Raw genomic sequence first — 230,686 nt, 5'->3', positions numbered from 1 at the left:
CGAAATACTTGGGCCTCTCCAAAAGGTGAGGAACGAAGGAAAAGGCACAGTGAGATTATGCGTCGTTTCTGGCAAAGCGATGAAGGCAATCGAACTCTGGTTAAACGCTCGGACCTCATTCGGCAAATGAACGCTGCCGGCTTAATTAACAACCCCTTTCGCAACCTACATGATACCGTTGTCGCCTACTACATTTCTCAGGACCCCGAAATAAAGAAAATTCTGCTCGAGGACCGTCCTGATTTGATTGAGCTTAAACGCACTGAAATTTTACTCAAAAGGGCTATAAACAAGCATAACGATGAATCTAAAGCTGAACATTGAGAAAGAATTAACCGGCTATATCGGCAAAGAATTAGCCTGTCCTGACGGAGAAAAGCGAACACTTAAAACATTTGAATTGGGCGGCAATGGCATCACTACCCTTCACTGGGGCGGTGGTCAGTTTAAAGAGATCCCGACCGGCAACTTCTGGAATGAATGGCCTGCCTATCTGCCAGAGCGCCACCCCGACGCACCGGTGGCCCCAACGGAATTAGCCAAAGTATCTCTTACGCCACAAACCCAGAACGCCGAGATGCAGGCACAGGCAGTCATCAATACAAACGATGTGGTTGCCCTTCTTCGGGAACAAATGCTACGAGTAAAAAGCAGTGCTAACGCGATCCCCCAGGCGAAAACCATGGGCGACCTGGCTAAGCAAATTATCGAAGCTGAAAAACTTAAGCTCGAAACGATCAAAGTCATTCATTCGATTAACAATCAGAAATGACAGTTGAGCTATTTGTTCCAGAATCCAAGTTTGAAGAAGCTGACAAAATGTACTCGGCTCAGTCCATCGCTGAGTCGGGTACGTGTAAAACCTTCTTCTGGCAGAACAAAGAGTACGTAAGCGTCGGGGGTATGAGCAGCTTTCATACAGGAACGATTCACGTAGAAGCTTACCAGGTTGTTGATCTCGTCACTTATCAAGGTGCACTGGAGCCGCTGAAGTATAACAAGCACCATCAGCGGCAAGTCGAGTTGAGCTTGGAACGTGGCTATAACGCGATGCTGGTAACGGTGGGAAAAGGTAAACGGCCAGTGGTTATGATTGATCCCCGGATTCTATTCAAAAAGCTGGAGGTCGGCAAACAACTCTCAATCTTCTAACTATGACCATCGACACCTCAGCTGTAAACCTGACGCTCGACAGCGTGATCATGACCGAGCAGTTTGGCGCCGTGATCACGCTGGAGCTTCGAACGATGAAAGGGGAACCTCACAAGGTACACCTCAACCAATGCTTCGGTACCAGGTTAGCCAGTTCGACAAAACCCAATACCTTGGGTGATCTGATCAGCCTGATCATGCGTCGGCAGCATCCTCAGATACAATACATCGCCGAGCTTAACGGGATTAAGGTTACTCACTATCATGAGCGCCCATCCCTCAGCCAGTCGTTCAGTCAGATCGGCTATTCATCTTAAACTTCATGACACATTATCCACAATTACACATCAGCGCGTCCCACTCGCTGGGCGTCATCCTCGGCTGCATAATCGTGCTGCTGATCATCAACTACCGGCACGTGCCGACCCACTACCGGGAACTAACGGTAGGCGGCCTGCTGGGCATGGCCACCGGGATTCTTATTATATTTTTTCGATTCACATTTAACCGTTTATCCGCATCATGGAAAAAACTTACAGCATAGGCGATCAGGTGATCGTCGTCAACAGTGTATTCAAGCCGATAACCCTCGAAGTCATCGACGTGGACGGGCACCGAACCGAAAGCGGCCAACTGGTCAGAAAGTACTGGCTCAGCGATGGGCGTCACTATTTGTCAACGGATCTGTTTCCTACGATGGCTGAAGCCCGGGCCTACCACGTGCAGCTGTTTGAGAAAGTATTATCCTATTTTGAGTAACTCATACCGTTATGGCATTCTATCATTTTGACGGTATTGGCTTGGTGCATATCAACGAAGGTAAAGCCCCGCGTGTGGTACCGGGCAACGAGCGGCACAAGTGGAACAGTAAGCCCGGCTGGGGCGAGCAGACCACCTGCACCAAATGCGGCTGTATCAAACGGCGAAAGAAGACCCAGCCCGACTACAGCGAAACCTATCAGATGCCCGGTCAGGAAGAAGTCAGCGAGCGGCCCACCTGTAGGGGTTAGCACTATCTCTAAAATCAGGTATTTTCCCCTTACAAATCGGGTACTTCTCCCTTAATAAGTAGGCTTAACTTTGCCCCCTCATATGTATAAATTAATTTTTTATCATGGAACCAGTTAAGTACAAAGAACCCGAAAGCGAACCTGAAGCAACCAAAATTTTACGCACAATTATTAGATTAGAAGGTGCTGTAATAATCGAAGCGATTCACCAGATTATTCGTACAGCCCAAGCTGAATATGATGCTATGGATGCACAAATTCCATCAAAAAACGCAAGAGAAGATCGTGCGTTCGGCAAGAATTTGGAAGTATACTACAAAAGAGGTGTTCTTCCCAGACTTTCTTCATTAGCACAAGAAATAAGAAAGGAGGTTCCTGGCGATGAATCGAATGGATTTTTGACTAGTGTAGATACGCTGCATTGGTCTGAGTTTTTCTCACAGAATAAACGCAATCTTGAAGGTATAGCTGCTAACTTGAGACGTTTATTAGATCAACTTCTCTAGTTAACTCTAATCTATAGTATAAGCCCGGTCAATCTGATCGGGCTTTTTTTGTGAACTCCTTAACAATGTGAATTACCTTTGTGAAGTAAACGATTGCCAAATGTTATACCATTGTTGTCCTAATTTGGTCAAGTGCTGTATAACTAATTGATTGACAGGGCTTATATTATTTGTTTTGTAAATATATAACTTTCGGCTACAAACCGATTGTTATCAATAAAGAAATCAAATGCAGCGGGCTGCGCTCCATGATTCAATCCGACAACGGGTAAACCGTGTGGATAAATGAAACAATATTCATTTCGATTTGTCATGGTGCGTACACTTAAATCAAGTGACCGGTCTGCTTCGTTTATTAATTGATACCTAATGTTTATCGAACCATCCCGCCGACGCGAACCACCCCACCTTCGAACCGGCTGGATCGAAGTCATATGTGGCTCAATGTTTTCTGGAAAGACGGAGGAATTGATCCGTAGACTTACCCGCGCTAAAATCGCGAAGCTTAACGTTAAGATTTTTAAACCGGCGCTGGATACCCGTTACCACGAAGAAGACATCGTTTCGCACTCAGCGCTTTCTGTTCATTCTACTCCTGTACAAACAGCGGGCCAAATTATACCGTTTGCCGGAAATTGTGACGTTGTTGGTATAGACGAAGCCCAATTTTTTGACAAAGAGATACTTGACGTCTGTAATACGCTCGCCAATCAGGGTAAACGTGTGATTGTTGCCGGGCTGGATATGGATTTTTCCGGTCAACCTTTTGGGTGTATGCCACAGCTCATGAGTATTGCCGAATATGTTACCAAAGTACATGCCATTTGTGTGGTTTGTGGCGATATAGCGCAATACTCCTACCGGCTCGTGCCCTCCCAGGACCGTGTGCTGCTCGGCGAAACGGATAGCTACGAAGCCCGTTGCCGACGATGCTTCCATTTAGGAGACGACGCCGGACGAAAAGAGTGGGCGTATGAGGACATAAATGACGTATGATGTATGATGTATGATGTATGATGTATGATGTATGATGTATGATGTATGATGTATGATTCGTAATACTTTTTTATTTATGAATGGATTGAGGATCAGGACATCAGGGTATAAGATCTGGCATTGGTTTGTCTTCTTCTGTACATCATTCTTCATTTTTCATTCTTCCTTTGCTCAAATTGGCACCTGGCAAACCCATGTTAGTTACCAGTCGGGACAATCGGTAGCGGTGGCTGGCAATGTAGTTTATGCCGCTACCCAAAACGGCTTTTTCTACTACAACAAAACAACCAACGAAACTACAACCGTTGGGAAACAGCAAGGTCTGAGCGATGTGGGCATCAGTCGGTTGCTTTATCTCGCGGATCAAAACAGGGTGCTTATTGCCTATCGAAATGGCAATCTGGACTTATTAAGCCTGACAAACACGGGTGAGCCGGGTACGGTGATCAATGTGAATACCATCGTTACCTCATCGGCCTTACCGACCGCACGCGGCATCAACCACATTAATCGAATTGGCACTAACACCTACCTCAGCACCGATTTTGGTCTGGTGGTGCTGGATGTTGTGAAGAATGAGATCCGCGACACGTACTTCAGCAAACGGGCGGATGGCATGCCACTGCCCATCCTTCAAACAGCAGCAGCGGCCGATAGCCTGTATGCGCTAACGGCTCTGCTGCTCCCGACCGAATCCGGGCGTCGGCTCAGAGCCATTCGCTTTGCGGCCAATGTCAATATCGTTGACCCTGCCAACTGGAAAGCAGTGGCAGCACCCGGTCCTCAAACGGAGTCGATCGCTATCAATCAGGGCCGGCTGTCGGCTACGGTCAACAGCCAGGGTGTTTATGAACGGCAGGCTGGTCGGTGGACGCTGGCTCAATCACTTACAAATCCGCTTATCAGACAATTTACCGCGCCATCGGGACTCATTTTAGCCACGAACCAATCTGTAACGCTACCCGGCGCAGGCACATTTACCGGCTCGCTGCTGGCCGATCCCCGCGACATTGTCGCCGACGGCAATACGCTGTGGATTGCCGATGCAACAAGTGGTTTGTTAACCACGAGTGCCGGTACGTTTCAGCGTATTGCTCCCGAAGGGCCATCCCGCGACCAGTTCGCTCAGTTAATCGCTTACCCACAAACGGTGGTTGCCCTTCCTAACGGCCCGCAGGAAACAACGCCCCTTACTGCCAACCAATTTCCGGCGGATATACTGTCGGTTCCGAATAGACGATGGATCAGTAGCCCCGTTGCGGGTTTAACGCGTGGTTTCAATGCAGCGGCCTATTCATCCGTCGAACAGAAGCTTTACCTGAGCAGCTATGGCGGGGGTTTGTGGAGCCAGACCGACGGGCAGATGCCCACACTCGTGGCGCTCCCCGCTACCATCAGCCCATTTATTACCAGTTTATCCACAGACATCACCGGGAATTTGTGGATAACTACCGGACGGGGGAATGCCCAGCAAGCCACCCTGCATGTTCGTCGATCGGATGGTCAATTTCAGTCGTTTCCAGCGGTCAACCAGACCAATATCGTACAGATTCTACCCGACGATAATGGCTTTCTGTGGCTTCTGCCCGATCTTGGAGGTGGTTTGCTGGTAGTTGATCCACAAACAAACCGCAGCCGGGCATTGAGTACCCTTACAGGACAAGGAGGTTTGCTGACCAACACCATCCGGGTGCTGGCCAAAGACCGGAACGGTGCCATTTGGGTCGGTACCGATCTGGGCCCGACCATCTTCGACAATCCGGCCGGTGCCTTCGACGCAACTATCGACGCTCAGCCACCCATCATCAACCGGCGTCGGTTGCTGGCCAATGAACTGATTACGGCCATAGCCGTCGATGGGGGCAACCGAAAGTGGATTGGCACCCGCAACGGCCTGTATCACGTTGCTCCGGATGGCTCTCAGTTGCTCGAAACCTTTACGGCCGTCAACAGTCCCCTGCCCAGCAGCACTGTCCAGGCACTGGCTATTGAGCCCACGAGCGGCAACGTGTTTATAGAAACCGGCAGCGCCGATCAACCCAGGGGATTGGTTTCGTATCAGGGGCCGGCCACTGAACCGGCTGAGACGCTGAGCCAGCTCACAATTTTCCCCAACCCCGTCCGGCCCGACTTCACGGGTACCGTGGGTATTAACGGCCTGACCGATAATGTGACCGTGAAGATTTTTAACGCCGGTGGACAGCTGGTGTACGAAACCCGATCGCAGGGGGGAACGGCAACCTGGCCGCTGCGGGATTACCAGGGACGTATGGCTCAAACGGGCATCTATCTGATTGTGGTTGTTAAAGCCGATGGCTCTGAAGGGCTAGCGGGTAAATTAGCGGTAGTACGCTAAAAAAGGAAGGTATTCGTAGTGTATAATTTGTACTTTACCATACCCTATACCTACTTAATACGCCATCAACATGCAACTGGATGCTCAACAACCTTTCGCTCTGCAGGATTATCTGCGTCGGCGCGGCTGGCTCGATAATCAGGAGTCAATTTCTTCAGTAGAGAAACCCGGTGAAGGCAATATGAACTATGTGCTTCGGGTAACCACTCCCTTTCGATCACTCATCGTCAAGCAGTCGCGGGAGTATGTGGAGAAATACCCGTCCATACCGGCTCCCGCCAACCGGGCCGTCATTGAGGGCTTTTTCTATCAGGAAATACAGCTTATACCCATGATCGCCAGCATGATGCCATTGCTCATGGGCGTCGATCGGGAAAACAACATTCTTGTACTCGAAGATGTAGGCAACGCTCGTGACTATACGTTTCTCTATCAACCAGACCAGCGCTTACCCGATGCCGACGCTCTGGCTTTAACGGACTATCTGTCTGAACTGCATTACCATTTCACCACACAGATACCCGGTCCTATTTTCGCGAACGAGGCTATGCGGGCACTCAACCATGAGCACATCTTCAACTACCCTTTTGCCGAAAGCAACGGTTTCGATCTGGACGCAATACAACCGGGGCTTACTGAGCTGGCGGTGCCTTTCAGGCAGGATATTACCCTAAAGAAAGCTGTCCGGCAATTGGGCCAGGTGTATCTGGCCGACAGTTTCCCTACCCAGCAGCAGCCTGGCGCTCATAAAACGTTGATTCACGGCGATTACTACCCCGGAAGCTGGCTTCAAACTGAAGACCAAAGTCTGAAAGTGATTGACCCTGAATTCTGCTTTTACGGCCCCGCCGAGTTCGATCTGGGTGTACTGATCGCCCATCTGATGCTTGCTCAGCAACCCCAAGCTACGTTAGACAGCGTCCTGAGCCGCTACGAAAAACCAGCCGGTTTCGATGATACCCTACGGCAACGGTTCACGGGCGTTGAGATCTTACGTCGGCTTATCGGTCTGGCCCAGCTCCCGCTCAGCCTATCCATCGAACAAAAGCGTTCGCTGCTGGACGAGAGTCGGTTGATGGTACAGTAGCGCGTCCGGCGCCAGTCGGTTTAAACGTGCCGCTACTGCCCGCCCCCTTTACTATCGTCATTGCGAATTTTCTTGCTCTGCTTACCACCCGAACTCATCTGGCCAAACTTATAACTCAGCGTCAGCCGCACGGAGCGGTTCACAAAATTTGATATATTCTGAGCCACATAAGTCGGCGCAAATTGTTCGCCGGTTATGCGTACGCTCCGGTTGAACGGATTGTTCACGTTCAGCGTCAGGCTCATTTTTTTGTCCATCAGCTCCTTCTTGGCCGATAGCCCGTAATAATACCAGCCTGAATTCCGGCTTTGCAACGAAATCCAGCCCGACCCTACGTAGCCATTGGCCTGCAGGGTGAAGTCTTTGGGCAGCTTATACGACGCATTCGGACTGACGCTCCACACCCACCCATTGGTCCGTTGGTTCAGCGCCATACTCGTCAGGTCGACATAGGTAAGATCGGTGCCAATGCTGAAGTTAAAATGCTTGTTCGGCTGGAGTGACAGGTTGAGGTTGGCCCCATAACTGGCGTTCCGCCCGATGTTCTGGGGTGACGACACGGCTACACCCTGCGCATCGACGGTGGCCAGCCACTCGATGGAGTTGTTCGTTTGCCGCCAGAACAGGGCTGCGTTGAACGAGGCTCCCTCCTTGCCAAAGGTGCTGTACGACAACTCGGTGGCGTGGGTTAGCTCGGGATTCAGGAAGGGGTTACCGGTCTGGATATTTTTGGGGTCGCTGGCGTTACGGAAGGGGTTTAGATACCAGATCAGCGGCCGGGAGATTCGTTGAGTATAACTCACCTTGAACGTGTGTTTATCCCGCAGGGTCTTGGCAAGGGTAAAACTGGGAATCAGGTTCTGGTACTGGCTGCTGAATGAGCTTTGGGTCGATACAAAGTCACCCTGGATACTGGTATGTTCCAACCGAGCCCCCGCCGTCAGATTCCATTTCCGTTTCGTATCCACTTTCAGCGAGGTATAGCCCGACACCACTCGCTGATCGTACGTAAAATCATTTGACCGGCTCGGGTCGATTATATAATCGGCGTCGAGACCGGTGGTGGCCTGTTCGACAACAAACTCGCTGCCGATACCGCGCAGGATGGTTTTAGCCCCGGCTTCGAGTTTAAAATTGAGGGTGTCGTGTTTGGTGCGTGCGGTAAAAGGATGCGTGTAATCGGCCTGGAAGGTGTATTCGTTGTTGCGGCTCAGGTTGGTGCTCCGTTCCAGATACGTGGCCACCTCCGAATCCATATTCCGCTGCCGGATGGTATAATAATAGTTATCAGGCATCCGGGCATATTGCGTGAGTATTGAAAACTCCCGACCGGGTTTCCGGAACGACTTCGTCCAGCCGAGATTAAATTCGGTATTGCCATACGGATTTCGAAACTGTATATCCCGGTGGTAGGCCTGCAAAACCGCGCCCTGTGGGCTGGTCAGGCGGCTGTCGAGGGTGCTGTTCATGGGAAAGTTTCCGCCCCAGGCATTGGCCGAAAAATTGATCCGGTTTGTGGTGTCCGGGTCGTAATCGAGGCTCATCTCGCCATAGCCACCGGTGCCGGTGTTATCCCGAAACGTACGCTGATTCAGGATGCTGGAGGGTTCCCGAATCCCATCGCCCCGGTCGGTGAGGGCCGTGCGGGTGCTGGATGTTTCACCAATGTTCCGGTACTGATAGCCATTGAGCGAGATTGCCAGCCCCAGTTTTTTGCCTTTCACGTTCAGGTTGCCGCCCAGCGAACGGTTCATATTTCCGGCCGTTAAATTAACCGTTCCATTGGTACCCTGCACCGCTTTTTTGGTGATGATATTGATGACCCCCGCCGATCCTTCTGCATCGTATTTAGCGCCGGGACTGGTGATCACCTCCACCGATTTAATGATGTTGGCTGGCATCTGCTTGAGCGCATCGGCCAGATTGCGGGCCATAATGCTCGACGGTTTGCCGTTCACCAGCACTTTAATGTTGCCGCTGCCGCGCATCTTCAGGTTCCCGTCCAGATCGACCGTCAGCATGGGCACTTTTCTCAGCACATCGGCGGCTGTTCCGCCCGTGTTCGATACGTCTTTTTCAGCATTGTATACCAGCCGGTCGCCTTTATCTTCTACCAGCGCCTTCTGCCCCACCACATCTACCTGATTCAGATTCCGGCTATCCGGAGCCAGCGAAAGCTGTTTCAACTCAACATGGGGTGCTTCGGCGGAGAGGGTTACCTTGTCAAGCGTTTTGGTCCGGTAACCCACGAAGGAAATGACCAGCTTGTAGGTGCCAAACGCCAGTTTATCCAGTATAAAAGCGCCTTTTTCGTCGGTTGTTACGCCGTTAATAAGTTTGGAGTCAGGCGACTGAAGAGCCACCGTGGCAAACGGCACGGGTTTCGTGGTGGTCGAATCAGTTAAGGTTCCGCTGATGCGGCCGGGGGTGGACTGAGCGACAGCCAGCCGGGTTGACAGGCCCAAAAAGGTCAGGAACAGGAATAGGTTTTTCATAACAACGAGTAAAGGTCCAGGCAAACATTCGGGCATCCCATAAGCTGATTTTTCGTCAGCAACAGGCACTTATGCCACAAATCTATAGGCCTGTAAAACAAGGATATATGTCGTTATGGAAATTTAACATTTCGACTAACCCTCTTTTTCCATCGACCAACCGGCGACTATTGATTTTTCACCAAGGATGACGACTAGTACATCTACGTTGCATGAGCGCCTGTTTTTATTTGACCACCTGCCGGGCCACCACATCGAACGTCAGCTCGAAGGTGTTTTTGATGGCATAATCGCCCAGGCCGGAGAAGAAGCTGCTCGAATTGTACTTGATCCCGAACTCGGTCCGGTCGATGGTCGCTTTGCCTTTCACCCGAAGTGCATCGCCTTCCACAGTCACTACAACAGGAAACGTCACCGGTTTCATCACCCCTTTGATCGTAAGCTGCCCGCTGGCCTGACTCCCGCTGATTCGTTGCAGCACGAAGGTCGACGCTGGAAAAGCTGCTGCGTTGAAGAAATCCTCACCCCGTAAATGGGCCTGCATTTTCTCGTCTTCGTGCTGAATGGTGCGCATGTCGATATCCAGGCGGCTTCGACTGATTTGCCCGCCTTTCAGGTCGAAGAAACCCTGCTGAAGTTGCAGCGTGCCCGACGGTGCATAGCTGCCCACTTCGCTATGACCGGTCCAGGTGAGTTTGCTTTGTCGGGTATCGGCCACGAAGCGTTGGGCAGATACGGGCAATGTACCCAAAAAGAGAAGGCTGAAAAATAGGATCGTTTTCATGTGTCTGGTTGATTTCGAATTGATTCGATTGTTGACTTAGTTGGCCGTTTTCCCCTCTGTTTCTACGATGCCGTAGCCTTTGTAGAGCTTACCCGTTTTGTGGCGGGCAATGATGTACCAGAGTGCATCGCCCCCGTACAATTGCTTCCCGTAGCGCCAGTTTTTGATGAACGTGAACACCTTGCCCTGGGGTAGTTTACCGTCCAGGCATCCGAAATTTTCAGCAAAATCGGTAGTAGACTGGGTCATATTGGGGTGCCAGCCGGTTGCATCGTACCAGATAAAACTACCCGCTTCCACAAACTCCAGATCGCTCACTTCAGCGCGAATCAGGGTGCTGTGTTTCCAGTAGTACAGGTCGCCTACTTTCTCCGGCACCGTGGGGTTGTTGGTGTGCCAGAGCGTCAGGCCAATGGGCAGGCCGCGCAGTTTATCGGGCATCAGTCGGGTTTTATCCGACCAGCCAGTTTGGGCTGAAGCGACAAAAGCGGTGAAAAGACTGACGAAAAGAAGGAGTGCGTAACGCATCGTTGTTCGTTGGTTAGGTGAATGAACGATGCAAAGGTGGCCGCAAAAACAGCCCTGAACGCCCCAGAATCAGCCTGGGACGCCCCAACGGATGATTTGGGACTAGTTGGAACTGCTGAATGCACTCGGCGACTGGCCGGTATGCTCCTTAAAAATTCGGTTGAAGGTCGTTTTAGAATTGAAGCCCGATTCGAAGGCGATGCCCAGCAGCGTGAAGCGGGAGAGGTCGTTGGTCTGGAGTCGTCGTTTCACCTCGTTGACCCGGTAGGCGTTGACAAAATCATTGAAGGATTGATTCATTCCCGCATTGATGACCTGCGATACCACCTTGGGATTAAGGCCCACCTGCTGCGCCAGTTCCGTTAACGTAAGGGTTGGGTTAAGGTAGAGTTTATCGACATCCATAGCCCGACGGACACGCGCCAGGTAATCAGGGTTTATATCGGGGGCAGACTTTTCGGCGGGAACCGGCTCGGGCTGAAACTGCACCTGTGCCATATTTCCCTGGCGGAGGCCAACGATACCCATGCACACCAGCGCCACACCCAGCATCCAGTAGGAATCGTCGTGAACATAATAACTGTTGAACCGGTCGCGGAGCACCATTTCGTAGGTCCATTGCCCGCAAATCAGCACCAGCCCGATCAACAGCACCTGCAGCCAACGCAGGGTAAGCTGGCTGGTCTCCGAGAAATTCTCCTGCACATACCGACGGTATGGCTGCAACAACCGCAGCGATAAGCCCACATAGATCAGCAGCGACAGCCAGGTACCGTCGAACTCGACACGATAGGTGAGTGGAAAATGAATGGTTTGCCAAAACCAGTTTCGAAACTCGTAGTTGTTCAGCGTCAGGAAGATATAAAGGCCTCCCTGTATGGCAACAGGCAAAAAATGCCAGCCATGCCGACGCTCGAACCGAAACCGGCTATCGGTCAGACTTCGAACGTAAAAATAAATAAGGGGGCCAAACCCCAGTGAGTAGAAGATGGGCAGAAAATATAATTCCGCGTTCTGTCCATAAATATTAGCCAGCCGAAAAAGACCATCAATCAGCCAACAGGATATGCTGACCATCAGTAAAGCCAGAAACATATTGGCCTGCCGATTGGCGGGCGCAAAAAACAGCAGGGCAGCCGAGAAGAAGCCAATGATAATAATGGCATTGGCCAACAGAGTAGCCGGACTAATGTCAACCTGCATACGACACAAATTACTGCATAAAGATGCAGAAAAGTCGGCAATGAGGCACTGGTCTCCTGCCTTAATGTTCTAAGTCGGATTTCACGTTTAAGTCCTACTAAATTCTCACTATACCCTTGAGAAAACGCCTATTCAGACGTCTGGAGGGCAGTTGACACGTCATATCGGAAAGCCACAGAATAAACTTCACCATTTTTTTAAAATCATTTAGCGAGTCAATCAAGTTCTATCTGGATTAAATTATTTCAATTCGCATGCAAAAACAGCCACCCATTCTCTTCATCGATGATGATGAGGACGATCAACTTTTAATGAAGCCCATGCTGGAGGCCGTCGCTCCGGGTTATCCCTTATTTTTCTTCAAGAGTGGCCAGGCAGCGCTGGATTTTCTGCAATCCACCCATGAGCGTCCGTTCCTGATTATTTCTGAAGTCACGATGCAACGCATGAGCGGGTTGGAGCTGCGTCAGAAAATAGAGCAGGACCCTGTTTTGCGGAAGCGTGCCATACCCTTTATTTTCTTTACGGCCCCAGTTTATCGCCATATGGTGGAAGAGGCCTACGAGCTGACCATCCAGGGATTCTTTGAGAAGCAGACGAACCTCACCGATATGCACAACCAGCTGAAAGCGATTATTTCCTATTGGGAGAGCTGCCTTCACCCAAACCGGTTCGTCGATCTGCTCTGACAGACTAACTTCCTGGCGAGTGGATCGCATCCAGCAAATGGATATACAAAAGAGGCTTACTGTTTATGCCATCTTTACGAACAGCTCTATTGATGAATGAGGTTATTGAAGCGTAAAGCGTCCTGCCGCATATTAATGTTATTAAAGAAAACGTAGGATGGCTTGTCGGTAGGCACCAGTTCTGTCAACTCGGCTAACTCTTGCGCTCCATACGTATACCGCCAACCCTCCCGACCATGTAATCGAAAATAACACTGATCAGGCGTCGTAGTCATATGGGTAAACGGATCGACAACATGCCACAACTGAAGATCCTGACAGAGCTATTTAACGAGTTATTTGTCCCAATTGCCGCGAGGCTCCCAGCATAAGGTCAGATCTGATCGCTCGATACGGGCAAAAAAGCCAGCGATGTAGCTGATGTTCTCCGCGGTCGGCGTAAAACTGGCGGGGCACTGAAAGAGAATCGTTTTGGCCTTCAATACTTTTGGACAGCTCAGAGTCAGCTGCCAGGCCTTCTCGACAATTTCCGTAGGCCTGAAAAACCCAGCCTCGGCCCGTTCCTGGTCAGTCAGGGCTGTTCGCAAACGCTTGTAGGTGGGGCTTTTTGCCTGGTGGGTAATGAGCTGCCAGGCTTTCAGCGTAAACTCAAAATGAGCGGGCACCTGCTCTCGCCAACGCTCCAGGGTTGATAAACGCGGGGGTTGATAAAACGTATGCTGGACTTCAACGCAGGACAACTGCTGAGCGTAGTCCGTTTTAGAACCGCCAAAGCCGCAGGTACCCACCTTTACAAGACTATTCATAGACGTTTACAAACGCCAAACAAAGCCCATTGTTTCGACGTATGCCACGGAAACCAGCCAGGGTCGCAAGTACAGCATCGATAAGGCTTACACTGGCAAACTCGAACGGAATGCCGCCGGGGTTGGCGATAGCGGCATGGTAACAATCATACTACAGGTGCCGCAGCGAGCTTATGATGGTTACGGCCATTACTACCTAAAACAAAAAAACCGCCATCAACTGATTTACAATTGATGGCGGTTTGATTATGTGCCGAAGGCGAGACTCGAACTCGCATGTCCGTAAAGACACACGCCCCTGAAACGTGCGTGTCTACCAATTTCACCACTTCGGCAAGTACGCTTTCCCCGTATTGGGAGTGCAAAGATAAGGCGTACTAACCCGATTGCACAAGAGTTTTGTCTAAATTTTTTTCTGCCCTACCGGTTAAACAGCATTCGCACGCCCGGCTGATCGGTCAGGAAGCGGCCATTTTCGTACACCAGCTTACCCGATACGATCGTGTGCGTGACGCTGGCCCCAAAGGTATGACCATCCAACGGCGACCAACCGCACTGATACAGAATGTTTTCCGGCGAAACCGTTGTGGGCTGGCCCGGGTCGACCAGCACGAGATCGGCCCAGTAGCCTTCCCGCACATAACCACGCCGGTCGATCTGAAAACAGTCGGCGGGGGCATGGCTCATTTTACGTACTACCGTTTCGATGGAGAGCTTACCCTGTTTCACAAAGTCGAGCATGAGCAAAAGTGGGTGTTGCACGAGTGGTAAACCAGCTGGCGCCTGCCAATACGACTGTTGTTTTTCGGCCCAGGTGTGCGGGGCGTGGTCGGTGGCGATAATATCCAGACGATCGTCCAGAAGTCCTGCCATCAGAGCTTCTTTGTGATAAGGCGCTTTAATAGCCGGATTACATTTGATCAGGTTGCCCAGTCTGGCGTAATCCTCGCTGTCGAACCAAAGGTGGTGCACACATACTTCGGCGGTGATGCGCTTTTCGGTAAGCGGCCGGGTATTGTCGAACAGAGCCAGTTCATCGGCCGTCGAAATATGCAGGATATGCAGACGGGTGTTGTGCCGCTTTGCCAGTTCAACCGCCATGGATGACGACCGCAAACAGGCGTTTTCATCCCGGATGAGCGGGTGAAGCCCAGCGGTGGCATGTTCGCCATACTCCGCTTTATAGTGTTCGGTGTTGATTCGTACCGTGGCTTCATCTTCGCAGTGGGTCGCAATCAGCATCGGGCTTTCCCGAAAGAGTTGGTCCAGCACCTGCTCATTATCGACCAGCATATTCCCGGTCGACGAACCCATAAACACTTTTATACCACAAACGTTTAACCTATTTGTTCGTAAGACTTCATCGAGATTATTGTTCGACGCGCCCATGAAGAAAGAGTAGTTCGCCAGCGAGGTCTTGGCGGCAATAGCGTATTTCTGAGCGAGCAGTTCCTGAGTGAGGGCGTTGGGAACCGTATTGGGCATTTCCATAAAGCTGGTAACACCCCCGGCCACAGCGGCTCGTGCTTCGGAACCAATGGTGGCTTTGTGCGTCAGCCCCGGCTCCCGAAAATGCACCTGATCGTCGATAACGCCCGGCACTAAATACTTGCCTTTTGCATCGATGATCTGGTCACAATGCGTATCGGATAAATCGACACCAATTTTAACTATGAACCCATGCTCAATTAAAACATCTGTATCCGTAATGCGACCTTCGTTTACTAACCTCGCATTTCTTATTAATAATCGGGTCATATTTTAATAAACCGTTTCCTCGTAAAACACCACTAACTCATACTAGTGTATGGCTACATACGTTCAACTCGTATAGTTTCCATCACCTAACCTATAGTCTGACTATACAAATGTAGACACAAGCGTAAATTTAATTTAATAATTAGCATGATCAACGTTGCCTCCCTAGATACTCAAACACTTCCTGATCAAACGTCATCAATTAAGCCTAATTACCCTTTTGTTGACTGGATTCGATTTGTGGCTATGTTTTCAATTGTATATGAACATAGCCTGGCTGTTCCGGAAGCAAAACCAGGAATAATTCATTTCGATTCCTTCACGGCCATGACACAAGCGCAACAAGAAGCTTTTCTGTGGATATCTCAACCGTTGAAGTTTGGTACTATATGCTTTTTTTATGATATCAGGCTTTTTGCTCGGCAAGCAACTTAAATCGAGTAAACAATCGTTTTCCTACTATAAAAGGAGGTTAAGTGTTGTTGGTATTCCTTTTCTGGTTGCCTTTCTAATATTCTATATAAAATCAATTGGCACCTTTGGCGTCATGATCGGGCGTTTTGACAAATCTATACTTGCCTTTCCAAGATTAGTTGATCAGCTCTGGAGCGGCCTGTTTTTCACATCATACTGGTTTATTTTTGTCTTCCTACTTTCGCTGGCTCTTATGCTGGTCGGATGGCGTTACTTGAGCTTAAAGACAGTTACCATTTTATCTTTTGCAGCTACTTTATTTTATGCGGTAAACATTTACACGACTTGGATAGAACCAAGGCATACATTCGCCTTCCCAGCTTTCGTCTTTTATTTATGTGCAGGTGTCTGGCTCGCCAGATATGATGAGGTAATTGAACGAATCCAGAACACGTCGAACTTGTGGTTGACCAGCTTTCTATTGATGACCTTTCTTCTGGCGGCCGGTGAAAGTATTTTTTTATGGAAACTCGATTCTATTGATCCGAGAAACTCATTACGAATTTCTAATCAACTATTTTCAATAGCGATGTTTATCTGGTTGTTCCGAAACAACTATTTGCATAAACTTCCTTTTTTAAACCCGAGAACTGAATCATTTGGTATCTATTTATATCATTTATTTTTTGTGGGCTTTATTGCCAAATTTATTGTCTATATACCCATCTTCTCCTTTCTTAGCTATCAACCTGATTATACAACCTTGGAGTTGGCATTGGCCTCTATTCTTCGCTTTCTATTAGCCTACATCACTACCCTTTTATTTGTAAAACTGGTGAATCTAACTCGATTGAGGTGGATTTTCGGGAATACGTCCGCTTAATATTTAAGTGTTTTTTTAATCTGTTCATAGATCACCTTATGGCCTTTGTCATTAGGATGAAGCCCATCATCGCTTAATAACTCCGCTTTAAAACAGTTTTCAGGATCAGCAACAGGGTCAAAAATATTGACAGCCGATGCACCATAGTTTTTTAAGACTAAGTCGCGTTGCAATAAATAATTAGCTGTTGCTGAGGAATTAATTTTACGAGGGTGAGACGTAGTTATTATAACGCGACTTACCCCAGCGGCTATGGCCTTTGCTCTAACTGCATTTAAGTTTTTTATAATTTCATCTACACCAAAGCCATTGGCAACATCGTTAGTTGTCATACTAATAATAAGTGTAGTGGGCTTTTGCTTAAGTGCAGCTGTAATATTTCGGAGAGTGTCAGATAATGGCCTGCCTGTTGGTTTAGCATCTCCAGTAGCCTGAATGTGATAACTTGTATACCCTCCCTTAGCCAAATTAACAACACGACCAAGTGTAAGGCGATCATTGAGCAAACCAGCCCAGGAGTACTTATAAGAAGAAGCTCCCCATCCAGCAGCAGTAGAAGAACCCAATATAACGATTGTTTCTATGTGAGGCTTCCTGTGCCCCGAAATGGCTAGGGTGCTTGTGGTGTTAACTAATGAATCTGGTTCAACTACGCTCGATTTACAATTAAACAGAAAAAGTACTAAAAAGAAGAAAAGTAAAATTTTATGCATAGTTGATAATTATGTATAAATTTTCATTCTCTACAAAATTAGTCAACTACACATAAACGCGGAAAATTACCTAAGCAGATTTCGCATTTTTAATGATTATTTATTAGAAGGTGTGCTGCTTCTTTAGCAAAGTACGTCAAAATAACGTTAGCCCCGGCCCGCTTGATGGCCATGAGCGACTCCATCATGGCGCGTTCGCCATCGAGCCAGCCGTTTTGCGCAGCGGCTTTGATCATGGCATATTCGCCACTCACATTGTAGGCCGCGATGGGCAGGTGAAAATTGTCGTTCAGCAATTTAATGATGTCCAGATACGCCAAGGCGGGTTTTACCATCAAAAAATCAGCGCCTTCGGCATAGTCGAGCTGGGCCTCTATGAGGGCTTCGCGGCTATTGGCGGGGTTCATCTGGTACGTTTTCTTATCACCAAATTTCGGAGCGGAGTCCAGCGCATCGCGGAAAGGACCGTAGAAAGCACTGGCATACTTGGCGGCATAGGACATAATAGCCACTTCATGGAAACCACCTTCGTCAAGCACCTGCCGCAGGTAGCCCACGCGCCCATCCATCATGTCGGAGGGCCCAACGATGTTAGCTCCGGCCTGGGCCTGCGCTACCGCCATTTTACCCAGCACTTCCAGCGTGGGATCGTTCAGAATTTTACCATTTTCAACAATCCCATCGTGCCCGTCGGAGCTGTAAGGGTCCATGGCCACGTCGGTCATGATCACAACGTCCGGAAAACGATCTTTAATAGCCCGGATCGCCTGCAGATACAGCCCGTCCGGATTGTAGCTTTCGGTAGCGTATTTATCTTTCTTGGCTTCAGCAATATTCGGAAACAGGTCGAAGGTTTTGACGCCGAGATCGACGCACTCCTGGATTTCGTTGAGCAACAAATCCAGCGAATAGCGATAGATACCGGGCATGGAAGACACTTCAGACCGGACATTCTGGCCTTCCATAATGAAGACCGGTAATATAAAATCAGTTACCGACAGGCGTGTTTCCTGCACCATATCGCGGATGACAGCCGATTGCCGATTCCGACGCGGGCGACGTATTATGTTCATTGAGTTTTGAGGTAGGTGGAGTGAGTAAATGGAGTGGAATAGGGGTAATGAGTGCAATAGGTGTAGTGAGTGAAGTGGTGTAATGAGTGGCATATATACGACTCATTTCCTCTATGTCACTCACTACACCTACTCTACTTATTCAACTCACTCCACTCAAATCACTCACTACACAATTAATTTAAATCCTTCGCCGTGCACATTAACGAGCTGAACCGCTGGATCTTCCTTCAGATACTTCCGTAGTTTTGTCACGTACACGTCCATGCTTCGGGCGTTGAAATACGAATCATCCCCCCAAACCATTTTCAGGGCAAAACTACGACTGACCGGTTGATTCAGGTTCTGTGCCAGTAATTTTAATAACTCCGATTCCTTACTGGTTAGTTTCTGCGGAGTCGATTCTGTGGCATTGGCTGAGTCTCCGTTTGCGGTGCGGGTAAGCAGCTGGTGGGGATAATCAAATGAGAATGAGCCAATTTGATATGTTGTCGATTCGACGGAATCTGTCGTACGCTGGTATCGACGGAGAATGGCCTGAATCCGGAGCAGCAGTTCTTCCATGCTGAACGGTTTGGTCATATAATCGTCGCCCCCTACCTTAAAGCCCTGGATGGTATCTTCCTGCATAGACTTGGCAGTAAGGAATATAATGGGCACATCCCGATGGTCCATCCGAACTTCTTTCGCCAGCGTAAAGCCGTCTTTCTTGGGCATCATTACGTCGAAAATGCAGAGATCATACTGCCCCTCCATGAAGAGCTTCAGGCCCTGGTTACCATCCGTAGCCCGGTCGGTGGCGTAGCCTTTCATGTTCAGGTATTCCTGCACTAACTGACCCAGGTTCGGGTCGTCTTCAACAAGCAAAATCGTTGGCATATTTTCGGTGGTTGGTGTAGTCGGTGAAATGAGTGAAGTAAGCGGAGTGTACGCTTGTCGTTGCTGACTTAGCCCACCCGTTCCTGTTCTACTTACGGCACCGATTCGCTTACTTCACAGCAAACTCTTGTTTATAGGGAATAATAACTTCGAAGGAACTCCCTTTGCCGGGCTGGCTTTCGACCAGAATCTGGCCGTGATGTTCATCGACCATCTTTTTAACGTAGCTAAGCCCGAGCCCAAAGCCCTTCACATCGTGTCGGTTACCAGTGGGTACCCGGTAAAACTTCTCAAAGATCCGGCTTATTTGCTCCTTGCTCATGCCTAGGCCCTGATCCGTCACCGTAATACTGACGCCCGGCATGGACGTGCCCGGCATGGAGGTGCCCGGCATGGAGGTGCCCGTCATGGAGGTGCCCGGCATGGAGGTGCCTGTACCCTCCGGAAGACTACGCGTGCTGAGGGTGATGTGTGGCTCGTTGGGCGAATATTTCAGGGCATTGTCCAGTAAATTATAGACAATGTTCGTCAGGTGCAGTTCATCCGCTTCCACAACTTCGCGGTCAGCGTCGAAGTGAAGGTCGACCTCGCCCCCACGCTGCTCGATCTGCAGACTCAGGTTATTCAGTACTTTTTCGATAACGTCATGCACGTTGACCGACGTTATATTCAGCTTGATCTCGCCCCGGTCCAGCAAGGCCATCTGCAACACCTTTTCCACGTGCGAACCCAGCCGCCGGGTTTCATCCCGGATAATGCTCATGTAGCGGGTTAGGCGGGAGTCGGGCATAGGCTGCTCCGGCAGGTCATGACCCGACCCGATGAGCGGCCCACTCGAAGAGCCGTATCCTCCCGAAGCAATGCTGAACGTGGTACCCGACGATCGGGCCGTGCTTTCTGACCGCAGTTGTTCCTGCGCCATCTCGACCGCCAGAGAAATGGTTGAAATGGGCGTTTTGAACTCGTGGGTCATGTTGTTGATAAAATCGTTTTTGATATCGGCCAGTTTTTTCTGCCGGATAATGGTGCTGATGGCGATATAAAAACAGGCCAGAATGACCAGAATAAGTACCACCGATGCCCCGAAGGTGAAGCCCAGTTGATTCAGGATAAAGGCCTGCTGGGTTGGAAAATAAACATAAACGTAGTTGCCTGTTTCGAGGAGGTTATTGGGAAACAGCGCAGCTTTATAGCCGTTGGTGGTAAACTGCTTCGCTTCTACGCCGGAGGATGTGAATAAAAAACGGGACTTTGGGTTCGTTCGTACGGCATAGGCAAAAGGAATAGTGATACCCCGCTCGGTGAGCGCCTGTCGAAGTAACGTGTCGAGCACAAGCCGGTTTATCCGTTCGCCGATGGGGCGGTCGGGCAGGAGTAACCCTTTGACCATGTCTTTTATCACGTGCGACTGCTTTTCCGTCCAATTGGGATTATCTGCATTCGCAAAGGTGCCGACAGCGGAAGAACCAGCGTCCTGCTGAAGTATCTCGGTGGCGCTGGTTGGCAAACTCGGCTTGGGGGATGATAGCAGGGGATTGGGCTGGGGTTTATGCCGCTGAGCGACCCGCCGACGGCGACTTTTAGCCACCCGGTCCAGCGAATCTTTCTGTACCTGATTGGTAATCCGAACCAATTCCGGCCCGGCAACATTTTCGGCCCACTTCTGAAACTGTTCCTGCTGAGCTAACTGGGTCTGCCAGTCACCAACAGCGATCAATTCGGCCTGTTGGTGCAAAAACTCTTCGACAAGAGCGACCTGTTCGGCCGAAAGACTGCGCACGATCGGGTGCAACACGTCCGATTGTACCACCATTGTTGCTACCGGTGCCATGCCGGGTGTTATTGTTTGCCGGGCCACCTGCTGATCGGGCGTCGAAAGCCGGGAGCGTGGCTGAACCAACCGCTTCGGCGTAGTCGCCACACGTTGTTTTTCCTCGTCAGACTTCGCCGTCGAGTGACCTTCTTTTTTAGCAATGGCCATTAATCGGTCCTGGTGTTCACGGGCCTTGATGCGCTGCCGGGTCAGATGAACGATTTCCTGGCGTTCGAGCGTCCGGACAACCTCCAGCAGGGCGTCTGTCACTTTATAGGAAAACTGTTCTTTCTGCAGCTGCAACGCGCTGCTGGTCAGGTAGACCTGCAGCCCAACCAGTCCAAACAGCCCAAGGGCCATTAAGGCGACAATCCAGCGTATGCGTTGTTTTGACATTTTTTTACTCGCTCATGCAACCTTTGTCCAACTTTTTCATCTATAAGAAACCGGTGGCAAGGGTTAGTAAAAGTACGAACCGGGCCGACTACTCATTGGCTCATTAACAAACTTTAACAACCCGGGTATCAACCCCTTCAGCCACTTATCGTTCTTTCGTTTGCAACTCGTTAAAGCTATGAAAAAAACAGTTTTTGCCGGATACCAGTTCGCATCTGCGCTACTACTGGCGGTCACCGTTAGCGGAGCGGCCCTGGCTCAGAATCAGCCAAAACCCGCTACCAAATCAGAAAAGGGCGAGGTAAATGTCCGGATCATCGAGCGGAATGGCGACGACGTTCGGGAAATCGAGCGGACCTACCGCCTGAACGGGATGACCGATCCCGAACGCGACAAAATGGTCATGAAACTGGTCGATTCGCTCAAAGCAACCCGTAAGGATGGCGGCAAGCGCCAAATGACCATTATCATTGATGATAATTCCGGCGACCGGATCGTCACCCGTGAACGCACAACACCCGGCAAACGGCGGGCCCCTACGGATGTCTATGTGCAGCGGGGAAACGATCGGGATGTCTGGAGTAACCAGAACTGGCGCTATGAATTCCGACGGGGAACCGACTCCCTGGCCGATCAACTTAACCGGCTTAAATTCCAGCTACCCCGCGATTTTGACCGGCAGCTGGCTCGCCCTTTTGAAGACTGGGCACGCAATTTCAACGGAAAAGCATCGACCATCCGGGGGCTGGACGCTTTTCCCAATAACCCGGATCACGATCAGCTGAACATCCGGTTCACCGCACCCAGCAAAGGCGACGTGAGCATTGTCGTGACCAACCCCAAAGGAAAAGAAGTTGCCAAACGCGACATTAAAGACTTCTCGGGCGAGTTTGTTGGCCAGATCGACCTGGGCAAAAAAGCTCAGGGCGTTTATTTCATCACCGTCACCCAGAACGAAGATGGCGCGGTGAAACGGGTTGTCGTTGACTAGTGAAATCAGTGGAGTAGTTGATCAGTGGAGTGAGTGAAATAAGTGAATTGTACTACCAGTGGGTACTTACTCCACTACTTTACTTACTTAACTAATCAACTACCCTACCAAATAAAAAATAATTTGAAAAAATATAGTACTATGCATTGCAAGATACCAAACTAAACCCATATCTTTGTATTGTTATTAGACAGAAGCGGTCATGAAAACGTTAGTGGTCATCGGAATTTTATTTTTAGCTATCAGCGGACAAGCCTTCAGCATGGGGCATCCCCACAACATGTTCGCAGCCCGGAAGCAGATGAAGTCGAAAACATCGGCATCGGTCGCGAAGGCCAGGGTAACCTCTCCCGTATGCTGGCAGCAAACCGTTCGCGAGACGAAAGTCATCATTGGCGAACGGCTTTTAGCGGTGCTTCTGAACGTGCGTCCCGCGCGTCCTTATTAATTTCCCTCCTGTTGTCTGCCGTAATCAGGTACTAAATCTGCCTGTGTTGGTTTTGGATGTAGCCCGTTTAAGGGCTTTTTCTGTTTTGTATAGGCGCGGAATTTTGCGCCTTTCCCCCTCTCCACCTGCCTTTAGGCTATACAATCTGTTCTATTCGCGCTTTCTCCAGCCATCACAGAGCTATTCAAGGCATCATTTTTGTAGCTATTAAATAAATTTTTGTAGCCCATAAGTCGCTGATATTCTGATCATATTAAGTCATTCCACAAAACTTTAATATTGTATTAAACCAGTAGATAAAACTATTTATATACATTATTTCGTTAAAAAATTAGACAATTCATTGATTGGCTATGGTTTTTGTCGGGCTTTGGCTATTTTTATGGTCTGGCCTGAAACCACCGTTGGCTGACTATTTATTTTTTTATTTAATGAGTGCCCATGCGGAATATTGTTGTACGACCAATTCTACTCGTCGGCCTCCTGTTCGTCAGTTTAGTAACAGCTTTTGGTCTCACCAAGCCGGGGCGTAATCTCTGGGCGCGGATGGCCCATCGGGCGGCTGCCAGGACGACGGCAAAACGGACAGTAGCCACCGCTCCTAAGGTCGTTTTGGCGCCTTATAAGTTCGGACCAGCCGCCAGGCCAGTGGAAGTATTTACCATGTCCGACAGTGGCCAGCACTGGGTAGATAGCGTGTTCAACACATTGACGGCTGAGCAAAAAATTGGTCAGTTCTTCATGGTCGCTACCTTCTCCAACCGCCATGACAACCATTACCAGTACATCGATCACCTTATCCAGACGAATCATATTGGTGGCCTGATCTTCTTTCAGGGCGGCCCTTACCGGCAGGCTGTGCTCACCAACCGCTATCAGGCGCAATCCAAAATTCCCCTTCTTATCGGCATTGACGGCGAATGGGGACTGGGCATGCGGCTCGACAGTACTATGGGCTTCCCCAAACAGATGTCGCTCGGTGCGATTCGGGATAACGAGTTGATCTACCGGATGGGTGCCGAAATCGGTCGTCAGTGCCAGCGACTGGGTATCCACATCAACTTTGCGCCCGTATCAGACATAAACAGCAATCCTGCTAACCCGGTCATTGGCGTTCGCTCGTTTGGCGAATCAAAAGAAAACGTGGCGCTGAAAGCATCGGCCTATATGCGGGGGTTGCAGCAAACGCACGTTATTGCCACGGCCAAGCATTTTCCGGGTCACGGCGACACCAATGTCGACTCGCACCACACGCTGCCTACCGTCAGCCGGTCGTCGGAGCAAATGCGGGAAATTGACTTGTACCCGTTCCGTAAACTGATTGCCGACAGCCTGATGGGCGTTGTGACCGGTCACCTGCACGTACCGGTGATCGACAACACCCCGGCACTGGCCGCAACCTTGTCGGAGAAGATCGTTACGGACCTCCTGAAAAAAGAACTGGGTTTTCGTGGACTGGTCTTTACCGATGCCCTGAATATGGGGGGCATCAGCCGGTCGCCCAAAGCCATGGACATTAACCTCCGGGCGCTCATGGCCGGAAATGACATTCTGCTGTATCCCGAAAATGTGCGGGAAGCCACGATCAACATTTTGAATGCGGTTCAGCAGGGGGTTATTTCTCAGGAATTGATCGACGAGAAAGTAAAAAAGATTCTGCGGGCTAAATACTGGGTAGGCCTGGCCAATTATAAACCCATCAATCTGGCGGGCTTATCAACCGAGCTAAACTCACCCGAAGCGCAGCTGCTGAAACAGGAGCTTTGTGAGCAATCGGTAACAGTAGCCGCTAACCAGAATAACCTGTTACCGCTCAAACGGCTGGATACGTTACGACTGGCCTCCGTAGCTATCGGTGCCGAAGCCGGTACTGTTTTCCAGAAAACGCTGAATCAGTATGCGCCTTTCAAGACGCTGGCCTATCCCGAAAAGCCCGTGTCGGAGGCCGATCTGACGAATATAATCGATCAGGTAGGCGATGCCAATACGGTTGTGGTCAGTTTCCATAAGATGAGCGAGTCAGCGTCGAGAAAATATGGGATTACCAAACCATCGCTCGATCTGATCAGTCGGCTCAAACAACGGGGCATCAAAGTGATTGTGACCGCTTTTGGCTCTCCCTACAGCCTACAGCAGTTTTCAGGAGCCGACGCACTGGTGTGTGCCTATCAGGAGCTGGAAGACATGCAGCGGGTAGTTCCCCAGATTCTGTTTGGCGGTTTAGGTGCGCGGGGCATGCTGCCCGTTTCTATTGGCGATATGAAAGTGGGTATGGGCCTGAGCCTAAGCCCCGAAGGTCGGCTGTCGGCCGGGTCGCCGGAGAGCGTTGGTATGAAGTCGGCGGTGTTGAACCAGATTGATGCGCTGGCCCAGGGAGCGGTTAAAAACCACGTCGTTCCCGGCTGTGAGATTTTGGTGGCCCGCAAAGGCAAGATCGTTTACAGCAAGAACTTCGGTGCGCTGACCTACGCCCCCGGTGCCGAGAAGGTAACGGACGAAACACTCTACGATCTGGCCTCGCTGACAAAAGTTCTGGCCACGCTACAGTCGGTTATGGTGTTGTACGACCGTAAGCTGATCGACCTGACCCAGAAAGCATCCCTTTATTTACCTGAGCTTCGCAATACCAACAAGCAGAACATTACGCTTCAGGACTTGCTCTGGCATCAGTCGGGTATGGTGTCGTTTTACCCCACCACCTGGGATCGTACCCGGCTCCCCGGTGGCGGCCTGAAAGCCGACTATTACGGCTCCGTTCGTGACAGTCTGCACACGCTTCAGATCGCACCTACGCTATGGGGCGTTCCGGCCCTTCGCGATTCGGTCTGGAAGTGGGTGGTTCAGTCGCCCATGTCGAAGAAGGTGGATGAATCCGGCAAACCGGCCTATTTGTACAGTGACCTGAATTTCCTGACCCTGCAAAAAGTTGTTGAACGGGTCAGCAAGCAGCCACTCGATAAGTTTGTGACGGAGAATGTGTACAAGCCGCTCGGCCTGCACCAGCTTGGCTTCACTCCCCTGCAGCGTCTGACGAACCCTAAGTGTGCACCGACGGAGCAGGATACCTATTACCGAAATCAGTTGCTGGTAGGCACTGTTCATGACCAGATGGCGGCTGTGCAGGGAGGGATATCGGGCCACGCGGGTCTTTTTGGGAATGCCCGCGACATCGCTACCCTTCTTCAAATGAATCTTCAGCGAGGTTTATATGGTGACGAGCGGATTCTCCAACCCATGACCGTGCCGTATTTTACGCAAACGCTGAGCAACCGAAGCCACCGCTCCCTCGGCTGGGACAAACCCAATGCAGAAAGTGCGAGCAGCGTTTACATGGCGCAGCAGGCATCACCCCGGTCGTTTGGCCATACCGGCTTCACGGGTAACGTCGTATGGGTTGACCCCGATCAGGAACTCGTCTTTGTTTTCCTCTCAAACCGAATTTATCCAACGGCTGGGAATAACTCCATCAACACAACAAAACTCCGCCGACACATACACGAGCTGATTTACAGCTCGATTCAGCAATAGTTTCAGTATAGAGAAAGCGCTGAGAATCTTTTGCTTAATTACCATTGTATCAGTAAATGCCACTTCATCAGGTAAGTGGCATTTTTGTTGCTATACACTAGCCATAGTGAACAGTGACTATGCTTACCATGCACTTTTTAGATATTTGGGCATTTCTAAGTATACCATCTAAAACACAGGTTGACCACCGTTTATCTTCACTATTGATACTACGATTCTACGGCATCGTATATCGGCTATAATTACCTTAACTTTATACTTTGAAACAGCTTTATTTTACTATTATATGAAGGGACGTATTCTCTACTCCTGTTTGTTCTTTTGGTTTTTCATGGCGGGGCTTAGTACCTATAGCTCTGCTCAAACCATCAGCAACGTTGCCTTTTCCCCAACGACTGTTTGCCCAGGCAGTACCATCACGGTTACGTTTGCAACAAGTACAACGTTCGCTGCCGGCAATGTATTCACCGCTTATCTGTCTGATGCGGCTGGTACAACCTACCCAACGACTATAGGTACGCTTTCCAGTAGGAGTGGGGGCAGTATCAATGCCGTTATTCCATCCTCGGCAACGAACGGAACAGGGTATAAAATTCAGGTTAAGGCCACAAATAATGTATCGAACAACTCTACATCAGCGCTCACGATCAGTGTTCCTACACCCCCATCAGTAACGCAGCCACCTACATCTTACTGTGCAGGCGATGCCGCTCCCATTCTAAATGCAACAGCATCGCCAGGGTATACCTTAAAATGGTATGCCCTGAACGGATCATCGTCAACGACACCGACGAGCCCGGATATGTCATTGGTTGGCTCCACCCCTTACACGGTCAGTCAAACACTTAATGCACTTACTAGCTGCGAAAGTAGCAAGTCCACGATTACCGTTACCGTTAATAGAAAGCCAAATGCCCCCTCGGCATCATCACAACAGTCGCGATGTATCAATGAAAGTCCGAAAGACCTAACTGCTACACTCAGCGATGGCGGTACGCAGTTGAACTGGTATACAGTTTCGTCTGGAGGGTCCAAATTAGCCACAACGCCACAGCCAACAGTAAACGGCACTTATTACGTAAGCCAGACTAACGCCAGCGGTTGTGAAAGCACCCGTACACAAGTTGATTTCAGGGTAATAGCACTCCCCGCAGCACCGTCGGTGAGTACGCCCAATCCTTACTGCCAGGGCGTTGCGACCGACCCGCTGAGTGCTTCGCCTACAAGCGGTAATACACTCCTGTGGTGGGGTACTTCGGCAACTGGCGGTACCTCATCCACTGATGCTCCCCGGCCTGACAATCAAAATAGTAATACGTATTACGTTAGTCAAAAAACTAGTGAAGGTTGTGTTGGAACAAGCCGGGCCTCCATTTCAGTTACCATTGTTCCAAACCCTCCCGCACCCATTGTGAAAGCCCCATCGGCGGTTTGCTCAGGTTCGCCTATAGGTTCATTAACGGCAGTGGTTACCTCCAATGATTATGAATTACGGTGGTGGGGTACTTCTCAATCAGGAGGCTCATCGACAACGACGCCACCAACCGTAAGCAACACGCAAAGTGCCACCTATTACGTTACACAGGTTTCGAAAGTGGGCGGCTGTTCAAGTTCTCCAAGAACGCCAATCTCTGTTACGATCAACCCACTTCCACCAACGCCAACGTTTACTGACCCGGGTGTTTTTTGTCAGAGCCGGCCATCTCGACAGTTACAGGCAAATGCCAGCAGTGGAGCTACCTTGAGATGGTTTGATTCAAATAACAATGTATTACCAGGGGCACCCTCACCACCAACGAACAGTACCGGTGCCCTTGTGTATTATGTGAGCCAATCGTTTGATGCTACAGGTTGTACAAGTGCCAGTCGGGCTACCATAAATGTCACGGTCAATAGAACCCCCGACCGTCCGACGTTTACCACTCCGCCGGTTTATTGTGCAGGTCAGGTCGCCGACCTTCTGGTGGCTTCTACAACAGGCTCCCTGACCTGGTATGGCAGGGATTCAACAGGCAGTGGTAGCTCGTCGGCCACCCGTCCCCAGACAGACGCAAGCGTTATTGGCACCAGAAATTATTACGTTGCTCAAACCGTTAGCGGTTGTATCAGTAATGTTCAGACAATACCAGTGCAGGTGAAGAGTACACCGGCTCCACCTTCTGTTGCACAGCAGGATCCAAGTTTTTGCCAGTTTTACGACGCTGTAACCCTAAGCGCCACTGCCAGCAATGGCGCCAAGTTAAACTGGTGGGGAGAGAGTTCATCGGGTGGCACCCGCACCGATAATCCACCAGTTGTACCCAACAATGTGGATAAAACGTACTCCTACTATGTAAGCCAGACCCTCGACGGCTGTGAGTCCGGCTTAGGCGGTCCTTCGGGTCGGACTGTCATTAGAGTTCGGGTCAAAACAACACCCGGCGCGCCCGGCGTCACCCCGCTTGGCCTTTGCAATAACCAACAAACGCAGCCACTAACGGCAAATGGCTTAAACATAAAATGGTTTGATGCGTCAAACAACCCGCTTAGCGATGTACCAAGACCGCCCACAAATGTCGTGGGAGATCAAACTTACAGGGCATCGCAAACCTCAACCGAAGGATGTGAAAGCAAAGACAGGGCCACTTTGGTTGTTACCATCAAGCCCCTGCCTAACGCTCCCGGTGTAACATCGGTTACGCTCTGCCAGGCTCAGCAGGACCAGCCTTCGCAGGGTATTGGCACATTGAAGGCCGATGGGCAAGCATTGAAATGGTTTTTCCCGGATGGAACCCTGTTACCCAGCGCCCCCATCCCATCCATTGATAAATCAGGCACCTCGTCCTACTTCGTTACCCAAACTGTAAATGGTTGTGAAGGAGCGAAATCAGAACTTAAAGTATTTGTCATTACACCTTCTCTGCCAACCGTATCAAAGCAGTTGGTTACGTATTGTATCAATGACAAAGCCGTTCCTTTAGAAGCAAGTGGTGAAGCGGGAGGACAGTTAAGATGGGTTGACCCCTTTGGCCGCGTTTCGACAGAGGCTCCTACCCCATCAACGCTGAATACCAACGTGCAGCCCGGTGGCGACCCCTTTTACGTGTATCAGGTTGCCTCGTATGGTTGTGTCAGTGCACGGGCAACCGTTCGTGTGGTTGTCAACACAACGCCAACCTTATCCCTGGCAACCTCTAGCAGCAATGTCAACCTGGGCGTCAGGGCCCCCATCCAGTTGAAGTTTACGGGCGCCGGACCTTACAGCTATACCCTTAGCGAAGGCTACTCGGGTACGGCCCGAAGCGACACGACCATCCGGGTGTTGCCACGTGGAAATACCACCTATCAGGTGGCAACCGTTACAAATGGCTGCGGAACCGGCTTGCCCGGCAATTCGGTAACCATTACGGTTCGTGTGCCAACCGTATCGACCAGTTCGTTAACAGCCTCCACCTTGTGTGCCGGTACATCGCTTACCGTACCGTTTACAACAACAGGTGAATTTAATGCGGGGAACGCTTTCCGGATCGAAATGATCAGTGTAGCCGATACGACAAAGAAATTTGCGGTGCCTACAACCGCCACTAGCTCGCCGGTTATCAGTTCGCTGCCCCTTACCTTACCCAGCGGACAATATTACGTTCGGGTGAAGGCCGATAACCCTGAGATAGCCGTTCTGGGCAGCAACAGTCCAACGCTGCTGACAATTCGCTCACTTCCAACAGTGACGCTGACGGGTACGCAAAATATTTATGAAGGCTCCCCGGCAAATTTAACGTTCACTTTTGGCGGAGATGGCCCATGGAACCTGGTCTATGCCGATAGTCTTCGCAGCTACCCGCTTACCGCTACCACGAGCCCGCTGGTTGTGGAGGCACGGCCAGCCCGTACCACCACCTACCGCCTGACCAGCGTTACCAACAGCTGTGGCACGGGTGCCTTGTCCGGAACAGCTGTCATTACGGTGTTGCCCTTGCTGGGCGTCGACGATAATTCGCTCGATCCGCTGGTGAAAGCCTATCCTGTACCAACAGAAACAACGCTGATGGTTGAGCTGAATCTGCCCTTGACACGTGACCCGGCCAAACTCTTACTGACCGATCTGCACGGGCAACCGGTTATCGAGCACACAACGCGCAGCCAAAAGAATGAGCTTAATCTTTCGGCTCAGCCCAGCGGTGTCTATATATTGCGGATTCAGGTTGGCGACCGGCAAACCGTACGGAAAGTACTGAAGCAGTAGCACGGGTTATCAGTTATTGAGTTGATACGTTCTTGGCTACTTACCGGATAGGAGAGTACCAATCATTTAGGCACTCAGTAACTGATTTCTACAAACCAATAGCTACCATGCCGGACGAGTATTTTATGGAGATGGCCTTGATACTGGCTGAAGAAGCTGCTGACAACGGCGAGATCCCGGTTGGGGCCCTTGTCGTTTGCCGCAATCGAATCATTGCCAAGGGACGTAATCAAACGGAGCAGCTTACTGATGTTACGGCACATGCCGAACTGATGGCCATTACTGCCGCTACCCAGTATCTGGGCAGTAAATACCTGACCGATTGCACCATGTATGTCACACTTGAGCCTTGTGCCATGTGCGCCGGGGCTCTATACTGGGCACAGCTTGGTCGGTTGGTTATTGGGGCCAGTGATGCTAAAAGAGGGTATAGTCGTGTTCAACCATCGCTCTTACACCCGAAAACCCGGCTCGAAACAGGTCTGCTTGCCGAGGAGAGCCAGGCATTGCTGTTGAAGTTTTTTAATCGCTTAAGAACATAAATCACAATAGGGTTGTTAACTCAACCGAATATTCTTCCATCTAACTTATTAGTAAAATGGCCTTTGTATTAGACCCACTTCCTTACCCAAGCGATTCGCTCGAACCGAATATCGATAAACAGACGATGGAAATCCACCACGATAAGCACCATAATGCTTACGTGACCAATCTGAATAATGCCATTGCCGGCACCGAGATGGAGAGCAAATCCATCGAAGATCTGCTGGCGAATGTAAGCCAGTCGCCCATTGCCGTTCGTAACAACGGGGGCGGTCACTATAACCACACCTTATTCTGGAATACCATTTCGGGTAATGGCGGTGGTCAGCCTACCGGCACACTGGCAGATGCCATCACAGAAAAATTTGGCTCGTTCGACGCCTTCAAAGAAGAGTTTACGAAGGCCGCCACCACTCGGTTTGGCTCAGGCTGGGCGTGGTTGATCGTAACGCCCCAGGGTGAATTGGCTGTCACCTCATCGCCCAACCAGGACAACCCCCTAATGGATGTTGCTGAAGTTAAAGGATTTCCAATCATCGGACTTGATGTATGGGAACATGCCTACTACCTGAAATACCAGAACCGTCGGCCCGATTACATCGCTGCTTACTTCAACGTTGTTGACTGGAATGCCGCTGAAAAACGCTACCAGCAGGGCAAGCAGGCCTAAATAATGACGAATGAAAAGTGAGAAGACAAAAATTTTCTTTTCACTTTTCATTCATCATTCATCATAAAATCTTATCTTTGCACTCCTAAAACGGTGATTGTAGCTCAGTTGGTTAGAGCGCCGGATTGTGGTTCCGGAGGTCGCGGGTTCGAGCCCCGTCTTTCACCCTCGTCTAAAAAGACCTTGATATGCATCAAGGTCTTTTTTTATTTATGGCTGTCATATACTGATTTACAGCCCTTTATCTCCCGTCTTTCATAAATATCCCTAAATTTGTCCAGAATGCCTTTATTTTGTTTAATGTTTTTGCCGAAAACAGTGAACAAAATAAACTTTTTCGTACTTTAGTATTTGGTATCTTTAGCAAAGATTAATTCATGAGTACGTACTCAATTAGAGATTTAGAGCAGTTGTCGGGCATCAAAGCGCATACATTGCGAATTTGGGAGCAACGTTATGCCATCCTTTCCCCTGAGCGAACCGACACCAACATTCGCGCTTATGGCGATGATGACCTCAAACGGGTGTTGAACATCTCGCTGTTGAAAGATCACGGGTACAAAATTTCGGAGATTGCGAAATTTTCAACCGAAGAGCTAAGCCGTGAGGTGATCAAAATATCTGAGAAACAGCTCAATTACCCCGATCAGATCCACGCATTGACCATTTCCATGCTGGACCTGAACGAAGAGCAGTTCGAGAAAATCATCAGCGCCAATACGCTCCAGTCGGGTTTTGAGAGCACCATGATCAACATTGTTTACCCATTCCTTAGCCGCATCGGAACGCTATGGGTAACGGGTTCCATTGGTCCGGCGCAGGAGCACTTTATTACGAACCTGATCCGACAGAAAGTTGTTGTTGCCATCGACGCCCAATCCGCCAGACAGTCGACCACCGGTAAAAAGTACATGTTATACCTGCCCGAAGGCGAGTTCCATGAACTTAGTCTGTTGTTTGCAAACTACCTTATCCGGGTTCGCGGCAACAAAGTCATTTACCTGGGGCAAAGCCTGCCTTTCAACGAACTTGCCTTTGCGCACAAGCTGCACCAGCCCGATTATATTTTCACGGTGCTGACCTCAACACCATCAAATCATGAGGTTCAGCCATATGTAGACAAGCTGGCGAAAACGTTTCCGGCCTCCCGGATTTTACTGACAGGCTATCAGGTTGTGGGTCAGGACATATCAACCCCAGACAACACGCTTATCATTAACCAGATTACTGAGTTGATGCGCATTGCCACCAACTAAGCGATCTGTTGTGTAGCCGCAAACTAAGTTAAGCGCTGGGCAAATGCCAGCGCCCGGCGTTCTGAATAGGTATAGGGATCCCGAACGAGTTGAAAGCCCACGTGGCCACCTGTTCGGGGCGTTTCCAGAAAAATAGACGGATGGTTTTCGGCCAGCCAGCCCGGCGAACACTCGGGCGATAACAGCGGGTCGTTCTGGGCATTGAGGAGCAAAGCTGGCACACAGATGCCGGGCATGTAATTGACCGCCGATGCCTGGGTGTAAAAATCATCGGCATCGCGATAGTTATTTACGGGTGCCGAGAAGAATTCGTCGAAATCGCGCCACTGCTTCACCTCCCGCAGCTTGTTCATGTCCAGCCGACCCGGAAAATGAGTCGCCTTCTGGCTGATCTTGACGAGCAGTTTTTTCATAAAACGATTTCGATAAAAGCGGTTCGAGGGTCGGTCGAGTAACCCGGCACTTGCGCCCAGATCGGTAGGGGCCGAAATAGCGATGCCCGCTTTAATCTCGTCGGGAAGCTCGTGCCCTTGAACACCCAGATACTTTAAGGTGATGTTGCCCCCCATGCTGTAGCCAACCAGCACCACTTCCCGGTACCGTTTCTGGCGCAGCGCATGGGTGATCACTTCGGTCAGGTCGCCAATTTCGCCGTGGTTATAGAGCCGGAAAGCTCTGTTCATCTCGCCACTGCAAGAGCGGCAATTCCAGGCAAGCACGTCATATTGATGCTGAGCGAACAGTTTTGCCGTGCCCCGTATGTATTGCCGATTACTGTCTCCTTCCAGGCCGTGCGTCAGGATAACCAACCGGCTCTGCCCCTGCTCGATCCAGTCGAGATCCACAAAATCGCCGTCGCCCAGGGTCAGCCGTTCACGTTCGTACACAACCCCCGTAACGTTACGGGTTAGACTGGGAATGACGGTTTGCAGATGACCGTTATACTGATAGGCGGGTGGACCTGAGTAAGCAGAGGAAATGATCGGCATATTAATTGAACAACGGATACTTTTGTGACGTTGTTCCAGAACACAGCACGACCATGCCATTCGCCAAGTATCTATCTGTCATTATTGCCAGCACCGTTAAATTCGTGGCGGGGCCTCTATCAGGTGCCGCCCTCGACCTGAGCTGGCTGGAAACGGCCACCTGCACCATGCTGGGTATGATGATCAGCGTTATTCTGATTACTTATGCAGGTGCGGCTTTACAGGCCCTAATGGGGCGTTTTCGAACGGCTCCAGCCAAACGATTTACCAAACGGACCCGAATGGCCATTCGCATCTGGAAACGGTTTGGTCTGGCAGGTATTGCGTTTCTGACCCCTATCCTGCTCACGCCCATTGGCGGCACGATACTCGCCGTTTCGTTTGGCGTTAAACGCGGTCAGTTACTCCTGTATATGCTCGTTAGTGCGGTTATCTGGGCCGTTGTTCAAACACTGGCGCTCTATCAGATTCCAGGCCTGAAAGGGGCCTTCAGCTGATGCCATCGCCTATCGGCTCACCGTTTGCGCTGGTGCTGAATTTGTCTTTTTGCGGAAATCGCCCTGCGAAAAGTACTTCTCGATCAGGCAGTACATCAGGATGAAAAAGTAGCGGCTTCCCATCTCCTTGATCTTCAGTTTCGACACTCCGAAGCGCCGGTTGGTCCAGCTATTGGGCACAACGGCAAATGAGTACCCGCGCACGATGGCTTTTAGGGGCAGCTCAACGGTCAGGTTGAAGTGCGGGGCCAGAAAAGGCTTCACGCCTTCAATGGTTTCCCGCTTATAGAGTTTAAAGGCATTGGTGGTGTCGTTGTACGAAATGCCCATCACTATCCGCACAATGAAGTTGGCTACCCGGTTGATGTACCTCTTGAGGGGTGGGTAATCGATCACCTTGCCCCCTTTTATCCAGCGCGACCCAAAAACAGCATCGACGTTGGTCTCCAGCATTTTGTTATAAAACTGCACCAGATCTTCCGGATCGTCAGACATATCCGCCATAAAAACGGCCACGCAATCGCCCGAAAAACGCTCAAGCCCATAGCGAACGGCATAACCGAACCCATTAGGCCCCGGATTGGTATAATACGTTAAGGTTGGAATTTCGGTAGCCGCCAAACGTTGCAGCATTGCCAAAGTACCGTCTTTCGAATTATCGTTTGTCACGCAGATTTCGTGAGGAATCCCGTGCTTGGCCAACGTCTGATAAAGTGACCGGAGCGTTACGGGTAACGACTCTTCTTCATTGTAGGCAGGTATAACAACGCTCAATTTCATACGCAAAAATAAAGATAACGGTTGTCAAATCTAACTTTTAGGCTTCCAATGCTCAGCCACTTCCGGAACAGCCTCCTGAATACGCGCCAACAAATCGGCCGATAAAGGCCCCAACTCTTCGGCCAGCCGGTTAGCGGCTACCTGCTGAGCGTTGCGCATACCCGGAATAACAACCCCTACCGATGCGTTCGACAAACTGAACCGCAGTGCCGACGTGGCCAGTCCACCCGGCTCTTCGTCCAGAAAAGCCAGTTTGCGCATGGAAGCCAGGAGCCAGTTACGGTCGCGCTCGGGTAAGTAATGTCGGTATTGGTCGGTCGGAAAAACAGGGTCCTGGGTCAGGTAGGCCGGATTCAGGAAGCCCGATGCGAGCGGAACGCGCCCAATAAACAGGTACTGATCGGCGTTGGGGGCAGCAAAGAGCAGCTCTTCGGCCCGGCGGTCCAGGGCGTTATAAATGATTTCCAATGCGCTGCCAAAGCCAGCTTCCAAAACGCGCCGGGCACCATATACCGACCGGGAGCTAACACCATATGCCCTGATCTTGCCCGCTTGTTTCAACTCCTCAAATGGTTGCGGGTCGTAGTCCGCCCAGTCGAAAGCATCGGGTGGACTATGCAGCAACAGCAGATCGAGGGTATCGACGCCCAGCCGACGCAGGCTATTCTCAACGGCTTCGACCAGGTAATCGGCGCTGTAATCCTGGCTGTTTTGCCCATCGGGCGCCGGACGGTTACCGAATTTGGTGCAGATGAGCTTAGTGGCCTCCGGTTTTTGGGCAAAGGCTTCCTGCAGAATTCTCTCCGACTGCCCCTGGCCGTAGCTATCGGCAGTATCGAAGAAACTGATTCCATGGTCGAGCGCTGTGTGCACCGCCCGGATGGCTTCTTCTTTATTGACTTCACCCCAGCCCGTTGGGCTTCCGTTAACAATATTTGGCCCGCCAAACTGCCAGGTGCCGAAGCCCAGACGAGAGGTTAGCTGCTCTTTTATGGATACACTCATGCGTAAATTCTTGTGAACGGCTATCTAATAGAACAGTCTGGCCATTCATAAATTATCCAGTAAAGGAATAAAATTTATGAACTGCCAGACTGTATTATATGGGAATCAGATCAATTCCTGCCTTAATAAACCGCGTCGGCGGCAGGGGTAATGATGATTTTTCCTTTGATGAGGCTACGCTGTCCCGGATATTCAGCGAAGAACGCATTCCGGCCGTGCAGCACACGGTCGTCGTGGAAGAATACGGCTTCACCTTTCTGTAATTGAACAGGCATGATAACACCGGCATTCATAATCCGTGATTCGAGGAACTGATGAAAACGCTCACAGAGGTCCAGCACTTCGGCCGAATTTTCCTCGCGCGACAGGCAGAAGTAATTCCAGTTGGCCAGGTAGCCTTCGCCGTCCTTGTCGATGATCTTCCGCACTTTACGGGCACCACCTTTGGCATGAACGACATCGGTGCTCATCAATTCCTCCAGCAAAGCCTCTTCACCATCTAACTTCATGCACTCTACCAGATCAGGCAGATCGAAGAAGGTAGTGGCCCCACCGATTTTAGCGCGGGAAGCACAATAGAAGAAATTAACCGCTTCTTCGCCACCCAGTTCTACATACGAATCGTCGGTATGCATGGGCTGGCGGGTATTGCTCGACCGGTACCGATCAGGAATCTGCGGATCATACGTAATATCGATCCAGCGATTTCCGGTCATTTTACCCGTTGCGAGGTCCTCATCGGCAGCACCGATCCGGCCAATCGTTTCAGATAGTTTGCTGTAGAAATCGTGTACCGGCAGATCTTCCTGAAAACCAGACAGGAAAACCAGCTTATTATTCTGAACGGCTTCCTTTACGTTTTGAATCGTTTCTTCCGGCGTTGTATAGGCAACTTGCTGAAAAAAATTCATAGCCTCTGTTAGTTTCTAAATTAGGTTCACAAAATAATAAATGTGTGTCGGTTGCCCAAATGAACGTAACCAACGAAGTCAATTATTTAGAATACGGTGTAGACCAATGGCTACCGCACCGTAAGCACGCTGTAGGGCTGGTGGTGTCAGATGGTTATAAACAAGGGGTTTAAAATCGCCCCATGCTGGTTTTGCCAGCGAATAGTACCGGGCCGCCAGCCGCAACTTACTCAAATATGAGTCTTTAAATTGCCTGCTGGTCAGCATCATGCGATAATACCGGGCCATGTTCCGTTTCAGGATGGCGTCGTATTTATAGTCCAGTTCGCGGTTGATGCTGCTGTACATATCAATTCGATTCTGCAGAAACACGGCATCATCGTACTTATCCGTAAAACTGGTTCCGTTACTATTTTTTCGATACACCGACATTACATCCGGTATATACCCGATATTCCCCTTTTTGGCTTTCAGAATCAGCCGTGGAATATCGCCACTAACCGACTCCCGAAACCAGTCCGGATACTCTTTGATCGAGTTGCGGTACATGGTACTGGATGTGGCCATAAACCAGATTTCCTCCTCTCCAATCAGGTCCTCTACCGTGTAGAAGGGTTTCATATCGGGCCCGTTCAGTACATGCGAAGGACTTCCGTCCTCGTAAGTAATGAGCGCATTATGAAACGCCATCGAGTAGTCAGGATGCGCATCCAGCAGATCGACCTGCTTTTGTAACTTCAGCGGATCGATCAAATAATCGTCGCCATCCATCAGGGCATAATACTCGCCCTTCGTATGCTTGAGCGTTTCCAGGAAATTAATACCCCCATTTTTACCCATGTTGCGCGGGTGCAGCACACCCACCACCAAACCAGGATGCTGGCGTTCGTATTCCTGAATAATTTCCCGGGTTCCATCATTCGAAAAATCATCCCCGATTACTATCTCAATTGGAAACGTAGTCTTCTGGGCCAGAACGCTATCGACAGCCTGACGAATAAATTTCTTCTGATTGTAGGTAATAATCAGGACACTGACTTTTATCATAACGGGGACATAGGCGGTCTACAACGTTTAGCTACTAACACGGGTTTGGGCTAATCGGTACGGCCGCAGGATAAAAACTAAACGGTTTCGGGCACCGGGTTTTTTGCCGTCTGAATCTGGGCTTTCCAGCCCTGTGGTTCATCTTTATCGGCTGGTTTTGCCCAGGGATCGTAAAAAGGCAGGATGGCTACCCAGCGACCAGCGGGATCATCCCAGCTGAAGCGATCGGCAAAGCTCGATGGGCTAACCCAGTGAGGCAGATCGTAGCGGAACAGAATGATGTCGCCGATATCCTGGAAGCCTTCCGTTTCCACGATATGATCGTTGATAACATAGCCGGTACCACCCGATGTATAGTCTTTGCCGTATTGGTTCAACGCCAGAATGGTGCCCACCTTTTGTGGATTCAGCGGGTGCCAGTGACGGCCGAAAAAGCTGCCTCCCAATGGGTAATGCGTTACCTGCGGATGGAAATAAGGCTGACCTTTGCGAATGCCATATTCTTCGTTGTTGCCGGTCAGATCATTCCAGAATTGACGCATGGGCGTAAAGACACCCAGCAGCGTTTGCCGCGTTGCTTCGTCGAGGTCCAGGAGCGCATCGAACGTATGATCGTGAAACAACTGGGGAGCCTGCTGAATTTTGGCAATATGCAGCCGCTGCTTGTGCTGGTTATTGTCGAATGTATCCGGTCCTTCGGCAAGTGGCGTTTGCTGAGCCCAGGCACGGGTCGTGTCAATAACGCTGCGGAGGGTCGACTCCGGAATACCGGTTTTAATGATGACGATGTTCGGCTCGTTGACCAACCGCATCACTTCCTCATAAGGAACTTCAGGAACGATCCGGCCATCCTTAAACTCAGCGTCAATTTTTATCAGGTATTTTGCAACTTCTTTCATAACAGAAAACGTGTAAATGAGCGGTTTTCGCTGCTGTTCTCACTTGTTTAAATTGTGTCACAAAGTAGGCTGGTATCCGGAGAAAATCCAACTCTCCAGCGATTGATTCTGATCAGCCCGCGGGCTGATTTGCATAGCCGAAGCCCGATGCACCAAACCCATTTCCGTTATATAACATGACCCACTGGTCATGATGTTTAAAAATATGGCAATAGTCCATCATCACTGAATCCCAGCCTTCCGCCGATCGTTCGATGCCCGCCAGCTCGTCTTTACGAGTCCAGCTTATGCCATCTTCCGACTCAGCATAGCCAATGCGGTAACTCCGTTCAACATCGGTGCGATAATTGGTCGCGTTCCGGTAGGAAAAATACATTTTGTACAAATCCCCGTCCTTATATACCGTTGGTCGGCCAATGGCATCCGTAAACTGATCGTAGCCTACGCACACATGCCCGGTACGTTTCCAGTCGATACCGTCGGCCGATTCTGCGTACTTAACGTCATAAAACGGCTCGGGGTGCCCGTTGATCACTTCTATTTTTGTGCAGGAGAGGTACCACATACGCCAGCGGATCGACCCATCGGGCTGCTCTTCCCGCATAACGCAGGGCTGCGCGATCCAGACCTGGTCGTAAATGGACCGATCGAGCAGGGGGCCGGTGTATTTGCGTTCAAAGGTTAGTCCGCCGTCGCGGCTAATAGCCAGTCCGATCGAGAGCCGGTAGCTAGCCGTTTCGCTTTTGTTCCAGCCGGTATAGTACAACCATATTTCGTCGCCTACGGGCAAGAACCAGGAGGGCATGGTTCCGGTTTCGTCAAACATCCCGACCTCTCCTTTCGTCAGGCAGGGTTTGTCATGAACGTAGGTTACTTCGGATAGATTATCGGGATTAAGCTCAACGAATGAAACGGCTGAGGCTATGTTCTCATCCCGCGTTGAAAAATACACCCGCACTTTATTCTCCATGGGGAAGCCAAAGGGAACTTGTGCGTGGGTTCGGCTGAACGGTTTGGAACCGTCCGGTTTATAAACCAGTCCTTGTTTTTGCCAGGTCATTCAATTCAGGTCTTGTACAGGTAATTACGGCGTTTACCCTACGTACGGATTTAACAAAAACACGGGCCGGGCCTTTTTCGGCTCCCGCCCGTGCGTATCAGAGGATATCAGACACTTCTTTAAACAGATGGTGCCAAACGGCTCATCATGCTGTCGTGAATCTGGGTCATGGTTTCCTTCAGATCGAAGGTCCAGTCCCAACCAGGATAGTGCTGCTTGAATTTGGTCAGATCGGAAATATACCAGATATGGTCGCCACTCCGGTTGGTTTCCGAATACTGGTAGTTCATTTTGTTACCCGAAATGGTTTCGCACAGGGCGATGGCTTCGAGCATGGAGCAGTTGGCATATCGGCCACCACCTGCATTATACACCTCACCCGGACGTGGGTTCTGGTAGAAATGCCAGAACATGTTCACTAGATCCCAGCTATGGATGTTATCGCGAACCTGCTTGCCTTTATAGCCAAAAATAGTGTATTGATTGCCGGTAATGGCGCACTTCATGAGGTACGACAGGAAGCCGTGCAGCTGAGCCCCCGAGTGGTTTGGCCCGGTTAAGCAACCGCCCCGGAAAACGCCGGTGTTCATGCCGAAATACCGGCCATACTCCTGCACCATAATATCGGCAGCCACTTTAGAGGCTCCAAAGACAGAGTGCTTGGTATGGTCGATGCTCATGAACTCATCGATACCGTTTTCGAAGTAAGGGTGGTTATGGTCAATTTCCCAGCGGGTCTCGGTTTCAATGAGCGGCAGGAAGTTCGGGTTGTCGCCGTATACTTTGTTGGTCGAAGTGAAAATAAACACCGCTTCGGGACAATGCAGCCGGGTCATTTCGAGCATGTTCAGCGTACCAACGGCATTCACGCCGAAATCGGTGAATGGCTCACGGGCTGCCCAGTCGTGGCTGGGTTGAGCGGCCGTGTGCAGCACCAGTTTAATGTCCGTGCCGAATTCCTGAAAAATCGTTTCCAGTTGAGACACCTCCCGAATGTCGGCGGGGCGGTGCTGGTAGTTAGAGTAGGCTTCTGCCAACCGATTTCGATTCCATTCCGTGGAGCCATCAGCGCCGAAAAAGTACTGACGCATGTTATTATCAATACCAATAACCAAATCGAATTTATCAGCAAAGAAGGCAACCGCTTCACTACCTATCAACCCGGCAGAACCTGTAACTAATGCAATTTTCATATCCGTTTTAGTGTATAGAACAGCTTTGTCAACCAAATAATACTACTTTGTATGTCTGATTCATTCGAACAAAGTAACGAAAAAAAAACAGACTTCCCTCTCCGGGCATTCAGACTTACAGACTAAGCCTCAGCCAATTTAGCCAACGGCCGCAAAAGAAAAGCGATGAATCAGCGTTTTTCGCCAATCCATCGCTTTTCTTTTGTTGCTGGATCAGATTATGCTCCCTGGCCCAATGTACCGGCACCGAATAACTTTTCGCGGATTTTTTGGGTCCGGGCGTCCAGTTCTGGATTCGGTGTGTACTTATATTTCGTCTGAACCGCAGCAGAGTCTCTGCCAGCTCCATATACTTCAGCATCACCCGCCCGGTAGTCGGCCCGGTAATCGTCGGCACGGTAGTCGTTCTGACGGATTGAGTTATATTTTTGATAGTCGCAGGATGCCAGCGATAACACTGTTACAGCCAACAAACCTATGCTTAGTACGCGTTTCATAGCCACTTGATTACGAATTGATTCGGCAAAAATAGGTCAGACCTCTTAGGTTTCCAAACAAGAACGCCCACTTCTTATACCTGGCCGTTCTTCAGGGTTTCAATCTCCTGCCAGACAAAACTCATTAATTCCTGAATATGGTTGAGCGAAAAGTCAAAAGGAACATCGGCAGCCGCATAAATTTCCCGGATCGGGGCTTTATAGCCAAGGCTCAGGGTTTTCTTGTAACCCGCTAAACCAGCTTTAGGATCACGCCGGTAATTACGCCATACACCAATAGCTCCTAACTGGGCAATGCCATACTCGATGTAGTAAAAAGGCACTTCGTAGAGGTGCAACTGCCGTTGCCACAGGTATTCCTGATAAAAAGCGAAGCCATCCCAGTTAGTAACGGTATCAGTAAACTGACTGTAAATATGCAGCCAACTTTCGCGACGTTCCGCATCGGTATGCGTTGGATTTTCGTAGATCCAGTGCTGAAATTTGTCGATGGTGGCTACCCAGGGCAGGGTTTCGATAATGGATTCGAGGTGCTGAAGCTTGGCCCGACGCAGTTCGTCCGGGTTTTCGAAAAACACATCCCAATGATCCATCGACAGCAACTCCATGCTCATGGACGCCAGTTCGGCGACTTCCATAGGTGGGTTCCGGAAGGCTTTCAACGAAAGATCCCGTGTCAGGAACGAGTGTACGGCATGGCCCCCTTCATGGACCATCGTCACCAGATCGCGCAGGCTGGAGGTGGCATTCATGAAAATAAACGGCACGCCAATCTCTTCGAGCGGGTAATTATAACCACCGGGCGCTTTGCCCTTGCGCGATTCCAGATCGAGGTGACCCATTGCCCGCATGATCCGCAGGTCGTCGCCCAGTTCTTTATCGAGCCGGTCGAAGCAGGTAATGGCTTTTTCCAGCAGTTCGCTACCCGTCGAGAACGGTTTCAGTGGTGGGCGGCCTTCTACATCGACCTTGGTATCCCAGGGGCGCAACACATCGACCGAAACGTCGGCCCGGCCCAACTTCTGCTTGCGCTCCTCGGCGAGGCTATTCAGAAAGGGAACAACAGCCTCGGCCACCGATTCATGAAAGTTGACACAATCCTCGGGGGTGTAGTCGAATCGACCAAGGGCCGCAAACGAGTAGTCGCGGAAGTTGGCAAAACCAGCGTTGACAGCGATCTGATGGCGTAAATCGCGCAGGCGGTCAAACAACTGATCGAGGGTTTCGTAGTCCTGATAACGCCGGTCCCAGATTTTACGCCACGCTTCTTCGCGCACCGCCCGGTCGGTCGATTGGAGCCGGTCGCTGGCTTCGGGCAGGGTCATTTCGCGACCGTCGATCTGCACCGTCATCGCCCCGACGATGGCTCCGTACTTGCGTTCCTCGGTCTGGAGTTCGGTTTGAAGCGGAATATTTTCGTCCCGGAAGATCTCGATGGCTTTTTTCATACCCCGCACCATAATGTCGTAGCCATCGTCGGTGAGCTGACTCAGGAACGGGCTGTTCACCGCTTTTAGGTCAAGCTCGTTGCCGTAGGTCGTCATGGGCGGCTGAATTTCAGAGATAAAGAAATTCAGTTGGTTGACCAGAGCCTCGTTGGCCGTGTCGCAGGTCATGCGGATGTATCGCCACGCAAAATTTTCGGACAAATACGATTCCAACTCGCTACGATCAATCAGCCACTGCTTCAGTTCATCGGCATTGTCGATCGAGCGGTCCAGTAATTCCTCATACAGTGGCTTCACATCGTCCCAACTGGTCAGTTCAATCGTTTCACCAATAAAGGACCGGGTGGGACGGGCAGGAAGATTCAGGGTTTGATTTGCTGTCATAGGTCTTGTCACGCGGCTGGTTGGCCGTGCAGCCAAAGGCTGTTTTGTCTATACGGTTTATGTGGGATTATCCGGCTTTTCGGCCATGTTATTGTAAGCCATTATGAAACTTTTTTGTTCACAAATTTGCAACTACGAAATCGTTCGTATATGTTTGCTACGAAATTATTCGTAGATAGATCATGAAGCCAACTGACTCTGAACTGGAGATTCTCCATATCCTTTGGGCCGACGGCCCCAGCACCGTCCGGCAAGTACACGATAAGTTGAGCCAGGGCCGCGATATTGGCTACACTACCGCGTTGAAATTAATGCAGATCATGCATGAAAAAGGGTTTTTATCGCGGGAGGAAGACGGCCGTTCGCACACCTATACGGCACTGGTAAGTGAAGAAGACACGCAACGAAACTTGGTGGATCGCTTTGTAGAAACGGCCTTTCGCGGCTCGGCCTCCAAACTGGTGATGCAGGTGCTGGGCCAGCACAAGGCCTCGCGCGAGGAACTGGACGAAATCAAGAACCTGCTCAATGACCTGAACCGTAGCGACGGCAAAAGCGAAAGAGCGAAAGAGTAAAAGAGCGAAAGGCTGGCGCAGGTTTCATCACTCTTTCACTCTTTCACTCTTTCGCTCTTTCACCATTAAACCGAAGATTTTTCTAAACCAACAGACAATACGTTTATGAATTCTCTCCATTTTCTCTCAAGTCCGGTTGCCGATGCTCTCGGCTGGACATTGCTCCACGCTGTCTGGCAGGGATTTGCGCTGGTATTGCCGGTAGCGGTTGTCCTGCATCTGTTGCGCAACCGGTCGAGTGCGGTCCGCTACCGGGTCGGTACGTTGACGCTGCTCTGTCAGTTGGTTGTTTCGGCGGCTACCTTCGCCTGGTATTACAAGCCGCAGGTCAGTATCGGTTCGTCAAAACCGATGGCTGTCGCGATGCAAACGCTGCCGATTCGCTGGCAGGCCATGACCCAAACGCTACCCTGGCATCAGCAAGTGCAGCTGTTTCTGGAGAATCACCTCAGCCAGTTTGTCTTTGTCTATCTACTGGGCGTAGTGCTCTTTGGTCTGCGGCTGGCGGGTGGCTGGCTCTATCTGCAACGGCTTACCAAAACCGCGACGAAACCGGCGTCAAGCATCTGGTTGCACATAACCGATGACCTCCGGGCTACACTGGCAATTCGGAGCGCGGTTCAGGTGCGGGAGTCCACCCGGATTGCCGTACCTATGGTCGTTGGCGTGCTGAAACCCATTCTTTTACTACCTATCGGCCTGGTTACGAACCTGACAACGCGGGAGGTCGAAGCCGTTCTGGCGCATGAACTGGCACACATTAAACGGCACGATTACGCGGTTAATCTCCTGCAATCGGTGGTCGAAGTGCTTTATTTCTTCCACCCGGCCTTGTGGTGGCTGTCGGCACGGGTACGCGAAGAACGCGAACACTGCTGCGATGATCTGGCCGTACAAGCCTGCGGGGGCGACGGTCGTATTCTGGCGCAGGCACTCGCCCATGTCGAGGAACTGCGGCTGACACACATACAGGCCACTCCTGCGTTGGCGATGGCATTTGCGACTAAGCGGCAGCAGTTACTGCATCGAGTTCGGCGGATGCTGGGCGTTCCCACACGCCCGTTCATCTCAAACGGCAGTTTGGCGGGCTTAACCCTGGCCACCATTCTGCTGATGAGCGTTTCGGTCTATGCGGTGCAGCAACAGGCCAAACCGAAGCAGAAAGTCAGCCAACCCCACCCAAGCCGGAAACATAAAACGGGCAATGGTACGGAGTTCAGCATGACCGATAACCGGAAGGTCGATTACGTCATCTGGAAAGGGAAGAAGCTACCGGCCAAACAGGTGGCCCAATTGCAACGGGAACTTGACCAAGTCATGGCGGGGCAACTCAATCTCGATGAAGTAAAACAGCCTAACCGGGATATTCTGCTGACGATTATCGAAACCAATCATAGCCACGCAGCAGGTATGAGCGCGTTGGCCGAAGGCTTATCTCACATTGATTACAGCAATATACAACTTGTCGATTCTATAATGACGCCAAACGGATGGAAGCAACTTCAGGATACAGTTATAAACAATGCACTTGCTTCATTAAAAACACTGTCTCCCCTGTCTGATTCTCCCGATAAGCTAAATAGGCTCAATCAACGTCTGTTTGACGATGATACACTACCCAAGCAATTCCAGAATAAATTTCTGGATATAAAGCTCAAGTATGATCAACTGCAGAGCCGGTTGGCTGATTATGAGAAAGCTATGGAAAGATATTCTGCGCAAATGAGGGAGCCGATAAAGCAGTGGCAGCATATGTATCTGGAGAAACGGCAATTGCAGGAACAGATGGCTTATTTGCAAAAACAAGCTTCAAGAGCCGATCTCCGCACCCTCAACGATGCACTTCAGACGGAAATGGCAACCGCCGAACAGAATCTTTCCGAGGCTAATAAACGAATAAATGATCTTTCTAAAAGGCAGATTCGCCCGTATTCAGACAGCATGTCCAAAGTGTTTAAGCAACTGACAAGGCTGAGGGATTCTATCCGGATCAATGAAGGCGAACTGTTAAATCTACCGTTCGAAGATATCAAAACACCCTCACCAGCAGAAGAGGGAATGATTGAGTACAATTATGACTTGCGAGCGCCCCGTCCTGCCCGTGCTCCACGCCCCCCCCGCTCAATAAAGGGTGTTGTGGCGCCAGCGCCACCAACGCCCCCGGCCGAAGCCCTGGCTCCTCTGCCTGGTGTACCGGCTCCTCCCCCGGCTCCCGCTACCCGAACAATACGTGGCCGGGCCAGCGCAACACCCCGTCCATTACCCAAACCTGCTATAGCGCCTAAACCGGAACGGCCGGAGAGACCGGAATTACCCGAGTTACCGGAGAAGCCCGAAAAACCAGAGCGGCCAGAATAATAGAGAACCGGGTATTAAAGTACCGGGCGTCCCGCCCGGATGTGATAAGAAAGCGTAGTCTATTATAACTGTCTTCGCTATTCACATCCGGGCGGGACGCCCGGTACTACACTGTTCTTGTACTACACTACTCAATTTCGATCACGACATCACGCCCTACGGGGTGGGCGACGCAGGTGAGTACGTAACCCGCTTTTAGTTCAGATTCCGACAGGCCATCCTCTTCATCCAGCTTCACTTTGCCGGAGATGCATTTGCCCAGACAGGCCGTACACATACCCGCCTGACACGAGTACGGCAGGTCAATATCTAAATCCAGCGCAGCTTCCAGAATGGTCTGGTGCGGTGCTACGGCAAATTTATATTCGCTGCCTTCATACAATACCGTTACTTCCGGCGATCCGCTCTCAGCCGCTGTCAGAGGCTCTTCCACTACCTCGCCAGCCGCAACGGGTGCCGTGGCGTAACTCTCCTTGTGGACACGCTCCGCCGAAACACCCACCAGCGACAAAGCCGAACGGGCCTCTGCCATCATGCCATCGGGACCGCACATGTAGAAACTGGCGTTCTGTAAATCGGCTTTAGGCAACTGATCGAGGAGCTTGGTGAGTGTATGCTGATTCAGACGCCCTTCGGCACCCGTCCAGCCAGCAGCGGGCTGACTCAGAATGTGGGTCACCTGAAAGCGCGACTTTCCATACGCCTGTTCCATGGCATCCAGATGGGCTTTGTAAATGATCGACTCCTGGTTCCGGTTGCCGTAAATGAGCCAGACGCGGCTGTTCGGCTCCACGTGCAGCGCCGATTTCGCCATCGAAAACAAGGGCGTGATACCACTACCGGCACCAATGAGGACAATGGTCCGTCGGTTCTGCGGATCGAGTTTGGGCACAAACGTCCCCATCGGCTCCAGCGATTCGATAATGTCGCCGGGCTTGATCCGGTCGAACAGGTAATTGGAGGCCAGTCCACCCGGCACGCGCTTCACCGAAACCGCCAACGACACATCGACATGGGGCGATGACGCCATCGAATAGGACCGGCGCACCTTCTGGCCATTGATGTTCAGGAGAAAGGTTAGAAACTGACCGGGCTGGTATCGAATTTCTTCGCTAATGGGGTGCCAGAAACTTATGGTTACTGCGTCGCTCGTTTCGCGGTCGACGTCTTTTACTTTCAAAAAATACCGATTTGCCATTACTATTTCAGGTTGTCATTCAACGTAGGGCGAACGCAGAAAACGGAATTACCGTGCCTTTGGAGCTGTTCACGTCAACGGGGGTAGGCCCCGCCCTTTACGCTGATTTCTTTTTCACAAAGGTACAAGTGAACGCGGGGAACTTACCCATTTTGATAAAAATCAACTAACTCATCAGCAGGGGCTTTCACAACACGACCCATTGTTAAGCCAGTTTGTTTAACGGCCTGACGCAGTGACTCCGCAAAATAGAAGGCGATTGACCCGACAAAATGAACCGGCCATTGGTCAGCCTCCGGAAAACGCCGGACATAGGTCGTCAGAAACAGTTTAAATGCATCCGTTACCAGCTGTCCAATGTAAGGGTGCGACAGATGGTCGGACAGGAAGGTCGTGAAGGCAGCAAAGTAACGGTTCGGGAAGGGCTTCTGATAAGCGTTTTCCAGCAGCGTGGCGCGATCCAGCGCGTATCGGGTCTGGAAAGCATCGTGAAGATCGGCCGGGAGCCGCTGCTGAAAAAAGTCCCGAACCAGCGTTTTGCCTAAATAGCCCCCGCTGCCTTCGTCGCCCAACCAGAAGCCCAGCGACTGAATGCCGCGAATGATGGTCGTTCCATCGTAACAGCAGGCATTGGCACCCGTACCGAGAATACAAACGATGCCCGACTGATGGCCTACTGCTGCCCGGGCGGCCCCCAGCATGTCACTATTTACGTCGACAGTTTGTAACGCAGGCAACACCTCCCGCAAGGCATCGGCAATAACATGGTTTACGGCCGGGCCGGTGCAGCCCGTTCCGTAGTAAAACGCGCTGGTGACCCTGGCGTCGTTCAAATGGGGCAGCAACTGCGCCCGCAACGTATCGATAATTTGCTGCGTATTCTGATAATATGGATTGAAACCATCCGTTTGAATAGCAAGGACCTGACCGTCGGCAGCAACAAGCCGCCAGTCGGTTTTAGTAGAGCCACTATCAGCGATTAAAAGCATTGTTTGTTCAGGGTTTCCTGCTTCGGGAACGGCCCGGCACAGAACCGTTAAATTAGTTTCCCAACGGGCGAAAAGCGACTGAAAACGGTGTTGGTGTGGGGGGCGTCGATCAGTTCGTCGGTCAAATCCTGCCCGGCCCAGTGTTCATAGTGCTTGCCGTTTCGCCAAAGCCGCGAGGTTGACAGGTCATAAATGGTTCCTTCGTAAGCGCACCAGATTTCGTCCCGGTCCTGTCCATTCCGCAGGGCCAGCTGCGAGCGGGTGTAGGTCGGGAGCGCTGTTTCATTGCTTGGCATTCGATGTCCGTAAAGTCAAACGGGGGGAATTATTAGGCATCAATTTTGCGAGTGACAACAAAATTAGCGTAACTTAGCCACTTCTGATTCTATTGTTTTTGATTAACCATGAGAAAGACTCATTATCTCACTTTTCTTTCGCTAGTTGCCTTATTCAGTGCGCTGATAGCTTGCAATGGCAGCAAAGTGGCTCCCGTTTCGGAGCGCATTGCCAAGACTTGGACAGCCAGCAAAGTAGACGAGAATAAAGTGACTGTATATACAAAGGCCGGTACGACCAACGTTCGTAATTACACCTCCTTCAAGCTCGACCTTAGCCAGCCCCCAACGGTACGCTACACCGAATTTGACGGAAATGTGTTTGTTGGCAAATACTCCGTACCAGCTGACAATCGCCTTGTATTGACTGACCTGACCCCGTCGCCAACGGGTGCCAATGGCACGATCGAGTTCACGATCAACTCCATTGATGATGGCACGCTGAGCCTCTCGCGCACAACGGCCAGCCAGAAAACAGGTGGCACAACGAACGACTACACCCTAACGAATCCCTAAGGACTCGGTAAACCAATTCATAAAAAAAGCCGTTCCGTCTATCAATCGGAGCGGCTTTTTGCTGTACCGTACCCACGGACTTTAGTCCGTGTTTTTGATAAATTGAAGCCGTTTAATCGTTCCTCAAGATGACAAAAAAGCCAAGTTACCTTTGAAAATAAAAGGGTAAACAGGCTGATTATAAAAACACGGACTTTAGTCCGTGGGTACAGGGGTACATCAACCAACACACAATGACTGATCTCAACCAACTAGGCGAAATTGGCCTTATAGAGCGTATTCGGCAAGCCACGACGGCACCCGCTCACACAGAAACCATTCGGGGTATTGGCGACGATGCCGCTGTTTTCGACTGGGGTGACGACTATGGACTGCTCTCGACCGATATGCTGGTGGAGGGAATTCACTTCGATTTGACCTACGTTCCCCTGAAACACCTGGGCTATAAAGCCGTCACCTTTGGTGTTTCGGATATTGCCGCGATGAACGGACTGCCCATTCAGATAACCGTTAGCATTGGCCTAAGCAGCCGGTTTCCGGTAGAAGCCATCGATGAACTGTATGATGGTATCCGGGCAGCCTGCTCGGCATATAACGTTGACCTGGTGGGTGGCGACACAACGGCCACCCGGTCTGGGTTAGTCATTTCGGTATCGGTGCTGGGCAAAGTACCCAAAAACCTGATTACCTACCGAAACACGGCCCAAGCCAACGATGTGGTGTGCGTAACCGGCGATCTGGGTGCGGCCTACCTCGGCCTTCAACTGCTGGAACGTGAGAAGCAAGTGTATCTGGCCGACCCGAATATGCAGCCTAATCTTTCGGAAGAACGGGCGTATCTGGTACAGCGTCAACTCCGCCCCGACGCCCGCACCGACATTGTTCACGAACTCCGCGATCTGAGCATTCGCCCCACGGCTATGATCGACATTTCGGATGGATTGGCGTCAGAATTACTGCATATTTGCCGTCAATCGGGTACGGGCGCGGTGCTCTTTGACGAGAATATCCCCATTGATGATCAGACGCACCTGGCCGCCGATGAGTTCAAGATCAGCCCGATTACAGCGGCTCTGAACGGGGGCGAGGATTATGAGCTTCTGTTTACGGTTCGTCCGCAGGAGTTCGAGAAGTTGTCGGCCAACGCCCGCATTACCGCCATCGGGTACCTGACGGCAAATCCCGAGCAGATTGTTCTCGCCACCAAAGCCGGTCAGCAAACCCCCATCCGGGCGCAGGGCTGGAACCAGTAGTTGCGGCTGTGCCGCTGGCGCGAGCATAGACTCGTGCCTTTTTATGAAGTCAGCATTCGCTGACGCATTCCACTGCAACCGCCAGTGAATACTGGCTTTATGTAAAGGCACGAGCCTATGCTCGCGCCAGCCACAGCATGCAAAAACGAGTTCGGTTTGATTTTGAGATTTACTTCACTAACGGCGGCAGCTTGAAAGGGGAAGATTTTCGGCTGGATATTGACGGCGATGATATGTCCGATCAGGCGCTGGCGGACTATGTTGTTGATGATTTTCGCCTGCTGATGGTCGGCAAAATCAACATCCTCAACAAAGAAATTATCGTAGAGGCTCACAAACGAAAGTCGGCACACGATGAAGAAGGACAGCGGAGTCGACTGATCGACTTGAGCCACACAATCGAAGATGGCCTGATTACGTACAAAGGCTTGCCCGCTCCTATTGTCTGCGATTACCTGAGCCGGGAAGCCTCGCGTTCGCTATACGCACCTGGTACCGAGTTTCAAATTGGCAAGATCGAGATGGTTACCAATACCGGGACCTATCTGGATTGCCCATTTCATCGCTACGAGCATGGGAAAGATCTGTCGGAAATTGGTCTGGAAGCTTTTACGGATCTGGAGGGCACCGTTATCCACATGCCACATACAGAAACGCTGGCCATTACCGCTGCCCATCTGCAACATTATGAAATCCGAAATCGGGCTGTGCTTATTCACACGGGTTGGGCTAAGTACTGGAATACCGAAGCATATTACGAAAATCACCCGTTTCTGACCGCCGATGCGGCCGAATACCTGCGCGACTGTGGCGCGAAATTAGTTGGCATCGACTCGCATAACATCGACGATACGCGGGGCAACAGCCGGCCCGTTCACAGCACTTTGCTTGGCGCGGAGATTCTGATTGTCGAGCACCTATGCAATCTGGACTTACTTCCATCCACGCGCTTCACGTTTAGCGCCACACCCCCCAAGTTCAAAGGAGTGGGTACGTTTCCGGTAAGGGCGCTAGCAAAAGTAAGTCGGTAAGCGGCTTCGCCTAAGTTGGTAAGTCAGTAAGTGGCTGACCAACTTAGGCGAAGCCGCTTACCGACTTACCGACTTACCAACTTACCAACTTAGGCGCAGCCGCTTACCGACTACTTACTACATAATCATACATCCATTTCGATACCGTTGCCATCGTCTCGATCGTCGCCTTATCGTCTTTAATGCCTTTCGACAGTAGAACCAGCACATACTTCCGGCCATCGGGCAGCATAACAATTCCCGAATCGTGACGAACGCCCGTGATGGAACCCGTTTTGTGGGCCACTTTCACCTCTTTAGGCAGTTTTCCCGGAATGGCATCGTTGAACTTCTGGTCGAGCAAGGTCGCAATCATGGCTTTGGAGGCTTTGGGGCTTACGGCTTTCCCGATGGCAATCTTATCGAAAATCACCATCAGGTCATACGCTGTGGTCGTGTTGTTGAGCCCCTGTGCAAAGGCCTTACTATCTTCCACGCCCCGCCGAACCTGAATATCTTTGGCCCCCAAGTCGCGCATGGTCTGCGTAACGTTTTGCGCCCCGACCCGCTCAATGACCATATTCGTAGCCAGGTTACTGCTCACAATAATCATGTCATAAACGAGTGCCGACAATGGGCGCGTCGTTCCAACCGCCTTGTAGATACTCGTATCGCTGTCCTGCTCGGCGTGGAGGCTGTATGGGCTACCATCCACAATGCTCTTGAATTCCGTGGTGATCGTCATCGGGTCCGACAGAGCCAGTTTATGCTGAGCTGCCTGTTTGTAGACTTCAATCATAACCGGCGTTTTCATGGTACTGGCGGCATGAAACTCCTCATGTTCCCGAATGAGCAGCTCTTTCCCCGTCGATAAATCTTTAAACGCGACGGCAAAAACGCCGGGTTGTTTGCTCAATTCCTGCTCAATCTGCTGGCGCAGTTCCGGGAGGGTTCGTTTGGATTGGGAGAAAACGGATAGCCAGGCGGCCGACAAAAAAAACAGAACGGCGGTCAGGCAGCTGGTACTGGCTCGTATACGTCTCATAAAGGCACTTGGCTAAACGGATGTTAAGGCCAAAAATGCAGTCTATTCGGCGGATTTCCTTATTTCACCCGTACAAATTTCGAATAGCAGGGGGCCGTCTGGTTGCAGTTTGTCAGCAGCATCAGCATATCCTGCTGCACCACCAAACGCTGCTTAAAGGGAACCGTGGCCCCGTTGGTATTGATGAAGAAATTAATGGACAGGCTATCAGGGTAAGTAGTATCGACCCGGAAGTATTTGATGGGGTTGTAATACGTCATTTCGGAACCACTGGCCGACAGCTTTCCATCGGAGCCGAAGGTAAGCGTTTGGGGCGGTCTGACCGGGTATCGTTGTGTGGTGTAAAATGACGTGTCTCGTCTGACAAATACCGTGTCGTTTCGGGTTATGAGCGTATCACGCTTCACAATCTGGTTGCCGACTACCGTTGAAATGGTATCCCGGCGGGTAACGAGGTTAACGGTCAATATTGACTTTGTTGAATCCTTCAGAAAGTAGCGTTCCGCCAGTTGCCACGTACCTGTGATGCGGGTATCGGATGGCCCTGGGTTAAAACTGGCCGTTTTGTCCTTGCATTCAATAAGCAGGCAGGCCAGCAGCAGGATAAGGCACAAATAGAATGTGTTCTTCACAAGGTAGTCAGTCGTTCATACAGCTAACGAACAGGTATTTCTCCCATTGCCTCGCTGGCATCTTGTTTTCGGGTGGGTTTGCCAGGCTGGAAAACCCACCCGAAAACAAACTTAAACAAACTCCGTGCCTCTTTCTTTAGCGTCAGCCACAAAGTTCTTCACTTTCTGCTCTTCTTCTTTCCGGCAGATCATCAGCACGTTATCGTATTCAGCGACAATGTAGCCGTCGAGTCCGTTAACGACCACCAGCCGGTCTTTTGGCGTTTTAATAATGCAGTTCTTCGTGTCGTAAAGCAGAATATGGCCATCGATCACGTTGAGGTCATCGTTCTTGTCCGACACTTCATATAAGGACTTCCAAGTTCCCAAGTCCGACCAGCCGAAATCGCTCAACACCACATACACATTACCGGCTTTTTCCATTACGCCGTTGTCGATGGAAATGCTCCGGGTTAGCGAATAGGCTTTATCGACAAACGCTTTTTCGCGGTCGGTATAATAGGCGGTACTGCCTTCTGCAAAAATCTCGGCGACTTCGGGCAAATGCGCGTCAAACGCTTTGATGATCGACTGAACGTTCCAGACGAAAATACCGGCGTTCCAGACGAATTCACCACTTTCCACAAACTGCTGGGCGAGTTCGAGATGCGGCTTTTCGGTAAACGTTTTCACCTTCAGCGGACCCTGATCTTTCCCCGAATTTCCTTCTTCCGGAATGTACTGAATATAGCCGTAACCCGTATCGGGGCGGCTTGGCTGAATACCCAGGGTTACCAGGATATCCTGATCTTTTGTTGCATCGAGGGCCTTCCGGATCGTTCGCTGGAACTCCTCTTCTTTCAAAATGATATGATCGGCGGGAGCCACAACAATGTTGGCTTGTGGATCGCGCTCGGCAATTTTATAACAGGCGTAGGCAATGCAGGGCGCTGTATTACGGGCAATGGGCTCGCACAGTACCTGATCGTCGGTTAGCTGTGGAAGCTGCTGCTGACAAAGCTCTTTGTAGAGCGAACTGGTAACAATGAAAATGTTTTCGGACGGACAAACACCGTCAAAACGGTCGGCGGTTTGCTGAAGGAGCGTTCGGCCAGTGCCAAGTACATCGTGAAATTGCTTGGGATAACTCGTGCGGCTAAAAGGCCAGAAGCGGGTTCCTACACCCCCCGCCATAATTATTACGTACGTATGATTCATGGATGATACACTGATTTATGACACCAAGGCCACTAAAAGGTTACTTTCAAAACGAATATATTTACTATTTTATATAAAGTATCTACAGAGTTTATGTTTATTGAATAAGATAAACAATGGCACAAACTAGAAACTTCTAATTGGTAAAACCTAATAATCCCCCCCAATTGTTCGAAGAAGGGCTACGGCAAACTGGACTTCCTGGCTTCGGAGCTGTACAAGTTGCTGCTCTGTGGTTAAAATAGTCCGCTGGGCGTCGAGTACTTCCAGATAAGTAGCCAGTCCCCGTACATAGAGTTCACGGTTGTATTGCTCCGTTCGGCGTGCCAGCGTCAGCGTCTGCCCCTGCAATTCAATTTGCTGCCGCAGCAGTAGGAGGTTGTCCAGTGCGGTTTCGGCATCGCGCTGGGCCAGTTGGAGCGCTTGCAAATAAACCTGCTGATTGGTTTGGGTCTGCTGTTTCGATAAGGCAATGTTCTGGCGGGCCCGATGACCTTCGTAAATCGGTACCGATGCGTTGACCCCCACAATGTAAGTGGCCGCGCTGGGGGTGACCCAGTGGTTGACCTTACCCGACAAAATACCACCCGATGCAATCAGGTTAACGCGCGGCTGCGTACTGGCCTGTTGCAGAATCACTTGTGCTGCTGCCACCTGGTTTTGCCGGATGAACTGAATTAAATCCGGTCGGCGCTGAAGCTGTTCAGCCGTCACGCTGGCGTAAGGATACGTAGGTACAGTCGTTGGCAAAGCGCCCGATGGAACGGAAAAATCGACGGGACTCTGCCCGCATAGTTGCGCCAGGCCATTCACGAGTTCAACGCGGGACCGTTCCAGCCCTTTCAGCATCACCTGCAAACCGGCATAATCGGTTTCGGCACGCTGCACGTCGATCTGATTGATCAGCCCCACCCGAAACCGTTCGCGGAGGATGGACAAGGTCGTGTCGCGCGACTGGATATTCCGGCGAAAAACAGCCTGCTCGGCATCGTTGCCCCGAATGAGCATATAGGTGCGGGCGATGTCGGATGCCAATGTTAGCCGAAACGACTGAAAGTCGGCATCGCTGGCCTGCGCCTGTAAAGTAGCTACCGTAATGCTGCCCCGTATCCGCTTGAACAGATCGAGTTCATAGCTGGCATCAACGGGCAAAAGCTGAAAGGTACTCAACTGTGTACGGGGCAGTAAATCAGCCTGGTTCGGAACGGCGAGCGGACGACGCTCCGACAAACTCTGGGTTGTGATCAGGGCCGAACTACGCAACGAAGGCGACAGAAAGGATTGCGCTATCCGTACCCGAATTCGCGACTCTTCCAGCCGACTCAGTGCAGCCCGGAGGTTAGGGCTATTGTCCAGCCCCAACTGGATCAGCGACTCCAGCATCGGATCGCCGAACCGCTGGAAACCGCTGATGGTCAGCGTTGGTGTCAGGTCTGCGGCCGTCACGGTCGTGTTAGGCAGGGCATTACCGACAGCATTGGGCGCCTGCGACTGTACCGTACCGGGTACGTTGGCGGGGCCATTGCCCGGCTGAACGTTCACTGATCCACCGGGGGCGTTCAGCGGAACCGTTTGTGCGGCAACCTGAACAGCGAAACTACTGATAACGAAACTAATACTAATAAACTTGATCATCGCTGAGCTATTGTTTTTGCCCCTACAGCCTTTCGAAAAACTACTTTCTGACCGTCGCGCAAGCGGTCGTTTGGATTGGTCACTACGAGTTCCTGACCCGTTAGCCCACTGGTGGCTTCGAGTGTTGTGCCGTAATCACGGCCCAGGGTAATGGGCACGAAATGTACACGCTGCCCTTCATCGACCACCACCACACGCGGCCCTTCTGCAGTTATTTGTAAGGCGTTGGCCGGAATCAAGACCGGTGCTTTCGCACTGATCATAGTAAATTTGACGAGGCTGTATAAGCCCGATGGTAATCCCTGTTTTGGGTTCGGGATCACCACTTCGGCCAGCAGCGTTCGGGAATCGCTTCGCAACGCGCCCGATGTGTGCATCACCGTCCCATTAAAGGTTTGATTTTTGAGTTCAGGAATGGTCACCGTAGCGGGCATCCCGATCTTCATGTATTGGTAATACGTTTGCGGCACATCCACAAATACCCGTAGGGAACCCACTTCCGACAGCGTAAACAAAGGCTGCCCCGTTCCTGGTGAGACCAGATTTCCATTCTCGGCCGTCCGGCTGGTCACGATGCCACTGAACGGAGCGCGAATCTGCTGTAAGTTTTTCAACGCTTCCAGCCGCCCCAGATTGGCCTGAGCCACCGTCACGGCCGACTGCCGGGTGTCAATATCCTGCCGGGCAATGGCGCCGGGAAGTTGAACGCTCTGTAATCGATCCAGGTTAGTCTTCGCCAGTTGCAGGTCGGCTTTGGCACGGGCAATGTCCTGATCGAGTTCGGGCGCGTCGATAGTAGCCAGCAGCTGTCCCTGTTTCACCTTTGCACCAATATCGACATACCACCGGCGAAGAAACCCCTGCGTACGGGCGTAGAGGGGCGTTTGGCGGTACGGCTGAATCTGGCCAGGCAGGGTTAGCCCCGTCGTATCCGACGAGCGTTTCAGCGGCACGACATTCACGATAGGCTCACGCTTTTTTTCGTCGGCAACGGCCGCCTTCAGTTCCTGTGTATTGCGGATACGCGGCAATACCCCAAAGAAGACAAACACCGCAATAAGCAGAATAAGGGGAATAAGAATGCGAAGTGCTTTCATGAGTTATGAGGGAACGGGTAGAGTTTCTATATGAACCACCGCATCTTTGTTGAGAGGGCCGTACAAATGGGGAAACGATTCATTATTGGTCGCCAATTCGTACTTCAACTCATGTGTCAGCTTATTTGAATCGACATGCAGCAGAACCAGACCCGGCACATTCTGATAATACCGGCTCAGTGTACCGGCAACCTGTTCTTGGCGGGAGAGATGAATAAAGCCTTCAGCCAGCAAACTGGGGGCTTCGTAAACAGGCAGACCTTCCTGCTTTTCCCAGTCAGCGGCCGAAACGATATGGTAGATCAGGTTCATTAGACAATAGGTGACGATTGGTTGTCTGGGTTGGTTTTACGGGCCAGATAACTGAATACGACCGGAACAAACAAAAGCGTGGTAAAGGTAGCCAATAGCAGGCCGCCAATAACGGCCCGGCCTAACGGTGCGTTCTGCTCTCCTCCTTCGCCCAGCCCCAGCGACATCGGCAGCATACCGATAATCATGGCGATAGCGGTCATGATAATGGGCCGCAGACGCGTTCGGCCGGCTTCCAGAGCAGCTTCATAAGCATTACCGCCCACTTCGGGCAGATGGTCTTTGGCGAAGCTGACCAGCAAAATACTGTTTGCGGTAGCCACCCCCACGCTCATGATGGCCCCCATCAGCGAAGGAATGCTGAAGGTTGTGCCGGTCAGAAAGAGCATCCAGACCATACCGCACAACGCGCCGGGCAACGCCGTAATGATAATGAACGGGTAGCGGAACGATTGAAAATTGACGACCATCAGCAGATACACCAGCAGGGCCGCAAACACGATACCCAGGCCCAGTCGACTGAAGGCACTTTCCATGCTTTCGACCTGCCCGCGAATCGAAATGACATTACCCGGCTTGAGTTGGGTCTTGTATTCAGCGGTGAGTTCTTCCAGCGCTTTGGCCACCGAGCCCAGGTCTGTTTTCTCGACAGAGGCATAGACGTCGTAACTCGGCTGGGTATTGACCCGATTGATAATAACCGGCGCTACGGTGCGCTTCATGGTCATCACATTGCTAAGCAGTTGGGGCGTTGTCCGATCGGCCGAACCGGGGGCAATGGGTGTTTGAAGCAGTTTATCGTAGGAATCGAGTTTGTAAGGGGGCGTCTGTACGGCAATGATGTACGGGAAACCACTCACCGGATCGGGCCAGAAGTTGGGCCGGGTTTGCCCGGTGCCGCTCAACGAAATATTCAGGTTCGTGGCGACCCGTTGTTCGGTCAGGCCAAATTGACTCGCCCGTTCGCGGTCAACGGCCAGAAACAGCTCGGGCGCGTCCAGCACCTGGTGCAAATGCACATCGACCGCCCCGGGCACCTGCGCTATTTTGGCTTCCAGTTCACGGGCCACCTTGAGGTTATTCGCCCGGTCGAAGCCAGACACCTGCACGTCGATGGCGGCCGTCAAACCGAAGTTCAGGATCTGGCTAACGATATCGGCAGGGAGAAAGAAATACGTCACGTCGGGCATTTCCTGCCGGAGCCGCGCCCGCAATTCGCGCACGTAGTCGATGGTAGGGCGCGACCGCTCTTCGTCGAGCGAGATCAGCAGTTCAGCATCGGCAGCACTGGCCGATGAGTTATCGGAGAAGAAGAAGTTGTACCGCTCGGAGGTCAGGCCAATATTACTGATGACAGAACTTATTTCCTCCTCGGGAATCACCTCGCGCACGATTTCGGCGGTTTGAGCCGCTATCTGCTCCGATGATTCAAGGCGTGTACCGGCCGGGGCGCGGAGGTGAAGCCTGATCTGCCCCCCATCAACCTGCGGGAAGAAATCACGTCCTACAAAGGGAATCAGCACAAACGTAAACGCGACCACCACCACAAATACGGCCAGTACCGTACGGCGGTTGTTCAGCACCCATTCCAAAGCCCGGAGGTAACGCGCCTGGAACCGGTCGAAACCCGCGTTGAATCTGTTGTAAAAGCGGGCAAAGGCATTCGGCCGTTTGGTTGTATCGTGGTTGTGCTGCGACTCCCCCCGCAGCATTAAATCGGCCAGGGCGGGCACCAGCGTCCGGGAGAGAACATACGACGCCAGCATGGCAAACACCACCGCTTCGGCCAGCGGCCCAAACAGGAACCGGGCGGGGCCTTCCAGAAATAAAACCGATGTAAACACGATACAGATCGTGAGTGTCGATACGAGCGTTGGCGTTGCGATCTGCTGCGCCCCTTCCAGAATGGCCTGCCGTAGCGGCATACCCAGTTCTTCGTTTCGGTGGATATTTTCGATGGTCACCGTCGCGTCATCGACCAGAATACCGATGGCCAGTGCCAGCCCGCCCAGCGTTTGAATATTGAGCGTTTCGCCCAGCAGGTACAAAACGATCAGCGACGCCAGAATTGACAGCGGAATCGACACCGCCACGATCAGTGTACTGCGCCAGCTTCCCAGAAACAACAAAATCAGCCCCGCCGTGAGCAAAGCCGCAATCATCCCCTCAACCAGTACACCTTTAATCGACGCCCGCACAAACACCGACTGGTCGAACAGGGCTTCGATCCGAAGGTTCGACGGAGCGGCCGCCCGTACCGTTGGCAGAATCTGATTCTTGATTTTATCGACAATTTGCGTCGTGGATGCATTTCCCGTTTTCACAATCCGCATCAGCACGCCTTTGCTGCCGTCCTGCTTCACAATATTCGACTGAACAGCCGCGCCGTCATGAACGTTGGCCACATCGCGCATGTGAACCGTAGTGCCGCCAACGGTCTTGATGGGAATGTCGTTAAGTGTTGCAATGACGTCCGGCTTCGAGTTCAGCCGGACGTTGTATTCACGCTCAGCCAGCCGCAGCGAGCCGCCAGGCAGGGTCAGGTTTTGGGCAGCCACGGCATTCGTCACTTCTTCGGGCGTTACATTATACGCCACCAGTTGTTCCGGTTCGAGGTCGACCGCAATCTGACGGGTTTTCCCGCCAAACGCCTGGGAGAGTCGACTTCCGGGTACCGTCGAAATCTGAGGCCGCACCCTCGTTTGAGCATAGTCCGTAATTTGCGATTCGGTCAGGCTGTCGGACGAGAGGCCCAGTTGAAGCACCGGCACGTCGGTAGCGTTATAGCGGACAATGAGGGGCGGCTGTGTACCGGGCGGCATCCGGACGAGGATCGTTTGGGAAATAGCCGTCACCTGGGCGAGCGCTTCCTCTATTTTAACTGTTGGCTGGAAGAATATCTTTAGTACAGCGGTACCATTATACGTCTGGGATTCGAGCCGCTGGATATCACTGACGTTGTTGATGAGAGACGTTTCGGAGAAGTTGGTGATCATCTTCTCCATCTCGTTGGTTGAAAGCCCGCTATAGCCCCAGATGACCGAAACCACCGGAATATTGATCCGGGGAAAGATATCGGTGGGCATTTGTGTTACGGCCAGCCCGCCCATAATCATGATCAGCAAGGCCATTACGGCAATGGTGTATTTCTTTTCTAACGCTAGGCGTACGATCCACATGGCGAGCGGGCAAAAACAGGAAATTTACGATTAATGCCTATGAACCATTACTCAATTACCCGCAGACAAGTGAGTATAATTGCATAAAACCAAGAAGTTAAAGACGAATTGTCGGCGTTTCTAACTTACCATCAGGCAATTTAGTTGTATTATTCTAAAAAAACGAAACAAGGCAATTGACTTATTCAAAGAATAAATTGTCAAGACAACTTTCTATAGCCATGGGCTCAGTTATTTCGGATTGCGAACGATTGACGGGAAATCATTGTAATTTTGTCACATAACAAAACGATTGAAGTCATGCCAAAGGCACAAATGAATACCGACAAGGGTACGATGACCATTGAGTTCTTCGAGAAAGATGCCCCTAAAGCGGTCAATAACTTTATCACCCTCGCCAAAAAAGGCTTTTACGACGGTCTTAAATTTCACCGTGTTATTCCAAATTTCATGATTCAGGGGGGCGATCCAACCGGCACCGGTGCGGGCGGACCCGGCTATACGATTGATTGCGAACTGACGGGCGAAAATCAGTACCACGACCGGGGCGTTCTATCGATGGCTCACGCAGGACGTAACACAGGCGGTTCGCAGTTTTTCATCTGCCACAACCGTCAGAACACCGCCCACCTCGACCGCAACCACACCGTTTTCGGTAAAGTTGTCGATGGTCTGGACGTTATCGACCAGATCAAGCAGGGCGACAAGATCACCAGCATCACGGTGATGGAAGAGTAAGCAGGTAGAGACTCCACCCCAAACGGTACGCCGTTTGGGGTGGAGTTAACCTCCCTCAACTATAAACGGGTGTCTTCTTGGAAATCAGACCCACAATGGCCAGCACGACCGCCACAATAGCCCCCGCACCCGCTATAAGCGGTATCTGGCCAATGCCCTGCTGCTCTACCGCTATGGCCGCATAGGCCCAGGTAAAGACCAATATATACGCTACACTTCTAAAGCGATTAAAGACAACGGCTCCTACCAACAGCCCAACAACCAGCATGGCCATAGCCCAGGTCTGTTCAGATAAGCCCATCAAACTAAAATCAGTTGCTTTCAAGAATACCGTTACGTTCAGAATCGTGGCGACGGTGAGCCAGCCAAAATAAATGGAGAACGGTATCCGGGCCAACCAGGTCTCTGTGGGCGTCGCGGGTGACTCCGGCAGGGTCACATCAGGATCCGTCTGGATAACAGGGACAGCCACGCGTTGCAGCAGACGTTGCTCAATAATAACCAGCGAGAACAGCATCACCAGAATAACGACCAAGGCCACGCCAATAAGCTCGTTATTAAAAAGTGGACTCCAGACCGCATTGCCCAGAGCATTCAACACCACCCACCAGCCAATGGCCCGAAAACGCGGATTCGTCCGCTGCGAGCCCAGCCCCTGGTAAATGGCAAAGGCCAGCAAGCCCAGGAAGATGATTCCCCAAATGGAAAAGGCATAGCCCGCCGGGGTAATCAGCGTATGATACTTATCCGAAATAACTTTGTTCGTTTGCCCGCCGAAGGCTCCCACGTTTGAGAGGTAGTTCATCACGATAAGGGTGATGATGCTGAACATAACGGAAAATTGGCGCAGCCTGTCGTTTTGCGGATTCATGTTTCCAATTGGTTTTAAAAAGTAAACACCCTGTCGCTGGTTCTGTTTCGGTTGGTCCTAATCACACAGAGACGGAAATTGACGAAGGTCGATACACGTAAAAGCGGTCAGACGCGGACCCGTACCGTTCCTTCACCCGACAATCTACAAATGAGCCCTTAGAATCCAGCTATTTAACGTGAATAATGGCTGAATGCAAATTGATATCGGGTCGACTTATGATAGTAATCCATGCGCAATACAGTAAAGTTTAACTACAAAGGCACACAGCACACAGAGGTTGACAGGATACGTTCGCCCCCGCTTAATCTCTGTGAATTTTGTGCCTTTGTGGTTAGATTTTTTTGTTTTAGTAGCTATGAAAAGCAAACAATAACTGCTCATAAGCTAGATTTTGATCTAGCTTATGCTATTCACATTATTTAGTAGCCAGGCTATTTATTTCTTTTCGCAGCGAATCGCTATCCCAGCCTTCTTCCACTTCCCGTAGCCAGCGGTCGGCCTCGTCAGACCGGATCAACTCTTCCAACTCCTTGATTTGGCGTCGGGTTGTGTTAAAATACTGGCTCTTATCACCCCGAACATCAGCCTGCTCCTTCAGGGCATCTTCATCGTGGCGTCGGAACAGTCGTGCCGACCGTTCGGTGTAGTAAGCCCTTCCCCCTAACATACGCATTACATCAATGCCCGTTCGCAAGGACGTATCTAACGTTTCTCTATAAATATGCTCCACACCCGCCCCCACGAAATCGTAGGCGTCGCTACGGTCGTGTGCCCGTACCAGAATGGTTAAATTCGGAAAATGTTTCTTAACCGTCTTGACCAACTCCAGCGTTTTGTGGTGTGTTTCCAGCGCAATGACGATGATTTTGGCTTCGTGTGCACCTGCCGAATGAAGCAGGTCGTAACGCGACGCATCCCCATAATAAACCTTCAGACCGATTCGTCGTAGGGTTTCGACACGATCAGCGTCAAAATCCAGTACAGTGGTACCGACTCCGTTAGCCCGCAGAAAACGACCCACGATGTTGTTGAAATGATCAAAGCCGGCAATAATCACCGGGTTCTTCTCATCAATGTGATCAGCTTCTTTCTTGGGTTGAAGTCCCCGGCTCATCCAGGGAAGCAGATAGGTTTCGTTAACCAGAAAAAGAATAGGCGTCAACGCCATACTTATAGCGACCACAGCCGTCAATACGCCTGCGGTATAAGCGTTCAGAATGCCGTTCTGCTGCGTGAATGAGAGCAATACAAAGGCAAACTCCCCTATCTGCGACAGACCCAGGGCAAAGGTCAGATTTTGATCCTTAGCCAGTTTAAAGCGATTGCCCAACAAGCCCAATACCAGTGCCTTCATCGTCATCAAGCCCAGAACAAGGCCGATGATCAGTAAAGGATTATCGAGAATAAGTGAAAAATCAACAGACGCCCCTACCGAGATGAAAAAGAGACCAAGGAGCAGTCCACGAAAGGGGCTGATATCACTTTCCAACTCGTGTTTATATTCACTGTTGGCCAATACGACACCCGACACAAAAGCACCCAATGCCGGACTCAGCCCGACCGATTCCATTAACCAGGCCACGCCACCGACCAGCAGAAAGGCCGACGCAATGAATACCTCCCGTAAACCGGTACGGGCAATGATGCGAAAAACGGGACGCATCCCAAACCGCCCCAACAGAATAACCAACAGCACAGCTCCCAAAACAGCCAATGGCTGTACCCAGCTCGGCAGGCCGCTCAATAGTGAATGCTCACCGCCTTCTACGTTATGGTCTACCGGATAAGTAGCCAGCAAAGGCAGTATGGCTAATATGGGAATAACGGCAATATCCTGAAATAATAAGACCGAGAACGTCGACTGTCCGGCAGGCGTTTGTATCAGACCCTTTTCCGTCATTGTCTGCAGGACGATGGCCGTTGACGACATGGCCATCACCATGCCTATAGCCAGCGCTTCCTGCCACGGCAGCCCCAGCAAAAAAGCCCCGCCACCAATAACCAGTGAGGTCACCAGTACCTGTAAGCCCCCCAGTCCTACCACCGGGACTCGTAATTTCCATAGCAATTCCGGCTCCAGCTCCAGACCAACCAGAAACAGCATGATCACGACACCAAACTCAGCGACGTGCATAACCCCTTTGCCCTCTTCGCCGATCAATCCCAGCACCGCAGGCCCGATAACCATACCGGCTATCAGATAGCCCAATACCGAGCCCAGCCCCAATCGTTTGGCAATGGGCACAAATACGACACCCGCTGCCAGGTAAATGATCGCTTGTTCAAGTACTAAATGGCTCATAAGGAGTGAGGTTGAGTTAGTAATTCATTGGCGTAAGCCGATCGTTTCGCCATATCCAGGTCGATATCATCGGCCGTCAGGTTTTTCACCAGCGTTCGGTATTGTTGGGCAGCAGCCAGAATATCTTCATCCGTCATGCGGTGCGTTCCATGCACGGCAAAGGGAGGAAGGTAGATCATTTTACAGAGTGTTGCGGTGCGCTCGAAAGGGAGCAGAAACTGACGTATCGTGAACTGATGAAACCCGGTTTCGGTATAGGCCTCCCGGGGTCCGCCCGAGGTAAAAATATTCATCATCTTCTTGCCGGCCAGGGCATTACCCTCCCTGCCATACGCCCATCCATGTTCCAGCGTCAGGTCTTCCCATTGCTTAACGATGGCTGGTGCGCTATACCAGTACATGGGATGATGCAGCAAAATATAATCGTGACGCAGCAGCAATTCCTGTTCGCGGTCGATGTCAATATCGAAGTCCGGATATTGTTCATACAGGTCATTCACCGTGACGGAGGGAAGGTCGCGAACAGCGTCAATAAGCACTCGATTCGCCCTTGACTTCTCCAGTGCCGGATGAGCGAAATGAATTAAAACGTTAGCCATAGGGATGGTCGAATAAATCACAAACTGGCCGACTGCTCAGTTGGCAATTTCGTTGTGTTGAGTTTTACATTTTGTCCGAAGAACCTATAATAATACTAAATCTATCGCCAACAAGTAGGTCTCCTGGCGCAATTTTACGTTTTCAGTACTATCCCAAAGATGATACCCACCTACCCTGTTTGAAAAACTGTTGATCATTTCTTAAGCTGACGAATCCCTTATTTTTATACAAAAAAAGCGGCCTATGAACGATTCTCATAGGCCGCTTTTCGCTTTTTGTAACAGTTACAATTCCAGAATCTTGATTTCTGTTCGTCGGTTACGCTGGTGTTCCTCTTCGGTTTTCGCGTTTTTGACCACCAGGCGGGTTTCACCGTAACCTTTTGCCACCAACCGGTCGGACGAAATACCCTGCGAGACGATGTAATCTACTGCCGATTTTGCCCGGTTCTGCGATAGCTTCATGTTGTAGGCATCCGGAGCCCGGGCATCGGTATGCGAACTGAGTTCCAGTTTGAGCGTTGGGTTGTCTTTCAGGATCACAACGATCTTATCGAGTTCGGGAGCCGCGTCAGATCGGATGTTATACTTATCAAGGTCATAGTAGATATTCTCCAGAACAAATGTCTTGTTCAATACCGACCTGTCGAGTAGAATAGCGACGTTAAACGTCGTATCGGTTTGGGGTTTGGTCAGAAAGACAGACGGAATACTCTTGCCCTGCATCGTAAACGGCTCGCGGTGGGTCAGATAGCCCTTCCGCTCGGCCAGAATCGTGTAGTCTTTCCCTTCTACCAGCGGAAACTTTCCGAACGTGCCCGGCTGCCCCGTTACAACCTCCGCAATTGGCTGCCCCGTCGCATCGTCCAGAATGCGAACTTTGGCCGAATCGAGGGGAGAAATGGGAGTTTCATTGGACGAAACAGTACCCGCGATGAAATAGCGTACCGTTTTAGGGGCATTGGCTGGTGGGGGCGTCTGCACAACAATCGTGGTCGTGTCGGCAATTGGCCCTTCCTGGAAGAAATAAATATCGTCGTCACCTTTGCCGCCCGCCCGGTTGGACGCCATAAAGCCTTTGGTCGGGTCGGTATAGATCAGGCCGAAGTCATCGGAGGGCGAGTTGATGGGCTGTCCCATATTTTCCACTCGTGTCACCCCACCCGAACGGGTTGCTACAAACACATCCAGCTTTCCCAGGCCGGGATGGCCGTCGGAGGCAAAATACAGTTTGGCATTGGCACCTACATAGGGAAACATCTCGTCGCCGGGCGTGTTGATGTCGCGGCCCATATTGACCGGACGGCTAAAGCGTCCCGATGCGTCGATGCTGGTTCGGTAGAGGTCAATACCCCCTGCGCCACCGGCCCGGTTCGAGGCAAAGTACAATGTCTTGCCATCGGCCGAGAACGCCGGCGAACCATCCCACGCGAGCGAGTCGCTGATGGGCAGGCGCAGCGGCTGGCTCCAGGCACTGCCTTCCAGGCGGCTGATGTATAAGTCAACATCGAGCCCACCTTTGCGTTTACCGTTGTTACCCCGCGCCAGAATCATGGTCTTGCCATCTTTCGAGAAAGCTGGCGTCCCTTCGTTCACATCGCCCTGAAAGACGTTGGTGCTGAATACTTCGGGCTGGCCCGTAGCGCCACCTGTACTTCCCGTTTCGTCGGGCTTCTGGTTTAATTTCGTTTTGTACAACCCGAGCATGGGCTGACCGTTGTTCTTGTAAATATTCTCTTTTCGCGATGCTGTAAATACCAGCTCCTCGCCCCGCACAACCGGTGCAAACTCAGCCCCCGGCGAGTTGAGGTTACCCATGTTGCGAATCGTGATCAGCGATTTGTTCTGCGCGATGATATTGATCGCCTTCAGCGTTTCCACTTCGCGACGGGCTTTGTCGAGGGTTGCTTTGGCTGTTGTTTTGGGGGCGTTCGCCACGTACTGCTGCAACTGCTCCAGCGCACCTGTATAATTTCCCTGTGATTTTAGCGCGTAAGCGTAGTTGAACCGGGCATCCGGCTCTTTCGTATCAGCGTCAATAGCTTTCTGATAGAATGGAACAGCCTCTCCAAACCGGTTCGACAGCCGATACGATTCGGCCGTGTAATAATTTAGCCGGGCGGGGTCAATATTTCCTTTGGCCGCCTTCTGAAACTGGGTCAGTGCCAGGTTATATTCACCGGCGTCATAATGACGCACGCCTTTTTTATACGCCTGCATGGCCGAATTGCAGCCCGTCAGTCCGCTGGCCAGACCTAACACCACGAGCAGTACAGATAACGTATTGGTTTTCATAGGACTAAAAAAACAAATCGCTGTTTCCGGCCCAAGATACTGGAAATTTGACCGGGACATACGTTTAACGATTAGAATCGCTTTTTATTGAGGGTCGTTTATAGTAACGCGGGTGGAAACCCGCGATTAATAACAGCTAAAATTGACGGTTATTAATCGCGGGTTTCCACCCGCGTTATTTGTTACTCATCTTCTCTTACGCCTGTTGGGCTACACCCGCTTCTTCAGCCACTTCCGTTGTGTACTCCTCAACGGGAATACAGGAGCAGACGAGATTCCGGTCGCCATAGGCCGAATCGATGCGGCTTACACTTGGCCAGAACTTGCGGGCGCGAACCTGCGGCAGCGGGAACACGGCTTTCTCGCGGCTGTAAGGCCGGTTCCAGCTATCGCTCAACGCAACCGTTGCCGTATGGGGCGCATGTTTCAACACGTTGCTGGTCCGATCAGCTTCGCCCGCTTCGATCTCCCGGATTTCGTTGCGAATGGCAATCATGGCTTCGCAGAACCGGTCGAGTTCGGCTTTCGACTCCGATTCGGTTGGTTCGATCATCATCGTTCCCGCTACCGGGAACGACACCGTTGGCGCGTGGAAACCGTAATCCATCAACCGCTTGGCAATGTCCTCCACTTCAACGCCCGTCGTGGCTTTGAACGGACGGCAGTCGATGATCATCTCGTGGGCACAACGACCGTTGGTACCCGTGTAGAGTGTATCGTAATGTCCATCCAGACGCGCTTTGATGTAATTCGCATTCAGGATAGCCCGTTTCGTGGCATTGGTCAGCCCTTCGCCACCCATCATCGCAATGTAGGCGTACGAAATGGTGAGGATACTGGCCGAGCCATAAGGCGCTGCCGAAACGGCATGAATGGCCTGATCGCCACCGATGTGTACGACCGCATGACCCGGCAGGAACGGCACCAGCTGCGGTGCCACACCGATAGGACCCATGCCCGGACCGCCACCACCGTGCGGAATGCAGAAAGTTTTGTGGAGGTTCAGGTGACACACATCGGCACCAATAGCGGCTGGTGAGGTCAGACCAACCTGGGCGTTCATATTCGCTCCATCCATGTACACTTGTCCGCCATGCTGGTGGATGATGTCACAGATTTCCTTGATGCTCTCTTCGAATACGCCGTGCGTGGATGGATAGGTAACCATCAGACACGACAGGTCATTGCTGTATTGTTCGGCTTTCGCTTTCAGGTCGGCCACGTCGATGTTGCCGCGCTCATCGCACTTCACGATAACGACTTTCATACCGGCCATAACCGCACTGGCGGGGTTGGTGCCGTGCGCCGACTGCGGAATCAGCGAAATCGTCCGGTGGAAGTCGCCCCGGCTCTCGTGATACGCCCGAATCACCATCAGACCGGCATATTCACCCTGCGCCCCGGAGTTCGGCTGCAGCGACATGGCGGCAAAACCCGTCACCTCACAAAGCCAGGCATTCAGTTCGGTGAACATCTGCTGGTAACCTGCCGTCTGGTCCTTCGGCGCAAACGGATGCAGTTTACCCAGCTCGGGCCAGGTGACCGGAATCATTTCGGCCGTTGCGTTCAACTTCATGGTGCAGCTACCGAGCGAAATCATGGAATGGACCAGCGAGAGGTCCTTCTCTTCCAGCGATTTCAGATACCGAAGCATCTCGTGTTCCGTATGGTGCGTGTTGAAGACGGGGTGCGTCAGGTAATCCGACTGCCGAACGAGTTGCTCCGGCCAGCTGATTTCCAGACCATCCAGAATAGCCTCCATATCGGCCTTGATGCCGAATACAGTTAGTAATTCGGTAACGTCGTGAAGAGACTTGGCTTCGTCGAAGGAGACGCCGATATGCTCTTCATCGTCGAAATACCGCAGGTTGATCTGAGCGGCTTTCGCCGATTTTTTCAAAGATTCGGTATCCGATACTTTTACTTTGACCGTATCGAAATAGTTTTCGGTCGTTACCTCATACCCATTCCAGCGAAGTGCCGTAGCGAATATTTTGGTGAGCGCATGTACCTGTTCGGCGATGGCACGGAGCCGCTGCGGACCGTGATACACGGCGTAGCTTCCGGCCATTACGGCCAGCAGTACCTGTGCCGTACAAATATTGGACGTTGCTTTTTCGCGACGGATGTGCTGCTCGCGGGTCTGGAGGGCCATCCGCAGGGCAGGGCGACCTTCGGCATCCTGCGACACGCCAATGATACGGCCCGGAATCTGCCGTTTGAAGGCATCACGGGTAGCGAAGAAAGCCGCATGTGGACCGCCGTAGCCCATGGGTACGCCAAAGCGCTGGGATGAACCCACCACGACATCGGCACCCATTTCGCCGGGAGGGGTGAGTAAAGTCAGGGCCAGCAGATCGGCAGCAACGGCAACGGTAATGTTCAGCTCATGCGCCGACGCAATCAGGTCGGCATAGTTGAATACTTCGCCATCCGAAGCGGGGTACTGCAGCAACATACCGAAAATGTCGCCACTGGTCAGATCGACCGAGCGGTGATCGCCGATAAGTACTTTCACACCAATGGGGGTAGCCCGCGTCAGGAGTACATCAATAGTTTGCGGGTGGCACCGGTCCGAGACGAAAAACGTAGCGGCTGCTTTTTTCTGGGCCGGGCGCATGGCATATAGCATGTGCATGGCTTCGGCGGCTGCGGTGGCTTCATCGAGCAGCGACGCGTTGGCCAGATCCATCCCCGTCAGATCCGAGATAACCGTCTGGAAATTCAGCAGGGCTTCGAGTCGTCCCTGCGCGATTTCGGCCTGGTAAGGCGTATAAGCGGTATACCAGGCTGGATTTTCGAGAATGTTACGGAGAATAACGTTCGGTGTCAGGGTATCGTAATAACCCGTGCCGATATACGATTTAAAGATTTTGTTTTGCCCGGCCACCTTTTTAAAATCGGCCAGAAACGTCATTTCTGATTTTGGCTCGGGTAAATTCAGGGGATTGGCCAGCCGGATGGCGTCGGGTACTGTCTGGCTGATCAACTCATCGATTGATTCCACGCCAACGGTCTGGAGTATCTCGGCCAGTGCCGCGTCGGTTTGACCGTGATGCCGGTCTTCAAATAGGTCTGTCTGTTGAAGCTTTAGTTTCATGCCGGGATTACCCACCTTTTCGTTTTAATGGAAACTCAAATTTACGGCAAAACGTGCGATTTTTGGCCCTATTGCCTTAAACTTAAACCTTATACTTCCCTATTTTTGACTACATTATGAAATTTTTATTGACTTAATATCCCCTTTGGCCCAGTCTCGCACGATATTTGTCAGACGGCTCTACACCTGACTTCTGTCGTTATTACCCTAACCCTATTGCCATGAAAGTTGTCATTCTTGCGGGGGGCTTAGGCACCCGCCTGAGCGAAGAAACGGTTATAAAGCCCAAACCAATGGTTGAAATTGGTGGTATGCCCATTCTCTGGCATATCATGAAGATATACTCCAGCCATGGCTTCAATGAATTTGTGGTTTGTCTGGGCTACAAAGGCTACCTGATCAAAGAATATTTCGCGAACTATTTTCTGCACCAGTCCGACGTAACCATCGACCTGGGGCGAAACCACATGAATATCCACGATTCGCAGGCCGAACCCTGGAAGATCACCCTCGTCGATACGGGTAAAGACAGCATGACGGGCGGGCGGATCAAACGCGTTCGGCATCACATTGGCGAGGAACCCTTTATGCTAACCTATGGCGATGGCGTAGGCGATGTAAACATCACCGATCTGGTTGCCTTTCACAAAGCGCACGGTAAGCGGTGTACGTTAACGGCAGTACAGCCTTCGGCACGCTTTGGCGCGCTGGATATAAGTGGCGACGGCAATGTCACCTCATTTCTGGAAAAACCCAAAGGCGACGGTGCCTGGATTAACGGTGGGTTTTTCGTTTGCCAGCCCGAGGTCTTCGATTACATTGAGGGTGATTCGACCACCTGGGAGCGCTACCCGATGGAAACCCTGGCCGCCGAGCAGGAGTTGATGGCTTTTCAGCACGATGGATTCTGGAAACCGATGGACACGCTGCGGGACAAACTCGAACTCGAAACCGCCTGGAACGCCGGTACGGCTGAATGGAAAACCTGGTAAGCCTATCCTATTTTTATGACAGCTCTCTTTGCCGATCAATACCGCAACAAAACCGTTCTGCTAACGGGCCATACAGGCTTTAAAGGCTCGTGGCTGGCTTACTGGCTGCATCAGCTCGGCGCGCGGGTGGTTGGCTACTCGCTCCCGGCTCCTTCAGAACCCAGCCACTGGAACCTGCTGCAATTGCCCGTTCAGAATGAAGTGGGTAACATCAATGACCAGCCGCATCTGGCCCATGTTTTTGCGGCCGCCCAACCCGACATTGTCATTCATATGGCGGCTCAGGCGCTGGTTCGTTACTCCTACAAACACCCGCTGGAAACCATTGAAACGAATATACTCGGCACCGCGAAAGTGCTGGAATGCGTTCGGCAAACGCCATCCGTCAGGGCCGTTGTGGTGGTTACCAGCGATAAATGCTACGAGAACCCGGAAGATGGGCGACCCCTGACCGAAACCGACCCCATGGGCGGCTACGACCCCTACAGCATGTCGAAGGGGGGCGCTGAACTCGTTACGAACAGCTACCGGAATTCGTTTTTCAATCTGGCTCAGTATGGGCAAACGCACCGGACACTGCTCGCCAGCGTTCGGGCGGGGAATGTGATTGGTGGGGGCGACTGGGCTGCCGACCGGCTGATCCCGGACCTGATTCGGGGCAGTGTCTCGAACCAGCTCGTATCCATCCGAAACCCGGATGCCGTACGCCCCTGGCAGCATGTGCTCGAACCCCTGTCGGGTTATCTGCTGGTTGGCCAACACCTGATGAGTGGCGACACCTCAGCCGCCACTGGCTGGAATTTCGGCCCCGACCCCGCCGATGTGCTGCCCGTGCGGGCGGTGATTCGGCAAGCACAAACGTGCTGGGATGCCATTGGCTATACCGAAGTACCGTCGGAGCAGAATCCGCACGAAGCTCATTTGCTGACCCTCGACTGCGCGAAGGCGAACCAGCAACTGAACTGGTTTCCGGTCTGGGATACGCACATGGCCATTCAACGGACCATCGACTGGTACAAAGCCTATTACGAAGGTGGTGAGGTTTGTACCGACAAAGACCTGTCGGCGTACATACAACAGGCCCAAACGCATAACTTGATCTGGACCCGATGACGTTTGACGAGACTCCGCTATCGGGTGCCTATGTCATCCAGTTATCTCCCCGATCGGATAATCGGGGCTGGTTTGTCAGGACGTACGACAAAACCGAACTGGCACAGATTGGCCACACCGCCGAGTGGGTACAGATGAACCACTCGCAAACGCAGCAGGCGGGTGCCATTCGGGGGATGCACTTTCAGCACCCGCCCCATGCCGAGATAAAGCTGGTGCGTTGCGTAGTGGGCCACGTGTTCGACGTGATTGTCGATTTACGGGCGGGTTCGCCTACCCTGGGCCAGTGGTTCGGTACCGAACTGTCGGCGGCCAATCAGGCAACCCTCTACATTCCCAAAGGATTCGCACATGGCTTCCAGACGCTGACCGAAAACTGCCAACTGGTGTATTGCCACAGCGAGTATTATACCCCCGCCAGCGAAGACGCCATTTTATATAATGATCCACGGGTGGGGATCAACTGGCCGCTTCCTGTTACGGATATTTCGGAACGCGATCGTAACCATCCACCCCTTACCCCGTCCTTCTCCGGCCTAATTCTCTGACTTCATGAACTGTCGCTTCTGCCAAACGCCTTTAGAGCACACCTTTATCGACCTGATCAATTCGCCCGCTTCGAACTCCTACCTGACGTATGAGCAATTGAATGAGCCGGAAACGTTCTATCCGTTGAAGGTTTTCACCTGCCATAGCTGCTTTCTGGTTCAGGTGGATGAGTACAAAAAATCGGATGCGATCTTCGATAACGACTACGCCTACTTTTCGTCGTTCTCTACCAGTTGGCTGGCCCACGCCAAACGGTATGTCGACGCCATGACCAACCGCTTTGGCCTGAATGCGGATTCGCAGGTGATGGAGATTGCCTCCAACGATGGGTATCTGCTTCAGTATTTTGTCGAAAAACACATTCCGGCCCTGGGCATCGAGCCAACGGCCAACACGGCTGCGGTGGCTATCGGAAAGGGTGTTCCGACCATTACCCGGTTTTTTGGTACCGAACTGGCCCGTGAACTGGCCGCAGCAGGCAAAAAGGCCGACCTGCTGCTGGGCAACAATGTGCTGGCTCACGTGCCCGACATTGTCGACTTTGTGGCGGGTATGCAGCTCGTACTGAAACCAACCGGTGTGATCACCATGGAGTTTCCGCACGTGATGAACCTGGTCGACCAGAATCAGTTCGATACGATCTACCACGAACATTTTTCCTATTTATCGTTCTACACGGTCAGCCAGATCTTTGCGGCTCAGGGCCTGACGATGTTTGACGTAGAAGAAATTCCAACCCATGGCGGTTCGCTGCGTATCTACGCGAAACAGGCTGGTAACGACGCGCTACCCATCTCGCCAAACGTAGCGGCCTTGCTGAAGAAAGAAGCCGATGCCGGTCTGACGGGGATGGACTATTATTCGGGCCTGCAACCAAAAGCCCTGACGGTAAAGCTCGATCTGCTCAGTTTTCTGATCGAGCAAAAACGGGCCGGAAAATCAGTGGCGGCCTACGGAGCAGCCGCTAAAGGGAACACATTGCTGAATTTTTGCGGGGTCAAAAACGATCTGATTGCGTTTGTCGTGGATGCCAACCCGGCCAAACAAAACAAATTCCTGCCCGCCAGCCATATTCCTGTGGTGCAGGAAGACGTTCTAAAAGCGGAGAAACCCGACTATGTGCTCATTCTGCCCTGGAACCTGACCGACGAAATTACCCGTCAATTGGCGTACATCCGTGACTGGGGCGGGCAGTTTGTGATTCCAATTCCAGAACTAACGATCCTTTGAACGCGCAACAAACGGTTTTGGTCACGGGGGCTACCGGCTTTATCGGCCGGCATGTGGTGGAGCGACTGACCGCCACAACGGGCGTCCGTGTGCTGACCACAGGCCGAACCCTGCCCAACCTGGAACAGACACCCTGGCTGGAGCAGGTTCTGTTTATACCGTTCGATATGGAGACTGTTTCGGTCGACATCGATCTGTACACTTATTTCGGTCGGCCCGACGCCGTTATTCATTTAGCCTGGCCGGGTTTGACCAACTTCAAATCCCTGAAGCATGTCGATACGTATTGGCAGCAGCAGTACCGGTTTCTGACCAACCTGATCGCCAACGGTCTGACCGACCTGACGGTTACGGGCACCTGCCTGGAATACGGTCTGCAAAGCGGCTGCCTGACCGAAGACCTGCCCACACAACCGACCACGGCTTACGGTTTGGGTAAAGACATGCTCCAGAAGGCCCTTAGCTTGTTTTTAAAGGATTGGGATGTGTCGTTCAAGTGGCTGCGCCTGTTCTATATGTATGGCCCCGGTCAAAACCCAAAGTCGTTGCTGGCGCAACTCGAAGCGGCTGCCCAGCGGGGCGATGCGGTGTTCAACATGTCGAAAGGCGAGCAGCTTCGGGATTATTTGCCGGTGTCGGAAGTGGCCCGCCACATTACCCAAGCTGCTCTGCAACAGCAGGTTACCGGACTAATTAACTGCTGCAGCGGGCAACCTGTGGCCGTTCGAACATTTGTGGAACGGTTTATGCAAGAGCATAATTATCACTTGTCACTTAATCTCGGTTATTACCCCTATCCCGACTATGAGCCGCTGGCTTTTTGGGGAAACAATCAAAAACTGTTAACCATATGATCTCCATGAATGCCCCTAACCCAATCACCGAATTTCAGCAGGAGTGCGCCGATCGTGCGGCATCGTATCCCGAAAAAACCGATCTGGTAGCCGCAGCGCAGGCGTTTAATGTGGCCTCGAACCGCGAGAAATATTCGTACAATTTCAGCTGGATGGGCCGCCCCATCATTCAGTATCCGCAGGACATGATTGCCATGCAGGAACTGATCTGGCGCATCCAGCCCGATGTGCTGATCGAAACCGGTATTGCCCACGGCGGCTCGTTAATTTACTACGCATCGCTATTCGAATTAATTGGCAAAGGCGAAGTGATTGGTATCGACATTGACATTCGGGCGCACAACCGGGCCGAAATCGAAGCCCACCCTATGTTCAAACGCATTACCATGCTCGAAGGATCGGCCGTTGACGAAGCGCTGGTGGCCGACGTTGCCAAACTCGTTGCGGGTAAAAAGACCATCATGGTATCACTGGACTCCAACCATACCCACGAGCATGTGCTGCGTGAACTGGAACTGTATTCGCCCTTTGTAACGGTTGGTTCCTATTGTGTGGTGTTCGATACGATTGTGGAAGATATGCCCGCACAGATGTACGACCGGCCCTGGGATAAAGGCAACAACCCTAAAACGGCGGTTTGGGAGTTTTTGAAAACCACGTCTGATTTTGAAGTCGACCACGCCATCGACAATAAACTGCTGATTTCAGTAGCGCCGGAAGGCTATCTCAAGCGAGTTAGTTAAGTCAAGCGAATGAGTCAGCCAGCTTCCTATGAATCCAAAGAAATTTACGATTGTCATTCCAACGCGGGAGCGGGCGGATACCTTACAGCATTCGCTCCGCACCTGCACTACCCAGGATTATGACAACCTAACGATCATCGTTTCGGACAATTGCGGTCGTGATAACACCCGCGATGTGGTCGAATCGTTTGCCGATCCGCGTGTAAAATACATCAACACGGGCAAGCGGATGAGTATGTCGCACAACTGGGAATTTGCGCTCGATCATGTGCAGGACGGGTTCGTCACGTATCTGGGCGACGATGATGGCCTGTTACCCAATGCGGTAGCCGAATCGAACCGGATTCTGACCGAAACCGGTCTCTCCTCCATCAACATGAATCCGAATACGGACATGTACCTCTGGCCTTCCTACTTCAGGAAGCAGCAGGCGGGTATGATGAAAGTCAGTTTTCAGAACGGCTACGAGATTCGGGATGGACACACGGAACTTCAAAAACTGATGCACTGCAAACAGGAGCATTCGCCCATCCCCTGCGTGTATACATCGTTCATCGATATGGCCGTGATCAATCAGGTTAAACGCGTGTCGAAACCATTTTTTCGGTCGCAGATTCCCGACTCCTACTCGGCGGTGGCACTGGCCAATTCGCTCGGCAAGTATGTGTATGCCAAACGACGGCTTCGGCTCAACGGCATTTCCTCGCACAGCACCGGCTCATCGCAGTTCAACTACGGCACCGACCAGAAAGCCGCCGACTTGTTTGCGAGCGAAGTCAGTATCCCGTTTCACCACGACATGATCTATTCGGCCTCCTACAGCTACATGATTGCCGAAAACTTTCTTCAATCGTTCGATGCGGGGCTTAATCAGGCCGAGATGAAGCAGTTTGACATCATGCCCTTCATCGAAACGGCCCTTAAAGAAGCCAACACCCGGCTGAATAATCAATATGACGGTGTTATTGCCGCCACCCGTTTTTTTGCCGACAAAAGAGGCCTTGCTCCCGACACGGTCAACCGATTGATCGACGAAGCCCGCACCCGGAAGATCAATGTAGTCTGGTACGACCTCCAGCGGTACGCGCACCCGTTCCTGTTTTTCAATACAATGGCCTACGGAGCCACCAATGTCTACGAAGCCAGTCTGTTGTACGATAAGATACGCGAGAATCCCAGCCAGTTTTTGTTGAAAGCGTCGACCTGGACCAACATGTTCCAGATGGTGTTCGGCGAAGCGTTAAATCGCTATAAAGTGGAGAAATAACGTTGTTTGCCCGAGTCAGACGCTGGTTTGATACCGGAAGTTCACATTCTCTGGTCTTGGCAACCCGTAAATCATGCACAAGACAGAAACCAAGGGTGGCAAAGATGTCTGGGCCAAGCTCCGGCTTGGCCATCACCTCCTAAAGTTCAAAGGCCAAGCCGGAGCTTGGCCCAGACATACAGACGTCATCAGCCTAATCAAACGCGTTAATGCTTCATTCAATAACCACCAGTTGATTGTTTTCCTGATTAACGGGAATAATGGCTATATGCAGGTCAGCATTCGTTTAACTGAAGATCAGAATCCAGGCTAGATCAAAAAGATCTAATCGCTGCATAACATAACGTGGGTGATAACTGCGTATAAGCTAGATTTTAAGCTAATCAACCCATTATTCAATTGATGACAAATCAACACCTTTCTGTGACAACGACCTCGGGCGCAGGAGTGAATAGACAGGCCGTATAATGGCATCACAAATGCGCCCCAGCGGGCCGCCAATCAACTGGTCGAAGGGAAGCGAAACGAGGCTTCCGGTCATCAACTGCGCATCGGTTATGGCTCGGGTAGTTTGAATGGTCTGGTGCCGCTGCCGAATGCGGGCGCGATGACGCCACAGGTACGCGTACGTCTGGAAACGCACCCGCAGGTAACGCCAGCCGCGCAGGGCAAACGCCCACATGAACAGCTCCGTCAGTAGCAGGGCAGGCAGCAACTGAATCCCCGTTTTTCGGGATAAAACTTCCCAGATTGTTAGTAGCCGGTTGCGTTCCAGATAGTAGAACTTCGTGGGCGACATGCCCAGTTTATAATAGTGGGTAAGCACGGCCGCCGGTTCGCACAGAAGCTCGAAACCCGCCAGCTTTGCCCGCATGGACAGCTGGGTGTCCTCAAAATACATAAAATACGTTTCGTCGAACGAGCCAATCGTTTGCAGCACCGCCCGGGGAGCCAGCAAAGCCGCCCCCGATAACAACGGCACAGATTGTAACTGCGTAAAGGCCGACGACGGCTGATTCAATCCCCGGCAGGTGGTGAGGCCGGTATAATGCATTTCGTTGCCGCAGGCATTAATCGTCCCGTCGGGATTGAGCAGCTTCGGCGTAATCAGGGCCTGGGGATGCTGACGCGCGGTGGTCATCAACCGAGCCAGAAAATCGGGCGCCAGCTTCGTATCCGGGTTTAAAAACAGAACCCACTGGCCTTTGGCCTGGGTCAGCCCCAGGTTATTCCCCCCCGCGTAACCCGAATTAGCCGGATTTTTGATGAACAGTATCGACGGATGCGCCTGAGCAAGCCACTCCGCTACCCCATCTTTCCCGTGGTTATCGACAATAATTACGTCAAACGATAGTACTGCCGACTGGCTGTATATCGTTGGCAAACAACGCTGTAAATCTGTCAGGCTGTTGTACGAAACAAGGATGATGCTAAGTTCGGGGGGTAGGTTAATCGGCACGACTACGATGCGGTGACAGGTTCGGCCTCGTCAACCGGGGTCTTCTGCGCATTTTCCCGCAGGTTTTTCACTTCCTTTTTCAGATAGGCCATTTCCTGCGACAGGTCTTTGATCTGGTTCTGCAACCTGGAGTTCACAACCGACAAGTGCACGAGGAAGACGATAATGGCAAAAATTGCGGCCAGGAAGATCAGCGAAGGCGGATAATAAACGCCGAGTAAAAGCGATATTTTTTCCAGTCCCTTGCGCCAGATCGAAAAAAAGATCAGGATAACCGTACAGATGATCCAGACAATGGAGTACTCTTCGCGCAGCCGCCCCCGAACGATCAGCCGGAAGATCATGACCATGAAGAGAGTTGCGCCCAGAAGGCTAATCAGCTGAATAGTAACCGATAGTGATTCCATGGGTTAAGCTATGTTTGGAATTTTCTTCCGATGAAGGCGGGCAAACACAAACAAACTGCCCAGCGTAACTTTAAGCATGTAATAGATGGCCTGCCCGTTGTTGATCGACGAAACACCACCCTGTCGCTCACGCATCTGCACCGGAACCTCCAGCATGGTCAGGTTCGACAGCCCGAACTGAACAATTGCTTCCGGCTCAGGGTACTCATCCGGATAGTAGCGATTCACAACCGCCAGTGTCCGGCGGTTGAACGCCCGGAAGCCGGATGTACTGTCGTGAATCGTTTGCCCAACCAGCGCCTGATTCAGCCACCGAAAATAGCTGATGCCTAACCGGCGCATGGCTGACGACTGGAATCCCTCTTTAGTCAGAAACCGGGAGCCAATCACCACATCGGCCCGATTGTCGATAATCGGCTGTAAAATCGTCATGAGCTCTCCGGCGGGGTGTTGTCCATCGCCATCCATCTGAACCGCTATGTCATACCCATTCCGCCAGGCATACTTGTAACCCGTTTGCATGGCCCCGCCAATACCCAGGTTGACCGGCAAATCCAGGTACAGACAATCCAGCGTTTGCAGAACGCCCAGCGTGTTATCTGTCGAGCAGTCGTTTATCGCCAGAATATCCAGCGAAAGACCGTACATGGCTTTGACCCGATTGATATCGGCGACAACCCCTCGAATAGCGGCCTCCTCATTGAAGCAGGGCACGATAATGAGGATTCTGGGCGATTGACTCGATGGCCTAATCATTCATCTGATAGATATGAATTCCTCCCAATACAGATATTTCTTTCATGCACCGGATTTCGACGGGCTGCGGCTGCTTATCGAAAATCACGTATTTCACATTCAGCGTCTTGAAGCGGGGCGAACAGGGGTCCATCGCCACCAGATAGCCATCTTCGAAATTATTGAATATGATCACCGAATCAGGTTTTTTCGGATCGATGAACGAGTTATACACCGTGTGCGCGTAACGGTTGTAGGCCGAATCGCGCTTCATTTGCGGATCGAGTACTTTCAGGATTTTGCGTTCCGGAACGTATTTTACACCACTCAACAATTTAACCCCCGTAGCGGTTACGAGGTACGAAATGTACTGGCTGCCATTGACCACCCAGCGGGCATTCGGGTCGCGCTGGTGAATATCCTGCACGGTTCGGTACAGGGCATGTTCGGTAATGGGCGACAACCCCTTGGCCACGGGATTCACCCGCAGGTTAGGCATCAGAAACAGCGTCATCCCCGCACAGAAAATGCCGATGCGGTAATTGGGTTGCCAGGTGGGTAGCAGCAGAATTCCCATTCCGACAAAGAACAGCATGGGAATGAACACGTTCGACCACTTGAAAAACCCTTCGGAGTCGCCGATGTTTAGCAGGGCCGCGTAAATCATGAATCCCACAACGCCTGCAAAACCCAGTCCGGCATATAGCGGTTTCGATTTAACGCTGGAGGTGCTCAGGAAGTATAAATAAACAATGGCCAGCAGCACATTGGCGATGCCAAACGGAATCTGCGTCCGGCGCGTTGGGCTCATGCTCCATAAGCTTGCCTTGGCCAGCCATTCCGGGAAACCGATTTCAATCCAGATGTAGCCGATGATGACGAACACACTCAGCAAAACCAGCACCCAGTCGATCCGGCGTGTTTGCCAGAAGGAGACGATCATGGCCGGAATAATAATGGGGGTAAACGTAATAAAGTGCGATAATTCGCAGTGATTGAGCCATTTGGCCGGAAACTGCCGGTCATTCATCTGCCAGGAGAAATACTCCGAGAACCAGTTGCCAATGAAGCCCGTACCGCCCAGTTCACTGCGTTTGCCGGGGTAAACGGTATTCATAACGGCATCGAGTGTTGGCTTAATGTCGGTATAAAAGGTCATGAATGCCAGTGCGGCCAGTGCCAGCGTCAGCGCCCCGGCACCCGCTTTAACTGGCCAGGCGGCAAATAGTCGTTGGGTATCCCAGTTATTGAGCACATAGCCAATGAGCAGGAACAGCAACACGTAGCTTAGCGGCACCTGATAAGGCGGATACAGAATGAGGGCGTACACCATCATCAGCCAGGCCAGCGCAATGGCACTCACCAGAATCGTTTTCCAATTGCTGCTGTATATCAGATAAACGATGGCGACGAACATAAAGCCCACGGCGCCAATCATAACGGCGGGTCCGTATACCCACGACTGCGTACCGGATGAGAGCAACAGCCAGACACCCCCCAGGATCGACAGCCAGAAGTTGTTGCGGGTAAGCAGCAAAAACATAAATGATGCTCCAATCAAGGCAAAAACAATAAAGAAGCTGTATGTCCAGGCGTAGGCCCGTTCGGAGTCCAGAAAGAAAAACCCCCAGTTCTGCGGCTTAAAAAGCTGACTGAAATGTTTGGCAGGTGCCACCAGTACGGGCGCTTTTTCGCCCCCGATGGTTTCGTTCTGATCCGGCAATCCGTTGTTCACCTGCGACAACAGCCAGGGGGTACTCACGGCGTAGTCGTCCATCCGGATTTGGCGTGGCTCGCCCGAAATAAGGCCCCGCCGGGCTGAACCACCATCGGGCAGCAGCTGATTCCAGATAGCCAGCGACACCGGGTGTATTTTGGATACAGTTAGCAGGACAAACAGAATAGCACAGACTCGCAGAAACCATTTCACCCGTTTATCGAAGCGAATTAACTGGAACGAGGGTTCAATCAGGGGTATATCAACAGGTTTGGGAGGGTCCGTTACGGGTGTTTTCGTTGGGATCGAGCCCACGGTCTTGACAGCCGGGTTAGCTCCAGCAACGGTAGGGCGGCCTTTTTGTTTCTTCGACATGAGGCTTGTTATGAACGAATTCTGAGTTAGGGTTAGCAGTACGGTTACATCTAATCAAACTTACTAATACCGTGCCAGTTTGCCAACCTCCAGCGTTTTCTTTCCAAAAATACCTAATTTGCCCGCATGAATAAGGCTTTCCTACAACGGATAGTACCCGTCTTGCTGGCGGCTTTTCTGCTCTGGTACGTTGTCAAAGATGTTCCTTTGAAGGAGATAGGCCATCAATTTCGCTTGGCTAATTACGGCTGGCTATCGCTGGTGGGACTTCTTACCGGCCTTTTTTATGTGCTTCGGGCTGCCCGCTGGCAATTGACCCTACAGGCCATTGGTTATAATCCTTCCCTGTTTCGGGCCACGGTGGCGCTGCTGGCCGGGTCGCTGGCGAGTATGATCGTGCCGGGAGCAGGTGAACTAACCCGTTGTGGCTCACTTCAGCGGACCGATGGTGTACCCGTTTCGCAGGGTATTGGCTCAGTCGTAGCCGAGCGGATCATCGATTTACTGATGCTGGTTGTTGTTCTACTGCTCACAGTTGCCCTGGAATTTAGCCGGACAAAAACCTACCTGGGGAACCTGACACTGGCGTTGCCAGGAAACCAGCTGCTGGTGGCAGGCGCGATACTGGCGGTTGTTGGGCTGGTGCTTCTCTGGCAGATTTTGAAAAGTAACAGACTGCGGACCAACCCGGTTATGGTAAAAATGAAGGGCATAATACACGGCTTTGGTGAGGGGCTCATGTCGATTCGGCAGCTTCCCAATCCGGGCTTATTTATTATACTCACCCTGCTGATTCAGGGTTTTGCCTGGCTCTCCACCTACTTACTGTTGCTTTCTACGGACAGTACACGTCACCTTCCCCCAACGGCTGCATTAACGGTATTGGCAGTGGCCTCGCTGGGGGGACTGGCTGTACCTACACAGGGCGGCATTGGGACATATCATTTTTTTGTTAGCCGGGCGCTGGTATTGTACGGGTTAAGTACGGCGCAGGGGGTGGCTATTACGACGTTCATGCATGCCATTGGCTTCGGCCTCAACCTCGTCATGAGCAGCGTAAGTTTTCTGATCGTTCCGTTACTCGTTCAGCATCGGAAACAAAGCGAATCCATGGAAGAACAGGTCTGATATTCCCCAGCGATCAAAGGGAGCCGTTGTACGGTTACGGAATGGACTTTAGTTATGCTCGTCAGACGAATGAAATTTACAAAAAAGCTCATTCTGATCGTTTACTAAACAGCAAGGAGAAGCCCAGGCGTAAGATCACGCCCGGAAACCCCACTTTTATTTATCGTTGACCCCTTCGTATATTGTCGATTAGATTCTCAAACAAATCTGTTACATGACATTTCAACAACTAATGCTGTCGGCAGGGCTGATTTCCCTGCCTTTTGTGAGTAGTGCACAGGAAAAATTTGCCAATACCATCACCGCCACCGACCTCGAAAAACACCTCCGCGTTTTGGCTGCCGATGACATGGAAGGCCGTGAAACCGGAACCCGCGGACAACGCAAAGCCGCCGAATACATTGCCACTCAATTTGCCGCTGAGGGGCTAAAGCCCATCGTCAAGGCCGACGATGGCAAACTGGTTTATCAGCAACCCTACACGCTTTACAAAAAAAACTGGGGTGATTTCTACGTCAGTGCGGGCGGCAAACGCTTCGAACCGTCCAAAGACTTTATGCCGAATGGCCTATTGTACCTGCCCACCGAAACAGCGTATGAAACGGTCTTTGCCGGCTACGGCATCAGCGACGCCAATTACGATGACTATGCCGGGCGCGACCTGAAAGGCAAAGCGCTCGTCATTCTGGATGACGAGCCCAAGACCGCCGATGGCAAAAAACTGGTTAGTGGCACCGCCGAAGCGTCCAAATGGGGTGGTCCGAACGGCTGGCGGGCCAAAAGCCTGTTGGCGAAGGAGAAAGGCGTGGCTCAATTGTTTATCGTTTCGGCCGAATCAGCCGAAGCGTTCAAGCAGTTGCTCACCCAGCGCAGTGCCATGCAGGCCCGTTTTAACCGGCTCAGCCTGAAAGCCGGTGCCGAGAACGTAGGATCGATGGGTGTTTTCCTGGTCACCGCCGACATGGCCGCCAGTCTGCTGAGTACATCCCCCGCTACGTTGACGCAAACGATAACTCAGGTAGCTCAATCGACCAAGCCTGCTCCCTCGACTTTAGCAGGAAAAGTAGCCGTGAAAGCTGATCGGGTCGATGAAAAAACGGAATCGTCGAACGTACTAGGCTTTATTGAAGGAACCGACAAAAAAGATGAAGTGCTTGTTGTATCGTCGCACTACGACCACATTGGCATCAGCGCCGATGGCCAAATCAACAACGGCGCTAACGACGACGGCTCAGGCACGGTATCCGTACTGGAAATTGCGCAGGCGTTTGCCAAAGCGAAAGCCGCTGGCAAAGGCCCCCGCCGGTCTATTCTCTTCCTGACTGTGTCGGGCGAAGAAAAAGGGTTGCTCGGCTCGCAGTACTACGCCGACATGAACCCGGTTATCCCGCTGGAGAAAACTGTGGCCGACCTGAATATCGACATGGTGGGCCGGGTCGATGACCTGCATCTGGGCAAATCCGACAACTATATCTATGTGATCGGCTCAGATAAGCTTTCTTCGGAGCTGCACAAGATCAGCGAGGAGACCAACAAGAAGCACATTAACATGGAGCTGGACTATAAGTACAATGACCCGCAGGATTCCCAGCGCATCTATTACCGCTCGGATCACTACAACTTCGCCAAGCACCAGATCCCCATTATTTTCTACTTCAACGGGCTGCACCCGGACTATCACAAGCCAACGGACGACATCGAGAAAATCGACTTCAAACTGGCCGAAAAGTCTGCCCGGCTGGTTTTCTACACCGCCTGGGAAATCGCCAACCGCGACCAGCGTTTAGTGGTCGATAGTAATAAGCAGTAGGGAGTAAGGGTAGTATTAGGAGTTAGGAGCGAGAAGTGAGGAGGTCTGACGCGCATGCTGTATCGCTGGATGGCTTTTCACTCCTGACTCCCGGTTCAGTAAAAAGGGGTGCCACAGTCAAAACCGTGGCACCCCTTTTTATTGGTTACGGTACAGGTTGTGGGTGACGAAAAGAAACCCCCGAAAAAAATAAACTACAAATATAGTTTATCATTTAAATTTGAGTTAGCTTGCTTCTGAAGATTCAATAACCTTAAACTTAACAACTATGAAAAGGCTTGACATCAGGGCAAAAAAATCGTTGTTTTCACTAGTGGGTCTGCTTCTAATGGCGCTCTTATTGATTCCCTATCAGGAAGCATCCAGCGGGGATCGGACAGATGTGCTGAAAACGTTGGGGGGCAAAGTTGAAATCAAACTCGAACCCCACGGCAGCGTTAGAGCAAAGGTATTCGACGGTCAGCGACTGCAATATGAATTCATTCTGGATCGGGAATCCCAGCAGAATTTGTTGACGCAAAGCATTAGCAAAGCGAACATCTATCTGGTTGGTAAAGGTGGAGAGGAGTTGGTCATCGACGACTTGACCACCAAAAAACGGTACATTCTATCGATTTTCAAAAAGACCGGCAACATCAAAAACATACCTCCCGCTCAAACACAACCGATTATCGTAAAAGGGTATTCAACATCCCTGATGGAATAGACTTTTACACGTATACAGGCCAAAAGTGGCTTGTCCTCATCACTTCCATTTTTACTGGATAAGATTGAGAACAAGCCACTTTTGGCCTGTTTTCTGATTATTACGCGGTTTTTAATTCTTCGCGCCACCCGACACTTTTCCCGCTTTAGCCGGTACACCGGGCTGGGTGATCTCAAAGTTTTCTTTCTGCTTGGCATCGGCAACCAGTTTCCGAACGTCGGCCAGCAGTTTTTTAGCGTCGTAGACCACGCCATCTTTCACGGTGTAGGTAACGCCCCCCACGCGCTCTACTTCGTTTTTGTCGTTCAGGTGAATAGCGCCGGTGCCGTAAAGCACTTTAAGATTGGCCAGCGGATTCTGGTCGACAATCACGAAATCGGCGAGCTTACCGACTTCAACAGAGCCAATCTGATTAGCCATACCGAGGGCTTCAGCACCTTTCAGCGTGGCGGCCCGGATCACTTCGAGCGGATGGAAACCGGCTTCGCGCAGGAGTTCAAGCTCGCGGATGTAGGCAAACCCGTACAATTGATAGATGAAGCCCGAATCGGAACCGGCGGTCACGCGCCCACCCCGGTTTTTGTACTCATTGATGAACGCCATCCAGAGCTGATAATTCTTTTTCCAGGCTACTTCCTGCTCCGTTCCCCACGAATGCCAGTACGACCCGTGCGAAATTCGGCTCGGGCCGTAAAAACGCCACAAACTCGGCAGGGTATAATCATCATGCCACTCGGCGCGACGAGCCAGCATCAGTTCCCGATTGGCTTCGTAGATATTGAAGGTCGGGTCGAGGGTGAAATCCAGTGCAATGAGTTCGTCCATCACTTTGTTCCAGCGTTCGGTACCGAGTTTAGCAGCCTGTTGCCACAGGTTGCCGGCTTCTTCAAAGCGGTTTTGCTCGTTGCTGTAATTATAGTCGGCGGGGTAATTCTGAACGGTCTTATCGTCGAACAGGGCTTCGGGCAGTCCGTACCAGTGTTCGAGCGATGTTAAGCCTGCTTTAGCCGTAGCCAGACCGTTCATTCGGGCCACTTCCAGCTGGGCGTGGTGACAAGCTGACCGAAGGCCAAGTTTCTTATTTTCTTCCAGCGCGGCCCGGAAAATATTGGGTTCGGCACCGAAAAACTTAATACCGTCGGCTCCTTTTTTAGCATTCTGCTGCACCCAGGCGCGGGCCTGCTCTACGGTGCTGATGGGTTCTTTGGCGCCCTGACCAAACACAGTATAGGCTTTAATGCGGGGTGCCGTAATTTCATTCCGGTCGCTTTTGGCCCGATGTTCCAGCACCCAGTCGAGGCCGTTGCCGCACGACGGGTCGCGGATGGTGGTGATGCCATGACCGAGCCAGAGTTTAAACACATATTCGGCGCTGGCCCCCTGCGCCTGTCCGCCAATGTGGCCGTGCATATCCACAAAGCCGGGCATCAGGTACATGCCTTCGCAGTTCAGCTCCTTATCGCCGGGAGCGGCTTGCGGACGGCCTTTTGGGTCGATTGGCACGCCGGGATAGCCTACCTGACGGATCTGGGTGATGCGGTTTTTCTCAACCACAATGTCCATAGGGCCAACGGGCGGGGCACCTGTGCTGTTGACCAGCGTGACACCCCGGATGATGAGTTTGCCGAAGGGGCCATCGCCTTCGTGCCGCGCGGGGGCTTTCTCGACCTGCGCCGATAGGGAGTGTAAAATGAGGAACGTAAAATGAAGAATACAGGTCAGGCGAGCGAGAGGTTGTATCATAGTCCGGAAAATCGTTTCAGTAAAGAGTTGTAAGATAAGCGAAACGGACAGACTTTTGCAACGCAGTTCGCCCCCGACTGCCTCACTATGAAACAGTTCGTTACAAAAAACTTCCTGCTGATTATCCTGATTCTGGCCGTTGGGTTTGCGTTTGCCATGCAGGTAACCATTTTCCAGAAACCCGCCACCACCCCGCCACCCACGCTACCCGCCGTGCTGCCTGCCGGATTTGCGGCCTACTGGCAGCCGGGCAAAGCAGAGCAGAACACCTACCAGCTCGAACAGGCGCTGGACGGTGCCCTTCAGCCAGGCGAAGCGACATTGACGTTTGCCGCCGTCGATTTCCGGACCGATACGCAGGTTCAATCAACAACCGAGGCCAATCGCGACAAAACGATTCCCGTGCTGGAAACGAACTTCGTCAAAACATTTGGAACAGGTCTCTCCGGGCATTCGCTGTCGACATCGACGTTTACGCCCATCAACAGTCCCCTTTTCCTGAACACACTGAAAGTCAGCATGTCGGGGCGGGATGGCTTCGGGCGCAGTTATCTTCAGGTCAACTTCCGAACCAATACGTATCAGGTCATGGGCAAGTCATATGCTGAACAGGAGACCGACGAAGCGTATACGATACCAAAAGCCATGCTGGAAGATGAGCTCTGGAACCGCATTCGGCTCGACCCGGACAAACTTCCCACCGGCGATCTGCAACTCATTCCCGCTACCATGACCGCCCGGCTGCGGCATAAGAGACTGGAACCGCTGGCGGCCAAAGCAAAGGTAGAACCCTACGAGGGGGTGCTCTTTCCGGGTAAATTTCTAAAGTCCTACACCATCGAATACCCAACCGATGACCGGGCCGTTCACATTATTTTCGAGAATCAGTTCCCCTATAAAATTGTGGGTTGGGAGGAGACCTATCCCACAAAAGACAACCTTCTGACCACCAGAGCCGTTTTAAAGAAGACAACACAAACTGACTACCGGAGCCGCCATACCCCTGTCGATAGCGTGTCCGGTCAGGCGTTAACCCATTAAAAACTATGCCATTCTCTGTTAATCAACATAGATTCCCCCAGACTTCCGACAAGACAAAAAACCGGCTCCCGACGGTACTGAGCCTCCTTTTTGTATCGCTGAGTATGCTGCTTTTTTCGGCCTGTTCGTCGTCTCCCGACAAGCCAACTCCCACCGACGAGCCCGTTTATACCCTAATCTTTATTGACAAAACGCGTAGCGTCAACGTCAACAAAGCCTTTGTTAACCAGAAATACCAGCAGGCGATCAACGACATTATCGAACAGAATATCCGGCACAAGGGCGATAAACTGGATGTCTATTTCATTCATGAAAACACCTCAAAAGCCCGTGCTATGAACGTTACCGTTCGGTCGGAGATGGAGGATGTATCGGCGGCCAGCCAAACCGACCGGGAAGCCGCCGAGACGGAGTTCAATCTGCTGCTCACCCGCGAGAAAGCGCAGATCCGGCAGCGGGTGCTGCAACAACTAATAGCCCAGAATTCGAGCCAGTCGAATCAGGAGACTGATATTTGGGCCAGTTTGCAGGTGATCGCCAAAGCCAACGAGTCGGGAGCAGTTGTAAAAGTGTACTACCTCAGCGACATGATCGAGAGCGTAAAAGGTGCCTCCCGGCGTGATTTTCAGGTGAAGCCCCCTAAAGACAACGCCCAGGCCGACGATTGGGCCAAAGCCGACGCCGAACAGTTGAAACGCTATACCATCGGCAGCCCCGACATTACGATGATACTTCCCTTCGAACCCAACGCATCGGTCCGGGAAAATAACCCCGCCGTAACCCAGTACTGGCAAACACTGTTTTCAGAGCTGGGGGCCGGCGCAGTTGAAGAGCAGTAGATTATCTTCATTCATCAGTCAAGGGAATTTTAACAATAGCCGACCGTCTCCGTACTTAAGCCGAATTAGCTTAGGTACGGAGACTTTTTTTAGGGAAAGGGATGCCCTAACCAGCAGCTATCTGTCGGTTTAAGAGAAATATACTCAGTTGTTTTTATTTATTCTAAATAATACTGATCTATAAGTAAGTACTATTACCTTTGCATTGTTTCGAATCAATCTAAACAAGCAATGCACTTCATCGTATATATACTCAGTAGCGTCCTTATCTTTTGTACGGCGTCCTTTGCTGGTTTACCCTCAATTCCACCTATCCCTCGGGCTGATTCGCAACCGGGGGGTACGCTGAGCGGTACTGTACTGGACCGGGAAGGTCTGCCCGCAGAAGGCCTGACGGTTCGGCTTAAAGGCACCATTCGGGGGTCGATTACGAATGCGCAGGGACATTTTTCGTTTCAGAATTTGCCCGAGGGGACTTATACCATTCTGATTTCGGGGGTAGGCGTTGACCCCCGCGAACAAACCCTCAGTGTACGTCGGCGTGAAACCACTATGGCTCAGCTCACCATCAGCGAAAGCCTTCAGCAACTGGCCGAAATAAAGATTGTAGCCGCCAGAGGCCTTCGCGAGCGCGAAACCCTGCCGGACGTGACCGCTACCGCCATTTTTGCCGGTAAAAAAACCGAAGTGATCAACTTGAGCGCCCTGGATGCCAACCTGGTTACGAACAACACCCGCCAGATCTTCAGCAAGACACCGGGGGTTACCGTGTGGGAAAATGATGGGTCGGGTGTGCAGGTAGGTGTAGCCGTGCGCGGTCTTAGCCCAAACCGCTCCTGGGAATTCAACGTTCGGCAAAACGGCGTAGACATTAGCTCCGACCCGTTTGGCTATCCCGAAGCATATTACAACCCACCCATTGAAGCCGTCGACCGGATCGAGCTGGTACGCGGGGGCGCGTCGTTGCCGTATGGTCCGCAGTTTGGCGGTCTGCTGAATTATGTACTTAAACCAGCGGCTCAGGATAAGCCTTTTAGTCTGGAAACCCAGCAAACGGCTGGTAGCTACGGTCTGTTCTCGACCTATAACCGCATCAGCGGCACCACCGGGCGGTTTCAGTACAACGCCTATGTTCATTACCGGCAAGCCGATGGCTGGCGCGAAAACAGCCGCTACGGTATCTTTAACGGCTATGCGTCCTTATCGTATGCCGTTACCAACCGGCTGCGCCTGACCGCCGAGCTGACCCGGATGTATAACGAGAGCCAGCAGCCGGGTGGCCTTACCGACAGCCAGTTTCAGCAGAACGCCCGCCAGAGCAGCCGCAGTCGCAACTGGTTTAGCACCCCCTGGACCGTACCAACCCTGAAGGCTGAATATGCTTTCAGCGACCAGACTCGATTGACCGCCACCGTGCATGGCCTGCTGGCGCAGCGCAACAGCATTGGCTTCACCTCCGCCATAATAACGCCCGACCTGATCAGTGCCACCGGGCAGTATGTTAACCGCCAGATCGACCGCGATACCTATAAAAACTGGGGCACTGAACTTCGACTCCTGACCGGATACCGGCTATTCGGTCGCCAGCACACGCTCTCGACCGGCATCAAGTATTTTGACGGACATACAAAACGGCAGCAGCAGGGCCGGGGCGACACCGGAACCGACTTCAACCTGAACCTTCAAACCGACCGGTTTCCCCGCGAGCTGCACCTGTCGGTGACCAACGTGGCCCTGTTTGCCGAGAATCTTTTCCGCATCACCAGCCGATGGACCGTTACGCCCGGTTTGCGGGTCGAATCGCTCCGGAACGATATTGCCGGGCGGTTTAGCCTCAATACCGACGGTACCGAAAACCGAGTCTCCCAGCAAAGCACCCGGCAGTTTGTACTGGCCGGTATCGGTACAGCGTATAAGCTACCGGGCAACCTCAGCCTGTATGGCAATATCTCCCAGGCCTACCGGCCGGTGCTGTTCTCCGATCTGACGCCAGCCGCCGTTACGGATTTTGTGGTTGACGAAAACCTCCGCGATGCCCGAGGGTATTCGGTGGATGCCGGTTTGCGCGGCTCGGTTCAGAAATACCTGAACTTCGATATCGGCTATTTCTACCTGAACTACAACGACAGCATCGGTACGCTTACCTTGCTGAATGCGGCTAATCGACCCTATCAGTTCCGTACCAATCTGGGTCGCAGTGTGAGCCAGGGCGTCGAAGCGTATGTAGAGTTCGATCCGGTGGTGGCTTTCGCGGGCCGCTCGAAGGTAGGGTATCTGAGTTTGTTTGCCTCCGTTGGGTATACCGATGCCCGCTACCGTTCCCTGCGTACCAGCACCGTTTCTAACGGGCAGGTGACAGAAACAAACCTGAGCGATCGTAAAGTCGAGAACGCGCCCGCCTTTACGGGGCGGTTTGGTGCCAACTACACGTACCGGACCCTGACCATAACAGCCCTGCTCAACCGAGTGGGCATGGCCTACAGCGATGCCAACAATACCGAGACAGCCAGCGCTAACGCACAAACAGGCGTAATTCCGGCCTATCAGGTTGTCGATTTGTCGGCATCGCTCACCCTGAAAAACCGCTATACGGTTCGTACCGGTGTCAACAACCTGACCGATGAGCGGTATTTCACCCGGCGGGCAGGCGGTTACCCGGGGCCAGGTATTCTACCGGCCGATGGTCGGACGGGCTATCTGGCGGTAGGCTTTCGGCTGTAAGACTATGTCGTATTGTACGGGTTATATGCTGAAATGGTAGCCTACCGAAAACCCCGAGAAATCGTTCTTCAGGCAATACGACGTCAGGGAAAGACCATCGCCTTCGCGCGTCACCGATAGGTAATGGAACAGCGGTTTATAGTCTGTGGCCAGATCGGGCAACCGGCTTGGCGATACGTTGAGGGGTTGTTTTAACCCGCCACCACCGCCAATAACCAGAAATGTTTTCCCGTCGAACTCGTACCGTTCAAAAGCGTGCGAATGTCCCGTAATGAACAGGCGACCCTTCTCAGACCGCGTGTAGGCCGGAACAAATCGTTGCTGGACCAGTTTGGACGAACCCACCAGTTTGCTGTTTGAATAAGGCGCGTGGTGGCAGGTAACAATTACGACCTTCACCTCTGGGTCTTCGTCCAGTTCCTTCAGCGTTTGCTCATACCACGTCTGTTGCTTCACCAGATCGGCAACGGAAAGAATACTAAAATTGGAATTAAGCATTACGACTGCAATGCCATCCGTCATTTTCACATAACCGGTTGGAATGTGTTCAGGAAACCGCTTCTGGAAGTTTTTAGCGCCTTTTTTGGGGCGCCCCATCACGTCATGATTGCCCATGATGGCATACACAGCCATTCCCACAGCCGTACAGTTAGCCAGGAACTGGTCAATAATCCGCCATTTATTGGTTCGGTAGCCCAGTGAAACAATATCGCCCAGCCAGTACAAGACGGCGGGTTTTAACCGGATGATTTCGTTAAAAATAGTGGTCGTCGCTTTTGTATTCTGATGCGTCCGCAAAACCAGCCGCTCAACCCACATTGGTGCCTGGGTATCGCTCAAAAACAGGATTTCGCGTTTAGGCTCTTCTTGATTCATAACGTAATAATTTACACATACCGCTTTCAGAGTCTATTGACTGCCCGATGATCCAACACCCTATCTCAGAGATATAACGTTGGATCATCGGGCAGTCAGTTTACTACTTACTAACGTACAACTCGACAACTTACTGCCGTTAACGTTCGATTTTACCAGGAGAACGCACGCCAGACAAGTTGAAGTTCGGCCGTGAAGGCAGCATTTTTAACCGCCACCGCATCGAACCACTTTAATTCGCCCGCCACCCGAAAACGACGGCCAATGGGGTACGTATACGAAGTGGCCACCATCCAGCCGGGGCTGTTGGTAAAGGCGGTTGTGGTACTGCCATAATCCAGATGCGAGTAATTTATATACACCCCCGACCCGGCGCTTACCGACATTCGTCGCAGCAGACTCCGGTCGGTACCCCGCAGCCAGGCCAGCGGCATGGAAAAGACCAGCAGCACCGGAATGGCTGATACATACATACGGGCCGACTCGCCCGTTACCTGACCCTGGTAGCGGTACATAGTCGTCCAGCCCGACTCCAGCCCAATCCGCAACCGATGGTCGGGGTACCACATGACCCGGAAGGACGCCGGTGTACCGAACCGAAGAAGCCGGGCATCTTCCAGACCGGGGGGGATGCCCAGGTGAGCGGCATAATAAGACAAGCCGCCACCGGCTGTAACGACGATCGTGTACGGACCGCGTTTCGTATGGGCATCCGTTGAGTCAGCATTGGGAATGAGCTGGCCACTGGCCGCAACACTCAGCAGACACAGGCTTACCAGCCAGGTTATCGTTCGTAAATTGAGTGGCATATGACTATTGCTGTTCAACATAGTGATAGTACGCAACGACGGGCGAGTAGTTAGACAGAATACCGTCGAAATTATTCTGCTGGATAAACTCGCGGATAAACTCCGGCTCATCGAGCGTCCAGACGTATACGGTCAGCCCGGCGGCTTTCATGGCCAGCACTTCTTCCGTTTGTGGCCCGAGTGTCCAGCGGGGTGCCCAGATACGTGCGCCCAAATTTCGCGTAGTGGTTGTATCCAGCTCGCATAGAATGGGGGTATTGGCTTTATCGGCTAAAGCCTGATACGAATCGACCGCCTGCGTACTGGGCAAGCCAATAACGATACGAAGGTCTCGCCGGGCCAGAAGCGCCTTCTGCCGAAATTTCTGCTGAATCTGCTGAACCTTGTCCATGGGGCCAATGTATTTGGTATCGAGCCACACAAAATTCAGCGATGTGTTCGTCAGTACGGTTTCCAGAGCCTCTTCGAGCGTTGGAATCTTTTCGCCATTGATCAGCCGCACCAGTGTTCTGAGCTGCTGGTAGGTATACGACTCCACCGGGCCGGTCATCCCGTTTTTCTGAATAAGCCGCAGGTTCAATGTGTTGTCGTGGTATAAGATTGGAACGCCGTCTTTCGTGTAGCGCACGTCGATCTCGATACCGGTAGCCCCCAGACGCGACGCCAGTTTGATGATTTCGATGGAATTTTCCGAAGCTGGCAGCAGATCCGATGTACGACCGCCACTGCGGTGCGCCATGATGGAAAAAGGCTTTTGATTTAGTGTGCGCCGATACGTTAGCGTCAATGGCCGGTTTGGCTCGGCCGTCTTGTCGCCGTAAAAACCGGTCAGAACGAGGGTATCGGCATCTCCCAAACTACCCGTAAACGGCTGTAGTTTTCCATTACGTTTGGCTTTCACAGTCAGGCGAACCAGGCCCGTATTGGTGTTGACCAGCTTACGCCAATACCCTTTCACAGCCAGGCTGTCTGATTTCTGATCGCCTTCCAGATTAAAAAAGCCTGCATCGACGCCCGAAAAAATGGATAAATAGTGCGTTGTATCAGAACCCTCCAGCGTATACGTCCACTTTAAGGCCACCTGATCGCCGAACTGCTCAGCGCCATCGCTCACGGCATATACCCCTTCTATGGCCTTTCGCACAGCGGGCACAAATTTCCCTGCGCCCGGAGTTCCCGAAAAATCATAAGGAACGGGCGCTTCGTAGTCCTTCCGGCAGCTGTTAAAGCCTATGAGAACTACCCCCAGCAGTAAAAGATTGGTCAGTTTCACAGTATAAAGCCGAAAATAAGTTGAGGATAAAACAGGTTTCTGTCGAACGTGTCGTAGAGCGACCAGAGCTGCCAGTTGAAATTGGAATAGGCCCCCCGGATACCCACCGACACGTGCCGTTTGTTGTAGAATGGCTGCTCAAGCATAAACGTAAAGGCAACCCCGTTCACTTGTCTACGGTTATATTCAACGGCCAGCGGTCCCACCTGCGACTTGTAGTACAGATCGATGATGGCTTCAGATTTAACCGTCAGCAGCAGGTCGCGCGTGAGTCGATAACCAACCGAAACGTTCGGAAAGGTCTGTATGCCGTAGGCCTGGCTATTAAATACATCCTTTATTTTCAGCGCCCCAAACCAGCCGTTCACATCATACCCGGCCCCTACCGACAGTCGGTTAGTAACGGGGGTGGCCCAGCGCAGGCCAAGTCCGAGGTTACTTTGCAGAAACTGGGTTTGAATACGCCCCTGCCAATAGAACCGCCTTCCGATAGCGTGCTGAATGTTAAAATCAACGGCAGGTACACTGATCTGAATCTCTTCCGTGATTTCGGGGGGCGTCGTCGTGAATATCACGCCGATCGATCGTCGCCATTTCCCAGCAGGTGGTGCCTGCGGGAAATAAATGCTGGGCTGGGTGGGCCAGGGGTCGGGCGTTTGGGCCATGGCGGCCGACGCTATAAGCAGCATGATACAGCTCCCCCGAATTCGTTGAGTAAATTTTCTGGCGATGGTGGTCACGTGACAGTGTACAGTAAAAGTCAGATGAAGTAAACTGCGTGACCAGTGAATATGTTATAACCTGTTAAGAATATACGTTACCACAGCCCAGGAAGCCCCGGTTGGATCAACCACTCCAGACAACAAGAAAGGGATTTTGCCGCATTAGGCAGCGCTAAGGATGATGTATGACCTGACTGGTGGCCAGCAAGAGTGGGTTTATTCTAAGCAGTAACTGTTCTCCCCGATGAGGCTGTCCGCAAAAGTTGCCAGGCTTCCCGAAAGAAAGCAGATTTTGGTTTTCGCTGCCTTTTATCGGTTTCTACCAGATGAATTTCAGATGCATACCCGATAAAATCAGCAATAGGCATTACGTAAAAGATGTGTGGCGTGTCAAGATAGATAATCGCGAAGTCGAAGTCGGTCAGGCAATAGTTTTCCCGTACCATCAACCGTCGATTAGTTTTAGTGCGTCGATTATCAACAACATAGTTTCCTCGGCTGTCATCGAACCAGGCACTTTTTACCTGGATTTTCAATAAACGCCCATCTATATCAAACACCAAATCATAAGGCAGCCTGTCGCCAACGGGTTTACAGACACCCCAACCTAAACGCAGAGCCTGTAAAATAACAGCTTGCTCAGCAATATCCCCTTTTTGCTTCGTTATCATAGACGAAAACTAATAAAAAAGGGTAAAACGCAAAAAAGCCACTGAAATTCAGTGGCTTTTGAGTAGTAGCGGGAGCTGGACTCGAACCAGCGACCTTTGGGTTATGCTTACTACTACAACTTTCGTTGCTCCTGCGTTGGCAGAATTTGTAGTCTGGACTGTCTCTTCGCCCTCGCCATCATGCGTTAGGGTGCTTACCATTCAGTCTCTACACCTTCCCGAAGTTTCCTTCAGGCTTGGCTCGGGATTACCGCACTACCGGCTTCCCCGAATTTGGCAAGTTAACATACCGGCGTTTCCCCCGGTACCGCCCATCAAGTCAATCATTTGAATCTTTCAATTCGCTAACCAGAAACGTGCTTTCTGATTAAACTAATGTTGACATTGCCATTACCGTCTTACCGGTAAACTTGAGCCCAACGAGCTACCAACTGCTCCATCCCGCGATGTTTGGACTGCAAAAGTACGACGACTTTCTAGAAATACAACTATCTTTGTAAAAAAAAGTTTTCTCCGCTTTAGAAACGTTTTCCGGCGAGAGAGAGTTGTTGTCTAAAGCCGCTGGTAATCAGCCAGCGGGATCACCTACGAATGAATACGGAAACTATAGAAAATTTCCCGGCCGATCATAAGGCTGGGTTCGTCAGTATCGTTGGTAAGCCAAACGTCGGCAAATCCACCCTGATGAATCAACTCGTCGGCGAGCGGTTATCCATTATCACCGCTAAAGCGCAGACCACCCGCCACCGCATTATGGGTATCCTCAACGGAACCCACGATGGCAAAGAATTCCAACTCGTTTACTCCGACACCCCCGGTATTATCAAGCCGCTCTACAAGCTTCATGAGTCCATGATGAGCTTCGTACGTGGTTCTATTGAAGATGCCGATGTGGTGCTGTTCGTGACCGATATTTTCGAGCAACACGACGAAAACGACGTCATTGAGCGGCTGCAAAAATCGGAAGTACCGGTGCTACTGCTGATCAATAAAATTGACCAGGCATCGCAGGACCAGGTAAACGAAAAAATCACGTACTGGGAAGAACGGTTTAAGGCTACGGAAATAATCCCTATTTCGGCGCTTAATGACTTTAATGTCGACCGGGTTTTTGAAGGCATCATCAGCCGACTACCGCAGCACCCGCCTTATTTTCCGAAAGATGAACTGACCGATAAACCCGAACGGTTCTTCGCGTCGGAAATTATTCGGGAGAAGATCTTTCTGAATTATAAGAAAGAGGTTCCTTACAGCAGCGAAGTGGTGGTTACCGGTTTCAAAGAGAAGGACGACATCATCGTTATTCAGGCTGAAATTCTGGTAGAACGGGCTACCCAGCGGGCCATCCTGCTCGGTGAAGGCGGCAAGATGATCAAGAAAACGGGCATCATGGCCCGCGAAGAACTCGAACGCTTTTTCGGCAAAAAGGTGTACCTGGAACAGTTCGTTAAAGTAGAACCCGACTGGCGGCAGAAAGAGCGCATGCTCAAGCGGCTGGGATATGATGAATAGTATGTAGGAGTTAGGAGCGAGAAGTGAGGAGCCATCCGGCAGCACAGCGCCTGTCAGTCCTCCTCCCTTCCCACTCCCAACTCCTAGCTCCTTAAAAAAGCAAACGTTAGGAGCGAAAAGTAAGGAATTGCCCATCGGCACAGCTTGCGCCAGCCCTCCTCACTCCTCGCTCCCAACTCCTCACTCCTTCAAAAAAAATGGCAAACATAGTTGCAATCGTTGGCCGCCCAAATGTGGGCAAGTCCACGCTGTTTAACCGGTTGACGGAACAGCGGCAGGCCATCATGGATAACCAGAGTGGTGTTACACGCGACCGGCATTACGGCACGGCCGAGTGGAACGACAAATATTTTACCGTCATTGACACAGGCGGCTATGTGGTCGGCTCCGAAGATATCTTCGAAGAATCCATCCGCGAGCAGGTCGAAATGGCCATTCAGGAGTCGAGTGTATTGCTCTTCGTAGTGGATACACAGACGGGTATTACCGGCCTGGACGAAGATTTTGCCGACGTATTACGCCGGTCAAAAAAGCCGGTCTATGTGGTGGCCAACAAGGCTGAAACCGCCGAACGCGCTCATAGTGCTGCCGAGTTTTACGGCCTGGGCCTCGGTGATCCCTACCCTATTTCGTCGCAAACCGGTACCGGTACGGGCGATTTGCTGGACGAGGTCGTCAAGCATTTTCAGACCCCGGGCGTTGAAGACCCCGATGCGGGCATTCCCCGGATTGCTATTTTAGGCCGCCCCAACGTGGGCAAGTCGTCGTTCCTGAATGTGCTTACCGGTCAGGAACGCAGTATTGTAACCGATATTGCGGGTACCACACGCGATGCCATCAATACCCGTTACAAAGCCTATGGCAAAGACTTTATCCTGACGGATACGGCTGGTATCCGGCGTAAAGCCAGAGTAGACTCTAACATCGAATTTTACTCGATCCTGCGGTCTATCAAGGCAATGGAGGATTCCGATGTATGTATCATTCTACTCGATGCTACCCGTGGTTTGGAAGCTCAGGACCTGAACATTATTGGTCAGGCCGTGAAGGCCAAGAAGGGCGTGGTCATCATGGTCAACAAATGGGATGCCGTCGAAAAAGATCACCGCACAGCCGATGTGCTGCGCAAGGAGATGATTCAGCGCATGATGCCCATTGACTATGTACCCATCATTTTCGCGTCGGTTCACGAAAAGCAACGCATTTACCAGGTAATGGAAAAAGCGATGGAGGTGTATGAAAACAAGACGAAGAAGATAGCCACCTCGAAATTGAATGAGGCAATGCAGGCCGAAATTGAGAAGTTTCCGCCCCCATCCATGAAGGGAAAGTTCGTGAAGATCAAGTACATGGTGCAGGTACCAACGCCCTCACCTACTTTCATCTTTTTCTGTAACTTACCCCAATATGTACAGGAATCTTATCAGCGCTTTTTGGAAAACAGACTCCGCGAGCACTTCGACTTCACGGGCGTACCGATTACGGTATTTTTCAGACAGAAGTAAGCGGTAGGCACATACACTGATTCGGGTCAGAAATTTGGCAGCAGGCTCAAACCATGCTGATACAAATTTCTGGCCTTTTTTGTTTCTTTGCCGAATTGCCCATGGTTTTAAACTCTTCGCGCTCCCGTTATTGGCTTGGGGCTTTTCTGGTCTTTCTAGCCGCCTTTTGCTTTGCCAGCAAAGGCATTTTAATTAAACTCGCGTATCAATACCCCATTGATGCCATCTCACTCCTTACGTTGAGGATGCTTTTTGCCCTGCCATTTTATGCTATCATCTCCATTCATCTGGCCCGCAAATCCCCCCACGTCCAGCTAACAGTGCGGCAATGGGTCACATTGGGCATGCTTGGCATAACGGGTTATTATTTTGCCAGCTATTTCAACTTTCTGGGGCTGGTGTATATCACAGCCAGTCTGGAACGTATTCTGCTATTTGTTTATCCAACGTTTGTCCTGCTCATGAATGCCGTTGGTTTTGGCAGACGGGTAACCCGGCTACAACTTTTGGCACTCTTCCTGACATACGCCGGAATATTGCTGGCATTTTGGGGAAATGTCGAAAGTTCGGTTCAGAAAGATGTTGTAAAGGGTGCCTTCTGGGTCATTTTAAGCGGACTCGTTTACGCCATTTATCTGGTTGGCAGCGATCGAATCATTGCCCGAACCGGGTCGCAGCGATTTACCTGCTACGCCATGATGGCTGCAACGGTTCCTACTGTTTTGCACTGCGTCCTGCAAAATGGACTGCATCTGGGGAGTTACCCTGCCCCTATTTATGTGCTGGGCCTTAGTATGGGCATCTTTGTTACGGTTATTCCCACATTTATGATTGCCGAAGGCATAAAACGTATCGGTTCGGGGAATGCATCGATCATCGCCAGCGTCGGCCCCATCTTCACAATTATCTTATCAACGACCATTTTGCACGAAACGATCAGCGTCGCGCAAACAATCGGGACGCTTCTTGTGTTAGCGGGCGTTTTCTTGATCGGCTGGCGTGGAAAATCATAGATCGGCAGACTTATCTGCCTGAGTATAAACACTTAAACAACAAACTTAGTACTTACCAAAAAGTTACCGATTGGATACATAAATGTATTATCATCATACAATAGGATTTAAAAAACAACCATTAAATAAATTACTTCTCAAATTCAGCATGTTAGTTACTAATATGCCTTATCTTTCATTCACTATACCTTTTGATAAACGACGTTACTTATGGCAACTGACAAACTAGTTGACGACGAAAAGCGCATTGACAAGGCTGCATATGTACTCAAAGCCGTAGCTCATCCTTTACGCATTCGAATCATTCAAATGCTAAATGACAACAAAGAGCTAAACGTGTCAGCGATTTACAAAAACCTGAATGCTGAACAGTCACTTATTTCCCATCACCTGATCAATATGCGTGACAAGGGAATACTTGATATTCGGCGGAGTGGAAAGAACATTTATTATTTCTTGGTCGACAGTGCTGTTGCTGAGGTTATTGAGTGCATTTACAAAAGTAAGATCCTTAATTAACCCACTCAACTGCCACCAAAGCAGAAAGCGTACTATAGTAGCGATCCAATGACTGCTACTATAGTACGCTTTCTACGTTAACGACACCTAACCGAATAACTCCGGAGCCCTATACGGAGGCACAATACCCAAATGAATATAAGCCCGCTCGGTTGCTTCCCGTCCACGCGACGTGCGCTTTAAAAAGCCTTCCTGAATTAAAAACGGTTCATATACCTCCTCAATCGTTTCAGATTCCTCACCGCAGGCGGTGGCAATGGTCGACAAACCTACGGGGCCGCCTTTGAACTTTTCAATGATCGTCGTCAGAATCCGAATGTCCATATCGTCCAGACCGTTCTGGTCGACCTCCAGCGCGCTTAGAGCAATTTCTGCAATATCAACGTTGATGTAGCCGTTCCCTTTTACCTGCGCGAAATCGCGGGTACGGCGCAGCAGGTTGTTGGCAATACGGGGCGTTCCGCGGCTCCGGCGGGCAATTTCGTAGGCACCGGTTTCGTCGATAGGCGTTCCCAGAATAGCCGCCGACCGCTGAACAATGCTCGTCAGCAATTTGGCATCGTAGTATTCCAGTCGGGCACTGATGCCAAAACGAGCCCGTAAGGGCGATGTCAGCATACCAGCCCGCGTTGTAGCGCCAATCAGCGTAAACGGGTTCAGTTTGATCTGTACAGTACGGGCGTTAGGGCCCGAGTCGAGCATGATATCAATCTTGTAATCCTCCATCGCCGAATACAGGTACTCTTCCACAATTGGGTTGAGCCGGTGTATTTCGTCGATAAAAAGAACGTCGTTGGGCTGTAGATTCGTTAGCAGACCAGCCAGATCGCTGGGCTTATCGAGTACAGGCCCGGAGGTCATTTTAATACCCGCATTAAGCTCGTTGGCAATAATGTGCGAGAGTGTTGTTTTGCCCAAACCCGGCGGGCCGTGCAGCAGCACATGGTCGAGGGCTTCGCCCCGCTGCATGGCCGCCCGAACAAACACTTCGAGGTTGTCGAGTATTTTGGATTGCCCCGTAAAGTCCTCAAACGAAAGCGGTCGAAGCGCCCGTTCAATTTCCTTATCGGTGGTTGTCATTCCGTCGCCAGAACCTTTCAAAAAGTCGTTTCGCATGGTTTTGATTCGTGCAGAACCGGCTAAAAAAGCACGTTTTCAGAGGCTCTTTTGACCGGGTCGTTTACGTCAAATTTACAAAAAAAACAGGAGAATTACTACCGAATCAGCAGCACAGAACCCCGTTTTATGACCCTGTCCCGCTCGGGGAAAAACTCACTTTTATAGATTACCACATACGGATAAATCATCGACGGATAGATGGCTCCGCGGTAGGTTCCATCCCATTTTTGTTCGGGATTGGTACTGGAAAAAATCACCTCACCCCACCGGTTATAAATTCTGAATTCATAGTCGGTAATGTAGGCAGTGAAGACCTGCAGGAGATCGTTCACACTGTCGTTATTTGGCGTAAATGCATCCGGCACATTCACTCGGGGTTCGCATAGGTTCAATACCCTGGCTACAGCCGTAGCGGTACATCCCAGTGGGTCAGTCACCCGAATGCTGTAGTCGCCAGCCCGCTGTACGGTGATGGTTTTTGTGGTATCGTTCCGGTTGAGCCAGAGGTACGACAAGCCCGCTGCGCCACTCGCCGAGAGTGTCGTGGTTCCCTGATCCCCTTCGCAAAGGGACGCCTGCTGGGTATACGAGAACCTTGGTGGCGGCCGATCCCCGACATTGATACTACTCCGGCCTACGCAGCCGGTTTGGGTGTTGCGTAATACCAGGCTGTAGGAACCCGGCTGCGATACCGAAATACTGGGTGTTGTAGCTCCCGTACTCCATTGATAGACGTTTCCCGTAAGATCGCCAACCAGGGGCTGAAGAGCAACGGCCAGTCCATTACACTTGAGCGTATCCGGCCCCAGTTTGGCAAAGCCCGTACTATCCAGGCCTACCCGGATACTGTCTTTTAATGCCTTACAGCCGTTAAGATCTACTACCTGCACGGCATATAAGCCCGGCGAAGCCTGACCGAAAACGGCCGTTGTCGACACAACGGTACCAGTCTGGTTCAGCCAGGAGTAGGTAGCCGGTGTTCCACCCGAAACCGTTAAGGTGATGGTACCGCTATTGGGTATACTACACAGCGCATCGGCGACCCTGGGCGTAAGCTGCAACTGGTTTGCCGGTGATTTTAAGGTGAATGCCGTATCAACTTTACATTCGTGCAGCGTATCCGTAACGCTGACTTTATATCCTCCCTCCGGCAAAGCGGTTTGCTGGCTTGTGCTGTCCTTGAGTACGGCCCCGCCAACGGTACTGCTCCAGGCATACTGGTAGTTTCCGGCGGGAGTAGGTGTCAGCACGATGGAGCCATCAGCCGATGTACATGCCTTTGGCCCCGTTAAGGCTGCCTGCACCTGAATTTTAGGCAGCTCCGTTACCCGGATCGAATCCGAGTTAACGCAGGTCGTGCCGTTAACGGTTGCCTGAGCGGTTACTGAATACACCCCGGCGGTTGACACATCAATACTTTTTGTTGTCCCGCCATTATTCCATTGGAACTCCGTCCAGGTTCGCTGGGGCACCGCCAGGGTGACTGTAGATCGGTAACAGAAAACGGTATCGGGCCCAAGGTCGAGGGAGGGTACGGGTTTTATCTGCACCTCGATGGTATCGCTCTTGAAACACTCTCCGTTGGCGGCTAAACCGACCGCTATGTAATAGCCGGGCCTGGTCAGGGTTAGGGTCCGTTGCCTACTGACAACGGCCCCATTAACCACCCAGACATATACCCTGGCCTGTACTTTTATGTCGAGGGTGATGCCTTTTTTGTTACAGATGGCCGTATCGGCCCCCAGCTTTATGTCGGGCGGGGTTTCCAGAATGGTCAGCGTATCTTTGATGAGGGTGTCTTTACAGATCCCTCCCGTGCTGGTTCGGGTAATGATCCGTAAGTTTACGTAATAAGCCCCCGGCTTTGTGTACGTATGGGTAATTGGCTGCGTAGAGGTAGTAGAGGTGGGGCGGCTGCCGTCGCCAAAATCCAGCGTATACGCTTCTTTTAGTTTAGGGCAGTTCGGACTTATCTGGAATACCGTTGGCTGATTTGCACACGTATCCGAATAGGTTAGCCCCGGCCCACTGGACTGGTCATTGAAATTGGCCACTAAGTTCGGCAAGCCCAACTGGCTCGTTTTTCCACCCAGCGACTGGCCGGATGGATTAAAGATCAGGCTATCCAGCAAACCACCGTTTGGATTTTCGATGGTTCCGAGGGAGGAGCTTCCCTTAATGGCTACATAGATCCGACCGTCGGGGCCAATCTGGAGTGACCCATATTGCCTCGTGGTACTGCTATCAACAACGGTTTTGGATTTTGTCAGTAACGAGTCTCGCTGGTTCAGATCATATTTTAGCAGGTATGAAGAACCCTTCAGGCTACCATCAGCGTTGGTATCCGCCAGCATGGTAACATAGAGACTTTTCCCATCGGGTGAGAACTCAACCCCATAAGCTTTGGGCGGGGCGGGGCCCAAATCGATCGTTCGATCAAATTTCATGACCCCGGTCGAGTCATTGAAGGTATAAAGATCGATAGAGTTTTTGGGCGGACCAGGAATGACGACTGCCATCGGGCGATTGCCCTGATTTCCGCCGGTTGTGTCGGCGGGTCCAATTTTTATATAGCCTTCGGCATTATTTAATGAGTCAATAGCCTGTCCTCCGCTGTATGTGGTAACGATGGGATCTTCAGCACGGGTAAGGTGTCGAATTTCAAACTGGTTTGTGCCGTATTTCCGGGTGATGACCCAGTACGTAGAATCGCGGGTGTTGGCAACGGAGGCCGACTGCTCGGTGCTTTGGTTGGATAAAGGAATATTTTTCTCAACGATAGCCCCTTTGCCTCCGTTCTGACGCATGTCGACAACACTATACGTCAGTATTTTCTGACCCCGGATTTCGGAAGTAGTATATACGTAATACAGGTATTCGCAACCCCGGCAGGTTGGCTTCGGTACGATCAGTGCCGACTGCGTCGAGTTCTTACTGCCATCTAACGGTTTTTGGGTGGTCAATGTATCACCCGGCACCAATGACTTCATAGGCTTACCATTCTTATCATAAATGGTAATACCGTCGGAGTAAAAGAGCAAAACGCCTTTGGTATTCGCAATGGACGATGAGCCTTCTATCGTACTCAGGCTACCATCAGTAATGGGTTTGGGGGTACCGCCCCCGCTGAAATCCAGTCCTGCATTCTGCCCGAAATACCACTTTACCCCCTGCGACTCTTTCTTTTCGCCACAAACATCGACGTTGATCCTGTCCTGATAGGAACAGCCATTGGGACTGATAGCTTCGACCGAATAACAGCCTGAACTATCGACCTGTATACTTTGGGTGGTGTCTCCCTTGGGGTACCAGATATACCTGTAACCTGACTGCACATTACCGGCATAGGGGTCCAGGGTAATTTTTTCCCCTTTACAAATGGTTGTGTCTGTTCGCCATTGCGAAAACGGCTGAGGGCGATTGTTAATCGTAATTCGGTACTGAGACGTTTGCGCTACTCCGGCCACGGTTCGGGTTAACACAATGGTATATGTACCCGCCTGCTGGTACACGTGACGCGCCACGGAGTCCCGTTGTTTGGTCACGGTTGTTCCATCGCCAAAATTCCAGACGCGCGTGGTTACTCCCGTTAGTAAACTATCGGTGAACGTAAGCGAATCGGCTTTACACTCCTGATCAGGTACACAGGCTTTACCACTGACTTTAAAGCCTGCGACTTGTGCCCAGGCCGCAGTTGACCCGGCCAGCAAAAACAGCACGACCCAAAGTCCAATTACCCGAATATGCTTATTAAAAATTAACATGAAGAAACGCTGAATAAAGCCCACCTACCAAATTCGATCCTCGACATAACAACATCAGGGGCATTACGTTAGTATAAACGATGTTGTTCAATTAAAATTTTATTGAATAACAGCCACAAAAGCGTCTAAAATCCAACTAATTTTAGAGGTTATTGTATAGCTGAATACTTCGTTTGCGCTGCTAACGTTGCAACAATAATATTGGCCCAGTCTTTGCCCTGTACTGCTATTATGCTCAATAAATACGTACTGACACTTTTGACGCTGGCTCTGACTCGAATGGCATTCGCTCAGGACCCGCAGTTTACTCAATTTTATGCAGCTCCTCTGTATCTGAACCCAGCTTTTGCCGGGTCGGCTCTGGCTCCGCGTATTACGGCCAACTACCGAAACCAATGGCCAGCCATCACAAATTATGTGACATCCATGGTTACGCTCGACCACTATATTGAAAAATATAACAGCGGTATCGGTTTACTGATCCAAAGTGATAACCAGGGTCAGGGGAGGATTCAATCGACAGACATTGGGTTGCAATATGCATACCAGTTTCAGGTCAGTGAATCCTCGTTTATCCGGCTGGGCTTACAGGGTTCTTACGTAAACCGTAGTATTAACTACTTTGGTTTAACAACGGGCGATCAGTTTACGGATCGCGGGTTCATTACGGGCAGCGTTTCCGGCGACCCGACCCTCCAGGGCGGCCTTCCTTCCGTAAAATACATGGATTTTTCGACAGGCGGTCTATTTTATTCCGACTGGTTTTGGCTCGGAGCTTCAGCTCACCACATAAACCGTCCGGATCAGGGATTCTTTGCCGGCCAACAGGAACGCCTGCCCATGAAAACCAGCATTCAGGCCGGACTACGCATTCCCCTCGGTGGCTTTACGGGTCTGGCTGATGAAGAGGATCGGGAAATCAGTATTTCTCCCGTGATCATGTACAAGCACCAGGGCAAATATGACCAATTGGACTTAGGGGCTTATCTGACCTACTCTCCGTTGACCATCGGCGCTTATTATCGCGGTATACCATTCAAAAAATACAACCAGACCTTAAATAACCACGATGCCGTAGCTGCGCTGGTTGGCTGGCGTATGGATAAGTTTTCGATTGGCTACAGCTACGATATGACCATCTCGACGCTGGGCAATAGTGGTGGATCGCACGAACTGTCATTGTCCTACATTTTCGACAAGCCCGAAGGCCGACGCGCCGGGGTAAAACGCCGGGACAAAAAGCTCCCCTGCCCGAAATTTTGATAAGGCTTACGATAAAACAAGAAAGGGCAGGTCTCACAACCTGTCCTTTCTTGTTTTATCGCTCTCTCCTCTACGCCAGCTTCTTGTACTTAATTCGGGTTGGCGTGGCGCGTTTGCGCCGGTTTTCTTCATATTTCCAGACGCTGGCTCACTAGATCTACTTCACGGATGAGTCTGTAAAAGCTCTTCTAAAACAGGCTTTAATTCAAGAGCCAGCAACGTGCTGTCTAATTTATCTAGCAAGTCTTTTTTTTGACTGGTTAGCTGCTGAAGCATAAAGTCATCCCAATTAGCGTCGACCGTCTTTATTGAAAACTGACGGATTTGCTCATTTATACGACGTACGTGGTCAAGTCGATAAACTAATTCGTCAAGTGTTGGTACCTCCTTTGCTGTCATGAGAAGTTTATCTTAATGATGCCTTTTAAATCATCGTTTTTCTCCACTGTCGAACCAAATGTGTCAAGCCAATAGGTATAATGTGCTTCGAACTTCACCTTGTCTGGATTAGAATCATTAGGTATTAGAGCAAAAAACGTGTGTAAGCCTGACTTATCACGAGAAAACTCATAACGCTCGAATAATGCTTTTAACGCTTCCTTCAAGTCATTATTCTCTGCAAAATATACGGCACAAATGTGACGATATCAATGTCTTGCGGATAAACCTTTCGTGTTACGAAACTCCCTCCAATCAGTTGAAAAAAAGGCTGGTTGACAATCTTGTGCAACTCATACAGATAACGTTTATACGAATTGAAGAGACCCCGCCTATGAGATTGATTATCTACCTTAGTAGAGATCTCTTCAAATTCGTCTAATGTCAGGCTATGTACACCGGGTGGTGTAATGGGCCCCTGCTCATTAAATTTAATCATCAAACTCGCCGTTGATACTAACTCTACGCCAGCTTCTTATACTTGATTCGGGTTGGCGTGGCGTCGGTGCCTAAGCGTTTGCGCCGGTTTTCTTCATATTCCGAGAAGTTTCCTTCAAACCAGTATACCTGGGAGTCGCCTTCAAACGCCAATATGTGCGTAGCGATCCGGTCCAAGAACCAGCGGTCGTGGCTGATGACCACCGCACAACCGGCGAAGTTTTCCAGACCTTCTTCCAGCGCCCGAAGGGTATTCACATCCAGGTCGTTGGTGGGCTCATCCAGCAGCAGCAGGTTGGCCCCTTCTTTCAGCGTCATGGCCAGATGAACCCGGTTCCGTTCGCCACCCGAAAGCGTGCCCACTTTCTTTTCCTGATCAGCTCCGGCAAAGTTGAATCGGCTCACATAAGCACGCGCGTTCGATTGCTTACCACCCATCATGATCCACTCGCTTCCCCCTGAAATAGTTTCAAAAACGGTTTTATTGGGATCCAGACCGTCGTGCTCCTGATCGACGTAGGCTACTTTTACCGTGTCGCCTACTTCAAATGTCCCGGCATCGGGTTTGTCGCGACCCGTAATGAGTTTGAAGAGCGTTGTTTTACCCGCTCCGTTTGGCCCGATAATACCGACAATACCGCCCTGCGGCAGCCGGAAACCCAGATGCTCAAACAGCAGCCGATCGCCGAATGCTTTGGCAACATCTTCGGCTTCAATGACTTTTGCCCCTAAACGAGGCCCGGCCGGAATGAAAATCTCAAGCTTCTCGTCGCGCTGTTTCGCGTCTTCGTTCAGCAGTTTTTCATAGGCTCCCAGTCGGGCTTTGGACTTTGCCTGCCGGGCTTTGGGGGCCATTTTCACCCATTCCAGTTCGCGCTGAAGGGTTTTCTGACGCTTCGATTCTGTTTTTTCTTCCTTCGCCAAGCGGTTTTGCTTCTGCTCCAGCCAGGAAGAATAGTTTCCTTTCCAGGGGATGCCTTCACCGCGGTCGAGTTCGAGAATCCAGCCCGCTACGTTATCCAGAAAGTAGCGGTCGTGGGTTACGGCAATCACCGTACCGGAATATTGACGGAGGTGTTCTTCGAGCCACAATACCGATTCAGCATCGAGGTGGTTGGTTGGCTCATCGAGCAGCAGGACGTCGGGCTGTTGAAGCAGCAGACGACACAGCGCCACCCGACGCTTTTCGCCACCCGAGAGGTTATCGATCAGGGCTTCGGAGGGTGGGCAGCGCAGCGCGTCCATGGCCCGTTCGAGTTTCTGATCCAGCTCCCAGCCGTTGAAATGGTCGATTTTTTCCTGCACTTCCCCCTGCCGGGCAATTAGCTTGTCGAAGTCAGCATCGGGGTCGCCGAAGGCTTCGTTGATCTCATCAAACTCTTTCAGCAGATTGACCACCTCCTGAACACCTTCTTCCACGATTTCGCGGACGGTTTTTCCGGCTTCGAACTGTGGTTCCTGCTCCAGCATACCAACCGAATAGCCGGGCGAGAAAACCACTTCGCCGGTATAATTCTTATCGATACCAGCTATGATGCGTAATAAAGTCGATTTGCCGGAGCCATTCAGCCCTAAAACGCCGATTTTAGCACCGTAAAAGAAGGAAAGGTATATGTTCTTTAGGATTTGTCGGTTAGGCGGAATATTTTTACTCACGCCGGCCATGGAGAAGATTATGGTTTCCTGACTCATTAAAATCTGATAGATTTGTGGTTGGCATTAATGTCCAAATTTAACCCACAGCGCAGCCTTAACCAAGCACAGTAATGGAAAACGCTTCACTGGTAGATGAATACGGTTACGTCAAAGACGGAAAGGTATTTTTGAAAGGCTACCTGAACTACGAAGACCGCCAGATCGGCGAAGTCAAACGCACCGAGCAGGAAGCGCTCGATTATTTCAAGAATCGCTTCATCATCGCAGAAAACAAAGTAAGCCAGCTTGAGAAAGATATTGAAGAGGCTCAGAACAAAGGCTCTTATCTGACCAAACTGGTTCAACTTCGCAAGAAGCTGCTTGGGTTCGACGCGTTAGGTGACTTCCCGCCCCTCCTCGACCGTTTAGATGCACAGGAAAAGCTATTGGCCGATTTGATTACGGTCAATCAGTTGAAGAACCTGGAAATCAAACGGGCGCTGATCGCTGAAGCCGAAGCCGTTGTTAACAGCACCGAATGGCGCGAAACGGCCGATGTCCTGCAGGAGATCAAAACCAAATGGATCAAAACCGGCCCCGTCGATAAAGCCGCCGAGGCAGAGGTGGAAGGACGGTTTCAGGAACTGCTGGATGGGTTCTTCACCCGTCGGCGTGAGTTCTTTAACGAGCAGAACAAAGTCATTCAGGAACGGCTCGACAAGTATGACGAGTTAATCCGTCTGGCTTTCCGGGCCAACCGCCTGGGCGATCTGGATGCGGCTTTTCAGGAAGTTCGCAAGCTCAACAATGCCTGGAAACTGGTGGGTGAAGTTCCGATCAAGAAGAGCGGAAAACTCTACAAGCAGTTTAAGAAGGCAACGACCATGTTCTACGCGAAGTACAACGACGCCAAAGGCATTGTGATCGTTCCGAAGATCGACCCACGTATTGAGCAGCAGATGAAGATGGCCGACGAAGTTGAAAAACTGTCGAAGTCGTCGGATATTTTTGCCGCTGCTGAACGGGCGAAGGTGTTGCTTAATAGCTGGAAAGAGATTCGGGTACCGTTTAAGCTACAGGACAAAGTGGTGAACGAACGATTCCGAGCCGCCTGCGACAAGATTTTCGAATTGAGCTACCTGGGCCGTGTGCTAACGCGCAAATACCCGGCGTTTGAACTCAAAAGCCAGTCGGAGCAGATTCGAACGAAGATCCGGGAGATGGAGTACCTTGTTAAGCGCGAGAAAAACGATCTGCAATTTGCCTTGCAGGACGCCGATGGCCTCGACCCGAACAAAGATGAAGACAAGCAGATTCTAAACAAGATCAATACCCAGAAGCGTAAAATCGCGATGAAAGAGACGATCCTCCGCGAATTGCAGAAGCAACTGGAAACGGCAGGCTACTGATTTTTCTTCGCCAGCCTAAAAAACGTGAAACGTGCCCCGATATTAATCGGGGCACGTTTCGTTTAAGGGGTTTGTTCTATGGGTATGGAAACGAACCTGATTAAATCTGATTTCATTGCCGACGAAACCGCCTTTCGGGCGGCTATCGTACCCGGCAAATTTGTCCGGCTTGAGTACCTGACCGATTTGAACGAGTTCATCAAAGCCGACGTGACCATTAAGCAATTACTGACGGAGAACGGCGAAGAATCGTTGGAATTGGCGACGGGTGATGTGGTCCCCCTGGACCGTGTGGTAAGTGTTTCGGGTAATTTGTCACCCCGCTATCCCGGTTATGGTAATTACTCCTGCGATTGTTAATTTGGCGGGGATTTACTGATTTAATCCCTGCCTTTATGAAAGTTCGTCCGTCTGCTCTTATCTGGCGTCAATTTGATGGCCAGACCCAGGTATTGCTTATGCGCTACTCCTACGGCGGACAGGATGTATATGCCTTACCCGGCGGCAACCCCGACCGGGGCGAAATCCTGACGGAAACGGTTATCCGGGAAATCCGGGAAGAGCTGGGAGTTTCGGTCGATATAGGTGAGATGATTCTGGCGGGTGAAATGCTGCTATCGGAGCGGAATGACGATGTACTCCACGTTGTCTTTGCAGCGCGCAATATGAACGGGGAGCCCGCTCTGAACCCCGACGAGACTACCGCGCTCAACCTCGTCTGGCTACCCGTTAATGAGTTAGACAAATTCAATCTTTACCCGAACATTGGCGCCCGGCTCCAGCCCTGGTTCAGTAGTGCTACCTATCTGGGCTATGTCGGCCGGATCGAGCAGCAATATTTCGGGTAAAAGCCATCCCACCGAACGACATGCTCATTCAAACACTAAAAAAACTCTTCCATCGTGACCTTGTGCGGTTACGGGAAGAGATCACGCTTTATCATAACGAAGAAACGCTCTGGCAGATTGAACAGGGCATTGCCAACTCGGCGGGTAACCTCTGCCTGCATTTGATCGGCAACCTGAACACCTATCTGGGGGCCGAACTTGGCAAGACGGGCTATATCCGGCACCGGGAACTGGAGTTTTCCCTAAAGGATATTCCCAGAACTGAACTGCTGGAGAAGATCGACGAAACTATCCTGGTTGTCGACAACGCGCTGAACAGCGTCACCGATAGTCAACTGGATGAAGAGTACCCTTTGCTGGTCTTTGACGAAAAAACTTCGACGGGTTATTTTCTGGTACACTTAGCCACACACCTTGGTTATCATCTGGGCCAGATCAACTATCATCGACGGCTGCTGGATACCAAGTAAGCATTAGCGGCTTTCCACAGGTTTCGCTTTAGTGATTAAACTCCCGACAATCATGGCTACGGTGCTCGCCAGCAAGCCCCAAAGCATGGGCGAGTATTCCGTACCCAGCCAGAGACAAGCTAGCCAGACGCCGAAGCCGACCAGCATTGAATACAGGCAACCGGTTAGATTGGCCCTTTTCCAGTAAATGCCAGCCGCCAGGGGCACAAACAAAGACACCAGACTAAACGCCGACGACTCCCCCACCAGGTCAAATATGTTGGCATCGCGGGTGGTGCTCATGCCTACACAGATAACGGTGATGACGACGACGACCCACCGAATCGTTTGCAACAACGCTTTGTCGCTGATATCGGGGCGGAAAAATTTCATTACGTTCTCCCCAAAAACCGTTGCCGGGGCCAGTATAGCCCCGCTCGATACGCTTAGAATGGCTGATGTTACAGCACCAAAGAATAACACCTGTAGCGGCAGACTGCCGTGACGCATAACCATATTAGGGATGATAAGCTGGTTATCCTTCGGCAGATCGGGGTGGAGCAGTTTGGCACTCAGCGCAATAAACAACGGCAGCATGGCAATAGTGAGGTACATTCCCGACGCCAGGAAAGAGGCACGAACCGCCGTTTTTTCTGTTTTTGCGGCCATCACGCGCTGAAAAACGTCCTGTTGCGGAATGGAGCCCAGGCCAATGGTTATCCAGGCCGCTATGTATGTCAGCCAGTCTTTTGTTGTTGATTGGGGCAGGAAGCGGAAGAAGCCTACCGGTGTTCGCTTCTCGATCGTTTCCCAGCCCCCAACGTCATTCCAGAGCATGACACCCAATACCGCCAACGCCAGAATGATTATGAGATTATGAAAAAAATCGGTGACGGAAATAGACCACATACCTCCCAGCAGGGTGTAAGCCATAACAATTGCCGCACTGCCGATAATGCAGTACTCACGAGGAACATCGGTCACGACACTCAACACGATACCAATGGCAACCAGCTGCGCCGAAATCCAGCTAAAATAGGATGGGATAACCATAATGGCCGACAGCAGCTCTGCCGACCGTCCAAATCGGATACGAAAGTAGTCGCAGAAGGTTGTGATATTGAGCCGGTAGAGTGGCCGGGCAAAGAAAGCACCAACCAGAAACAGGCATAACGCCGAGCCGAACGGTTCTTCAATAACCGCCAGAAATCCACCCTCCACGAACATGGCCGGGGCACCCATGATTGTCTCGGAACCGAACCAGGTGGCAAACGTCACCGAAGCAGCCAGCAGCAGAGGTAACCGCCGTCCAGCCAGCACAAAATCCTGCGATGTCGTTACCCGACGGGCCGCCCATGCGCCGACTGCCACATTGGAGAGTAAATACAGGGTAATAAAAAAAAGGAGCATTGGTGGGACGTTAATTAAGAAGGCACAATGTATACAAGTCTAGTTGCATACATTGTGCCTTCAAATGACAGGATAAACGCCTATTTACGGCAATTTTTCGTGCAGATAGGCGAGCACAAGCTGTAAGGTCTGTTTAATTGTCCCCACATCCAGCTTAAGTTCAGCCACGTCCTGCTTGAGTCCACTGACATCCAGCTTAAGTTCAGCGACATCCTGCTTGAGTCCACTGACATCTATCTTGAGTTCAGCGACATCCTGCTTGAGTACGCTAACATCTGCTTCCAGGTTATCAAGTCGGGTGTTGACCTGCTTAAATCCTTCGGTCATATCCCGGCGAATAGCCCGAACGTCAACAGTCAGGTCCGCAACGGCCCTGGAAGTTACCTCATTTTGTTTTTCAACCTGCTCAATGCGTTCTTCCAGATACATACAGCGTTAGTTACGGTGGCTATTTTTCTTTATACAAGGATAAAGAAAAATAGTTACAAACGCAATTTAGCAGGCAGGTACTTAGCGATCAAATCTTCGTAATAAGGCTTCAATTCGCTCACGACGGGTGGCTTTGGGCTCTTTGAGTACAGATCATACGGGTTAAATTTCCGTACCCATTTGAACATCTCATGGTCGTGCTCATCCATCAGGTGATTGTAGGCCTCCTCGCGGTGCTGCGAATAGAACGAGTGGTACCGCATCATGTACAGAGCCGGTTCGGGCATATAATCCTTCATGATCTGGTACAGATATTCATCGTGTCCCCACGACATATGCACGTTGCGGAGGCCGCAATTGGGCGCATAAACGCCATACTTCGTATTATATCGCTCGTCCTGTGAATCGGGGTTGTTGGCAAAATACTCTGGGTACACAATCTTATCTGAATGCTGGCAGCCCACCGGGAAGGTATCGCCTACCACGGCCCACTGAGGCTCTCCGAACAGGCAAAGCACTTTGCCCATGTCGTGTACGAAGCCCGTGAGGACGAACCAATCGGGATGACCGTCGGCGCGGATGGCTTCGGCGGTTTGCAGCAGGTGCTGGAGCTGGTCAAGATCAGTATCAGGATCGGAGTCGTCCACGAGGGTGTTCAGAAACTCCATGGCGCCCCAAACCGGCAATTCTTTTTTATCAAACTTCAGGAACTCGCGCTCCTTCTCCCGCACAAAATCGTAGGTCTGGTAGGTGTGATTTAACCGGTAAAACTCCCGTACGGTATCCCGCTCTGGTGAGTCATAATTCCGGTAATCTTCTTTCGATTTGTGTTCAGGCTCGGGGTAGCGACTGAGTATGTCGTCTTCCCACTGATCGAGGCTGGCAAGAGGGGCAGTTTCGCTGATCATGTCCAAGAATAGTTAAGGGCGCAAATTTAAAAGTTTATTGCTGTCAACCAGCAAGATAGACTAAAAGTTATGTCAAAATTTATCACTGTGTCAGATTATCCAAAACCAGTATATCCGCCAGCTTCTTATAACCTGATTCGGCCAATACATTCATAATGGACAGGGCATTCATTTTGTTATCTGCTTTATTCGAGAAGCAAACCATCAAAAATCCTTCCGACGGTATACTCACAACGTAATTATTGAAGCCACAGGTACTCCCGGAGTGAAATAGAATTGGCTTTTCGGGCTGCCGATAAAACCAGCCCGCTCCATAAAAACTGTCGGCCGTTTGCGGGATCGCCTTACCTGTTCGCGCCAGCACTGCATTCAAATCAAGCAGTTTACTGGTGGAAAGCGCATCACTCCATTTCTGATAGTCAATTAGAGACGTATACACGCCCCCATCACCCTTGGTCGCACTCGTTACACTTTGATCTGAAAAAACGAATTTTTCACCCTCCTTTCGATACCCCATCGCCCTATTTTTAATGGGTTTCCCGGCTTCGTAGACCGTTGACTGGTTCATGTGCAGGGGCAGAAAAATTCGTTGTCGGATAAACGACGCAAACGACTCCCCGGAAACCCGCTCAATGACCAGCGCCAGCAGACAATAGGCTGAATTACTGTATCGAAACTGTGTACCGGGTTCAAAATAAAGTGAATCCCGATTTTTGATCAGCGTTAGCACATCGGCATCCAGCAACTGTTCCCGTTGCTTCGGGTTCATGACGAATTCGTAATCAAGGATACCCGACGTGTGCGTTAGCAGGTGGCGTATTCGTACTTTTTGCCCCACGATTAGGTTAAAATCCGGGAAGAATCGGGTCAACGGGTCATCCAGCGATAGTTTTCCCTCTTTCTCCAGCAGCAGAATCCCCATAGCCGTAAACTGTTTGGAAACCGACGCCATCCTGAAGTTCGTCTCGGGCGTAATTCGTGCTTTCGTTTCGGTGCTGGCCAGTCCGTAACCGTTTTTATAGATCGTTTTTCCGTTCACCATAACCAGCAAGGCCGCTCCCGGCCCGGTCGGTGCGTTCATTGACCGCATCACGGAGTCTAGTCGCGCCGTCATTTGCCCCATTGCCGACAGGCTCATAAACAAACTTACCAATGGCAAAAGCGTCCTCATTGACTCTACCAGAACTTGGTGTACAAAACCGCCAGAATCGCCAGAATTCCAACCGACCCGATGATGAACGACGGCGTTACCCGGAACATCTGCTTGTCCACGACAATGCTTTTGCCCGTTTTGTATCCAGCTGGATCGGTGAGTGACACGACGACCATCAGAACCATGTCGATGCAGAAAACCAGCGTGGTTCGGTGCAGAAATGGAATGGTATCGACCTGTACATCGAACAGGCCCATTACTTCGGGCCAGAATTTGAGCAGGGTTGAAAATGGAATGGTCAGGATCGCCACCGTCATAGCGGCCCGGTTGGTGGCCCGTTTCCAGAAAAAGCCGAGGAGGAAAATGGCAAATACGCCGGGGGTAATAAAGTTGGTGTATTCCTGAATGTACTGATACACCTGATCGAGCGACCGCAGCATGGGAGCCAATAGGATTGCCACGGCAAAGGACGCGACAATGGCCCAGCGCCCCACATTGACCAGTTTCTGCTCCGACGCCGACTTATCAATGTATTTCTTGTACAGATCGAGGGTGAAAATCGTCGAGATTGAATTGCATTTGCCCGCCAGCGAGGCCACGACAGCCGCCGTCAGTGCGGCAAAAGCCAGCCCTTTCATACCGATTGGCAACAGATTCATCAATACCGGATAGGCATGGTCGGGCTTGACAACGCCCGACGCATCAGTCATGGCATCGTGGAAGGGGCCACTCTGGTACAAAACAAACGCAGCAATGCCGGGGATAACGACAATAACCGGAATAAACAGTTTCAGGAAAGCGGCAAACAGAATGCCCGAGCGAGCCGTTTTCAGATCGGCTCCCAGCGCCCGCTGAACGATGTACTGATTACACCCCCAGTAAGACAGGTTATTGATCCACATACCGCCTGTTACCAGAGCCATGCCCGGCAACACCTCATAATGTGGGTGCCCTTTCGGAAAAAACATATGAAAATGGCTATCGGCCTGTTGTTTTATTGTCACCAAACCATTCCAGACGCCCGAAATACCCGACTCCTGCGCCACAAGCTGCAAGGCCAGATAGGTAACGACCAGCCCGCCGAAAATCAGCACAACGACCTGAATAACATCGGTATACCCGATTACCTTCATCCCCCCCAGGGTAATAAAAATAGCAAACAGAGCCAGCCCAATGGTGCAGGTAGTGAATGAAATGCCTACCAGCGACTCGATGGCAATCGCACCGAGGTACAAAATGGACGTCAGGTTGACCAGCACGTAAACTACCAGCCAGAACATAGCCAGAATGGTACTAACGGTATCGCTATACCGCTGCGCCAGAAACTGCGGCATGGTATAAATATGATTTCGGAGATAGATCGGAATGAAGAATACAGCAACAATAATCAGGGTGGCTGCTGCAAACCATTCGTAAGATGAGATGGCCAGTCCCATGGCAAAACCGGAACCCGCCATGCCGATAAAGTGCTCTGCCGAGATGTTGGACGCAATTAACGAGGCCCCGATAGCCCACCAGGTCAACGACCCTTCGGCCAGAAAAAAGTCGGTCGTGTTCATCTGGGCCTGGCGTTTGCGCCGATAGACCCAGTAACCATACCCAACAACAATAATGAAGTAAACGAAGAAAACGATGTAATCGGCCGTAGCGAGGTGATTCATGCAGTAAGTACAAAAAAACGGGGTGTCCTGTCACTAAAGCAGGACACCCCGTTTTTTCTAATGTAAGACTCAAGTTTCCCCTACCCTTACGTTTATAATTTACTAAAATCAAACGTTTCCAGGAAGGCCGTCGTAAACTGACCCGACTGGAATTTAGGATCGTCCATTAGTCGGATGTGGAACGGTATCGTGGTTTTGATACCTTCAATCACAAACTCCTGCAACGCCCGCTTCATCCGCGTGATGACCTCTTCCCGCGACTGACCCGATACGATCAGCTTGGCGATCATAGAATCGTAATTGGGCGGAATGGTATAGCCGCTGTACACGTGGCTGTCAATGCGAACACCGTGCCCACCAGGGAAGTGCAGATTCGTGATCTTGCCGGGCGATGGCCGAAACCCGTTGGCAGGGTCTTCGGCATTGATCCGGCACTCCATGGCGTATAATTTCGGGGTGTAGTTTCGGCCCGAAATTTCGGCACCGGCGGCTACTTTTATTTGCTCCTTGATCAAGTCAAAATCCGTCACCTCTTCGGTAATGGGGTGCTCAACCTGAATCCGGGTATTCATTTCCATGAAGTAGAAATCCCCGTGCTTATCAACCAGGAACTCCACGGTTCCGGCACCTTCGTAACCAATAGCCTGAGCCCCTTTGATGGCGGCTTCGCCCATTCTCTCCCGAAGTTCGGAGGAAACGATAGGCGAAGGCGTTTCTTCAATCAGTTTCTGGTGGCGACGCTGAATCGAACAATCCCGCTCCGACAGGTGACACACCTTGCCGTATTGGTCGCCCACAATCTGAATTTCGATGTGACGAGGTTCTTCAACAAATTTCTCCAGATAGAGGCCATCGTTGCCAAAGGCCGCACCGGCTTCAGTACGGGCATCGTTCCAGGCTTTTTCAAAATCCTCTTCTGCCCGTACGATCCGCATACCGCGTCCACCACCACCGGCGGTTGCTTTCACGATAACCGGATAACCCATTTCGGCTGACAGTTTCTTGCCCTGCTCTACAGACTCCAGCAGTCCGTCAGAGCCGGGAATAACGGGAACACCGGCGGCTTTCATCGTGGCTTTAGCCGTCGACTTATCCCCCATACCGTTAATTTGCTCGGCGGTGGCACCAATGAATTTGATCCCATAGTCGGCGCAGATCTGAGAGAACTCAGCGTTTTCGGAGAGGAACCCGTAGCCGGGGTGAATGGCGTCGGCACCAGTTACTTCGGCCGCCGAAATAATGCTTGGAATACTTAAATACGATAATTTGCTAGTGGGCGGACCAATGCAAACAGCCTCATCAGCGAAACGCACGTGCAGGCTATCGCGGTCGGCGGTCGAGTAAACGGCCACTGTTTTGATACCCATTTCACGACACGTGCGGATAATCCGCAACGCGATCTCTCCCCGATTGGCGATTAATATTTTCTTGAACATAACTTAAAGAGCGAAAGAGTGAAAGAGCGAAAGAGCGAAGGTGCTAGAATCACTCTTTCGCTCTTTCGCTCTTTCACTCTTTAAATTAGATGGGTTCTACCAAAAACAGCGGCTGGTCGTATTCGACTGGCGTGGCGTTTTCAACAAGAATTTTCACAATGCGGCCCGAAACTTCCGACTCAATTTCGTTGAAGAGTTTCATGGCTTCGATGATACAGACCACTTTGCCTTCGCTTACCGTGTCGCCAACTTCAACGAACATCGGCGATTCGGGGTTAGCCGACCGGTAGAACGTTCCGATCATCGGCGACTTGATGGTGATGTAGTTTGAGGTATCTGCCTTAGGAGCGGCTGGTGCCGCAACAGGGGCCGCTGGAGCGGCTACCGCCTGTTGTACGGGGGCAGGTGCCGCGGCTACGGGTGCAGGTGCGGCTACCGGTGCGCCGGAGCCATACCGTTTGACGCTGATTTTCAGGTCAGTTGTTTCGATGTTAACCTCGTCTAAACCAGATTGCGAGATGAAGTCGATAAGTTGCTGTATGTCTTGTGTGCTCATAGTTCAGAAGTGAGAAGCGAGGAGTGAGGAGTGAGAAGCAGAGGCAGACATGGTGTCTTCTCACTCCTCGCTTCCCGCTCCTCACTCCTCGGTTATTTCACTCGTTCTACGTAATCCCGGGTACGGGTATCTACTCGAATTTTCTGACCTGACTCAATAAAGAGGGGAACCATGATCTTGGCCCCCGACTCCACTTCAACCCGCTTTTTGGGGCTGTTTGCGGTATCGCCTTTGATACCCGGCTCAGCGTAGGTCACTTCCAGTTCAACGAACGGAGGTAATTCGCACGAGAGTGGTGTATCGCTCTCAGCATTGATCAAAATTTCAACTTCCTGACCTTCTTTCATCAAGTCGGCTCCATCGATGAGTTTATCATCGATGTTAATCTGATCGAACGATTCCTGGTCCATAAAGTTAAACCCGGCTTCGTCTTTGTAAAGGTATTGGAATTTCCGACGCTCCACACGGACGGGATAAATTGTTGCCCCCGAGTTGAAGGTGTTATCAATTACCCGGCCTGTGGTGAGGCTTTTTAATTTCGTGCGAACGAAAGCGGCTCCTTTGCCTGGCTTTACGTGCTGAAATTCAGTTATTTGGAATAGATCGTTGTTGTAATTAAGAACCAATCCATTACGGATATCTGCGGTCGTTGCCATGTGTAATTTGTATGAAGTAAGCTATATGATGTATAATGTAGGCCGCAGGTTAAAGCATATATCCTATATCATACATCATACATAAAATTAATACGCCCATTTTACGTAAGCGGCTCCCCAGGTGAAGCCCCCGCCAAAAGCGGCCAGCACCAGATTATCACCTTTCTTCAACTGCGATTCATAGTCGAACAGGCAGAGCGGAATGGTAGCCGCCGTCGTGTTGCCATACTTATGGATATTCATCATAACCTTGTCGGTCTGAATACCCATTCGATGGGCTGTAGCGTCGATAATGCGTTTGTTAGCCTGGTGCGGCACGAGCCAGGCAACATCGTTGCCGGACAGGTGGTTACGCTCCATAATCTCCGCCGACACATCGGCCATGTTCTTGACGGCAAATTTAAATACCGATGGGCCATCCTGATACACATAATGCCATCGTTTTTCAACCGTCTCGTGGGTGGGTGGGTACCGGCTGCCGCCTGCTTTCTGGAACAGGTGGTTCTGCCCAACGCCATCCGATTTGATGATCGTGTCCAGAATACCGAAACCGTCGGTGTTGGGTTCGAGCATGACGGCCCCGGCGCCGTCGCCAAACAACACGCAGGTGGTTCGGTCGGTGTAGTCCGTAATAGCCGACATTTTATCAGCGCCTACGACAATCACTTTTTTGTACTTGCCCGACTCGATAAACTGCGAGCCGATGGTCAGGGCATACAGAAACCCGGAACAAGCTGCCTGAATATCGAAACTACCCACATTCCGAATGCCCACCATGTCGCAAATCAGGTTGGCGGTACATGGAAATACAAAATCGGGGGTTGTCGTTGCGCAGATCAGCAGTTCGACCTCTTCGGGTTTGGTATTTGTTTTTTCGAGCAAACCTGCCACGGCTTTTGCCCCCATGTGGGAGGAGCCCATGCCCTCACCTTTTAGAATGTGCCGTTCTTTGATACCCGTCCGGCTAGTAATCCATTCGTCATTTGTATCCACCATACGTTCCAATTCGGCATTGGTTAGCACGTAATCGGGAACATAGCCGTGGATTCCAGTTATGGCAGCTTTACTCATAAGATGATAGTACGCATAGTTATCAGTTAATGAAATCCGTGGTCAGGTATTTATGAATCAGCAAACAAAGTCTGCCGGCGATTTATAGATACCTGGCTGCGTCTAACTGAGGGCCTGTGCAATTTTAGTGTATGCGTCGGACTCAACCTGCCGAATGGCCAGATTAATCATATTTTTGATGGCTAACGGCGATGAGATCCCGTGGGCGATAATCACATTTCCGTTCACCCCCAGAATCGGACTGCCACCAACCGATTCATAGTTGGTTTTATCCAGAAATTCATCACTGATACCCCGTTGTGCGGCTACTTTATAAAATGACTCGCCCAACTTAAACATTGCGTTTCCGGTAAACCCATCCGTAATAATTACGTCAGCATGGCCGGCGAAGAAATCGCCCCCCTCCATGTTGCCAACAAAATTAATCCGGTTGTTATCTTTAAGAAGCTGGTGGGCAGCCTGCGCTACCAGCGACCCCTTTTGCTCTTCGGAGCCAATATTCATCAGCGCCACACGAGGCCTGGTGATATTAAAGGTCGACTGGGCATAGATAGAGCCTATTTCGCCAAACTGTGCCAGCATCTCGGGTTTACAATCGGCATTGGCACCAATATCGAGCATGACGGCATAGCCGCCCGTTAGCTGAGGGACAAATCCGGCGATGCATGGCCGCAAAACGCCCTCAATGGCTTTTATACTAAACAAGGCTCCTACGTGCATAGCTCCGGTATTACCAGCGCTGCAAAACGCATGCACCTTCTTTTCTTTCAAAAGTTTAAACCCAATCCCTATGCTGGAATTGGGCTTCTGAGAGAGCGCCTTGGTTGGGTGCTCACTCATGTTGATAACATCCTCTGCATTTACCAGTTCAATATTGGTAAATGCCTCATTACTATACTTTTGAATTAATTCCTCTACAATAGCCTGTTTGCCAATAAGCACAATAGCTACATGTTGCGGCAATTCAGCAGCGGCCATCAATACTCCCTCTACGATAGCTTCGGGAGCAAAATCGCCACCCATTGCGTCCACTGCAATTTTCATTGACTCCGTTCGTTCAATACCTCCCAGTTAAGCTGGCCTTTAAACTAAAATGCGCGTAAAAATAGGTAGGTGACAGGCAATAAAAAAGTATTTCGCGTTCATCTTCGGAAAGACGTCAACGAAATACTTTTCAGAAATAGGTGAGATTTAAGCGGTTTTCGCGTAATTCTCAATGATCATTTGTCCTTTGTAGAACAGATTGCCTTCAAAAACGTGGGCGTGATGCCGCTCGTGTACTTCGCCGGTTTGGGCGTCGGTTGACAGCGCTACAGGTGTAGCCTTGTAGTGCGTTCTGCGCTTATCGCGCCGGGTGCTGGAGTGGCGTCGCTTGGGGTGTGCCATGTCAAATTAAAGTTGTCAGTTATCAGTTTGAAGGTACGGCCCTTAGACCGGAACCAGTTAATTATCACTCAATTTTCGCAAAGCGGCCCAGCGAGGATCAATGTCCGGCTGGTCGTTTGCATCGTCATTATTCGCGTCGGTGTCAGAACTGTAGATAAGCTTCACGTTCTGGTCGTCATCATCGTCGTCCTCATCCCGAAAACGGGGATGCAGACGCTTCATCGGCAGCGACAGGCTGATGAACTCAAAAATGTACCGCGCCACATTAATAGTCGACGTGTTCCGTTCAATGAGTTCAATCTCGTCGCTCAACTCTTCGTTATGGTCGCCAAATTTCAACAGCATTGTCTGCTGCGTATCAACAACCTCATCATATTCATCAAGACTACGGTCGCAAACCTGTTCGACCGTACCCACAATGTGAAAGTTCAGACGAATCATCGTTTCCGACTTTTCGAGAACTACATGGGTCCGAACATTGCCCGCTTTGATCAACTCCTGGTCAAGTGCGGCAAAAAACGCATTATCCGACGTAAAGTCGTATTCGTAGCGTTTGTTATCCAGCCCAACAATGTGGATGTCGTATGCGCGTAATGGGTTCACCTCGTATCTCCTCCCAAAAAATAAGACCGCAAAGGTACGAAACGTTTGTGAATCAGGAAAGTGATGGGCAAAAAAAGGTTTTTACTTATTAATTTATCCGTTGAAAGGCCGACTTTTAAGGGTCTCCCTATGCTGCTAACCATCGTTACCGTCACATCGTTTGCCGTTCTGACCCGTATTCTGGTCAATCCGCTTCAGAATGTCTTTCAGAAACAGTTGACGCAGCGACTGGCCAATCCGCTGTTTATTATGGCAGTCACCTATGGTGTGCTGACGCTGACCTGTCTGGCATTCTGGCCGCAGCTTCGTTTTGCCGATCTGCCGGATGCCTTCTGGCCCAATATGGTGTTCACCAGTTTATTTGCCATGTTCGGCAACGTTTTTCTGGTCAGGGCCATTGGCCTGGGCGATTTATCGGTGCTGGGGCCTATCAATGCCTATAAAGCGGTGGTCGGTATGCTGTTCAGCATGTTCCTGCTCCACGAAATTCCCGGCTGGTGGGGACTGATCGGCATGCTGTTGATCATTGCCGGCAGCTATGTGGTCCTGAACGATCGGCGAAGGGAAAGCTCCTCTGAGCAAACGAGCCTTGTACCCCTCTGGAAACGGCCGGAAATAAAGTTACGGCTGGCCGCGCTGGTCTTTTCGGCTATCGACGGCACATTCCTCAAAAAAGCGATTCTGCTTTCGACGCCAACCACGGCCTTCTTTTACTGGTGCCTGCTGGGTTTTGGCTTCACGTTTGTCTGGATTGCCCTGACAATGCGGGCAACCTGGTGGGCGCAGACGAGATTACTTTTTTCGCAGAAAACCACCTATCTCGCTTTGTGCATTACAGCGGGGATCTCGCAACTGGTAAGCAATGTAGCATTGGCCAATATGCCCGTCGGCTATGCGCTGGCCCTGTTCCAGATTTCAGCTTTGATCAGCGTTTTTTTCGGCTACCGTTTTTTTAATGAACAGGGAATTCTTCGAAAGCTGATTGGCGCAGTGATCATGGTAGGAGGAGCCGTATTAATTACACTCCTTGGATAACCATCCTTCCCGATTACGAGTTATCGTTACCAAACTATTCATCTACTATGGCACAGTACCAACTTGTTGAAAAACACGCAATTGAACATCATAATGAATATTATGAGGTTCGGACAACGCAGGATAATGACCAGTCGAAAAGCCTGTTCTTTACCACCAATGAAGAAAATCTGGAAGAAGTCGCCGGGGCAATCGTGGCCGATCATCTGCCCGGTGTGAAGCACTGGACCGTTATTCCGCACCGGAAAGACAGTTGATTGAGGATGGAAAAGGACCGGCCACGAAATTTTAATGAAGTATTGAACAAATATCATTGATTATAGTTGCGCCAAAGTTTATCTTCACGGAACAAATGCCGAGAAGCCCTATAGAGCTTCTTTGACCGTAACGTGAACGATGAAGATTAAAAAAACGCTAACTCTACTTGGTGTATTTATCAGCTTAGGTTTACAGCTTTCATTGGCCCAGGTGCTCACACCGGCCCAGACCCGTACCGATCTAAGTTATTTGAAACGAAAACTCGATTTGCTCCATCCGGGCATGGGTTATTACACTCCTCACGCCCGGATGGAGCAATTGTATGACTCGTTATACAATCGGCTAACCTCGCCCATCGACTACCTGGCCTTTTTTCATCATGTCAGCCCGCTGGTGTCTGCCATTAAGGATGGTCATACCAACCTGAACCACCGAAAAAATTACATCGGCAAATCCACGCGTTTTTTGCCCTTCTACATCCGGCCCGTCGAATCGCAGTATTATATCAGCCATAATGTATCGTCGGACTCTACACTCCAGCGCGGCACGGAACTGCTAACCATTAACGGGCGGTCCGTGGCCGACATACACCGGGAACTGATGGAAGCTGACCACTCGGGCTCCGATGGCGATAACCTGACCGGGCGTCGTCAGTGGAGTCTGGTCCAGTTTGCCGATTATTATGCCGCCTGGTTTGGTTCAGCCGATTCCGTTACGATCACTTGCCGACTTGCAGGTGACACGCTCGTTCAGCAAAAGCAGATCCGGTGCCTGAGTCTGGATACCTTCCGCACCCGGATGCAGCGCCGTTATGGAGCCGAAATTGACCGTCGGCCAAATCTCTCTGTGCGCATGGTCGATACCCTCACCCACACGGCCGTTCTGCGCATTTCTACCTTCATGGGTATTAAAAAGAAAGATCCGTTCCAGTGGGCGTTTAACCGTCGGCTGAAACGGGCGTTCAAGCAAATTCGGGAGGAAAATGTACAAAATCTGGTCATTGATATGCAGGGAAATGGAGGAGGAATTGTGGTCAACTCGGCCCGTTTGCTGCGGTACTGGATGCCAAAGCCGTTTCGGATCATGAATCAGGAAGAGATGAAGAAAGCGGCCCGTGCCGAACTCGTTACCCGCTGGAATCCTTTCTCGGCTCTTAACTTCAGTCTTCAGTACCGGGCCAACAGCCGGGGGGGCTTTGCCAGTCGTTCGAGCAACCGTCGGTATCGGCCACGGCATCGGGATGCTTTTTCCGGCAATCTGTACTTTCTGATGAATGGCGCGTCGTTTTCGGCAACGACATCGGTACTGGCCAAAACGCTTGATGCGGGCATGGGCACTTTTGTGGGCGAAGCCAGCGGCAGTGCCTACTGGGGTGATTTTGCGGGGCATTTCAAAACCGTTACCCTGCCTAATTCCAAACTTCAGGTGCGCATCCCCCTTAAGAAATTGACCCACGCCGTTGAGACGGACCGTGCCAACGGCTTTACGGTTGAACCGGACTTTATCGTGACCCGTAATTTTGATGACCTGATGAGCAACCGCGATTATGTGCTGGATTATGCCTTACGGCTCATTCGGGAAGGCGTTGTTGTACGGCCGGGGCACGACAAACAGCCTGTGCGGAACCGTTCATTGCAGGCTTCACGTTAAACATGTACCTTTATACTGTATTCGGTTCATTGTTTACGGAATTCGATGGTGATTTTAAGTCAGGTTGAGGCAGTTGCCCACCCCATCGAAGGTCATAAACTGCCGTAAACTATTCGTTTGTGTATTGTATCGTTGACGTTGAAACGACTGGAGGCATCAAAGGCCCCACTCGGCTTACCGAAATTGCCATCTTCCGCCACGACGGGCAGCAGGTGGTCGACTCATTCCACTCGCTGCTCAACCCGGGCTGTCCCATTCCGCCATTTATCCGCCATCTGACGGGTATCTCCAATGAAATGGTTGAGAATGCACCGACGTTTTCCGATGTGGCAAATGAGGTTCTTGACATCACTAAGGATGCCATTTTTGTGGCCCATAATGTGGGGTTTGATTTTGGGTTTATTCAGAAAGAGCTGAACTGGCTGGGGCATGACTTTTTTCGCCGGACGCTCTGCACCGTTCGTACGAGCCGCAAACTGCTTCCGGGCCATCCGTCCTACAGTTTGGGTAAGCTTTGCCGTTCACTGGAAATTCCGCTGAATGGCCGTCACCGGGCTCAGGGCGACGCGGCTGCTACCGTGCTGCTGTTCGAAATGCTGTTGCGTCATGATGCAAACGGCTTAATTCCGCGTATTACTCCCCGTATCGAGTATACTCCCTAATCAGGTAAGAAACTATTGGTTTGCAACTTGCCGGCTGGCCGCTTATCCGCAAAACGTACAGGCACCTCAATAGTGGCTTGAACACCCTGTCCGGGCTGTGTTTGCCAGGCAATTCGTCCACCCAGAATCGCCACTCTCGATTCAATATTTCCAATGCCCAGCCCGGAGGATTTCTTTTGGGTTTGTTCGTACTGAAAGCCGCGCCCGTTATCCTGATAAACGAGAATGATCCGGTCGGCTTGCCGAACCATGTGCAGTTCGATCTGATCGGCGTTGGCATGCTTGATTGAGTTACTGAGCAACTCCTGCGTTATTCGATACAACATCACTTCGGTATCGACCGCAAATCGGCTGCTCTGCTCGCTTAGCTCAATCGGTTCGAACAGCGCATTGACAACGCCACTGGCTGTTATCCGGGAAAACAATTCCTCTACAGCAGCTATATACCCATGTCGTTCCAGCGTTTGGGGGTTCAGTTTGCGAAGCAGATTCCGGACATCGCTGATGGTATCATTAATCAATTGAAAGATCGTTGTTTTGAGTGCCAGAATGGGCAGTGTTTCACCAGCCTGATGGGTGAGCTGCGTGGTGTATAGTTTTATAGTCGCCAGCCGGGTACCAATTTCATCGTGAATATCCCGGGCAATATCTTTTTTCACCTGTTCCTGAATGTCATAGGCCAGCCGGAGCTGGGCGGCCTGCTGCTTACGGATACTGTTCTCCCGCTCCCGTATCCATAACCAAACCGCAGCCACCAGCAAGAGCAGGACCAGCAAAATGAACGGCCATTTCAGCCAGAACGGCGGCTCAATATGAATGGCCAGGGTTTGGGTATGGGTGCTCCAGTGCCCATCCAGATTGGCGGCTTTTACCTGAAAGGTATAATTGCCGGGGGGCAGATTGGCATAGCGGACATAGTTGCGCTCGCCCGCCATTACCCAACGATCGTCGTAGTTTTTGAGCTGGTACTGGTAGGTGTTATGTCCGTTGCTGGCATAATCGAGGGCGGCAAATTCCAGCGAAATTGTGTTTTGCGTATGATCAAGCACGATCCGTCGGGCTTCGCCAACGTAGGTATCGCTCACAAAGGGCTCCTCATTGACACTTAACGAATAAATATGGACATACGGGTTAAATGAGCTACTTCGAAACGCATCGGGAAAACAGCGGTTAAACCCATTGACACCGCCAAAATACAGTTCGCCGGAGGCCGATTTCATAAACGCATTACCATTGTATTCGTACCCCTGCAGGCCATCATTGATTCTGAAATTTTTGATCGTTTGGGTCGATGGATCAAGGCGTGATATACCCCGGTTTGTGCTCATCCAGATGTTGTTCTGGGCATCGACCAGCGTTCCGTACACAAATGAATTGGCCAGCCCCTGCCGCTCGGTGTATAGCCGAAAGCGATTGGTCTGGTCAGTCAGTGCCACCAGCCCGCGGTCGCAGGAAAGCCAGATCGTTTGCTGACTGGTGTCGGGTCGAATATTCAATACAGTATATCCTTTCAACCCAGACTTGATGAACTTCCAGGCCTTCCCGCCGTTAGAAATTCCGTTCGCATCGGTTGGCTCGGGCAACTGGTAACAGTAATAGCCATTCAAGAAGGTGCCTACCCAAAGCTGATGCGCTACTGGATTATACGACAAACTGAAAATGTTTTCGTTGGCCAGCACCGGCACTTTCGTCCAGCTTCGTCGTTTTGTGTTAAGGGCATACACCCCGTTTTCGGTAGCCGCCAGCAGCACCGAGTCCGAAATGCTGACCATATTCCGAACAAAATTATCGCCGACCAGGCTCGTTGTGGACGAAGCGAACAGAATGGGCGTGAATGTTTTTGTATTCGGTTGGTAGCTCAGCACCCCGCCCGTCACCCCAACCCAGATGCGCCGTTGCGGATCGCGGTAAAGACTTTTGATGATGGTTCGGGAGAGACCCGTTTTTATCGGTGCCTTTGTCAGGTGACGTTCGATAATTCGATTGCTGCGCGGATCGATGACATTAATACCATTCTCAGTCAGTACCCAAAGCCGGTCAAATCGCTCCTCCAGAAAGCCCCGAATCGAGTAGTTGCTTAGTTTCTGAATGGCCGGCAGCGTATCCGTTACCTGACGCTTAACAAGCCCCCCAAACAGGAACGCATCGGGTAGAATGCGAGCCAGCCCATCAGGATCTGTGTTTGCCCAGATAATGCCCAAATTATCGACATAAACCTTACTGATCTTAAATTCTTTCAACCGTCGGCTATTGTTGGCAAAGTCGGCTACCCGCCCAAACAGCTGAGACCGTTTCTCGAAATTGACAACCCCGTCCTCCTGTGTGCCCAGCCAGAGCCGACCGCGCTGGTCGGATGCAATACTATAAATAGCACTGATGGGTTTTGTCCCTATTTTATCGTAGGCCTGGTAGGCCAGCCGGCGGTAATCAAAGCGAATGAGCCCGCCATTGGTACCGATCCAAGCGACATGATCTTTATCGATGAAAAAAGAAAATACGACCCTGGGTGGCCCAAATTTGTTCTGGGGATGGTTGCTGAAATAATGAAAAAGGGTCTTTTCACGAATGTTGTACCGCATGATGCCCATGGGGGCATGCAGCCATATGTCGCCCGAGGGCGTTCGGACGGTAGAGCTCTGCAGATCATATTCGCGGGTGGGGTGAAGCGAGGTCGACAGGATGGTCTTTTGCCCCTTTCGGTAGTCGAAACGAACCAGGCCTTCGGCATCGCTCAAATAGAGTAATTCGGTTTGGTTGACAAAAAACGGAAGTATGCGGCTAACGACTTTCTTCTTGTTCTTAGCCGATGTATTGGTAAAAAAACAATCGAACCGATCGCGCTGGCGGTCGTAGCGGTTGAGTCCCTCTTCGGTGCCAACCCATAGATTGCCATCGGTATCCTCAACAATACCAAAAACGTTGATACCCCGAATCGTACCCGGCAGAACGACCCCATTCTTACCCAACGAGGGGCGAAACGTACGAAAATGATGCCCGTCGTAACGGTTCAGGCCATCCTGCGTACCGAACCACATAAACCCCCGGCTATCCTTCAGCATGTAATAGACCGACCCCTGCGTCAGGCCATCGTTCACACCCGTATGGTCTATCCGGTATACGGGAGGAGGAATAGCTACGACCGGTTGCGACCGTCCTGTCTGTTGCCACAGGCAACAGATGAATAATTGAACACAGATGCAACATATAATTCGCATCACTCTCGCGTACAGCTATAGGAAGGTTACTGTAAATGAGCTATCTATTTACTAAATATCCAAACCAAGTGACGAAATAAATACGAGTGGGGCCGGTTCTGACGGGCGACCGAAGAATCCACCTCCTCCGGTTACTTATTTGTTTTTTTGGGCCAGCGGCTGTAACTAGTCATCCATTTCATCACCACACGAACAAATTTCTGTCTATGCGTTTTCATACCTTATCACGATTGCTCCTTATGTTGAGTTCGTCTGCAGTATTGGGCCAGACAACAAGCCCTATTACCTACCCCGTTGCCCGAAAAACCGATCAGGTCGATACCTACCATGGCACTCCGGTAGCGGATCCCTATCGATGGCTGGAAGACGATCGGTCAACGGAAACAGCCGACTGGGTAAAAGCCGAAAACAAAGTCACCTTCGACTATCTGTCCCAGATTCCCTACCGCAGGCAGCTACAGGACCGGCTGGAGCAGGTTTACAACTACCCAAAATATTCTGCACCGTTTGGCAAGGGAAACAGCAAGACGGAGCGGTGGTTTTATTTCTATAAAAACGACGGCCTTCAGAACCAGGCCGTATTATACCGGCAGAAAGGCCTCGGTGCCGGGGCAGACGCATCCGCGAAACCCGAACTCGTTATCGACCCAAACAAACTCTCGACCGACGGCACAACGCGCTTAGGCGCTTTTTCTCTCTCGGGAGATGGCAAATACGCCATCGTCGGCTTATCGAAAGGAGGCTCCGACTGGCAGGAATATCAGGTAATGGACCTAACGACCAAAACGTACTTACCCGACAAAATTGAATGGGTGAAAGTATCGGGAGCGGCCTGGCAGGGTGATGGCTTTTACTACAGCCGATATCCCAAACCGGAAGGCAGTGCCCTGGCCGCCAAAAACGAAAACCACCAGGTGTTCTTTCACAAACTAAATACGCCCCAGTCGGCCGACCGGCTGGTGTATGAAGATCCCAGCCACCCGCAGCGGTTCCATATTCTGAGTACAACCGACGACGAACGGTTCGCCATTTTATCCATCAGCGACCGTGGACAGGGGAAGGCGGGCAACTCACTCCTGTATCTCGACGCCAGGTCAGGTACTGCACAAAAAACGTTTCAACCCCTCGTGTCCGAGATCACCGATTTCAGCTACGATGTCATTGACAACGATGGCGACCGGCTCCTGATTCTAACCAACGAAAAAGCGCCCAACAACAAAGTGGTTGCTTTCGACACAAAAAAGAAGGCGTTTTCAACCCTCATCGGCGAGAAGCCGGAGCCCATTGCCGAAGGAAGTGTTCGTGCGGCTGGTCGAAAACTATTTGTCGAATACGCTAAAGACGTAACCTCTAAAGTCGAACAGTTCGACTATAATGGTAAGTCGGAAGGGGAAGTCAAACTGCCGGGCATTGGTTCGACGAGCGGCTTCGGGGGCGAAAAAGAGGATACGTTTGTGTTCTACACGTTTACATCCTTCACCTTTCCGCCAACGATTTACCGGTACGATATCGCGACCCGAAAAAGCACGGTGTTTCGTGCGCCCGAAGTTGACTTTACGCCCACCGATTACGAAACGAAACAGGTGTTTTACACCAGTAAAGACGGCACCAAAGTGCCTATGTTCCTGACTTACCGGAAAGGGCTGAAACTCGACGGTACAAACCCAACCCTGCTTTATGGCTACGGTGGTTTCAATGTGAGCCTGCCGCCGGGCTTCAGTCCGCTCCGAATTCCATTTCTGGAGCAGGGTGGCGTTTATGCGCAGGCCAACTTACGGGGTGGCAGTGAATATGGCGAGAAATGGCATGAGCAGGGGATGAAGCTAAAAAAACAAAACGTTTTTGATGATTTCATTGCCGCAGCCGAATACCTGATTGCTCAGAAATATACCAGCCCGGCCAAACTGGCCATTCAGGGCGGTTCGAACGGCGGCCTGCTGGTGGGCGCGGTCATGAATCAGCGGCCCGATCTTTTCCGGGTGGCCATTCCACAGGTGGGCGTGATGGACATGCTCCGGTTCCATAAGTTCACCATCGGCTGGAACTGGATCGCCGACTACGGCAGCAGCGACAATGCCGATGAGTTTAAGGCGCTGTATGCCTATTCGCCCATTCAGAACATCAAGCCGGGAATCAACTATCCCGCAACCCTGATCACCACCGCCGACCACGATGACCGGGTTGTACCGGCGCACTCGTTTAAATATGCGGCTACGTTACAGGAGACATATAAAGGAGCAAACCCGGTCTTGATCCGAATCGATACTAATTCGGGCCACGGTGCCAGCAACACGAAAAAGAACATCGAAACCACCGCCGATATTTATGCTTTCATCCTTTGGAATATGGGCGTAAAGACTCTGAAAGAAGTGGCGAGCAAGTAGATAACTGACAACGAAAAAAGGCCCTGACACGGATGGATGTCAGGGCCTTTTTTCGTTGTCGTCCATTTGATGTTATCATCTGACGGAGCAGTTGATTTTTTAACTGATCAGGCTGTCCAGGGCGGCAATAAGTCCTTCAACACCTGTCATGTGCCGCGGTCACTAAACGGAGACTTGGGCAAAAAAGCACCGTTCGTCAACTTATGCGTGCCGAAAATCAACTGCAAGTATTCATCCCTGTCAATAAACATATCTTTGGCCATTGACTCTGTTTCTGACGGAGCAGGCTGCTCTGGAACCATTTATCCCACCATATTCAATAATACCTGACATGCATACGTACCGGACAACTCGTTCTTTAGTTTTATCGAGATGGTTACTCCTATTGCTGATGGGTATCGGCTTTTCATTATCCATACAAGCACAATCTCTACCCATTCCGGACAATGTAACCAACGAATTTGTATTGAAGAGAGATACGACAAGAGGTATTCACCATCTATTTCGTGCCAGACGTATAGGTGGTGTCGTAAACATCGGTTTGGGTCTGTATGCACTTTCAGCCGGAATAAGATTGACAGACGCTGGTGTGATTGGAGGTAGTGCAAACAATGGGACTTATTCGTTTAACTCGCCAAGCCGTTCTCCATCATTCCCAACCTATGTCTTATCCAGTCTGCCAGGCAGCCTTATTGTAAGCGTAGGTATCTCTAAATTGATACGATTTGAGAAGAAAAAGGAAATTGACCTGCTTGCCGCCTATGAAAGGGGCACACCCCTACCGGCAGAAATTCAACGTCGGCTTAATGGAAGGCATCTTGTGTCGTCTGCTCAGCTTAAGCCAGCAACTATTCCAATTCTTTCGGACACATTAATCAATCCGTCTGCGGTTGCTGCAGAGTCCTTAGCAAGCGCGTCCGGGGTTGTACCAGATACCCTAAACACGCCTGTAAGCAAGCCAGTACTCATGACTGTCGCAGCAATCCTGCATAGCGATACAGTTCGGGCAATTCACCGTTTATTCAGCAGAAGACAGGGTGGCAGTGCCGGTAATATTGTGCTGGGGATTCTATCAATAGGTAGCGGCATCGTCATGGCGAAGTTAGTACGTGATGTGTCCAATGGATTTTTGGCTGCACTTGGCACAATTGGTTCATTTGGAAGTTCGACCCGTTATACACCGGCTACATCCCCGACGGGGCTTTCGTTTAGTTGGCCGGGAATTCTGATAGCTGGTCTTGGTATCGCTAAAGGAATACGATTTAGCCAGAACAGAGAATATATACTTATTGACGCTTATGAAAATGGAGTGCCGTTGCCAGCTAAAATTAAGCGGAATTTGGAGCCCAAATTTTTTAATCAACGAAAGACAACAGTAGCTTCAGGCTCACGATCGGCCTGCTATCGTTTCAAGGCTATTCCAGGCAATACGTTTACTAATACCTTACAACTGGAGGCAGGGTTGGGCCCATGTTCGAAGAAGGTATAATCTATGCCCGAGGATTGATAACGGACCCCAGCCCCATAGAAGAATTCGAATCGTGAGCGGTTGTTTCTAGCGATCTGAAAATCTGTGCCCATCTTCATGTTAACACAATTCACCCAATAACGGAGAGTGTACCTCCAGTGGTGTCCGACTTACTTTTAGTAGAAGCAAAAGCGATCAAGAGTAAATACTGCGCGTAGGAAAACGTGAAGTGAGTTACCGTATACCGTCGCCCGGGGAAAGCATCGCTCCGCGAATAGAATACTATCGAATTTCCCTGCTGTACTGGCCGGGGTGACCCTGTAGAAGAAAGCCAGTTAGTTGTTTGGGGAGACGTAAACAATCAACCACTGGCCGGACGTAAGAATTTCAGTAGCGGCAGGCTTTAACAAGGCCAGAAAACAAACAATCCCGGCCATTTGGTAGCCAGGATTGTGTGGGGGCACTGAAAAATAACTACTACTGGCCTCTCGAAGTGGCCGATTGAAGCTATTACAATTTAAGCGTCAAGCCTAACTTAAGCGTTGCCAGGCTGGAACCCAACTCAGCAAAACCACCTAATTTCTCAGAGAAGAAGTAACGGCCACCAATGTGAATAGGCAAATAAACGGTGCCATAACTATCAAGATAGCCACCATACGAAAAAGAGAAGTATGAAAGGCCAATCCCTGCATACAGGTCCGCTTTATCGGTGGTTAAATTAAGGAGATCATTGAAGTGATAAGAGCCCCGGGCACCAATATCAAATGAGTTATATTTATACGTTCCAACACTACCGTAGCTTCTGTAGCCCACTACACCACCTACAGTGATATTTTTAGCTACGCCAAAATCAGCGGCTGCGTTGAGGCCAATCCCCCCCCCACCGGAATAATATCCATATCCGCCAACACCAATACCAAGGTTAACAAACTTCGTTCCTTTGTCGATGGCAAGTTGAGCGAATGACTGAGTTCCTGCTAATAACCCGAGAACTAATAAAAAACAAAAGTTGAATTTTTTCATGAGACTGAACTGATTTATGTTAAAACCTGGGACAAAGTAAATGCGAATCGATTGGGGTACCAAGAGTAGAACCACCTCACTTATTAATCGGTCAAATAATATTGTAAGTATTTAAACAGTACATCTTATCTACCGTCTAAATACAATAAGTCAATTCTTTAAATTAAACAGAAACATTACAATATTTTATTCGGACGATACCACTATAGAGTCTTTTATAACCTATTGGTCACCTTATGGCACTATATATTTTTAAAGATAGAGGTTTGGACCGTTGATCTTTACCTGTGTATATAATTTTTGACATATTCCTTCCAAGACAAACACTGCTACTCAAGTAAGCCACTTTATTTCTATTTGAAGTCTGCTATACTCTATTTAAGCCAACTTGTATGAGAAGCTCCTTTGTTGCATTGAACTAGACAGACCAATCAAAACACGTTTTTATTCGATCATAATGTCCGCTGCAGCCCGCCCAAAAAGGGCATTTTTTATGTAGTGAAGCTGAATAGATAAATGACGGTTAATACCATACAGAACATTATAAATCGAATTAGGAGCAAAATCAACTAGCATTTGAAATCCGTGATATAAGGATAAAATATTATCCAATATTATATATATACTTTAGACCGCTACCTAGATACATAAAACATAGGATAATAGATCGAACTGATTATATTAATCGAAGAACTACGATGATAGCTAAACAGGCAATCGATATACTTATTGTGGAAGATGATCAGGCGGAGGCTTCCTTATTGAAACAATCTGTTGAGAATATTGGCTACGAAAAGCCGATGGTGGTGACAACAGTAGAAATGGCTCATAAAATAATCATCGACCATACCCCTGCTATTATACTTTGTAACCTCTTTCTGGACAATTCCCCAAAAGGGCTGGATTTACTTCGTGATTTCTCAGACCAGAGTAGCCGATTTATCATGGTCACGAACTGTACAGAAAAGACCTATTATGAACAGACAAAACGGATCGGTGTAGGTGGTCACATCATTAAACCGTTTCACTACCTCACCCTTCAGTCTATCATTGACCAACTCCTGGCAATACCCACTGCAACGGCCTCTCCTCTGACTAACTATCTATTTATCAGAGTAGCCAAAAACAGAAAGGTCCGTATCGATTTCGCGGATATTTTATACCTCTACTCCGAGCGAAACTATATGTTTATCAAGACGGCAGATAAACTTTACACCATCAAACGCTCCCTTGTCAGCATGCAGGAAGACCTCGATGAGCGCTTTGTCCGAATCCATAACAGCTACATCATTAATATAGACCACCTTCAATCTATCGCTTCGTCGACGGCACTCATCCATAAATACATCCTGCCCCTGGGACGAGCCTACCGGAAGAACCTAACCGGCAGGATTAAGGCGAAGTCCCAGAAAGAGGTTGCGGCATGACCCTGGCAGAGACGCTATAGATCTCCCTAAACAAATAAATCCGAAAGGATGGCTCCCTTCGGATTCAGTAACCCGTCCATTTCTGCAACGTCCTATTTGCTGAGTACTTGATCAGCAGGCTTCAGTTTCTCTTTGAATACCTTTTTGAATTTGTCCACTTTAGGCGCAATGACAAACGCGCAGTATCCCTGATTCGGGTTGTTGGCAAAGTAACTCTGGTGATACGCTTCGGCTTCGTAAAAGGTAACAGCAGGGCTGATTTCCGTTACGATTGGCCGGTCATAAGCACCCGCCTTGTCCAACTCCGTTTTCGCTGTTTCGGCCAGTTCTTTTTGCTCGTCGTTATGATAAAAGATCACCGACCGGTACTGTGTACCTACGTCTTCGCCCTGGCGGTTGAGTGACGTTGGATCATGGCTGCGGAAAAAGGCTTCCAGTAATTCCTGATACGTAATTTTAGCCGGGTCGTAGGTCACCTCTACACACTCGGCATGGCCCGTTGTGCCGGTGCAAACCTCTTTATAAGTTGGATTGGTCTTATGCCCCCCCTCGTAGCCGGATACGGCATCAATAACGCCGTCCAGCGATTCGTATAGGGCTTCCGTGCACCAGAAACAACCTGTTCCAAAGGTCGCTTTGGCCAGGTTTTCAGCTTGATTTGTCGTCATAAATGTTTGTTTTGCTTGCCGTACCGCTTGCGTGTTCCGGGTCAGCCCAAAGGCCGATGACAGCCACCTGGTCAATCCGGCAACTTGTTTACGAAGTGTAATGGCAACCATTCGTTAGGTTTGTGGTTGTAAAGTCAACTGAACAACATAACTGTCAAGCGTAAAGTTTACGCCCCCCGCCTGTGAAAGACTTCGACACCAGCCGTTTCCGTTACGACGGCGACAAATCCTTCAAACTAAAAAAAGCCCCCACCAAAGTAGACGATCTCTACGAAAACGATGAGCATTATGAACTCCTGCTTCGGCAACAGGCCGCCGAGATCGACAAATGGCAGGAGCGGATGTATTCCCATAACCGATATGGGCTGTTAGTGGTATTTCAGGCGCTGGATGCAGCCGGGAAAGACGGCACCATTCAGAACGTTTTTACGGGCACCAATCCAGCGGGCGTTCAGGTTTACTCGTTCAAACGACCCACAGATCAGGAACTTGACCATGATTTCCTGTGGCGGAGCTGGCGCGAACTGCCCGAGCGCGGCAAGATCGGCATTTTCAACCGGTCGTATTATGAAGAAGTCCTCGTTACGAAAGTCCACCCCGAAATTCTGACGCAAAACCAGCGGCTGCCCGAAAAAGTAACCGAAGACCTCGACAAACTTTTCAAACACCGGTATGAGGCTATCCGCGACATGGAGACCTTTTTATACCGCAATGGCTTCCCAACGGTTAAGTTTTATTTACACGTTTCCAAAGAGGAACAGGCCGACCGGCTGATTGCCCGCATTGAGGACCCGGAGAAAAACTGGAAGTTCGAGGAAGGCGATGTGAAAGAGCGCGACTTCTGGGATGCGTATCAGGATGCCTACGAAGCCTGCATCTCCGAAACCGCTACGGACAAAGCCCCCTGGTACGTTATTCCGGCCGACGACAAGAAGAACATGCGCCTGCTGGTAGGCAGTATCATTATTGATGAGCTAAAGAAGCTGCCCATCGAAAATCCCGAACCCGACGAAAAGCGGTTCAAAGAACTGCAAAAACTTATTGCCGTTATTAAGGCTCAATAATGTAAGGCGGCTTTCCAGCCGCCATCTGGCTACCGTATAATAGAACCAGGCGGCTTTCCAGCCGCTTTACTGTACGTCCATTTTTACCCAACGCTATGAAAAAGATAAACACAAAGGAATTCCGATACGATGAAAAACGGCCGTTTTTAAGCCAGGAAACGCCCACGCTCATCGACCCTTTTTATACCGATGAAGCAGACCAGAGTCGCCAGCTGGATGAACTGGCTGACCGCATGGATCAGGCACAGAATCGCATGCACGCCGATGAACATTACGGCTTGCTGGTTGTATTTCAGGCCATGGATGCTGCCGGAAAAGACAGCAGCATCCGTCGGGTATTTAAGGGTGTGAATCCCTCCCGCTTCAAGATCGCCCCGTTCAAAAAGCCGGAAGAAGGCGATTTGAAGCACGATTTCCTTTGGCGTTTCTGGCAGGAACTACCCGAAAGGGGCCACATTGGTGTATTTAACCGGTCGTATTACGAGGAAGTGCTGGCGCTGCGGGTACACCCCGAACGCTTACAGGAGCAGTATATTCCGGAAAACCTGTTGCCTACCGACGAAAAAACGCTCTGGAAACAACGGTTCGGCGACATTGTCCACTTTGAGGATTATCTGTTTCGCAACGGATTTCCCATCGTGAAGTTCTATTTGCACGTAGACAAAGAAGAGCAGGGAAAACGGCTCATTGCCCGCCTGGAAGATATCGAAAAACAGTGGAAACTGAGCGAAAACGATCTGGAAGAACGCGAATTCTGGCCCGACTACCTGAAGGCTTACGAAGATACCCTCAACGCAACAGCTACCCGGCAAAACCCCTGGTACGTGATACCCAGCGACGACCGCGTTAATCAGCAGCTTATCATCGCGCACATCCTGACTGAACTGCTGGAATCGCTGCCAACCCAGTTTCCGAAAACTGATGAAAAGGAAGCCCGGTCCTTAATCAGGAAAATAAAAAAGCAGGACAGTAAATGAGAGAATGACAGGGACTATTGGCCTGTCTGGCGGGTCATTACAAACGTTTTCCGAAGCAGCTTGATGCCTTTATAGATCGTCACCGTAATGGCGTGGGATTCCTGCATTTCTATTTCCACATTCAGTGAAATACCTGTTTTGGGATGAATTAACCGGCCGCCCGTCCAAAGCTCTCCATTGTACCCCAAGTCACGAATCAGGAGGGTATCTTTCACCAAACCATAGTTTTTTTCACCCGCCTGATCGACTTCGGCCACACGAGCAAAATAGCGGTTCCCTTTCCGGTAAACATCTACGCTGGAACCCTGGGATGGAAACAGCCACCGGCCCACAATTTGATCAGCGGGTGAGTCGGGCGTGGTGGCCGTTAACAGAAAAACGACCAAAACACCAATAAACAATCGGTACCGAGAGAAGACTACCAGCATAAGTAAATGAGTTTTTGGCCGTTAGGCCAGCATTGGCAAAATACACAAAAAGGCACAAATGACCAGCCTGGCAACGTGTTATAAGTACCCTCTTTATATAAGTCCGCTCAGGTCAAATTGTTATCAAAATACAGAATACATACTTTCTGAACGTTGACACAGATTAATCATTGAGCAGCCCCGCCAGGCTATTCTGCTCCGCTATCTTTGTTCCTTCCAGCACCTATACATCCGGGCCAACTTAAATTAAGAACTCGCCTGAACGGCCTGTCACTACGAGCAACGTATTAGTTTTATCCTATTGGCTCTGCCGTTCAGCCTGGTATTTAGATGCTTCATCTATTTTTTATCTGTCCTTAATAGAGCCGTACGTACTTTTGTGTCAGCAACCTGAAACCACTATCGTGTGGATAAGTCGCTTATAGAAATCGCAATGAAACACACTATACCTAGTTGGCTATGCGGCCTTCTGCTTTTTTTTATACCGCTGCAAGCCATTAAAGCCCAGACATCATCAGCAACAAATAGTATTGGCAACACACCGGAGAAGGGCGGTCGAGCAGCAGCCCTGACTGTTAGCGGTTACATAAAGGATGCCGGCAACGGCGAAGGACTCATTGGCGTGTCGGTCTATGTGAAAGAGACGGGCACCGGAGCCGTAACCAACAGCTACGGATTTTATGCCGTTACGCTGCCATCGGGAAATTACAATCTGGTCATTAGTTATGTTGGCTACGCACGACAGACGAAAACGGTAGAGCTGATCGATCGGAACGTACGCCTTGACCTCGAGCTGAGCCAGGAAGGCAAGCAGCTTCAGGAGGTAGTGGTATCGTCGAAGCGCGAAGACGATAACGTCAAAAACATTGAGATGAGTGTTAACCGCATCGATGTGAAAACGCTGCAACGGATTCCGGCTCTGCTGGGCGAAGTCGACGTGATTCGGAGCATCCAGCTGCTGCCCGGCGTATCGACCGTGGGCGAAGGCGCTACGGGTTTCAACGTACGCGGAGGAAGCATCGATCAGAACCTGGTGTTGCTGGACGAAGCGCCCGTCTACAACTCCTCACACCTGTTCGGTTTTTTCTCGGTATTCAATCCCGATGCCGTAAAAGATGTAAAGCTGATAAAAGGGGGTATTCCGGCCAATTACGGCGGACGTATTGCGTCTATTCTGGATGTACGCCTGAAAGAGGGCAACGCCAAGAAACCCGAATTAAACGGCGGCATTGGCCTTATATTCAGCCGGTTATCATACGAGCGACCGCTATTTAAGGGCAAAGGTTCATTCATTGTGGCGGCCCGCCGGTCGTATGCCGACGTGCTGGCCCAGCCGTTCCTGACCGGCGACCTGAAAGGGGCCAAGTTTTACTTCTACGACCTTACGGCGAAAGGTAATTACCGCATCAACGATAAAAACACCGTGTTTCTGTCGGGTTATCTGGGTCGCGATGTGTTCGGGTCCGACTTCGGTTTTAACTGGGGCAACACCACGCTGTCGGCCCGCTGGAACCACGTTTTCAGCGACCGTCTTTTCCTGAACACAACGGCGTATTACAGCAATTACGATTACTCCCTGAACTCCGATCTGAAAGGGAAACGCCCCAACGACTTTTTTCGGACCGATTCCCGTATTGTCGACTACAGCCTGAAGCCGGACTTCTCGCTATTTCTGGGCAAAAATACCATCACGTTTGGCGGTCAGGTCATCGCGCATGATTTTCAGCCCGGTACCGCAACAGCCGCCAGCTCGGGCAGCGTCCGGACGTTTGGTATAGCCAGCAAGCGGGCTATGGAAGCCGCTCTTTATGTGGGCAATGAGCAGCAGATTACCCCAAAACTCCAGCTGCAATACGGCCTTCGCTATTCGCTATTTAACTATGTTGGGCAGGGCGAAGCGTACACCTTCCGGACAGACGTGCCGCTAGGCAGCCGCCGTGAGGTGATTACTACCGTAGGGTATCGGGGCGGAGAGGTGATCAAGACCTATGGCAACTGGGAGCCCCGTTTTTCGACCAAACTGGATTTGTCGGATAATAGCTCCCTGAAATTGAGTTATAACCGAATGGCACAGTACATCCACCTGGTTTCCAACACAACCGCGTCGACACCACTGGACATCTGGACACCCTCGACCAACAACATCAAACCGCAGATTGCCGATCAGGTGGCCGGGGGGTATTTCAAGAACTTCGGCGGCACCAGCGGCAAGGGCAGCGAATACGAAGCCTCGGTAGAGGTCTATTACAAATGGCTGCAAAATCAGATCGACTACATCGACGGAGCCAGCCTGATCCTGAACAAGTACCTGGAAGGTGATTTGCTGAGCGGCAAAGGACGCGCTTACGGTGCTGAATTTTACGTGAAACGCAACACAGGCGTCGTAAACGGCTGGGTGAGCTACACACTGGCGAAGACCGAGCGGCAGGTAGACGGGATCAACAACAATAACTGGTATCCAACGCGCTTCGACAAGCGGCACACGCTGACAACGGTACTGCTGCTCGATCCACCCAACGCCAAACGCTGGAATTTCTCGGCCACCTTCACGCTGGCCAGTGGAACACCCGGCACCTTTCCCACCAATCGCTTTGAGTACCAGGGCTACGTAGTGCCGCAGAATACCGATAATGCCCGGAACAACTACCGCATTCCGGCCTACCACCGGCTCGATCTGGCCGCTACCTTACAGGGGCGCAAACGGCCGGGCAAGCGGAAAGACGATAACTGGGTATTCTCGGTTTATAACGTCTACGCCCGTAAGAACCCGTTTTCCGTGTATTTCCAACCGAACGCCGATAATCCGCGCGTAACGGAAGCCATTCGCTATTCAGTTTTCGCGACCGCCATTCCGTCTGTAACGTATAATTTCAAATTTTAGTCGTGCTGACCGTGCTGGTCGGCCGAGATACAGATATAGCTAAACACCCGACCGCTGCGGTCGGCACTACCTATGCAACGATACATTCTTCTTTTTCTATTTTTAGCGGGTATTATTGCCCTTAACGGGTGTACGACGGTGATCGATGCCAAGCTGGATACAGGTCCAACCCAGCTTTCGGTGGATGGTACCCTGACCGACTTGCCCGGCCCGCAAACCATCCGGCTCACTCAAACAGCGGCTTATTTCGACAATAGCCCGCCAACGCCCGCTACCAGTGCCACCGTCACGGTTTCGGATAATACCGGGAAGACGTATCCCTTTACGGACCCCGATAACGACGGGTACTATGTTTGGCAGCCTTCAGCTAAGGACACGCTGGGGCGTGTTGGCCGGACTTACCAGCTTACCATCGCTTATCAGGGAGAAACCTACCAGGCCAATACGAAAATGAACCGCGTACCACCCATCGACTCCATCATTTTCACCAAGCGGAAGTTAAGCCCCTTTTCCCAGACAGAAGGGTACCGGGCCGAACTTTATGCAACCGATATACCCGGAGCCACCGACTACTACCGAATCCGCTTCTCCCGAAACGGCGAGTTGCAGAATAAGCCGGGCAATATCATTACTTCGCAGGATGGTGGCTTCCGGGGAGCCGGTAACGTTACGGACGGGCTGGTATTTATAGCGCCCATCCGGCGATCTATCAATCCCGACAGTTTGTACAATATGAACGACGTCGTGAAAGTAGATCTTGAGTCGATTACGCTGGCGGACTTTGATTTTTGGCAGTCATTACGAACGCAGATCACCAATGGGGGCCTGTTTGCCACGCCTTCGGTCAATCTGCCTACCAACATCATCAATACCAAAGCAAACGGTCGAAAAGCAACCGGCTTCTTTATCACCTCGGCCGTTCGGAGTAAAACCGTGGCCGTTACCGATGCCAACATTCGGGTGCGGGCAGATTAATTATGGTTTATACCTGAATATTGACTGTATGTATGTTAAATTGAGGCTATTAAACAAGTTTAAAACTTTTTTTTAACCACAGAGACGGTCCGCCGTTGCGGCACAAAGCGCACAGAGGTTGATGAGGTAACTTTTTGCCCCATCAACCTCTGTGCGCTTTGTGCCGCAACGGCCTTTAGGTTTGTAGGCCAGTAAGATTCCAAGATTGGGTAGCTTACAGGAATGATAAACAGAGCGGGCTACCCTATCGCAGCGGCAAGGTTAGCGGCCTATGGTCCGATTTAGGACCCGCCCTGTCTTGACTTGCAAAGGTTCATATAGAAATGTGGGACACCAGGCCCGTTAGCAAGGTATTGAACTGCGATGCAAGCACTTCATTACTCACCCCTAAATTAATGTGGCTCATGCACATTCGCTATTTTATTGCGGGGCCGCCCGTGCGGTGTTGATATCGCCAAAGCTACTTTAGATTGGGCCGTGTATGATGGCCAAAAAATGGTACTTCAAACCAGCACCGCCAACTCGGTACTCGGCATCAAGACTGTTCTGCGGTTGCTTAAAAGCTTACCAGGCTGGCAACCTCAACAGGCTGTTTTCTGCATGGAGCACACGGGTATTTACAACGCTCACTTGCTTGATTTTCTACACAAACTTCATTTACCCATTTGGTTAGACGGGGCCGCCCGTGCGGTCCTCTTTGCAAATCAAAAAAGCGGGGGGGCTGCAACGAGGGAAGACTGACTCAATTGATGCCCAGCGTATTGCTGAGTATGCATTTCGCTTTCGCGATCAGCTTCGCCTATGGGAGCCGCCCCGTCATGTCATACAACAGTTAGCGTTGTTAAGTGCTGCTCGTCAGCGGCTTATCAGCGTTTACAATCAGTTGGCAGTTCCCTTACTCGAACAACAGAGTTTCATTGATCCCACTTTGCAAAAGCAAAGCCGCAAGACTTGTCACGCTTCGCTAATCGCCCTGGAAAAAGATGGCACCGGCCACCCGGCGCAAAGCGGTTGATAAGGCTATCGATGCTTTGATCAAAGCCGATCCATGTCTGAGTCAGCTCTTTGACCTGATCACCTCGGTTCCTGGTATCGGCACGGCTACGGCAACCGAAATCGTTCTTGCCACCGCACGGGCGGCCCCGCAACGAGATGAAGACCATTACTGACCCTAAAAAAATGGCATGCCATGCTGGAGTAGCCCCTTTCAGCTACCAGTCGGGTAGTAGTGTTCGCGGGAGGCCTGGCGTAAGTCATCACGCCCGTAAGCGTCTCAAAAGTTTATTTCACTTAGCGGCAATGACAGCTATTCGTCTAAAGGGTGAGTTGCAAGATTATTATCAACGCAAAGTAGCTGAGGGCAAAAACAAAATGCTCATTCTTAACGCGGTTCGCAATAAGCTAATCCACCGAATTTATGCTGTGGTGACGAGAGGTGAAAAATATGATAAAACTTATGTCTTATCCCTTGCATAGAACATAGAAATCGGACCGTCTCTGTGGTTAAAAAAATGATCAACTAGCTTACGTATAAGCTAAATTTTGATCAAGCTAGCCCATTATTCACGTGGTTTTAGAAACGATAAAGCCGTGCCACGATGACAACTGTAGCACGGCTTTATCCTATCTGAACACGGTACCTTATTTCATTAGCATTATCTTTCGGGTCAGCACGGCATCGCCAGCCGTCACTTGAAGAAAATACAGGCCCGATGCCAACTGGCCGAGGTCCAGCTGTTCGTTCAGGGTTTGGCCACTCACTTTTATCGCCTGCTGACGAAGTACTTGTCCTGTTGGCCCGAGTATCGTCAGTTGAGCCGAAGCAACACGGGTTGGCAGGCTGGCCTCCAGACGCATCAGCCCGTTTATCGCTGGGTTAGGATACACGTTGAGCGTTCCGGCGCTGGCGGGTTCCGTAGCCAGCACCAACGGGGCGGCAGGGGCCTGAATGCGCAGGTTATCAATTGCCCAACCCCAGCCATAGGCCAGTTGATCGGCCACCAGCCGGAAGCGAATCAACAGCTGATCACCCGCCCGAAACAGGGTTTTCTGATTCAGAAGCGGTATATCGCGATGCCGATACAAAGCCGGAACACCGGCCCGCGTTGAGTTTCGCTCACCAAAGGACCCGGCAGCGTACGTGCTGGCAAAAGCACTTTGCCAGTCGGGCTTATCGGCCGAACTGTAGGGATCGAGCAGCGGTTTCCAGGTCACTCCCTTATCGGCAGAGCCTTCTACTACCACATAATCATAGAAATTTCTATCGCCGAGCTTGCTGCCAGCCGCGCCCGGTTCAACCAGCACGATCTCATCGAATCGGACAACGGCGCTATCGGGATTTGCCTTGATTCGGATGGGCGACAGGAGAACGTACTCCGAACTGCGCTGACTCCGAAAATCAGCGCCATTGCGGTATGGGTGCTCCGAGTGAATGGCCGGGTCACTAAACCCAGTGGGAGTCGCTATCCCAAAGCCCGTACCGACAAAATCCGCTGCGGTTGTGCCATCACTGAACGTATTGATGTACTGATCGCGAACGGCCCGCTGCGCCACCACATTGAGTTCATAAAAACCGGACGATGGACTAATGGTCTGGTTTCTGGCTTTTGACGAATCACTGGCCACGATCCGGTAGGTGATCTTATCCCCCACAGCCAGCGAATTGGCCGGAAATTCAACCCGACCTACGAAGACGCTGTCATACGTAATGTTGTCGACTGTCTGGCGGCTGTAGCGCAAGGGCCGGTTGGGCTGTGCCACACCGTTTATCCGGTAATCCAGATAGGCGGCACTGAGGCTACTTCGGTCATCGATAATTCGGGCGTAAATAGGGAGGCTATCGGCCACTGCCGTTGAAAAAATCGTGTTTTTTATGGGGTTATACAGAATGAGCGGGGGCGTTCTGTCTGGCCCGATCGTTATGTGATGCCAGGTCTGGGCTCCATCCATCAGCTTTCCCGGATTGGTGAACGTACGTCCCGAAGCATCCTGAGCCTGAAAATAATACCAGACATCGCCCTGTGCCTGGGCCGCTGGCAGTACATATCGATAGGTGTCTGTTGACCCTATCCGGCTGGGCGACACGGCAGTAGCCGCCGTATCCTTGGCCGTTGGGGCTGTTTTCCGATAAAATAACCGGACTGAATTGGCCGTCAGGCTTGTATCGCTCATTACCCGAACGCTAAAGGCATAGTCGGTTACCTCTTCAACATTGCGAACGGGCTGATGGAGCATGGAGGTCGTTCGCCACTCCATATCCGACAGAAAGGCCAGCACCAGCGGGCCGGGGTCATGGATCGACTCACCCCTCGCCAGTTGGGGAGTCATGAGTGAGTTGATACTCCCGGCCGTATACAGATCCTCATCCAGGTGATAAATACTGGTGGCCCTGTTAAACTGAGCTTTGGCATGCAGCCTGATCTTTTGCAGCGTTGTCCGGTACAAAACGCTGCCATTTAAAAACAGGTCGCCCCCCGTTAACTGGCGGTTTAGCGGTATGGAATTATTGGGGTACTCAGCCTGAGACGTTACCAGCCGCTTTCGCTGGCCATTCTCAATAAAATGGTCGTAGACCGATGGCAGATCGGCCAGGTATTGACCATCGCTCTGATCGCCTTTATCACTCTTCACGTTGAAGAACCCGATGAACCCCAACCCATGCGCCAGTTCATGGAGAACGGCTGTCACCAGATCGGTTTGGTCTTTGGGCGTTTTTCCATCGGTGCCATAGTACCAGTCATTGTTTCGGTTGAAGTCAGCGATAATATCCGGGTCGTTGGCATTGTTCAGCTGGCGCCGGGCGATTTTTTCGGCCAGGGCTACCGGGTAAAAGGCCCGCGTCTTCTGGCAGCCGTCGAAGCTATACTGGTACGAAGCAGGCCCGGCCGAACCGAGTACGTTAGGCTCCTGCGAAACCCAGTTGGCCTGAATGCGGATAGGCACCGACGACACGATCAGCGTCGACCAGATATCGACCGCGTACTGAAATGCGCGTTGAGCTTCGGGCGTAAAGTTTTTATAGGTAACGATAAACTGGGCCGTAGGGGCCATGGGCCGGGCGTTGGGGAGCTTGCCTGCCAGAAAAACAGCAGGTGCGGCAATCCGCGACTCAACAGCAGAACCCGTTGCGTAATAACTAACTTTTGAGCCGGGCAATGATAGACTGGCCGGTTTTGTCAGGGAGTTGTCCGGTATAGCCAGTCCCGGTTGCTGTGCCAGTAGACCATTGGTGCATACAAACGTCATGGCCAGTGCCAACCTCAACCTATTCCAGTAATTCATATACGTGCCGACGTAGAGCCGTTGAATGAGCACAATCCCTTCATGATGGGCGAGCGCAATGTTTCAGGCCAAAGTGCTGGATGACCATACAAAAAGGCCGTTTTTTAGTAAAACGGCCTAAAATACGACAAGAAAACGATTGCCCGATGCGCTGTCTACCCAACAAAACAGAACTTATTCGGTGGCAGCAGCCCGCTTTAATACCAGCGAGACCGAGTTCAGGCAGTAGCGAAGGCCACCAGGAGGAGGTCCGTCGTTAAACACATGACCCAGGTGCGCATCACAAACGTTGCACAGTACTTCTACCCGCGTCATGCCGTAGCTATAATCTTTTTCGAGCCGGATACGCTCTTCCTCGATGGGCTCCGTAAAACTGGGCCAGCCCGTTCCCGACTCAAACTTGGTGGTCGACTCGAACAGCTCCGTACCACAGCATACACAGGCATACAGGCCGGGGTCGTGCGCTTCGCAGTACTCACCCGAAAACGCCCGCTCGGTTCCTTTACCGCGAGCCACCCGATATTGCTCGGGCGTGAGCAGCTGCCGCCACTCGTCATCCGACTTAATAACTTTCTGAATCATAGTCCTATTCGTTACTATTCACCTCTTTGTTTATAAAGGTAAACCCCATACTCAACCAATTTGTCTTTTCCCCGCCGTAAATTTGCAGCGTTGCGGGCTAATAGTTAGCCCAAACCTTTTATACATGAATTCTTAACCGTACCGAATCAACACATTGACCACCCGGCAGATTTTACAGCAGTTTTGGGGTTACAACACCTTCCGGCCCATGCAGGAAGATGTGGTCAATACGGTATTGGCCCGTCAGGATTGTCTTGTTCTAATGCCCACCGGCGGGGGCAAGTCGATCTGCTTTCAGGTGCCTACACTAGCCATGAAAGGGGTATGCATTGTGGTGACGCCCCTTATTGCGCTCATGAAAGATCAGGTGGAGCAACTGCGCAAACGGGGTATTCCGGCAGCAGCTATCTACTCCGGCATGCACCACCGCGAGATCGACACCGCCCTCGACAACTGCATTTACGGCAACACCAAATTCCTGTACGTCTCGCCCGAACGGCTGCGTACTGAAATCGTCATTGAGCGGGTGAAGCAGATGACCGTCTGCCTGATCGCCGTCGATGAAGCACACTGTATATCGGCCTGGGGATACGACTTCCGGCCGCCTTATCTGCAAATCGCCGAGTTTAGGGAGCTTATTCCCGACACGCCGGTGATTGCCCTGACCGCGTCGGCCACGCCCGACGTGCAAACCGATATTGTTGAGAAACTGGCCTTACGCAAGCCGGAAGTTTTCAGGCAATCCTTTGCGCGGGCCAACCTGTCGTATTCGGCGGTGTTGGAAGAGAACAAAGACGCGCGGCTCCTGCGGGTGCTGCAAAATGTGCCGGGCTGCGCCATTGTATACGTCCGAAGCCGTAAGCAAACCCAGAACATTGCCCAGTGGCTTGTTCGGCAGGGCATTTCGGCGGATTTCTACCACGCGGGTCTGACCACCCAGCAGCGGGCTGAGAAACAGGACGCCTGGATTCAGGATCGAACGCGGGTAGTGGTAGCAACCAATGCCTTCGGGATGGGCATCGACAAACCCGATGTTCGGGTGGTGGTGCATCTGGACGTGCCCGACTCGCTCGAAGCGTATTATCAGGAAGCGGGCCGGGCCGGGCGCGATGGGCAGAAAGCGTATGCCGTAATGTTTTACACCAACGGCGATCTGGAGAATTTACGCTTCCGAACCGAGCAGTTGTATCAGCCCGTCGAGATGCTGCGTCGGGTATATCAGGCCATTGCCAACTATACGGCGGTGCCAGTGGGCGGGGGCGAATTCGTCAGTTATGATTTTGACCTCGGCGCTTTCACCAATACTTTCAACCTCCCGGCGCAGGAAACCCATTACGCCCTCAAACAGCTTCAGCTGGAAGGATTCATTCAACTGAATGAGAATTATTACCATCCGTCCCGGCTGGCTATCGTGCTGGATAACCGTCAGTTGTATGAGTTTCAGGTGCTCAATCCTCGTTTCGACTCGTTCCTGAAACTGCTGCTGCGGATTTACGGGGGCGAACTATTCACCGACTTTATTACCATTTCGGAGTCGACACTGGCGCGGGCCTTCCTACTGAACCAACCCGAAATTGAGGAGTTACTGGAGCAGCTGCACCAGCGCAATGTAGTTATTTACGAAAAGCAGAAAGACAAGCCCCAGCTAACGTTTCTAACACCCCGGATGGATGCCCGTTCGCTGCCCGTCAACGTTCAGGAGCTGAACCGGCGCAAAGAGCTGGCCATGCGGAAAGTGCAGGCCGCCATCCTTTATACTGAACATCCCACCCAGTGCCGCACCCGGCTGCTGCAAGCGTATTTCGGCGAGAAGACCGACGAACGCTGCGGCATCTGCGATAACTGCATCAAGAAAAAGAAAACGGCCGAAGCGGCTTTGTCGGCCGTTCGCGAGCAGGTACGTGACTACGTCGCATTGGCCAACGGGCCGGGGGTGTCGCCCAAGCAGCTCTCGCATTATTTTGCGCAAACTGATGCCGACACCCTCGCCCAAACCGTCAAGCAGATGCTGGCCGAAGAAGAAATCCAGTATAACAAAAACGGCAACCTGACGCTAAAATAGCGGTCTTACTCCTCGTCCTCGTCGGCAAATTCGTACTCTTCATCAACGGCCCATTCGTTGCAGAACTCATCGAGCGCTTCCAGTAGCTCGTCTTCGTCATATTCGGAGTTGAGCTCCATGCCCGTCACGTACAGTAGCCCCTCATCCTCTTCGTCTTCCTCGTAGTCGAAATAGAAATTGTTTTCATCTCCAACCCACTCGACGCAGAATTCGGCCAGAGCAGTTGTGAACTCATCCACATCCTCCACCCGAATGGTCAGGTCAGCGACATAGAGGGTACCCTCTTCGGCAAATTCCGACTCTTCGCTGTCATCCCAAACACCCTCGCTGAAGTCGAGACTATCGACGCCTTTGATCACCCATGAATCATGGCCGTTAAAATCGTCGTGCATCACGTAGCTGTAGGGTATGTAGCAGTAGCCCTCCTGCCCCCACGCCGGCCCCCACGAATTGCGGACAATGAATCGCTCGTCGGGGTCGGAATAGCCAACACACAGCATGGCATGCCAGCCGTGGGTTTTCCGAACGTTATCGGATTTGCGGGGCATGGGCACCCGGCCTTTGTTGGTGGTAGCCTCATCAAACGAGTCGAAGGTGTTCAGGGCAAACGCGATGGGGTAGCCCTCGGCCAGCTTGTGTTTCCAGAGGTTAAGATCTGTTTCGACATATTCCGATTCAGTAATGCAGAAGTTGCCTGCCTGTTCGTAGGCATCGGAGTCAGGTTCGCTGGTTATGTTGTCCTCGTCGTTCGGCCAGAGGTCTTCGGCGCAGGCACCGTACTCGATCAGCCCCTGGATGGCATACTCCATCTCCGAACCGCAGTCGTCGTCGCAGCAATCGTCGTAATAGCGGGCGTTGTAATAGATGAACAACCGGCTCACATCGGCCGACTCCCCGAGTTCGCGCTTGGCCAGATATTCATACGCACCCGCCATCGCATTGGCCACGCAGCTATTACCAACCTGCTCTTCAACGTCGGTCAGGTGTTCGCGAAGGTCAACTTTGGAAGGGAGTTCTTTTTTGGAGAATCGGCCGACTTTGGCACGTTTCGCTTTGCCGGGGCCGCGACCGGGGCGATAGCCGCCGATGCGTTCGTTACGAGGCTTCATGAAAATTTTTAGTTACGGAAAGGTGGGTACAATATTAGAGGATTTACGGCAAACCGATGAAATGCTGATTCCCGTGACTTTCAGAAGCAATCGTGCCCTGGCGACCCCTTAAAATCATACGGCGGTCATATTGACTTTAAAAATCAGCGTTCTGTTTGCTTCCCAAACGCCCCAAAACAAGGCTCATTCGTCCCTGAGTTTGTCATTTGTACCACAGTTGTGCTGTTCGCCCCTTTCATTTGAGGAATGTAGAAAGTACCTCTATGTTTGTGCTGTCGAACAACCGGCAGCTACAAAAAACCTTAGCACAATACAACGATGAAAACGATCATTATTACCCTCCTGACCATCGCCTTATTTCTCGGAAACCTTGCCCGGCCCTGTTTGGCTCAACAGACTGCCCCCGCTACGACGACATCTGCAACCGGCGCTACGTATAAACTCACGATTGTGATTTCGGGAATAGAGAAACATAGCGGTAAGCTCTATGTGGGGCTGGCCAACAGCAGCGAAACGTTCAACGGTGAATCGGCAAAGACGTTAACTGCCGATGTACCCGCTTCGGGCGATGTCACCCTGACCTTCGAAGGGATGGCAGCAGGACGCTATGCCGTTCGGGTTTATCAGGACTTGAACGACAATAAGAAAATGGATTTTTCGGGACAGATGCCCGCCGAACCGTTTGGTTTCTCGAACGTGACCATGCTCATGGGCCCACCCACCTTCGACCAGTGCGCCTTTACCCTGGACGGGAACAAAACAATTCAAGTGGGTATGATGAGTTTGTAACCACATATTCATTACGCCCCATTCTTACCCGCCAAAAGCCTCCCGTTCAAGAGGCTTTTTTTTGTGGCTTAACAAAAACGGTAAACGTCCGTTTATTCCAACATGCCCAAGCCAGCCACCAACCTGGCAGAAAGCATCCGACTCAACGATCTTATGGAAACAACTGAATTTCGGCCGGACTCAAAAGAGATTCCCGGTCAGCAACTCCCCTACCCGGCCCGACAGTCGGACATGAACCCCGCCCCCGACAGCGATCTATCCAACTACAAACCCGCCGGTAAACTCACCGACAAAGTAGCCATCATCACCGGGGCCGACTCAGGCATTGGGCGGGCGGTGGCCATTGCCTTTGCCATGGAAGGAGCCGACGTCGCCATTGTTTACAACGAAAACACCGACGATGCCAAATACACGAAGCGCATGGTCGAGAGCAAAGGCCGCTCGTGTCTGGTCATTCAGGCCGATGTTCGCAGTTCAGCCGCCTGCAAAGACGCCGTTCAGCAAACAGTCGACAAATATGGCAAACTGAATATACTGGTCAACAACGCGGCTTTTCAGATGGCACAGGAAAAACTGGAAGACATCACTGAAGAGCAGCTCCGGCGCACCTTCGACACCAACATTCTGGCGTATTTTTTCATGGCGCAAGCCGCCCTGCCGCACCTGCACGAAGGCGATGCCATTGTCAATACGGGCAGCATTGTCGGGATTGTAGGCAACCCAATTCTGGTCGACTACACGGCAACAAAAGGCGCCATTCATGCCTTTACTAAGTCGCTGGCGATTCAGCTGGGCAAGCGTAATATACGGGTTAACTGCGTAGCGCCCGGCCCTGTCTGGACGCCCAACATTCCTGCCACCATGCCCGAAGACGAAGTCAAAAACTTTGGTCACGAAGTGGCCCTTGCTCGCCCCGGTCAACCCGAAGAACTGGCCCCCGCTTATGTGCTACTGGCCTCCGGTGAAGGCAGCTTCATGACAGGCAGCATTGTGGAAGTAACAGGGGGTAAATTAGGGTAAAACGTACCCACGGGCTTCAGCCCGTGTTTGCTCAATCTATAAAATAAACACGGGCTGAAGCCCGTGGGTACGTTCAGACACACTCACTGCGTCAGCGAATGCTGACTTATAAAAAGGCACGGGTAAATACCCGCGCCAACTCACATGATCCACTACCCACCCCGTACGGTGCGTGACCTGCTCAAGACCGATCAGGTCACGGAGGCCACGCGTCAGGTACTGACGGAGCGATTAGACGCCCCATCGCACCCGCCGACATTTTTTACGACTCAGGAATACAACTTCCTGCAGGCTATTTGCAGGCGGCTCATTCTCCAGGACGACAACGATCAACCAATTGACATTGCGGGCAATATTGACAAACGACTGAGCCAGCAAAAATCCGATGGCTGGCGCTATGATGTTATGCCCGCCGACGGTGATGCTTATAAGCTCGGACTGAAAGCCATCGACGAAAGTGCCGTGATATTGTTTCAGCAGCCCTTTCAAAGCCTATCAACCGATCAGCAGGACGATCTTCTTGGCGCCGTTCAAAAGAATGAGGCACCGGGCCCAATCTGGCAGCAACTCCCCGCCGACCGCTTTTTCGAGGAATTATTGACCGAAGCAACCGAGAATTATTACAGCCATCCCCTCGCTCAGGAAGAAATTGGCTATGTCGGCATGGCCGATGTGCCGGGCTGGCAACGCATTGGCTTAAATCAACTGGAAGACCGTGAACCCACGTTATGAAAACGTATTCAACTACAGAAACCGTTGACGCGGTCATTATTGGTACCGGAGCCGGTGGGGCCCCTCTGCTGGCCCGACTTGCCAAAGCAGGACTGAGCGTCGTGGCCCTCGAAGCGGGTAAACAATGGAATCCGGCACATGACTTCGCCACCGACGAAAAAGCGCAGGAGAAACTGTTCTGGAACGACGAACGGCTCAGCGCGGGCCACGACCCCCTGCCCTTCGGCAGCAACAACTCCGGCACCGGCGTAGGGGGTTCAACCCTGCATTACACAGCCTACACCCCCCGTGCTCAACCCGATGATTTTCAACTCCATACCGATTTCGGTGTTGGCGTCGACTGGCCGTTTGGCTTTGATCAGCTTGAGCCGTATTACGAAGAGGTCGAGCAGTTTCTGGGCGTTTCCGGCCCTTCCGCTTATCCCTGGGGGCCATCCCGCAAACGTTCCTATGCACTTGGACCCTTGCCTGTTAACGGGGCTGGTCAGTTGATGGAACGCGGCTGTAAATCATTGGGCATCAAAACATCTCCGGCGGCCAATGCGGCTCTGTCGGCGGGGTATTATCAGGAAGGCGTTGGGCACCGGCCCGCCTGTGCGAATCGGGGATTCTGTCAGGCGGGGTGCAACATCGGTGCGAAAGCCAGTATGGACGTTACCTACCTGCCACTAGCCGTTCATTACGGAGCCGAAATCCGCCCGGAATGCTTCGTTACGCAGTTGGTGAAATCATCGTCCGGCAAAATCAGTGAAGTCGTTTACATCCATAACGGGCAGGAAGTCCGGCAACGCTGCCGGTATGTGTTCCTTTGCGCAGGTACGATTGAAACCGCGCGTCTGCTGTTGTTGAACAAATTAGCCAACAGCAGCGGTCAGGTGGGCCGAAACGTAATGGCGCACCCCGGCCTGCAAATCTGGGGCGAATTTGAGGAGGATGTGCGCCCATACAAAGGCATACCCGGCGCGTTGATCTCAGAAGATACGCATCGTCCGAAAGACCATACCGGCGGGCCGGTCGATTTTGCGGGTGGCTATCTGCTTCAGTCCATCGGTGTGATGCCTGTTACGTACATGACCCAAATGGCACGGGGCCGGGGTTTGTGGGGGCAGGCCTTGAAGCAGGCGGCACTGGCTTACAACCATGTGGCGGGGATCAACATCCTCGGCGATTGCCTGCCTTACGACCACAATTATCTCGAATTATCGGACGAAAAAGACATCCGTGGCTTACCCAAACCACGTATCTACTTCACCAACGGCGAAAACGAGAAAAAGATGACCGCTCATGCCGACAAGATCATGCGTGACATCTGGACCGCTGCGGGCGCGAAAAACATTTGGGCTTTCCAGCGAAACGCCCACGTGATTGGCACCTGCCGCATGGGCAACGACCCCGAAACAGCCGTCGTCAACGCCAACGGTCAATCGTTCGATATTCCGAATCTATACATCAGTGACAACTCGACGTTTCCCAGTGCTTTGAGCGTAAACCCCGCTCTGACGATCATGGCGGTAGCGCTGAGAACGGCGGATATATTTTTAAAGAGTGAACGAGCGAAAGAGTAAACGTGCGGTTGGCTGGGCTAACTCACTGCCTGCCTGCTTATTCTATACTTTTCTCGCTCTTTTGCTCTTTCGCTCCGCTTCGGCGGTCTAATTTCACTCTTTGATACCTATGAGCTTTCTAAAAATAATAAAGAAAAAATACGGCGACGGCAATTATGACGGCGACCAGTTTGGTGGGGCCGGTGGTCACGACGGAAGCGGCCCACCGCAAAACAACCCCTCTAACTTCATGTTCGCTACGGGTATCGAATGCTCCTATCCCACGATTCAGAAGGGAAAAGTGCGCCGGGATCTGCTGCGCGAATGCGGCCATTACGACCGCTGGAAAGAAGACCTGGGGCTTGTGAAAGAGATGGGCCTGAACGTTCTCCGTTATGGTCTCCCTTACTACAGCATCCATCAGGCACCGGGAAAATTCGACTGGAGCTTTGCGGATGATGTCATGCGTGAAATCAAGCGGCTGAAAATTACGCCCATCCTGGACCTGATGCATTTCGGCGTTCCCGACTGGCTTGAGAACTTTCAGAATCCTGAGTTACCCATTCATTTTGCCGATTACGCGGCCGCCGTTGCCGACCGATACCCGTGGGTGCGCTTTTACACGCCGGTCAATGAGATTTATGTGACCGCTCGCATCAGCGCGAAAGATGGCGTCTGGAATGAGCAGCTCAAAACCGATAAAGGCTTTGTTACGGCCCTTAAACACTGTGCGGCTGCCAGCATTATGGCCAACCAGCAGATTGCCAAACGCCGGAACGACTGTGTGATTGTGCAGAGCGAGAGTGCTGAATATACCCACGAGCTGTGTGCCAAACCGTCGCCCCAGATTACCCTGGAAAATGAACTTCGCTTTCTGTCGCTGGACTTGCTGTATGCCAACGCACCATCGGCAACGGTGGGTATGTATCTGATGGACAACGGCATGAGCCGAGAAGAGTACAACTGGTTTATGGCGGGCAAACCGCCGGGCTACCAGATCATGGGGAACGACTATTACGGCCGGAATGAGCGCATCCGATTAGCGGATGGTACGATTCAGACATCCATGGATGTATTGGGCTGGTATGAAATCACGAAAGACTATTACGAGCGTTACCGCATGCCGGTCATGCACACCGAAACTAACGTATTCGAGGCTGACCAGGCCCCTATCTGGCTGAATAAACAGTGGGTTGGCGTGATGAAAATGCGTCGGGATGGTGTTCCGGTGCTGGGCTTTACGTGGTATAGCCTGATTGACCAGATTGACTGGGATTCGCAGTTGGGCGAGCTGAACAACAACGTGAACGAATGCGGTTTGTACGACCTCGACCGGAAACCACGACCCGTAGCGCAGGCCTATAAAAACCTGCTCAAGGAATTTGGTCAGATTACCATCGTCCCCCACGGCGAAGTACTTGAACTAACCGACCGGCCCGCCCGGCTTAAAGTTCAGGTCTGATGAAACACGCTGTCAACGGTATTTCCCTGAATGTGCTGGAACAGGGGAGCGGCTCGCTAACGCTGATTTTTTTACACTACTTCGGCGGGTCGGCGCTGGAATGGGCGTCGGTAATAAGCCAGCTTTCGGACCAGTACCGGTGTCTGGCCGTCGATCTGCGCGGGCATGGCGACTCAGATGCTCCGGCAGCAGGCTACTCGGTCGATACCATGGCCGACGATCTTTCGGCATTGATCGATTCACTTGATGTCCAGGAATTTGTGCTGGTCGGGCATTCGATGAGCGGCAAGGTGGCGCTGGCTTTGGCCGCCCGACAGCCCGCCGGACTTCGGGCGTTGGTGCTGGTTTCGCCCTCGCCCCCCGTGCCGGAGCCTATCCCCGACGATGAGCGCGAAAAGCTGCTGACGGGACATGGCAAGCGGTCATCGGCCGAAAAAACGCTGAAGAACATCACCGAAGCGCCTGTTTCGGAAGCCGTTCGGGAGCAGATCATCGCGGATGATCTTCGAACCGCCAAACCAGCCTGGGAGGCATGGTTGCAAGCGGGCAGTAAAGAAGATATTTCGGACAGAATGCAGTCGATCAACGTTCCGGTTCATATCATCGTTGGCCAGGAAGACCGGGCCTTACCGCCTGATGTGCAGGAGAGAATGGTTTTACCTGATCTGAAAAACGCTTCGTTCGATACAATAGCGAAAGCCGGGCACCTGCTGCCGTGGGAGGTACCAAACGAACTGGCAACTTTTATTCAGAAAAAAATACCCTAGTCTTGTTCGGGACAAAACAAAGGTTTTATATTTGTGGCCGCAAGGCGGGGTGTAGCGCAGCCTGGTAGCGCGCTACGTTCGGGACGTAGAGGTCGTGGGTTCGAATCCCGCCACCCCGACACCAAAATAAGTAAGGTAGTGCGCTGGGGTTAGGAAGTGGAGATCGTGGCCGGGTCGCCGTCGCGATTCGAATCCTGCGGGGCCGCCAAGGCCACCCCGACACAAGAAAGAAAAAGTAAAAGACATGAATACTTCGGTTAACAACATGATTTGGTGGTGGCACTCTTCTCAACAGGGATGAGGTTGCCGCTATTGTTGTTTACCAACACATATACAAAGGCTCACCGTCATCCCGGTGAGCCTTATTTTTTTGCCTATAACCACAGAAGCCAATGCCAACCCTCACAGCCCCAACCACCTACCGAGTTGTCAGCCGCCACAAGCGGATGCTGGCCGACATTATTACGCCCGTTAGCATTTACCTGCGCATCCGCGACCGGTTCCTGAACAGCATTTTGCTCGAAAGCTCGGATTACCACGGCAACGACAACAGCTTTTCGTACATCGCCTTCGATCCTGTCGCCAGCTTTTCGTACGATCTGGGCCAGTTGACGGTTCGGATGCCGGGCGAAGAAGAGCAGACGAGTCCGGTAGCGGAACCCGATATGCTCGATGCACTTCAGCAGTTCAAAGACAGCTTCCAGCACGAGAAAGCGCCGTTCCCGTTCATCACCAACGGGCTGTTCGGTTATTTTGGGTATCCGGCCGTACAAAGTTTCGAAGACATCTCGCTGCACGCACCCGTGCCGACGGAGAACCAGATTCCGGCCGCCGTTTTCACGGTCTACCGCTATGTATTGGCGATAAACCACTTCAAAGACGAGCTGTTTTTGTTTGAACACAGCTACTTGCGCGAGGGCGAAACCGAAGCCGACAGCACGCTGGAGTACATCAGCGATCTGATTACCGGCCGCAATTACCCCACCTACTCGTTCAACTCGGCCGGGGCGGAGCAGTCGAATTTCACGGATGATGAGTTCCGGGCGGTTATTCAGAAAGGGAAAGACCATTGCCAGCGGGGCGACGTGTTCCAGATCGTGTTATCCCGCCGGTTCTCCACGCCTTTCCTCGGCGACGAGTTCAATGTATACCGCGCCCTTCGCTCGTTGAATCCCTCCCCTTACCTGTTCTATTTCGATTACGGCAACTACAAACTCTTCGGCTCCTCGCCCGAATCGCAGATTGTTGTTAAAAATCGCAAAGCAACCATCTACCCCATTGCCGGAACCTTCCGACGTACCGGCGATGATATTCACGATGCCGAACTAGCCCAGAAGCTCTACGACGACCCCAAAGAATCGGCCGAACACGTAATGCTGGTCGACCTGGCCCGCAACGACCTGAGTCGCAACTGCGACGTGGTGAAGGTCGAGACCTTCAAGGAGGTGCAGTATTACTCACATGTCATCCACCTTGTTTCGAAAGTCGTGGGCGACCTGACCGAAACCGCCGACCCGCTCCAGATCGTGGCTGAAACCTTCCCGGCCGGAACGCTTTCGGGTGCCCCCAAGCACAACGCCATGCAGTTGATCGACCGGTACGAGAATATCAGCCGCAGTTTCTACGCGGGCAGCATCGGCTACATGGGTTTCGATGGTGAGTTTAACCACTGCATCATGATCCGGACGTTTATGAGTAAAGACAATACGCTTTATTATCAGGCCGGTGCCGGTGTGGTGGCCAAATCAGTCGTCGAAAGCGAATTACAGGAAGTACACAATAAACTGGCCGCGCTGAGAACGGCCATCGAACAAGCGAAAACCATTTAAAAAGGAGAATGGAGGAAAGGGACGAAGGGGAAAAGGGAGTGTATTCATTAGCACCCTTTCTCCCGTTCCTCCTTCCTCCCTCTCCTCCCCTTTTTATGAAACTCCTGGTATTAGATAACTACGATTCATTCACCTACAACCTCGTGTATATTCTGCGCGAGTTGGGGCACCGGCCTGATGTGATCCGGAATGATAAAATCGCCCTCGATGCCGTTGGGCAGTACGACAAAATTATGCTGTCGCCGGGGCCGGGTATCCCGTCCGAAGCAGGTATCATGCAGGATCTTGTCGCTGAATACGGGCCGACGAAGAGCATTCTGGGCATTTGCCTGGGGCATCAGGGCATCGGCGAAGTGTACGGCGCATCGCTGGAAAACCTGGGCGATGTACTGCATGGCGTTGGCCATAAAGCGACCGTTACGGACCGCTCGGAACGGCTCTTCGCGGGCATCCCCGACGAGCTGACCGTGGGCCGATACCACTCCTGGACCGTTGTTCCCGATTCGATGCCGGCCGATCTGCGCACCACGGCTGTCGACGAACAGGGCCGCGTCATGGGTTTGTCGCACATACGCTTCGATGTCAAAGGTCTGCAATTTCACCCCGAATCGGTACTGACCGAAAACGGCGTGAAGATGCTGGAGAATTGGTTGTCGATTTGATGTCTGGGCCAAGCTCCAGCTTGGCCACTGAATGGAAAATTTTACAAGGGCCAAGCTGGAGCTTGGCCCAGACAGAACCACAATGAAAGCCATTCTAAATCACTTATTTGAATACAAACACCTCACCAAGGACCAGGCGCGGGAGGTGTTGCTGGGCATTGGCCGGGGCGAGTACAACCTCGCGCAGATTGCCTCGTTCCTGACCGTATACATGATGCGGAGCCTGCGACTGGAAGAGCTGGAAGGTTTCCGCGACGCCATGCTGGAACTGTGCCTACCCGTCGACCTCGACGCCTACGACCCCATGGACCTTTGCGGCACCGGGGGCGATGGTAAGGATACGTTCAACATCTCGACGCTTTCCTCATTTGTGGTGGCTGGTGCCGGACAATGCGTGGCCAAGCACGGGAATCATGGTGTGTCGTCGCTGGTGGGTTCATCAACGGTGATGGAACGGCTCGGGTATCAGTTTACCAACGATGTGGGCGAGTTGCAGCGCAAGATGGAAACGGTGGGGATTTGCTTTTTGCATGCTCCATTGTTTCACCCGGCCATGAAGAACGTAGCGCCTATCCGTCGGGATTTGGGTGTCAAAACATTTTTCAATGTGCTGGGGCCGATGATCAACCCCGCAAAGCCTGCCAAACAGCTCGTTGGCGTGTTTAATCTTGAATTGGCGCGATTATATGCGTACCTTTATCAGCAAACCGATAAGCGGTTTATGATTCTGCACGCCCTCGACGGGTACGATGAAATTTCGCTAACGGGCGCTTTCAAGGTCATCAGCAACAAGACCGAGCAAGTGCTTGAACCAGAAGACTTAGGCTTAGACATTCAAACGGCCGAATCACTGGCTGGCGGGCACACATTGGACGAGTCGGCGCAGATATTTTTGAACGTACTGAACAACGAATCCACGTCGGCACAAAAGCAGGCCGTGTTAGCCAACTCCGCGATGGCGCTGCTGGCCGCCGGTAAGGCCGACACCCGCGAAGACGCCGTTGCCATGGCACGCGAGTCGCTGGAGAGTAAACGGGCGTTGGCGTGTTTTAAGAAGTTAATAGCATGACCATTCTTGACCAGATAATTGCCCAGAAGCGCATCGAAGTAGACGAGCGCAAAGCCGCCACCACCATTCAGGCGCTGGAACAAATGCCCGACTTCAAACGGGAAACCCTGTCGGCACGGGATGCCATTCAGGAGTTGCGCTCGACGGGCATCATTGCCGAGTTCAAACGGAAGTCCCCCTCCAAAGGGATTATCAACGACCGGGCCGACGTAGCGACCACTACGCAGGGCTACGTAAAAGCCGGTGCTGCCGTGTTATCAGTGTTGACCGATGAACCCTTTTTTGGGGGCACGCTCAATGATCTACAAGCCGCTCGACTCGCCAACCCCGGCACGCCGATTCTGCGGAAGGATTTCATCGTTGACCGGTACCAGCTTCTCGAAGCCAAAGCCTGGGGAGCGGATGTTGTGTTGCTCATTGCGGCCTGCCTGACACCCGAAGAAATTACCGAACTCAGTATGCAGGCCCACGACCTGAGTCTGCAGGTGTTGCTGGAAGTACACGACGAGGAAGAGCTCGACCGCTCGCTGAACTACAACATCGACCTGGTGGGCGTCAATAACCGCGACCTCAAAACGTTTACGACCTCCATCGAAACGTCGCTGCGGCTGATTGAGAAAATTCCGGACACCTTTGCCAAGATCACCGAAAGCGGGCTGCACGATGCGGATACCATGCTGACGCTGTTCCGGGCGGGCTTCGACGGGTTCCTGATTGGCGAAGCTTTCATGAAAACGGACGACCCAGCCAAAGCCTTAGCCAACTTAGTAACCCAATACTCCATCAATAACACACTAACTCTTTAACTTGTACAACCATGAAAATCAAAGTGTGCGGTCTGCGTGATGCCGACAACCTGAAAGAGATTGCCGCCCTTGGTCCTGATTTTGTAGGCTTCATCTTCTACGACCAGTCCCCACGCTTTGTTGGCGAAGAGTTAGATGCTGATGTGGTCAAGTCGCTGCCCCGCTCGATTCGGAAGGTAGGCGTTTTCGTGAATGCCAGCCCGGATCTGATTCTGCGGTCGGTCAAGAAGTACGATTTTCAGTATGTACAACTGCATGGCAACGAAACGCCGGAATACTGCCGGAGCCTGCGTAACCGGGGCATCAACATCATCAAAGCGTTCCGGGTCGATGAGTCGTTCAACTTCTCCATGCTGAATAACTATAAAGCCCAGTGCGACTTTTTCCTGTTCGATGCCAAAGGCGAACAGCCCGGCGGCAACGGACACACCTTCGACTGGAGCATTTTGAGCCGCTACGACAACGAAAAACCGTTTTTCATCAGTGGCGGCATCGGCCTCGACAACCTCGACCAGTTAGCTGCGCTGAAAGGCATGAAGCTGTACGGCGTCGACGTAAACAGCCAGGTCGAAACATCGCCGGGGGTGAAAGACGTAGAAAAAGTGAAGGAACTCATTAACCGGTTGCGGCCTATTGAGGAAGAGGAAACGGCGTAAGGCAACTAATTTCATTCGCAGGTATATTTGCACCTATGAATGAGCCAGCCTATCCGTTTGATGTGTCCAACGATGCACTAAACTACCAGTTCACTAGCGTAGGTAAAGAGCATACCATTTCAAAGCGTATTCAATTTACGCCTTTTCCGGACAATGCCCTACTGTACAATCTAGCGTTGGGTGATGTAATGCCTGATGGTAATTTGGATGATTCAATTATTAGTAATAATCAAGATTTGAATCGAGTGATGGCAACGGTATTTCGGGCAATACTGTCTTTTTTTGACCGATACCCATCAAAATTGGTCTACTTTCAAGGAAGCGATGAAGCCGGAATTCGAACGCGACTTTATAGAGTATTAATTACGCGCGAACTTGATAAAGCAACTGAACTGTTCACGATTTATGGATGCGATGCAAGTAAATCCATTGAAGAGTTTACGCCTAATCGTGATTACACAGGATTTATCTTTCAACGAAGAACAAGTTGATCATGGAGCATACAAAGAAACAAGAGCGCAACAAAAAGAATGTAGCAACTAAAAGATCAGTTGGTCGATACCGCTCAATGGACGAATTGTCAGCCGCCAAAATGGAGTCGGCTAAAGATTTCGTTACCAACCTCGACATGACGCTTTTCAAGAAAAACGGGCACGTTGAATAACTCTTAGTACGCTTCAAACCGCGTCAAAAACTAATCATGCAAACCACTCTTGAACCACAAACCTCTTTCGAGGTATCAAATAAAGGCTTTTACGGCCACTTCGGTGGAGCGTTCATTCCTGAAATGCTCTACCCTAATGTCGAAGAGTTACGGCAGAACTACCTGAACATCATCGCCGATCCGGCGTTTCAGGCGGAGTTCTGGCAGTTGCTCGAAGAATATGTTGGTCGGCCAACACCCCTGTTTCTGGCGAAGCGTCTGTCGGCGCATATCGGGGCTACGATTTACCTCAAGCGCGAGGACCTTTGCCATACGGGTGCCCACAAGATCAACAATACCATTGGTCAGATTCTGGTGGCGCAGCGGCTGGGCAAGAAACGCATCGTGGCCGAAACGGGTGCCGGTCAGCATGGCGTGGCCACCGCTACGGTTTGCGCCCTGATGGGACTGGAGTGCATTGTGTACATGGGCAGCATCGACATGGAACGGCAGAAACCCAACGTTGACCGGATGCGGATGCTGGGGGCTAAGGTTGTACCAGCCACGTCGGGCAGCCAGACGCTCAAGGACGCCACCAACGAAGCCATGCGCCACTGGATCAATAACCCCGTCGACACGCACTATATCATCGGTTCGGTGGTGGGGCCTCACCCCTATCCGGATATGGTAGCGCGGTTCCAGTCGGTTATTTCCGAAGAAGTGAAAAAGCAGTTGTTCGCTAAAACAGGCAGCGAAAACCCCGATTACATGGTCGCCTGCGTAGGTGGTGGCAGCAATGCCGCCGGTGCCTTCTATCATTACCTGAATGAGCCAACCGTACGGCTGGTAGCGGCCGAAGCCGCTGGTCAGGGCATCAGCACGGGACACTCGGCCGCGACAACGGCGCTGGGTAAACCCGGTGTGTTGCACGGAAGCCGCACGATTCTGATGCAAACCGAAGATGGTCAGGTAACGGAGCCATATTCGATCTCGGCGGGTCTGGACTATCCGGGTATCGGACCGCTCCACGCGCACCTGTTCGAATCGGGCCGGGGCGACTTCTACGCCATTACCGACGACGAAGCCCTACAAGCTGGTTTCCAGCTCAGCAAACTCGAAGGAATCATTCCAGCACTGGAAACTGCTCACGCGCTGGCCGCTCTGGAAAAAATGAACCTCAACGCCGACGATGTAGTGGTGGTTTGCCTCTCCGGTCGTGGCGATAAAGATCTAAGCACGTATTCGAAATTTTTGTAGCCTGTACAACGGAAAGGTTTTCCGTTGTACAGGCTAACGTTTGTAGAGATAAATTAGCCTAACGGCTCAACGGAAAACCTTTTCGTTGTACATTAGAAATGACCCAGGAACTTACTCAGAACCGCATCACCAGCTTGTTCGCTCAAAAGAGCGAGCGGCTGCTGAACGTCTATTTTACGGCCGGATACCCGAGCCTGAACGATACCACGACTATTCTGCGAGGCTTGCAGACCGCAGGCGTGGACATTGTTGAGATTGGTATGCCCTACTCCGACCCCGTTGCCGATGGCGAAACCATTCAGCAAAGCAACGGTGTCGCGCTGGACAACGGCATGTCGATCAAAACGCTTTTCGCCCAACTGGCCGATTGCCGGAACGCTACCCACGGCGAACCCATTACGGTGCCCATCCTGCTGATGGGCTATATCAACCCCGTACTGCAATTTGGTGTCGAAAACTTCTGTCAGAAATGTCAGGAAGTGGGTGTCGATGGCGTGATTCTGCCCGATCTTCCGCTGGATTTATTCCTGGAAGAATACGCGCCGATTTTCCGTAAATACGGCATTCTGAACGTACACCTCATTACGCCCCAGACCACCGAAGAACGCATCCGATTTATTGATACCGAGTCCGATGGGTTTATCTATATGGTTTCGTCGGCCAGCATCACCGGCTCGGTGAAGGGGGTTAGCGATACGATGAAGACGTATTTTGAGCGTATTCAAGCCATGAACCTGCGCAATCCGCGCCTGATTGGCTTTGGCATTAACGACCACGAGACGTTCGATACGGCCAGTCAATTTGCCAACGGTGCCATTGTGGGTAGCGCGTTCATCCGGCACTTGTCCGAAAAAGGCACATCGCCCGAGAGCATTCGCGCGTTTGTAGAAACGATTCGGTCGTAACGACTACCTTTAGTCTATCTTCAACCAACCTTTCATGAACAAATCGAATGCTCCGGTACTTCGGCAATCGCTTTTCTGGGATGTTGACTTTGCCAACATTAAGTGGCAGGAAAACTATCGCTTTGTCATCGAGCGGGTTTTAGAGCGTGGTACGTTCGAAGAGTGGCGAGTGATAAAACAGTTTTATGGACTGGAAAAGATAAAGGAGACGGCCTTGCAAGCTCGCTGGTTAGATAATACAACGCTGGCCTTTTGTAGCAACTACTTCCACGTACCTAAAGAGCAGTTCAGATGCTACACACTGAAGTCCTTGAACCCGGCACTCTGGGTATTTTAAGGTCCATACTGGCAAATGAATCATTCGAGTCTTTCAATCTGGTTGGGGGTACAGCCTTAGCCTTACAGTTTGGCCATCGCCTGTCCATTGACCTCGATTTTTTCACAACGGAGCCGTTTGACAAGGAACTTGTAAAGGCTGAATTGAACGATATAGGTGAATGGACGACTGATAGCGAAAACAAAATTGGCCTTCGAGGTCAGCTCAACGGGGTAAAAATGGATTTTATCACCTATCGGTACCCACTTATAAGTCCTATTGTTGTTATTGATGACGTTCGTATGCTCTCACAATCCGACATATCAGCCATGAAATTGTCGGCTGTTACGAATCGAGGGGCGAAAAAAGACTTCTTTGACATTTACTTCTTGTTACGTCGTCATAGCTTTGCCCAACTTTGTGATTGGTACATGGAGAAGTTCAGAACCAATAATTTATTCATGCTATTAAAAAGTATAACGTATTTTGACGACGCTGAATTGAGCGAAATGCCGGTCATGCTAGCTGACAATGTTTCCTGGGAAACCGTCAAAAGTACGATCTTACTGGAAGTAGCAACGTATTCTTAATATAATGACAATTAACTTTGATAAGTCCCCCGACGGCCTCATTCCGGCGGTGATACAGGATGCCGAAACCGGTAAAGTCCTGATGCTGGGGTATATGAACCGCGAGGCTTACGACAAAACCGTTGCCGAAAATGTCGTGACGTTTTTCAGCCGGAGCAAACAGCGGCTCTGGACCAAGGGCGAAACCTCCAACAACTTCCTGCACGTCCGGGAAATATTGATCGACTGCGACGGCGATACCCTGCTCATAAAATCAGCACCCGCCGGTCCAACCTGCCATACCGGGGCCGATACCTGTTTCGATGAAGTCAATACAGGCAAGGGGCAATTTCTGAACTACCTACAAAGCATTATCCACGACCGGAAGGTAAATCCGTCCGACAAATCGTATACCGCTAGTCTGTTCGAACGGGGCGTCAATAAGATTGCGCAGAAAGTGGGCGAAGAAGCCGTTGAACTCGTTATCGAAGCCAAAGACGACAACGACGACCTCTTCAAGGGCGAAGCCGCCGACCTGTTATTTCATTTTCTGGTCCTGCTGGAACAGAAAAATATGAATTTAGACGATATTGTTGCCGTATTGCAGTCGCGCCACGTCAAACAATAGATTCGGGTTTCATGTTCAAGATTCCGTGTTCCTTGCTGACGGTATGCAAAACTGCTGTACGGAACCGTAATCGTTGAACTTAAAACTCCTATCATTCATGGGTCTGATTATTCGAATTCTGATTAGTGCCGTGGCCGTTTGGGTGGCCGCCTATTTTATTCCCGGTGTTTCTGTGACAGGTGGTGCCGGTACATACCTGATCGTGGCGATCGTGCTGGGCTTTCTGAACGCCTTCATCAAGCCTATTCTGACGGTATTGACCATTCCGATCACGATTGTTACACTCGGGCTGTTTCTGCTGGTACTGAACGTACTGATGGTGTATCTGACGGCATATTTAATCCCAAATTTTCACGTCAATGGCTTTATAGCCGCACTTCTGTTCAGTTTTGTCGTTTCCATTGTGACCTCATTGATTGACGCAATCGTTTAATTGCTTACATTTCCCAGTAACGGGTAATAGGATAAAACAAACGCCATATCTTCAAGATATGGCGTTTGTTTTATCCTATTACCTCATAGTACCTACCATTCTTTGTGTCTCAAACTACACTTAGTCGTCAACTTTTATGACCTTCATTGAAACCTCCAATGCCCCCGCACCGGGTGGCCATTACTCACAGGCCGTTGTCCATAACGGGCAGGTTTATGTATCGGGCATCCTGCCCATTACGCCCTCCGGCGAGAAGCTGACCAACGCCACCATAGCCGAACAAACCGAACAGATTCTGGCAAACCTCGACGCTATCCTGCAAGCCGCCGGCAGCCAGCGCAACAAGGTCTTAAAAGTAACCGTCTTTATTGCCGACATTAATGCCTGGGGAGTCGTTAACCAGATTTATGCCCGGTTCTTCGGCGATCACCGCCCGGCCCGTTCGGTAGTGCCGTGCAATCCGCTGCATTACGGCTTCGGCATCGAGCTGGAAGCCATTGCCATTCTTGAGTAGCTGATGTTTAGCCTAATACAGAAACGCTTTCACGATCAGGTCTTGCATTAAGGGTAACTCCTACTCATTTTGACTACAAACACCCTCAATTAGACTACAGATTACCACTAGCAGCGCCTGACCTTTGAGGTATCATTAAACAATAAGTTACACATGATACCTCAACATGAAACGGCTAGCCAGCCAATGGCGCTAACACCCGTAAAGGCTAATAAAGTATGGTTTATCACGGGTGCTTCCCGTGGATTTGGACGCGTTTGGGCTGAGGCCGCCTTAAAACGTGGCGACAAAGTGGCGGCCACTGCACGCAAGCTGGAAACTATTGCCGACCTGAATGAAAAATATGGTTCAAATGTGCTGACACTTGAGCTTGATGTAACACGGCCTGAACAGGCGAAGTCAGCCGTAGAGCAGGCTTATGCACACTTTAGCAGACTTGATATAGTGTTCAATAATGCGGGATATTCACTGGTTGGCACCATTGAGGAAGCCAGCGCGGATGATATTCGTGCCCTTTACGAAACCAATGTTATTGGTCCGGTTTCCGTCATTCAGGCGGCCCTGCCTCTGCTAAGAAAGCAGGGGGGTGGGCACATTGTGGGTACATCGAGCAATCTTGGTCATGTGACCTTACCCGTAATCGGGTACTACTGCTCGTCAAAATGGGCGTTTGAAGCCATCCACGAAAGTCTGGCGGCAGAAGTCAAGCCGTTCGGCATCAACGTAACCATTATCGAACCGGGTGCCTATGCCACCGAGTTTGGCAGCCAGGAGTCCCTGAAGTTCGCTCAGGGACTCGACATTTACGCTGCCTACAAACAGGAGTTTTTTGGTGGTCTGGCAACCACGGAGCGTGGAGATCCCAATGCCACGCCGGAGGCTCTTTTTCAGGTTGTAGATGACCCACAACCGCCATTACGGTTCTTCTTAGGCAGCCACTGTTTACCCTTGATGCGGGCGACTTATGCGGATCGACTGGCCACATGGGAAGCCTGGGAGGAGGTTTCTAATTCAGCCCAAGGCTCTTCCAAATAAGGAACCCGAAGACAACAAAATTAATTGATAAGGTATTCATGATAACCGATAGCTGACAGGCCATCGGTTATCAATTTTTGCCTACTGAGCGATGAAAAAAGAAGAACATAGCCCCCTGAAAATTGAATCGCTGGCCGATGCGCACCGGGCCTTTGGCTTGCTCAAGCCGCAGCATCCGCTCGTCAGTCTGATCAACGGCACACACACACAGGTTGATGAGACCAAAATCGCTCACTATCATGTATTGGGCTTTTATAAAATAGCGTACAAACCAAAGTTGAACGGCAAGTTGAAATACGGCCAGAGTTATTATGACTTTGATGAAGGTGGATTATTATTCGCTTCTCCGGGTCAGCTCATTGGTAGCTATGACAACGAAGTAAGTTCGTGTTCGGAGTATACATTGCTCATTCATCCGGATTTCTTTTTGGGGTACCCGATGGCCAAAACTATAAAGCAGTATGGCTTCTTTTCATATTCAACCAGGGAAACACTGCACCTGTCGGAAGAGGAAAAAAGAACGATTTTCGAAATCTTCAAAATGATTGAAAAAGAACTGGCTAGCCGGATCGACGAGTTTAGCCAGGACGTAGTCATTTCGCAAATCGAGTTGTTACTGAACTATGCCAATCGTTTTTACAAACGTCAGTTCATCACCCGCAAGGCAGTAAACCATGATCTTCTCCAAAAGCTGGAAGACGTACTAGATCAGTATTTTAACAATCACATATCCGTGAACCAGGGAGTACCGACGGTGGGCTATCTGGCCGACCATGTGAACCTGTCACCAAGCTATCTGAGTGATATGCTGCGAACCCTGATCGGGCAAAATGCCCAGCAGTATATCCACAATAAGCTCATAGAAACAGCAAAAGAAAAGTTATCCACCACTACGTTATCGGTCAGTGAAGTCGCTTATGCTCTGGGATTTGAACATTCCCAGTCGTTTAGTAAGCTATTTAAATCAAAAACCAACCTGTCGCCCCTGGCATTCCGACGTTCATTTAATTGACTACTTATCCACGATTGTTTCAATGTTACTTCACCTTCACCCGCTCACCGGCCGAATGGGCGGAGAACTCGGGGGCGTAGAAGCATTGAACCGTGGCGACGCCCGCCGAGAAATCACCGGACTGGGACACGCGCAGATCGTACTCGAATACGTGCGTGCCTACGGTCAGGTAACTCATGAAGAAATCGGTGCTGGCATCGCGGGGGGATTCGTAGTAGCCGAGGCCGTTCTGGTATTTGTAGCCCGATAGTGCCGCTACCGGCTCGAAGCCCGAGGCCCGGCCGTCTTTCAAGTGTACATACTCCATCGGCCGGTCGGTTTTGAGTACGAGCCGCACTTTGACCAGATCGCCCGGTTTTAAAGCCGACTGCGATGCCACCGTTGAAATAACCGGACCACTGGGTGAATCGCGTTGCACATAGAGTGTTTTCTGGACCGATAACCCCGCACTGCCCGGCATCACCTGATCGAGGGGTTCGAAGTGCTGCCAGTATAGAGCGCCCCAGGCCGGGCCATCGCTGGTTTTCGTGATCTGAACCGCACCCATCTCGGGCTTGATCTCCGATGCCGCGTAAGTCACTTTTTCGTATCCCGTAATAGCATCAGCCTTCGACACGCGGTTTTGGATCGACTTCCCGCCCAAACTCACCTGAGTGTTCACGCCCGTTCCGAGCCAGTCACTGCCCCGTAGCAGAAGCGCGTAAACCGCTTCTGTCGTGGCTTTTGTAGACGACCACGACTGAGTTTGTTTCTGCCGAAGGAGCCAGCGTTTCATTTCGTCGACGATAATTTGAGGGCCTAGCGTCCGCTTCGATTGCTGGCCCATCCACTCGAAACAGGCCTGTCCCTGGGGCGTGTGACCCACCTCGTCGATCATCTCGATCAGATACGCCTGCGTTTCGATGGGCGTCTGATACCAGTACAACCCGGCGGTATTATCGGGCCAGTACAGCCCCATTTCTTCCGACATTTTCGAACGCTCCAGCAGGGATTGCAAAATACCGGCTGCCGTTTTAGTATCGCCAAAGCGGTTGAGTGCCATCGCCGACAGTGCCTGCCCCTGTAAACTTTGGGCGAGCCAGTTAATGGCCATATGCTGCTTCAGGTAAGCCAATACGTCTTTATCAATAGGCTTATCGAGGTAAAAGCTTCGTGCGTACAGGTACTGCGTAGCCGAGAAATACCAACCGCCACTTACCTTCCCTTTCTGCTGCGCATCTATCTTTTTCTGTTCGATATACCATTGCTTCATGTCAGCATCGGCGTACTGAATGGCGCGGGTTTGCATATCGGCTATGTTGTCTTTAAAGTCGGCCGGGAACTGAACGCCCAGCTTCTGCAAATGCCCCAGACCGCTTAGAATGTGCAGGGTCATCGACAAATTGGGCTCCATACCACCAAACCAACGGAAACCACCGCCCTCGGTTTGCAACTGTTTTAGTTTGTCGAACGTCTGCCTCTGCTCGCTCTCCATCCGATTGGCATCCAGCAACTGGCCCAGTTTTGCCTGCCGTTCGCTTTCGGAGCGGGCGTCGGCCAGCCAGGGTGAGTTTTCGAGCGTCACGGCTTTCAATTCCTCGTTTGATTGAAGGGGGCTTTTTACAGGATTTTTCTGCCACTCCGCAATCACCTGCTTGAACGCGGGTTTGCTATTGACAATATGGGCAGCCAGACTATTGGCATACAAACGACTGAAAAGCTGCTCGGCACATTCGTAGCGGTATTCCATCAGGTACGGCAGCGATTGCAGGGCATACCAGCTCGGGTTGCTGGTCACCTCCACCGTTAGCCGCTCGTGCTGAACGGGTAGCTCCGGATTCAGATTGACCAACGGCTTCAGGGTGAACGTTTTTGTTTCCTTACCATTCACCCAAAACGGCTTCGTATCCGTGACAAGCATCCGGTTGGGTAGCACAGGAACGGTGAACTCTTCGCCATCGGTGAAGCTCCCCGATTGGGCCGTCAGGCGGCAGATGACGGCATCCAGATTGGCCGGAACCACCAGCGTCCAGCCAACGGCCTGCCCCTGTCCGGCGGCCACAGAAGCGCTCGTTTGAGGATTGGTGAGTTTGAGCTTCTGATGAATCGGTTCGCCGGTGAGGGCGTCCAACAAGGCCAGACTGGCTGTTACGGGCAGAGTTTTATCGCTCAGGTTGTTGATACGAGCCGTCACGCGGATGGTATCGCCTTCGCGGAAGAACCGGGGCGCGTTGGCCGTAATCATCAACTCCTTTTGGGTAATAATTTCCCGTTCCAATGTGCCGGTTTTCATGTCTTTCGTGTGCGCAAAGGCCAATAGCCGCCAGCGGGTCAGGGCTTCGGGCATGGTGAATTTGAGCACGACCCGCCCGGCTTTATCCGTTTGCATCTGCGGGATGAAAAACGCCGTTTCGTTGAAATTTTTGCGGGGATTGATGGTTGGAACCACCGGTGCGCCAACTGGTGACGCATCAGTCATCGCAACGCCCGATACCTTCGATGCCATCATTCCATCGGCCGCCATCCTCGGAGCTGCCATGGCTACGGCTCCCGATATCTCCTTCCTTCTCTGCGTACCGTATCCGGTCACGACGACTTCGCTCAGTGCCATGGCATCGGGCAACAACTGGATCGACTTTAGTTTCTGACCAAGCACTACTTCCTGCGTTTTGTAGCCAACCCAGGAAAAAATAAGGGTAACCTCTTTACTGGCCGGAGCCGTATTGATTGAAAACTTCCCTTTTGCATCCGTACTGGCTTCAATAGTTGTTCCTTTTATCAACACACGAATTCCCGCTACGGCTGCCCCATCTTTACGTTTTGCTGTTCCGGTAATCGTTTTTTCCGTCCGGCTGACGTTCACCCGAATGGCATCGTTGGCTATCTGTAATGGACTCAGCCCAAACGGGTGACTTCCGTAAACACTGAACTGATACCCCAGCCAGCCTAGCTGGTCATACCGACGCACAGGCACAGACGGCTGCGGGCGATACCGGTAGGCGATCACCTGACTACCCTGCACCCCAAAAGCCTTTGTTTCCCAATTACCGAAAGCCAGAGAGTAAGGCTGGTAAAACGATGTCGGCCAGTTGAGCCGGTCGAATACATCCAGTGAGGCATCATAAAGCGTGGCCACAAGCTCGGCTGCTGACTTACCCAGACCACTGATTTTTAAGGTCCATTCCTCTCGCTCACCGGGCTTAAGTTTATTCCGGAAAGTCTGCGTTTCAATCTTCAGCTCTTTATTCGTAAACGGCACCGCAATCGTCTGCGATTTTTCGGATAAACGTCCGTTTTGTATCATGGCGAAGTGTACGGCAAAACCACCCCGGTGTTTTTCCGTCACGGGCAGAGCAATACGGCGGGGCTGGCCATCGATTTTCAGCCACTCGTTCCGCACAATCGTCTGATTTTCTTCAATACTCATCAAAATCCAGGACGGCCGGCCATTACCTACCCAGAAAACGGCTTCCTCCCCGGGTTCGGCGGTGGCTTTGCGTACCTGTACCCAATTCTCCGGCCGGGCCGATGCCGTTGGCTGATTATCGTTGACAACGGCGAAAAAAGCTCGCTCTTTGGCGGTTTCCCCATTGGCATCCGTAACGGTGATCTCAGCCACGTATTCACCGGGGGTGTATCGGCTAAGGTCTGCTTTTATCAATGAATCGGCCGGGCTGGTAATAGCCTGCTGCTGCACGATATCGCCCTTCGGCCAAACGCGAGGATCATTTTCGTTGGCGTACAAATCGTTGGGGAACAGCCGTTGAAACTCATCCCGGCTCAGAAATTGCCGGTCGGGGCGGCTCCACAACCGATTTCGCAACGGCCGGGCTGGGGGTTGCAACCGAAATACGGTCAACTGCCCTTTTGCCGCCACTTTCTCGCCGGATTGGTTCGTAATGTTTACCGGAAAAGTCGCTGGGGCATTGCTTTCAATCTGGGGCGGAACGGCCAGACTGACCTGTATGGCCGAATAACCAATACGCAATGTTTTTGTGGCCGTTCGCGTTTCGCCCGCCCGGTCGGTAACATCAATCGTTACTTCGAAATCGAAGACAGGGTTGCTCTCGCGGGCCTGCTCCCGATCGGGCGTGGCGGGGAAGGCGATCCGCACATTACCCTGGGCGTCGGTTTGTGCTACGCCACTGGCAATTTCAGCCTGGCTCACTGGTCGGCCACCAATGCGGTAGCCATACCACCACTCCCAGCGTGGCCGCAGGCTCCGTACCACCCGATACCGCACCTCGGCCCCATCGACCACCGCGCCCGAAAACGTTTTGGCCGATGCTGTAAACGTAACCGTCTGCTCCAGTTTAAACGACTCTTTTACGGGATCGACCTTCACCTCGAAGGTTGGGCGTTTGTACTCTTCAACCCGGATGCTGGTGCTGCCGTCACTCGTCCGAATAGTCATGTTTCCGGTAAGTCGCCCTACAGGAGCCATAAACGAGGCCTCGAACGTGCCGAATTCGTTGGTTTTAAGCGTCTTTTCGGCTATCCGTTCACCGTTCTGGTCGAGAAATTCTACCTCCACTTCTTCACCGGCCAGCACGGCATATTGGTTCGTCTTGCCGTTATAGAGCAACCCTTTCACATAAATGGGCTGACCCGGCCGGTAGATGGCGCGATCGGTGAACAATCGGGCGTAGGTCTCTTCCCGCTCCTGCTGCGGTGGGTTGTTGTAGTTGTAGAGTGTACCGGAAAGCAGGGTGTCGCGGCCCGAGGCAATCAGATATCCGAACCGCTGGGCCGTAGGGGCTTGGCTTTCGGGTAAGGCAAGCAGGCCAGCCGCATCAGTCATAAATGACTTTTTCGTGTTTGTCAGCCTGAAATTTTCCACATCGATCAGCGTTACCGACGCGTTGGCTATGGGCTCGCCCGTAAGCCGGTTCATGACGAACAACGTTTGCGTTTTGTCACTTTTATTGTCCTGCCGGGCCAGATAGCTCAGCGCCGATACCGTAAAAAGCGATAGCTGCAAATTGTCCGAGGTTTCGCTAAAGCTGTTTTCCGAAGTAAGCAACAGCACATACTGACCAAGGGGTAAACCGTCTATCGGTATTTCAACAGAATGACTGTTCAGGTCGCCATCATCGGGGAGGGTCACGGACTTTTCAGCAACAGTTGGTCGCTTAAGCCATTTGGCGAGTCGCTTTCGTCGTTGTTCTTCCCTGTTGTCATAGGGGTCCAGCGGTTGTTGAACTTCCGCCACCGATAACCGGACAACCCGATAGGTAAGCGTTGGCGTATTCTGGTAATTGACCAATGCCCGAAACGGTTTTTCCGGCGCGTTCACCTGTTCCAGTTGTAGCGAAAAGGAACCCAGCAGCAACTGGGCCAGCAAGACATCTGCCTGTTTGCGGGCGAGGGTGTTCGGAAAACGTTTGATCAGATCCCGGCAGAGGTCAGCGGCTCGTTTGCGGTTCCAGCGAGATGGATTCGGCTTACCGGAGCCCGGATCATCCATATCATCCAACGGGCGAACCATACCGCCCTGATTGGTTAGAAACTCCGCCAGCTGATAGGCATAAATCGCTTCGGCGGGTTTGCCTTTATAAGTTGTTATCTGTTTTTCGAGCGTCTGCTGAAACAAGGCATCTTTGTTAGGCAACACACTATGCCGATGCACAAATGCCAGCCGAAGCGCATCAACGTCCGCCAGCGCGTCGGGATTTGCGTCCGATAAATGAAAAGTGAGTAGTTGCTGATAGAGCAGCAACGCCTGATAACGGCCCGACAATGAATCCTGACTCTGGATCGATAATCGTGCAAACTCTGCTGGCCCCGTCAGATAACCAGGCTGGTTCAGTTCGAATTTGAAGACTGGCTTTAACAGGTCAGGCTCGGTATTCTGGAAGAAATCAATGGCGCGGTGAGCCAGCAGATCATACAGAGTGGGCCGAAGCGGACGGGCATCGACATCGCCTTTGTCGATGAGCACATCATAATCGGCGGTGGGCGTTTTCTGTAACAATGCCTTGTCCTGAACGGAAGCCCGATAAGTCGATGTGATGACCTCCATCAGATGCGAGGCATCCCAGGTTGTGAAATCGGTAGCGGTTGAATCGTCGGGTTTAGATGTCGTTTTAGACACACCCTTATCTGTTGTGTTCCGGCCTGGATTGGTCCGGCCTACCGTGGCCCGGCCTACCGTGGCCCGATCATAAAATTTGTAGCGGTTTTGCTGGAAATACTGCCAATAGATATCAGCCAGTACCGATTGCAGCACTGATTTGGCGGGTTCGGGGGTATCCTGAACATCCGTTTGCAGTGAACGCACCAGTTCAACATAAGAATCCTCATCGGAATAACTTCTAAAAACCTGCCGGGCCATGGCTGCTCTGGCTACCTGCGGGTAGTTTTTCTGGACTTTGGCCTCCTTGTAAATCCGGTTGGCAATATCGAGAGCGGATTTCGGCAAGCCTTTGGCCACCAGCGAGTCTGCCCGTTTCCAGTCGCGGGTATAATTAGGCTGCGGACGGTTTTGTGCGGATGCCGCCATAGCGACCAGCATGAAAAAGAGAGTCAAATAGGCGTTCATGGCAAGTAGCGATGGCAGGTTGTTGGGATGGATGAATGTAAATGTATTTTTCCACAACCCTTACCGCTATGATTCCGATTTAGGGGTAAGGGTTTAACGAGCGGTTGATTTAAGGCATGGACGCTGTCTGGAAAAATATTGTTGAACAGAGCGAGTGCTTTGTGCTGTAAGCCGGGGTCGCTAACCGGCCGTAGTTGCGCGGCACCTCTTGCTGTGGGGTCAGTTTTATGAAACTGACCCCACAGCACACGACAGTTTTTATTGAGTGCATCCATTTTCTGTGTTCTCTGTGCCTCTGTGTTCAATATACCTACTGCTCAGATAAAATAGTTTACGGTAAAGAATTAGATAAGACCCGCCAATAGGCTTTGTTAACTAATACGGTCGTCAACTTACAGCAGCCGACCCAAACGTTTTCTCATCAGACAAATCATATTACTTCCTGTATGCAGCCGTTCCGCTACACATCTTTCGCAGTGCTTTGTCGGCTTATTGTTTTTTCAGTATCCATAACCCTGCCCAATGCGTCTTCTATTGCTCAGGACATACGTACCGGCGAAAAACTCTTCGACGCTAATTGTGCCGGTTGCCATAATTTCAAGCAGGATGGCATTGGCCCTCAACTGGGTGGATTGAAAGATGTTGTCGATCGACATTACCTGACCGAGTTTATTAAAAGCCCCAAAGCTCAGATCGATGCCCGCGTGGCGCGGGCACTCGACAAAGCCAAAAAATTCGGCACCGTTATGCCGGATTTCAAGCACCTGTCGGCTACTGAACTCAACGATCTGGTTGCCTACATTCTTGAAAAACCCGCCCCGGCCGCGCCTGTTTCTTCCGGGAAAACGGCACTGGAAAACCCGATTGTTCCTACAATAGCTCTGTCACCGATTGCGCTGAACCTGCAGAAAGTTCTTCAGTTTCCGTTTACGAACAAAACGCAGCCCCGCACCCGGGTCAACAAGATGGGTGTTCATCCGATCACGAAGGAAACGATGGTGGCCGATCTGCAGGGCAAAATCTACATCCTGACGGCCAGCAACCAGCCCGATGTGTATTTTGATGTTACGGAACATTTCAAGAACTTCATCAATACGCCCGGTCTGGCAACGGGCCTGGGTAGTTTCGCCTTCCACCCGGATTATGCCAAAAATGGGCTCGTTTATACCACCCACACCGAACCCAAAAACTCCGCAAAGGCCGACTTTGCCTATGCCGACAGCATTCCCGTCCGCTTGCAATGGGTGGTTAACGAGTGGACAGTCACAGACCCCCGGTCGCGCGTATTGACCGGGAAGCCACGCGAACTGCTCCGGGTCAACGTGGTCGATCAGATTCATGGTATGCAGGAAATTGCGTTCAATCCGTATGCAACGCCCAACAGTCCCGACTATGGGTTGCTCTACATTGGCATAGGCGATGGCGGGGCCGTTGAGAAAGGCTATCCGTTCATTGCCCGAAACAAAAACCACGTCTGGGGGAAAGTCCTCCGCATAAACCCCACCGGCCGAACGAGTAAAAACGGGCAGTACGGCATTCCCAAAACCAATCCGTTTGTCGGTAAAGATGGGCTGGACGAAGTGTATGCGGCCGGTTTTCGCAATCCCAATCGAATTTCGTGGACTTCAGACGGAAAAATGCTGGTTTCCAATATCGGTCAGCGGCAGATCGAATCGTTGTATCTGGTCAAGCCGGGCAAAAACTACGGGTGGCCCGACCGGGAAGGCACTTTTCTGATTGACTCGACCGCTAATGTCAACAGCGTATATCCTTTACCCCAACATGACGCCCGCTATGGTTACACCTATCCAGCAGCTCAGTTCGACCACGACGAGGGCAACGCGATTATGGGTGGGTTCGAATACCGGGGAAAGCAACTTCCACAATTGAGAGGAAAATACATTTTCGGCGAAATCGTTCGGGGTCGGGTCTTCTACGTCAATCTGAACGAGATTAAAGAAGGCTCACAGGCCACCATTCATGAGTTTCCGCTCAGGCTGGATGGTCAGCCCACCACTCTGAAAGAACTGAGCCAAGCCAGTAAAGTCGATTTCCGAATTGGCCAGGATGCCGCTGGTGAACTTTACCTGATGACCAAATCAGATGGCATGATGTATAAAGTGGTTCAGTAATCCGTATCTTATCAATGGCTTGATTCTCATCACTTACACAACCTAAACAGTTACCTTCTTCAATCATGCCTACACTGCTTCTGCTGCTAGCATTTCTTACTTCTTTTTCTACACCACCTGCACCGACCAAAACCTACCCCGTCGGGCAGATAAAAACGCCTAAAGGCGAGATTCTTTTCTGGCTCTATGACGAAACGCCGACCCATAAGGCCAGCTTCATGAAACTGGCGAAGGCCAATTACTGGGATACACTAACCTTCAATCGGGTCATCAACAATTTTGTGGCGCAGGGCGGCTGCCCCGATACACCAGCCGGGTTTTCGGATTCTCCTTATCTGCTAAAACCGGAATTTGTGCCGACGATACGGCACGTATATGGAGCGGTGGGCGCCGGGCGGGATGATAACCCGCAAATGCTGTCGGCAGGGTGCCAGTTTTATATTGTGCAGAACAAAAAAGGGCTGGCTCGCCTGGACGATAAATACACCGTGTTCGGGCAGGTGTTTAAGGGTATGGACGTGGTGGACGCCATTGTGGCCGTCAAGACCGATAAAACCGATACGCCCCTAGAGCCGATTAAGCTGGATGTGAATATTATTAACCTCACAGCCGCTGAGTTGAAGAAGGCAGGGTATGTCGTGAAATAAATAGAACGCAGATGTTTATGATTACTAAGATTGCTTGTGACTTCAGTCGATAAACCGCCTGGTTTCCCTTAATTCAATCATAAGCAATCTTACCAACCATAAACATCTGCGTTCTATTCTACTGCTTCAGCAGGAAGGCCGCTAAGTCAGCCAGTTGCTGGTTGTTTAGTCCCATGGCAACCGGGTCGGGCATGAGGCTGGTTTTATACTGACGACGCGAGAATACCTGGTCAGCGGGAATCGTATGCTTGGGCCCTTTGATGCCCCGGATCACAACGGCCTGATCGTTATCGCTCACCAGAAAGCCATAGAAGGTCTGTCCTTTTTTGGTCGTGATCAGCCACGGCTCGTACCCGAAGGCAATACCCGCGCTGGGGTGCACAATGGCGTCGATCAGGCCATTCTTATCGAACTTCTGGTGAATCTGCGTCAATTCCGGCCCTACGTCACTTCCTTGCTGCCCGTGCTTATGGCAGGTCGCACAGTTCGCCTGGAAAACCGAACGTCCGGACTTTTCGCTGCCCGTCAACATAGCAATTTGCGCAACGGCAGGGTCAGAGCTGGTGCTTGCCATAACTTCAGCGGGTTTCGCCACGGCTGGTTCGGCGGCAGCGGCCTGCATGGGTTTTTCGACAACAGAGGCCGTTTCGACAGGAGGGGAGACTTCCTGTTTAACGGAGAAATATTCTTTCGCCATAGTGCGAACGGTCTGGTCCGGATTTTTCAGAATCGTTGGTGTAACGGCTTTTATCAGCTTTTCTGAGAGCTTTTTATCAGCGGCCAGCCCAACCAGAATCTGACCGCCTTCTGGGTCACGGGCCATTTCCAGGGCGATTTTTCGTTTTTCGGCGTCGGTTTTATATTCATCCAGCAGAATCTGCCGATTAGCCAACATCTTCTGTTCGACAGCCGACACTTTTGTGGGCATGATCTCTTCCCAGTTCAGGAATTTGGCCCAGTCGTTCCCGCGTCGGAAACCCATCCAGTACATCGCCTGGTCGGCTATTTCTTTATCCGCCGATTTCGATAAATCAACCATAGCCGTGGCCGCTTGCGGAGTCTTGATAAAGCCTAATGCAACGATGGCCTGCTTGCGGGCCTCCGCAGAAAGCGAGGCACTTTCGGCGCGTTTTTTCAGGAGAGAAACGGCAGCGGGTGGATGCAGTTCCCAAACGATATTGGCGGTTCGCTGATCCCACTGGAGCGGATCGATGGGAATAGTTTTCTGGAGTTCAGCAAAAACGGGCGTTTCTTTACCCTCGGCGGCCTCGCCAAGCGCATTCAGATACCAGCGGTCCTGCCCATCGTAGCCTTTTACGAGATTCATGAGCATAAACCGGCAGTCGTCATAAGGCACATCCCGTAGCGCAATGGCGACTTCCCGCCGAACTGCCGGGCTGCGATCCAGCGACAGGTTGCCCAGGATTGGCAGGAGCGTCCGCTGTCCGGCGGTCAGGGCCGGAATGGATTTAGAATTTTCGGGCGTGATACTTCGCAATGCCCGCAACGCCACGATCCGAACCGGTGCATCGACAGCTTTCAACAAACGCGTCACTTCATATTGCCCTTCGGCACCGAGTTGAGCCAGTAGAAAAATCGCCCGCGACCGGTGATATGGATTTGTGGACGTGAGTAAGGCCATAACCGGCTCAACAGCTTTTTCGCCCTGCTTAACCAGTGCGGCAAAGCCCTGCATCCGAACGTTAACGGCCGGGTTTAGCAGAGCCGCAATTTGACCATCGGTCGTGCGGAGATCTATTTTGGGTGTTTTCAGCTTTTTACCCCTGGGCGTAATTCGGTAAATACGGCCATACCCTTTAGCATCCTTCATCTGGTGCCCACCCACTACGGGATCATACCAGTCAGCAATGTAAATAGCACCATCCGTACCAACGGTCACGTCGCTGGGGCGAAACCACTTGCGGGTATCGGCTGTAGCGGCATCCCATTTATAATTGGGGTCTACTTCGGGAAATGTGCTGATGAAATCGCTGCGGACCAGTTGATAGCCAGCCCCCTGCGGCTCCGTTTTATAGCCAAAAATTACGTTGCGTCCGGCTTCGGCGCTTAACAGCATACCCCGGTATTTTGGGCCCAGTTCATCGCCTTCATAAACGACCATGCCGGTGGGGGAGCCTGCGCCGGAAATATCACCAGCGGGCATCACACCGGGGTCTTCCTGATGCCAGTGGGCAACCGGAATGGTTTGACCAGGGCGTTGGTCGCCCTGCCAGTAGCGTGTACCGTCGCTGCTGAAATACCCGGCATTGGCGCCTTCCATCAGAAAACTGGTACGACACGCCACCACCTGATCGTCGTTGTCGTTCTGCCACATGTTTCCGTACGAATCCAGCGCCGTTTCGTAGTTGTTGCGGAAATTATGCGCCATCACCTTCAGGTTTCCGCCATCCGGATCGATGCGCAGCGCCATTCCACCGGTCCAGACACGCCCGTCGTCGCTAACCTGATTGCCCTGATTGGCTTTGTTGTAGGGGGTTCCGCCAACGTACAAACTTCCTGACCGAAGCGTCCACCCATCTTTATCCGTCACGGTGTGCGGACCCGCGTTGCCGGTGTTGAAATAGTATTTGCCGTCGGGTCCGGCCACCACTGCGTGGAGCGCGTGGTCGTGGTCTAAGCCGCCGAAGCCCGTTAGCATCACTTCTTTCTTGTCGGCTTTGTCATCGCCATTTTCGTCGGTGTACACGACCAGGTTAGGCGAGCAGGAGACGATAACTTTGTTGCCAATAACGGCAATACCCAGGGGCGATACCAGATCAGGATCCGTTACGAACACCTTGGTATCATCCGCTTTGCCATCGCCGTTGGTATCTTCCAAAATCACAATGCGTTCACCTTCAGGGTGGTCGAGCCGGGTGTCCGGTTTATTATTGAACTTCCGGTAGTTGACCGCTTCCGTAATCCAGACCCGCCCTTTGGCGTCGATATCCATGTTGGTTGGATTATAGAACATGGGAGCCTCTGCCCAGAGGGTCGCTTCCAGATCGTCGGGCAGGTAGAGCGTATTGGAATCGGCTCCAACAACCAGGCTATGCTGTCGCAACGGGTCGGCACCGGGTGCTGACGTACTAAGTGGTATATCAGGGCGAAAAGTCTGCCCGGCCAGGTATAGAAAACCAAGCGTTGTCAGAACGACTGGAACAGGGTTCAGCGAAAAAGTTGCCTTCATAATTTAAGTCAAACGTCAAATGCGTTCTGGCGCGGGCATTCGCCCGTGTCTGTACTCTACATGCGAGCCTATGCTCGCTACATTGATGGGCACGGGCGAATGCCCGCGCCAGTTTAGCGAATTAAACAAATAGTGATCGCACGGTTTTGTTGTTCTCTATATAACTTTCCAACATTGGTTTTCCTTTCGGCACGGCACCTTCCATATGCAGCCAGCCAGTATAGCCAATGTCGTCCAGAGCTTGTTTAACTTTAAGTAAGTCGACCTTCCCCTGACCGAGCAGGTAGCCGTTTTCCTTTAGGTGGACTTCGCAAATTCGATCTTTACCCAAAGATCGAATTTCGCTGAAAATATCGTAGCCCATGTCGGATGAGTTGCAAACATCGTAATATACTTTCACGGCGGGCGAGCCAACGGCATCCAGAATCGTCAGATGCTCGGGTGCCGACAGCCACGATTCGATACCCAGCACCACACCCGCCTTTTCGGCTTTGGGTGCCACTGCTTTCAGGCGGTCGATAACGACTTTTGTGCCCTTCGGATCGTTTTTCAAATCGTTATTGGAGAAAAAGGCGAGGAGCACGTGTTTAACCCCAAGGGCTTTGGCCACGTCTACGCTGTCCTGCACCCAGGCTTCGGTGCGCGAATCGGACTTATAGGGGATCTGATTCAGCATACCAATGGCCAGGCCGCCAATCTGAACCCCCGATTGGCGAGCCGCTTCTTTCACCGCCTGCTGAACATCCGGTTTACGCAGGTGTTCATAGTCAGATGCTGTGTTGAGGCTTACCTGCAGACCATCCAGACCAATCGTTTTGGCAACGGCAAAGGCGTTTATATCGCCCGCCGGACCAATTGACCAGTCGCAGGCACCAATCCTGAATCGGGAGGAGTTTGATTTTGTTTCTGCAAATATCGGGTAGGTCAGTGCTGTCAGGCCAGCTCCGAAGGAAACCCGCAACGCATCACGACGATTCATAGTTGGTTATTGATTAGGTTACCAAAGATACATATCTGCGAAATATCCAACATTAACTAACTTAAAACTAGTGTCGGGAACGCTATATCAGGGATACACCCTTACGCGTTACGTATGCAGTCATGGGCAAATATGGTGTTGAGGTATAAATAAGATTTTTTTTTCATGGCTTACAACCCTTTGTCGGTCAATGAGGTCATGGTGTTGTCAACGTAGTTATGCGGGATGAATACGAATTAGTTGAAGGGTGCCGACGGCAGGACCGAATTGTGCAGCGACAGCTCTATGAGCGGTTTGCCGGGAAGCTCTTTGTCATCTGTAAGCGGTACATACGTGATCCCGACGAAGCAGAAGATGTTTTACAGGATGCCTTTGTCAAGATCTATAAGCATATAGACAGCTTCCGGTTCGAATGCCCGCTGGAAGCCTGGTTGAAACGAATTGTCATTAATACCGCCCTGAAAGCTATACGCAAGCAGAAGCCGTGGGAAAACACCGCCGATGTGCAGGATCTGGCACCAATGCTGCCGCAGGCCGATGAAAGCTTGCCCGCCTTGAACTACCAGTACCTGCTGCAACTGATTCAGGAACTCCCCCCCGGTTGCCGAATGGTGTTTAATCTTTACGCTATTGAAGGGTATAACCACCCGGAAATAGCCGAAATGCTCGACATAGCCGAGGGTACATCCAAATCCCAATATTCACGCGCAAGAACTTTACTACAACAAAAGATACAAACGGACAAGCGGCTTGCCGATGGATACCCACCTGAGGCAACCCACGTTGAATAATGCTACTAAAATGGACGAATTAGATAAAAACTTACCGGACGATTTCTGGCGAAAGACCTTTGAGGAGGCCTCCGAAATGCCTCCTCAACGCGTCTGGGCGTCTATAGAACAGCGATTGGATGAGTCTGACAGCCCGAAGATTCTCCCGCTTTGGGGAACGGGTCTGGCTTCATCACGTCCGTTGAGGTGGGGGATAGGTCTGGCTGCCGCCATGGCCCTGCTGCTCGTTGGCTGGTGGATAACCACCGGCGATGCCGACGCGCCGTCGATAGCGCAGGGGCCACAGGCGACCCAGACTCAGCCGATGGCGGATACGCACCCGGTCGACAAACCCACCACGCAGCAACCATTGCCATCGACCGGCGTTGTGGAGCCCGCACCCGGTGATGCGGTGGCTTTGACGACCAGCCCGCAAAAGAAAGCCATGCTGCCAATGAAGCCGTCGCAACAGATGCTGAAACCAGCAGACCAGAACGCTACGAAATCACTCAACCCAATCGACCTGATGGATAGCCAAACGGCAATGAACCAACTGGCGTTGTCGCAGTCGGCAGCGTCGTCGCGCTCGTCGGCGTCCTTCGCGTCCGCCAGTCCGACCAGCGCAAAAGCCACTTTTCTGGCTGATGGCCCGGCTTTCCGGCAGATCGATGAAGCCAACGGGCAGCTTGCGTATACTTTACTTTCGGGAAAGCCGCTTCGTCTGCGTCGCCCCGGTACGATTCAGCGCATTGTATGGGCCCGACCCGCCGAGTTGGACCAACAGCCGGAAAACACGAAGTCTAAACGCCAGTCCCGCGAAATGTGGGCGTCGGTCAGTATGATGCCGACCTCATTTAACCCGTCCGTTTCGTTACGGTCTGCGCAGCCCGCCGTCATGGCGAATACCATTACGTCGCTGGTTGCCGGCACGAAGCAGGCATCGGTCAATAGTCAGGCGAACTTCTCGGTGGCCTATCAGGCGAGTGCGGGGGTTCAGCTTTCAGAACGCTGGTCGATAGAATCGGGAGTTGGGTACCTGTCAGGGCGTTCGACGGTAGAAGCACCGGGCTATGCAACGGCTTCGATATCGGGTCAGATGGATTTCCTGACAAACCGTAATTCGTCTGCAACGAATGCCTACGTTGACGCCCTGCGAAACAGCATGCATTCCCGGAATCTGGCAAACAGTGTTCCCCAGATGAGCTACGCTAATGTATCTGCTGGTTCGAATCAGCTGGCCACCTACGACAATCAACCCACGCAGGCTATCAGCAATAATTTTCAGTTTGTGCAGGTTCCCGTTCAGGTAGGCTACCAGCTGCGCCCACGCAAAAAGCTCAGTGTAGCCGTTTTAGGTGGTTTATTGGCCAATGTGTTTGTTCGAAACACGGTTGGTGAGTCGCTTGTTGTTACCAGCAAAGACGGTGTGTACCGACCCGTTGCCCTGGCCGCAACCATGGGAGCCCGGCTACGGTATAGGCCCACGCGCCAATGGTCAGCCTCGCTGGCGGGTGTTTATCAGCCAGCACTGGAATCGGGCACCCAGGCCGACACGCAGGTACAAAGTCGCCCGACATCAACGGGCATGAGTGTCGGCGTTGATTATCACTTTTAGTCGATTAAAGTCATGAAAATAGTAGGCATTTTCCTGTTCGTTCTGGCGGTTCTGGGTCGTTGCACACCCGGTGCTGTTTCGGGCGAACGCCTGCCGGATGGGGCTATTATCCGAACGGGCACGTCCTTTGGTATGTGCGCCGGTTACTGTCAGAAAGATTATGTGCTTACCGGCGTTGACCTGACGCTTACAACCACCAGCAACAACAACCCAACACAGTACCCGACGAAAACCTGCCAGACGACCATTAGTCAGGAAAGCTGGAATTCGCTGAGAGATCTTGTGAATCCGGACGCCTTCAAAAAAATTCCCGAGCGTCTGGGTTGCCCCGATTGTGCCGATGGGGGAGCAGAGTACATCGAATTAGAATCCGGCGATCAACGGCATCGCGTTACGTTTGAATATGGTAAGACGATTCCGGGTTTTGAATCGCTGGTTAGTGCGCTGCGTAGCCAGCGGGAACGCTTTGACGAGTGTAAATAACCAAACGAGTCTATGGACCGTGTGAATTCGGGCCATAGACCGGCATATACAAATCAGGATGTTTATGAAAACGACTCTTTTTTCCATAACGACCGCAACTCTGGCCGGACTCCTGCTCACCGCTGTTAGTTGCCAGACCTCAACCGTTACCCCTCCGCCCGGATCGGCGGGTGATTTACGGATTTCCGCTCCTTTTACCGATCAAACGACACAGTTCGCCTTTGATCTGGCCAAACAGGTAAACACACAGGAAGGCCCCGCCAGAAACATATTTATCTCTCCGCTGAGTCTGCATATGGCGCTGGGCATGATCCTGAACGGCGCCAATGGCCCGACGGCTCAGGAGATCCAAAAAACGCTGAAACTCGACAGCCAGACACTGGACGAGGCCAACGCCACCTATCAGAACCTGATGACAAACTTGCCGGCGGTTGATCCGAAGGTAACCCTGACCCTGGCGAACTCGGTCTGGTACAGGAATTCATTTCCGGTTGAAAGCGCGTTCCAGGACTTGCTCAAACAAACGTTTCAAGCCGAAATTTCAGCTCAGGACTTTAACAACCCGGCAACCGTTGGCACAATTAACAGTTGGGCCAGCCAGAAAACGAATGGAAAGATTCCGAAGGTCATCGACCAGATACAGCCCGACAACGTGATGTTTCTGCTGAATGCGCTCTATTTCAAGGGCGACTGGAAAACCCAGTTTGATGCCGCAAAAACCATCGATGCCCCGTTCCGACTCGTAACCGACGCCACTACGTCCGTCCGTATGATGCGGCTCAATACAGAACTGAACCAGGCAAACCGACCAACTTTTCAGGCGTTTGAACTGCCATACGGCTCCGGCAACTACGCCATGACGGTGTTATTGCCCAATGCCAACACCACAGCCGACAATCTGCTTAATTCACTGACCAGTACCGACTGGGTGCAATTGCAGAAAGACATGACCAAAGGAAAACTGGATATTGGGTTACCAAAATTCACGCTGAATTACGAAATCAAACTAAACAACGTGCTGAATACGCTGGGTATGCCAACGGCATTCACAAACCGCGCTGACTTTACAAAGATCAATGCACAGGGCGGTCTTACCTTGAGTTTCATCAAGCAAAATACCTTTGTGGCGGTGGATGAAAAAGGGACCGAAGCAGCCGCGGTTACCAGCTCAGGCATTTCCGTAACCTCGGTCCAGATGCCCACGCTTTGCGACCGTCCTTTTGTCTTTGTCATTCATGAGAAGACATCCGGAACCGTGTTGTTCGTTGGCAAAATCGCCGACCCAACTAAGACAAATTCATGATGACCAGAACGAAAGCACCCTTTGTGACAATGGCACTCCGAAAAACTAACCTCATTATTGCCCTGACCATCGGTCTGATCCTCGGCTGTGAACACAAAGATTGTGGCTGCGTTTTTCCGCCATCACCCATTGCCGGTGACTGGCTCTTAACGAAGATCACGTACGGCCTGTCGCAAAAAACCGTTACAGCTGCCGAAGCCGGATATACTGAATCCCTGACATTTGGCGCTTATGCCGACATGAGTGGCAACTACCGGCAAGTACGCAACGGGATACCCATAAAAACCAGCCCGTATTCCATCTCTTTCCCAAACGGTGGTAGTCATGAAGGCTTGATCTTTTTCAAGGCCGACTCGACTCAGCAAAACTTCCGTCTGGCCGATAACAAGTTATTCTTATCCGAGCGAACGCCCATCGGAGCGGTCATTGCCGATGGATCGACCTACGAATATCAACGTTAATAATTGCTAGAATTTTGTGTAAGATCAATATTGCCCGGCCGTAATCAGGACAGCCGGGCAATTTTTTTTACCTGACTTACAACGCTTTATTAGGCTAACGAATCATATAGGCAAACCTTACCATTTTTGCCTATGAAACCGAACCGTCTACTTCTCCTTCTTGTCTTACCCTTGCTTTCCCTCACGGGTTGCACGGACCAATGCAAAGAAACCCGCACTTTTCGTCGTTACTCGCCCGTTACGTTTACCGTTACACAGCTCCGGCAGGGCATTCAGACGGAGCCAGCACGTGCGTTGACAAACCCCGGTAAAATTTATGCCAAAGATCAGTTTCTATTCATAAACGAGCTGAAGGAGGGCATTCACATCATCGATAACCGCAACCCGGCAGCGCCAAAACCCGTTGCGTTTGTCCGGATTCCGGGCAATGGTGATATAGCCATTCGCAACAACATTCTATATGCCGATAGCTACATGGATCTGGTTGCGTTCGACATCAGCAATCCATCGGCGGTTCAGGTTGTTAATCGGGTGCCGAACGTATTCCCAAATGGGTCGTTTGAAGGAGGCTGGTGGAGTTTCGATGCCGGCAATCAGATTGTCTATGACCAGAAGGTCAGCTACGTTACCGAAACGATTGACACTAATTGCGAAGAAAATGTGAGTCCTGTCAACAACTGGGTAATGAGCGTTTTCTTTAATGCCCAGGCTTCTTTAAGTTCCGACAAATCTGGCAGCGCAACGACAAACGGCGTGGCTGGTTCCATGGCGCGGTTTGCCCTGTATAACAATTACCTGTACACCGTTAATCAAACGGCTATGCAGTTGTTCGATATTAAGAACCCGGCAGCGCCAAAACTGGGCAACAACGTACAACTGGGCTGGGGCATTGAAACCATATTTCCGTATAACGACAAGCTGTTTATCGGCTCACAGTCGGGTATGCACATTTATGACAATGCCAACCCGGAAAAGCCAACGCTACTGTCTGTTTTCGAGCATGCCCGCGTGTGCGACCCGGTGGTCGTTCATAACGACATTGCCTACGTAACCCTTCGCTCGGGCAATCAGTGTGGCGGTTTTACCAACCAACTGGATGTAGTGGATGTGTCGAATCTGTTAAGACCACGGCTGCTTAAAAGTTACCCCATGCGCAACCCGCACGGTCTGGGGGTGTCTTACCCTAATCTTTTCATTTGCGAAGGCGCTTACGGCCTCAAATCATTCGATATAGCCGATGTGATGAACATTGACCGAAACTTATTACAGCACATCGAGAATTTAAACGCGTACGATGTTATTCCGCTGGAGAAATCGTTGCTGCTCATTGGTAAGGATGGGTTTTATCAATTCGACACCACGAACCCGCGTCAGTTGCGCCAGCTCAGCCATATTCCGATCAGCCGTCCAACCTATTATTAAGCATCGATATGAACCGACTTTTTCTCATCGCTGCGAGCGTGTTCGTTTTTTCAGGGGTATGTGCTCAATCCAGCTTACACAAACGAACGTATGTTAATTACACGGAGTTTGGCGGTTTGTTTGGACGTGTGGCTTTTGGTACGGCAGCCGCACAAACAGTCGAAAACCGGCTCAGCTTTACGGCCCAGACATTCAATGGCGTACAGCTAAATCGGCAGTTGGCTGTGGGTGGATTGGTGGGCATCGATTGGTACAAGGCTGCACTGGTTATGCCCGTTGGTGCCGGACTTCGTTATGATCTGATTAGTGACTTAAATAAGAATGTGCGTCTACTAGCTATAGCTGATGTTGGATACGGTCTTACTTTTCTACACAAAAGCTCTACCGGTTACGAAATAAATGGTGGCTGGATGCTTAATCCCGGAGTAGCTTTACGCATAGGAAAGCCGACATCAAATGCCTTCGTTATGTCTGTAAGCTATAAAAGGCAGGCTCTGGACGTCGAAAAGCCACTTTTTTGGAGTGATGTTCAACGAGATGAGCACCGAATCTATAACAGAATGTGTTTCCGGGTAGGAATCGCTTTCTAAAACAATCGGCGGCTAACCAATGTTCATAATATAATTCATACACCATTCATACTTAACTAGTACTCAATTGACTATGAAAAAATTTGTTCTCCCACTTATTGGCGGCTCGCTGTTTATAGCTGGATATTACCATGTTCATCAACAGGCAGCTACGTTAGGACCCAAACCGCAACAAACAGGTTTTGCGGCTCCCAATACACCCGCTTCGCCAGCATCATTGTTTTCGTTCAAAACGCTGCCAGCGTTTGCTTTCTCTAATTAGTATTTTTCAACTTCAGTCGATTGCCTTCGCCATTCGACTGCCAGATTAGAGATTCGCTCAACCATACTCGTTCATTTTTGCTGTAGTTGCAAGATTGGCAGCATACAAGTTGATCCGTTTTTGACATTACATCAACACAAAAAATCCCCTTCGACCAGGTCGAAGGGGATTTTTTGTGTCAAAGCTATCAGGGGGTTGTGAACTGGTTTATTACTTCACCAGTCACGACTCCACCAAATACTAATTAAGCCATAGCAAACTTATTCTGGTTGCGTTTCCGCTCGTTCTCGTCGAGGTAGATCTTACGAATACGCATCGACTTCGGCGTTACTTCCAGGTACTCATCCTTCTGGATGTATTCCATATTCTCTTCAAGTGAGAACGAGATTTTCGGCGCAATTTTCACGTTGTTGTCCGAACCCGAAGCCCGCATGTTTGTCAGCTGCTTGGCGGTAATTACATTGACAACAATATCGTTCTGACGGTTGTGTTCGCCAATAACCTGACCCGTGTAAATTTCGTCTCCCGGCTCAATGAAAAACGATCCACGATCCTGAAGCTTGTCAATCGAGTAAGCCGTTGCCTGACCACTGGTCATCGAGATCAATGAACCGTTGATCCGCTCGGGGATTGGTCCTTTGTATTCCTGATACTCTTTAAAGCGGTGGCTCATGACAGCCTCACCGAAAGTAGCCGTCAGGACGTTGGAACGCAGACCGATCAGACCACGCGATGGAATATCGAATTCCAGGTGTTGCAGATCGCCTTTCGGCTCCATGATCAGCAATTCCCCTTTACGCTGGGTTGCCAACTCAATTACCTTACCGGCCGTTTCTTCCGGAACGTCGACCACGAGGGTTTCGATTGGCTCCAGTTTGTGGCCATTATCATCTTCTTTGTACAGCACCTGAGGCTGACCAACCTGCAATTCGTAACCTTCACGACGCATGGTCTCGATCAGCACAGAAAGGTGAAGAATACCCCGGCCATAGACCAGGAAGCGATCTTCGCTATCTGTCGTTTCTACACGCAGGGCCAGGTTCTTTTCAATCTCTTTGTACAGACGGTCACGCAGGTGACGCGACGTGACAAATTTACCTTCCTTGCCAAAAAACGGGGAGTTGTTGATGGTAAACAACATGTTCATTGTTGGCTCATCCACCGAAATGCGGGGTAGTGCTTCCGGGGTTTCAAGATCGGTCAGTGTATCGCCAATCTCAAACTCTTCCAAACCCGTAACGGCGCAGATATCACCACATTGTACTTCGGCTACCTTAACTTTTCCAAGACCTTCGAATGACTGAAGTTCTTTAATTTTCACCCGTTTTACCGTACCGTCTGCCTTGATAAGGCCCATATTAGCCCCTTCTTTCAGCGTACCGCGATGCACGCGACCGATGGCGATCCGACCAACGAAGGCCGAATAATCCAGCGATGTGATCTGCATTTGTGGTAAGCCTTCGTTTATTGGCGACGGCTTGATGTTCTCAACAATGGTATCGAGCAAATACGTGATGTTGTCGGTTGGGGTTTTCCAATCCGGACCCATCCAGCCCTGCTTCGACGAACCGTAGACAGTTGGAAAATCCAGCTGATCTTCGGTAGCGCCCAGGTTGAACATCAGGTCAAATACCTGTTCGTGTACTTCGTCGGGCCGGCAGTTTTCTTTGTCGACCTTGTTCACAATTACGATTGGCTTCAAACCCAGTTGAAGGGCTTTGCCTAATACGAAGCGTGTTTGCGGCATGGCCCCTTCAAAGGCGTCGACCAGCAGACACACACCGTCAGCCATTTTCAGAACGCGTTCAACTTCACCGCCGAAGTCACTGTGGCCCGGTGTATCGATGATGTTGATTTTAACGTCTTTGTAGCGTACCGATACGTTTTTAGAAACGATGGTAATGCCCCGCTCACGCTCGAGGTCATTGTTGTCCAGAATCAGGTCGCCAAACTCCTGATTGTCCCGAAAGAGCTTCGATGCGTGGATGATCTTGTCAACCAGAGTCGTTTTGCCGTGGTCAACGTGGGCGATGATTGCTATATTGCGAATTGATTGCATACAAATGTTGTCTGAACCCGGATTTTCCTGATTCGTTTGACTTTCATGATTTGGTTGTATTTCCCTGAACCCGTTTATAAGTCGTCATGAAAACCATGAAAAATCAAATAAATTCTACCGGGTAACCGGACGGTTCAGCTATTTCAAGCCGCAAAGGTACGAAATTTTACGCTGAAACACAGATTTTTACAACTAATTTAACGAAAAAAGGCCCATGTAAGGGCCTGACTCTGTTATAAGTACAATTTCTTAACAATTGCTTAATGATTCGGGCAGCCACAGCCGTTTTTCTTGCGGAAAAGTCCGGTGTTAAACAGACCTCCACGCTTTTGTTTATAGCCCTTTCGCTTACGACCAATGGCCGTTGATTCTGTGGTATGTTTAGCTGCCATTGTCTCCAGCGGAGCGGTCGTTAAAACCAGTGAGGCAGCCATGAGCAGGAGGATTTTTGTCTTTTTCATGACCCGGCAATTTCATATGTAACGTCAAAAAGCCTATTTTCGTCGCGCTGCTCTATTATTTTTATTAGATGACCCATACACCTGACTTCCTGATCGTTTACGGGACCCTCCGCCCTCCTTTCGATAACACGTTTTCGCAGTACCTCCGGCAACGCGGTCGTTATGTAGGTGAAGGCTCGTTTACCGGCCAGTCGTTCGATATGGGCAGTTACCCCGGCGCTGTTTACCAGCCAGATAGCCAAAGTCTTGTGCACGGTTCCGTGTTTGACATCAGCAACCAGAAAGCCGCCATTTTAACCTACCTCGATTACTACGAAGGGGTTGGCGAAGGCTTCGAACAACCTACCGAATACATTCGGGCCATTATTCCTGTTCAGTTCAACCACCAAACCGCCGACTGCTGGATCTATCTCTACAACCTATCGACCGACGATAAACCCCTGATCGAATCCGGCGATTATTCCATTCACATTGGCAAGCCTTTCTCCTGGCCGGCTTAATTGGTTATTGACGGGTTAGTAGAATAAGTGAAATGAGTGGAGTCGTTAAGTGGTAGCATAGTTGACATTACAGTCCTTACTCCACCACTTGACGACTCCACTCATTTCACTCACGCCATTACTTACCAAAAATTACCTTGGTCCGCGTGAACGGTTGCCGCCACTATAGGCTCCTCCACTTCGACCCCCATTGTACCCACCGCGTGGGCTACCGCCGTAATAACGGGGTGACGGTGAATAATACCGTGGACGAACCACCACCGGCGGACGAACCACTACAGGTGGGCGGTAATAGCCATATGGATTGTACCCGTAGCCGCCGTAATAGGGGCGGGCGCCATAATAACCAGGGTTGCCGTAGCCAACACCTGTACTAACATAAGAAGGCCCACAACTGGTCATCAGAACAGCCAATAAACCAGCCACAAACAAGGGCAATACTTTTATCGTTTTCATGATCTTCTCTTTGATTATTAATGTATTGAACCAATCTACCAATTGACTTGAGCAGTTGCAAAACTGCTCCTTACCAACGGCGACCGTAGCCGCCCCGGCCGCCCCGATGGCCGTAACCGTATCCTCCATAACCGCCATACGGCCGCACAATAACCGGAGGAGCATACACAACCCGTGGTGGTGGAACGATCACTACCCTGGGCGGTACAATCACTACGGGCGGCTGCACCGGATAAGGCCGACCATACTGGTCATAAGCGTAGCCATTTGGGTATGCCTGCCCATAACCATTCGGATAAGGCTGGCCGTAGCCGTTATTGTATCCATTTGGGTAAGACTGGTTCGGATAATTCTGACCGTTGCCATACCCGTTGGGGTAATTTGGGTTGTACCCGTTATCGTTTGGATATGATTGACGATTGCCGTTGCCGGGTCCGTAAACCTGTCCGAAACTAATACTGGCTACACCTAAAAGCAGACCAGCCATAACTCCACTCCACTTGATCGTTTTCATCGCTGAGGCAGGTTTTCACCCGATTTGTGAGTTAGACAAAGCAGACCAGCCATCGTTTAATGAAAACGTAAAGAATCTTCTTAAAGTTTAATTAAAAAGCCTGACCACTAGGTAGTAGTCAGGCTTTCCACTCAAAATAAAGAGGTAAACTAATTACGCTTTCAGTTTATCTTTCAGGTAATTCAGCGCCAGCTTGTAGGCATCGGCTGCGGCTTCCTTGTTATAAACCGGGTTGCTTGGGTTGGCAAAGCCGTGACCGGCATCGTACATCTTCACGGTCACTTTCTCACCAGCTTTCGCCATGTTCTCTTCAAACGTTTTAACTGACTCCGGCGTGATGCCTTTGTCCTGGCTGCCAAAAATGCCCAGTACGTCGGTGTCGAGGGTTTTCAGCTTCTCCACATCCTGCTCCGGCCGACCGTAGTACATCACGCAGCCTTTGGCTTTTTTGCCTTCCAGCATAGCCGACTGCAACGACAGCATGCCACCAAAGCACCAGCCAACACTGGCAAATTCAGCCTTAGGACCGGCATATTCGATAGCCCCTTTCATGATGCTGGCCAGCCGCTCTTTGTTGGCACCCTGCATGAGTTTGCCTGCTTCCGATGGCTCAGTCGCCACTTTGCCGTCATACATGTCAACGGCCAGTACGTTCACATCCTTCAGGTCGTTGTAAAACGTTTCGGCTTGTTGCTTGATGTTATCGTTCAGACCCCACCACTCCTGATAGACGAGCAGCCATTTGTTGGAATTCTTTTTCGACTTCAGCAGAAACCCGTTTGCCGACTGACCGTCGGGTGTCGAGAACTTGATCATCTCGCCCGCGCCAACGTAGGTGAAGGGTAGGGGAGCTTCGTGCAGTCGCTGGAAAGCCGGGTCAGCGGCCATGGCCGACATGTCGTTGCCTTCGCCGTCGGTAGCCGGTGCATGGCAAAGCGGAATCGCCGTTTCCTGCGGTTGTGCTGGCTTGATGTTCAGCAACGACAGCAGCGACATGAAAAAGGAAAGTCCGGTAATGAATACGATTTTCATATAGTATGTGATGGTTAATTGATAGGGGTAACTGAATGAGCAGGGAATAAGTTAACCGATACTCCATAAGCTACGGCAAGTTAACACAAGCTTTCAACTAATTCATGTTGATACATGTGATTGTCCCGCTTATCACGCTTTCACCAGCTCAAAAATCGTTATTTCGGGGAGGATGCCGACGCGGCCGGGATAGCCGATGTAGCCGTAGCCCCGATTCACATACAATCGCTGATTGCCCTCCTGATACAAGCCTGCCCATTGTTTGTAGAAGTATTGCGCCGGACTCCAGCGCACATCGCCCAGGTCGACGCCAAACTGAGCGCCGTGCGTGTGACCGCTGAACTGAACGTCGATATCCGGGTACTTCGGCCGAACTTCGGCATCCCAGTGGGTCGGGTCGTGGGAGAGGAGCAGCTTGACGGGATAATCCTGCGTGCCTTCGTAAGCTTTGGCCAGATTACCCGCCCGCAAGGCCGCCGGACCGAAGCCAAGATTCTGAACCCCAATCAGGGCAATTTTATCGCCGTTCAGCTCCAGAATTTTGTTTTCATCCATCATAATGTTCCATCCCATCTGCTTGTGAGCCGCCACTACGTTCATCACGTTCTGCCGTTCGGCCTGAACGCTCGGCCATTGCACGTATTTCCCGTAATCGTGGTTTCCCAGGGTCGAGTATACCCCCAGCGGGGCCTTTACTTTATTGAAAATGTCGATGTAGCTATTCACTTCTTCGGCATGGCTGTTGACCAGATCGCCGGTGAAGAATACCATATCGGGCTTCTGGCCGAGGAGCATGTCGACGCCCCCTTTCACCGCTGTTTTGTTAAAAAAGCTACCCGAGTGAATATCCGAGATCTGGGCGATGGTCATGCCGTTGAAACCGGAAGGCAGGTTTTTCAGCGGGAGCTTGATCCGCCGGATTCGGTAATCATGCGCGCCCGAGACAATCCCCCACGTAAAACCAACCAGCGGCACCGCACTGACAACCAGCGCCGTTTTCATCAGAAAATCGGAACGGGTGATGGTGTCCGTCGCGGGTATGCTTTGGCGGTTTGTATCGACAACCGCTTCCCGAACTTCGGGCTTGTAGAAGAGCGAAACAATCCACCGGAAGAACCGGCCGATGTCATCAATGAAAATGATCAGTACGGCGAAGATTTTCGAGAAGTAAGGAATGGCAATGGCGGCCCACAAAAACGTCCGGGTGTTGCGACTGATGGAATCGGGGGGGAGCAGCTGCATGATGACGTACAGCACCAACGATAACGCTGTAAACCCCCAAAACGCAATGGTAATAATCCGTTGGGTGCTTTCTGTAGCTGAACGGCTAAGGGTCTTCACGGCCTGAAAAACGTACCAGTCGATCAGCAGCAGGATAGCGGGAAGAATGAAAAATAAGGCAGTACGATTCATGAATGTTTAGTTAGTGCTCTTGCTGAACTCAAGGATGTATTCGGACAGGTATTCGCTTTTTTCGGGCTTGATGTTCTTGACAAACAGCCGCGCCCGCTGCCCTAACCGCAGGCAGGTATGTTTGTTGGCAATATCATCGGGTGTGTTCATGGGTTGCAGGGATGGATACCACAGGAAAAACCCCGGTTTATCGAGCAGTAACTTCGGTTTCGACCAGGCCTGCGATTGAAGGGCTTCGCCCAGATCGAGGTTTTGGTTAAACGAAATATGAATGCTGCTTCCCGCCCACGACTGCCCTACGACTTTGCCCATGAGCATAACCCAACAATTAAGGTAGGTGTTCCAACTCACCGACGGCCCCCAGTGAAAGCCGCCCGTTGGCGAGGATGCGGCCCCACCGCCTTCGCTTTCCGGAATTTGCAGGGACGCAATGGGGGCACCTACACCGTTGTAAGGTGCGTTGAAACCTTTACCATCCCACCGTCGGGCTTTACCAACGGGATTATCCAGATCGCTCAGTTTAATGCGGGCTACACTAATACATTGGCCGCTCCATTCTTTTTTCCGGTCATAACCCGCTTCGTCGTATTGGCCGGGATAGCCATACTCTCCATAAAACAGATACAGGTAGTCGCCACTGGCTACGGCAGAGGGATCGCCGACGCCCCCGGCAAAGGTCTTGGACGTGTTGTGCGGTTTGAGAATCATCCGGGGTTGAAGGTCTTCAATAAAGAGTCCTTTGTTCTCCCACGCCTTTCCACCGTTAGTTGATTTCATGATACCGATCCGGCAAACGGCAGCGGGCGACTTCGGACCGGTTAGTCCCTGCGGCCATTTTTTGTCGATGTATCCTTCGCCGGTTTTCGGGTCGTAGGGGAGGGTGGCCGGGTAGTTTTCGTTGTGGTAAACAGCGTAAAGTGTTTTGCCGGAGGTATCGGTGGTGTCCTGATAAACGGTCTCAAACCAAACGGCCCCGTGCAAGCCAGCCTGACCAATCGGTACGTTCAGTGGCATTTTAGGTTCGGTAAATTCCTTTCCCTGCCGGGCAAAGGCTTCTTCGGCGTTTTTACCGTCGGCATATTTCAGGTCGCGGGCATTACCCCAGAGCGGGTCTTCGCCGTACTTGCCCGGAAAAATCCGGAACGTATCACCCACCCAGGCTTCGGCCATGTTGCAGTCAACGAAAGAGTTGAATAACACCCGTTTGGCGGGAATGAGTTTATACGTGGGCACGTCGGCCAGTTGTTGATCGGCTTCTTTTTTGCCGGAGCAGCCAACGAACAGCAGAGTCGCTAATGCCCCGACAATCAGCGTAGTAACCGTATGATTTTGTGTCTCCATGATACTCAATAAAGGTCGGCAGCAGTTTGAATTACTCAGTTGCCAACAGGTAGTGATAGGCCATCTTCGCTACATATGAGTATAATCTAGAAACCATTAGGTTTACACTGTAAGCCCTCTAACTCTATATGGATTCATATACCGCTACCAAAATAAAGGAGACAATAACAGTCGATGGAGACCTGACGAAACCCATCTGGCAACAGGCCGTCTGGAGCCCCCGCTTTGTGGACATGGCTTCGGGCGCGCCGGGCATGTACGATACCAAAACGGCTATCGTCTGGAACGACACGCACCTGTACGTTGCCTTTCAGGCTGAAGAACCTTTCGTAGAAGCGCACCTGACCGAACGGGATTCCATCATCTTTCTGGAAAGCGACCTCGAACTCTTCATCGACGGGGGCGACTGTTATTACGAACTGGAAGTGAATGCCCGTAATACGGTGTATGAGGTATTTTTTATCTGGAAAGATGCCTACCAGCGCGGCAGCCGCTTTGATATTCCTCAGTTCGATGTATTTGGGCCGCAGGCGCTCACCTTCGGCGGTGACCTCGATCGCAGCGGTCCCTCGTTCTGGTACGGCACACACCCGCGCGGTCTGCGCTGGGCGTTCCTGAACTACGACATGCCGGGTCTGGAAACGGCCGTTCAGATTGACGGCACTCTGAACGACAACAGCGACATTGACAAAGGCTGGTCGCTGGAAATCGCTATTCCATGGTCGAGTTTGACGCACCTGGCTAACGGTCGTAACCTGCCTCCTCAACCCGGTGATGAATGGCGGATGTTCCTGGGCCGCTTCCAGAAATTAATGTCGTCGGGACAGGAAGTACAGCCGCACCCAGCCATGGTCATGACATCCCACGGCGTATACGACACCCATCGGCCGGAGAAATGGAGCCGGGTGGTGTTTAAATAAAGAGCGAGTGATGCTGTGCTGGCGGGTCCCAGACCCGCCACAGCGAGGACGGTTCGCCGTTGCGATTCTCAAAACCTCGTTCGGCTGGCTAGTGTTCGGTGATGCGTTTTCCTTAAATCCCGTTCAGCCGCTAGTTAATCAACGAGGTTTTGAGAATCGCAACGGCGAACCGTCCTCGCTATGTCAGTTTTAAGAAACTGACACCACAAAAAGAGTGAATGAGCGAAGTGTCCCACCGGACTCATCGCTCATTCACTCTTTCACTCTTTAAAAATCTAAACTAACTCTTCTTCCAACTCCTCCTTACGCTCAAGCGCCGGATCTTTTTTGCCGAACCATTTCATCCGGATACGCTCGTTGATCCAGTACATACACGGCACAATGACCAGTGTCAATACAGTCGAGAACGTTAGGCCGAAGATGATGGTCCAGGCCAGGATGTTCCAGAATACGGAGCTATCGCCACCTACGATGATGTGCGGATCGAAGTCGCGGAACAGGCCCACGAAATCGACGGTGATGCCCAAGGCCAGCGGAATCAGACCTAGTACGGCCGCCGAAGCGGTTAACAATACCGGCGTCAGACGAATGCCGCCCGCTTCGATGATGGCTTCACGAAGGGGAACGCCCCGTCCACGCAACTCTTCGATGAATTCGATCAGCAGAATCCCGTTTTTCACCACAATACCGGCGAGGGCAATGATCCCCACACCCGACATGATGACGGAGAATTCCTTATTGAATATCACGAACCCAAGCAGGACGCCAATCAATGAGAAGAGGATCGTCACGAAGATGATCAGCGGCTTCACCACCGAGTTGAACTGCGTTGCCATAATCAGGTAAATGAGCATCATAGCAATCCCAAAAGCCGATATCAGGAAGCTCATCGACTCCTGCTGGTCTTCCTGCTCGCCACCCATTTTGAGCGTATAGCCATTCGGGACGTCAATCTCTTTGATGACCTCCTGAATCTGTGCCACAATCTGGTTGGCGTTATAACCCGGCACCACATCGGAACTTAACGTAACGAGCCGCTGCTGATTTTTCCGGTTGATCTGACTAAAAGTTGTCGAATAGCTGATGTTGGCGACCGATGTAATGGGTACCTGACGCAGTTGCCCGCCCATGACCATGTCCCGATACACCACATTCAGACTTAACAGCTTGTCGATCTGGCTCCGGTCGTCGGATTTCAGACGGACCATGATCGGGTATTCATCCTTCGCATCGCGGAACTTCGACACTTCTAAACCGAACAGGGCGGTCCGGATGGCCAGGGCCACCTGACCCGACGAAATCCCTTCACGCTCGGCTTTTTCGCGGTCGATGTTGATAACAATTTCCGGCTTGTTCGTGATCAGGTCCGACTTAAGCTGGTCGATGCCTTTGATACCCGCCTGAGAAATCTTTTGCCGAACCTGTTTTTCGAGCTTCTGAAGTTCACCGAACTCCTCACCGGCAATTTCAATGGCAATCGGTTTACCCGTTGGCGGTCCGTTCGATTCCCGTTCTACAGACAGCTCCGTACCCGGCAAACCACTCACTGCCACCCGTACTTTAGCCAGGAGCGAGTCGGTCGAAATACCGTTCCGTTCTTCGTTTGGCTTGAAGGCAATCGTCACTTTCGACTTTTGCGGTGTGGCCGACCGGTCGGGGTTCATCGGGTCACCGGCGTTCTTACCCACGTTCGAAATAACGGAGTTAACAATGTCAGTTGCTTTGTTGTCTTCCAGTACCTTAAATACACGCTTCTCAATAACTCTGGTTATGGAATCGGTTACGCGGGCATCGGTACCAATCGGCATGACGTTGTACACGTAAATGTAATCGGGCTCGCCACTGGGGAAGAACAACACTTTAGGTTTGGCGATACCGACGATAATGAAGGTCAGAATCAGCAAACCGAAGGCTCCGCCGATGGCACCCACCGGACGCCATCCCGTCAATATCCACGAAATCAACCGGCGATACCCATTCTTAAGGGCGGGTAGTAACCGCTCCTGGAAAGGCACGATCAGCTTCGGCGTTAGCACGTAATGGTTGAACACATACAGGATAATAAACAACACGAACAGGTTGCCAATACCCCGGTCAACGACGTAGCCAACACCCGCCAGCACCGTCATAATGATCAGCGGCCGCTTGATCTCCTGGAAGCTCTGTTTGTCTTCGTGGTTATCATCGTCGTGCCGTTTCATGAACGTTACGGCAAATACCGGGTTGATCACGTAGGCAACGAAGAGGGAAGCGAACAGCGTTAGTATAAGCGTCAGGGGCAGGAATTTCATGAACTCGCCCACGATACCCGGCCAGAACAGCAGCGGGAAGAACGGCGCAATGGTCGTTAGCGTTCCAGATAAAACCGGTACGAATACCTCACCCGCAGCCGCTTTTACGGCCTGTTTGATATCCCAGTCTTTGTTCTCGTTAAACAGGCGGTGCGAGTTTTCGATTACCACGATGGCATCATCCACCACAAGTCCCAAACCGAGCAGGAAGGCAAAGAGTACCATCGTGTTCAGCGTAAACGAAGCACCAACAGCAGGTCCTAAAACCGGCATCAGCACGAAAGCCACCAGGGCCGACAACGGTACCGACAGCCCCACGAAGATGGCATCCCGAACGCCCATAAAGAACATCAGGATCAACACCACGAAAATGAATCCCAACACAACGGTGTTGATCAGGTCATTGACGTTTTCACGGGTCCGCTCCGACTGGTCGGCGGTGATTTTCACTTCCAGACCTTCAGGAAAACGGGTTTCCTTGTAGTCTTCAATCGTTTTTTCAATCCGGTCGGCGGCCGAGATCAGGTTGGCACCGGCGCGTTTGATTACGTTCAGGGTAACAACCGATTTGTTATTCAACCGGGCAAAGTTCTGTTGCTCTTCGAAGTTATCACGCACATCAGCAATTTCACCGAGCCGAACGGTAGCCCCCGTAGCGGTCCGAATCTGCAAGTTCTGAAGCTGGGTAACATCGGTAAATTCACCTTTTACCCGCACCGTCCGGCGAACGCCATCAATGGGCAGTTCCCCACCCGACACGTTTACGTTTTCGCCCTGAATTGCCTGTTGAATATCCGAGAAAGCCAGCCCTGCCGACTGCATCCGGGGAAGGTCGACGTTGATCTGAATCTCACGATCCAGTGCCCCAACGATGTCGACCCGACGAATTTCGGGCATTCCTTCAATGACGTCCTGTAAATCCTCGGCGTACTCTTTCAGTTGTTTCAGTGAGAAATTACCGGCCATGTTGATGTTCATGATCGCCATTTCGGAGAAGTCAACATCCTGCGCCGTTGGACCGGCATCCAGCTTTTGCGGCAGATCGGGCTTCGCTTTGTCAATGGCATCGCGAACCCGTTGCAGCGCTTCGGCCGAATTCACATCCGGGTTGAATTCGATCAGAATAACCGATACATCCTGCAAAGCATTCGATTTGATGCGCTTTACGCCCGAGATGGACTTGAGCTGCTTTTCGATCTGCTTGTTGATGGTGTTTTCAATATCGGCCGGGGCCGTTCCCACATACACCGTATTAATGTACACCTGCGGAACCTTGATGTCCGGAAACTGCTCTTTCGGCAGGTTGTTATAAACGAACAGCCCACCTATGGTAATCAGGAAGGTGAAGATGTAAATCGCCGTTCGGTTCTCCACGCACCAGTTGGTGAATCCGAGGGTTTTGTACTGTTCAAATTTCATAAAGAAGGAGTTTGTCGTTTTTGGCGGCTGGTTTCGGGTGTTTCACCAATTGGAAACAAACCGGATCCAGCCGCCAAAAACCTGATTAAAAATTGATCGCCTGTCCGTCAACCAAATCCTGATAGCCCGTGGTAACGATCTGGTCACCGGCCTGTAATCCCTGTGTGATGGCGATCTGCCCTCCGTATGACGGACCTGTTTTGATAGTCCGTGCTTTGGCTACTTTCTTGCCGCCTTCGCTCACCGCTACGTACACCAGTTGCCCGTTCTCAGTGCTCTGGATAAGGTTTTGGTTGATCACAATGGCATTCGCTTTTGTCTCGTCGTTGATCTTGATGCGCGCCAGCATATTTGGTTTCAGCGCGTTGTCGGATGGGAGAGGGGCCTCAATGGTGAACGTCCGGGTCAGCGGGTCTACCGTTGTTGCCACAAACGAGATGCGCGAGTTCATGCTTTTCTGCAGGTCCGGAAATTCGATCATCACGGCATCACCTTTGCGAACGCTGCCCGAATAGGTATCAGACACTTTGGCCACCACTTTCAGCTGGGCTAAGTTCACGACCCGAACCAGTCCCATGCCCGGTGCTGCCGACTGTCCAATTTTGACCATTACCTGATCCACAACCCCGGAAATCGGCGCTGTTACCGTTGACTGGCTCAGTTGAGCATTGAGGGTGGCCAGTCGGCGTTCGAGCGATTCTTTGTTGTTCTTCGCCTGTAGGTACTGGATTTCCGTACCGATCTGCTGGTTCCACAAAGCCGCCTGTTTTTCATAAACCGTATTTACCAGTGACAGCTGGGTTCTCACCTCGGCCATCGACTCCCGCAGCAGTTGATCGTCAATTTTCGCAATCGCCTGCCCGGCCCGTACCTGATCACCTTCTTTCACATAAACCGCCGTAACAACACCGCCCGATTTAGGCGATACCTGTACGTTGTTTTTCGCGTCGATCGTGCCCTGTAATTCGACAAAGTGCTTGAACGTCGTGGCCGCCACCGGCGATACTGTTACATCCTTAACGCGTACATCTTCCTGCTTTTTCGGCTCAAGTTTGGCCAGTTCGGCCTCCAGCGTCTTTATCTTGGTGGTCAACTCCGTTTGCTGCGATTTCAGTTCGGTCAGCTCCTCCCGTTTACCCTGTACATCTGTTTTCTTTTCTCCCGAGCAGGCCGCTAATAAGCTCACCAGGGCAATTGCGTAGTATGGTTTCATTTGTAATCGTTTGCAGTTTTAAAATTCGTTCAGGTTGCTTCCATACATTGGTTAACAGTGTATGGATTGCCATTTAGTTACCGATATAGAGCTTTCCGTTCGCTTTATCGGCATCCACTTTGGTTTGCAGGAAGTTGTACAGCGAAGCGAAGTAATTCGCCTGCGCCTGCCGAAACGAGTTCTCAGCATCCAGCACTTCGATGTTCGACCCTACACCTTCCTGATACTTGATCTTGGTTACGCGGGCTACTTCCTGGGCCAGTTCAACGTTGCGCTTCTGTGTTCGGAGCGTTTGCAGACTATTCCCCAGCGTGATGGTTGACTGACGGATTTGCAGATCGATGGAGTTTTTCAGCAGTTGTCCGTTGTTCTGCGCTTTCTGCAGCGTGAATCGCTTTTGCTGCGCCTGGTATTTCTTCTGAAAACCATCGAAAACGGGTACCGACAAGTTGATACCAACCGTTGCCGAATTGAACCAGGGGTCGGTGAAGAGACTACTGAATTTGTTGCGTCCCGTATTGTATCCGTAGTTGGCAATAGCGCTCAGCCGTGGATAGTATTGCTTTGCCGTGCTTTGTAGATCCAGATCGGCCAGTTGAATCTGCGATTGCAGCGTCGAAAATTCGATGCGCTGGTTATAGTCGAATTCAGCCGCTGACTGAGCCGTAGTACGTTCCATCGCATCCAGATCAATATCCTGAATTTGCTCCGTCAGTGTTATGTTGTCATTGATACCCAGTCCCATCTGAAACTTCAGCAGGTAATAGCTCAGATCCACCAGATTTTTCACGTTCTGCCGCTCTGCTTTCAGGTTATTCACCTGAACTTCCAGACGACTCACATCAATCTTTTCGGCAAAGCCCTGTTTGTTAAGCGCCTGCGTATTTTTGAATAACGTATCAACGCGGGCAATATTCAGATCGAGCAACTTGATCTGCTGTTCGTTCACCAGCACACCGTAGTAGGCTTTCGCCACCTGCTCGGCCACGGTAATCTTCGAAGCCGTTATGTTCTTCTGCGCCAGTTGGCGGTAGGTTTCAGCCGCTTTCAGCCCTAGCCGATACGACGCATCAAACAAAAGCTGATTGAGCGTACCGGAAAAACCACCCGAGTAAGCTACCCCAAACTGAACCGGTACAGCAGGCGCATCAGGAGAGGCATTTTGATCGAAAAAAATGGCTGGCAAAAACACCCGCTGAATAATCAGGTTGTCCGTTACTTGTCCTGCTATCGATACCTGTGGTAAGGCAACCCCTTTGATCTCCTGAATCCGAGACTCGGAGCTTAACGCATCCAGCCCTGAATTCCTAACGTTGATGTTGTTCTCAATGGCAAACTTGATTGCTTCGTTGAGTGAGAACTCCTGTTTGTTCTGAGCAAGCAAAGACCCTGTACTACTCAGCAAGGCGAGCAGCCAGATCATTGCTGTCTTTCTTGTAAACTTTAACCTCATGGTTGTATTGATTAACGTACTGGTTGTAAATGGTAAAGCCTTTTTCGGTAAGCATACCGCGCACGAAGTGGTGAATCAGTTCGTACTGAATCTCATGCATGGAATACGTGTCGGTGGGGAAAATCTCATTGTCGAAAGCCAGCTCTATCTGTTCGACCCGTAACCGGGCTAAAATAGCCGGACTTATATCGTCTCGGTATAGTCCTTGAGAAATACCTTTTTGGATATTTTCAAGAATAGATCGCATTATCGCATCTTCTTTATACTTACTGAAGAGTGTGAACGCCTGTGGATAGTATCGTTTTACATCAATAAGCAGGTTTGGGCTAACATGGTCGGCGTTACGCTGCATCATGTTCAGAACGCTAAGAAGTTCCTCCACAGGATTTGCCGTTTCAACCACCATACAGTTCATTTCTGAAAGATTTCTGCCAATTTTACTCTCAATTACCTGATACAGAATCTGTTCTTTATCAGAAAAATGCTGGTAAATTGTCTTCTTGGATATACCCAGATTTCGGGCAATATCTTCCATCGTTACCGACCGAACGCCATACTTCCAAAACAACCGTTCAGCCTCTTCCAGAATCCTCTCTTTCATCAATGAATAGCACTTTTACTAGATGAACTCCGGAAACTCAAATATAGTTCGTAGTTTCCAATCTAAGTTTGGAGAATATGATGAACGGCCGAAATGGCGGAGTGAAGCAACCGAAAAGCCCGACGAACCTATCCGGCGCCGGGCTTTTTTTATACCAAACAGCTTCCAGCTGTCAGCGTAATTCAACCTAAACAATGAGCGCGCAACAACGCTTGATCATTATTTACACTTGATTAACCTGGTATGAATTTGCGTACTATGGACTAATCAGGACCCAATCTCAAAAAACTTCACATCGGCCTTTACGTTGGTGAGCAATTCCCTCGTGCGTTCCGGGCGGGCATCCGAAATAAACAACTGGCCAAACACACCTTCATCCATCTGCTGAATGAGTTTACCAATACGGCGGTCATCCAGCTTATCGAAAATATCGTCCAGGAGCAGAATGGGTTTTACTCCCTTCTCCGTCTTTAGCTGATCGAACTGGGCCAGCTTCAGGGCAATGACGAACGTTTTCTGCTGCCCCTGCGAGCCAAACTTTTTTAAGGGCACCGCTGGCTGGTCAGCCTGGCCACCAATCAAAAACGAGTAATCATCTTTATGAACGCCCATAGTGGTGCGCTGCAGGACCGTATCCCGCCGACGGAAATGCCGGAACTCATCGGCAAAAGCGGGGTTGCTCACCTCCGACTCGTAAACGATATTCACCTCTTCGCGATCATCGCTCAGGTAAGCGTAATGAATTCGGAAACTGGGCAGAAACTCTTCAACGAATTGTTTTCGGCGATTATGAATTTTTTGACCCAGGTCGAGGAGAGGCTCGTCGTAGGTATCCAGCAGATCGTTGTCGACCTGACTACGTTCGGCAAAGAGTTTGAGTAGACTGTTTCGCTGCTTAAGCACCTGCTGATACATCAGGTAGTCGCGCAGGTAATTGGGATCGAGTTGGGAGAGCACCCCATCAAAAAAATGCCGACGCTCTTCGCTATGGTCTCGCACCAGATCGGTATCATTAGGCGCTACGAGCACGACCGGAAACCGCCCAATGTGTTCACTAATGCGTTCATACGGCTTTTTATCGGCCATCAGTACCTTCCGCTGACCCCGTTGCAGACTAATTGTAATTTGAACCCGGCCTGGATTGGTCCGACCTGGAGGGGTCCGACCTGGAAAGGCATTCTGGTCGTCGTGCTCGTCAAAAATACCGTCGATGATAAAATAATCCGCATCATGCAAAATACTTAAGGCGTCCTGCGTCTGAAAGGCGCTTTTGCTGAGCGACAGGAAATAAACAGCGTCCAGGAGGTTTGTTTTGCCGCTTCCATTCGGTCCTACGATCACGTTCACCTGTTGCCCAAACACATAGCGGGCGTCTTCATAGTTCTTAAAATTGGTCAGGCTAAGCTTTTCGAGGTGCATAGGTGTAGCGTATAACGCGATAATGCGTAATTTCGCAGGAATTAATTGCTCACCTGGTCATAATGACTGTTTGAGCAATCAACATTGGCAACAAAGATACGGTCGGTTTGTTAGGTAAACAGACCTCTAGCTTACTGGCTCCGTACGGCATAGCGCCAACGATAGCTCATTTTATCGAACACATTCCTCATGGCAAGCGTCAAAGAGAAACCCAAACAGAATGGTAAGGCTTCGGAAGCCCAATCGGCCGTTGCCACGAAAGTACAGCATCCCAAGGAGCGGTATATGTATTGGTATGAGTCCATGCAGTTGCAGCGGAAGTTTGAAGAAAAAGCCGGGCAACTTTATGGTCAACAAAAAATCCGGGGATTCTGCCATCTATATATTGGTCAGGAAGCCTGTTCGTCAGGATCGTATACAGCCCTGACAAAAGACGACAAATGGATTACGGCCTATCGGGATCACGGTATCCCGCTGGCCCTGGGTTCTGACCCAAAAGCCATCATGGCTGAGTTGTTTGCCAAACAAACTGGCTCGTCAAAAGGCAAAGGCGGTTCGATGCACATCTTCGACAAGTCGGTCAATTTTGTTGGTGGTCACGGTATCGTAGGCGCGCAGATCCCAATGGGTGCGGGCATTGCCTTCTCCGAAAAATATAACAAGACCGGCAACCTCTGCATCACCTTCATGGGCGATGGTGCCGTTCGTCAAGGTGCCCTGCACGAGGCCTTCAACATGGCCATGCTGTGGAAACTGCCCGTCATTTTTGTAGTTGAGAACAATGGCTATGCCATGGGAACTTCTGTTGCGCGGACATCAAACGTAACCGATCTGTATACCCTGGCTGAAGCCTATGACATGCCTTCTGAACCCGTCGACGCTATGAGCGTTGAGGCCGTTCACGAAGCTGTTAGCCGTGCCGCCGACCGTGCCCGCGCTGGCGAAGGCCCGACCTTCCTTGAGTTCCGTACCTATCGTTACCGGGGTCACTCCATGTCGGATCCGCAGAAATACCGGAAGAAAGAGGAAGTAGAAGAATACAAACTCCGCGACCCAATCGAGCAGGTGAAAGCCGCTATCCTCGAAAAAGGCATTGCTACCGAAGATGACCTGAACGCGATTGACCAGAAAATAAAGGTGATCGTTGATGAGTCCGTCAAGTTTGCGGAAGAGTCTCCTTACCCGGCTCCTGAAGAAGCCTTCAAAGATGTTTACATGCAGCAGGATTATCCGTTCCTGATGGAATAATCAGTAACCGGCCTACTGTTTTAGAAAGCGTTCGTACGTATAGTGCGGACGCTTTTTTTGTCCTTATCCGTTTAAAAGCGCTTTTTTTGACTTGCCAATAAATCGGTTCTCGACTTTTGAACATTTTCTTAAAATTAAATGTATATACATCAAATGTAGAAACATTTAAAACCTTTTCACTCGATAAAAACTTTCAACACATATGGAAACGCTCATAAACGGCCTGCACCACGTTACGACATTAGCCGGTGATACACAACGGAATGTTGACTACTATACGGATATTCTTGGTTTACGTTTGGTCAAGAAAACTGTGAACTTCGATGCTCCGGATGTCTACCATTTATACTACGGCAACGAAACGGGTTCGCCCGGAACCATTTTAACTTTTTTCCCATACGGAAAACTGCCCCGTGGCCGTAAAGGTGTTGGTCAGTTGACCTACACTGCCTTTTCAGCGCCCACAGCTTCGCTTAGTTTCTGGATGGATCGCCTGCACGAGCGCAACATTCCGTACGCTGGCCCTTACAAACGGTTCTCCGAATCGTATGTGCGGTTTGAAGACTACGATGGTATGGGTATTGAGCTTGTCTTCACCGATGAAGATCAACGTACCGGTTGGGACAATGGTCGCATTCCCGCCGAATACGCCGTTCGTGGTTTTCATACCGTTACCCTGAATGAACTCAACCCCGATCGGACCGTGAAGCTTTTGACCGAAACGATGCAGCATACGCTGGTAGGAGAGGAGGAGGGTCGATTCCGGTTCAAGGCCGGTGCTGGTGGCCCCGGCAACTATGTGGATGTGCTGCATTCGCCCAAAGATGTCCATGCCCTACAGGGTGCGGGCTCGGTACACCACGTTGCCTTTTCGACGGACTCCGACGAAACCCAGTTGATCCTGCAACAGCAGTTGTCGGAATCAGGGTATCATGTGACCCCCGTTCAGGACCGTAACTATTTCAACAGTATTTATTTCCGCGAACCGGGTGGCATCTTATTCGAAATTGCGACCAACCCGCCCGGATTCACCGTCGATGAGCCGCTTGCCGAACTGGGAACTGCCTTGAAACTGCCTCCTCAATACGAACCCCGCCGGGCGAAAATTGAAGCAGAATTGCCTTTAATCAGTCTGAAATAATTTTTAAACACAGAGGCCCAGAGAATACAAAGAATCGATTTCTGCACAAACTTTGTGCTCTCTGTGCCTGTGCGTTCATCCACGTATGATACACAACCCTAATAACATCCGAACAGCTGGCAAACCACTTGAGGAAGCCTCGAAGGTGATGGTCATGGTTCACGGCCGGGGTGGCTCAGCGCAGGACATATTGTCGCTTTCCAACTATATCCAGGATAAAGATTTTGCGTTTGTAGCTCCCGAGGCTCAGGGCAACACCTGGTATCCATATTCGTTTTTGCGGCCTGAAAGTGAAAATGAGCCGTACTTGTCTTCAGCCCTGGAGGTTCTGGCCAGTTTACGCGGTCGACTGCAGGCTGACTTTAATTTCAAATTACCGCAGATCTATTGGCTTGGTTTCTCACAAGGTGCTTGCCTGATGCTGGAATTCGTTGCCCGAAATGCGTCTGAGTACGGCGGAGTTTTTGGCTTAAGTGGCGGGTTGATCGGACCGGATGGTACAACTCGTGCTTATGAAGGGTCGTTAGATAAAACGCCGGTTTTTTTAGGCTGTAGCGACACGGATTCTCATATCCCTAAAAAGCGGGTTCTGGAATCTGAAGCCGTATTTCGGCAGATGGGCGCTGACGTGACGACGAAATTGTATCCAAATTTTCCACACTCGATTAACGAAGATGAGCTAAACGTTGTTAATTTGCTACTAGCTGGAGACCGACAAACTCCGGCTGTCATCTAACAATACAGCCTATGAGCCAATACATGGTTGAATTTGATCTTCCGGCCGTTCTGGATGAAGGGTTCGAAAACCGGATACCAGCCCAACGGCTCAAAGTAGACGAGTTAATGGAGAAGGGCTTTCTGTTGTCATACTCTCTTTCGGCCGATCGACAGAAACTTTGGTGCATTTGTAAAGCCGATTCAGAGTTGGAAGTAATGGAATCCATTTCCGAATTTCCGCTCATAAAATACATGACACCCATGATTACCGAGCTGATGTTTCATAACATGGTTGCCGCTCGAATACCTCTCTTTTCATTGAACTGAATCCGTGAAAAACCCTCTAAAAAAGAGGGTTTTTTTGTGCCTGCAAATTGTACTTTTGCAAGCCGGTTACAACCAAAATCGCTTAAGTAACCAGGGTTTAACTGGTTACATACGTTTACAACTTGCTGATTATCAGTTTTCACGTGAAACTTTTTTTAACAGCAAAACGACCTCTAAATTATACAAAACACATGACGCCAAACATCCTCATCTGCCAGTCTGAACGCGAACTTGAAGCCCGATATGCCACTGACTTCATTGCTCACATAGACGGAAAACATGCCACAACACTGCGGCATTTTTATGAAGAAATGGCCGACATTCTGGAGATTCCGAACTTCAGTTTCACCCTTGAAGCACTCAATGATTCGCTCAATGATTTGCAATGGCTAGAGGATGAACGAGTGGTTCTTTATTTAACAAATACGAACGAATTAATCGGAAAAGAGCGCGACCCGGCTAAGCTTGGAAGCGTCCTGAACATACTCGACGCCACCGCTGAAGACTGGAAATGGATCGACGAAACCGAACCCATTGACAAAAAAGAACTGGTCGTCGTATTTGAAGATAGCCCCCGTATCCGAAAGATGCTGGAAAAGGAAAGCATCGATTATGCGCTCATGTCGGAGTTGAAATAATACCCCGACGCAACAAATTTCCTCAAGCTACTGTTACCTTAGCGTGCCGCCGGAATGTCCTTCCAGCGGCTTTTCGTGCTTGACATACAACCTGACTTTCGCTTGAAACCTGAAGAATTGATCGGTATTTATACCGACGATAGTTTTATCAAATTGCTCACTGAACCGTTTAACCGGAAACCGTCCAGTGATCCTCAACGCTTACAGATTAAAGGACTGTCCGGTAGTTTGGATGCCGTTTTTGCTTCGGCAGTTTTCAATATGGTAGGGGGAAATCACCTCTACATACTGACCGACCGCGATGAAGCCGCGTACTTCTTCAACGATCTGCAGAACCTGCTTGGCCGGGAAGTGCTGCTGTTCCCAATGTCCTATAAAAAGCCGTATCAGTACGAAGAGGTAGAAAACGCCAACGTACTCATGCGGGCTGAGGTGCTGAACAAGCTGAATCCGGCGCCAAAAGATGGGCTTTTGATGGTTACCTATCCGGAAGCCATTTCGGAGAAAGTAATCAACAAGCGGTCTTTACAAGCCAATACGTTAACCATCCGGGTAGGAGAGAAGCTGGATACCCACTTCGTATCAGAACTGCTCCAAACGTATGAGTTTGAAAAAACAGACTTTGTGTATGAAGCTGGCCAGTTTTCGGTACGTGGTGGCATCATTGATGTGTTTTCGTTTGCCAGCGAGTTTCCTTTCCGTATCGATTTGTTTGGTGATGATGTCGAAAGCATCCGAAAATTTAACCCGGAGTCCCAGCTCTCGACCGACCCAGTTGAGTTCATTAATATCATACCGAATATTCAGACTAAGCTTACCCAGGAAAGCCGCGAACCCTTCTTCGACTTCCTGCCCGAAGCCACCACCGTCTGGGCAAAAGACGTAGAATTCACGCTGGAGATAATCGAAAAATGCTACGAAAAAGCCGAGCAGAGCTTTGCAACAGTGCTTGCCAATAGCGGGGGTATTCAGATCGTTTCGGATCCGAATGCATTGTTCGAGACTCGCCGAACCTTTCTGAATGAAATTAAGAAGTTTCGAACGGTGGAATTCGGTCGAAAGTTTTATTTTAAAACCGAAGGCCGCCAACAATACAACTCCAAACCACAGCCCTCCTTCAACAAGGATTTTAAGCGGTTGATCGACACACTCGGCGACAACCAGGCGAAAGGATTTACCAATATCATTGCAGGCGAATCATACAAACAGCTGGACCGTTTACGAACTATCTTCGAAGAACTGGACCCGTTTGTCAAGTTTCAACCCATGAACATTGGCCTCCGGGAAGGTTTCATGGACGAAGCGCTGAAAATCGCCTGCTTCACCGATCACCAGATTTTTGATCGCTACTATAAATACCGCGTTCAGGACAAGTTTTCCAAATCGAAGGCGCTCACGCTTCGGGAATTAAAAACGCTGCAGCCCGGCGATTACGTGACACACGTCGACTATGGTATTGGTCGGTTCGCAGGGCTAGAAAAGGTCGATCATGGAGGCAATGAGCAGGAAGCCATCCGACTGATTTATCGGGACAATGACATCCTGCTGGTAAGCATCCACAGCCTTCATAAAATAGCCAAATACAGCGGGCGCGAAGGTGGTCCACCCACCATGAGCAAACTTGGCTCGCAGGAGTGGGAGCAGAAGAAGTCACGCATCAGGAAACAGGTAAAAGACATTGCCCGTGAACTGATCGCGTTGTATGCCAAACGCCGGACAGCACCGGGTTTTGCCTACAGCCGGGATAGTTTTCTTCAGGCTGAACTGGAATCTTCATTTATTTATGAAGACACACCTGATCAGGCGAAAGCGACTAACGACGTGAAAGACGACATGGAGCGTCCGCACCCAATGGATCGGCTGGTTTGTGGCGATGTGGGCTTTGGCAAAACTGAGATTGCCATTCGAGCGGCTTTCAAAGCTGTTACGGATAATAAGCAGGTTGCCGTTCTGGTGCCCACAACCATTTTGGCCATGCAGCATTTCAAGACCTTTTCGGAGCGCATGGCCGATTTTCCGGTTAAGATCGAATACATCAATCGTTTCCGGACGGCGGCTCAGATAAAAGAAATCCTGAAAGGTGTGGCATCGGGAGAAATTGGTATTCTGATCGGGACGCATCGAATTGTCAATAAAGATATCAAGTTCAAAGACCTGGGATTACTGGTCATTGATGAAGAGCAGAAATTTGGCGTTAAAACGAAAGACCGACTCAAGGAAATGCGGGTTGAAGTCGATGTGTTAACATTGACGGCAACACCGATTCCCAGAACCCTGCATTTCTCATTGATGGGTGCCCGCGACTTATCGGTCATTGCCACACCCCCACCAAACCGCCAACCCGTTACGACCGAAGTGCATCCCTTTAATGAAGCGACCATTCGGGATGCTGTCAGCAATGAAATCCGCCGGGGTGGTCAGGTCTTTTTTGTTCATAACCGGGTAAACGACATTGAGTCGATAGGCAACTTGATTATGCGACTCGTGCCGGAAGCACGCATTGGCGTGGCTCACGGTCAAATGGAGGGCGATCGTTTAGAGCGTATCATGACGCGTTTTATAGAAGGCGATTACGATGTGCTGATTTCCACAAACATCATCGAATCGGGTCTGGATATACCCAATGCGAACACGATTCTGATCAACAACGCCCACTACTTTGGCTTATCCGACTTGCATCAAATGCGGGGTAGGGTAGGCCGCTCGAATCGGAAAGCATTCTGTTATCTGTTAACGCCACCGCCCTCGGTCCTGACAGCCGATGCCCGCAAACGACTCCAGACGCTCGAAGATTTCTCTGACCTGGGCGAAGGTTTCAAAATCGCCATGCGCGATCTGGATATTCGGGGAGCTGGTAATTTATTAGGGGCAGAGCAAAGCGGATTTGTGAACGACCTGGGCTTCGAGATGTATCACAAAGTGCTGGACGAAGCCGTTCAGGAACTTCGGGAAAATGAATTTAAAGACCTGTTCGAAACCAAACCAGGAGATCTGAAACTGTCCCTGCCGGATACCGTGATCGAAACTGATTTACAGGTCGTTATTCCCGAAAAATACGTTTCTAATATTTCGGAACGATTGGCGTTATATACTCGTCTGGATAGTCTTCAGAATGACGAAGAGTTACAGGCGTTCAGGCAGGAAGTAATCGATCGCTTCGGCCCAATGCCGGAAGAAGTCGAAAACCTGATCAAAATGGTGAACGTTCGCTGGAAAGCTGAGCAATTATACCTCGAAAAACTGACGCTCAAGAATAATATCATGAAAGGATACTTCGTTTCTAACGGGAACGACGAGTTCTTTAAATCAGACCAGTTTGGCAAGGTAATTGAGTACATCAAGCGGAACCCGACCAAAGGTTCGTTGAAAGAATCGAAAGGACGTCCAATTATTACACACTCAGACGTTTATTCTGTCGAGCAATTAGACGAAATAATGGGGTCGTTGACAAATTAATTACGATTTTTGCACCTACGTTTTACACAAAATAGAGCAATGATTCAAAAGTATCACCTGCAACGAGCGCTTTATGTGCTGCTGGCTACGGCGGCACTGGCATCTTGTAAGTCCAAGCACCCGACCAGTGTGCAGCCCGGCAAGAAGAGTACGGCGACGGGAATTGCTTACAACCAGAAGGACGGTTTCCAGGTAAAGAAATTTGCAGGACAAAAAGCTGGTCCAAACCTCGTGTTTATTGAAGGGGGTCGTTTTACAATGGGCGCCCTGGAAGAGGATGTAATGAACAGCCGCGATAACCGGGAACGGACCGTTTCGATTCAGTCATTCTATATGGATGAAACAGAAATGGCTAACGTTCACTATCTCGAATATTTGAACGCCATTTCCCGCGATTCATCCGAAGAGGTAGTGAAGGCGGCTTTGCCAGATACAACGGTTTGGGCAAACCCCTTATCTTTCAACGATTCGTACGTAACACAATACCTGCGGTATCCGGCCTTCCGCTACTATCCAGTAGTAGGTGTGTCTTGGGTACAGGCTAGTGATTATGCGGTATGGCGCTCTAATGCTGTCAATAATGAACTGGCAAAAGGAGGAGCACCCAAGGAAAAGAAAAAGGGGGGTGGTTTTTCGCTGAAGCGTAAATCGAAAACAGTTGAAGCACCGGCAATGGCCGAAGCAACAGCTTCTACAGCGGCAGGCCCGCCAAAGCCAAGCCTCGAAAGCGGACTTGTTTTGCCCGATTATCGTCTACCAACCGAAGCCGAATGGGAATACGCTGCTAAAGCACTCATAGGAACGCAATACATGGACGAGAATCAAATAAATCAGCGGATCTATCCTTGGGATGGTTCTTCGGTTCGAAATCCTAAGAAGGGCCGCAAACAGGGCCAAATGCTGGCTAACTTCAAACGGGGTCGTGGTGACTACGCAGGTATAGCCGGCCGTTCGAACGATGGCGCTATTATTACCGCAGAAATTTACGCCTATCCGGCTAATGATTTCGGTTTATATAACATGGCCGGAAACGTAAACGAGTGGGTGTATGACGTGTACCGTCCGCTTTCTTACCAGGATGTGAATGACTTGAACCCAATTCGTCGGAACGGTTATTTGGATGAATCCAAAAACTACGATACCAAGAATAAGCAGTCTTTAATTGACGATAAACTGCGGGTTTATAAAGGTGGTTCCTGGAATGATGTAGCCTACTGGCTGTCGCCCGGTACCCGTCGATTCCTGGATCAGGATTCTGCTACCGCAATGATTGGTTTCCGTTGTGCCATGATTGGCGTAGGTCGGAACAAGTAAGAACATAAGCTTTAGACATAATAAAAGCGGTCATTCAGAAATGGATGACCGCTTTTATTATGTCTAAGAAAATTCAACCAGGTTGGTTGTTAAAAATCTGAATGTATAGAAAAGAGTTGCAGAGTGCTTTTTGACTGCCCGTTTTTTGTAAAGTTGGAAGCAAACGAAAGAGGCTCCAGTTTATCGGTGTGCTGCGGCCAGAGTAAGGACACTAACTGATTTACAACCCGCTCGTAAAAGCTCAATAGCACAAGCTTCAATGGTGGCTCCAGTCGTTAAAACATCATCAACAACCGCCACATTTTTTCCAATTATTGGATTCTGATTGAGCACCGAAAATACGGTTTTCACATTCTCCCAACGTTCCAGTCGGTTCTTACGCGTTTGTGAGGCATAAAATCGGTTTCGGATCAGAACATCCGTGCGCATCGGAACGTTAAGTGCGTCAGACAGACCCTCTGCGATCCAGTCGGCCTGATTATAACCGCGCTGTTGCAGACGGCTCTTGTGCAACGGAACGCCAATTATCACGTCTATTTGCTCAGGTAATTTGCTTTCCGAGAGAAGCTGGTAGCCGTACCATTTTGCTAATTCTCTGGCTGCTTCCTTTTGTCCCTTGTACTTAATACCATGAATGAGTTTTTGTACAATTCCCCCTTTCGAAAAAAATACATAAGACGCTAAAAAGTGTATCGGCACTTTTCCGGCAAACTTATTGAGGAGATTCGTGTCATAAGGGTCCCGATGCTGGTTTGTTTCAGGTAATTGAATCCGGCATTTTGTGCATAAAACTTTTTCGTTTGCCCCCAATGACTGACTACAACCCAAGCAGAGGAAGGGGAAAAGCAAGTCGATAAAATCAGCTACTAATTTTTGTACTTGTTGAAAGAGCAAACGCATTCGTTCGATAAGATAAAACGTTGTAATTTAGGGAGAAGAATAAAATATGAGCATCGTCAACGAAAATACTACTGATAAATCCTGGGAAGAATTGCTTGACCAGTTGCAACAACTGGTAGGCAAACGCCCGGCCGATCTCAACGCCGTTCTGTTTCTGATAGGTGTGCAGGAATTAGGCACCGGACCTAAACGATTTTCTAAAGAAGCCAAACAGGATTTAATGCACATTGCTGTTTGCCGGGTACTCAGTTTAGAGGGCTATTATACGTTTGATGGACTCGACAAAGATGGCTGGCCTCAATGGACACTAGCGAAACCGATTCCGCATGGCGACTTGCTCGCACAGGAGAATTTCTTGAAAGCACACGTTATTAAGTACTTTGAGTCTCTACTAGTTTAACTACTCAATCTGAAATTTTATGCAATCAACTGCTGCTTATTCCACGTTGCTACAACGCATCGACGAGTATAAAAAACGGTATTTTCAGAATCAGTTAGTAAAGGGTAGTTTGTTCTTCATTGCCTTACTGGGGACCGGCTATCTATTTGTCAATACAGCCGAGTTTATTGGCCGCTTCAATTCTGTTGGTCGGGGAGCGCTCTTTTTTGGCTTTCTGTTAACGGTCCTTATTGGCCTATATATGTTGGTCTTGCGTCCCTTGCTGCAACTTTACGGATTGAGTAAACCGCTCTCGAACGATGAAGCTGCCCGCCAGATAGGCACCTTCTTTCCTGAGGTAGGGGATAAGTTGCTGAACACACTACAACTCCAGCGCATCTCATCGGACCAGAGTGATTTGCTACAAGCAAGTTTGAATCAACGGTCGCAGCAACTGCTGATCAATCGGTTTGCCAATGCGATTCAGATTAGCCGCAATCGGCAATTCCTTAAATATGCCATTCCACCCCTGGCATTGATCTTACTCATTCTGGTACTTAATCCCTCATTCTTTACCAAGTCGTCGACTCGGCTTGTCAATTACAATAAAGAGTTTGTGGAGGAAGCGCCCTTTCAATTTGTTGTTCAGAACAAAGACATGAAGGCTTTTCGGAATGAAGATTTTCCACTGTCCGTCAAGTTGAGTGGTGATGCGATACCTCAGGCTGTCTACGTAGTAGCCAACGGTACTCGCTTTAAAATGGATCAATCGGGAAGCCAGTTCAACTATAATTTTGATAACCTGCAACGGGATGTTGACTTCCATCTAGAGGCTTCCGGCTATAATTCGCCTACTTATAAAGTTTCATTAATCGATCGGCCGGCAGTGCTTTCGTTTAATGTTAAACTTGACTATCCCGCTTATCTGAATAAGCCATCCGAGCAACTTTCCAACGTTGGCAACTTGCTCGTACCACAGGGAACGATAGTCAACTGGGAGTTTGCTTCTGACCATACCGATTCTCTTTTGTTCCGATTCAATACCGATCCAAAGCCAACACCAGCCCGTCTTGTGGATGACAATACATTCGTGCTGAATCGTCGGTTAATGCAAAATTCAGCCTACACAGTTTCTTTGAAAAATGGGCAGGTTTCTTCTCCATCAACCATACAGTACAATGTTCAGGTAATCCCGGACCGGTTTCCGCAAATATCTGTTGATCGAATTCAGGACACGGTCACCTATAACTACATTGCGTTATCAGGCTTAATTTCAGACGATTACGGATTCTCAAAATTACGGTTGAATTATAAAATAAATCGTAACGGAAAAGCATCACAGTTATACGTTAAAGATATTCCGGTCAACAAATCGACAACATCGCAGAACTTTGTTTATAACTGGTCGCTGGATAGTTTGAAACTCGGTCAGGAAGATAAACTAGAGTATTTCGTTCAGGTTTGGGACAACGACGGGGTCAACGGAGCAAAATCGAGCCGCTCGAATCAGCTAAATTTCACGATCCCATCGAACGCAGAAATTCAAAAACAGGTCGACAAATCGGCGGAGAAAACCGAGGAGCAGATTGATAATGCCCTAAGCAAAACGCAGGCCATCAAGAAGGAACTCCAAACCATGGAGGACCGGATGCGTACCAAAAAATCGTCCGATTTTCAGGACAAAAAACAGCTTCAGGAAATTCTGCAAAAGCGGGAGGAGTTGATGAAAGAGGTTCAGAAACTGCAGGAACAGATGCAGAAAACGAACGATACGCAACAACGATTCGCGGAAAAAAACCAGGCCATGCAGGATAAAATGGAGCAATTACAAAAGCTTTTTAAAGATCTACTCGATCCGGAATCGAAGCAACTGTATGAACAACTGAAGCAACTTCTGGAGCGGAAACAGGACGAAAAAGCCTCAGACATGCTTGACCGTTTAACCCGGAAGGAAAAGAATATGGAACGCGATCTGGACCGTGCCCTTAAGCTTTTCAAGCAGATGCAACTGGAACAGAAGGTGAACAACATTGCCGAAAATCTGGAAAAGCAGGCTGAGCAGTTAGAGAAGCAGGCCGAAGAAAGCGCGAAGAAAAATGAGACGACACAGGAGCAGCAGAAGCAGCAGGAAAAGGCTCAGGAAGATTTCAAAAACACAAAGGAGCAGTTAAAGGAAATTGAGAAGCAGGCCGAGAAAGATGATTTAAACAAGCCTGAATCTTCTGAAAAAGAACAGCAGGAGATTGATAAGGACATGGAAGACGCGGCCAAGGATATGAAGAGCAACCAAGGTAAACAAGCCTCTTCAAAACAAAAGAAATCGGCTAAGTCTATGAAAGCCATGAGCAAAGCCATGAAAGAATCTATGCAGTCCTCTGAGATGGAAGAGATGCAGGAAAACATGGACGACCTCCGCAACATTCTTGACAACCTCATTACGCTATCCTTCGGACAAGAGCGTGTTATGAAAGATTTTCGGGGTATGAACTTGCAGGATCCACGGGTTACCAAGCTTTCGCAAGAGCAGCTAAAGCTTCAGGATGACGCTAAGATTATTGAAGACAGTCTTAATGCGTTGGCTAGCCGTGTTGTACAAATTCAGTCATTTGTAACGCGAGAGTTAACGAATATGAAATTTTATATGGATGAAAGCGTCCAGCAGTTAAAGGATCGCCGTTTAAGTATGGCATCTTCAAAGCAGCAATTCGCCATGACTTCCATTAATAACTTAGCGCTAATGCTCAGTGATGTATTGAAAAATATGCAGCAGCAGATGAACGCTATGGCTATGCCCGGTAAAGGAAAAGGTGGTAAGAAGGGCCAGAATCCAAGCGGGATGGGGGAAATGCAAAAGCAGTTAAATGCAAAAATGAATCAAATGCAGAAAGGGGGTAAGTCGGGAAGGGGCCTTTCTGAAGAACTTTCGCAAATGGCAGCTGAGCAGGCTATGATTCGGAGTATGCTTAAAAAGCTGGAAGAAAGTGCAAAGGGTACCGAAGCCGGTAAGCAACAGGAAAAACAGATAAAGGAATTGATGGAAAAAATGGATGAAACCGAAACCGACCTGGTTAACAAACGGGTAAATCCAAACACAATTAATCGGCAGAACGAAATCTTAACCCGTCTTCTTGAATCTGAGAAAGCGTTAAAGCAGCAGGAGGAAGATCCGAAACGGCAGGCAGAAGCCGCTAAGACAACGAAAAAGAGTACGCCAGCTTTTTTCGATTCAACAAATTTTCAGCAAAAAACGAAACAAGTTGAAGTTTTGCGGTCAGTTACGCCGAATTATAATCTTTTTTACAAAAAGGAAGCAAATCAGTATTTACAGAAAGTAAGTAAATAATCCTCTTTTTTTTTAAACCGCCGACTTTGCACTAAGGTCGGCGGTTTTTTGTTGCTTTTCTATCAATTCATAATCACGTTTTACCTTTTCAACAACTTTCAACAATTTTGTGAAAAGTTTCCACGTGAAACATTTTTCAAAAAGTTTCAAAAATGTATTCTTCATACGATGTCATTGTAGTTGGCGCAGGCCATGCCGGATGCGAAGCAGCAAACGCAGCAGCCACCATGGGTTCTAAAGTTTTGCTGATTACAATGAATATGCAAACCATTGCACAGATGTCCTGCAATCCCGCCATGGGTGGAGTTGCCAAAGGGCAAATTGTACGCGAAGTGGATGCACTCGGTGGTCTTTCGGGAATTATCAGCGATAAAAGCATGATACAATTTCGAATGCTGAACCGTTCGAAAGGTCCTGCCATGTGGAGCCCACGCTGCCAGAGCGATCGGAATGTATTTGCCTGGGAATGGCGAAAAGCATTGGAAGAAAATCAAAATGTAGATTTCTGGCAGGATACAGTCAATCAAGTCCTTGTTAAAGATGGCCGGGTTAAAGGCGTCAAAACAAGCTTAGGCGTTGAATTTACCGCCAAAGCCGTTGTTTTGACAAACGGTACATTCCTGAACGGCCAGATGTTTATCGGTGAAAAAGTGTTTGGTGGCGGACGAACCGCTGAACGTTCGGCTACCGGGTTAACGGAACAATTAGTCCAACTGGGCTTTGAAGCGGGCCGGATGAAAACCGGAACCCCACCCCGTGTGGATGGACGAAGCCTCAATTATGCCTTAATGGAAGAGCAGCTTGGCGACGAAAACCCAGGTAAATTTTCCTACACAAATACGGCGGCCCTTACCAGGCAGCGCAGTTGCTGGATTACCTATACGAATCAGGGAGTCCATGATGAATTGAAAACCGGCTTCGATAAATCACCGATGTTCACGGGTAGGATAAAAGGGTTAGGGCCTCGCTATTGTCCATCGGTAGAAGATAAGATCAATCGATTTGCGGATAAAGATCGTCACCAGATTTTCGTTGAACCAGAGGGTTGGGATACAGTGGAGGTCTATGTGAATGGCTTTTCAACGTCTCTTCCTGAGACCGTTCAGTATAATGCTCTTCGTAAAATACAGGGTTTTGAGAACGTACGAATGTTCCGGCCGGGCTATGCGGTTGAGTATGATTTCTTTCCGCCAACCCAATTAAAGCCAACGCTCGAAACGCAATTAGTTAATAATCTATTCTTCGCGGGCCAAATAAACGGGACAACCGGATACGAAGAAGCGGCTTGCCAGGGCTTGATGGCGGGTATTAATGCCCACCGCAACAGCAATGAAGAAGCCGAATTTACCATCAAACGATCGGAAGGCTATATAGGGGTTTTGATCGATGACTTAATCACAAAAGGTACCGAAGAGCCTTACCGAATGTTCACATCCCGTGCAGAATATCGGACTTTGCTACGGCAGGACAATGCGGATTTAAGGCTAACTGAAAAAGGGTATGCCATCGGTTTGGCCTCTCAGGAACGTTATGAAACAATGGTCACCAAGCGGGAAGGAATTGCCAAACTGACGGAAGCCATCCGGGCCACTAAAGTAAAGCCGGAAGAGATCAATGCATTCCTGGAGTCAAAAGGAAGTGCACCTCTCCGGGAAAAAGGTAGCTTGTATACCTTGTTAAAGCGTCCTGAAATCGATCAATCCAACGTAAAAGGCATTCTAAGCAATTTGCCGGATATGCCCAGTGGGGTAGGAGAGGAGACAATTGAACAAACGGTAATCGAAATTAAGTACGAGGATTACCTGAATCGGGAAAAGCAAAACGCCGATAAACTCGATAAATGGGAGAATCTTTCCATCAACCCGACCTTCGATTATGACCGGTTGAAAGCTCTTTCCTTCGAAGGTAAAGAAAAACTTAAACGTCTTCGGCCATCAACAATCGGACAGGCTTCGCGTATTAGCGGAGTGAGTCCATCCGACGTTTCTATTCTATTGGTCTACATGGGCCGTTAAAAATGAAAGGGTGTCAGCTTATTTCAGAAAGTTGACACCCTTATTGTATTCACTCAATTCTGACAACTGTTTTGGAAACCGTAACACAATGCCCAGTCTGTGGCAACCGCACGTTCAGCCCTTTTTTAGTTTGCGAGGACTACCTGGTTAGCAACCAAAAATTCACCATCCAGCAGTGTCAACAATGTAGCTTCCGATTAACCAATCCACGGCCAGATAATGAGTCGATAGGCGCTTATTACAAATCTGATCAGTATGTTTCACATAACGATAGTGGGGGTGGCGTAATTAATACAGCCTACCGTATGGTCAGAAATTATACGTTACGATCGAAACTAAATCTGATCAATAAGCTAACAAGTAAGCCCGGAAAAATTCTCGACGTGGGTTGCGGAACAGGTGCCTTTCTGGAAAGCTGCCGAAAGGGTGGCTGGTCAGTAACCGGTATGGAACCCGATCCTGATGCAAGGGCTATTGCCAAAGAAAGATTAAAGGCAGAAATTAAACCCGATCTGAAAGCGCTGACAGGAGCAGAACCCTTTGATATTATTTCGCTCTGGCATGTACTCGAACATATCCCGAACCTGAGTGAAACCATAAACCAACTCCGTGATTTATTAACTGGACAGGGGACCTTGCTGATAGCCGTACCCAATTCAGACTCGTACGATGCACAGCTATTCAAAGAATATTGGGCCGCCTATGATGTGCCGCGCCACTTGCATCATTTTACTCCCTCAACAATAGAGTCGCTCTTCAACAAACTTGGCTTCAAATTAGTTAAGCAATTACCCATGGTATTCGATGCCTTTTACATCGCCATGCTGAGCACCCGCTATCAGACTGGAAAAACAGATTATATAAAAAGTCTACAAGTGGGATTGTCGTCAAATGCACAGGCTCAAAAGACCGGTAACTCGTCCAGCTTAATCTACCTCTTTAACAAGGCATAGTTATTGCCTTATCAACACCATAAGTGTGGGATTTTAGACCAATCAGGTAAAGGTCTATTCTAAATTAAAAAAGTTAAACTTTTGTGTGAATAACTGTGTGAATAACTGGCTTACCCGGGTGGATAATTTGTTTACAAGCCGTGTGATGGCTGTGGATGAGTAGGGCAGTAATCCACATCGGTCAAAAAGAAGATGTGAATTGTGGAGAAACCCCAACATATACCGATTAGCTCCACAAATTTTCCCCAGCTCATGTTGTGCATTAAGTTTATAAACAAATCCACAAGATGTTAACACACAAAATGTGGATAAAATGTTATTTACCTTATTATAAGTAAATTAGGCGTGGATAATTAAAGCAGAACTTGTGGATATGTTGTGGTTCTTATCCACAATGAGTATCTTGAAGAGTGGACAACTTATTTATACACATTTCCACATGGCTAATAGTTGAAACAACGTTCTTTTTAAAAAAGCTTTTATATAAAATGTTAATAAGGTCAAAAGTCATTATTGCGCTAGTGTGGGTCTTGTCCGCTGGACTGGCCTTGGCTCAAGTCGGACCCACATCGGGCGGAGCGACCTTGGCCGAGGAGTATTATAAAGCCGGCGATTTTGAAAAAGCCGCGAATGAATATGCCAAGCTGTTGAAAACAGATGTGAACTGGACAAAGCTGTTGAGGTACGTCAATAGCTTGCAAAAAAGTAACAAGACCGAGGATGCGGTAAAATTCCTTCGCAAACAGCAGCGAAGCGACGAAGCCAACCGATCTTATTACGAACTACTCAGTGGGCAGTTGGCCACCCAGCAGGGCGACACCACACAGGCGAAAGTTCAGTTTACAGCCGCATTGCAATCGAGCCGGTCGTCAATTGCCAAACTCGAAAAGCTAGCTGCAGCCTTCAGTGAAGTCGGAGAGAGCCGCTGGGCCATCAAAACGCTCGAAACGGCCCGTGAGGTCAGCAAAGAGCAAACGGCCTACAGCGAGGAATTAATGACGCTGTATCGATCGACAGGGCAAACGGAGAAAGCAATCGACGAGATTATTTTGACGGGTAAGCAACCCGAGAAGAAAGAAACTGTTCTGGCCGCGCTTCAAGGGTTTATCAACACAAAAGACGAACCTCTTGTGGAAAAAGCCCTTTACTCCAAAATTCAGCAGGAACCGAACGAGTTGTCGTATAATGAACTTCTGATCTGGTATTTTGTCCAGAAGCAAAAATTTAGCCGTGCACTCCTGCAGGAGAAAGCAACCGATAAGCGCTTAAAGTTAAACGGCAGCCGGGTGTATGATCTGGGGATGTTGGCCATGAATAACAAAGAATATAAAACGGCTGCTGAATCATTCGAGTATGTATCCACAACTTATCCACAAGGTCAGCTATATCCATTCGCCCGCCGATTGGTCATCAGTGCCAGAGAAGAACAGGTCAAGAATACGTATCCGGTTGATAAGGTTGAAATCAGAAAATTGATCACCGATTACCAGAAAATGCTTCAGGAAATCGGCACAAATGGAAAAACGCTTGAAGCTTTACGTAGTACAGCAAATCTGTATGGCAACTACCTGGATAGCAAAGACACGGCTTTAACAGTCTTGGACTTGGCAATTGACCTGGGCAAAACAGATAAGAACTTTGTGGACCGCTGCAAACTCGATAAAGGTGATATCTACCTGTTGAAAGGGGAGCCCTGGGAATCGACACTGCTGTACTCTCAGGTAGAAAAGTCACAAAAGGAAGAGTTATTGGGTTATGAAGCGAAATTGAAAAACGCCAAGCTTCAGTATTACCGGGGAAATATGGCCGTGGCGAAAGATTTGCTGGACGTGCTTAAGCTGGCAACATCCCGCGAAATTGCCAATGATGCCGAACAGTTAAGTTTGTTAATTGTGGATAACACGGGTATGGATAGTACGGAAGCTGCCATGCGCCATTATGCGGATATCGATCTGATGTTATTCCAGAATAAAACAGAAGAAGCCGTTCAGGAATTGAATAAAATGTTGAAAACTTATCCAGAACATAGTCTCGTCGATGAAATCCTATGGCTGCGGGCAAATACGTATCTGAAGCAAGGTAAGGTAACAGAAGCCCTGGAAGACATGAAAAAGATCGTCGCTTCCTATCCAAATGATATACTTGGCGATGATGCTCAGTTTATGCTGGGGAAAATATACGAGGATAGACTGAAGGACAAGCAGGCGGCCATGGAAGCCTATCAAAAAGTATTGACCCAGTACCCTGGCAGTATCCACGGGGCAGAAGCACGAAAACGTTTTCGGGTGTTACGGGGAGATACGGTGAATTAGCTGTTGAAAAGAAACAGCTTTAATCAACAGAGTTATCCACAAAAAAGGCCCTATTCACAAGAATGGGGCCTTTTTTGTGGATAACTCTGCTAAACTGTTGTTAAAAACGATTCTTTGAATGCAGAATAGTCAGCTGTAATATGAATACTTTTTTTCGTTCGATGCGCTAATTCAGCCAGTCGTTCAGGAACCTCAACAGGTTCGTTAAGTACTTCTTCAACTAAAGGCTTAAATTTTGACGGATGGGCAGTGGCCAGCGCGACGCCGGTAAATTCTCGTTTGGCTTCAGCGGCATACTTTTCTAAGCCCATAATCCCAATAGCCGTGTGAGGACAGGAGACATAGTTATAAGAATCGAAAATTCGCTTCATCCCAACGCGAGTCTCTTCGTCATCAAAAAAGTAACCAGACACATTTGTCTTGAACTGTTCATAGTTGTCATTATACAAATGAGCAAGCCGGACAAAATTGCTCGGACTACCGACATCCATTGCATTGGATATGGTAGCGATAGATGCTTTAGGGACGTAATCACCTGTTTTAAGGTAATTCGGGACAACATGGTTGAGATTGGTAGCGGCTATAAAGTGGTTTACGGGTAGCCCCATTTTCTGAACGAGCGCACCAGCACTTAAATTACCGAAGTTGCCGCTAGGGGTGGAGAACACAACTGGTTTGCCATGGTGTTTTACCTGACCAAAAGCACTCACATAATAAAAGCCCTGAGGAATAAGCCGAAAGATGTTGATTGAATTAGCCGAGGAGAGGGAGAGATGCGCATTCAACTCGGCATCCACAAAAGCTTGTTTCACGATGGCCTGACAATCATCGAAGGACCCATCCACTTCAAAGGCCTGAATATTTCCACCAAGCGTTGTCAGTTGCTTTTCCTGCAATTCACTCACCCGGCCACTAGGATAAAGAATAGAAACCCGTACGCCCGGAACATTGTGAAAACCCATAGCTACAGCACCACCTGTATCCCCGGAGGTTGCAACCAGAATATTTACTTCTTTCTCTGTCTGTTTAGAAAAGTAAGACATCAAAGCCGCCATATAACGCGCACCGACATCTTTAAACGCCAGTGAAGGGCCGTGAAATAATTCCAGTACACCAACCTTGCCTTGCTCCAATTCAACAACCGGCGTAGAGAAAGGGAACGCACGATGCGTCAATTCTTCAAGATCTGCCTTGCTGATTTCGTCGCCAAACAAGGCTTGGCTTATGGCAAACCCAATATCGGCTAAGGATTGATTGGCAATAGACGAAAAAAAATCAGCGCCCAGATAAGGCAAAGAATTGGGCATATAAAGGCCCTTATCAGCTGGCATACTTTGAAAAAGTGCCTGCTCCGTAGAGACAGTTGCCGTAGGACTATTTGTACTGTAAAAACGCATGGACAATGTGAAAGTAGAAATACAAAGTACGCTAAATCAGATCAATGAATTGAAAAACGCGCATAAAATGTGGAAAACTCATGTGGATTAGTGGATAAGTAAGGCAATCCGTAAATTTGTAAAAATTCAAACACTTCATTATGTCATTTGGAACGTTCAATGTGCCAACGCCGGTAAACGAACCGGTAAAAGAATATCGTCCTGGCTCTCCGGAACGGGAAGCACTAAAAAAAGCATTAGCGGAATTCCGATCGCAGGAAACGGATATTCCAATGTATATAGGTGGCGAAGAAGTAAGAACGGATCAAAAACTTCGTATCGCTCCTCCCCATGATCATCAGCATACACTAGGCTACTTCTACGAAGGAGAGGCTAAACATGTCCAAAACGCAATTGATGCAGCGTTGTTAGCCAAAGAAGAGTGGGCTAACTTATCGTGGGAGCATAGAGCAGCTATTTTTCTCAAAGCAGCCGAGTTGATTGCCGGACCTTATCGAGCCAGAATCAATGCCGCTACTATGTTGGGTCAATCGAAAAATGCCTATCAGGCCGAAATTGACTCCGCCTGTGAACTGATCGACTTCCTGCGGTTCAATGTGCATTACGCAACAGAAATATATAAACAGCAACCCAGTTCAGCGCCGGGAGTATGGAACCGATTAGAGTACCGTCCGCTCGAAGGGTTCGTTTTTGCCTTGACGCCATTCAATTTCACAGCTATTGCCGGAAACCTGCCAACCTCGGCTGCACTGATGGGCAACACGGTTGTTTGGAAACCCGCATACACACAGGTGTTGTCGGCGAAAGTTATAATGGAGGTCCTGATTGAAGCAGGCTTACCAGCTGGTGTAATTAATTTGATCTATGTAGATGGACCCGTAGCAGGGGAGATCATTTTTAGTCATCCTGACTTTGCAGGTATCCATTTTACGGGAAGCACAGGTGTATTCCAGCAGATATGGGGGACTATCGGCGCAAACATTCACAAGTACAAGACGTACCCTCGTATTGTTGGTGAAACCGGCGGAAAAGACTTCGTAATGGTACACGAATCAGCTGATGCCGATGAGGTCGCTACAGGTTTGGTACGGGGAGCCTTCGAATACCAGGGCCAAAAATGCTCAGCTGCTTCAAGAGCATATATACCAACTACCCTATGGCCGGCAGTCGAAGCGAAGATGAAGCAATTTCTAAGCGAGATCAAAATAGGCGTAACAGAGGATTTTTCAAACTTTGTCAACGCTGTTATCGATGAAAGAGCTTTCAAAAAAATTACTGCTTATATAGAAGAGGCAAAAAAAACGGATAAAGTAAGAATAGTAGCGGGGGGTAATTTTGATGGAAGCAAGGGTTACTTCATAGAGCCAACCATACTGCAGGTAGAAGACCCGACTTACCGAACCATGTGCGAAGAAATCTTTGGGCCGGTGTTATCAATATATGTATACGAGCCGTCCGAATTCGAAAAAATGCTTGAAGTAGTCAATACAACTTCGCCCTATGCGTTGACAGGATCGATCTTTTCGAAGGACAGATACATCATTGAGAAGGCCGCCAAAGCCCTTCAAAACGCTGCCGGTAACTTTTATATCAACGATAAGCCGACTGGAGCCGTAGTAGGACAGCAACCTTTTGGTGGGGCGAGAGCATCAGGTACAAACGATAAAGCCGGTTCAGCCTTGAACTTATACCGTTGGGTATCAGCACGTACCATAAAGGAGACGTTTTCTCCACCCAAGTCTTACGAATATCCTTTTTTACAGGCCGAATAAATTTTTAGAAAAAGTTTTAAACATTACTTGCGTAAAGGATTTTAAACACCTAATTTTGCACTCCCAAACGACGAAAGAACAGGCGGACTAACAATCTAAATGCTTTTAAGTCAATTAGTTATAATTGGGAAATGAAAAAGTTGACAAAAAATATTTTCAACTTTTTCTTGACAAGAAAGAAAGAGTGTTGTACCTTTGCACTCCCAAATATAAGGAAGACCAACAACGGTTGGTCTTACAATCAGGCCGAAAGGTTTGAGACAGTTCTTTGACGTATTGACATCAATAGGTTAGCACTATTTAAGGCTATAAACATCGTGGTTCTTTAGCGAACCACAAACATATTTACGATGGAGAGTTTGATCCTGGCTCAGGATGAACGCTAGCGGCAGGCCTAATACA

197 protein-coding genes, 3 tRNA genes and 1 pseudogene (1 of these 201 cut by a window edge) are annotated in these 230,686 nt (G+C 50.7%); 114 read left to right on the top strand and 87 right to left on the bottom strand.

Translation table 11 applies throughout. The features are described from left to right. From ACYVK4_RS23280 to ACYVK4_RS23230, 11 genes are all read left to right on the top strand, one after another. Positions 1-324, top strand: partial view of an HNH endonuclease gene (locus tag ACYVK4_RS23280; protein WP_461129964.1) — the 3' portion only. Its footprint begins 534 nt before the window's first position; 324 of the gene's 858 nt are visible here — the last part of the coding sequence; the start codon falls outside the window, past its left edge; it ends in the stop codon at positions 322-324. Then, on the top strand, positions 302-772 hold the full coding sequence (locus tag ACYVK4_RS23275; RefSeq protein ID WP_461129963.1) for a hypothetical protein: 471 nt from the start codon (positions 302-304) through the stop codon (positions 770-772). Before ACYVK4_RS23280 ends, ACYVK4_RS23275 begins: the two co-directional genes overlap by 23 nt. Next, positions 769-1,152, top strand: coding sequence for a hypothetical protein (locus ACYVK4_RS23270; RefSeq protein ID WP_461129962.1), 384 nt, complete (start codon positions 769-771; stop codon positions 1,150-1,152). The genes ACYVK4_RS23275 and ACYVK4_RS23270 overlap by 4 nt, the downstream gene beginning before the upstream one ends. A 2-nt stretch (positions 1,153-1,154) precedes the next feature. After that, positions 1,155-1,469 carry a hypothetical protein gene (locus ACYVK4_RS23265; RefSeq protein WP_461129961.1) on the top strand — a complete coding sequence of 105 codons (315 nt, stop codon included), beginning with the start codon at positions 1,155-1,157 and terminating at the stop codon, positions 1,467-1,469. Between the two features lie 5 nt (positions 1,470-1,474). Beyond that, positions 1,475-1,696: a hypothetical protein gene (locus ACYVK4_RS23260; RefSeq protein WP_461129960.1), complete on the top strand. Its 222-nt coding sequence runs from the start codon at positions 1,475-1,477 to the stop codon at positions 1,694-1,696. Continuing rightward, positions 1,675-1,911, top strand: a complete 237-nt coding sequence (locus ACYVK4_RS23255; protein WP_461129959.1) for a hypothetical protein — start codon at positions 1,675-1,677, stop codon at positions 1,909-1,911. Before ACYVK4_RS23260 ends, ACYVK4_RS23255 begins: the two co-directional genes overlap by 22 nt. Before the next feature lie 11 nt (positions 1,912-1,922). Then, a complete protein-coding gene (locus tag ACYVK4_RS23250) occupies positions 1,923-2,162 on the top strand; it encodes a hypothetical protein (RefSeq protein ID WP_461129958.1) in 240 nt (79 codons plus the stop codon). Positions 2,163-2,266: 104 nt separating this feature from the next. Next, entirely contained in the window at positions 2,267-2,668 is a 402-nt protein-coding gene (locus ACYVK4_RS23245; protein ID WP_461129957.1) for a hypothetical protein, read from the top strand. Between the two features lie 369 nt (positions 2,669-3,037). Further along, positions 3,038-3,664 (top strand): thymidine kinase, encoded by a 627-nt coding sequence (locus tag ACYVK4_RS23240; RefSeq protein WP_461129956.1) that lies wholly within the window; start codon positions 3,038-3,040, stop codon positions 3,662-3,664. Positions 3,665-3,740: 76 nt separating this feature from the next. Next, entirely contained in the window at positions 3,741-6,020 is a 2,280-nt protein-coding gene (gene porZ, locus ACYVK4_RS23235) for a type IX secretion system anionic LPS delivery protein PorZ (protein WP_461129955.1), read from the top strand. A gap of 70 nt (positions 6,021-6,090) precedes the next feature. Further along, positions 6,091-7,107, top strand: a complete 1,017-nt coding sequence (locus ACYVK4_RS23230) for a phosphotransferase (protein WP_461129954.1) — start codon at positions 6,091-6,093, stop codon at positions 7,105-7,107. Between the two features lie 32 nt (positions 7,108-7,139). On the opposite strand, the gene ACYVK4_RS23225 is transcribed toward ACYVK4_RS23230, so the two are convergent. The 4 genes from ACYVK4_RS23225 to ACYVK4_RS23210 all read right to left on the bottom strand — a co-directional run bounded on the left by ACYVK4_RS23225 (position 7,140) and on the right by ACYVK4_RS23210 (position 12,117). Next, the gene (locus ACYVK4_RS23225) at positions 7,140-9,602 is read right to left on the bottom strand and encodes a TonB-dependent receptor (protein WP_461129953.1); all 2,463 of its coding nucleotides are present in this window, start codon (positions 9,600-9,602) and stop codon (positions 7,140-7,142) included. A 226-nt stretch (positions 9,603-9,828) separates the two neighbouring features. After that, the gene (locus tag ACYVK4_RS23220; RefSeq protein ID WP_461129952.1) at positions 9,829-10,386 is read right to left on the bottom strand and encodes a YceI family protein; all 558 of its coding nucleotides are present in this window, start codon (positions 10,384-10,386) and stop codon (positions 9,829-9,831) included. 36 nt (positions 10,387-10,422) lie between these two features. After that, positions 10,423-10,914 carry a hypothetical protein gene (locus ACYVK4_RS23215; protein WP_461129951.1) on the bottom strand — a complete coding sequence of 164 codons (492 nt, stop codon included), beginning with the start codon at positions 10,912-10,914 and terminating at the stop codon, positions 10,423-10,425. A 102-nt stretch (positions 10,915-11,016) separates the two neighbouring features. Then, positions 11,017-12,117, bottom strand: coding sequence for a helix-turn-helix domain-containing protein (locus ACYVK4_RS23210; protein ID WP_461129950.1), 1,101 nt, complete (start codon positions 12,115-12,117; stop codon positions 11,017-11,019). A 254-nt stretch (positions 12,118-12,371) separates the two neighbouring features. On the opposite strand from ACYVK4_RS23210, the gene ACYVK4_RS23205 reads away from it, so the two are divergent. Continuing rightward, positions 12,372-12,806 (top strand): response regulator, encoded by a 435-nt coding sequence (locus tag ACYVK4_RS23205; protein ID WP_461129949.1) that lies wholly within the window; start codon positions 12,372-12,374, stop codon positions 12,804-12,806. Positions 12,807-12,892: 86 nt separating this feature from the next. Here the strand turns inward: ACYVK4_RS23205 and ACYVK4_RS23200 are convergent. From ACYVK4_RS23200 to ACYVK4_RS23190, 3 genes and pseudogenes are all read right to left on the bottom strand, one after another. Then, positions 12,893-13,612, bottom strand: a pseudogene (locus ACYVK4_RS23200) (DUF72 domain-containing protein). Positions 13,613-13,863: 251 nt separating this feature from the next. Beyond that, positions 13,864-13,947, bottom strand: a tRNA-Leu gene (locus ACYVK4_RS23195). 85 nt (positions 13,948-14,032) lie between these two features. Beyond that, the gene (locus ACYVK4_RS23190; protein ID WP_461129948.1) at positions 14,033-15,370 is read right to left on the bottom strand and encodes a dihydroorotase; all 1,338 of its coding nucleotides are present in this window, start codon (positions 15,368-15,370) and stop codon (positions 14,033-14,035) included. A 147-nt stretch (positions 15,371-15,517) separates the two neighbouring features. Between ACYVK4_RS23190 and ACYVK4_RS23185 the strand changes: the two genes are divergently transcribed. Both ACYVK4_RS23185 and ACYVK4_RS23180 read left to right on the top strand, forming a co-directional pair. Beyond that, positions 15,518-15,805: a hypothetical protein gene (locus ACYVK4_RS23185; RefSeq protein ID WP_461129947.1), complete on the top strand. Its 288-nt coding sequence runs from the start codon at positions 15,518-15,520 to the stop codon at positions 15,803-15,805. Continuing rightward, complete coding sequence (locus tag ACYVK4_RS23180; RefSeq protein WP_461129946.1) at positions 15,771-16,667, top strand: acyltransferase family protein; 897 nt, start codon at positions 15,771-15,773, stop codon at positions 16,665-16,667. Before ACYVK4_RS23185 ends, ACYVK4_RS23180 begins: the two co-directional genes overlap by 35 nt. Here ACYVK4_RS23180 and ACYVK4_RS23175 read toward each other — a convergent pair. The 4 genes from ACYVK4_RS23175 to ACYVK4_RS23160 form a co-directional block, all read right to left on the bottom strand. Continuing rightward, entirely contained in the window at positions 16,664-17,380 is a 717-nt protein-coding gene (locus ACYVK4_RS23175; protein ID WP_461129945.1) for an SGNH/GDSL hydrolase family protein, read from the bottom strand. The genes ACYVK4_RS23180 and ACYVK4_RS23175 overlap by 4 nt on opposite strands. A gap of 89 nt (positions 17,381-17,469) precedes the next feature. After that, positions 17,470-18,453: a porphobilinogen synthase gene (gene hemB / locus ACYVK4_RS23170; protein WP_461129944.1), complete on the bottom strand. Its 984-nt coding sequence runs from the start codon at positions 18,451-18,453 to the stop codon at positions 17,470-17,472. A 168-nt stretch (positions 18,454-18,621) separates the two neighbouring features. Continuing rightward, positions 18,622-19,332, bottom strand: a complete 711-nt coding sequence (locus ACYVK4_RS23165) for a response regulator transcription factor (RefSeq protein WP_461129943.1) — start codon at positions 19,330-19,332, stop codon at positions 18,622-18,624. Positions 19,333-19,441: 109 nt separating this feature from the next. After that, positions 19,442-21,541 (bottom strand): sensor histidine kinase, encoded by a 2,100-nt coding sequence (locus tag ACYVK4_RS23160; protein WP_461129942.1) that lies wholly within the window; start codon positions 21,539-21,541, stop codon positions 19,442-19,444. A gap of 178 nt (positions 21,542-21,719) precedes the next feature. Between ACYVK4_RS23160 and ACYVK4_RS23155 the strand changes: the two genes are divergently transcribed. From ACYVK4_RS23155 to ACYVK4_RS23120, 8 genes are all read left to right on the top strand, one after another. Beyond that, positions 21,720-22,532, top strand: coding sequence for a T9SS type A sorting domain-containing protein (locus tag ACYVK4_RS23155; protein WP_461129941.1), 813 nt, complete (start codon positions 21,720-21,722; stop codon positions 22,530-22,532). A 202-nt stretch (positions 22,533-22,734) separates the two neighbouring features. Further along, positions 22,735-22,980 (top strand): hypothetical protein, encoded by a 246-nt coding sequence (locus ACYVK4_RS23150; RefSeq protein ID WP_461129940.1) that lies wholly within the window; start codon positions 22,735-22,737, stop codon positions 22,978-22,980. 441 nt (positions 22,981-23,421) lie between these two features. Then, positions 23,422-26,508: a glycoside hydrolase family 3 N-terminal domain-containing protein gene (locus ACYVK4_RS23145; protein ID WP_461129939.1), complete on the top strand. Its 3,087-nt coding sequence runs from the start codon at positions 23,422-23,424 to the stop codon at positions 26,506-26,508. A 286-nt stretch (positions 26,509-26,794) separates the two neighbouring features. Then, on the top strand, positions 26,795-30,730 hold the full coding sequence (locus ACYVK4_RS23140) for an Ig-like domain-containing protein (protein ID WP_461129938.1): 3,936 nt from the start codon (positions 26,795-26,797) through the stop codon (positions 30,728-30,730). 107 nt (positions 30,731-30,837) lie between these two features. Continuing rightward, complete coding sequence (locus ACYVK4_RS23135; RefSeq protein ID WP_461129937.1) at positions 30,838-31,272, top strand: nucleoside deaminase; 435 nt, start codon at positions 30,838-30,840, stop codon at positions 31,270-31,272. A gap of 56 nt (positions 31,273-31,328) precedes the next feature. Next, on the top strand, positions 31,329-31,943 hold the full coding sequence (locus ACYVK4_RS23130; RefSeq protein WP_461129936.1) for a superoxide dismutase: 615 nt from the start codon (positions 31,329-31,331) through the stop codon (positions 31,941-31,943). 92 nt (positions 31,944-32,035) lie between these two features. Then, positions 32,036-32,111: transfer RNA gene (locus ACYVK4_RS23125), tRNA-His, on the top strand. 209 nt (positions 32,112-32,320) lie between these two features. Continuing rightward, positions 32,321-33,199 carry a MerR family transcriptional regulator gene (locus ACYVK4_RS23120; protein WP_461129935.1) on the top strand — a complete coding sequence of 293 codons (879 nt, stop codon included), beginning with the start codon at positions 32,321-32,323 and terminating at the stop codon, positions 33,197-33,199. A gap of 23 nt (positions 33,200-33,222) precedes the next feature. Here the strand turns inward: ACYVK4_RS23120 and ACYVK4_RS23115 are convergent, their stop codons facing one another. Then, positions 33,223-34,188: a YheT family hydrolase gene (locus ACYVK4_RS23115; protein ID WP_461129934.1), complete on the bottom strand. Its 966-nt coding sequence runs from the start codon at positions 34,186-34,188 to the stop codon at positions 33,223-33,225. Between the two features lie 53 nt (positions 34,189-34,241). Between ACYVK4_RS23115 and ACYVK4_RS23110 the strand changes: the two genes are divergently transcribed. After that, positions 34,242-34,685: a hypothetical protein gene (locus ACYVK4_RS23110; RefSeq protein ID WP_461129933.1), complete on the top strand. Its 444-nt coding sequence runs from the start codon at positions 34,242-34,244 to the stop codon at positions 34,683-34,685. Positions 34,686-34,694: 9 nt separating this feature from the next. Here ACYVK4_RS23110 and ACYVK4_RS23105 read toward each other — a convergent pair whose 3' ends face one another. The 9 genes from ACYVK4_RS23105 to ACYVK4_RS23065 all read right to left on the bottom strand — a co-directional run bounded on the left by ACYVK4_RS23105 (position 34,695) and on the right by ACYVK4_RS23065 (position 43,909). Beyond that, positions 34,695-35,465 carry a glycosyltransferase family 2 protein gene (locus ACYVK4_RS23105; protein ID WP_461129932.1) on the bottom strand — a complete coding sequence of 257 codons (771 nt, stop codon included), beginning with the start codon at positions 35,463-35,465 and terminating at the stop codon, positions 34,695-34,697. A 30-nt stretch (positions 35,466-35,495) separates the two neighbouring features. Then, complete coding sequence (locus ACYVK4_RS23100) at positions 35,496-36,470, bottom strand: aldo/keto reductase (protein ID WP_461129931.1); 975 nt, start codon at positions 36,468-36,470, stop codon at positions 35,496-35,498. Positions 36,471-36,592: 122 nt separating this feature from the next. Further along, positions 36,593-37,381 carry a TauD/TfdA family dioxygenase gene (locus ACYVK4_RS23095; RefSeq protein WP_461129930.1) on the bottom strand — a complete coding sequence of 263 codons (789 nt, stop codon included), beginning with the start codon at positions 37,379-37,381 and terminating at the stop codon, positions 36,593-36,595. A gap of 78 nt (positions 37,382-37,459) precedes the next feature. Beyond that, a complete protein-coding gene (locus ACYVK4_RS23090; RefSeq protein WP_461129929.1) occupies positions 37,460-38,428 on the bottom strand; it encodes a glycosyltransferase family 2 protein in 969 nt (322 codons plus the stop codon). A gap of 77 nt (positions 38,429-38,505) precedes the next feature. After that, positions 38,506-39,327: a hypothetical protein gene (locus ACYVK4_RS23085; protein WP_461129928.1), complete on the bottom strand. Its 822-nt coding sequence runs from the start codon at positions 39,325-39,327 to the stop codon at positions 38,506-38,508. A gap of 112 nt (positions 39,328-39,439) precedes the next feature. Beyond that, a complete protein-coding gene (locus ACYVK4_RS23080) occupies positions 39,440-40,387 on the bottom strand; it encodes a glycoside hydrolase family protein (RefSeq protein ID WP_461129927.1) in 948 nt (315 codons plus the stop codon). 119 nt (positions 40,388-40,506) lie between these two features. Next, positions 40,507-41,580 carry an NAD-dependent epimerase/dehydratase family protein gene (locus ACYVK4_RS23075; RefSeq protein WP_461129926.1) on the bottom strand — a complete coding sequence of 358 codons (1,074 nt, stop codon included), beginning with the start codon at positions 41,578-41,580 and terminating at the stop codon, positions 40,507-40,509. A gap of 218 nt (positions 41,581-41,798) precedes the next feature. Continuing rightward, on the bottom strand, positions 41,799-42,077 hold the full coding sequence (locus ACYVK4_RS23070) for a hypothetical protein (RefSeq protein ID WP_461129925.1): 279 nt from the start codon (positions 42,075-42,077) through the stop codon (positions 41,799-41,801). A 74-nt stretch (positions 42,078-42,151) separates the two neighbouring features. After that, a complete protein-coding gene (locus ACYVK4_RS23065) occupies positions 42,152-43,909 on the bottom strand; it encodes a M3 family oligoendopeptidase (protein ID WP_461129924.1) in 1,758 nt (585 codons plus the stop codon). Between the two features lie 182 nt (positions 43,910-44,091). On the opposite strand from ACYVK4_RS23065, the gene ACYVK4_RS23060 reads away from it, so the two are divergent. After that, the gene (locus ACYVK4_RS23060; protein ID WP_461129923.1) at positions 44,092-44,484 is read left to right on the top strand and encodes a BlaI/MecI/CopY family transcriptional regulator; all 393 of its coding nucleotides are present in this window, start codon (positions 44,092-44,094) and stop codon (positions 44,482-44,484) included. Positions 44,485-44,589: 105 nt separating this feature from the next. Next, entirely contained in the window at positions 44,590-46,842 is a 2,253-nt protein-coding gene (locus ACYVK4_RS23055; RefSeq protein WP_461129922.1) for a M56 family metallopeptidase, read from the top strand. Between the two features lie 127 nt (positions 46,843-46,969). Here ACYVK4_RS23055 and ACYVK4_RS23050 read toward each other — a convergent pair whose 3' ends face one another. The 3 genes from ACYVK4_RS23050 to ACYVK4_RS23040 all read right to left on the bottom strand — a co-directional run bounded on the left by ACYVK4_RS23050 (position 46,970) and on the right by ACYVK4_RS23040 (position 49,325). Further along, a complete protein-coding gene (locus tag ACYVK4_RS23050; RefSeq protein ID WP_461129921.1) occupies positions 46,970-48,040 on the bottom strand; it encodes a 2Fe-2S iron-sulfur cluster-binding protein in 1,071 nt (356 codons plus the stop codon). Positions 48,041-48,183: 143 nt separating this feature from the next. Continuing rightward, on the bottom strand, positions 48,184-49,029 hold the full coding sequence (locus ACYVK4_RS23045; protein WP_461129920.1) for an N-acetylglucosamine kinase: 846 nt from the start codon (positions 49,027-49,029) through the stop codon (positions 48,184-48,186). Positions 49,030-49,076: 47 nt separating this feature from the next. Next, positions 49,077-49,325 carry a cytochrome b5 domain-containing protein gene (locus tag ACYVK4_RS23040; protein ID WP_461129919.1) on the bottom strand — a complete coding sequence of 83 codons (249 nt, stop codon included), beginning with the start codon at positions 49,323-49,325 and terminating at the stop codon, positions 49,077-49,079. 108 nt (positions 49,326-49,433) lie between these two features. Between ACYVK4_RS23040 and ACYVK4_RS23035 the strand changes: the two genes are divergently transcribed. The 3 genes from ACYVK4_RS23035 (at position 49,434) to ACYVK4_RS23025 (ending at position 52,164) form a co-directional block, all read left to right on the top strand. Continuing rightward, positions 49,434-49,880 (top strand): hypothetical protein, encoded by a 447-nt coding sequence (locus ACYVK4_RS23035; RefSeq protein ID WP_461129918.1) that lies wholly within the window; start codon positions 49,434-49,436, stop codon positions 49,878-49,880. Between the two features lie 233 nt (positions 49,881-50,113). Beyond that, complete coding sequence (gene thiL, locus ACYVK4_RS23030) at positions 50,114-51,133, top strand: thiamine-phosphate kinase (RefSeq protein ID WP_461129917.1); 1,020 nt, start codon at positions 50,114-50,116, stop codon at positions 51,131-51,133. 137 nt (positions 51,134-51,270) lie between these two features. After that, positions 51,271-52,164 (top strand): cyclase family protein, encoded by an 894-nt coding sequence (locus ACYVK4_RS23025; RefSeq protein ID WP_461129916.1) that lies wholly within the window; start codon positions 51,271-51,273, stop codon positions 52,162-52,164. Between the two features lie 103 nt (positions 52,165-52,267). On the opposite strand, the gene ACYVK4_RS23020 is transcribed toward ACYVK4_RS23025, so the two are convergent. The 7 genes from ACYVK4_RS23020 to ACYVK4_RS22990 form a co-directional block, all read right to left on the bottom strand. After that, the gene (locus ACYVK4_RS23020) at positions 52,268-53,188 is read right to left on the bottom strand and encodes a serine hydrolase (protein WP_461129915.1); all 921 of its coding nucleotides are present in this window, start codon (positions 53,186-53,188) and stop codon (positions 52,268-52,270) included. Positions 53,189-53,247: 59 nt separating this feature from the next. Further along, the gene (locus ACYVK4_RS23015; protein WP_461129914.1) at positions 53,248-53,820 is read right to left on the bottom strand and encodes a hypothetical protein; all 573 of its coding nucleotides are present in this window, start codon (positions 53,818-53,820) and stop codon (positions 53,248-53,250) included. Between the two features lie 111 nt (positions 53,821-53,931). Beyond that, positions 53,932-55,017 (bottom strand): mannose-1-phosphate guanylyltransferase, encoded by a 1,086-nt coding sequence (locus tag ACYVK4_RS23010; protein ID WP_461129913.1) that lies wholly within the window; start codon positions 55,015-55,017, stop codon positions 53,932-53,934. 150 nt (positions 55,018-55,167) lie between these two features. Beyond that, on the bottom strand, positions 55,168-56,652 hold the full coding sequence (locus tag ACYVK4_RS23005) for an efflux transporter outer membrane subunit (protein WP_461129912.1): 1,485 nt from the start codon (positions 56,650-56,652) through the stop codon (positions 55,168-55,170). Further along, positions 56,649-57,749 carry an efflux RND transporter periplasmic adaptor subunit gene (locus ACYVK4_RS23000; protein WP_461129911.1) on the bottom strand — a complete coding sequence of 367 codons (1,101 nt, stop codon included), beginning with the start codon at positions 57,747-57,749 and terminating at the stop codon, positions 56,649-56,651. The genes ACYVK4_RS23005 and ACYVK4_RS23000 overlap by 4 nt, the downstream gene beginning before the upstream one ends. 3 nt (positions 57,750-57,752) lie before the next feature. Further along, positions 57,753-58,061: a DUF952 domain-containing protein gene (locus tag ACYVK4_RS22995; protein WP_461129910.1), complete on the bottom strand. Its 309-nt coding sequence runs from the start codon at positions 58,059-58,061 to the stop codon at positions 57,753-57,755. Continuing rightward, the gene (locus ACYVK4_RS22990; protein ID WP_461129909.1) at positions 58,061-61,240 is read right to left on the bottom strand and encodes an efflux RND transporter permease subunit; all 3,180 of its coding nucleotides are present in this window, start codon (positions 61,238-61,240) and stop codon (positions 58,061-58,063) included. Before ACYVK4_RS22990 ends, ACYVK4_RS22995 begins: the two co-directional genes overlap by 1 nt. A 300-nt stretch (positions 61,241-61,540) precedes the next feature. Between ACYVK4_RS22990 and ACYVK4_RS22985 the strand changes: the two genes are divergently transcribed. After that, complete coding sequence (locus ACYVK4_RS22985) at positions 61,541-61,978, top strand: peptidylprolyl isomerase (protein WP_461129908.1); 438 nt, start codon at positions 61,541-61,543, stop codon at positions 61,976-61,978. A gap of 55 nt (positions 61,979-62,033) precedes the next feature. On the opposite strand, the gene ACYVK4_RS22980 is transcribed toward ACYVK4_RS22985, so the two are convergent. The 5 genes from ACYVK4_RS22980 to gcvP all read right to left on the bottom strand — a co-directional run bounded on the left by ACYVK4_RS22980 (position 62,034) and on the right by gcvP (position 71,148). Further along, positions 62,034-62,849, bottom strand: coding sequence for a tryptophan-rich sensory protein (locus ACYVK4_RS22980; protein WP_461129907.1), 816 nt, complete (start codon positions 62,847-62,849; stop codon positions 62,034-62,036). Positions 62,850-63,267: 418 nt separating this feature from the next. Further along, the gene (locus ACYVK4_RS22975) at positions 63,268-65,154 is read right to left on the bottom strand and encodes a monovalent cation:proton antiporter-2 (CPA2) family protein (RefSeq protein WP_461129906.1); all 1,887 of its coding nucleotides are present in this window, start codon (positions 65,152-65,154) and stop codon (positions 63,268-63,270) included. Then, positions 65,151-65,753: an NAD(P)H-dependent oxidoreductase gene (locus ACYVK4_RS22970; protein WP_461129905.1), complete on the bottom strand. Its 603-nt coding sequence runs from the start codon at positions 65,751-65,753 to the stop codon at positions 65,151-65,153. The genes ACYVK4_RS22975 and ACYVK4_RS22970 overlap by 4 nt, the downstream gene beginning before the upstream one ends. Positions 65,754-66,038: 285 nt before the next feature. Then, on the bottom strand, positions 66,039-68,048 hold the full coding sequence (locus ACYVK4_RS22965; protein WP_461129904.1) for an OmpA family protein: 2,010 nt from the start codon (positions 68,046-68,048) through the stop codon (positions 66,039-66,041). Positions 68,049-68,244: 196 nt separating this feature from the next. Beyond that, on the bottom strand, positions 68,245-71,148 hold the full coding sequence (gcvP, locus tag ACYVK4_RS22960; protein ID WP_461129903.1) for an aminomethyl-transferring glycine dehydrogenase: 2,904 nt from the start codon (positions 71,146-71,148) through the stop codon (positions 68,245-68,247). A gap of 221 nt (positions 71,149-71,369) precedes the next feature. Here gcvP and rfbF point away from each other — a divergent pair, with 221 nt between their 5' ends. The 8 genes from rfbF (at position 71,370) to ACYVK4_RS22920 (ending at position 78,209) form a co-directional block, all read left to right on the top strand. After that, entirely contained in the window at positions 71,370-72,140 is a 771-nt protein-coding gene (gene rfbF, locus ACYVK4_RS22955; protein WP_461129902.1) for a glucose-1-phosphate cytidylyltransferase, read from the top strand. Positions 72,141-72,155: 15 nt separating this feature from the next. Then, on the top strand, positions 72,156-73,253 hold the full coding sequence (rfbG, locus tag ACYVK4_RS22950) for a CDP-glucose 4,6-dehydratase (protein ID WP_461129901.1): 1,098 nt from the start codon (positions 72,156-72,158) through the stop codon (positions 73,251-73,253). Continuing rightward, positions 73,250-73,801 carry a dTDP-4-dehydrorhamnose 3,5-epimerase gene (gene rfbC / locus ACYVK4_RS22945; RefSeq protein WP_461129900.1) on the top strand — a complete coding sequence of 184 codons (552 nt, stop codon included), beginning with the start codon at positions 73,250-73,252 and terminating at the stop codon, positions 73,799-73,801. The genes rfbG and rfbC overlap by 4 nt, the downstream gene beginning before the upstream one ends. A gap of 4 nt (positions 73,802-73,805) precedes the next feature. Beyond that, positions 73,806-75,032 (top strand): methyltransferase domain-containing protein, encoded by a 1,227-nt coding sequence (locus ACYVK4_RS22940; RefSeq protein ID WP_461129899.1) that lies wholly within the window; start codon positions 73,806-73,808, stop codon positions 75,030-75,032. Continuing rightward, entirely contained in the window at positions 75,029-75,886 is an 858-nt protein-coding gene (locus ACYVK4_RS22935) for an NAD-dependent epimerase/dehydratase family protein (RefSeq protein ID WP_461129898.1), read from the top strand. The genes ACYVK4_RS22940 and ACYVK4_RS22935 overlap by 4 nt, the downstream gene beginning before the upstream one ends. Before the next feature lie 5 nt (positions 75,887-75,891). Continuing rightward, positions 75,892-76,629, top strand: coding sequence for a cephalosporin hydroxylase family protein (locus ACYVK4_RS22930; protein WP_461129897.1), 738 nt, complete (start codon positions 75,892-75,894; stop codon positions 76,627-76,629). Positions 76,630-76,657: 28 nt separating this feature from the next. After that, positions 76,658-77,896: a glycosyltransferase family 2 protein gene (locus tag ACYVK4_RS22925; protein WP_461129896.1), complete on the top strand. Its 1,239-nt coding sequence runs from the start codon at positions 76,658-76,660 to the stop codon at positions 77,894-77,896. 73 nt (positions 77,897-77,969) lie between these two features. After that, a complete protein-coding gene (locus ACYVK4_RS22920) occupies positions 77,970-78,209 on the top strand; it encodes a hypothetical protein (protein WP_461129895.1) in 240 nt (79 codons plus the stop codon). A 78-nt stretch (positions 78,210-78,287) separates the two neighbouring features. On the opposite strand, the gene ACYVK4_RS22915 is transcribed toward ACYVK4_RS22920, so the two are convergent. From ACYVK4_RS22915 to ACYVK4_RS22900, 4 genes are read right to left on the bottom strand one after another with little or no spacing between them, the layout of a single operon-like run. After that, positions 78,288-79,355, bottom strand: a complete 1,068-nt coding sequence (locus ACYVK4_RS22915; RefSeq protein ID WP_461129894.1) for a glycosyltransferase family 2 protein — start codon at positions 79,353-79,355, stop codon at positions 78,288-78,290. Between the two features lie 2 nt (positions 79,356-79,357). After that, positions 79,358-79,762 carry a DUF2304 domain-containing protein gene (locus ACYVK4_RS22910; RefSeq protein ID WP_461129893.1) on the bottom strand — a complete coding sequence of 135 codons (405 nt, stop codon included), beginning with the start codon at positions 79,760-79,762 and terminating at the stop codon, positions 79,358-79,360. Between the two features lie 3 nt (positions 79,763-79,765). Then, a complete protein-coding gene (locus tag ACYVK4_RS22905; protein ID WP_461129892.1) occupies positions 79,766-80,518 on the bottom strand; it encodes a glycosyltransferase family 2 protein in 753 nt (250 codons plus the stop codon). After that, positions 80,511-82,589, bottom strand: coding sequence for a DUF7657 domain-containing protein (locus ACYVK4_RS22900; RefSeq protein ID WP_461129891.1), 2,079 nt, complete (start codon positions 82,587-82,589; stop codon positions 80,511-80,513). The genes ACYVK4_RS22905 and ACYVK4_RS22900 overlap by 8 nt, the downstream gene beginning before the upstream one ends. Before the next feature lie 126 nt (positions 82,590-82,715). Between ACYVK4_RS22900 and ACYVK4_RS22895 the strand changes: the two genes are divergently transcribed. The 3 genes from ACYVK4_RS22895 to ACYVK4_RS22885 all read left to right on the top strand — a co-directional run bounded on the left by ACYVK4_RS22895 (position 82,716) and on the right by ACYVK4_RS22885 (position 86,233). Further along, a complete protein-coding gene (locus ACYVK4_RS22895; protein WP_461129890.1) occupies positions 82,716-83,717 on the top strand; it encodes a lysylphosphatidylglycerol synthase transmembrane domain-containing protein in 1,002 nt (333 codons plus the stop codon). A gap of 214 nt (positions 83,718-83,931) precedes the next feature. Further along, a complete protein-coding gene (locus ACYVK4_RS22890) occupies positions 83,932-85,527 on the top strand; it encodes a M28 family peptidase (protein WP_461129889.1) in 1,596 nt (531 codons plus the stop codon). 268 nt (positions 85,528-85,795) lie between these two features. After that, complete coding sequence (locus ACYVK4_RS22885; protein ID WP_461129888.1) at positions 85,796-86,233, top strand: hypothetical protein; 438 nt, start codon at positions 85,796-85,798, stop codon at positions 86,231-86,233. A gap of 111 nt (positions 86,234-86,344) precedes the next feature. Here the strand turns inward: ACYVK4_RS22885 and ACYVK4_RS22880 are convergent, their stop codons facing one another. After that, positions 86,345-87,976 carry an amidohydrolase family protein gene (locus ACYVK4_RS22880; RefSeq protein ID WP_461129887.1) on the bottom strand — a complete coding sequence of 544 codons (1,632 nt, stop codon included), beginning with the start codon at positions 87,974-87,976 and terminating at the stop codon, positions 86,345-86,347. An 87-nt stretch (positions 87,977-88,063) separates the two neighbouring features. Here ACYVK4_RS22880 and ACYVK4_RS22875 point away from each other — a divergent pair, with 87 nt between their 5' ends. From ACYVK4_RS22875 to ACYVK4_RS22865, 3 genes are all read left to right on the top strand, one after another. Then, entirely contained in the window at positions 88,064-89,017 is a 954-nt protein-coding gene (locus tag ACYVK4_RS22875) for a hypothetical protein (RefSeq protein WP_461129886.1), read from the top strand. A 104-nt stretch (positions 89,018-89,121) separates the two neighbouring features. Next, positions 89,122-89,856, top strand: a complete 735-nt coding sequence (locus tag ACYVK4_RS22870; RefSeq protein ID WP_461130358.1) for a hypothetical protein — start codon at positions 89,122-89,124, stop codon at positions 89,854-89,856. Between the two features lie 231 nt (positions 89,857-90,087). Continuing rightward, the gene (locus ACYVK4_RS22865; RefSeq protein ID WP_461129885.1) at positions 90,088-92,577 is read left to right on the top strand and encodes a TonB-dependent receptor domain-containing protein; all 2,490 of its coding nucleotides are present in this window, start codon (positions 90,088-90,090) and stop codon (positions 92,575-92,577) included. Between the two features lie 21 nt (positions 92,578-92,598). On the opposite strand, the gene ACYVK4_RS22860 is transcribed toward ACYVK4_RS22865, so the two are convergent. The 5 genes from ACYVK4_RS22860 to ACYVK4_RS22840 all read right to left on the bottom strand — a co-directional run bounded on the left by ACYVK4_RS22860 (position 92,599) and on the right by ACYVK4_RS22840 (position 96,928). Continuing rightward, complete coding sequence (locus ACYVK4_RS22860; RefSeq protein WP_461129884.1) at positions 92,599-93,453, bottom strand: metallophosphoesterase family protein; 855 nt, start codon at positions 93,451-93,453, stop codon at positions 92,599-92,601. A 152-nt stretch (positions 93,454-93,605) separates the two neighbouring features. Next, on the bottom strand, positions 93,606-94,262 hold the full coding sequence (locus ACYVK4_RS22855; RefSeq protein WP_461129883.1) for a hypothetical protein: 657 nt from the start codon (positions 94,260-94,262) through the stop codon (positions 93,606-93,608). 4 nt (positions 94,263-94,266) lie between these two features. After that, positions 94,267-95,535: a glycerophosphodiester phosphodiesterase gene (locus ACYVK4_RS22850; RefSeq protein WP_461129882.1), complete on the bottom strand. Its 1,269-nt coding sequence runs from the start codon at positions 95,533-95,535 to the stop codon at positions 94,267-94,269. Then, a complete protein-coding gene (locus ACYVK4_RS22845; protein ID WP_461129881.1) occupies positions 95,532-96,224 on the bottom strand; it encodes a hypothetical protein in 693 nt (230 codons plus the stop codon). The genes ACYVK4_RS22850 and ACYVK4_RS22845 overlap by 4 nt, the downstream gene beginning before the upstream one ends. A gap of 254 nt (positions 96,225-96,478) precedes the next feature. After that, entirely contained in the window at positions 96,479-96,928 is a 450-nt protein-coding gene (locus tag ACYVK4_RS22840; protein WP_461129880.1) for a group I intron-associated PD-(D/E)XK endonuclease, read from the bottom strand. A 591-nt stretch (positions 96,929-97,519) separates the two neighbouring features. Between ACYVK4_RS22840 and era the strand changes: the two genes are divergently transcribed. From era to ACYVK4_RS22820, 4 genes are all read left to right on the top strand, one after another. After that, positions 97,520-98,440, top strand: coding sequence for a GTPase Era (gene era / locus ACYVK4_RS22835; RefSeq protein WP_461129879.1), 921 nt, complete (start codon positions 97,520-97,522; stop codon positions 98,438-98,440). Positions 98,441-98,637: 197 nt separating this feature from the next. After that, a complete protein-coding gene (gene der / locus ACYVK4_RS22830) occupies positions 98,638-99,945 on the top strand; it encodes a ribosome biogenesis GTPase Der (protein ID WP_461129878.1) in 1,308 nt (435 codons plus the stop codon). Positions 99,946-100,046: 101 nt separating this feature from the next. Beyond that, positions 100,047-100,958: a DMT family transporter gene (locus tag ACYVK4_RS22825; RefSeq protein ID WP_461129877.1), complete on the top strand. Its 912-nt coding sequence runs from the start codon at positions 100,047-100,049 to the stop codon at positions 100,956-100,958. 210 nt (positions 100,959-101,168) lie between these two features. Further along, positions 101,169-101,477, top strand: coding sequence for an ArsR/SmtB family transcription factor (locus ACYVK4_RS22820; protein WP_461129876.1), 309 nt, complete (start codon positions 101,169-101,171; stop codon positions 101,475-101,477). Between the two features lie 87 nt (positions 101,478-101,564). Here ACYVK4_RS22820 and ruvB read toward each other — a convergent pair whose 3' ends face one another. Further along, the gene (ruvB, locus tag ACYVK4_RS22815) at positions 101,565-102,593 is read right to left on the bottom strand and encodes a Holliday junction branch migration DNA helicase RuvB (RefSeq protein ID WP_461129875.1); all 1,029 of its coding nucleotides are present in this window, start codon (positions 102,591-102,593) and stop codon (positions 101,565-101,567) included. Positions 102,594-102,691: 98 nt separating this feature from the next. Beyond that, positions 102,692-106,360, bottom strand: a complete 3,669-nt coding sequence (locus tag ACYVK4_RS22810; RefSeq protein ID WP_461129874.1) for a PKD domain-containing protein — start codon at positions 106,358-106,360, stop codon at positions 102,692-102,694. A gap of 231 nt (positions 106,361-106,591) precedes the next feature. Here ACYVK4_RS22810 and ACYVK4_RS22805 point away from each other — a divergent pair, with 231 nt between their 5' ends. Further along, positions 106,592-107,623 carry a PorP/SprF family type IX secretion system membrane protein gene (locus tag ACYVK4_RS22805; protein WP_461129873.1) on the top strand — a complete coding sequence of 344 codons (1,032 nt, stop codon included), beginning with the start codon at positions 106,592-106,594 and terminating at the stop codon, positions 107,621-107,623. A gap of 162 nt (positions 107,624-107,785) precedes the next feature. Here the strand turns inward: ACYVK4_RS22805 and ACYVK4_RS22800 are convergent, their stop codons facing one another. The 3 genes from ACYVK4_RS22800 to ettA form a co-directional block, all read right to left on the bottom strand. Beyond that, the gene (locus ACYVK4_RS22800; protein WP_461129872.1) at positions 107,786-108,022 is read right to left on the bottom strand and encodes a hypothetical protein; all 237 of its coding nucleotides are present in this window, start codon (positions 108,020-108,022) and stop codon (positions 107,786-107,788) included. A gap of 202 nt (positions 108,023-108,224) precedes the next feature. Then, entirely contained in the window at positions 108,225-108,500 is a 276-nt protein-coding gene (locus ACYVK4_RS22795) for a DUF6932 family protein (RefSeq protein ID WP_461129871.1), read from the bottom strand. A gap of 23 nt (positions 108,501-108,523) precedes the next feature. Beyond that, entirely contained in the window at positions 108,524-110,191 is a 1,668-nt protein-coding gene (ettA, locus tag ACYVK4_RS22790) for an energy-dependent translational throttle protein EttA (protein ID WP_461129870.1), read from the bottom strand. Positions 110,192-110,265: 74 nt separating this feature from the next. Between ettA and ACYVK4_RS22785 the strand changes: the two genes are divergently transcribed. From ACYVK4_RS22785 to ACYVK4_RS22770, 4 genes are all read left to right on the top strand, one after another. After that, the gene (locus tag ACYVK4_RS22785) at positions 110,266-111,543 is read left to right on the top strand and encodes a DUF349 domain-containing protein (RefSeq protein ID WP_461129869.1); all 1,278 of its coding nucleotides are present in this window, start codon (positions 110,266-110,268) and stop codon (positions 111,541-111,543) included. Positions 111,544-111,627: 84 nt separating this feature from the next. After that, positions 111,628-111,903 (top strand): hypothetical protein, encoded by a 276-nt coding sequence (locus ACYVK4_RS22780; RefSeq protein ID WP_461129868.1) that lies wholly within the window; start codon positions 111,628-111,630, stop codon positions 111,901-111,903. Positions 111,904-111,938: 35 nt separating this feature from the next. Further along, complete coding sequence (locus ACYVK4_RS22775) at positions 111,939-112,391, top strand: NUDIX domain-containing protein (RefSeq protein WP_461129867.1); 453 nt, start codon at positions 111,939-111,941, stop codon at positions 112,389-112,391. Between the two features lie 20 nt (positions 112,392-112,411). Next, positions 112,412-112,861, top strand: a complete 450-nt coding sequence (locus ACYVK4_RS22770; protein ID WP_461129866.1) for a DUF1572 family protein — start codon at positions 112,412-112,414, stop codon at positions 112,859-112,861. A 3-nt stretch (positions 112,862-112,864) separates the two neighbouring features. Here the strand turns inward: ACYVK4_RS22770 and ACYVK4_RS22765 are convergent, their stop codons facing one another. From ACYVK4_RS22765 to ACYVK4_RS22710, 12 genes are all read right to left on the bottom strand, one after another. After that, a complete protein-coding gene (locus ACYVK4_RS22765; RefSeq protein WP_461129865.1) occupies positions 112,865-114,250 on the bottom strand; it encodes a high affinity choline transporter 1 in 1,386 nt (461 codons plus the stop codon). A gap of 84 nt (positions 114,251-114,334) precedes the next feature. Then, on the bottom strand, positions 114,335-114,679 hold the full coding sequence (locus tag ACYVK4_RS22760; protein WP_461129864.1) for a hypothetical protein: 345 nt from the start codon (positions 114,677-114,679) through the stop codon (positions 114,335-114,337). A 53-nt stretch (positions 114,680-114,732) separates the two neighbouring features. After that, a complete protein-coding gene (locus tag ACYVK4_RS22755; protein ID WP_461129863.1) occupies positions 114,733-115,587 on the bottom strand; it encodes an inositol oxygenase family protein in 855 nt (284 codons plus the stop codon). Between the two features lie 82 nt (positions 115,588-115,669). Next, positions 115,670-116,668, bottom strand: coding sequence for a serine hydrolase domain-containing protein (locus ACYVK4_RS22750; protein WP_461129862.1), 999 nt, complete (start codon positions 116,666-116,668; stop codon positions 115,670-115,672). A gap of 95 nt (positions 116,669-116,763) precedes the next feature. Then, a complete protein-coding gene (locus tag ACYVK4_RS22745) occupies positions 116,764-118,401 on the bottom strand; it encodes a sodium/sugar symporter (protein ID WP_461129861.1) in 1,638 nt (545 codons plus the stop codon). Between the two features lie 92 nt (positions 118,402-118,493). Continuing rightward, complete coding sequence (gene accC, locus ACYVK4_RS22740; RefSeq protein WP_461129860.1) at positions 118,494-119,837, bottom strand: acetyl-CoA carboxylase biotin carboxylase subunit; 1,344 nt, start codon at positions 119,835-119,837, stop codon at positions 118,494-118,496. A gap of 85 nt (positions 119,838-119,922) precedes the next feature. Further along, positions 119,923-120,393 carry an acetyl-CoA carboxylase biotin carboxyl carrier protein gene (gene accB, locus ACYVK4_RS22735; RefSeq protein WP_461129859.1) on the bottom strand — a complete coding sequence of 157 codons (471 nt, stop codon included), beginning with the start codon at positions 120,391-120,393 and terminating at the stop codon, positions 119,923-119,925. 92 nt (positions 120,394-120,485) lie between these two features. After that, positions 120,486-121,049, bottom strand: a complete 564-nt coding sequence (gene efp / locus ACYVK4_RS22730; RefSeq protein WP_461129858.1) for an elongation factor P — start codon at positions 121,047-121,049, stop codon at positions 120,486-120,488. A gap of 87 nt (positions 121,050-121,136) precedes the next feature. Then, positions 121,137-122,120 carry a beta-ketoacyl-ACP synthase III gene (locus ACYVK4_RS22725; RefSeq protein WP_461129857.1) on the bottom strand — a complete coding sequence of 328 codons (984 nt, stop codon included), beginning with the start codon at positions 122,118-122,120 and terminating at the stop codon, positions 121,137-121,139. A gap of 102 nt (positions 122,121-122,222) precedes the next feature. Next, a complete protein-coding gene (gene plsX / locus ACYVK4_RS22720; protein WP_461129856.1) occupies positions 122,223-123,164 on the bottom strand; it encodes a phosphate acyltransferase PlsX in 942 nt (313 codons plus the stop codon). 147 nt (positions 123,165-123,311) lie between these two features. After that, positions 123,312-123,506, bottom strand: a complete 195-nt coding sequence (gene rpmF / locus ACYVK4_RS22715; protein WP_012929722.1) for a 50S ribosomal protein L32 — start codon at positions 123,504-123,506, stop codon at positions 123,312-123,314. 57 nt (positions 123,507-123,563) lie between these two features. Then, positions 123,564-124,109, bottom strand: a complete 546-nt coding sequence (locus ACYVK4_RS22710) for a YceD family protein (protein ID WP_461129855.1) — start codon at positions 124,107-124,109, stop codon at positions 123,564-123,566. Between the two features lie 129 nt (positions 124,110-124,238). Between ACYVK4_RS22710 and ACYVK4_RS22705 the strand changes: the two genes are divergently transcribed. The 4 genes from ACYVK4_RS22705 to ACYVK4_RS22690 all read left to right on the top strand — a co-directional run bounded on the left by ACYVK4_RS22705 (position 124,239) and on the right by ACYVK4_RS22690 (position 127,714). Further along, positions 124,239-125,144: an EamA family transporter gene (locus ACYVK4_RS22705; RefSeq protein WP_461129854.1), complete on the top strand. Its 906-nt coding sequence runs from the start codon at positions 124,239-124,241 to the stop codon at positions 125,142-125,144. Between the two features lie 47 nt (positions 125,145-125,191). Further along, on the top strand, positions 125,192-125,401 hold the full coding sequence (locus ACYVK4_RS22700) for a hypothetical protein (RefSeq protein ID WP_461129853.1): 210 nt from the start codon (positions 125,192-125,194) through the stop codon (positions 125,399-125,401). A 139-nt stretch (positions 125,402-125,540) separates the two neighbouring features. Next, the gene (locus ACYVK4_RS22695; protein WP_461129852.1) at positions 125,541-127,052 is read left to right on the top strand and encodes a S41 family peptidase; all 1,512 of its coding nucleotides are present in this window, start codon (positions 125,541-125,543) and stop codon (positions 127,050-127,052) included. A gap of 119 nt (positions 127,053-127,171) precedes the next feature. Beyond that, positions 127,172-127,714: a 3'-5' exonuclease gene (locus tag ACYVK4_RS22690; protein WP_461129851.1), complete on the top strand. Its 543-nt coding sequence runs from the start codon at positions 127,172-127,174 to the stop codon at positions 127,712-127,714. On the opposite strand, the gene ACYVK4_RS22685 is transcribed toward ACYVK4_RS22690, so the two are convergent. After that, on the bottom strand, positions 127,711-130,929 hold the full coding sequence (locus ACYVK4_RS22685) for a ligand-binding sensor domain-containing protein (protein WP_461129850.1): 3,219 nt from the start codon (positions 130,927-130,929) through the stop codon (positions 127,711-127,713). The two genes, ACYVK4_RS22690 and ACYVK4_RS22685, sit on opposite strands and share 4 nt — an antisense overlap. A 239-nt stretch (positions 130,930-131,168) precedes the next feature. Here ACYVK4_RS22685 and ACYVK4_RS22680 point away from each other — a divergent pair, with 239 nt between their 5' ends. Together ACYVK4_RS22680 and ACYVK4_RS22675 are read left to right on the top strand one after the other, a co-directional pair. Next, positions 131,169-133,313 (top strand): prolyl oligopeptidase family serine peptidase, encoded by a 2,145-nt coding sequence (locus ACYVK4_RS22680; RefSeq protein WP_461129849.1) that lies wholly within the window; start codon positions 131,169-131,171, stop codon positions 133,311-133,313. Positions 133,314-133,644: 331 nt separating this feature from the next. Then, positions 133,645-134,802 carry a hypothetical protein gene (locus tag ACYVK4_RS22675; protein WP_461129848.1) on the top strand — a complete coding sequence of 386 codons (1,158 nt, stop codon included), beginning with the start codon at positions 133,645-133,647 and terminating at the stop codon, positions 134,800-134,802. A 489-nt stretch (positions 134,803-135,291) separates the two neighbouring features. On the opposite strand, the gene ACYVK4_RS22670 is transcribed toward ACYVK4_RS22675, so the two are convergent. Then, on the bottom strand, positions 135,292-135,804 hold the full coding sequence (locus ACYVK4_RS22670; RefSeq protein WP_461129847.1) for a hypothetical protein: 513 nt from the start codon (positions 135,802-135,804) through the stop codon (positions 135,292-135,294). A 698-nt stretch (positions 135,805-136,502) separates the two neighbouring features. Here ACYVK4_RS22670 and ACYVK4_RS22665 point away from each other — a divergent pair. Continuing rightward, the gene (locus tag ACYVK4_RS22665; RefSeq protein WP_461129846.1) at positions 136,503-137,231 is read left to right on the top strand and encodes a LytR/AlgR family response regulator transcription factor; all 729 of its coding nucleotides are present in this window, start codon (positions 136,503-136,505) and stop codon (positions 137,229-137,231) included. Positions 137,232-137,323: 92 nt separating this feature from the next. Here the strand turns inward: ACYVK4_RS22665 and msrA are convergent, their stop codons facing one another. Beyond that, positions 137,324-137,899: a peptide-methionine (S)-S-oxide reductase MsrA gene (msrA, locus tag ACYVK4_RS22660; RefSeq protein ID WP_461130357.1), complete on the bottom strand. Its 576-nt coding sequence runs from the start codon at positions 137,897-137,899 to the stop codon at positions 137,324-137,326. A gap of 182 nt (positions 137,900-138,081) precedes the next feature. Here msrA and ACYVK4_RS22655 point away from each other — a divergent pair, with 182 nt between their 5' ends. Both ACYVK4_RS22655 and ACYVK4_RS22650 read left to right on the top strand, forming a co-directional pair. Then, positions 138,082-138,963, top strand: coding sequence for a PPK2 family polyphosphate kinase (locus tag ACYVK4_RS22655; RefSeq protein ID WP_461129845.1), 882 nt, complete (start codon positions 138,082-138,084; stop codon positions 138,961-138,963). 95 nt (positions 138,964-139,058) lie between these two features. Further along, the gene (locus ACYVK4_RS22650; RefSeq protein ID WP_461129844.1) at positions 139,059-139,940 is read left to right on the top strand and encodes a PPK2 family polyphosphate kinase; all 882 of its coding nucleotides are present in this window, start codon (positions 139,059-139,061) and stop codon (positions 139,938-139,940) included. Positions 139,941-139,954: 14 nt separating this feature from the next. On the opposite strand, the gene ACYVK4_RS22645 is transcribed toward ACYVK4_RS22650, so the two are convergent. Further along, positions 139,955-140,368 (bottom strand): DUF2147 domain-containing protein, encoded by a 414-nt coding sequence (locus tag ACYVK4_RS22645; RefSeq protein ID WP_461129843.1) that lies wholly within the window; start codon positions 140,366-140,368, stop codon positions 139,955-139,957. 433 nt (positions 140,369-140,801) lie between these two features. Here ACYVK4_RS22645 and ACYVK4_RS22640 point away from each other — a divergent pair, with 433 nt between their 5' ends. From ACYVK4_RS22640 to ACYVK4_RS22620, 5 genes are all read left to right on the top strand, one after another. Beyond that, positions 140,802-143,249: a TonB-dependent receptor gene (locus tag ACYVK4_RS22640; protein ID WP_461129842.1), complete on the top strand. Its 2,448-nt coding sequence runs from the start codon at positions 140,802-140,804 to the stop codon at positions 143,247-143,249. A gap of 72 nt (positions 143,250-143,321) precedes the next feature. Then, positions 143,322-144,224 (top strand): DUF4249 domain-containing protein, encoded by a 903-nt coding sequence (locus ACYVK4_RS22635; RefSeq protein ID WP_461129841.1) that lies wholly within the window; start codon positions 143,322-143,324, stop codon positions 144,222-144,224. 697 nt (positions 144,225-144,921) lie between these two features. Further along, positions 144,922-145,239: an IS110 family transposase gene (locus tag ACYVK4_RS22630; protein WP_461129840.1), complete on the top strand. Its 318-nt coding sequence runs from the start codon at positions 144,922-144,924 to the stop codon at positions 145,237-145,239. After that, positions 145,208-145,393, top strand: a complete 186-nt coding sequence (locus tag ACYVK4_RS22625) for a hypothetical protein (protein WP_461129839.1) — start codon at positions 145,208-145,210, stop codon at positions 145,391-145,393. Before ACYVK4_RS22630 ends, ACYVK4_RS22625 begins: the two co-directional genes overlap by 32 nt. After that, the gene (locus ACYVK4_RS22620) at positions 145,377-145,700 is read left to right on the top strand and encodes a transposase (protein WP_461129838.1); all 324 of its coding nucleotides are present in this window, start codon (positions 145,377-145,379) and stop codon (positions 145,698-145,700) included. Before ACYVK4_RS22625 ends, ACYVK4_RS22620 begins: the two co-directional genes overlap by 17 nt. A gap of 165 nt (positions 145,701-145,865) precedes the next feature. Here ACYVK4_RS22620 and ACYVK4_RS22615 read toward each other — a convergent pair whose 3' ends face one another. Both ACYVK4_RS22615 and msrB read right to left on the bottom strand, forming a co-directional pair. Next, complete coding sequence (locus ACYVK4_RS22615) at positions 145,866-148,505, bottom strand: T9SS type A sorting domain-containing protein (protein WP_461129837.1); 2,640 nt, start codon at positions 148,503-148,505, stop codon at positions 145,866-145,868. 174 nt (positions 148,506-148,679) lie between these two features. Further along, positions 148,680-149,087 carry a peptide-methionine (R)-S-oxide reductase MsrB gene (gene msrB, locus ACYVK4_RS22610; RefSeq protein ID WP_461129836.1) on the bottom strand — a complete coding sequence of 136 codons (408 nt, stop codon included), beginning with the start codon at positions 149,085-149,087 and terminating at the stop codon, positions 148,680-148,682. A gap of 154 nt (positions 149,088-149,241) precedes the next feature. Here msrB and ACYVK4_RS22605 point away from each other — a divergent pair, with 154 nt between their 5' ends. Beyond that, positions 149,242-151,149, top strand: a complete 1,908-nt coding sequence (locus ACYVK4_RS22605) for a RecQ family ATP-dependent DNA helicase (protein WP_461129835.1) — start codon at positions 149,242-149,244, stop codon at positions 151,147-151,149. A gap of 5 nt (positions 151,150-151,154) precedes the next feature. Here the strand turns inward: ACYVK4_RS22605 and ACYVK4_RS22600 are convergent, their stop codons facing one another. Then, on the bottom strand, positions 151,155-152,258 hold the full coding sequence (locus ACYVK4_RS22600; RefSeq protein WP_461129834.1) for a C1 family peptidase: 1,104 nt from the start codon (positions 152,256-152,258) through the stop codon (positions 151,155-151,157). 318 nt (positions 152,259-152,576) lie between these two features. Here ACYVK4_RS22600 and ACYVK4_RS22595 point away from each other — a divergent pair, with 318 nt between their 5' ends. The 22 genes from ACYVK4_RS22595 (at position 152,577) to ACYVK4_RS22490 (ending at position 170,906) form a co-directional block, all read left to right on the top strand. Then, complete coding sequence (locus tag ACYVK4_RS22595; RefSeq protein WP_461129833.1) at positions 152,577-153,047, top strand: DUF2141 domain-containing protein; 471 nt, start codon at positions 152,577-152,579, stop codon at positions 153,045-153,047. Positions 153,048-153,200: 153 nt separating this feature from the next. After that, complete coding sequence (locus ACYVK4_RS22590; RefSeq protein ID WP_461130356.1) at positions 153,201-154,067, top strand: SDR family oxidoreductase; 867 nt, start codon at positions 153,201-153,203, stop codon at positions 154,065-154,067. Between the two features lie 144 nt (positions 154,068-154,211). Continuing rightward, the gene (locus ACYVK4_RS22585) at positions 154,212-154,799 is read left to right on the top strand and encodes a gluconate 2-dehydrogenase subunit 3 family protein (protein WP_461129832.1); all 588 of its coding nucleotides are present in this window, start codon (positions 154,212-154,214) and stop codon (positions 154,797-154,799) included. Further along, complete coding sequence (locus ACYVK4_RS22580; RefSeq protein WP_461129831.1) at positions 154,796-156,364, top strand: GMC family oxidoreductase; 1,569 nt, start codon at positions 154,796-154,798, stop codon at positions 156,362-156,364. The genes ACYVK4_RS22585 and ACYVK4_RS22580 overlap by 4 nt, the downstream gene beginning before the upstream one ends. A 109-nt stretch (positions 156,365-156,473) precedes the next feature. Continuing rightward, entirely contained in the window at positions 156,474-157,805 is a 1,332-nt protein-coding gene (locus ACYVK4_RS22575; RefSeq protein ID WP_461129830.1) for a family 1 glycosylhydrolase, read from the top strand. Further along, complete coding sequence (locus tag ACYVK4_RS22570; RefSeq protein ID WP_461129829.1) at positions 157,805-158,572, top strand: alpha/beta fold hydrolase; 768 nt, start codon at positions 157,805-157,807, stop codon at positions 158,570-158,572. Before ACYVK4_RS22575 ends, ACYVK4_RS22570 begins: the two co-directional genes overlap by 1 nt. Before the next feature lie 45 nt (positions 158,573-158,617). After that, positions 158,618-158,691: transfer RNA gene (locus ACYVK4_RS22565), tRNA-Pro, on the top strand. A gap of 273 nt (positions 158,692-158,964) precedes the next feature. Next, positions 158,965-160,401: an anthranilate synthase component I family protein gene (locus ACYVK4_RS22560; protein ID WP_461129828.1), complete on the top strand. Its 1,437-nt coding sequence runs from the start codon at positions 158,965-158,967 to the stop codon at positions 160,399-160,401. Between the two features lie 95 nt (positions 160,402-160,496). Then, positions 160,497-161,063 carry an anthranilate synthase component II gene (locus tag ACYVK4_RS22555; RefSeq protein ID WP_461129827.1) on the top strand — a complete coding sequence of 189 codons (567 nt, stop codon included), beginning with the start codon at positions 160,497-160,499 and terminating at the stop codon, positions 161,061-161,063. Positions 161,064-161,145: 82 nt separating this feature from the next. Then, positions 161,146-162,132 (top strand): anthranilate phosphoribosyltransferase, encoded by a 987-nt coding sequence (gene trpD / locus ACYVK4_RS22550; protein ID WP_461129826.1) that lies wholly within the window; start codon positions 161,146-161,148, stop codon positions 162,130-162,132. Next, positions 162,129-162,938, top strand: a complete 810-nt coding sequence (gene trpC / locus ACYVK4_RS22545; protein ID WP_461129825.1) for an indole-3-glycerol phosphate synthase TrpC — start codon at positions 162,129-162,131, stop codon at positions 162,936-162,938. Before trpD ends, trpC begins: the two co-directional genes overlap by 4 nt. Before the next feature lie 11 nt (positions 162,939-162,949). Next, positions 162,950-163,594: a phosphoribosylanthranilate isomerase gene (locus tag ACYVK4_RS22540; protein WP_461129824.1), complete on the top strand. Its 645-nt coding sequence runs from the start codon at positions 162,950-162,952 to the stop codon at positions 163,592-163,594. A 35-nt stretch (positions 163,595-163,629) separates the two neighbouring features. Further along, a complete protein-coding gene (locus ACYVK4_RS22535) occupies positions 163,630-164,085 on the top strand; it encodes a DUF6934 family protein (RefSeq protein ID WP_461129823.1) in 456 nt (151 codons plus the stop codon). A gap of 209 nt (positions 164,086-164,294) precedes the next feature. Further along, entirely contained in the window at positions 164,295-165,494 is a 1,200-nt protein-coding gene (trpB, locus tag ACYVK4_RS22530) for a tryptophan synthase subunit beta (protein WP_461129822.1), read from the top strand. Positions 165,495-165,592: 98 nt separating this feature from the next. After that, complete coding sequence (gene trpA, locus ACYVK4_RS22525) at positions 165,593-166,399, top strand: tryptophan synthase subunit alpha (RefSeq protein WP_461129821.1); 807 nt, start codon at positions 165,593-165,595, stop codon at positions 166,397-166,399. Between the two features lie 34 nt (positions 166,400-166,433). Continuing rightward, a complete protein-coding gene (locus ACYVK4_RS22520; RefSeq protein ID WP_461129820.1) occupies positions 166,434-166,736 on the top strand; it encodes a DUF6922 domain-containing protein in 303 nt (100 codons plus the stop codon). Beyond that, complete coding sequence (locus tag ACYVK4_RS22515; protein ID WP_461129819.1) at positions 166,691-167,305, top strand: nucleotidyl transferase AbiEii/AbiGii toxin family protein; 615 nt, start codon at positions 166,691-166,693, stop codon at positions 167,303-167,305. The genes ACYVK4_RS22520 and ACYVK4_RS22515 overlap by 46 nt, the downstream gene beginning before the upstream one ends. A gap of 4 nt (positions 167,306-167,309) precedes the next feature. Next, the gene (gene hisIE, locus ACYVK4_RS22510) at positions 167,310-167,912 is read left to right on the top strand and encodes a bifunctional phosphoribosyl-AMP cyclohydrolase/phosphoribosyl-ATP diphosphatase HisIE (RefSeq protein WP_461129818.1); all 603 of its coding nucleotides are present in this window, start codon (positions 167,310-167,312) and stop codon (positions 167,910-167,912) included. A gap of 97 nt (positions 167,913-168,009) precedes the next feature. Continuing rightward, positions 168,010-168,345 carry a phage holin family protein gene (locus tag ACYVK4_RS22505; RefSeq protein ID WP_012929944.1) on the top strand — a complete coding sequence of 112 codons (336 nt, stop codon included), beginning with the start codon at positions 168,010-168,012 and terminating at the stop codon, positions 168,343-168,345. 136 nt (positions 168,346-168,481) lie between these two features. Next, on the top strand, positions 168,482-168,859 hold the full coding sequence (locus ACYVK4_RS22500; protein ID WP_461129817.1) for a Rid family detoxifying hydrolase: 378 nt from the start codon (positions 168,482-168,484) through the stop codon (positions 168,857-168,859). 153 nt (positions 168,860-169,012) lie between these two features. Then, positions 169,013-169,894, top strand: a complete 882-nt coding sequence (locus ACYVK4_RS22495; protein ID WP_461129816.1) for an SDR family NAD(P)-dependent oxidoreductase — start codon at positions 169,013-169,015, stop codon at positions 169,892-169,894. 91 nt (positions 169,895-169,985) lie between these two features. Further along, positions 169,986-170,906, top strand: a complete 921-nt coding sequence (locus tag ACYVK4_RS22490) for a helix-turn-helix domain-containing protein (RefSeq protein WP_461129815.1) — start codon at positions 169,986-169,988, stop codon at positions 170,904-170,906. 25 nt (positions 170,907-170,931) lie between these two features. Here the strand turns inward: ACYVK4_RS22490 and ACYVK4_RS22485 are convergent, their stop codons facing one another. Then, positions 170,932-177,426, bottom strand: coding sequence for an alpha-2-macroglobulin family protein (locus tag ACYVK4_RS22485; RefSeq protein WP_461129814.1), 6,495 nt, complete (start codon positions 177,424-177,426; stop codon positions 170,932-170,934). 446 nt (positions 177,427-177,872) lie between these two features. Here ACYVK4_RS22485 and ACYVK4_RS22480 point away from each other — a divergent pair, with 446 nt between their 5' ends. Then, a complete protein-coding gene (locus ACYVK4_RS22480; RefSeq protein WP_461129813.1) occupies positions 177,873-179,558 on the top strand; it encodes a PQQ-dependent sugar dehydrogenase in 1,686 nt (561 codons plus the stop codon). A gap of 65 nt (positions 179,559-179,623) precedes the next feature. Next, the gene (locus ACYVK4_RS22475) at positions 179,624-180,205 is read left to right on the top strand and encodes a peptidylprolyl isomerase (protein WP_461129812.1); all 582 of its coding nucleotides are present in this window, start codon (positions 179,624-179,626) and stop codon (positions 180,203-180,205) included. A 118-nt stretch (positions 180,206-180,323) separates the two neighbouring features. On the opposite strand, the gene ACYVK4_RS22470 is transcribed toward ACYVK4_RS22475, so the two are convergent. Both ACYVK4_RS22470 and ACYVK4_RS22465 read right to left on the bottom strand, forming a co-directional pair. Beyond that, the gene (locus ACYVK4_RS22470) at positions 180,324-183,395 is read right to left on the bottom strand and encodes a PVC-type heme-binding CxxCH protein (protein ID WP_461129811.1); all 3,072 of its coding nucleotides are present in this window, start codon (positions 183,393-183,395) and stop codon (positions 180,324-180,326) included. A gap of 121 nt (positions 183,396-183,516) precedes the next feature. After that, entirely contained in the window at positions 183,517-184,374 is an 858-nt protein-coding gene (locus ACYVK4_RS22465) for a sugar phosphate isomerase/epimerase family protein (RefSeq protein ID WP_461129810.1), read from the bottom strand. A 218-nt stretch (positions 184,375-184,592) separates the two neighbouring features. Between ACYVK4_RS22465 and ACYVK4_RS22460 the strand changes: the two genes are divergently transcribed. From ACYVK4_RS22460 to ACYVK4_RS22425, 8 genes are all read left to right on the top strand, one after another. After that, positions 184,593-185,165, top strand: coding sequence for an RNA polymerase sigma factor (locus ACYVK4_RS22460; RefSeq protein WP_461129809.1), 573 nt, complete (start codon positions 184,593-184,595; stop codon positions 185,163-185,165). A 10-nt stretch (positions 185,166-185,175) separates the two neighbouring features. Beyond that, complete coding sequence (locus ACYVK4_RS22455) at positions 185,176-186,759, top strand: hypothetical protein (protein ID WP_461129808.1); 1,584 nt, start codon at positions 185,176-185,178, stop codon at positions 186,757-186,759. 12 nt (positions 186,760-186,771) lie between these two features. Continuing rightward, complete coding sequence (locus ACYVK4_RS22450) at positions 186,772-187,242, top strand: hypothetical protein (RefSeq protein WP_461129807.1); 471 nt, start codon at positions 186,772-186,774, stop codon at positions 187,240-187,242. A 64-nt stretch (positions 187,243-187,306) separates the two neighbouring features. Then, a complete protein-coding gene (locus tag ACYVK4_RS22445; protein WP_461129806.1) occupies positions 187,307-188,545 on the top strand; it encodes a serpin family protein in 1,239 nt (412 codons plus the stop codon). Further along, positions 188,542-189,006 carry a hypothetical protein gene (locus ACYVK4_RS22440; protein WP_461129805.1) on the top strand — a complete coding sequence of 155 codons (465 nt, stop codon included), beginning with the start codon at positions 188,542-188,544 and terminating at the stop codon, positions 189,004-189,006. The genes ACYVK4_RS22445 and ACYVK4_RS22440 overlap by 4 nt, the downstream gene beginning before the upstream one ends. 132 nt (positions 189,007-189,138) lie before the next feature. Next, positions 189,139-190,428 carry an LVIVD repeat-containing protein gene (locus tag ACYVK4_RS22435; RefSeq protein WP_461129804.1) on the top strand — a complete coding sequence of 430 codons (1,290 nt, stop codon included), beginning with the start codon at positions 189,139-189,141 and terminating at the stop codon, positions 190,426-190,428. Between the two features lie 8 nt (positions 190,429-190,436). After that, positions 190,437-191,018 carry a hypothetical protein gene (locus ACYVK4_RS22430; protein WP_461129803.1) on the top strand — a complete coding sequence of 194 codons (582 nt, stop codon included), beginning with the start codon at positions 190,437-190,439 and terminating at the stop codon, positions 191,016-191,018. Positions 191,019-191,091: 73 nt separating this feature from the next. Then, a complete protein-coding gene (locus ACYVK4_RS22425) occupies positions 191,092-191,280 on the top strand; it encodes a hypothetical protein (RefSeq protein WP_461129802.1) in 189 nt (62 codons plus the stop codon). Positions 191,281-191,524: 244 nt separating this feature from the next. Here the strand turns inward: ACYVK4_RS22425 and typA are convergent, their stop codons facing one another. After that, positions 191,525-193,339: a translational GTPase TypA gene (gene typA, locus ACYVK4_RS22420; RefSeq protein WP_461129801.1), complete on the bottom strand. Its 1,815-nt coding sequence runs from the start codon at positions 193,337-193,339 to the stop codon at positions 191,525-191,527. A gap of 260 nt (positions 193,340-193,599) precedes the next feature. Further along, on the bottom strand, positions 193,600-193,800 hold the full coding sequence (locus ACYVK4_RS22415) for a hypothetical protein (protein ID WP_461129800.1): 201 nt from the start codon (positions 193,798-193,800) through the stop codon (positions 193,600-193,602). A gap of 68 nt (positions 193,801-193,868) precedes the next feature. Here ACYVK4_RS22415 and ACYVK4_RS22410 point away from each other — a divergent pair, with 68 nt between their 5' ends. Further along, on the top strand, positions 193,869-194,300 hold the full coding sequence (locus ACYVK4_RS22410) for a gamma-glutamylcyclotransferase family protein (RefSeq protein WP_461129799.1): 432 nt from the start codon (positions 193,869-193,871) through the stop codon (positions 194,298-194,300). Between the two features lie 132 nt (positions 194,301-194,432). On the opposite strand, the gene ACYVK4_RS22405 is transcribed toward ACYVK4_RS22410, so the two are convergent. From ACYVK4_RS22405 to ACYVK4_RS22385, 5 genes are all read right to left on the bottom strand, one after another. After that, on the bottom strand, positions 194,433-194,921 hold the full coding sequence (locus ACYVK4_RS22405; protein ID WP_461129798.1) for a hypothetical protein: 489 nt from the start codon (positions 194,919-194,921) through the stop codon (positions 194,433-194,435). Further along, a complete protein-coding gene (locus ACYVK4_RS22400; RefSeq protein ID WP_461129797.1) occupies positions 194,827-195,270 on the bottom strand; it encodes a hypothetical protein in 444 nt (147 codons plus the stop codon). The genes ACYVK4_RS22405 and ACYVK4_RS22400 overlap by 95 nt, the downstream gene beginning before the upstream one ends. Positions 195,271-195,423: 153 nt before the next feature. Beyond that, the gene (locus ACYVK4_RS22395) at positions 195,424-196,302 is read right to left on the bottom strand and encodes a dienelactone hydrolase family protein (RefSeq protein WP_461129796.1); all 879 of its coding nucleotides are present in this window, start codon (positions 196,300-196,302) and stop codon (positions 195,424-195,426) included. A gap of 132 nt (positions 196,303-196,434) precedes the next feature. Then, positions 196,435-197,715, bottom strand: coding sequence for a metallophosphoesterase (locus ACYVK4_RS22390; RefSeq protein ID WP_461129795.1), 1,281 nt, complete (start codon positions 197,713-197,715; stop codon positions 196,435-196,437). 6 nt (positions 197,716-197,721) lie between these two features. After that, entirely contained in the window at positions 197,722-199,056 is a 1,335-nt protein-coding gene (locus tag ACYVK4_RS22385; protein ID WP_461129794.1) for a hypothetical protein, read from the bottom strand. Between the two features lie 128 nt (positions 199,057-199,184). Between ACYVK4_RS22385 and ACYVK4_RS22380 the strand changes: the two genes are divergently transcribed. Then, on the top strand, positions 199,185-199,976 hold the full coding sequence (locus ACYVK4_RS22380; RefSeq protein ID WP_461129793.1) for a carbohydrate-binding family 9-like protein: 792 nt from the start codon (positions 199,185-199,187) through the stop codon (positions 199,974-199,976). A 275-nt stretch (positions 199,977-200,251) separates the two neighbouring features. Here ACYVK4_RS22380 and ACYVK4_RS22375 read toward each other — a convergent pair whose 3' ends face one another. The 5 genes from ACYVK4_RS22375 to recF form a co-directional block, all read right to left on the bottom strand. Then, positions 200,252-203,686 (bottom strand): efflux RND transporter permease subunit, encoded by a 3,435-nt coding sequence (locus ACYVK4_RS22375; protein ID WP_461129792.1) that lies wholly within the window; start codon positions 203,684-203,686, stop codon positions 200,252-200,254. Between the two features lie 85 nt (positions 203,687-203,771). Beyond that, entirely contained in the window at positions 203,772-204,899 is a 1,128-nt protein-coding gene (locus tag ACYVK4_RS22370; RefSeq protein WP_461129791.1) for an efflux RND transporter periplasmic adaptor subunit, read from the bottom strand. A 73-nt stretch (positions 204,900-204,972) separates the two neighbouring features. Next, positions 204,973-206,322, bottom strand: coding sequence for a TolC family protein (locus tag ACYVK4_RS22365; protein ID WP_461129790.1), 1,350 nt, complete (start codon positions 206,320-206,322; stop codon positions 204,973-204,975). Beyond that, positions 206,294-206,953 carry a TetR/AcrR family transcriptional regulator gene (locus tag ACYVK4_RS22360; protein ID WP_461129789.1) on the bottom strand — a complete coding sequence of 220 codons (660 nt, stop codon included), beginning with the start codon at positions 206,951-206,953 and terminating at the stop codon, positions 206,294-206,296. Before ACYVK4_RS22360 ends, ACYVK4_RS22365 begins: the two co-directional genes overlap by 29 nt. A gap of 267 nt (positions 206,954-207,220) precedes the next feature. Further along, positions 207,221-208,372, bottom strand: coding sequence for a DNA replication/repair protein RecF (gene recF / locus ACYVK4_RS22355; protein ID WP_461129788.1), 1,152 nt, complete (start codon positions 208,370-208,372; stop codon positions 207,221-207,223). 189 nt (positions 208,373-208,561) lie between these two features. Between recF and pdhA the strand changes: the two genes are divergently transcribed. The 7 genes from pdhA to ACYVK4_RS22320 all read left to right on the top strand — a co-directional run bounded on the left by pdhA (position 208,562) and on the right by ACYVK4_RS22320 (position 217,213). Further along, positions 208,562-209,620, top strand: coding sequence for a pyruvate dehydrogenase (acetyl-transferring) E1 component subunit alpha (pdhA, locus tag ACYVK4_RS22350; RefSeq protein ID WP_461129787.1), 1,059 nt, complete (start codon positions 208,562-208,564; stop codon positions 209,618-209,620). 202 nt (positions 209,621-209,822) lie between these two features. Next, complete coding sequence (locus ACYVK4_RS22345) at positions 209,823-210,761, top strand: ring-cleaving dioxygenase (RefSeq protein WP_461129786.1); 939 nt, start codon at positions 209,823-209,825, stop codon at positions 210,759-210,761. An 85-nt stretch (positions 210,762-210,846) separates the two neighbouring features. After that, positions 210,847-211,497: an alpha/beta hydrolase gene (locus ACYVK4_RS22340; RefSeq protein WP_461129785.1), complete on the top strand. Its 651-nt coding sequence runs from the start codon at positions 210,847-210,849 to the stop codon at positions 211,495-211,497. An 11-nt stretch (positions 211,498-211,508) separates the two neighbouring features. Next, a complete protein-coding gene (locus ACYVK4_RS22335) occupies positions 211,509-211,805 on the top strand; it encodes a muconolactone Delta-isomerase family protein (protein WP_461129784.1) in 297 nt (98 codons plus the stop codon). Positions 211,806-211,996: 191 nt separating this feature from the next. After that, complete coding sequence (locus ACYVK4_RS22330; protein ID WP_461129783.1) at positions 211,997-212,443, top strand: barstar family protein; 447 nt, start codon at positions 211,997-211,999, stop codon at positions 212,441-212,443. A gap of 102 nt (positions 212,444-212,545) precedes the next feature. Continuing rightward, positions 212,546-215,899, top strand: a complete 3,354-nt coding sequence (gene mfd / locus ACYVK4_RS22325) for a transcription-repair coupling factor (protein ID WP_461129782.1) — start codon at positions 212,546-212,548, stop codon at positions 215,897-215,899. Positions 215,900-215,938: 39 nt separating this feature from the next. Further along, positions 215,939-217,213, top strand: coding sequence for an SUMF1/EgtB/PvdO family nonheme iron enzyme (locus ACYVK4_RS22320; protein WP_461129781.1), 1,275 nt, complete (start codon positions 215,939-215,941; stop codon positions 217,211-217,213). A 180-nt stretch (positions 217,214-217,393) separates the two neighbouring features. Here ACYVK4_RS22320 and ACYVK4_RS22315 read toward each other — a convergent pair whose 3' ends face one another. Continuing rightward, complete coding sequence (locus ACYVK4_RS22315; protein ID WP_461129780.1) at positions 217,394-218,113, bottom strand: ComF family protein; 720 nt, start codon at positions 218,111-218,113, stop codon at positions 217,394-217,396. A gap of 46 nt (positions 218,114-218,159) precedes the next feature. On the opposite strand from ACYVK4_RS22315, the gene ACYVK4_RS22310 reads away from it, so the two are divergent. The 5 genes from ACYVK4_RS22310 to ACYVK4_RS22290 all read left to right on the top strand — a co-directional run bounded on the left by ACYVK4_RS22310 (position 218,160) and on the right by ACYVK4_RS22290 (position 227,115). Further along, positions 218,160-218,513 (top strand): hypothetical protein, encoded by a 354-nt coding sequence (locus ACYVK4_RS22310; RefSeq protein WP_461129779.1) that lies wholly within the window; start codon positions 218,160-218,162, stop codon positions 218,511-218,513. A gap of 19 nt (positions 218,514-218,532) precedes the next feature. Further along, positions 218,533-221,835 (top strand): DUF4175 family protein, encoded by a 3,303-nt coding sequence (locus ACYVK4_RS22305; RefSeq protein ID WP_461129778.1) that lies wholly within the window; start codon positions 218,533-218,535, stop codon positions 221,833-221,835. 152 nt (positions 221,836-221,987) lie between these two features. Continuing rightward, entirely contained in the window at positions 221,988-223,850 is a 1,863-nt protein-coding gene (gene mnmG, locus ACYVK4_RS22300) for a tRNA uridine-5-carboxymethylaminomethyl(34) synthesis enzyme MnmG (protein ID WP_461129777.1), read from the top strand. Positions 223,851-224,155: 305 nt separating this feature from the next. After that, a complete protein-coding gene (locus ACYVK4_RS22295; RefSeq protein ID WP_461129776.1) occupies positions 224,156-224,803 on the top strand; it encodes a class I SAM-dependent methyltransferase in 648 nt (215 codons plus the stop codon). A 548-nt stretch (positions 224,804-225,351) separates the two neighbouring features. Continuing rightward, positions 225,352-227,115, top strand: coding sequence for a tetratricopeptide repeat protein (locus ACYVK4_RS22290; RefSeq protein ID WP_461129775.1), 1,764 nt, complete (start codon positions 225,352-225,354; stop codon positions 227,113-227,115). 89 nt (positions 227,116-227,204) lie between these two features. On the opposite strand, the gene thrC is transcribed toward ACYVK4_RS22290, so the two are convergent. Further along, positions 227,205-228,512: a threonine synthase gene (gene thrC / locus ACYVK4_RS22285; RefSeq protein ID WP_461129774.1), complete on the bottom strand. Its 1,308-nt coding sequence runs from the start codon at positions 228,510-228,512 to the stop codon at positions 227,205-227,207. Between the two features lie 140 nt (positions 228,513-228,652). On the opposite strand from thrC, the gene pruA reads away from it, so the two are divergent. Then, positions 228,653-230,284, top strand: coding sequence for an L-glutamate gamma-semialdehyde dehydrogenase (gene pruA / locus ACYVK4_RS22280; protein WP_461129773.1), 1,632 nt, complete (start codon positions 228,653-228,655; stop codon positions 230,282-230,284). The last annotated feature ends 402 nt before the right edge of the window (positions 230,285-230,686 follow it).

It is taken from the genome of Spirosoma aerophilum, assembly GCF_054782495.1.
The sequence above is the reverse complement of the archived record's forward strand: the minus strand, read 5'-3'. Positions and strand labels throughout refer to the sequence as shown.

Coding starts and splice junctions, on each gene's coding strand:
- ACYVK4_RS23275 (WP_461129963.1), top strand. CDS start 302: ATGAATCTAAAGCTGAACATTGAGAAAGAATTAACCGGCTATATCGGC.
- ACYVK4_RS23270 (WP_461129962.1), top strand. CDS start 769: ATGACAGTTGAGCTATTTGTTCCAGAATCCAAGTTTGAAGAAGCTGAC.
- ACYVK4_RS23265 (WP_461129961.1), top strand. CDS start 1,155: ATGACCATCGACACCTCAGCTGTAAACCTGACGCTCGACAGCGTGATC.
- ACYVK4_RS23260 (WP_461129960.1), top strand. CDS start 1,475: ATGACACATTATCCACAATTACACATCAGCGCGTCCCACTCGCTGGGC.
- ACYVK4_RS23255 (WP_461129959.1), top strand. CDS start 1,675: ATGGAAAAAACTTACAGCATAGGCGATCAGGTGATCGTCGTCAACAGT.
- ACYVK4_RS23250 (WP_461129958.1), top strand. CDS start 1,923: ATGGCATTCTATCATTTTGACGGTATTGGCTTGGTGCATATCAACGAA.
- ACYVK4_RS23245 (WP_461129957.1), top strand. CDS start 2,267: ATGGAACCAGTTAAGTACAAAGAACCCGAAAGCGAACCTGAAGCAACC.
- ACYVK4_RS23240 (WP_461129956.1), top strand. CDS start 3,038: ATGTTTATCGAACCATCCCGCCGACGCGAACCACCCCACCTTCGAACC.
- porZ (WP_461129955.1), top strand. CDS start 3,741: ATGAATGGATTGAGGATCAGGACATCAGGGTATAAGATCTGGCATTGG.
- ACYVK4_RS23230 (WP_461129954.1), top strand. CDS start 6,091: ATGCAACTGGATGCTCAACAACCTTTCGCTCTGCAGGATTATCTGCGT.
- ACYVK4_RS23225 (WP_461129953.1), bottom strand. CDS start 9,602: ATGAAAAACCTATTCCTGTTCCTGACCTTTTTGGGCCTGTCAACCCGG.
- ACYVK4_RS23220 (WP_461129952.1), bottom strand. CDS start 10,386: ATGAAAACGATCCTATTTTTCAGCCTTCTCTTTTTGGGTACATTGCCC.
- ACYVK4_RS23215 (WP_461129951.1), bottom strand. CDS start 10,914: ATGCGTTACGCACTCCTTCTTTTCGTCAGTCTTTTCACCGCTTTTGTC.
- ACYVK4_RS23210 (WP_461129950.1), bottom strand. CDS start 12,117: ATGCAGGTTGACATTAGTCCGGCTACTCTGTTGGCCAATGCCATTATT.
- ACYVK4_RS23205 (WP_461129949.1), top strand. CDS start 12,372: ATGCAAAAACAGCCACCCATTCTCTTCATCGATGATGATGAGGACGAT.
- ACYVK4_RS23190 (WP_461129948.1), bottom strand. CDS start 15,370: ATGACCCGATTATTAATAAGAAATGCGAGGTTAGTAAACGAAGGTCGC.
- ACYVK4_RS23185 (WP_461129947.1), top strand. CDS start 15,518: ATGATCAACGTTGCCTCCCTAGATACTCAAACACTTCCTGATCAAACG.
- ACYVK4_RS23180 (WP_461129946.1), top strand. CDS start 15,771: ATGATATCAGGCTTTTTGCTCGGCAAGCAACTTAAATCGAGTAAACAA.
- ACYVK4_RS23175 (WP_461129945.1), bottom strand. CDS start 17,380: ATGCATAAAATTTTACTTTTCTTCTTTTTAGTACTTTTTCTGTTTAAT.
- hemB (WP_461129944.1), bottom strand. CDS start 18,453: ATGAACATAATACGTCGCCCGCGTCGGAATCGGCAATCGGCTGTCATC.
- ACYVK4_RS23165 (WP_461129943.1), bottom strand. CDS start 19,332: ATGCCAACGATTTTGCTTGTTGAAGACGACCCGAACCTGGGTCAGTTA.
- ACYVK4_RS23160 (WP_461129942.1), bottom strand. CDS start 21,541: ATGTCAAAACAACGCATACGCTGGATTGTCGCCTTAATGGCCCTTGGG.
- ACYVK4_RS23155 (WP_461129941.1), top strand. CDS start 21,720: ATGAAAAAAACAGTTTTTGCCGGATACCAGTTCGCATCTGCGCTACTA.
- ACYVK4_RS23150 (WP_461129940.1), top strand. CDS start 22,735: ATGAAAACGTTAGTGGTCATCGGAATTTTATTTTTAGCTATCAGCGGA.
- ACYVK4_RS23145 (WP_461129939.1), top strand. CDS start 23,422: ATGCGGAATATTGTTGTACGACCAATTCTACTCGTCGGCCTCCTGTTC.
- ACYVK4_RS23140 (WP_461129938.1), top strand. CDS start 26,795: ATGAAGGGACGTATTCTCTACTCCTGTTTGTTCTTTTGGTTTTTCATG.
- ACYVK4_RS23135 (WP_461129937.1), top strand. CDS start 30,838: ATGCCGGACGAGTATTTTATGGAGATGGCCTTGATACTGGCTGAAGAA.
- ACYVK4_RS23130 (WP_461129936.1), top strand. CDS start 31,329: ATGGCCTTTGTATTAGACCCACTTCCTTACCCAAGCGATTCGCTCGAA.
- ACYVK4_RS23120 (WP_461129935.1), top strand. CDS start 32,321: ATGAGTACGTACTCAATTAGAGATTTAGAGCAGTTGTCGGGCATCAAA.
- ACYVK4_RS23115 (WP_461129934.1), bottom strand. CDS start 34,188: ATGCCGATCATTTCCTCTGCTTACTCAGGTCCACCCGCCTATCAGTAT.
- ACYVK4_RS23110 (WP_461129933.1), top strand. CDS start 34,242: ATGCCATTCGCCAAGTATCTATCTGTCATTATTGCCAGCACCGTTAAA.
- ACYVK4_RS23105 (WP_461129932.1), bottom strand. CDS start 35,465: ATGAAATTGAGCGTTGTTATACCTGCCTACAATGAAGAAGAGTCGTTA.
- ACYVK4_RS23100 (WP_461129931.1), bottom strand. CDS start 36,470: ATGAGTGTATCCATAAAAGAGCAGCTAACCTCTCGTCTGGGCTTCGGC.
- ACYVK4_RS23095 (WP_461129930.1), bottom strand. CDS start 37,381: ATGAATTTTTTTCAGCAAGTTGCCTATACAACGCCGGAAGAAACGATT.
- ACYVK4_RS23090 (WP_461129929.1), bottom strand. CDS start 38,428: ATGATAAAAGTCAGTGTCCTGATTATTACCTACAATCAGAAGAAATTT.
- ACYVK4_RS23085 (WP_461129928.1), bottom strand. CDS start 39,327: ATGAAAGAAGTTGCAAAATACCTGATAAAAATTGACGCTGAGTTTAAG.
- ACYVK4_RS23080 (WP_461129927.1), bottom strand. CDS start 40,387: ATGACCTGGCAAAAACAAGGACTGGTTTATAAACCGGACGGTTCCAAA.
- ACYVK4_RS23075 (WP_461129926.1), bottom strand. CDS start 41,580: ATGAAAATTGCATTAGTTACAGGTTCTGCCGGGTTGATAGGTAGTGAA.
- ACYVK4_RS23070 (WP_461129925.1), bottom strand. CDS start 42,077: ATGAAACGCGTACTAAGCATAGGTTTGTTGGCTGTAACAGTGTTATCG.
- ACYVK4_RS23065 (WP_461129924.1), bottom strand. CDS start 43,909: ATGACAGCAAATCAAACCCTGAATCTTCCTGCCCGTCCCACCCGGTCC.
- ACYVK4_RS23060 (WP_461129923.1), top strand. CDS start 44,092: ATGAAGCCAACTGACTCTGAACTGGAGATTCTCCATATCCTTTGGGCC.
- ACYVK4_RS23055 (WP_461129922.1), top strand. CDS start 44,590: ATGAATTCTCTCCATTTTCTCTCAAGTCCGGTTGCCGATGCTCTCGGC.
- ACYVK4_RS23050 (WP_461129921.1), bottom strand. CDS start 48,040: ATGGCAAATCGGTATTTTTTGAAAGTAAAAGACGTCGACCGCGAAACG.
- ACYVK4_RS23045 (WP_461129920.1), bottom strand. CDS start 49,029: ATGCTTTTAATCGCTGATAGTGGCTCTACTAAAACCGACTGGCGGCTT.
- ACYVK4_RS23040 (WP_461129919.1), bottom strand. CDS start 49,325: ATGCCAAGCAATGAAACAGCGCTCCCGACCTACACCCGCTCGCAGCTG.
- ACYVK4_RS23035 (WP_461129918.1), top strand. CDS start 49,434: ATGAGAAAGACTCATTATCTCACTTTTCTTTCGCTAGTTGCCTTATTC.
- thiL (WP_461129917.1), top strand. CDS start 50,114: ATGACTGATCTCAACCAACTAGGCGAAATTGGCCTTATAGAGCGTATT.
- ACYVK4_RS23025 (WP_461129916.1), top strand. CDS start 51,271: ATGCAAAAACGAGTTCGGTTTGATTTTGAGATTTACTTCACTAACGGC.
- ACYVK4_RS23020 (WP_461129915.1), bottom strand. CDS start 53,188: ATGAGACGTATACGAGCCAGTACCAGCTGCCTGACCGCCGTTCTGTTT.
- ACYVK4_RS23010 (WP_461129913.1), bottom strand. CDS start 55,017: ATGAATCATACGTACGTAATAATTATGGCGGGGGGTGTAGGAACCCGC.
- ACYVK4_RS23005 (WP_461129912.1), bottom strand. CDS start 56,652: ATGATCAAGTTTATTAGTATTAGTTTCGTTATCAGTAGTTTCGCTGTT.
- ACYVK4_RS23000 (WP_461129911.1), bottom strand. CDS start 57,749: ATGAAAGCACTTCGCATTCTTATTCCCCTTATTCTGCTTATTGCGGTG.
- ACYVK4_RS22995 (WP_461129910.1), bottom strand. CDS start 58,061: ATGAACCTGATCTACCATATCGTTTCGGCCGCTGACTGGGAAAAGCAG.
- ACYVK4_RS22990 (WP_461129909.1), bottom strand. CDS start 61,240: ATGTGGATCGTACGCCTAGCGTTAGAAAAGAAATACACCATTGCCGTA.
- ACYVK4_RS22985 (WP_461129908.1), top strand. CDS start 61,541: ATGCCAAAGGCACAAATGAATACCGACAAGGGTACGATGACCATTGAG.
- ACYVK4_RS22980 (WP_461129907.1), bottom strand. CDS start 62,849: ATGAATCCGCAAAACGACAGGCTGCGCCAATTTTCCGTTATGTTCAGC.
- ACYVK4_RS22975 (WP_461129906.1), bottom strand. CDS start 65,154: ATGAGCCATTTAGTACTTGAACAAGCGATCATTTACCTGGCAGCGGGT.
- ACYVK4_RS22970 (WP_461129905.1), bottom strand. CDS start 65,753: ATGGCTAACGTTTTAATTCATTTCGCTCATCCGGCACTGGAGAAGTCA.
- ACYVK4_RS22965 (WP_461129904.1), bottom strand. CDS start 68,048: ATGAAAACCAATACGTTATCTGTACTGCTCGTGGTGTTAGGTCTGGCC.
- gcvP (WP_461129903.1), bottom strand. CDS start 71,148: ATGAAACTAAAGCTTCAACAGACAGACCTATTTGAAGACCGGCATCAC.
- rfbF (WP_461129902.1), top strand. CDS start 71,370: ATGAAAGTTGTCATTCTTGCGGGGGGCTTAGGCACCCGCCTGAGCGAA.
- rfbG (WP_461129901.1), top strand. CDS start 72,156: ATGACAGCTCTCTTTGCCGATCAATACCGCAACAAAACCGTTCTGCTA.
- rfbC (WP_461129900.1), top strand. CDS start 73,250: ATGACGTTTGACGAGACTCCGCTATCGGGTGCCTATGTCATCCAGTTA.
- ACYVK4_RS22940 (WP_461129899.1), top strand. CDS start 73,806: ATGAACTGTCGCTTCTGCCAAACGCCTTTAGAGCACACCTTTATCGAC.
- ACYVK4_RS22930 (WP_461129897.1), top strand. CDS start 75,892: ATGAATGCCCCTAACCCAATCACCGAATTTCAGCAGGAGTGCGCCGAT.
- ACYVK4_RS22925 (WP_461129896.1), top strand. CDS start 76,658: ATGAATCCAAAGAAATTTACGATTGTCATTCCAACGCGGGAGCGGGCG.
- ACYVK4_RS22920 (WP_461129895.1), top strand. CDS start 77,970: ATGCACAAGACAGAAACCAAGGGTGGCAAAGATGTCTGGGCCAAGCTC.
- ACYVK4_RS22910 (WP_461129893.1), bottom strand. CDS start 79,762: ATGGAATCACTATCGGTTACTATTCAGCTGATTAGCCTTCTGGGCGCA.
- ACYVK4_RS22905 (WP_461129892.1), bottom strand. CDS start 80,518: ATGATTAGGCCATCGAGTCAATCGCCCAGAATCCTCATTATCGTGCCC.
- ACYVK4_RS22900 (WP_461129891.1), bottom strand. CDS start 82,589: ATGTCGAAGAAACAAAAAGGCCGCCCTACCGTTGCTGGAGCTAACCCG.
- ACYVK4_RS22895 (WP_461129890.1), top strand. CDS start 82,716: ATGAATAAGGCTTTCCTACAACGGATAGTACCCGTCTTGCTGGCGGCT.
- ACYVK4_RS22890 (WP_461129889.1), top strand. CDS start 83,932: ATGACATTTCAACAACTAATGCTGTCGGCAGGGCTGATTTCCCTGCCT.
- ACYVK4_RS22885 (WP_461129888.1), top strand. CDS start 85,796: ATGAAAAGGCTTGACATCAGGGCAAAAAAATCGTTGTTTTCACTAGTG.
- ACYVK4_RS22880 (WP_461129887.1), bottom strand. CDS start 87,976: ATGATACAACCTCTCGCTCGCCTGACCTGTATTCTTCATTTTACGTTC.
- ACYVK4_RS22875 (WP_461129886.1), top strand. CDS start 88,064: ATGAAACAGTTCGTTACAAAAAACTTCCTGCTGATTATCCTGATTCTG.
- ACYVK4_RS22870 (WP_461130358.1), top strand. CDS start 89,122: ATGCTGCTTTTTTCGGCCTGTTCGTCGTCTCCCGACAAGCCAACTCCC.
- ACYVK4_RS22865 (WP_461129885.1), top strand. CDS start 90,088: ATGCACTTCATCGTATATATACTCAGTAGCGTCCTTATCTTTTGTACG.
- ACYVK4_RS22860 (WP_461129884.1), bottom strand. CDS start 93,453: ATGAATCAAGAAGAGCCTAAACGCGAAATCCTGTTTTTGAGCGATACC.
- ACYVK4_RS22855 (WP_461129883.1), bottom strand. CDS start 94,262: ATGCCACTCAATTTACGAACGATAACCTGGCTGGTAAGCCTGTGTCTG.
- ACYVK4_RS22845 (WP_461129881.1), bottom strand. CDS start 96,224: ATGCTGCTTATAGCGTCGGCCGCCATGGCCCAAACGCCCGACCCCTGG.
- ACYVK4_RS22840 (WP_461129880.1), bottom strand. CDS start 96,928: ATGATAACGAAGCAAAAAGGGGATATTGCTGAGCAAGCTGTTATTTTA.
- era (WP_461129879.1), top strand. CDS start 97,520: ATGAATACGGAAACTATAGAAAATTTCCCGGCCGATCATAAGGCTGGG.
- der (WP_461129878.1), top strand. CDS start 98,638: ATGGCAAACATAGTTGCAATCGTTGGCCGCCCAAATGTGGGCAAGTCC.
- ACYVK4_RS22825 (WP_461129877.1), top strand. CDS start 100,047: ATGGTTTTAAACTCTTCGCGCTCCCGTTATTGGCTTGGGGCTTTTCTG.
- ACYVK4_RS22820 (WP_461129876.1), top strand. CDS start 101,169: ATGGCAACTGACAAACTAGTTGACGACGAAAAGCGCATTGACAAGGCT.
- ruvB (WP_461129875.1), bottom strand. CDS start 102,593: ATGCGAAACGACTTTTTGAAAGGTTCTGGCGACGGAATGACAACCACC.
- ACYVK4_RS22810 (WP_461129874.1), bottom strand. CDS start 106,360: ATGTTAATTTTTAATAAGCATATTCGGGTAATTGGACTTTGGGTCGTG.
- ACYVK4_RS22805 (WP_461129873.1), top strand. CDS start 106,592: ATGCTCAATAAATACGTACTGACACTTTTGACGCTGGCTCTGACTCGA.
- ACYVK4_RS22800 (WP_461129872.1), bottom strand. CDS start 108,022: ATGACAGCAAAGGAGGTACCAACACTTGACGAATTAGTTTATCGACTT.
- ACYVK4_RS22795 (WP_461129871.1), bottom strand. CDS start 108,500: ATGATTAAATTTAATGAGCAGGGGCCCATTACACCACCCGGTGTACAT.
- ettA (WP_461129870.1), bottom strand. CDS start 110,191: ATGAGTCAGGAAACCATAATCTTCTCCATGGCCGGCGTGAGTAAAAAT.
- ACYVK4_RS22785 (WP_461129869.1), top strand. CDS start 110,266: ATGGAAAACGCTTCACTGGTAGATGAATACGGTTACGTCAAAGACGGA.
- ACYVK4_RS22780 (WP_461129868.1), top strand. CDS start 111,628: ATGGAAACGAACCTGATTAAATCTGATTTCATTGCCGACGAAACCGCC.
- ACYVK4_RS22775 (WP_461129867.1), top strand. CDS start 111,939: ATGAAAGTTCGTCCGTCTGCTCTTATCTGGCGTCAATTTGATGGCCAG.
- ACYVK4_RS22770 (WP_461129866.1), top strand. CDS start 112,412: ATGCTCATTCAAACACTAAAAAAACTCTTCCATCGTGACCTTGTGCGG.
- ACYVK4_RS22765 (WP_461129865.1), bottom strand. CDS start 114,250: ATGCTCCTTTTTTTTATTACCCTGTATTTACTCTCCAATGTGGCAGTC.
- ACYVK4_RS22760 (WP_461129864.1), bottom strand. CDS start 114,679: ATGTATCTGGAAGAACGCATTGAGCAGGTTGAAAAACAAAATGAGGTA.
- ACYVK4_RS22755 (WP_461129863.1), bottom strand. CDS start 115,587: ATGATCAGCGAAACTGCCCCTCTTGCCAGCCTCGATCAGTGGGAAGAC.
- ACYVK4_RS22750 (WP_461129862.1), bottom strand. CDS start 116,668: ATGAACGCACCGACCGGGCCGGGAGCGGCCTTGCTGGTTATGGTGAAC.
- ACYVK4_RS22745 (WP_461129861.1), bottom strand. CDS start 118,401: ATGAATCACCTCGCTACGGCCGATTACATCGTTTTCTTCGTTTACTTC.
- accC (WP_461129860.1), bottom strand. CDS start 119,837: ATGTTCAAGAAAATATTAATCGCCAATCGGGGAGAGATCGCGTTGCGG.
- accB (WP_461129859.1), bottom strand. CDS start 120,393: ATGAGCACACAAGACATACAGCAACTTATCGACTTCATCTCGCAATCT.
- efp (WP_461129858.1), bottom strand. CDS start 121,049: ATGGCAACGACCGCAGATATCCGTAATGGATTGGTTCTTAATTACAAC.
- ACYVK4_RS22725 (WP_461129857.1), bottom strand. CDS start 122,120: ATGAGTAAAGCTGCCATAACTGGAATCCACGGCTATGTTCCCGATTAC.
- plsX (WP_461129856.1), bottom strand. CDS start 123,164: ATGAAAATTGCAGTGGACGCAATGGGTGGCGATTTTGCTCCCGAAGCT.
- rpmF (WP_012929722.1), bottom strand. CDS start 123,506: ATGGCACACCCCAAGCGACGCCACTCCAGCACCCGGCGCGATAAGCGC.
- ACYVK4_RS22705 (WP_461129854.1), top strand. CDS start 124,239: ATGCTGCTAACCATCGTTACCGTCACATCGTTTGCCGTTCTGACCCGT.
- ACYVK4_RS22700 (WP_461129853.1), top strand. CDS start 125,192: ATGGCACAGTACCAACTTGTTGAAAAACACGCAATTGAACATCATAAT.
- ACYVK4_RS22695 (WP_461129852.1), top strand. CDS start 125,541: ATGAAGATTAAAAAAACGCTAACTCTACTTGGTGTATTTATCAGCTTA.
- ACYVK4_RS22685 (WP_461129850.1), bottom strand. CDS start 130,929: ATGCGAATTATATGTTGCATCTGTGTTCAATTATTCATCTGTTGCCTG.
- ACYVK4_RS22680 (WP_461129849.1), top strand. CDS start 131,169: ATGTTGAGTTCGTCTGCAGTATTGGGCCAGACAACAAGCCCTATTACC.
- ACYVK4_RS22675 (WP_461129848.1), top strand. CDS start 133,645: ATGCATACGTACCGGACAACTCGTTCTTTAGTTTTATCGAGATGGTTA.
- ACYVK4_RS22670 (WP_461129847.1), bottom strand. CDS start 135,804: ATGAAAAAATTCAACTTTTGTTTTTTATTAGTTCTCGGGTTATTAGCA.
- ACYVK4_RS22665 (WP_461129846.1), top strand. CDS start 136,503: ATGATAGCTAAACAGGCAATCGATATACTTATTGTGGAAGATGATCAG.
- msrA (WP_461130357.1), bottom strand. CDS start 137,899: ATGACGACAAATCAAGCTGAAAACCTGGCCAAAGCGACCTTTGGAACA.
- ACYVK4_RS22650 (WP_461129844.1), top strand. CDS start 139,059: ATGAAAAAGATAAACACAAAGGAATTCCGATACGATGAAAAACGGCCG.
- ACYVK4_RS22645 (WP_461129843.1), bottom strand. CDS start 140,368: ATGCTGGTAGTCTTCTCTCGGTACCGATTGTTTATTGGTGTTTTGGTC.
- ACYVK4_RS22640 (WP_461129842.1), top strand. CDS start 140,802: ATGAAACACACTATACCTAGTTGGCTATGCGGCCTTCTGCTTTTTTTT.
- ACYVK4_RS22635 (WP_461129841.1), top strand. CDS start 143,322: ATGCAACGATACATTCTTCTTTTTCTATTTTTAGCGGGTATTATTGCC.
- ACYVK4_RS22625 (WP_461129839.1), top strand. CDS start 145,208: ATGGCACCGGCCACCCGGCGCAAAGCGGTTGATAAGGCTATCGATGCT.
- ACYVK4_RS22620 (WP_461129838.1), top strand. CDS start 145,377: ATGAAGACCATTACTGACCCTAAAAAAATGGCATGCCATGCTGGAGTA.
- ACYVK4_RS22615 (WP_461129837.1), bottom strand. CDS start 148,505: ATGAATTACTGGAATAGGTTGAGGTTGGCACTGGCCATGACGTTTGTA.
- msrB (WP_461129836.1), bottom strand. CDS start 149,087: ATGATTCAGAAAGTTATTAAGTCGGATGACGAGTGGCGGCAGCTGCTC.
- ACYVK4_RS22600 (WP_461129834.1), bottom strand. CDS start 152,258: ATGAAGCCTCGTAACGAACGCATCGGCGGCTATCGCCCCGGTCGCGGC.
- ACYVK4_RS22595 (WP_461129833.1), top strand. CDS start 152,577: ATGAAAACGATCATTATTACCCTCCTGACCATCGCCTTATTTCTCGGA.
- ACYVK4_RS22590 (WP_461130356.1), top strand. CDS start 153,201: ATGGAAACAACTGAATTTCGGCCGGACTCAAAAGAGATTCCCGGTCAG.
- ACYVK4_RS22585 (WP_461129832.1), top strand. CDS start 154,212: ATGATCCACTACCCACCCCGTACGGTGCGTGACCTGCTCAAGACCGAT.
- ACYVK4_RS22580 (WP_461129831.1), top strand. CDS start 154,796: ATGAAAACGTATTCAACTACAGAAACCGTTGACGCGGTCATTATTGGT.
- ACYVK4_RS22575 (WP_461129830.1), top strand. CDS start 156,474: ATGAGCTTTCTAAAAATAATAAAGAAAAAATACGGCGACGGCAATTAT.
- ACYVK4_RS22570 (WP_461129829.1), top strand. CDS start 157,805: ATGAAACACGCTGTCAACGGTATTTCCCTGAATGTGCTGGAACAGGGG.
- ACYVK4_RS22560 (WP_461129828.1), top strand. CDS start 158,965: ATGCCAACCCTCACAGCCCCAACCACCTACCGAGTTGTCAGCCGCCAC.
- ACYVK4_RS22555 (WP_461129827.1), top strand. CDS start 160,497: ATGAAACTCCTGGTATTAGATAACTACGATTCATTCACCTACAACCTC.
- trpD (WP_461129826.1), top strand. CDS start 161,146: ATGAAAGCCATTCTAAATCACTTATTTGAATACAAACACCTCACCAAG.
- trpC (WP_461129825.1), top strand. CDS start 162,129: ATGACCATTCTTGACCAGATAATTGCCCAGAAGCGCATCGAAGTAGAC.
- ACYVK4_RS22540 (WP_461129824.1), top strand. CDS start 162,950: ATGAAAATCAAAGTGTGCGGTCTGCGTGATGCCGACAACCTGAAAGAG.
- ACYVK4_RS22535 (WP_461129823.1), top strand. CDS start 163,630: ATGAATGAGCCAGCCTATCCGTTTGATGTGTCCAACGATGCACTAAAC.
- trpB (WP_461129822.1), top strand. CDS start 164,295: ATGCAAACCACTCTTGAACCACAAACCTCTTTCGAGGTATCAAATAAA.
- trpA (WP_461129821.1), top strand. CDS start 165,593: ATGACCCAGGAACTTACTCAGAACCGCATCACCAGCTTGTTCGCTCAA.
- ACYVK4_RS22520 (WP_461129820.1), top strand. CDS start 166,434: ATGAACAAATCGAATGCTCCGGTACTTCGGCAATCGCTTTTCTGGGAT.
- ACYVK4_RS22515 (WP_461129819.1), top strand. CDS start 166,691: ATGCTACACACTGAAGTCCTTGAACCCGGCACTCTGGGTATTTTAAGG.
- hisIE (WP_461129818.1), top strand. CDS start 167,310: ATGACAATTAACTTTGATAAGTCCCCCGACGGCCTCATTCCGGCGGTG.
- ACYVK4_RS22505 (WP_012929944.1), top strand. CDS start 168,010: ATGGGTCTGATTATTCGAATTCTGATTAGTGCCGTGGCCGTTTGGGTG.
- ACYVK4_RS22500 (WP_461129817.1), top strand. CDS start 168,482: ATGACCTTCATTGAAACCTCCAATGCCCCCGCACCGGGTGGCCATTAC.
- ACYVK4_RS22495 (WP_461129816.1), top strand. CDS start 169,013: ATGATACCTCAACATGAAACGGCTAGCCAGCCAATGGCGCTAACACCC.
- ACYVK4_RS22490 (WP_461129815.1), top strand. CDS start 169,986: ATGAAAAAAGAAGAACATAGCCCCCTGAAAATTGAATCGCTGGCCGAT.
- ACYVK4_RS22485 (WP_461129814.1), bottom strand. CDS start 177,426: ATGAACGCCTATTTGACTCTCTTTTTCATGCTGGTCGCTATGGCGGCA.
- ACYVK4_RS22480 (WP_461129813.1), top strand. CDS start 177,873: ATGCAGCCGTTCCGCTACACATCTTTCGCAGTGCTTTGTCGGCTTATT.
- ACYVK4_RS22475 (WP_461129812.1), top strand. CDS start 179,624: ATGCCTACACTGCTTCTGCTGCTAGCATTTCTTACTTCTTTTTCTACA.
- ACYVK4_RS22470 (WP_461129811.1), bottom strand. CDS start 183,395: ATGAAGGCAACTTTTTCGCTGAACCCTGTTCCAGTCGTTCTGACAACG.
- ACYVK4_RS22465 (WP_461129810.1), bottom strand. CDS start 184,374: ATGAATCGTCGTGATGCGTTGCGGGTTTCCTTCGGAGCTGGCCTGACA.
- ACYVK4_RS22460 (WP_461129809.1), top strand. CDS start 184,593: ATGCGGGATGAATACGAATTAGTTGAAGGGTGCCGACGGCAGGACCGA.
- ACYVK4_RS22455 (WP_461129808.1), top strand. CDS start 185,176: ATGGACGAATTAGATAAAAACTTACCGGACGATTTCTGGCGAAAGACC.
- ACYVK4_RS22450 (WP_461129807.1), top strand. CDS start 186,772: ATGAAAATAGTAGGCATTTTCCTGTTCGTTCTGGCGGTTCTGGGTCGT.
- ACYVK4_RS22445 (WP_461129806.1), top strand. CDS start 187,307: ATGAAAACGACTCTTTTTTCCATAACGACCGCAACTCTGGCCGGACTC.
- ACYVK4_RS22440 (WP_461129805.1), top strand. CDS start 188,542: ATGATGACCAGAACGAAAGCACCCTTTGTGACAATGGCACTCCGAAAA.
- ACYVK4_RS22435 (WP_461129804.1), top strand. CDS start 189,139: ATGAAACCGAACCGTCTACTTCTCCTTCTTGTCTTACCCTTGCTTTCC.
- ACYVK4_RS22430 (WP_461129803.1), top strand. CDS start 190,437: ATGAACCGACTTTTTCTCATCGCTGCGAGCGTGTTCGTTTTTTCAGGG.
- ACYVK4_RS22425 (WP_461129802.1), top strand. CDS start 191,092: ATGAAAAAATTTGTTCTCCCACTTATTGGCGGCTCGCTGTTTATAGCT.
- typA (WP_461129801.1), bottom strand. CDS start 193,339: ATGCAATCAATTCGCAATATAGCAATCATCGCCCACGTTGACCACGGC.
- ACYVK4_RS22415 (WP_461129800.1), bottom strand. CDS start 193,800: ATGAAAAAGACAAAAATCCTCCTGCTCATGGCTGCCTCACTGGTTTTA.
- ACYVK4_RS22410 (WP_461129799.1), top strand. CDS start 193,869: ATGACCCATACACCTGACTTCCTGATCGTTTACGGGACCCTCCGCCCT.
- ACYVK4_RS22405 (WP_461129798.1), bottom strand. CDS start 194,921: ATGCTCCTCCGGTTATTGTGCGGCCGTATGGCGGTTATGGAGGATACG.
- ACYVK4_RS22400 (WP_461129797.1), bottom strand. CDS start 195,270: ATGAAAACGATCAAGTGGAGTGGAGTTATGGCTGGTCTGCTTTTAGGT.
- ACYVK4_RS22395 (WP_461129796.1), bottom strand. CDS start 196,302: ATGAAAATCGTATTCATTACCGGACTTTCCTTTTTCATGTCGCTGCTG.
- ACYVK4_RS22390 (WP_461129795.1), bottom strand. CDS start 197,715: ATGAATCGTACTGCCTTATTTTTCATTCTTCCCGCTATCCTGCTGCTG.
- ACYVK4_RS22385 (WP_461129794.1), bottom strand. CDS start 199,056: ATGGAGACACAAAATCATACGGTTACTACGCTGATTGTCGGGGCATTA.
- ACYVK4_RS22380 (WP_461129793.1), top strand. CDS start 199,185: ATGGATTCATATACCGCTACCAAAATAAAGGAGACAATAACAGTCGAT.
- ACYVK4_RS22375 (WP_461129792.1), bottom strand. CDS start 203,686: ATGAAATTTGAACAGTACAAAACCCTCGGATTCACCAACTGGTGCGTG.
- ACYVK4_RS22370 (WP_461129791.1), bottom strand. CDS start 204,899: ATGAAACCATACTACGCAATTGCCCTGGTGAGCTTATTAGCGGCCTGC.
- ACYVK4_RS22365 (WP_461129790.1), bottom strand. CDS start 206,322: ATGATCTGGCTGCTCGCCTTGCTGAGTAGTACAGGGTCTTTGCTTGCT.
- ACYVK4_RS22360 (WP_461129789.1), bottom strand. CDS start 206,953: ATGAAAGAGAGGATTCTGGAAGAGGCTGAACGGTTGTTTTGGAAGTAT.
- recF (WP_461129788.1), bottom strand. CDS start 208,372: ATGCACCTCGAAAAGCTTAGCCTGACCAATTTTAAGAACTATGAAGAC.
- pdhA (WP_461129787.1), top strand. CDS start 208,562: ATGGCAAGCGTCAAAGAGAAACCCAAACAGAATGGTAAGGCTTCGGAA.
- ACYVK4_RS22345 (WP_461129786.1), top strand. CDS start 209,823: ATGGAAACGCTCATAAACGGCCTGCACCACGTTACGACATTAGCCGGT.
- ACYVK4_RS22340 (WP_461129785.1), top strand. CDS start 210,847: ATGATACACAACCCTAATAACATCCGAACAGCTGGCAAACCACTTGAG.
- ACYVK4_RS22335 (WP_461129784.1), top strand. CDS start 211,509: ATGAGCCAATACATGGTTGAATTTGATCTTCCGGCCGTTCTGGATGAA.
- ACYVK4_RS22330 (WP_461129783.1), top strand. CDS start 211,997: ATGACGCCAAACATCCTCATCTGCCAGTCTGAACGCGAACTTGAAGCC.
- ACYVK4_RS22320 (WP_461129781.1), top strand. CDS start 215,939: ATGATTCAAAAGTATCACCTGCAACGAGCGCTTTATGTGCTGCTGGCT.
- ACYVK4_RS22315 (WP_461129780.1), bottom strand. CDS start 218,113: ATGCGTTTGCTCTTTCAACAAGTACAAAAATTAGTAGCTGATTTTATC.
- ACYVK4_RS22310 (WP_461129779.1), top strand. CDS start 218,160: ATGAGCATCGTCAACGAAAATACTACTGATAAATCCTGGGAAGAATTG.
- ACYVK4_RS22305 (WP_461129778.1), top strand. CDS start 218,533: ATGCAATCAACTGCTGCTTATTCCACGTTGCTACAACGCATCGACGAG.
- mnmG (WP_461129777.1), top strand. CDS start 221,988: ATGTATTCTTCATACGATGTCATTGTAGTTGGCGCAGGCCATGCCGGA.
- ACYVK4_RS22295 (WP_461129776.1), top strand. CDS start 224,156: ATGGTCAGAAATTATACGTTACGATCGAAACTAAATCTGATCAATAAG.
- thrC (WP_461129774.1), bottom strand. CDS start 228,512: ATGCGTTTTTACAGTACAAATAGTCCTACGGCAACTGTCTCTACGGAG.
- pruA (WP_461129773.1), top strand. CDS start 228,653: ATGTCATTTGGAACGTTCAATGTGCCAACGCCGGTAAACGAACCGGTA.